The sequence below is a fragment of the Sphingobacterium sp. BIGb0165 genome (assembly GCF_024810095.1).
Taxonomy (GTDB): domain Bacteria; phylum Bacteroidota; class Bacteroidia; order Sphingobacteriales; family Sphingobacteriaceae; genus Sphingobacterium; species Sphingobacterium detergens.
Genome location: NZ_JANUEB010000005.1, coordinates 346,029 through 568,079 on the forward strand (window position 1 = coordinate 346,029; position 222,051 = coordinate 568,079).

The 222,051-nt window shown below is 39.7% G+C and carries 214 protein-coding genes, 4 tRNA genes, 1 pseudogene and 2 riboswitches (1 of these 221 cut by a window edge); of the genes and pseudogenes, 122 read left to right on the top strand and 97 right to left on the bottom strand.

Annotated elements, in window-relative coordinates; all coding sequences use genetic code 11:
- The 4 genes from M2408_RS13400 to M2408_RS13415 all read left to right on the top strand — a co-directional run.
- Positions 1–869: the 3' portion of a HAMP domain-containing sensor histidine kinase gene (locus M2408_RS13400; protein WP_259182587.1), read on the top strand. 490 nt of this gene lie to the left of the window's left edge; only the last 869 of its 1,359 coding nucleotides appear in the window; the start codon falls outside the window, past its left edge; it ends in the stop codon at positions 867–869.
- 130 nt (positions 870–999) lie between these two features.
- Complete coding sequence (locus M2408_RS13405; protein ID WP_259182589.1) at positions 1,000–1,518, top strand: hypothetical protein; 519 nt, start codon at positions 1,000–1,002, stop codon at positions 1,516–1,518.
- Positions 1,505–2,005 (top strand): hypothetical protein, encoded by a 501-nt coding sequence (locus M2408_RS13410; protein WP_259182591.1) that lies wholly within the window; start codon positions 1,505–1,507, stop codon positions 2,003–2,005. The genes M2408_RS13405 and M2408_RS13410 overlap by 14 nt, the downstream gene beginning before the upstream one ends.
- The gene (locus tag M2408_RS13415; RefSeq protein ID WP_259182593.1) at positions 1,989–2,738 is read left to right on the top strand and encodes a YoaK family protein; all 750 of its coding nucleotides are present in this window, start codon (positions 1,989–1,991) and stop codon (positions 2,736–2,738) included. The genes M2408_RS13410 and M2408_RS13415 overlap by 17 nt, the downstream gene beginning before the upstream one ends.
- A 59-nt stretch (positions 2,739–2,797) precedes the next feature.
- On the opposite strand, the gene M2408_RS13420 is transcribed toward M2408_RS13415, so the two are convergent.
- Entirely contained in the window at positions 2,798–5,275 is a 2,478-nt protein-coding gene (locus M2408_RS13420; protein ID WP_259182594.1) for a kelch repeat-containing protein, read from the bottom strand.
- Positions 5,276–5,677: 402 nt separating this feature from the next.
- Here M2408_RS13420 and M2408_RS13425 point away from each other — a divergent pair, with 402 nt between their 5' ends.
- From M2408_RS13425 to M2408_RS13445, 5 genes are all read left to right on the top strand, one after another.
- A complete protein-coding gene (locus M2408_RS13425) occupies positions 5,678–7,135 on the top strand; it encodes a glycoside hydrolase family 76 protein (protein ID WP_259182596.1) in 1,458 nt (485 codons plus the stop codon).
- 125 nt (positions 7,136–7,260) lie between these two features.
- The gene (locus tag M2408_RS13430; protein WP_259182597.1) at positions 7,261–10,440 is read left to right on the top strand and encodes a TonB-dependent receptor; all 3,180 of its coding nucleotides are present in this window, start codon (positions 7,261–7,263) and stop codon (positions 10,438–10,440) included.
- Positions 10,441–10,461: 21 nt separating this feature from the next.
- Entirely contained in the window at positions 10,462–12,522 is a 2,061-nt protein-coding gene (locus M2408_RS13435; RefSeq protein ID WP_259182599.1) for a RagB/SusD family nutrient uptake outer membrane protein, read from the top strand.
- A 124-nt stretch (positions 12,523–12,646) separates the two neighbouring features.
- Complete coding sequence (locus M2408_RS13440) at positions 12,647–13,459, top strand: DUF3823 domain-containing protein (RefSeq protein WP_259182600.1); 813 nt, start codon at positions 12,647–12,649, stop codon at positions 13,457–13,459.
- Positions 13,460–13,621: 162 nt separating this feature from the next.
- Entirely contained in the window at positions 13,622–15,799 is a 2,178-nt protein-coding gene (locus M2408_RS13445) for a hypothetical protein (protein ID WP_259182603.1), read from the top strand.
- 328 nt (positions 15,800–16,127) lie between these two features.
- Here M2408_RS13445 and M2408_RS13450 read toward each other — a convergent pair whose 3' ends face one another.
- Together M2408_RS13450 and M2408_RS13455 are read right to left on the bottom strand one after the other, a co-directional pair.
- Entirely contained in the window at positions 16,128–16,895 is a 768-nt protein-coding gene (locus tag M2408_RS13450) for a response regulator (protein WP_120258518.1), read from the bottom strand.
- 2 nt (positions 16,896–16,897) lie between these two features.
- Positions 16,898–20,053 carry a two-component regulator propeller domain-containing protein gene (locus M2408_RS13455; protein ID WP_259182605.1) on the bottom strand — a complete coding sequence of 1,052 codons (3,156 nt, stop codon included), beginning with the start codon at positions 20,051–20,053 and terminating at the stop codon, positions 16,898–16,900.
- 171 nt (positions 20,054–20,224) lie between these two features.
- On the opposite strand from M2408_RS13455, the gene M2408_RS13460 reads away from it, so the two are divergent.
- From M2408_RS13460 to M2408_RS13480, 5 genes are all read left to right on the top strand, one after another.
- Positions 20,225–21,388 (top strand): aldose epimerase family protein, encoded by a 1,164-nt coding sequence (locus tag M2408_RS13460; RefSeq protein ID WP_259182607.1) that lies wholly within the window; start codon positions 20,225–20,227, stop codon positions 21,386–21,388.
- 158 nt (positions 21,389–21,546) lie between these two features.
- On the top strand, positions 21,547–23,592 hold the full coding sequence (locus tag M2408_RS13465; RefSeq protein WP_259182608.1) for a glycoside hydrolase family 127 protein: 2,046 nt from the start codon (positions 21,547–21,549) through the stop codon (positions 23,590–23,592).
- A 29-nt stretch (positions 23,593–23,621) separates the two neighbouring features.
- Positions 23,622–25,466 carry a glycoside hydrolase family 2 protein gene (locus M2408_RS13470; RefSeq protein WP_259182609.1) on the top strand — a complete coding sequence of 615 codons (1,845 nt, stop codon included), beginning with the start codon at positions 23,622–23,624 and terminating at the stop codon, positions 25,464–25,466.
- A gap of 117 nt (positions 25,467–25,583) precedes the next feature.
- On the top strand, positions 25,584–26,660 hold the full coding sequence (locus M2408_RS13475) for a family 43 glycosylhydrolase (protein ID WP_259182610.1): 1,077 nt from the start codon (positions 25,584–25,586) through the stop codon (positions 26,658–26,660).
- Positions 26,661–26,743: 83 nt separating this feature from the next.
- Positions 26,744–27,805, top strand: coding sequence for an acyltransferase (locus tag M2408_RS13480; protein ID WP_259182612.1), 1,062 nt, complete (start codon positions 26,744–26,746; stop codon positions 27,803–27,805).
- On the opposite strand, the gene M2408_RS13485 is transcribed toward M2408_RS13480, so the two are convergent.
- Positions 27,797–28,744, bottom strand: a complete 948-nt coding sequence (locus M2408_RS13485) for an alpha/beta fold hydrolase (RefSeq protein WP_259182613.1) — start codon at positions 28,742–28,744, stop codon at positions 27,797–27,799. The genes M2408_RS13480 and M2408_RS13485 overlap by 9 nt on opposite strands.
- Positions 28,745–29,053: 309 nt before the next feature.
- Between M2408_RS13485 and M2408_RS13490 the strand changes: the two genes are divergently transcribed.
- The 8 genes from M2408_RS13490 to M2408_RS13525 all read left to right on the top strand — a co-directional run bounded on the left by M2408_RS13490 (position 29,054) and on the right by M2408_RS13525 (position 36,500).
- Positions 29,054–30,565, top strand: a complete 1,512-nt coding sequence (locus tag M2408_RS13490; RefSeq protein WP_259182614.1) for an ankyrin repeat domain-containing protein — start codon at positions 29,054–29,056, stop codon at positions 30,563–30,565.
- A gap of 4 nt (positions 30,566–30,569) precedes the next feature.
- On the top strand, positions 30,570–31,055 hold the full coding sequence (locus M2408_RS13495) for a DUF2271 domain-containing protein (RefSeq protein ID WP_165306236.1): 486 nt from the start codon (positions 30,570–30,572) through the stop codon (positions 31,053–31,055).
- Between the two features lie 6 nt (positions 31,056–31,061).
- The gene (locus tag M2408_RS13500) at positions 31,062–33,260 is read left to right on the top strand and encodes a PepSY domain-containing protein (protein WP_259182617.1); all 2,199 of its coding nucleotides are present in this window, start codon (positions 31,062–31,064) and stop codon (positions 33,258–33,260) included.
- 41 nt (positions 33,261–33,301) lie between these two features.
- Positions 33,302–34,282 (top strand): FAD:protein FMN transferase, encoded by a 981-nt coding sequence (locus M2408_RS13505; RefSeq protein WP_259182618.1) that lies wholly within the window; start codon positions 33,302–33,304, stop codon positions 34,280–34,282.
- Between the two features lie 203 nt (positions 34,283–34,485).
- Positions 34,486–35,043, top strand: a complete 558-nt coding sequence (locus M2408_RS13510) for an RNA polymerase sigma factor (RefSeq protein ID WP_259182619.1) — start codon at positions 34,486–34,488, stop codon at positions 35,041–35,043.
- A 10-nt stretch (positions 35,044–35,053) separates the two neighbouring features.
- Positions 35,054–35,392, top strand: a complete 339-nt coding sequence (locus M2408_RS13515) for a hypothetical protein (RefSeq protein ID WP_259182621.1) — start codon at positions 35,054–35,056, stop codon at positions 35,390–35,392.
- A 254-nt stretch (positions 35,393–35,646) separates the two neighbouring features.
- Positions 35,647–35,940, top strand: a complete 294-nt coding sequence (locus M2408_RS13520; protein WP_120258508.1) for a hypothetical protein — start codon at positions 35,647–35,649, stop codon at positions 35,938–35,940.
- Positions 35,941–36,047: 107 nt separating this feature from the next.
- Complete coding sequence (locus tag M2408_RS13525) at positions 36,048–36,500, top strand: Hsp20/alpha crystallin family protein (protein ID WP_259182626.1); 453 nt, start codon at positions 36,048–36,050, stop codon at positions 36,498–36,500.
- Positions 36,501–36,654: 154 nt separating this feature from the next.
- Here the strand turns inward: M2408_RS13525 and M2408_RS13530 are convergent, their stop codons facing one another.
- The gene (locus M2408_RS13530; RefSeq protein ID WP_259182628.1) at positions 36,655–37,236 is read right to left on the bottom strand and encodes a DUF4126 domain-containing protein; all 582 of its coding nucleotides are present in this window, start codon (positions 37,234–37,236) and stop codon (positions 36,655–36,657) included.
- A 267-nt stretch (positions 37,237–37,503) separates the two neighbouring features.
- On the opposite strand from M2408_RS13530, the gene katG reads away from it, so the two are divergent.
- A complete protein-coding gene (gene katG, locus M2408_RS13535) occupies positions 37,504–39,783 on the top strand; it encodes a catalase/peroxidase HPI (RefSeq protein ID WP_259182630.1) in 2,280 nt (759 codons plus the stop codon).
- A gap of 236 nt (positions 39,784–40,019) precedes the next feature.
- On the opposite strand, the gene M2408_RS13540 is transcribed toward katG, so the two are convergent.
- Positions 40,020–40,766, bottom strand: coding sequence for a YqjF family protein (locus tag M2408_RS13540; protein WP_259182632.1), 747 nt, complete (start codon positions 40,764–40,766; stop codon positions 40,020–40,022).
- Between the two features lie 198 nt (positions 40,767–40,964).
- Here M2408_RS13540 and M2408_RS13545 point away from each other — a divergent pair, with 198 nt between their 5' ends.
- From M2408_RS13545 to M2408_RS13640, 20 genes and pseudogenes are all read left to right on the top strand, one after another.
- A complete protein-coding gene (locus M2408_RS13545; RefSeq protein ID WP_259182634.1) occupies positions 40,965–41,363 on the top strand; it encodes a hypothetical protein in 399 nt (132 codons plus the stop codon).
- An 89-nt stretch (positions 41,364–41,452) separates the two neighbouring features.
- Complete coding sequence (locus M2408_RS13550; protein WP_259182636.1) at positions 41,453–41,797, top strand: hydrogenase maturation nickel metallochaperone HypA; 345 nt, start codon at positions 41,453–41,455, stop codon at positions 41,795–41,797.
- 13 nt (positions 41,798–41,810) lie between these two features.
- Complete coding sequence (gene hypB / locus M2408_RS13555) at positions 41,811–42,539, top strand: hydrogenase nickel incorporation protein HypB (RefSeq protein WP_259182638.1); 729 nt, start codon at positions 41,811–41,813, stop codon at positions 42,537–42,539.
- A gap of 83 nt (positions 42,540–42,622) precedes the next feature.
- Positions 42,623–43,102: a hypothetical protein gene (locus M2408_RS13560; protein ID WP_259182640.1), complete on the top strand. Its 480-nt coding sequence runs from the start codon at positions 42,623–42,625 to the stop codon at positions 43,100–43,102.
- Complete coding sequence (locus M2408_RS13565; protein WP_259182641.1) at positions 43,092–44,093, top strand: ABC transporter substrate-binding protein; 1,002 nt, start codon at positions 43,092–43,094, stop codon at positions 44,091–44,093. The genes M2408_RS13560 and M2408_RS13565 overlap by 11 nt, the downstream gene beginning before the upstream one ends.
- Complete coding sequence (locus tag M2408_RS13570) at positions 44,090–45,106, top strand: iron ABC transporter permease (RefSeq protein ID WP_259182643.1); 1,017 nt, start codon at positions 44,090–44,092, stop codon at positions 45,104–45,106. The genes M2408_RS13565 and M2408_RS13570 overlap by 4 nt, the downstream gene beginning before the upstream one ends.
- Positions 45,103–45,930: an ABC transporter ATP-binding protein gene (locus M2408_RS13575; protein ID WP_259182645.1), complete on the top strand. Its 828-nt coding sequence runs from the start codon at positions 45,103–45,105 to the stop codon at positions 45,928–45,930. Before M2408_RS13570 ends, M2408_RS13575 begins: the two co-directional genes overlap by 4 nt.
- 12 nt (positions 45,931–45,942) lie before the next feature.
- Positions 45,943–46,581: a GNAT family N-acetyltransferase gene (locus tag M2408_RS13580; RefSeq protein ID WP_259182647.1), complete on the top strand. Its 639-nt coding sequence runs from the start codon at positions 45,943–45,945 to the stop codon at positions 46,579–46,581.
- A 296-nt stretch (positions 46,582–46,877) separates the two neighbouring features.
- Positions 46,878–49,316 carry a TonB-dependent receptor gene (locus M2408_RS13585; RefSeq protein WP_259182648.1) on the top strand — a complete coding sequence of 813 codons (2,439 nt, stop codon included), beginning with the start codon at positions 46,878–46,880 and terminating at the stop codon, positions 49,314–49,316.
- Between the two features lie 183 nt (positions 49,317–49,499).
- Entirely contained in the window at positions 49,500–49,841 is a 342-nt protein-coding gene (locus tag M2408_RS13590) for a hypothetical protein (RefSeq protein ID WP_259182650.1), read from the top strand.
- Positions 49,842–49,995: 154 nt separating this feature from the next.
- Positions 49,996–50,298, top strand: a complete 303-nt coding sequence (gene ureA, locus M2408_RS13595; RefSeq protein ID WP_077435612.1) for an urease subunit gamma — start codon at positions 49,996–49,998, stop codon at positions 50,296–50,298.
- An 18-nt stretch (positions 50,299–50,316) separates the two neighbouring features.
- Positions 50,317–50,622 (top strand): annotated as a pseudogene (gene ureB, locus M2408_RS13600) (urease subunit beta); the annotation flags it as partial.
- A gap of 65 nt (positions 50,623–50,687) precedes the next feature.
- Positions 50,688–52,409: an urease subunit alpha gene (gene ureC / locus M2408_RS13605; protein WP_259182660.1), complete on the top strand. Its 1,722-nt coding sequence runs from the start codon at positions 50,688–50,690 to the stop codon at positions 52,407–52,409.
- Between the two features lie 156 nt (positions 52,410–52,565).
- Positions 52,566–53,150 (top strand): outer membrane beta-barrel protein, encoded by a 585-nt coding sequence (locus M2408_RS13610; protein ID WP_259182662.1) that lies wholly within the window; start codon positions 52,566–52,568, stop codon positions 53,148–53,150.
- Positions 53,151–53,159: 9 nt separating this feature from the next.
- On the top strand, positions 53,160–53,705 hold the full coding sequence (locus tag M2408_RS13615; RefSeq protein ID WP_259182665.1) for an urease accessory protein UreE: 546 nt from the start codon (positions 53,160–53,162) through the stop codon (positions 53,703–53,705).
- A 13-nt stretch (positions 53,706–53,718) separates the two neighbouring features.
- Positions 53,719–54,408, top strand: coding sequence for an urease accessory protein UreF (locus tag M2408_RS13620; RefSeq protein ID WP_259182667.1), 690 nt, complete (start codon positions 53,719–53,721; stop codon positions 54,406–54,408).
- A gap of 11 nt (positions 54,409–54,419) precedes the next feature.
- Complete coding sequence (gene ureG / locus M2408_RS13625; protein WP_259182668.1) at positions 54,420–55,058, top strand: urease accessory protein UreG; 639 nt, start codon at positions 54,420–54,422, stop codon at positions 55,056–55,058.
- A gap of 2 nt (positions 55,059–55,060) precedes the next feature.
- Positions 55,061–55,852 carry an urease accessory protein UreD gene (locus M2408_RS13630; RefSeq protein ID WP_165306253.1) on the top strand — a complete coding sequence of 264 codons (792 nt, stop codon included), beginning with the start codon at positions 55,061–55,063 and terminating at the stop codon, positions 55,850–55,852.
- A gap of 43 nt (positions 55,853–55,895) precedes the next feature.
- On the top strand, positions 55,896–56,786 hold the full coding sequence (locus M2408_RS13635; RefSeq protein WP_259182673.1) for an urea transporter: 891 nt from the start codon (positions 55,896–55,898) through the stop codon (positions 56,784–56,786).
- 26 nt (positions 56,787–56,812) lie between these two features.
- Positions 56,813–57,613 carry a DUF2490 domain-containing protein gene (locus M2408_RS13640; protein ID WP_259182675.1) on the top strand — a complete coding sequence of 267 codons (801 nt, stop codon included), beginning with the start codon at positions 56,813–56,815 and terminating at the stop codon, positions 57,611–57,613.
- Here M2408_RS13640 and M2408_RS13645 read toward each other — a convergent pair.
- The 13 genes from M2408_RS13645 to M2408_RS13705 form a co-directional block, all read right to left on the bottom strand.
- Positions 57,610–58,497 (bottom strand): AraC family transcriptional regulator, encoded by an 888-nt coding sequence (locus tag M2408_RS13645; RefSeq protein ID WP_120258486.1) that lies wholly within the window; start codon positions 58,495–58,497, stop codon positions 57,610–57,612. The two genes, M2408_RS13640 and M2408_RS13645, sit on opposite strands and share 4 nt — an antisense overlap.
- A gap of 289 nt (positions 58,498–58,786) precedes the next feature.
- A complete protein-coding gene (locus M2408_RS13650) occupies positions 58,787–59,317 on the bottom strand; it encodes a DUF1572 domain-containing protein (protein ID WP_259182679.1) in 531 nt (176 codons plus the stop codon).
- Positions 59,318–59,543: 226 nt separating this feature from the next.
- On the bottom strand, positions 59,544–60,287 hold the full coding sequence (locus tag M2408_RS13655) for a DUF2807 domain-containing protein (RefSeq protein WP_259182681.1): 744 nt from the start codon (positions 60,285–60,287) through the stop codon (positions 59,544–59,546).
- A gap of 225 nt (positions 60,288–60,512) precedes the next feature.
- Positions 60,513–61,166, bottom strand: coding sequence for a thiaminase II (tenA, locus tag M2408_RS13660; protein WP_259182683.1), 654 nt, complete (start codon positions 61,164–61,166; stop codon positions 60,513–60,515).
- Positions 61,150–61,992 (bottom strand): bifunctional hydroxymethylpyrimidine kinase/phosphomethylpyrimidine kinase, encoded by an 843-nt coding sequence (gene thiD / locus M2408_RS13665; RefSeq protein ID WP_259182686.1) that lies wholly within the window; start codon positions 61,990–61,992, stop codon positions 61,150–61,152. The genes tenA and thiD overlap by 17 nt, the downstream gene beginning before the upstream one ends.
- Positions 61,989–62,624 carry a thiamine phosphate synthase gene (thiE, locus tag M2408_RS13670; RefSeq protein WP_259182688.1) on the bottom strand — a complete coding sequence of 212 codons (636 nt, stop codon included), beginning with the start codon at positions 62,622–62,624 and terminating at the stop codon, positions 61,989–61,991. The genes thiD and thiE overlap by 4 nt, the downstream gene beginning before the upstream one ends.
- Positions 62,611–63,414: a hydroxyethylthiazole kinase gene (gene thiM, locus M2408_RS13675; RefSeq protein WP_259182690.1), complete on the bottom strand. Its 804-nt coding sequence runs from the start codon at positions 63,412–63,414 to the stop codon at positions 62,611–62,613. Before thiM ends, thiE begins: the two co-directional genes overlap by 14 nt.
- 79 nt (positions 63,415–63,493) lie before the next feature.
- A riboswitch (TPP riboswitch) is annotated at positions 63,494–63,586 on the bottom strand.
- 109 nt (positions 63,587–63,695) lie between these two features.
- Complete coding sequence (locus M2408_RS13680) at positions 63,696–64,352, bottom strand: hypothetical protein (protein ID WP_259182692.1); 657 nt, start codon at positions 64,350–64,352, stop codon at positions 63,696–63,698.
- A gap of 161 nt (positions 64,353–64,513) precedes the next feature.
- Positions 64,514–65,353 carry a VanW family protein gene (locus M2408_RS13685; protein ID WP_259182693.1) on the bottom strand — a complete coding sequence of 280 codons (840 nt, stop codon included), beginning with the start codon at positions 65,351–65,353 and terminating at the stop codon, positions 64,514–64,516.
- 53 nt (positions 65,354–65,406) lie between these two features.
- Positions 65,407–66,570, bottom strand: a complete 1,164-nt coding sequence (locus M2408_RS13690) for a hypothetical protein (protein ID WP_259182696.1) — start codon at positions 66,568–66,570, stop codon at positions 65,407–65,409.
- 133 nt (positions 66,571–66,703) lie between these two features.
- On the bottom strand, positions 66,704–67,447 hold the full coding sequence (locus tag M2408_RS13695) for a dienelactone hydrolase family protein (protein WP_259182698.1): 744 nt from the start codon (positions 67,445–67,447) through the stop codon (positions 66,704–66,706).
- Positions 67,448–67,548: 101 nt separating this feature from the next.
- The gene (locus M2408_RS13700; RefSeq protein ID WP_259182699.1) at positions 67,549–68,397 is read right to left on the bottom strand and encodes an NAD(P)-dependent oxidoreductase; all 849 of its coding nucleotides are present in this window, start codon (positions 68,395–68,397) and stop codon (positions 67,549–67,551) included.
- A 153-nt stretch (positions 68,398–68,550) separates the two neighbouring features.
- On the bottom strand, positions 68,551–69,177 hold the full coding sequence (locus M2408_RS13705; RefSeq protein ID WP_259182701.1) for a Crp/Fnr family transcriptional regulator: 627 nt from the start codon (positions 69,175–69,177) through the stop codon (positions 68,551–68,553).
- Between the two features lie 409 nt (positions 69,178–69,586).
- Between M2408_RS13705 and M2408_RS13710 the strand changes: the two genes are divergently transcribed.
- The 3 genes from M2408_RS13710 to M2408_RS13720 all read left to right on the top strand — a co-directional run bounded on the left by M2408_RS13710 (position 69,587) and on the right by M2408_RS13720 (position 73,951).
- Positions 69,587–72,199: a TonB-dependent receptor gene (locus M2408_RS13710; protein ID WP_259182703.1), complete on the top strand. Its 2,613-nt coding sequence runs from the start codon at positions 69,587–69,589 to the stop codon at positions 72,197–72,199.
- Between the two features lie 99 nt (positions 72,200–72,298).
- On the top strand, positions 72,299–72,682 hold the full coding sequence (locus M2408_RS13715; protein ID WP_120258474.1) for a hypothetical protein: 384 nt from the start codon (positions 72,299–72,301) through the stop codon (positions 72,680–72,682).
- Positions 72,683–72,754: 72 nt separating this feature from the next.
- Positions 72,755–73,951, top strand: coding sequence for a tetratricopeptide repeat protein (locus tag M2408_RS13720; RefSeq protein WP_259182708.1), 1,197 nt, complete (start codon positions 72,755–72,757; stop codon positions 73,949–73,951).
- 172 nt (positions 73,952–74,123) lie between these two features.
- Here M2408_RS13720 and M2408_RS13725 read toward each other — a convergent pair whose 3' ends face one another.
- Together M2408_RS13725 and M2408_RS13730 are read right to left on the bottom strand one after the other, a co-directional pair.
- The gene (locus tag M2408_RS13725) at positions 74,124–75,005 is read right to left on the bottom strand and encodes a prephenate dehydrogenase (RefSeq protein WP_259182710.1); all 882 of its coding nucleotides are present in this window, start codon (positions 75,003–75,005) and stop codon (positions 74,124–74,126) included.
- An 83-nt stretch (positions 75,006–75,088) separates the two neighbouring features.
- The gene (locus tag M2408_RS13730) at positions 75,089–76,249 is read right to left on the bottom strand and encodes a pyridoxal phosphate-dependent aminotransferase (RefSeq protein ID WP_259182712.1); all 1,161 of its coding nucleotides are present in this window, start codon (positions 76,247–76,249) and stop codon (positions 75,089–75,091) included.
- A gap of 270 nt (positions 76,250–76,519) precedes the next feature.
- Here M2408_RS13730 and M2408_RS13735 point away from each other — a divergent pair, with 270 nt between their 5' ends.
- The 4 genes from M2408_RS13735 to M2408_RS13750 all read left to right on the top strand — a co-directional run bounded on the left by M2408_RS13735 (position 76,520) and on the right by M2408_RS13750 (position 81,041).
- Complete coding sequence (locus tag M2408_RS13735) at positions 76,520–78,343, top strand: ABC transporter ATP-binding protein (protein WP_259182714.1); 1,824 nt, start codon at positions 76,520–76,522, stop codon at positions 78,341–78,343.
- Between the two features lie 133 nt (positions 78,344–78,476).
- Positions 78,477–79,676, top strand: coding sequence for an aminofutalosine synthase MqnE (gene mqnE / locus M2408_RS13740; RefSeq protein WP_259182716.1), 1,200 nt, complete (start codon positions 78,477–78,479; stop codon positions 79,674–79,676).
- 17 nt (positions 79,677–79,693) lie between these two features.
- Entirely contained in the window at positions 79,694–80,320 is a 627-nt protein-coding gene (locus tag M2408_RS13745) for a histidine phosphatase family protein (protein ID WP_259182718.1), read from the top strand.
- Positions 80,313–81,041, top strand: a complete 729-nt coding sequence (locus tag M2408_RS13750) for a menaquinone biosynthetic enzyme MqnA/MqnD family protein (protein WP_259182719.1) — start codon at positions 80,313–80,315, stop codon at positions 81,039–81,041. Before M2408_RS13745 ends, M2408_RS13750 begins: the two co-directional genes overlap by 8 nt.
- An 89-nt stretch (positions 81,042–81,130) precedes the next feature.
- Here the strand turns inward: M2408_RS13750 and M2408_RS13755 are convergent, their stop codons facing one another.
- The 6 genes from M2408_RS13755 to M2408_RS13780 all read right to left on the bottom strand — a co-directional run bounded on the left by M2408_RS13755 (position 81,131) and on the right by M2408_RS13780 (position 86,777).
- Positions 81,131–82,435 (bottom strand): DEAD/DEAH box helicase, encoded by a 1,305-nt coding sequence (locus M2408_RS13755; RefSeq protein ID WP_259182720.1) that lies wholly within the window; start codon positions 82,433–82,435, stop codon positions 81,131–81,133.
- Between the two features lie 137 nt (positions 82,436–82,572).
- Positions 82,573–83,619 carry an aspartate--ammonia ligase gene (asnA, locus tag M2408_RS13760; protein WP_259182724.1) on the bottom strand — a complete coding sequence of 349 codons (1,047 nt, stop codon included), beginning with the start codon at positions 83,617–83,619 and terminating at the stop codon, positions 82,573–82,575.
- Positions 83,620–83,870: 251 nt separating this feature from the next.
- Complete coding sequence (locus tag M2408_RS13765; RefSeq protein WP_120258465.1) at positions 83,871–84,197, bottom strand: iron-sulfur cluster assembly accessory protein; 327 nt, start codon at positions 84,195–84,197, stop codon at positions 83,871–83,873.
- A gap of 80 nt (positions 84,198–84,277) precedes the next feature.
- Positions 84,278–85,456 carry a cysteine desulfurase family protein gene (locus M2408_RS13770; RefSeq protein ID WP_259182726.1) on the bottom strand — a complete coding sequence of 393 codons (1,179 nt, stop codon included), beginning with the start codon at positions 85,454–85,456 and terminating at the stop codon, positions 84,278–84,280.
- Between the two features lie 26 nt (positions 85,457–85,482).
- Entirely contained in the window at positions 85,483–85,908 is a 426-nt protein-coding gene (locus M2408_RS13775; protein WP_120258463.1) for a DUF983 domain-containing protein, read from the bottom strand.
- A 2-nt stretch (positions 85,909–85,910) separates the two neighbouring features.
- Positions 85,911–86,777: an AraC family transcriptional regulator gene (locus tag M2408_RS13780; RefSeq protein ID WP_259182728.1), complete on the bottom strand. Its 867-nt coding sequence runs from the start codon at positions 86,775–86,777 to the stop codon at positions 85,911–85,913.
- A 147-nt stretch (positions 86,778–86,924) separates the two neighbouring features.
- On the opposite strand from M2408_RS13780, the gene M2408_RS13785 reads away from it, so the two are divergent.
- Positions 86,925–87,791: a mechanosensitive ion channel family protein gene (locus M2408_RS13785; protein ID WP_259182731.1), complete on the top strand. Its 867-nt coding sequence runs from the start codon at positions 86,925–86,927 to the stop codon at positions 87,789–87,791.
- Here the strand turns inward: M2408_RS13785 and M2408_RS13790 are convergent.
- The 6 genes from M2408_RS13790 to M2408_RS13815 all read right to left on the bottom strand — a co-directional run bounded on the left by M2408_RS13790 (position 87,788) and on the right by M2408_RS13815 (position 93,365).
- The gene (locus M2408_RS13790; protein ID WP_167457211.1) at positions 87,788–87,940 is read right to left on the bottom strand and encodes a hypothetical protein; all 153 of its coding nucleotides are present in this window, start codon (positions 87,938–87,940) and stop codon (positions 87,788–87,790) included. The genes M2408_RS13785 and M2408_RS13790 overlap by 4 nt on opposite strands.
- Positions 87,937–88,911, bottom strand: a complete 975-nt coding sequence (locus M2408_RS13795; RefSeq protein WP_259182734.1) for a D-glycerate dehydrogenase — start codon at positions 88,909–88,911, stop codon at positions 87,937–87,939. The genes M2408_RS13790 and M2408_RS13795 overlap by 4 nt, the downstream gene beginning before the upstream one ends.
- Positions 88,912–89,226: 315 nt before the next feature.
- Positions 89,227–90,669: a serine hydrolase gene (locus M2408_RS13800; protein WP_259182735.1), complete on the bottom strand. Its 1,443-nt coding sequence runs from the start codon at positions 90,667–90,669 to the stop codon at positions 89,227–89,229.
- Positions 90,670–90,700: 31 nt separating this feature from the next.
- Complete coding sequence (locus M2408_RS13805; RefSeq protein WP_259182737.1) at positions 90,701–91,441, bottom strand: LytTR family DNA-binding domain-containing protein; 741 nt, start codon at positions 91,439–91,441, stop codon at positions 90,701–90,703.
- Positions 91,434–92,480 (bottom strand): sensor histidine kinase, encoded by a 1,047-nt coding sequence (locus M2408_RS13810; RefSeq protein WP_259182738.1) that lies wholly within the window; start codon positions 92,478–92,480, stop codon positions 91,434–91,436. Before M2408_RS13810 ends, M2408_RS13805 begins: the two co-directional genes overlap by 8 nt.
- A gap of 3 nt (positions 92,481–92,483) precedes the next feature.
- On the bottom strand, positions 92,484–93,365 hold the full coding sequence (locus M2408_RS13815) for a cell wall-active antibiotics response protein (RefSeq protein ID WP_259182741.1): 882 nt from the start codon (positions 93,363–93,365) through the stop codon (positions 92,484–92,486).
- Positions 93,366–93,629: 264 nt separating this feature from the next.
- Here M2408_RS13815 and M2408_RS13820 point away from each other — a divergent pair, with 264 nt between their 5' ends.
- Positions 93,630–93,965 carry a DUF3276 family protein gene (locus M2408_RS13820; RefSeq protein ID WP_104382695.1) on the top strand — a complete coding sequence of 112 codons (336 nt, stop codon included), beginning with the start codon at positions 93,630–93,632 and terminating at the stop codon, positions 93,963–93,965.
- A 127-nt stretch (positions 93,966–94,092) separates the two neighbouring features.
- Here M2408_RS13820 and M2408_RS13825 read toward each other — a convergent pair whose 3' ends face one another.
- The gene (locus M2408_RS13825; RefSeq protein ID WP_259182745.1) at positions 94,093–94,920 is read right to left on the bottom strand and encodes an alpha/beta fold hydrolase; all 828 of its coding nucleotides are present in this window, start codon (positions 94,918–94,920) and stop codon (positions 94,093–94,095) included.
- Between the two features lie 186 nt (positions 94,921–95,106).
- On the opposite strand from M2408_RS13825, the gene M2408_RS13830 reads away from it, so the two are divergent.
- The 9 genes from M2408_RS13830 to eno all read left to right on the top strand — a co-directional run bounded on the left by M2408_RS13830 (position 95,107) and on the right by eno (position 101,046).
- Positions 95,107–95,180: transfer RNA gene (locus tag M2408_RS13830), tRNA-Arg, on the top strand.
- A 31-nt stretch (positions 95,181–95,211) separates the two neighbouring features.
- Positions 95,212–95,285 (top strand) — tRNA-Arg (locus tag M2408_RS13835).
- Between the two features lie 172 nt (positions 95,286–95,457).
- Positions 95,458–95,531: transfer RNA gene (locus tag M2408_RS13840), tRNA-Arg, on the top strand.
- A 74-nt stretch (positions 95,532–95,605) separates the two neighbouring features.
- Positions 95,606–96,175 (top strand): adenylate kinase, encoded by a 570-nt coding sequence (locus tag M2408_RS13845; RefSeq protein WP_259182746.1) that lies wholly within the window; start codon positions 95,606–95,608, stop codon positions 96,173–96,175.
- A 37-nt stretch (positions 96,176–96,212) separates the two neighbouring features.
- A complete protein-coding gene (gene obgE / locus M2408_RS13850; protein WP_120258454.1) occupies positions 96,213–97,211 on the top strand; it encodes a GTPase ObgE in 999 nt (332 codons plus the stop codon).
- Between the two features lie 332 nt (positions 97,212–97,543).
- The gene (locus M2408_RS13855; RefSeq protein WP_259182750.1) at positions 97,544–97,897 is read left to right on the top strand and encodes a TM2 domain-containing protein; all 354 of its coding nucleotides are present in this window, start codon (positions 97,544–97,546) and stop codon (positions 97,895–97,897) included.
- A complete protein-coding gene (locus tag M2408_RS13860; protein WP_259182752.1) occupies positions 97,897–98,208 on the top strand; it encodes a DUF2752 domain-containing protein in 312 nt (103 codons plus the stop codon). The genes M2408_RS13855 and M2408_RS13860 overlap by 1 nt, the downstream gene beginning before the upstream one ends.
- Before the next feature lie 229 nt (positions 98,209–98,437).
- Positions 98,438–99,538 carry a glutamine-hydrolyzing carbamoyl-phosphate synthase small subunit gene (carA, locus tag M2408_RS13865; protein ID WP_259182754.1) on the top strand — a complete coding sequence of 367 codons (1,101 nt, stop codon included), beginning with the start codon at positions 98,438–98,440 and terminating at the stop codon, positions 99,536–99,538.
- 212 nt (positions 99,539–99,750) lie between these two features.
- Entirely contained in the window at positions 99,751–101,046 is a 1,296-nt protein-coding gene (gene eno, locus M2408_RS13870) for a phosphopyruvate hydratase (RefSeq protein WP_259182756.1), read from the top strand.
- A gap of 98 nt (positions 101,047–101,144) precedes the next feature.
- On the opposite strand, the gene M2408_RS13875 is transcribed toward eno, so the two are convergent.
- The 4 genes from M2408_RS13875 to M2408_RS13890 are packed head-to-tail and all read right to left on the bottom strand — an operon-like array spanning position 101,145 to position 104,224.
- On the bottom strand, positions 101,145–101,486 hold the full coding sequence (locus tag M2408_RS13875) for a hypothetical protein (RefSeq protein WP_259182758.1): 342 nt from the start codon (positions 101,484–101,486) through the stop codon (positions 101,145–101,147).
- 13 nt (positions 101,487–101,499) lie between these two features.
- Complete coding sequence (locus M2408_RS13880) at positions 101,500–102,387, bottom strand: DUF72 domain-containing protein (RefSeq protein ID WP_259182759.1); 888 nt, start codon at positions 102,385–102,387, stop codon at positions 101,500–101,502.
- 1 nt (position 102,388) lies between these two features.
- The gene (locus M2408_RS13885; RefSeq protein ID WP_259182762.1) at positions 102,389–103,579 is read right to left on the bottom strand and encodes an MFS transporter; all 1,191 of its coding nucleotides are present in this window, start codon (positions 103,577–103,579) and stop codon (positions 102,389–102,391) included.
- Positions 103,580–103,582: 3 nt separating this feature from the next.
- Positions 103,583–104,224, bottom strand: coding sequence for a YceH family protein (locus M2408_RS13890; RefSeq protein ID WP_259182763.1), 642 nt, complete (start codon positions 104,222–104,224; stop codon positions 103,583–103,585).
- 174 nt (positions 104,225–104,398) lie between these two features.
- Here M2408_RS13890 and M2408_RS13895 point away from each other — a divergent pair, with 174 nt between their 5' ends.
- Genes M2408_RS13895 through M2408_RS13905 form a run of 3 tightly spaced genes read left to right on the top strand, consistent with a single transcriptional unit; the run spans position 104,399 to position 107,479 of the window.
- Positions 104,399–105,325 carry a histone deacetylase gene (locus M2408_RS13895; RefSeq protein WP_259182767.1) on the top strand — a complete coding sequence of 309 codons (927 nt, stop codon included), beginning with the start codon at positions 104,399–104,401 and terminating at the stop codon, positions 105,323–105,325.
- Positions 105,326–105,334: 9 nt separating this feature from the next.
- Positions 105,335–106,393 (top strand): nucleoid-associated protein, encoded by a 1,059-nt coding sequence (locus M2408_RS13900; RefSeq protein ID WP_259182768.1) that lies wholly within the window; start codon positions 105,335–105,337, stop codon positions 106,391–106,393.
- 6 nt (positions 106,394–106,399) lie between these two features.
- Entirely contained in the window at positions 106,400–107,479 is a 1,080-nt protein-coding gene (locus M2408_RS13905; protein ID WP_259182770.1) for a DUF3810 domain-containing protein, read from the top strand.
- A gap of 82 nt (positions 107,480–107,561) precedes the next feature.
- Here the strand turns inward: M2408_RS13905 and M2408_RS13910 are convergent, their stop codons facing one another.
- The gene (locus M2408_RS13910) at positions 107,562–108,197 is read right to left on the bottom strand and encodes a hypothetical protein (protein ID WP_259182772.1); all 636 of its coding nucleotides are present in this window, start codon (positions 108,195–108,197) and stop codon (positions 107,562–107,564) included.
- A gap of 56 nt (positions 108,198–108,253) precedes the next feature.
- Complete coding sequence (gene lpxB / locus M2408_RS13915) at positions 108,254–109,369, bottom strand: lipid-A-disaccharide synthase (RefSeq protein WP_259182773.1); 1,116 nt, start codon at positions 109,367–109,369, stop codon at positions 108,254–108,256.
- Between the two features lie 236 nt (positions 109,370–109,605).
- Between lpxB and M2408_RS13920 the strand changes: the two genes are divergently transcribed.
- Complete coding sequence (locus M2408_RS13920) at positions 109,606–109,911, top strand: septum formation initiator family protein (protein ID WP_120258442.1); 306 nt, start codon at positions 109,606–109,608, stop codon at positions 109,909–109,911.
- 107 nt (positions 109,912–110,018) lie between these two features.
- Here the strand turns inward: M2408_RS13920 and M2408_RS13925 are convergent, their stop codons facing one another.
- Positions 110,019–110,729, bottom strand: a complete 711-nt coding sequence (locus tag M2408_RS13925; protein ID WP_259182776.1) for a DUF4397 domain-containing protein — start codon at positions 110,727–110,729, stop codon at positions 110,019–110,021.
- Between the two features lie 532 nt (positions 110,730–111,261).
- Here M2408_RS13925 and M2408_RS13930 point away from each other — a divergent pair.
- The gene (locus tag M2408_RS13930; protein ID WP_259182778.1) at positions 111,262–111,633 is read left to right on the top strand and encodes a YkvA family protein; all 372 of its coding nucleotides are present in this window, start codon (positions 111,262–111,264) and stop codon (positions 111,631–111,633) included.
- Positions 111,634–111,686: 53 nt separating this feature from the next.
- Here M2408_RS13930 and purH read toward each other — a convergent pair whose 3' ends face one another.
- From purH to M2408_RS13960, 6 genes are all read right to left on the bottom strand, one after another.
- Positions 111,687–113,213, bottom strand: coding sequence for a bifunctional phosphoribosylaminoimidazolecarboxamide formyltransferase/IMP cyclohydrolase (purH, locus tag M2408_RS13935; RefSeq protein WP_259182780.1), 1,527 nt, complete (start codon positions 113,211–113,213; stop codon positions 111,687–111,689).
- Between the two features lie 115 nt (positions 113,214–113,328).
- A complete protein-coding gene (locus M2408_RS13940) occupies positions 113,329–113,967 on the bottom strand; it encodes a uridine kinase (protein WP_259182781.1) in 639 nt (212 codons plus the stop codon).
- A 36-nt stretch (positions 113,968–114,003) separates the two neighbouring features.
- The gene (locus M2408_RS13945; RefSeq protein WP_259182783.1) at positions 114,004–114,921 is read right to left on the bottom strand and encodes a LysM peptidoglycan-binding domain-containing protein; all 918 of its coding nucleotides are present in this window, start codon (positions 114,919–114,921) and stop codon (positions 114,004–114,006) included.
- Positions 114,922–114,932: 11 nt separating this feature from the next.
- Positions 114,933–115,688: a hypothetical protein gene (locus tag M2408_RS13950; RefSeq protein WP_259182785.1), complete on the bottom strand. Its 756-nt coding sequence runs from the start codon at positions 115,686–115,688 to the stop codon at positions 114,933–114,935.
- 115 nt (positions 115,689–115,803) lie between these two features.
- On the bottom strand, positions 115,804–117,402 hold the full coding sequence (locus M2408_RS13955) for an OmpP1/FadL family transporter (protein WP_259182787.1): 1,599 nt from the start codon (positions 117,400–117,402) through the stop codon (positions 115,804–115,806).
- Between the two features lie 71 nt (positions 117,403–117,473).
- A complete protein-coding gene (locus M2408_RS13960) occupies positions 117,474–118,637 on the bottom strand; it encodes a hypothetical protein (RefSeq protein WP_259182788.1) in 1,164 nt (387 codons plus the stop codon).
- 178 nt (positions 118,638–118,815) lie between these two features.
- Here M2408_RS13960 and proS point away from each other — a divergent pair, with 178 nt between their 5' ends.
- The 3 genes from proS (at position 118,816) to agaR (ending at position 122,085) form a co-directional block, all read left to right on the top strand.
- On the top strand, positions 118,816–120,288 hold the full coding sequence (gene proS, locus M2408_RS13965) for a proline--tRNA ligase (RefSeq protein ID WP_259182790.1): 1,473 nt from the start codon (positions 118,816–118,818) through the stop codon (positions 120,286–120,288).
- Positions 120,289–120,300: 12 nt separating this feature from the next.
- A complete protein-coding gene (locus tag M2408_RS13970; RefSeq protein WP_259182792.1) occupies positions 120,301–121,089 on the top strand; it encodes a GDP-L-fucose synthase in 789 nt (262 codons plus the stop codon).
- Between the two features lie 234 nt (positions 121,090–121,323).
- The gene (gene agaR / locus M2408_RS13975; RefSeq protein WP_120258429.1) at positions 121,324–122,085 is read left to right on the top strand and encodes a transcriptional repressor AgaR; all 762 of its coding nucleotides are present in this window, start codon (positions 121,324–121,326) and stop codon (positions 122,083–122,085) included.
- Between the two features lie 171 nt (positions 122,086–122,256).
- Here the strand turns inward: agaR and M2408_RS13980 are convergent, their stop codons facing one another.
- The 3 genes from M2408_RS13980 to rpoN form a co-directional block, all read right to left on the bottom strand.
- A complete protein-coding gene (locus M2408_RS13980; RefSeq protein ID WP_259182794.1) occupies positions 122,257–123,333 on the bottom strand; it encodes an agmatine/peptidylarginine deiminase in 1,077 nt (358 codons plus the stop codon).
- 80 nt (positions 123,334–123,413) lie between these two features.
- Positions 123,414–124,289, bottom strand: a complete 876-nt coding sequence (locus tag M2408_RS13985) for a carbon-nitrogen hydrolase (RefSeq protein WP_259182795.1) — start codon at positions 124,287–124,289, stop codon at positions 123,414–123,416.
- A gap of 83 nt (positions 124,290–124,372) precedes the next feature.
- Positions 124,373–125,839, bottom strand: a complete 1,467-nt coding sequence (gene rpoN, locus M2408_RS13990) for an RNA polymerase factor sigma-54 (protein WP_259182796.1) — start codon at positions 125,837–125,839, stop codon at positions 124,373–124,375.
- Positions 125,840–126,353: 514 nt separating this feature from the next.
- Here rpoN and M2408_RS13995 point away from each other — a divergent pair.
- Positions 126,354–128,600, top strand: coding sequence for a penicillin-binding protein 1A (locus M2408_RS13995; RefSeq protein WP_259182799.1), 2,247 nt, complete (start codon positions 126,354–126,356; stop codon positions 128,598–128,600).
- A 102-nt stretch (positions 128,601–128,702) separates the two neighbouring features.
- On the opposite strand, the gene M2408_RS14000 is transcribed toward M2408_RS13995, so the two are convergent.
- Positions 128,703–129,026, bottom strand: a complete 324-nt coding sequence (locus M2408_RS14000) for a hypothetical protein (RefSeq protein ID WP_259182801.1) — start codon at positions 129,024–129,026, stop codon at positions 128,703–128,705.
- 102 nt (positions 129,027–129,128) lie between these two features.
- On the opposite strand from M2408_RS14000, the gene M2408_RS14005 reads away from it, so the two are divergent.
- The 4 genes from M2408_RS14005 (at position 129,129) to infB (ending at position 135,006) form a co-directional block, all read left to right on the top strand.
- A complete protein-coding gene (locus tag M2408_RS14005) occupies positions 129,129–129,905 on the top strand; it encodes a LexA family transcriptional regulator (RefSeq protein ID WP_120258423.1) in 777 nt (258 codons plus the stop codon).
- Between the two features lie 139 nt (positions 129,906–130,044).
- Positions 130,045–130,509 carry a ribosome assembly cofactor RimP gene (rimP, locus tag M2408_RS14010; RefSeq protein WP_259182803.1) on the top strand — a complete coding sequence of 155 codons (465 nt, stop codon included), beginning with the start codon at positions 130,045–130,047 and terminating at the stop codon, positions 130,507–130,509.
- Between the two features lie 5 nt (positions 130,510–130,514).
- Positions 130,515–131,756: a transcription termination factor NusA gene (gene nusA, locus M2408_RS14015; RefSeq protein ID WP_120258421.1), complete on the top strand. Its 1,242-nt coding sequence runs from the start codon at positions 130,515–130,517 to the stop codon at positions 131,754–131,756.
- Between the two features lie 103 nt (positions 131,757–131,859).
- Positions 131,860–135,006, top strand: coding sequence for a translation initiation factor IF-2 (infB, locus tag M2408_RS14020; RefSeq protein ID WP_259182805.1), 3,147 nt, complete (start codon positions 131,860–131,862; stop codon positions 135,004–135,006).
- Between the two features lie 58 nt (positions 135,007–135,064).
- Here infB and M2408_RS14025 read toward each other — a convergent pair whose 3' ends face one another.
- From M2408_RS14025 to M2408_RS14040, 4 genes are all read right to left on the bottom strand, one after another.
- Complete coding sequence (locus tag M2408_RS14025) at positions 135,065–135,457, bottom strand: VOC family protein (protein WP_259182806.1); 393 nt, start codon at positions 135,455–135,457, stop codon at positions 135,065–135,067.
- Positions 135,454–136,515 carry an NADH:flavin oxidoreductase/NADH oxidase gene (locus tag M2408_RS14030; RefSeq protein ID WP_259182808.1) on the bottom strand — a complete coding sequence of 354 codons (1,062 nt, stop codon included), beginning with the start codon at positions 136,513–136,515 and terminating at the stop codon, positions 135,454–135,456. The genes M2408_RS14025 and M2408_RS14030 overlap by 4 nt, the downstream gene beginning before the upstream one ends.
- Positions 136,516–136,633: 118 nt before the next feature.
- Positions 136,634–137,350, bottom strand: a complete 717-nt coding sequence (locus tag M2408_RS14035) for a 3-ketoacyl-ACP reductase (RefSeq protein ID WP_120258417.1) — start codon at positions 137,348–137,350, stop codon at positions 136,634–136,636.
- Between the two features lie 57 nt (positions 137,351–137,407).
- A complete protein-coding gene (locus M2408_RS14040; RefSeq protein WP_120258416.1) occupies positions 137,408–138,019 on the bottom strand; it encodes an NUDIX domain-containing protein in 612 nt (203 codons plus the stop codon).
- Between M2408_RS14040 and pyrE the strand changes: the two genes are divergently transcribed.
- The gene (pyrE, locus tag M2408_RS14045) at positions 138,018–138,668 is read left to right on the top strand and encodes an orotate phosphoribosyltransferase (RefSeq protein WP_120258415.1); all 651 of its coding nucleotides are present in this window, start codon (positions 138,018–138,020) and stop codon (positions 138,666–138,668) included. The genes M2408_RS14040 and pyrE overlap by 2 nt on opposite strands.
- Positions 138,669–138,687: 19 nt before the next feature.
- Positions 138,688–139,086 carry an SRPBCC family protein gene (locus M2408_RS14050; RefSeq protein WP_259182813.1) on the top strand — a complete coding sequence of 133 codons (399 nt, stop codon included), beginning with the start codon at positions 138,688–138,690 and terminating at the stop codon, positions 139,084–139,086.
- A gap of 65 nt (positions 139,087–139,151) precedes the next feature.
- On the opposite strand, the gene M2408_RS14055 is transcribed toward M2408_RS14050, so the two are convergent.
- Positions 139,152–139,868 carry a superoxide dismutase gene (locus tag M2408_RS14055; RefSeq protein ID WP_120258413.1) on the bottom strand — a complete coding sequence of 239 codons (717 nt, stop codon included), beginning with the start codon at positions 139,866–139,868 and terminating at the stop codon, positions 139,152–139,154.
- A gap of 177 nt (positions 139,869–140,045) precedes the next feature.
- Between M2408_RS14055 and M2408_RS14060 the strand changes: the two genes are divergently transcribed.
- From M2408_RS14060 to M2408_RS14075, 4 genes are all read left to right on the top strand, one after another.
- Positions 140,046–141,092, top strand: coding sequence for a ferredoxin--NADP reductase (locus tag M2408_RS14060; RefSeq protein ID WP_259182815.1), 1,047 nt, complete (start codon positions 140,046–140,048; stop codon positions 141,090–141,092).
- 172 nt (positions 141,093–141,264) lie between these two features.
- The gene (locus M2408_RS14065; RefSeq protein ID WP_259182817.1) at positions 141,265–141,618 is read left to right on the top strand and encodes a hypothetical protein; all 354 of its coding nucleotides are present in this window, start codon (positions 141,265–141,267) and stop codon (positions 141,616–141,618) included.
- A 148-nt stretch (positions 141,619–141,766) separates the two neighbouring features.
- Positions 141,767–142,468: a CoA transferase subunit A gene (locus M2408_RS14070; RefSeq protein ID WP_120258411.1), complete on the top strand. Its 702-nt coding sequence runs from the start codon at positions 141,767–141,769 to the stop codon at positions 142,466–142,468.
- A gap of 3 nt (positions 142,469–142,471) precedes the next feature.
- Positions 142,472–143,131 (top strand): 3-oxoacid CoA-transferase subunit B, encoded by a 660-nt coding sequence (locus tag M2408_RS14075; RefSeq protein WP_120258410.1) that lies wholly within the window; start codon positions 142,472–142,474, stop codon positions 143,129–143,131.
- 214 nt (positions 143,132–143,345) lie between these two features.
- Here the strand turns inward: M2408_RS14075 and M2408_RS14080 are convergent, their stop codons facing one another.
- On the bottom strand, positions 143,346–144,953 hold the full coding sequence (locus M2408_RS14080) for an acyl-CoA carboxylase subunit beta (RefSeq protein ID WP_259182823.1): 1,608 nt from the start codon (positions 144,951–144,953) through the stop codon (positions 143,346–143,348).
- A 153-nt stretch (positions 144,954–145,106) separates the two neighbouring features.
- Here M2408_RS14080 and M2408_RS14085 point away from each other — a divergent pair, with 153 nt between their 5' ends.
- Genes M2408_RS14085 through M2408_RS14095 form a run of 3 tightly spaced genes read left to right on the top strand, consistent with a single transcriptional unit; the run spans position 145,107 to position 147,887 of the window.
- On the top strand, positions 145,107–146,255 hold the full coding sequence (locus M2408_RS14085; RefSeq protein WP_259182826.1) for an acyl-CoA dehydrogenase family protein: 1,149 nt from the start codon (positions 145,107–145,109) through the stop codon (positions 146,253–146,255).
- A gap of 6 nt (positions 146,256–146,261) precedes the next feature.
- Positions 146,262–147,101: a hydroxymethylglutaryl-CoA lyase gene (locus tag M2408_RS14090; RefSeq protein WP_259182828.1), complete on the top strand. Its 840-nt coding sequence runs from the start codon at positions 146,262–146,264 to the stop codon at positions 147,099–147,101.
- A 9-nt stretch (positions 147,102–147,110) separates the two neighbouring features.
- Complete coding sequence (locus tag M2408_RS14095) at positions 147,111–147,887, top strand: enoyl-CoA hydratase/isomerase family protein (protein ID WP_259182829.1); 777 nt, start codon at positions 147,111–147,113, stop codon at positions 147,885–147,887.
- On the opposite strand, the gene M2408_RS14100 is transcribed toward M2408_RS14095, so the two are convergent.
- Positions 147,888–148,361, bottom strand: coding sequence for a hypothetical protein (locus tag M2408_RS14100; protein ID WP_259182831.1), 474 nt, complete (start codon positions 148,359–148,361; stop codon positions 147,888–147,890).
- 746 nt (positions 148,362–149,107) lie between these two features.
- Between M2408_RS14100 and M2408_RS14105 the strand changes: the two genes are divergently transcribed.
- The 4 genes from M2408_RS14105 to M2408_RS14120 are packed head-to-tail and all read left to right on the top strand — an operon-like array spanning position 149,108 to position 151,985.
- Positions 149,108–149,959, top strand: a complete 852-nt coding sequence (locus M2408_RS14105; protein WP_259182832.1) for an ATP-binding cassette domain-containing protein — start codon at positions 149,108–149,110, stop codon at positions 149,957–149,959.
- Complete coding sequence (locus M2408_RS14110) at positions 149,943–150,758, top strand: hypothetical protein (RefSeq protein ID WP_259182833.1); 816 nt, start codon at positions 149,943–149,945, stop codon at positions 150,756–150,758. Before M2408_RS14105 ends, M2408_RS14110 begins: the two co-directional genes overlap by 17 nt.
- Before the next feature lies 1 nt (position 150,759).
- A complete protein-coding gene (locus M2408_RS14115; protein ID WP_120258402.1) occupies positions 150,760–151,131 on the top strand; it encodes a GntR family transcriptional regulator in 372 nt (123 codons plus the stop codon).
- A gap of 8 nt (positions 151,132–151,139) precedes the next feature.
- A complete protein-coding gene (locus tag M2408_RS14120) occupies positions 151,140–151,985 on the top strand; it encodes a hypothetical protein (RefSeq protein WP_259182836.1) in 846 nt (281 codons plus the stop codon).
- A gap of 105 nt (positions 151,986–152,090) precedes the next feature.
- On the opposite strand, the gene M2408_RS14125 is transcribed toward M2408_RS14120, so the two are convergent.
- From M2408_RS14125 to prmC, 5 genes are all read right to left on the bottom strand, one after another.
- Complete coding sequence (locus M2408_RS14125) at positions 152,091–152,843, bottom strand: DUF1080 domain-containing protein (protein ID WP_259182838.1); 753 nt, start codon at positions 152,841–152,843, stop codon at positions 152,091–152,093.
- A gap of 13 nt (positions 152,844–152,856) precedes the next feature.
- Entirely contained in the window at positions 152,857–154,167 is a 1,311-nt protein-coding gene (locus M2408_RS14130; RefSeq protein WP_259182840.1) for a Gfo/Idh/MocA family protein, read from the bottom strand.
- Positions 154,168–154,256: 89 nt separating this feature from the next.
- Positions 154,257–155,300, bottom strand: coding sequence for a LacI family DNA-binding transcriptional regulator (locus M2408_RS14135; RefSeq protein ID WP_167457209.1), 1,044 nt, complete (start codon positions 155,298–155,300; stop codon positions 154,257–154,259).
- A gap of 686 nt (positions 155,301–155,986) precedes the next feature.
- Positions 155,987–156,059, bottom strand: a tRNA-Lys gene (locus M2408_RS14140).
- Positions 156,060–156,177: 118 nt separating this feature from the next.
- The gene (gene prmC / locus M2408_RS14145) at positions 156,178–157,038 is read right to left on the bottom strand and encodes a peptide chain release factor N(5)-glutamine methyltransferase (protein ID WP_259182847.1); all 861 of its coding nucleotides are present in this window, start codon (positions 157,036–157,038) and stop codon (positions 156,178–156,180) included.
- 33 nt (positions 157,039–157,071) lie between these two features.
- On the opposite strand from prmC, the gene ribD reads away from it, so the two are divergent.
- Both ribD and M2408_RS14155 read left to right on the top strand, forming a co-directional pair.
- Positions 157,072–158,115, top strand: coding sequence for a bifunctional diaminohydroxyphosphoribosylaminopyrimidine deaminase/5-amino-6-(5-phosphoribosylamino)uracil reductase RibD (ribD, locus tag M2408_RS14150; RefSeq protein ID WP_259182849.1), 1,044 nt, complete (start codon positions 157,072–157,074; stop codon positions 158,113–158,115).
- A gap of 71 nt (positions 158,116–158,186) precedes the next feature.
- Positions 158,187–159,470, top strand: coding sequence for a DUF2851 family protein (locus M2408_RS14155; protein WP_120258395.1), 1,284 nt, complete (start codon positions 158,187–158,189; stop codon positions 159,468–159,470).
- On the opposite strand, the gene M2408_RS14160 is transcribed toward M2408_RS14155, so the two are convergent.
- Positions 159,467–160,117, bottom strand: a complete 651-nt coding sequence (locus M2408_RS14160) for an ankyrin repeat domain-containing protein (protein WP_259182852.1) — start codon at positions 160,115–160,117, stop codon at positions 159,467–159,469. The two genes, M2408_RS14155 and M2408_RS14160, sit on opposite strands and share 4 nt — an antisense overlap.
- Positions 160,118–160,463: 346 nt before the next feature.
- Here M2408_RS14160 and M2408_RS14165 point away from each other — a divergent pair, with 346 nt between their 5' ends.
- The 9 genes from M2408_RS14165 to M2408_RS14205 all read left to right on the top strand — a co-directional run bounded on the left by M2408_RS14165 (position 160,464) and on the right by M2408_RS14205 (position 167,488).
- Positions 160,464–161,033: a UbiX family flavin prenyltransferase gene (locus M2408_RS14165; protein WP_120258393.1), complete on the top strand. Its 570-nt coding sequence runs from the start codon at positions 160,464–160,466 to the stop codon at positions 161,031–161,033.
- A 215-nt stretch (positions 161,034–161,248) separates the two neighbouring features.
- Positions 161,249–162,517: a dihydroorotase family protein gene (locus M2408_RS14170; RefSeq protein ID WP_259182856.1), complete on the top strand. Its 1,269-nt coding sequence runs from the start codon at positions 161,249–161,251 to the stop codon at positions 162,515–162,517.
- A gap of 3 nt (positions 162,518–162,520) precedes the next feature.
- On the top strand, positions 162,521–163,195 hold the full coding sequence (locus tag M2408_RS14175; RefSeq protein ID WP_259182858.1) for a hypothetical protein: 675 nt from the start codon (positions 162,521–162,523) through the stop codon (positions 163,193–163,195).
- A gap of 2 nt (positions 163,196–163,197) precedes the next feature.
- Positions 163,198–163,800: a DUF4199 domain-containing protein gene (locus M2408_RS14180; RefSeq protein WP_259182861.1), complete on the top strand. Its 603-nt coding sequence runs from the start codon at positions 163,198–163,200 to the stop codon at positions 163,798–163,800.
- A gap of 98 nt (positions 163,801–163,898) precedes the next feature.
- Positions 163,899–164,849 carry a glycosyltransferase family 2 protein gene (locus M2408_RS14185; RefSeq protein WP_259182986.1) on the top strand — a complete coding sequence of 317 codons (951 nt, stop codon included), beginning with the start codon at positions 163,899–163,901 and terminating at the stop codon, positions 164,847–164,849.
- 5 nt (positions 164,850–164,854) lie between these two features.
- A complete protein-coding gene (locus tag M2408_RS14190) occupies positions 164,855–165,982 on the top strand; it encodes a glycosyltransferase (RefSeq protein WP_259182863.1) in 1,128 nt (375 codons plus the stop codon).
- A gap of 234 nt (positions 165,983–166,216) precedes the next feature.
- Positions 166,217–166,489 (top strand): hypothetical protein, encoded by a 273-nt coding sequence (locus M2408_RS14195; RefSeq protein WP_120258387.1) that lies wholly within the window; start codon positions 166,217–166,219, stop codon positions 166,487–166,489.
- On the top strand, positions 166,486–167,262 hold the full coding sequence (locus tag M2408_RS14200; protein ID WP_259182865.1) for an MBL fold metallo-hydrolase: 777 nt from the start codon (positions 166,486–166,488) through the stop codon (positions 167,260–167,262). The genes M2408_RS14195 and M2408_RS14200 overlap by 4 nt, the downstream gene beginning before the upstream one ends.
- Positions 167,263–167,332: 70 nt before the next feature.
- The gene (locus M2408_RS14205) at positions 167,333–167,488 is read left to right on the top strand and encodes a lmo0937 family membrane protein (RefSeq protein WP_120258385.1); all 156 of its coding nucleotides are present in this window, start codon (positions 167,333–167,335) and stop codon (positions 167,486–167,488) included.
- Between the two features lie 11 nt (positions 167,489–167,499).
- Here the strand turns inward: M2408_RS14205 and M2408_RS14210 are convergent, their stop codons facing one another.
- A complete protein-coding gene (locus M2408_RS14210) occupies positions 167,500–168,183 on the bottom strand; it encodes a 2-C-methyl-D-erythritol 4-phosphate cytidylyltransferase (RefSeq protein ID WP_259182869.1) in 684 nt (227 codons plus the stop codon).
- 84 nt (positions 168,184–168,267) lie between these two features.
- Positions 168,268–169,317 carry a tRNA preQ1(34) S-adenosylmethionine ribosyltransferase-isomerase QueA gene (queA, locus tag M2408_RS14215; protein ID WP_120258383.1) on the bottom strand — a complete coding sequence of 350 codons (1,050 nt, stop codon included), beginning with the start codon at positions 169,315–169,317 and terminating at the stop codon, positions 168,268–168,270.
- Between the two features lie 184 nt (positions 169,318–169,501).
- On the opposite strand from queA, the gene M2408_RS14220 reads away from it, so the two are divergent.
- The 3 genes from M2408_RS14220 (at position 169,502) to M2408_RS14230 (ending at position 172,380) form a co-directional block, all read left to right on the top strand.
- Positions 169,502–170,746 (top strand): ABC transporter permease, encoded by a 1,245-nt coding sequence (locus tag M2408_RS14220; RefSeq protein WP_259182872.1) that lies wholly within the window; start codon positions 169,502–169,504, stop codon positions 170,744–170,746.
- Positions 170,747–170,825: 79 nt separating this feature from the next.
- Complete coding sequence (locus M2408_RS14225) at positions 170,826–171,422, top strand: DUF2306 domain-containing protein (RefSeq protein WP_259182873.1); 597 nt, start codon at positions 170,826–170,828, stop codon at positions 171,420–171,422.
- Between the two features lie 34 nt (positions 171,423–171,456).
- A complete protein-coding gene (locus M2408_RS14230; protein ID WP_259182875.1) occupies positions 171,457–172,380 on the top strand; it encodes a YARHG domain-containing protein in 924 nt (307 codons plus the stop codon).
- A 191-nt stretch (positions 172,381–172,571) separates the two neighbouring features.
- Here M2408_RS14230 and hisD read toward each other — a convergent pair whose 3' ends face one another.
- Both hisD and hisG read right to left on the bottom strand, forming a co-directional pair.
- On the bottom strand, positions 172,572–173,858 hold the full coding sequence (hisD, locus tag M2408_RS14235) for a histidinol dehydrogenase (protein WP_259182876.1): 1,287 nt from the start codon (positions 173,856–173,858) through the stop codon (positions 172,572–172,574).
- Between the two features lie 21 nt (positions 173,859–173,879).
- On the bottom strand, positions 173,880–174,731 hold the full coding sequence (gene hisG / locus M2408_RS14240) for an ATP phosphoribosyltransferase (protein ID WP_259182879.1): 852 nt from the start codon (positions 174,729–174,731) through the stop codon (positions 173,880–173,882).
- 463 nt (positions 174,732–175,194) lie between these two features.
- Between hisG and M2408_RS14245 the strand changes: the two genes are divergently transcribed.
- The 3 genes from M2408_RS14245 (at position 175,195) to M2408_RS14255 (ending at position 178,265) form a co-directional block, all read left to right on the top strand.
- Positions 175,195–175,779, top strand: a complete 585-nt coding sequence (locus M2408_RS14245) for a phosphatase PAP2 family protein (protein WP_259182880.1) — start codon at positions 175,195–175,197, stop codon at positions 175,777–175,779.
- A gap of 23 nt (positions 175,780–175,802) precedes the next feature.
- Positions 175,803–176,873 carry a Gfo/Idh/MocA family protein gene (locus M2408_RS14250; protein ID WP_259182881.1) on the top strand — a complete coding sequence of 357 codons (1,071 nt, stop codon included), beginning with the start codon at positions 175,803–175,805 and terminating at the stop codon, positions 176,871–176,873.
- A gap of 144 nt (positions 176,874–177,017) precedes the next feature.
- The gene (locus tag M2408_RS14255; RefSeq protein WP_259182883.1) at positions 177,018–178,265 is read left to right on the top strand and encodes a hypothetical protein; all 1,248 of its coding nucleotides are present in this window, start codon (positions 177,018–177,020) and stop codon (positions 178,263–178,265) included.
- A 104-nt stretch (positions 178,266–178,369) separates the two neighbouring features.
- Here the strand turns inward: M2408_RS14255 and M2408_RS14260 are convergent, their stop codons facing one another.
- Positions 178,370–178,993 carry a 7-carboxy-7-deazaguanine synthase QueE gene (locus tag M2408_RS14260; RefSeq protein WP_121121488.1) on the bottom strand — a complete coding sequence of 208 codons (624 nt, stop codon included), beginning with the start codon at positions 178,991–178,993 and terminating at the stop codon, positions 178,370–178,372.
- A 342-nt stretch (positions 178,994–179,335) separates the two neighbouring features.
- Here M2408_RS14260 and thrS point away from each other — a divergent pair, with 342 nt between their 5' ends.
- From thrS to M2408_RS14285, 5 genes are all read left to right on the top strand, one after another.
- On the top strand, positions 179,336–181,261 hold the full coding sequence (gene thrS / locus M2408_RS14265; protein ID WP_259182890.1) for a threonine--tRNA ligase: 1,926 nt from the start codon (positions 179,336–179,338) through the stop codon (positions 181,259–181,261).
- Between the two features lie 11 nt (positions 181,262–181,272).
- Positions 181,273–181,833 carry a translation initiation factor IF-3 gene (gene infC / locus M2408_RS14270; protein WP_120258375.1) on the top strand — a complete coding sequence of 187 codons (561 nt, stop codon included), beginning with the start codon at positions 181,273–181,275 and terminating at the stop codon, positions 181,831–181,833.
- A 39-nt stretch (positions 181,834–181,872) separates the two neighbouring features.
- Positions 181,873–182,073, top strand: coding sequence for a 50S ribosomal protein L35 (gene rpmI, locus M2408_RS14275; RefSeq protein ID WP_002993964.1), 201 nt, complete (start codon positions 181,873–181,875; stop codon positions 182,071–182,073).
- 99 nt (positions 182,074–182,172) lie between these two features.
- Entirely contained in the window at positions 182,173–182,517 is a 345-nt protein-coding gene (gene rplT / locus M2408_RS14280) for a 50S ribosomal protein L20 (protein ID WP_046674462.1), read from the top strand.
- A 263-nt stretch (positions 182,518–182,780) separates the two neighbouring features.
- Positions 182,781–183,227 (top strand): DUF3060 domain-containing protein, encoded by a 447-nt coding sequence (locus M2408_RS14285; RefSeq protein ID WP_259182907.1) that lies wholly within the window; start codon positions 182,781–182,783, stop codon positions 183,225–183,227.
- A gap of 71 nt (positions 183,228–183,298) precedes the next feature.
- Here the strand turns inward: M2408_RS14285 and M2408_RS14290 are convergent, their stop codons facing one another.
- The 5 genes from M2408_RS14290 to M2408_RS14310 all read right to left on the bottom strand — a co-directional run bounded on the left by M2408_RS14290 (position 183,299) and on the right by M2408_RS14310 (position 189,406).
- Positions 183,299–186,040, bottom strand: a complete 2,742-nt coding sequence (locus M2408_RS14290; protein WP_259182909.1) for a DUF3857 domain-containing protein — start codon at positions 186,038–186,040, stop codon at positions 183,299–183,301.
- A gap of 160 nt (positions 186,041–186,200) precedes the next feature.
- Positions 186,201–187,136, bottom strand: coding sequence for a 30S ribosomal protein S6--L-glutamate ligase (gene rimK / locus M2408_RS14295; RefSeq protein ID WP_077435364.1), 936 nt, complete (start codon positions 187,134–187,136; stop codon positions 186,201–186,203).
- A gap of 59 nt (positions 187,137–187,195) precedes the next feature.
- Complete coding sequence (locus tag M2408_RS14300) at positions 187,196–187,633, bottom strand: RimK/LysX family protein (protein WP_120258373.1); 438 nt, start codon at positions 187,631–187,633, stop codon at positions 187,196–187,198.
- A gap of 58 nt (positions 187,634–187,691) precedes the next feature.
- Complete coding sequence (locus tag M2408_RS14305) at positions 187,692–188,870, bottom strand: AIR synthase related protein (RefSeq protein WP_259182914.1); 1,179 nt, start codon at positions 188,868–188,870, stop codon at positions 187,692–187,694.
- Between the two features lie 53 nt (positions 188,871–188,923).
- Positions 188,924–189,406 carry a DNA-deoxyinosine glycosylase gene (locus tag M2408_RS14310; RefSeq protein WP_259182917.1) on the bottom strand — a complete coding sequence of 161 codons (483 nt, stop codon included), beginning with the start codon at positions 189,404–189,406 and terminating at the stop codon, positions 188,924–188,926.
- Between the two features lie 97 nt (positions 189,407–189,503).
- Here M2408_RS14310 and M2408_RS14315 point away from each other — a divergent pair, with 97 nt between their 5' ends.
- The 4 genes from M2408_RS14315 to mgtE all read left to right on the top strand — a co-directional run bounded on the left by M2408_RS14315 (position 189,504) and on the right by mgtE (position 192,841).
- Positions 189,504–190,367 (top strand): SPFH domain-containing protein, encoded by an 864-nt coding sequence (locus M2408_RS14315; protein ID WP_259182918.1) that lies wholly within the window; start codon positions 189,504–189,506, stop codon positions 190,365–190,367.
- Between the two features lie 10 nt (positions 190,368–190,377).
- Positions 190,378–190,554 (top strand): ribbon-helix-helix domain-containing protein, encoded by a 177-nt coding sequence (locus M2408_RS14320; protein WP_259182926.1) that lies wholly within the window; start codon positions 190,378–190,380, stop codon positions 190,552–190,554.
- Between the two features lie 89 nt (positions 190,555–190,643).
- On the top strand, positions 190,644–191,354 hold the full coding sequence (pepE, locus tag M2408_RS14325) for a dipeptidase PepE (protein ID WP_259182928.1): 711 nt from the start codon (positions 190,644–190,646) through the stop codon (positions 191,352–191,354).
- A 170-nt stretch (positions 191,355–191,524) separates the two neighbouring features.
- Positions 191,525–192,841 (top strand): magnesium transporter, encoded by a 1,317-nt coding sequence (gene mgtE / locus M2408_RS14330; protein ID WP_259182929.1) that lies wholly within the window; start codon positions 191,525–191,527, stop codon positions 192,839–192,841.
- Between the two features lie 71 nt (positions 192,842–192,912).
- Here mgtE and M2408_RS14335 read toward each other — a convergent pair whose 3' ends face one another.
- The 6 genes from M2408_RS14335 to ubiE all read right to left on the bottom strand — a co-directional run bounded on the left by M2408_RS14335 (position 192,913) and on the right by ubiE (position 197,242).
- Entirely contained in the window at positions 192,913–194,160 is a 1,248-nt protein-coding gene (locus tag M2408_RS14335; protein WP_259182931.1) for a chloride channel protein, read from the bottom strand.
- A gap of 37 nt (positions 194,161–194,197) precedes the next feature.
- Positions 194,198–194,260, bottom strand: a riboswitch (Fluoride riboswitch).
- A 6-nt stretch (positions 194,261–194,266) separates the two neighbouring features.
- Positions 194,267–194,641: a DUF423 domain-containing protein gene (locus M2408_RS14340; RefSeq protein ID WP_259182933.1), complete on the bottom strand. Its 375-nt coding sequence runs from the start codon at positions 194,639–194,641 to the stop codon at positions 194,267–194,269.
- A 9-nt stretch (positions 194,642–194,650) separates the two neighbouring features.
- Entirely contained in the window at positions 194,651–195,106 is a 456-nt protein-coding gene (locus tag M2408_RS14345) for a GNAT family N-acetyltransferase (protein WP_259182934.1), read from the bottom strand.
- Positions 195,107–195,192: 86 nt separating this feature from the next.
- The gene (locus tag M2408_RS14350; protein WP_259182937.1) at positions 195,193–195,642 is read right to left on the bottom strand and encodes a GatB/YqeY domain-containing protein; all 450 of its coding nucleotides are present in this window, start codon (positions 195,640–195,642) and stop codon (positions 195,193–195,195) included.
- A 10-nt stretch (positions 195,643–195,652) separates the two neighbouring features.
- Positions 195,653–196,414: an SDR family oxidoreductase gene (locus tag M2408_RS14355; protein ID WP_120258362.1), complete on the bottom strand. Its 762-nt coding sequence runs from the start codon at positions 196,412–196,414 to the stop codon at positions 195,653–195,655.
- Positions 196,415–196,501: 87 nt separating this feature from the next.
- Positions 196,502–197,242 (bottom strand): bifunctional demethylmenaquinone methyltransferase/2-methoxy-6-polyprenyl-1,4-benzoquinol methylase UbiE, encoded by a 741-nt coding sequence (ubiE, locus tag M2408_RS14360; protein WP_259182939.1) that lies wholly within the window; start codon positions 197,240–197,242, stop codon positions 196,502–196,504.
- Positions 197,243–197,656: 414 nt separating this feature from the next.
- Here ubiE and dnaB point away from each other — a divergent pair, with 414 nt between their 5' ends.
- Positions 197,657–199,270 carry a replicative DNA helicase gene (gene dnaB / locus M2408_RS14365; RefSeq protein WP_259182941.1) on the top strand — a complete coding sequence of 538 codons (1,614 nt, stop codon included), beginning with the start codon at positions 197,657–197,659 and terminating at the stop codon, positions 199,268–199,270.
- Between the two features lie 131 nt (positions 199,271–199,401).
- Here the strand turns inward: dnaB and M2408_RS14370 are convergent, their stop codons facing one another.
- A complete protein-coding gene (locus tag M2408_RS14370; RefSeq protein ID WP_259182942.1) occupies positions 199,402–200,295 on the bottom strand; it encodes a DUF3078 domain-containing protein in 894 nt (297 codons plus the stop codon).
- A 138-nt stretch (positions 200,296–200,433) separates the two neighbouring features.
- Here M2408_RS14370 and rlmH point away from each other — a divergent pair, with 138 nt between their 5' ends.
- On the top strand, positions 200,434–200,907 hold the full coding sequence (rlmH, locus tag M2408_RS14375) for a 23S rRNA (pseudouridine(1915)-N(3))-methyltransferase RlmH (protein ID WP_077435332.1): 474 nt from the start codon (positions 200,434–200,436) through the stop codon (positions 200,905–200,907).
- Between the two features lie 44 nt (positions 200,908–200,951).
- Positions 200,952–201,080 carry a hypothetical protein gene (locus tag M2408_RS14380; RefSeq protein WP_259182944.1) on the top strand — a complete coding sequence of 43 codons (129 nt, stop codon included), beginning with the start codon at positions 200,952–200,954 and terminating at the stop codon, positions 201,078–201,080.
- 562 nt (positions 201,081–201,642) lie between these two features.
- On the opposite strand, the gene M2408_RS14385 is transcribed toward M2408_RS14380, so the two are convergent.
- The 4 genes from M2408_RS14385 to M2408_RS14400 form a co-directional block, all read right to left on the bottom strand.
- On the bottom strand, positions 201,643–202,893 hold the full coding sequence (locus M2408_RS14385; protein ID WP_259182945.1) for a PQQ-dependent sugar dehydrogenase: 1,251 nt from the start codon (positions 202,891–202,893) through the stop codon (positions 201,643–201,645).
- A gap of 169 nt (positions 202,894–203,062) precedes the next feature.
- Positions 203,063–203,308: a hypothetical protein gene (locus M2408_RS14390; RefSeq protein WP_259182947.1), complete on the bottom strand. Its 246-nt coding sequence runs from the start codon at positions 203,306–203,308 to the stop codon at positions 203,063–203,065.
- Between the two features lie 70 nt (positions 203,309–203,378).
- A complete protein-coding gene (gene murI, locus M2408_RS14395; protein ID WP_259182948.1) occupies positions 203,379–204,203 on the bottom strand; it encodes a glutamate racemase in 825 nt (274 codons plus the stop codon).
- A gap of 54 nt (positions 204,204–204,257) precedes the next feature.
- Positions 204,258–205,673: a glycoside hydrolase family 125 protein gene (locus M2408_RS14400; RefSeq protein ID WP_259182949.1), complete on the bottom strand. Its 1,416-nt coding sequence runs from the start codon at positions 205,671–205,673 to the stop codon at positions 204,258–204,260.
- Positions 205,674–205,869: 196 nt separating this feature from the next.
- Here M2408_RS14400 and M2408_RS14405 point away from each other — a divergent pair, with 196 nt between their 5' ends.
- Both M2408_RS14405 and aroQ read left to right on the top strand, forming a co-directional pair.
- Complete coding sequence (locus tag M2408_RS14405; RefSeq protein ID WP_259182952.1) at positions 205,870–207,543, top strand: gliding motility protein RemB; 1,674 nt, start codon at positions 205,870–205,872, stop codon at positions 207,541–207,543.
- Between the two features lie 194 nt (positions 207,544–207,737).
- Entirely contained in the window at positions 207,738–208,160 is a 423-nt protein-coding gene (gene aroQ, locus M2408_RS14410) for a type II 3-dehydroquinate dehydratase (RefSeq protein ID WP_259182954.1), read from the top strand.
- 180 nt (positions 208,161–208,340) lie between these two features.
- Here the strand turns inward: aroQ and M2408_RS14415 are convergent, their stop codons facing one another.
- Genes M2408_RS14415 through M2408_RS14435 form a run of 5 tightly spaced genes read right to left on the bottom strand, consistent with a single transcriptional unit; the run spans position 208,341 to position 212,039 of the window.
- The gene (locus M2408_RS14415) at positions 208,341–209,315 is read right to left on the bottom strand and encodes a bifunctional riboflavin kinase/FAD synthetase (protein ID WP_259182955.1); all 975 of its coding nucleotides are present in this window, start codon (positions 209,313–209,315) and stop codon (positions 208,341–208,343) included.
- A 55-nt stretch (positions 209,316–209,370) separates the two neighbouring features.
- The gene (gene truB / locus M2408_RS14420) at positions 209,371–210,093 is read right to left on the bottom strand and encodes a tRNA pseudouridine(55) synthase TruB (protein ID WP_121121536.1); all 723 of its coding nucleotides are present in this window, start codon (positions 210,091–210,093) and stop codon (positions 209,371–209,373) included.
- Between the two features lie 9 nt (positions 210,094–210,102).
- A complete protein-coding gene (locus M2408_RS14425) occupies positions 210,103–210,897 on the bottom strand; it encodes an undecaprenyl-diphosphate phosphatase (protein ID WP_259182959.1) in 795 nt (264 codons plus the stop codon).
- Positions 210,898–210,912: 15 nt separating this feature from the next.
- The gene (locus M2408_RS14430; RefSeq protein ID WP_259182961.1) at positions 210,913–211,158 is read right to left on the bottom strand and encodes a DUF3098 domain-containing protein; all 246 of its coding nucleotides are present in this window, start codon (positions 211,156–211,158) and stop codon (positions 210,913–210,915) included.
- Between the two features lie 2 nt (positions 211,159–211,160).
- Positions 211,161–212,039: an ABC transporter permease gene (locus M2408_RS14435; protein ID WP_120258349.1), complete on the bottom strand. Its 879-nt coding sequence runs from the start codon at positions 212,037–212,039 to the stop codon at positions 211,161–211,163.
- Positions 212,040–212,257: 218 nt separating this feature from the next.
- Between M2408_RS14435 and leuS the strand changes: the two genes are divergently transcribed.
- On the top strand, positions 212,258–215,041 hold the full coding sequence (gene leuS / locus M2408_RS14440; protein ID WP_259182963.1) for a leucine--tRNA ligase: 2,784 nt from the start codon (positions 212,258–212,260) through the stop codon (positions 215,039–215,041).
- Positions 215,042–215,096: 55 nt separating this feature from the next.
- On the opposite strand, the gene M2408_RS14445 is transcribed toward leuS, so the two are convergent.
- Positions 215,097–215,378 (bottom strand): GNAT family N-acetyltransferase, encoded by a 282-nt coding sequence (locus M2408_RS14445; protein ID WP_120258347.1) that lies wholly within the window; start codon positions 215,376–215,378, stop codon positions 215,097–215,099.
- A gap of 281 nt (positions 215,379–215,659) precedes the next feature.
- On the opposite strand from M2408_RS14445, the gene M2408_RS14450 reads away from it, so the two are divergent.
- On the top strand, positions 215,660–216,085 hold the full coding sequence (locus M2408_RS14450) for a cold-shock protein (RefSeq protein WP_120258346.1): 426 nt from the start codon (positions 215,660–215,662) through the stop codon (positions 216,083–216,085).
- Positions 216,086–216,222: 137 nt separating this feature from the next.
- Here the strand turns inward: M2408_RS14450 and M2408_RS14455 are convergent, their stop codons facing one another.
- Positions 216,223–216,513 (bottom strand): RNA polymerase alpha subunit C-terminal domain-containing protein, encoded by a 291-nt coding sequence (locus M2408_RS14455; RefSeq protein WP_259182967.1) that lies wholly within the window; start codon positions 216,511–216,513, stop codon positions 216,223–216,225.
- Positions 216,514–217,087: 574 nt separating this feature from the next.
- The gene (locus M2408_RS14460; RefSeq protein WP_259182968.1) at positions 217,088–217,276 is read right to left on the bottom strand and encodes a hypothetical protein; all 189 of its coding nucleotides are present in this window, start codon (positions 217,274–217,276) and stop codon (positions 217,088–217,090) included.
- 58 nt (positions 217,277–217,334) lie between these two features.
- On the opposite strand from M2408_RS14460, the gene M2408_RS14465 reads away from it, so the two are divergent.
- Positions 217,335–217,916 (top strand): TetR/AcrR family transcriptional regulator, encoded by a 582-nt coding sequence (locus M2408_RS14465; RefSeq protein ID WP_259182970.1) that lies wholly within the window; start codon positions 217,335–217,337, stop codon positions 217,914–217,916.
- 48 nt (positions 217,917–217,964) lie between these two features.
- Here the strand turns inward: M2408_RS14465 and M2408_RS14470 are convergent, their stop codons facing one another.
- Both M2408_RS14470 and M2408_RS14475 read right to left on the bottom strand, forming a co-directional pair.
- Positions 217,965–218,810 carry a metallophosphoesterase gene (locus tag M2408_RS14470; RefSeq protein WP_259182973.1) on the bottom strand — a complete coding sequence of 282 codons (846 nt, stop codon included), beginning with the start codon at positions 218,808–218,810 and terminating at the stop codon, positions 217,965–217,967.
- Complete coding sequence (locus tag M2408_RS14475; RefSeq protein WP_259182976.1) at positions 218,807–219,316, bottom strand: GNAT family N-acetyltransferase; 510 nt, start codon at positions 219,314–219,316, stop codon at positions 218,807–218,809. The genes M2408_RS14470 and M2408_RS14475 overlap by 4 nt, the downstream gene beginning before the upstream one ends.
- Positions 219,317–219,433: 117 nt before the next feature.
- Here M2408_RS14475 and M2408_RS14480 point away from each other — a divergent pair, with 117 nt between their 5' ends.
- Complete coding sequence (locus M2408_RS14480; protein WP_259182978.1) at positions 219,434–219,913, top strand: SRPBCC family protein; 480 nt, start codon at positions 219,434–219,436, stop codon at positions 219,911–219,913.
- A gap of 42 nt (positions 219,914–219,955) precedes the next feature.
- Here M2408_RS14480 and M2408_RS14485 read toward each other — a convergent pair whose 3' ends face one another.
- Positions 219,956–220,576, bottom strand: a complete 621-nt coding sequence (locus M2408_RS14485) for a hypothetical protein (protein ID WP_259182979.1) — start codon at positions 220,574–220,576, stop codon at positions 219,956–219,958.
- A gap of 8 nt (positions 220,577–220,584) precedes the next feature.
- Positions 220,585–221,247, bottom strand: coding sequence for a hypothetical protein (locus M2408_RS14490; RefSeq protein WP_259182981.1), 663 nt, complete (start codon positions 221,245–221,247; stop codon positions 220,585–220,587).
- Positions 221,248–222,051 lie beyond the last annotated feature (804 nt).

Genomic DNA, 222,051 nt, shown 5'->3' on the forward strand with positions numbered 1-222,051 from the left:
TGGTGGTTTCTGTCTTCATGAAACGTTCATTTTTAAAACCTATCCTGACCATGATGAAGGAAGTCCAGCAGATTGGTTCTGAAAATCTGGACAAGCGTCTGGATGATGAGAAATATAAGGGGGAGCTCCATGATCTGGCATTTACATTCAACAGTATGCTGACACGTTTGGAAACCTCTTTTGAAACCCAGAAAAATTTTATCAGCAATGCTTCACACGAATTGAATACACCCCTGACATCGATTATAGGGCAGGCTGACTTAGCGCTGTCCAAAGAAAGAACAGTTGAGGAATATCAACGTACCTTATGTAAAATTATTGAATCTGCGGAGCATTTAGAAAAGAAAACCAAGGCGCTTTTGATGTTGGCCCGCACTGGTTTTGTAAGCAATTCGACAACATTTAATCCTGTTCGTATAGACCAGATTGTTATGGATGCCGAGTTGACTGTTAAAGCCATCAATGATAAATTTAAAATTACAACAGATTTTAGTTTGCTGCCCGATGACAGTATGCGACTCAAAGTCAATGGAAATGCTATTTTACTCCAGCTTGCATTATCCAATATCATTAGTAATGCCTGTAAGTATTCCTCCAATAGAACTGCTTATATCGCCTTGGGAGCATTAAACAATAAAGTGTTTATCCTAATAAAAGATAAAGGTATCGGTATCCCGTCAAAAGAATTGGGGTATATTTATGATCCTTATTTTAGGGCATCCAATACCAATGGAATAGATGGATACGGCATTGGCCTGCCCCTGGCGAGAAATATAATTAAGCTCCACGGCGGGACATTAAAGGTTAATTCCGTCGTTGGGGAAGGCACAACTGTAGAGATTGAATTGCCAACATACATTCGGTTTTAATCCCGTTTTAATTTCCCCGTTATTTTTAATCTCATTTTAATAAGTCTCTTAAAATTCTAATGAAAAGCTAATTCTAGCTTCATTCCGTTGCCATGTGCACCCATTAACTTTGTTGAAAAAATAATTGGGTATGGCAAAAGCGACACGAGTATTGATTCCAAGTGATTTTACAATTGATTCACTTTTTTTTGTAATCCATAGTATTGAGCAGTCGAAGGCTGAGCAGCTTGACGTTATTTTGGTTTATGGAAATAAAAGTAGTACCTCAATCAGCGAATTATTAGGAATCACACTGGAGGACCAACTCAACGACCTTCAGTCAGAGGATTTTTTGAAAGCTTGCCAGATGATCTGCCACCGATACGAAAATCGTAAACTGAATATCTATGCAGATATTATCGGTACCGACAATCCTAATTATTTACATCATTATCTGAGTGGAGCGAGAATTGACGAGGTCAAGATTCCGACAGATTATCAATTTGAAAAAAGAACAAGACATTTCTTTGATGTTGGGCAGGCTTTGTTGCACCTCAACGAAAGTAAGCGTAGGCACGTGGCCATCGTTGAAAAACCGGCAACGCACAAAACTGGAAGCAATGTCTTGGGGGATTTATTTTTTAATAAAAAATGGGATGTTAACTACTAAAAGAAAAATACTGGCAAAATTCAACTTTGTCTTTTTGGCATTGTTGCTTTTTGGGGCATCAGCGATGGTCATGCTTTATGAAAACCCCGAACGACTTCTAGAAGGAGAGTGGGAAGAACAGGGCTGGTACTTTGAAAAGGTGGAGAAATCGCCAACCTTCAAAAAACAGGCGATTATCCATGAAGGGATCAAAGATGCCGCCATCGCGCATTTGCCGCCATTACAGGATGGCCTATGGCATTTTGAAAAAATGGGTCAAAAGAATTTTGTGGCCCATCACAAGGATAAGCAGTATAACTGGTTTTTGAAAGGAAGAGGACATATCCTTGAGCTACGAAAAAATAACGAACTCGTGGAAAGTTTCGTCATACAGAAACTGAACAAAAATCAGCTGGTCCTGCATCTCAACCTGGATATGCAGACCAAGGGAATAGCACGTATCGTGCTGAAAAAAGGAGGAAAGGAAAAATATGCTAAGAAAATATAGCAATCATAGGACAATTCAAGATAATATAAAACTGGGAGGACTAACGGCATTTTCTGCTGGTATGGTCAACGTCGCTTCAGTTATTGTATTTTTTTCCTTTACATCTAATGTAACAGGATATTATGCCGTTTTTGCACAGGAGATCGCAAAAGGAAACTGGTATCAAGGTGCTGTCGTTTTGTTTTGGATACTGTTGTTTTTAATTGGAAGTATGCTTTCCAATTTGATTATCATCCATGGTAAAGGAAAGTTCAGTGCATACCTGACCCATTCTATACCCTTGGTGCTGGAGATATTAAGTATTTTGTTTGTCGGGATATATCTCGATGTTTTCTACGAAGATTCACTCAAGGAAACCGAGATATTGGTCGGTGCGCTATTATTTGCGATGGGTCTGCAAAACGGATTGACAGCGAGTATATCCAATTCAGTTGTAAAGACAACACATTTGACTGGATTAACAACTGATCTGGCAATCTTAATATCCATGTTTACCAAAGAAACGAATAGGACAAACAAAGCGTTGGTTGATAAATTTCACTTGTTGCTGACGATTGTGACAGGTTATTTGTTGGGAGGTTTACTCAGTGGAATCTCTTTTAATTACTTGTCCAATAAGACATTTTATGTGGTTTGTTTTGTATTGCTGATTATTGGTCTTTACGATCATTATAAACTATATCTGCTCAAAAAACAATTTGTAAAACGTCATCGGGAAGTATTGGTTTCCTAGCTTTTCTCGTTTGTAGATTATAAATAAGGCCAATCATATCTTTGTATGATTGGCCTTATTTATATGATTTTATCTAAGCTGTAGGGGAAGTCCTCGTTCATCAGCTGTCTATAGTTGAGACAAAACTGTTGAAATTTAATGCGGGCTTCATTGTGCTGATTTAAAGCAAACATCGCTTTCATTTCGGAAAATAATGCTTGTTCATTCAGCGGATCCAATAAGAATATCGTATGCGCGATCTCAATGGTTTTTTTATGCAGATGTGCAATGTCAGTTTTACGAAGTTCTGCCAGTAAAATGGGTAATAAATTTTGTTCAACCTCGGTCTTCAATGTGTCAAACACAGGCAGATCCAATCCCTGTAAGAATTTACCCCTTTGAATGATCTGAATTAATCTACTTTCATAAGTGCCTGAAGGATTTGTTCGCAATTGGATGTAATCAACGTAATCACAATAAAACTCAGCGCGCTGTTCGATAAGGAATCTTCCCTGCTTGTGTACAAGTTCAATTCCTGCAAACTCATTTAGCACTTTTCGTAAATGATTGATCGTGACTCCTCTTGAGTTCTTTACCTTATCTTCTGATTTGTCGGGCCACATGATCTGACTGAAATATGGTGAACTAATGCCAGTGCTGTTAGACAGGATAAGACAAAAAGCTTGTTTCAGCTTTGTACTGAACAAATAGGAGATATCTCGTTTGTTGCGGTCAAAAGCACGGAACTCACCAAATAGAAATATTGCATTTGCCCGTACAAACTCGTCTTTTTGAATTGTTTGTATGATTCCAGTATCTGCTATTGGCGGAACCTGGAGGACTGTATTTTTAGTTACGTTTGTTATTTTTCGCTTTTGTCGGCCTCGTTGCCAAAGGAAAAAGAGGCCAACTCCACAGGCCGTAGATAACAACAATAGTAAGAATACCTTGCGGTTGGATCCAGATGAGGAAAAGCCATTTAATTCGTTGGGGGTTATTGGCGTCATATTCAACGAATAGACTTTTAATGTTGACTGTATATCATCTTTTGATTCTTGGACCAGTACCAAAAGCCTACCCAATTGTTGATCATAATAAAGCTGGGCATGTGTACTTATTTTGTCTGAATAGATCGGAACAGAGTCCCCTAGGATATCAAAACTTCCATCTTTGATAGAAAAGCGATACAATTGGATATTGGACTTCGTCAGATATTCTGGATAACATAAGGCGTAAAAGTGGTTGCTATCAGGGAACACCAGACCACGAGCGGGTACGATATGTTTATCCTTCCAAAGGACATCCCATTTTTTTGTAATTTCTTTGGTGTCCAAATTTATCTGATAGAAATCATAGAGGTATTTTCGGCCCACAATATGCTCGCCGGATTCATTCCCCATACCCCCAAAGATATAAGCGATTCGATTATTGCTCCCTTGGCCAGCCGAAAGAAAATAGCGTGGGAAAATTTTATCGCCTGTCCATCCGTCAACAGTTTGCCATTTGCCGGAATCTAAATCATATCGGTCAAACTGGCCGCTATAGGCCATGTTTCCATAGCCACCGAAAATGTAGAATTGTCGCTGTTGTTCATCATAAAAAGAACCGTGATGATTTAATTCTTTCTTCATCAGGTCGTCACTTTCGACTTTCCATTCGAAAGTTTCCAGATCCAGGCTAGCTACCGTAGGGCCTTGATAAGGCTGGGTATAGAAAAGTTCATAGACATACAGTTTATTTGTCGTAGCGTCTATAAAATTGTTTGCTAAAACCAATTTTACAGGACATGGTTTCTGAAAGGCCCGTTTTTTTGTCTGACTCGTCTTTACATTGTATATGGTTATGGAATCTTGATTGAAATAATAAATCTCTTTGGTCCGGTGATTGTAGTTGGAACCAGCCTGCGATAAGGAACTGCTTGCAAAGAGGTTTTTCCATTTGTAAGAGTCCACAATGAGCCAGGTTGGGTTGGCGGCATAACCATAAGCGCTGCCATTTTTATCGTGGACGATATGACCTTTGCTTTCTTTTAATGGGAATAAATAGCTTTTGGCTGTATTTCCAATCTGCACATTTTTGATTGACATGGTCGGAACATCAATCAAATAATCACTTTTTCCAAAAATCACCTCGGGATTATACTGAGATGGCAGTTTTACTTTTGGCGATTGAAAAATCTGATTTTGTATCTGAAGCTTAAATAATTGCTTTTGCAGGTCGAAAGTCAATTGAATCGTGATCCATTCCTCCTTGAATAATAGTTGCTGGTTTATTTTTGCGATGATTAGACTGCTTTTACCTTCTTCGTTCAAGCGGAAAATACAATTACCAGCCTCCTCATCGTAAAATAAATTGTAAACCGTGTTATTGTCTTTATTCTTGACACGGAAAATATTGCCCAAAGAATTTGATGAATAAATGGAAAGTTGAAACTTTAGCGTAAACTCCTGTTCAAAAGAAACAGCTATTTTGTCAAATAACTCGTAGGAGGTACGTTTGTCTATAGGCTCATGTCCACCTCTAAATTTGAGACCCTGGGATTGGGAAAGTAGGGGCATTAAAAGCAAAAAAATAATATATAATATACAGGGTCGCATAGCGCAATCAAAAAAAAACTTAAACCAATAGTTATCGACAAAGACCTATTCAAAATAATTTGTCCGCTGTCGGCTTTTTATGAAATATAGTAACGGTTAGTATATCCCTTATCAATATCTTACAGGACTTAAAAGTATGCAAAAAAATGCGCTCAATAAAATAAAAGCTATGTTACAATTGCTGTTTGTATTGACCTCCCAACTGATGGGAGGTAAGGAAATAAAATAGAGGGTTATCGTTTTATTTTTGCATTTTAACCCATTTATAACCCAAAAATTAATCAGTCTAATTTACCTTGCGTTAGAATTCCTGCCAATATTTTCGGCAGAAATTCGAACTAATTATAAATCGAAATCTTACTTATGAAAGTCTTTAAAAAGCTGCAATTTATTTTTGTTGCTTCCGTATCCATGATGATGGTGCGGCAAGTTCAAGCTGAAACCCAAATTTCTTTTTCCGTTGACAATATCAAAAGCGATCAGGCTCGGCAGGATCAAAACTTAGTACGTGCGATGGCGCTCTTGGACCGGTCAATGGAAGTTTATTTCTCCGCAGACGGACAGTCTATGCATCGTTTCTATAATCCCGATACGAAGGTGCGCCCAGAAGAAAAGGCCAGTGTGTGGATGTACTCAGCTTCGATAGAGGCTGTCAATGCGATCTTACATGGACTTAAAGCTCAAAAAGAAAGAGGAAATCATAACCTATTTGACAAACATTACAAGCGTTACGCGGATTTATTGGCCCAGCTTCACGAAAATGCCGCTTATTATTTAGGAACATTTAATCTTGTTTCTTTTACACAGACCAGAGACTGGACAGTATATGCTGTGGATCGTGCAAAAGCAAAGGGTGCAGCAAATGCAACTGGGGTATTAAATGTCTATGATGATCAAATGTGGTTAATTCGGGAACTGATTGAAGCCTATCACCTGACAGGAAAAGAGCGCTATTTAAAGGAGGCGGAATACCTAACCACCTATGTATTGGATGGCTGGGATTGCACCCTAAATGATAAGGGTATTGAAAATGGTGGAATTCCCTGGGGACCGGGCTATGTGACCAAACATGCCTGTAGCAATGCACCTATGATCAGTCCATTGGTTTGGCTACATGAAATCTATAAGAAAAAGAACGATCAGATCACATCCAACTATATCGATGCCGGGGATAGGCAGTCGCGTCGTTCTAAAATGCTGCGAAAAGCTGATTTTTATTTGGATTTTGCTAAAAGGATTTATGCTTGGCAAAAAGATCATTTATTGAACAGTAAAGGTGTGTACGATGATATGATGGGAGACTGCTATCCAGATTGCAGTATTGTCTACGAAATCGTCGATGGTATAAAGTATCGCAAAAATACCCAATTAAGGAAAGCCGTTGGAACCTCATTTTCCTATAACAGTGGAACCATGATTTCTGGGGCAGCTGATCTGTACCGTGCGACACAATCTAAGATCTATTTGGAAGATGGAAAGAAGCTGAGCGATGCCAGTTTTCAATATTTTGCCAAACTAGGTTCACAGGTGCCCGCGCATTATACTTATGCTTCCGATGGGTTCAATAATTGGTTTAATGGCGTATTACTAAGGGGATTTTTCCAGATTTCTCCAGTCTTCGAAAAAGCCAAAAGTTATATGGACTCCTTTCAACAGAATTTGGATTATGGATATACCCATTTTTTACGTTCCGGTTTATTGCCGCCGGATCTTCTTGGGGGATGGCATATAGACAAAGACAAAAATAATCTGGAGGGAATGTTCATGTTCACCTATGCGGCACAGTATGCAATGTTGTCCCAATATGAGATCGAAAAATAGCAAGATGAGCAAAAAGATCAACTTAAACAATTGTGATACTAAAAACGAATACCAATAAAACTGGGCTTGCGAGCCTATAAAATACATCAGATAGCTTAATCACTATTTAAAACCAAATTATAAATATGAAAAAGGATTTAGGGAAATCAAGGCGGCGACTTAGCACACTGCTTGTGCTGATGGCGCTGGGTATTCCGTCCATGAGTTGGGCGCAGCAGAAAAATGTCAGCGGAAAGGTGCTTGATAGTAACAATAAGCCTATCGCTGGGGTAACGGTTTCTGTTCAGAATGCGGGTACACGTGTGGAAACTACTACCAACACCGATGGTAGTTATACGATCGTAGTTCCGGAAGGGAAGAAGCTTTTATTTAAATCGCTAGGTTTTAGTGCGAAGGAAGAGATTACAGATGGGAAAACCACGATTAATGTTGTCCTGGAAAACGATGATACGCAATTGGAGACCGTTGTTGTCGTCGGTTACGGTACGCAGCGGAAGCAATCGCTGACTGGCGCTATTGCTTCCGTGAAGGGGACGGAAATGAGGCAGACGAAGAATGAAAACCCACAAAATATGTTGGCGGGACGTATCCCCGGTGTTCGCGTATGGCAGAAAAGTGCCGAACCGGGAGCATATAGTGCCAATTTCGATATACGTGGTCTCGGAGCTCCATTAGTTGTGATCGATGGGGTACCACGTACAAGCGAAGATTTTCAGCGCCTAAACCCGAGCGATATTGAAGAGGTTTCGGTTCTAAAAGATGCATCCGCGGCTATTTATGGGGTGCGGTCTGCAAATGGTGTGGTGTTGGTCACGACAAAAAAAGGAAAAGAAGGGAAGACCACAGTCAGTTATAATGGCTCCTATACTTTTCAAAAGCCTTCTGGCATGCCTGTATTGGCCGATGCGATCAGTGCAATGACGATCTACAATGAGAAATCCATGAACAACATCAATGGTGGAAGTCCAGTGTATACCGAAAAAGACTTTGAGGATTTTAGAAATGGAACAAGACGCTCGTCGGATTGGACTTCATTAATCTTTTCAAAATATGCACCACAGACACAACATGATATTAGTTTTTCAGGTGGAAGCAATAAAGTGCAGTACTATATTGGTGGTGGCTATTCCTATCAACAAGGCTTCTTTAAATCAGGTGATCTCAACTACAATAAATACAATTTGCGTTCGAATATCTCAGCAGAATTAGCCAAGGGGTTGAAATTGGATTTGAACATCAGTGGGATGGCCGATCAGCAAAATAGTCCCTACACAAGTTCGGTCGACATTATTCGAAACTATTGGAAACAGGGCATGTTGTTTGCCGCGTATGCAGATCCCGAAAATACCTTATTAAATTATGAAGGTCTAGATTTGGAACAAAATACCGTGGCGATGATGGATGCGGATATTTCAGGCTATCGCAAATTCAAAAAGAAAACCTTTCAATCCTCAGCTGCATTGAATTATGACCTGAGTAATTTATCTCCAATTCTTCAAGGGTTTTCCGCAAAGGCATTGATTGGTTACGATTACCGTGCAGATAACAATTCCATGTTCAGAAAGGAATATTATCAATATGCTTTGAATAAAACGACCAATAAATATGATCAGAAACTCTATAACTTGAGTAGCCCAAATCAAATGAAACGGGAGTTTTTTGATAAACAACAAGTCTTAGGTCAGTTGATATTGAATTACGATCGTACATTTGGTGATCAGCATAAAGTATCGGGACTTGTGGGATGGGAATCACAAAAGAACGACGGCGATAACTTCTATGGACTGAAAAATCTTGCTTTTGGCTCCGACCAATTGCTCGCAGGTGTAGAAGATGGTCAAATGACCTCCATGTATGGTGGTATCAGTGATTATTATAATGAAGCAAAGTCGGCCCTGTTTGGACGGGTTAATTATGATTTTGCGGGCAGATATATTGCCGAATTCCAATTTAGATACGACGGATCCTCCCGTTTTGCCAAAGGACATCAATGGGGATTTTTTCCCTCGGCTTCTTTGGGATGGCGGATATCCGAAGAACCATTTTTCAAATCTATTGACGCGCTTTCCTTTGTCAATCAACTAAAATTCCGGGGTAGCTATGGCGTGCTAGGGGATGACTTATCCTCTTCTTGGGATTTTGGTTGGGTACCCGGGTATGTTTATCCTGCGACGAGCGGAAATGCTGAAAATGGCTACAATAATCAATATGCACCAGGATATATTTTTGGTGATAAATATATCACAGGCGTGAGTCGGAAGGCTATCGCCAATGAATCAATTACTTGGTATAAAGCGAAAACATTCAATGTTGGTTTAGATTTCGAGGGATGGAATGGGCTGTTTGGTTTTACATTGGACTATTTTGAACGCACACGATCGGGGCTATTTCAACGTCGCACGAGTGAATTTCCAACCGTGATCGGTGCAACGGCTCCGATGGAAAATGCCAATAGCGATCGCCATATGGGATTAGAATTGGAACTGAAGCATCGCAATAAAATCAACGATTTCTCATACAATGTTCGAGCAATAGCGACTGTGACCAGAAATAAGTACCTGACCGCCGTCCAAAATGGCCCCTATAAAAACTCGTATGACCGTTGGCGCAATGACAACTTCAACAATAGATATCAAGGGATTCAATTTGGTTATGAATCGGCTGGAAGATTTGAGAATTGGGAAGATATTTGGAGTTACCCGATTTATAAGGAACGTGATGTCTTACCTGGAGATTATAAATACCTGGACTGGAATGGAGATGGCGAAATTAACGGTCAGGACGAACATCCTTTTGCATTCGACCAGACTCCGTGGCTTAACTATAGCATGAATCTCGAAACAGCTTACAAGAATTTCGATATGAATATATTGTTTCAGGGATCGGCTTTGGGCTCTATGGAATACAAAGAACCACTTTATGCGATCTGGGGATCGAATGGTGGCGGAACGTTGGAGCAGTATCTTGATCGCTGGCATCCTGTAAATCCTTCCGCTGATCCCTACGATCCGGCGACAGAATGGGTGAAAGGCTACTATGGTTTTACAGGTAGATACCCGAAATCAAATTCTGAATTCAATCGGGTGAGTACATCCTATTTACGCTTAAAAAGTATAGAATTGGGCTATACCTTTTCAAATTTAAAACCTTCGTCATCCATGCGTCTCCGAGTTTATGCCAATGCCTATAATTTATTCACGATTACAGGTGTACGATTTGTAGACCCTGAGCATCCTGATGATAACCTAGGTCGGATGTATCCATTGAACAAGACTTATTCACTGGGTTTATCACTTACTTTTTAGCATTCACTAAAAAATATTGCAATGAAAAAAATACTCATTATACTATCACTAGTTAGCTCAATCGGACTTACAGGTTGCGCTGATCTAGATATTACACCTAAAAATATTGTAACGGATCAAGACCTATTGAATACACCAGCTGGTATGGATATTTATATGGCCAGGATGTACAGCTTAATGCCTTTTGAAGATTTCAAATACATGGCACAATGGGGGATTGAATTCAATGGCTGGTTGGCAGCCATAGGCATTGAAGGAACCGGTGAGGCTGTGACCCGGGATGGTATCAGTACCTCTTTTACCGGTGAAAGGACCGCTTATTGGGGAAGAGCATTTGAATTGCTCCGTGATGCAAACCATCTGATTGAAACCTTGCCCAATTACCGGGACAAATTCTCAGAAGAACTTTATAATCATTACTTGGGAGAAGGATATTATGTCCGAGCGACCGTATTTTATGCGATGGCTAGACGTTTTGGGGGAATTCCTTTGGTGACCAAGGAACTACAATACCCGAATACATTGGAGAACTTGGAGATACCCCGTTCGAGTGAAGAAGATACCTGGAACCAAATCTTGAAAGATTATGATGAAGCAATCAAATTAATGCTTCCAAAAGGCCCTAAATCTGGCTATTCCAATAAATATGTTGCGCTTTCTTTTAAATCAGAGGCGATGCTCTATGCGGGTAGTGTGGCCAAGTACAACGAAACGGTTTCTGGTCGACTGACAGGACTAGGTCGAAAAACGGGTGTCCGCGTCATCGGATTTGACGCCAGCACAGCAAAGGCAGCATCACAGAAGTATTTTTCAGAAGCTTATTCGGCTGCACGGCAGGTGATGACAGCAGGGGGCTATTCACTCTATAAAAAGAAATGGGCAGCGAACGATAAGGAGGCACAATATCAAAATATGGTGGATATGTTTAGTGACCTCAGTAGTCCTGAAAATATCTACGTCAAAGAATATGTCTATCCAACGTTGACACATAGTTTTGACGCCTTTAGCTCGCCTTTCACATTTAGATCTCCACTGTCGGCGGGTACCTGTCCTACAGTAGATTTTATGGAATTGTTTGATGGATTTGACAAGTATCCCGATGGAACAGTCAAAGTGACCACTGGACAAAGCAACAGGGAAGGGGAATATAAGCTGTACGACAAACCGATGGATTTCTTTAAAAATGCGGAGCCTCGATTACGTGCCTATGTTATTTTTCCGGATGATATTTTCAAGCAAAGAAAAATGGATATACGAGCAGGGGTTTATACTGGTCAAACTCCTGTAAAACCTCTGTTTACAGATTATTCCTATGCAACAGCTGACACGCGCTATCAACAGTTGAGTGCCTACACAGGATCACCAAAAACCTTGTATTTGAGTCCAAGAGATGGTAGCGGACAACAAACAGTGGATTACAATGGACAAAAAATGAATGCCGCTGGCAACGAAGGACCATTCTTTGATAATGGTGAAGCAACCTTAACAGGCTTTTATGTCCGTAAATGGCTCAATACAAATCCAGCAAAAGAAGTTGGAGAAGGAAAGTCTGACCAACCTTTTATTTTGATGCGTTACGCGGAGGTATTATTGAATGCGGCCGAAGCAGCGGTTGAACTGAAAATGTTGGGTGCTAGTCCGGCAGATGGAAGCGATCTACTGCAGACAGCAACGACCGCCGTCAATGAAATTCGTACACGGGCAGGTGCAGATCTATTGGCAGGCACGATTTCAGGGGATAATATAGGCAGAGATATTGTTCGAAGAGAGCGTCGCAAGGAACTAGCATTTGAACATAAAGCGAAATGGGATTTACGTCGCTGGCGTGTACTGCATTTTGAAGGCCGGGACGGTTTCTGGGGAACACAAAAGGATAAAAATCTATACAGTAACAACGAGAACTTTAGGTTCAGAGGATTGTATCCGTTTTTTTCCACAGCAACAGGGAAATATTTCTTTGATGCACGGTTTCAATGGGTAAGCACCAAAACGTTTCGGTACACACCGGTAGACTATTATTTTGAAATACCAGGTGACGAGGTGGCTAAAAGTCCAAAAATAGATCAGCAGCCTAATCGATAGACAAGAAATTGTGCTGAGCATGTTAGTGTTCCAGCACAGCTTGTCGGAAGGAGTGAAATTTAATAAAACAATAACTGGTGGAACTAAACTTTAAAAGTCCGGGCCACCACTAAACGTATAACAAATGAAAAATAGCATTTTAAGCGCATTGGGCATACTGTGTATGTTGAGTTCGTGTAGTCTTTTTGAGGCTGATAACTACGAAGCCCCCTCCGTGGAATTGAAAGGCATAGTCGTGGACGCACAAACGGGGACTCCGGTACTGACCGATCAGGGTAGTGAAGGCATCCGAGTTCGATTGACCGAGCTTAGTTGGGGAGATAATGTGGAACACAATCCTGACTTCTATTGCATGTCTGATGGAACATTTCAAAACACAAAACTGTTTAAGGGAAATTATAATATCACCGTAGATGGTCCTTTTATTCCTTTGGTATGCACCGACGGAGATGGTAAGGTACTGTCAGACGATAGCAAAAATATGGAGCTGAATGGTTCACATGAAATAAAAATGGAAGTTCACCCCTTTCTTAAAGTGGAATGGGTTGGCGATCCAGTTGTTGAAAATGGAAAGATAAAAGCGAAAATCAAGGTCACCCGTGCTGTAACTGAGCAGTTTTTTCGCGATAAGATCGAGCCACTAGGAAATTATAATCCAGATTTTTTAAATGTTACAGATATACAGCTCTTTGTTAGTTATTCCGCTACGGTTGGATATCGTGCACGAGATGAACGCTGGTCGAGCAAAATCGAATACAATGGCGACAGCTTCAAGACAAAGTTGGGGCAGGTTATTGATATTGTGTCTACTGGCGAAATTCCCAAAGGACGTACGGTCTTTGTTCGTGCAGCCTCCCGTATCAACTATGATACTCCCCGTGGAACGGGCAACCGTAGGTGGAACTACAATGAAGCCAAACGGGTGGATATCCCATAAAAGAATTGAACCGTCCTGTTTAAGGTCTCTTGGATGAAAATGAATCTTAAATAGGGGGTTCCATTTGGGCAAATCATAAAAAGAACTAACCTGCTCATTTAAAATAACAATTACAGATGCTCAATCAATAATTATTTCTAGGTGAAAAATAAACAATAGATTATGATAAAAACGAATATACTCGCTTTATTGTTGCTGGCAGCGCTCACAGCGACCGCTCAAAAAGGAGATCCTGTAAAGACGACCTTTCAGAGTTCCCGAGAATGGCGTCCGACAATTGACAACCGTGCAGATGCTGTCATGATATATGGAACAGGGGGAAACCCTTCCGACAAATCCCGAAAAATTCCATTTGAAGAACGGGTAAAATCCTGGCGTGATAGGGGGTATATTACGCATTTTATGACTGGTATTGCCTGGGGGGAGTATCAGGATTATTTTACGGGAAAATGGGATGGAAAAATGCACCTGGATGAGGGACAAGTCGATGTAAAAGGTGATACCATCTGGCATGGTCACATGGTTCCTTATATTGTCCCGACTGAAAATTATTTGAAATACATCAAAGAGATGCATGTCAAACGCGTTATTGATGCGGGGATTGATGCCATTTTTATGGAGGAACCCGAATTCTGGGCAAGGGCAGGTTATAGCGAATCATTTAAGAAGGAATGGAAAAAGTATTACGGTTTTGATTGGCGCCCACAGCACGAATCGCCTGAGAATACCTACTTATCCAATAAATTAAAGTACGCATTGTACCTCAATGCACTGAATGAAGTCTTTACTTACGCCAAATCTTATGGGAAAACCAAGGGTATGGATGTAAAATGTTATGTGCCCACACACTCGTTGATCAATTATTCACAATGGATGATTGTCAGTCCTGAGGCAAGCTTGGCCTCGCTACCCTGTGTCGACGGGTATATCGCACAGGTATGGACAGGAACTTCACGTGAACCCAATTATTTTAATGGTGTGGCGAAAGAACGTGTTTTCGAAACAGCATTTTTAGAGTACGGCGCAATGGAATCCATGACAGCACCGACCGGAAGAAAGATGTTTTTTCTGACGGATCCGATCGAAGATTGGCCTCGTGACTGGGCAGATTACAAGAAAAATTATCAGGCTACTTTTACCGCGCAACTTTTATATCCGAATATTGCTGATTATGAAGTGATGCCCTGGCCCGAACGTATCTATGAGGGATTGTATAAAACAAGCGCCAAGAGTGACCAAAAGGAAAAAATACCACGGCATTATTCGACCCAGATGCAGGTGATGATCAATAGTCTGAATAGCATGCCCAAAACGACCAGTAAAGTGTCCGGATCGACAGGGATCAGCATCCTGTTGGCAAATTCACTGATGTTCCAACGTTTTCCGACACATGCCGGATATGACGATCCACAATTGGCTAACTTTTACGGACTTGCTCTTCCTTTCTTAAAACGTGGTGTTCCCGTTAAAACAGTTCACCTGGAGAATTTGGCGGTCAAAAATGCCTTAGCTGAGACCAAGGTGCTGTTGATGTCGTATTCCAATATGAAACCCTTGGCTCCCGAGGCCCATCAGTATCTTGCGGACTGGGTAAAAAATGGAGGCATACTTATTTATTGTGCAACGGATCTCGATCCCTTTCAATCCGTACAGGAATGGTGGAATACAAATGGCAACCAATATCAGAGACCATCAGATCATTTATTTGAAAAAATGGGCTTACGTGACGGAATGGCTAAGGAAGGGCAATATAGCTACGGGAAAGGTACTTTCTATGTGTTGCGTTCAGATCCCAAAGAATTTGTTGTCAAGCCGAACAACAGTCAGAAACTGTTGGACCTGACTAAAAATCTTTACGAAGCTAAGGGCAAATCCGGGAAACTTCAATTTAAAAACTATTTTACATTGACAAGGGGTATTTACGACCTGATCGCTGTATTGGATGAAAGTGTAAGCAATCAGCCTTATCAGGTTAAGGGAAATTTAATCGATCTTTTTGATCCGACTCTACCAATTGTTACCTCTAAAAATATCCAACCGAATGAACAATGCCTGTTTGTCAATATAGATCATGTTGTAAATAAACAAAAGCCTCAGGTATTGGCATCGGCCAGTCGTATTTACGATGAAAAATCGACTGGCCATCAATACTCATTTACGGCTAAAAGCCCAATCAATACCACAAACATTTCGCGGATATTATTACCCGGCAAACCAAAGAGTCTTGTCGTGGATAAAAAGGAAGTTTTTGCAGAAGCAAATTGGGATACGAAAACAAAAACCTATCTGCTGGAATTTGAAAATAGCCCCGAGGGTGTATACGTGGATATCAAATGGTAGCATGTTAGATCGCTTAAATTTTAGTATAATGAAAGAGAGTGTGCCATCCATATAAAAAGGAGGATATCAAACACGATGCGGTAAACTTGGGACGAAATAAGCCTTAGTTTCCATATTAGATTTCAAAAAAAACCAGATCCTAGTGCATCTGGTTTTTTTGTGGACAACTGAATTCAGAATACCAGTCTGAACCTTTTTCAAGGCAGGTTCTTTGCGATCGTTTCAATCAGATACCTACAATGATCCGCGGTTAAATTTTCAGTTCGAAGGCGAGGGTATCTTTAACGGAAATCGCGATTCTAACCGAAGCTACCATGCGAAAAGAATATTATTTCGATTGCGATTCCTGGAATTCCGTCGGGCTGAGTCCAAATTGTTTTTGGAAATTTCGGGAAAAATGTGTCGCCGAGCTATAGCCTAATAAATTGGAAATTTCGTAGACTTTATATTGTCGTAAACTAAGCAGTTCCGCCGCTTTCCGAAGCCTGGTCAGATTGATTAGCTCATTTGGCGAGAGGCTCGACACCATATTGATTTTTCGATACAGTGTTGGTCTACTCATGCAGAGTATATCCGCCATTCTATCGACATTAAATTGCGGGTCATCCAAATGTTGCATAATGATTTCCTCTATCCTGAGCAGGAAATCCTGATCGTTTTGGTTCTGTCCGATTTGCTGGATTTGAGACATCGGATTCTTGATGAAAAATTCCTTGACTTTAATCCTGTTTTTTAGCAAGCTGGCAATTTGTGCCCGTAAAAATGCGGGCGAAAAGGGTTTTTCGATATATGCATCAGCACCATATTCCAAGCCTTGAATCTTTGATTCTATGCTATTTTTTGCTGTTAATAGAATAACAGGAATATGTGCGTAAGCGATGTTTTCTTTAATTTTTTGGCAGAGTTCATAGCCATCCATTTCGGGCATCATCACGTCGCTGATGATCAAATCAAAGTATTCAGATGCAAGTAGATCCAAGGCCTCATTTCCATTTGTACTGGTGGTGATATGGTAATCCTCATTGAGGTCATCTGCAATAAATTCAAGTAATTCAGCATGGTCATCTACCACTAATAAATTGGCTTTTGCATTCATAATTATTGGTTTGAGTTGTGGTTTAGTGGTAAAGTTAGGCGGAATACATTCCATTGAAAATTTTCAACATCATACACTAAACTACCCTGATGTTTTAAGACCAGGGACCTGGTTAACGCCAGGCCTAAACCACTGCCTGGAATGTTCTTATTTTGTTTTAAGCGATTGAATGGTTCGAAAATTCTTTCCCTTTCCTCCGAAGGAATTAATGCACCGTCGTTTTTCACCGTCAATATAGCAATATTTTTCTGTTTATCCACCTCTAAATTCACTTCAATGACCTTTGACGAGTATTTTAGGGCATTATTGAACAAGTTATAACAGATCTTTTCAAAAGCATCTATCGCAACGGAACCAATGATGTCAGGCGTGATTAAAACCTGCATACTCTTTTCTTGCGATTGGATAGTCACACCAAAATCGTTGCTGATTTTTTGCACTGTCTGGCTAATATTTGCCAGCTCAAAATGTAATTTAAAACCTTCAGTTTCGACCTGTCTAAAATCCAGTAACTCATTACTGAGTGCAATTAGTTTTTCCGTATTGTTCTGCATTGTCAAAAGCAGCTTATCTGTTACGGGATTGTGTTCGACTTTGTCCATGAGTTTTTCCAAAGGTGCTTTAATCAATGTTAATGGTGTACGTATCTCATGCACTACATCCGTATAAAAATTGATTTTCGCCCGATAGAGCTCCTGTTCCCGAAGATTCTGCACCGTCAGCAAATGTTGGCGGTTACGTTGTTTTATCTTTTCATTAAAATGATAAATAATAAATATAATCAGGCCAATGAGAATGAGCGCATAGCAGATATAGGCTGGTATGCTTGCCCAAATAGGTGGCAGAATAACAATTTTAAGACTTGCAGCAGTGGGGATGACATTTCCATTGGGATCTTCAGCTTTGACGGTAAAAACATAACTTCCCGGTGCGAGTTTAGTGAAATACACCCGTTGATTGCCGGTGATATCAACCCAATTGTTATCAAGACCTTCCATCTTATAGCTGTAATGAACAGAATGGGGGGCCTGATAATGAAGTGCCGCCACATCGAGACTAAAGGATGATTCATCATGTTTCAATTGAATCTTATCCGTAAATAAAATGGATTTCGAAAGGATATGTCGGTCTGTATACTGATTGATTGCTTTGTTATTGATGTAAAGGTTGGTGACATAGATCGGGACCCGGGTATTGTAATTGATCTGATTGAGTTTTTTTGGATCGAAACGGATCAAACCATTGATAGTGCCAAAGTAAAAATGACCATAGCCATCGTCAAATGCAGAATTGTAATTAAACTGAATGGAAGGTAGGCCAGATTCCAGGTTGAAAATCCTTTTTTTTCCATTCGATAAATGATAACGTACGAGCCCTTTGGAAGTGCTTACCCACAGATTGTTTTGCTGGTCTTCGAGAATGGCCAAGATCACATTACTGGGCATTCCTTCTTTTATACCAATCTTTTCAAAACCTTCACCTGTGGGATTTTTTTTCGCCATACCACCTTCTGTGGCAATCCAGATCTGTTTTTTAGAATCTTCAAATAAACTATTGATACGGTTGTTGGGAAGAGAACTCGGATTGTCCTTTTGATGCGTATAATGCTTGAGATCTCCGTTATTGGGATTATAACAATATAAGCCATCTCGCCAGGTACCCAACCAGATATTTCCCTGTTTATCTTCAAGCACGGTCGTATAAAACATATATTCCGGAACGTTGCGTATCAAATGAAAGGATTTATTGGCGAAATCAAAACGATACAAACCTCGGGTGGAAGCTGCTAAAATTTCTCCCTTCGTAGTTTTATACAGGTAAAAGAGAAAATTACTCTGTAACTCGGGATTCGGGAAACTATTTCGATCGATATGGTAAACAACTTTTTCCTGTATGGGATCGAAAATATCTAAGCCATTGACGAAAGTTCCGACCAATAATTTATTGTCAAAGGGGAGGATTCCATGGATATTATTGTTCGCCAGATTTCCCTTTTTATCAGAGAAATTTTGAATCTGTCCTGACCTCGGATCTAGCCTGGATAAACCACCATTTTCGGTTCCGATCCAGACCTTGCCTTTCGGGTCTTTGGTAATGATACGTACGACAGAACCTTTTAAGCTACCGGGTTTGTCCTGAGGTAAAAACTTTTCGATAATACTATTGTTCTTGTGATAGTAGTTGACTCCACCAAAGTAAGTACCGATCCAGATTCCTTGATCTTTGTCCTGCAGGATATTGTAAACAGCGTTGTCGGAAATACCCCATGGATTTTCCTGTTCTTTTTGAATATTGATAAAGCTCTGGTCAGCAATTTGATAAATAAATAACCCTGATTCGGTCGCAAACCAATATTCAGTATCATTCGGTTGGAGGATATCCCGGACATAAAGAAATTGCTTAAGTCGGTCCGGACCTAGCATAGATTTTAAAGTTTTTTCCTTAAAATCGTAAACATAAACGCCAGATTTAGAGGTGCCGATCATGAGTTCCCCCTTACGGTTCTCCGTGATTTTTTCTATGCTGAACCAATCTTTTGAACCATATTTTACCTGAAAATCCAATAGGAGTGAGGGCTTATCCGAACTATTGATCTGGAATATTTTACCCTCTGGAGTACCATAGAAGATGGTCCCATTTTTTGTGCAGCTTACAGCGGTAATATAAAGATCAGATGTGGTAATCTGTTTGATTTCATTGTTGATCAGATTGTGGTAGTAGAGCATCCCATTGGATATAAACCAGATCCTTTTTCTTTGGTCCGTAATGATAACGGGTACATCTGCATGCTCAAACTGTTTGCTTAATAACTTAAACTGTTCGTCGATGGGATTGTAACAATAGATCCCCTGATCGGTACCAATCCAGATTCTTTTTTTGAAATCCTCTTTCAAGGAGATGATATTATTGCCTCCTAAACTATTCTTGTCAGAAGCCGAGGCATCAAAATGTTTGAAACTATTTCCATCAAAGCGATTTAAGCCGTCCTTCGTGCCAAACCAGAGAAACCCATAGCTATCTTGCATACTACAGATCACTGCATTGTTTGAAAGCCCCTCATTAATCTGATAATGGTTGAAGTAATAGGGTTGTGCCTGGATCAGAAAAGGAAACAGCAGCAACAGAGATAGAAAACGGACCGGCTTTAGGTTGATCATGATCATTTGGTTATTGATACAAAATAGCTCAAAATTGAAACAATTTAATCCCAGAAAAATAAAAAAAATTAGGATTTTAGTATTTGTATTGTAACCAATAAAATTATAAAAAATATAGAAAACAACACATTTGTCATTCAATAAAGATTATAAACTATTAAATCATAACAAATGAAAGGAAAATTGATGTTGCTGGGTATTTCTGGTATACTTAGCTATTGTTGCCTGTCTTGTCAACAAACGAATAGTTCAAAAACCACCCCAAACGACACTGTCGCAGCCTTGATGGACACTTCATCATTTAGCACAACGATTGATGCGAAAAAAATCTATTTATACGAATTAACCAATAAGAATGGTGTACAGGCCTATTTTACAAATTATGGCGCACGCCTGGTAGGCCTTTGGGTGCCCGATAAAAAGGGGAAATTGTGTGATGTAGTTTTGGGATTCGCGAAGGCCAGTGATTACAATAACCCCAAAGAACCATTTTTCGGAACAATTGTCGGGCCTTTTGGCAATCGGATCGCAAAAGGGAAATTTAAATTGGATGATAAGAGCTATACATTGGCGGTAAATAATGGGCCTAATACATTGCATGGCGGTTTTAAGGGCGTACATTTTGCGCATTGGATCTTAAAGAAGGCAGATCAGTCATCCCTTACTTTCGCCTATACATTGCCGGATGGACAGGAAGGGTTTCCGGGTAATATTCAGATGGAAGTTACCTATTCACTGAATGACAATAATGAATTGATGATTGCTTACCGTGCCGAAACCGATAAAAAAACAGTTATTAACTTAACGAATCACGCTTACTTTAATCTGAATGGAGAGGGTAGTGGTACAATACTAGACCATCAACTTCAATTGTTTGCCAATCAATATACGCCCGTTGACAGTACATTGATACCTACTGGCCAATTGATAGCAGTGAAAGGAACTCCTTTCGATTTTACTGCGCCCAAGGCTATCGGAAAAGATATTAATACCAATGACCAGCAACTCAGTTATGGGAAAGGTTATGACCATAATTTTGTATTGAACAATGACAAAGAGGGTGAATGGTATAAAGCCGCACATGTTGTAGGTGATAAATCCGGTATTGTTATGGATATCTTGACGAATGAACCGGGGATCCAATTTTATAGCGGCAATTTTATGAATGAGCAAGTGCAGTTGAAAAACGGGAAAAAGGATTCATTCCGAACAGCTTTCTGTCTCGAACCACAGCATTTTCCAGATGCACCAAATCAACCCAAGTTTCCAACGACAGTTGTAAGTCCTGGACAAGTCTATCAAACGAAATCCCTGTATCGTTTTTCGGTAAAATAATACATATTAATAATGATTGGTTTTGGAAGTACATCTCGATAGAGATGTGCTTTCTTCTTTTGATACAAATAGGCAGTGTTTTGAGAAAAATCAATCATCCAACTCATTGATTAAAACTTAATTTTGGGTAATCAGTTATAAAACTAATCAAGCCAATAATGACAAAAAAAATAGGCCTATTATCTTATTTAATTGGAATTTGTTTTCTAAGTTCAGCGCAAAACAATGCCGTAATCGCTGTGGATCAGCTACCGGTTGAAGGGAAGAATTTAAACTATATTAATAACCGTTTACCATTAAAACAGAATGCGCTGCTGAAACTGCCTGTAGGCAGCATTGTTCCTCAAGGTTGGTTGGGGAAATATTTGGAATTACAGAAAAATGGCCTTACGGGACATTTGGGTGAGATTAGCGCATGGTTATCCAAAAAAAACAACGCCTGGTTGAGTTCGGATGGAAAAGGAGACTACGGATGGGAGGAAGTTCCCTATTGGTTGAAAGGTTATGCAAACCTAGGATATATTCTGAAAGATCCTAAAATAATAGCGGAATCAAAAATATGGTTGGAAGCAGCGATTAAAAGTCAACGGCCGGATGGCTACTTTGGCCCCCTGATGCTGCGCAATAATAAACCGGATTTATGGGGTAATATGATTATGCTTTGGTGCTTGCAGTCCTATTACGAATATAGCGCTGATCAACGTGTTCTGACCTTAATGACCAATTATTTTAAGTGGCAGGCAAGTTTACCTGATAGTTTTTTTCTAAAAGATTATTGGGAGAACAGTCGTGGTGGAGACAATTTATTGTCAGTCTATTGGCTTTATAATAGGACGCAAGGGAATGAATGGCTTATGGATTTGGCCGATAAAATCCATCGCAATACAGCAAATTGGCGACAAAAGAATGATTTACCCAATTGGCACAATGTCAATATAGCACAGTGTTTCAGGGAACCGGCTACCTACTATCTTAAGAGCCAATCAAGCGACGACCTGGAGGCGACCTACGCTAATTTTCACTTTGTCAGGCAGGTATTCGGTCAGGTGCCGGGAGGCATGTTTGGTGCTGATGAAAATGCCCGCCCAGGGTATACCGATCCACGGCAGGGCGTCGAAACCTGTGGTATGGTTGAACAAATGGCTTCCAATGAGATCCTGCTAGGGATAACAGGAGATCCTTTTTGGGCTGATCATGCTGAAGATGTGGCCTTCAATACATATCCCGCAGCCGTAACCGCAGATTTTAAGGCACTACGTTATATCACCAGCCCCAATATGAGCATTAGCGATAGCCATAATCATGCCCCGGGCATTGATAACAATGGTCCATTTTTGATGATGAATCCCTTTAGTTCACGTTGTTGCCAGCACAACCATAGTCAGGGATGGCCGTATTACGCAGAGCATCTCTATATGGCAACAAACGATAATGGTGTTGCCGCGGTATTATATGCAGCATCCAATGCGGATGTTAAGGTCGGAAATAATCAAAAGATCCGAATTCAACAAAGCTCTAATTACCCATTTGAAGAGTCTATTCGCTTTGCCATCGGAACAAATGGAAAGACAATTGATTTTCCATTTTACTTGCGGATTCCGGCTTGGGCAAAACAGGCACAGATCAAAATTAATGGAAAGACAGAAAACGTTGAATCGGGAGCAAAGTATATCCGGATTGACCGAAAATGGAAAGATAACGATCAGGTCGAACTTTCGCTGCCGATGTCCATTGTATTGAATACCTGGACAGCGAATAAAAATGCGGTGAGTATTCAACGGGGACCATTGACCTACGCTTTGAAGATCAAGGAGAATTATGTGCAGAAGGATAGTAAAGCTTCTGCTATTGGAGACTCAAAATGGCAGGAAACCGCTGATCCGACAAAATGGCCTTCCTATGAGATCCTTCCGGCAAGTGATTGGAATTATGGTCTTGTTCAAAATCAGTTAACAGCACCGGATCAATTGAAGGTGATCAAGCGGGCTTGGCCAAAAGACGCTTTTCCATTTGAGGCAGATGCAGTACCCATTTCCATTATGGTCAAAGCAAAAAAAATTGATGGTTGGAAAATAGATGAAAATGGATTGACAGGGGTATTGCCATTGAGCCCTGTAGCAAGTCAAGCTGCGGTACAGGAGGTTGAACTGATTCCTATGGGTGCCGCCCGTTTACGTATCGCGGCGTTTCCAACAGTAAAGTAATTGAAGATATAAATGACATAACGATTTTTATGATGAAGAAAACCTTATTTTTTGCCAGTCTGATGATGGCTGCTCAACTGAATTTTGCGCAGGAGTGGAAACCTGTTGGTTCACACATTCTGACGCCTTGGGGTGAAAAAGTAACAGCACAGAAGCCTCATCCAGAATACCCAAGACCGCAACTGGTGAGAACCAATAACTGGCAAAATTTAAACGGCTTATGGAAATATGCCATTACCCCAGTAAATACAAAAGAAATTCCTCAGCAGTGGGATGGAAGTATTTTGGTTCCTTATGCTATAGAATCGGCACTTTCTGGGGTAGGTAAGGAAGTTGGCAAGGATAAAGCCTTGTGGTATACGAATACGGTTACTTTGGACAAGTCTGTCAATAAAAACAATGTTTTGCTCCATTTTGGCGCGGTGGACTGGCAATGTGATGTATATGTAAATAATCAATTGGTCGGAAGACATGAAGGTGGTTTCGATCCTTTTACGATGGATGTGACCTCTTATCTCAAAAAAGGAGCCAAGCAGGAAATTGCCCTTCGTGTATGGGATCCTACCGATGATGGGCCGCAGCCACGCGGTAAACAGGTTAACCGTCCCAATGGTATTTGGTATACACCGGTTACAGGGATATGGCAAACGGTATGGTTAGAAAGCGTACCAAAGTCTTACATTGTGAGAACAAAACAAACACCGAGATTAGATGAAGGTGTACTTGCCTTTCAGGCTGCAGTGGAAGGGAGTCAGGCCGGTGATCAGATTAAAGTTCGTGCATTGGATGGAACTCAGGTCATTAAGGAACAAGTGGGGGAACCAAATGCGGCCTTTGATCTTTCTGTCCCAAATTTGGAGGCTTGGTCACCGGGTAATCCAAAACTTTATGATCTGGAAATTCAGTTACTTCGCAAGGGTAAGGTCATTGATCAGGCAAAAAGCTATTTTGCCATGCGTAAGATCTCAATGGGGAAAGACGAAAATGGGATACAACGCATGCTGTTGAACAACAAGTTTACTTTTCAATATGGACCACTTGATCAGGGCTGGTGGCCCGATGGCTTGCACACAGCTCCTACAGATGAAGCTTTAAAATTTGATGTGATCAAGACAAAAGAAATGGGCTTCAATATGATCCGTAAGCATATTAAAGTTGAACCTGCACGTTGGTATCGCTATTGTGATAGCATCGGTATGCTTGTGTGGCAGGATATGCCAAGTGGTGACCTGGGGGGAAATCATTGGGATATGCAACCTGGAAAAATATCAGGTGGAAATCGGGATAAAGTGCGTTCGCAGGAGTCTGAAGGATACTACAGAAAAGAATGGAAGACCATCATGGACGTACTGCACAATTACCCGAGCATTGTGATCTGGGTACCTTTTAACGAAGCCTGGGGCCAGTTTAAGACAAAGGAGATTACCGAATGGACAATGGCCAATGACCCTTCCCGATTGGTAAACAGTGCCAGTGGTGGTAATTTTATGGAAACAGGTCATATACTGGATATACACAATTACCCGGATGCAGCGATGCCGGATCCAAAATTATTTGGTGCAAATCAGGTGCTGGCACTGGGTGAATTTGGTGGACTGGGGCTGCCCATAGATGGTCATTCCTGGCAGCAAAAGGATAACTGGGGCTACCAGAGCTTTAAAAATAAAACCGAACTTCTCGAACGATATAAGCAACTCATCCGTGATCTGACGCGACTAATTCCAATGGGATTGTCGGCTGCGGTTTATACACAGACGACAGATGTGGAGGTGGAAACCAATGGTTTAATGACCTATGATCGTAAGGTGGTAAAAATGCCTGAAGCGGAATTAAATACTGCCCATCAGGCCCTATATAAAGCGCCAACGAAGTAAGTCAGTCAATGCTTGGACTCCATCAATGGAGACTGTAGCGGCTTAGAAATAATTTTCCGGATACAATGTGTGGAAGTATCAGGATAAAATGAAAATGATAAAATGTTGCAGTCAACCATGCTAAAATATTGGAGTGGAGTTTTGTACCTGTGCCTGTTGAGCTCCTGTAAAAGTTCTTCAGGCTCGGGTGCACAAACTGTACAGACCACAGGGACGTCCGTAAAGAAGACGACCTATATAAATCCTGTTTTTGAACCAATACTTGCGGATCCTACAGTAGTACGCAATCCGCAGAATAAATTATTTTATGCTTATGGAACAGCGGACAACTGGGGTGATGGCAAAGGGCAGCGTCTAGTGTCTATTTTGCAATCCAAAGATTTGGTACATTGGACCTGGATCGGGACAGCATTCTCGGCCAAACCAAACTGGAAGTCAGAAGGTGGGATTTGGGCACCTGATGTGGTATTATTGAATGGGAAATATGTGGTGTACTATGCGTACTCCACCTGGGGTGATCCTAATCCAGGTATTGGAGTAGCTGTAGCGGATAAACCCGAAGGGCCATTTATAGATCGGGGCAAACTGTTCGATAGTAAATCGATCGATGTGCCTAATTCGATAGATCCCTATTTTTTTAGGGAAAAGAACCATAACTACCTCTTCTGGGGAAGTTTTAGCGATGCCGCTACACAAGGAACTTATGGAGTATCTCTGGATAACAATGGGACGCAAGTACCAGATTTGAATAAGAAATTTAAAGTTGCAGCGGGTGATTTTGAAGCTGTGGTGATTCATAAAAGAAAAGGCTATTATTACTTTATCGGCTCAAAGGGATCTTGTTGCGAAGGTGAAAAAAGTAGTTACCACGTACTCGTTGGTCGGTCGAAAAAATTGATGGGACCTTATTTGGATCGGGAAGGTCGTGATTTAGCCCAGAGGGGAAACGGGACCTTATTGCTGAAGGGGAATGATAAATTTGTTGGGACAGGGCATACTTCCCGGATTATAACCGATGATCAGGGCAATGATTGGTTACTTTATCACGCCATGGACCCTAAACGACCACGCGTTTCTTCAGGGGGTAATCGTCGCATGCTATTATTGGATAAGGTAATCTGGACGGAAGATTGGCCGAGGATTGAAGGCGAGACAAGCAGTGTCATAGCCAAAGAGGCTCCCATATTTAAATAGATCTTAATATAATAGTTGCTTAACCTTTAACTGTAATTAGGCAAAGACTTCGTCTCCATTGCAGTTTCCCTCGGAAAATATACATGCTGAATCAAACAAAAAAACATTTCGAATTGCTGGATGGAATGCGTGGAGTCGCGGCAATAGCTGTCGTTTTATTTCACTTTATGGAGATAGCTCAACCAGATTACCGGAATAGTTTTATCCCGCGCAGTTACCTTGCCGTTGATTTTTTCTTTTGCCTATCTGGTTTTGTGATCGCCTATGCCTATGATCATAAACTTTTTCGCATTGGTCTTAAAAGATTTTTTGCATTACGTTTGATCAGGTTGCATCCCTTGGTTGTGATGGGTAGCCTGATTGGCTTACTGGCATTTGTATATGATCCTTTTAGCGATCTTGCTGCATCTTTTTCAGTCTTTCAAAAGTTAGGAATGTTTTTGAGTGGTGGCACATTGATACCTTATCCAGCAGTGCCTGAACGTTATTTTAATCTATTTCATTTAAATCCACCCACCTGGACCCTCTTTTGGGAATATATTGCAAATTTCCTTTATGGACTCCTGTTGGTGCGTCTTTCCAATAAAGTACTTTGGGGATTCGTTATTTTGTCTGCCTCAGCGTTGTGCATAGTGGCATTTCAATCCGGTTATTTGGCGGTAGGTTTTGGTGCAGATAATTTCTGGGCTGGTGGAATCCGTTTATGGTTTTCGTTTTCGATGGGTTTACTTATTTTTAGATCAAATTGGGTAATCATAAACAAGTTACCTCCTTTGCTGATCATAGGTTTACTAGGTCTCATCTTTTTTATTCCCTTTTCTGAAGCCTATGGGAAAATTATAGATCCAATTCTGGTTATTTTTTATTTTCCGTTGTTAATTTTGTTGGGGATAGGAGCAAAGGACTTGAAAGGGAGATTTAAAGCCTGTTGTAGATTTTTTGGGGAGATTTCCTATCCACTTTACATCATTCATTATCCGTTTATCTGGATATTTATGAGTTATGTCGAACTCAAACAGCCCAATTTAGAACAAATGTCCTTTATTATTACACTGGGGACACTGTTACTGATTATTTTTTCGTATTTACTGCTAAAATATGTCGATGAACCAATCCGCAGATACTTTGGGCGACGATTAGCTTAAATGCTCGTCAAGCCATTGATCAATGAATTGGAAGACTTCTTCCCTGCAATCTTCGTTGAGTATTTCGTGACGCATTCCTTCATACAGTTTTACAGTAATATCAGTCTGTCCCTGTAGACGTAATTGGGCGGCAGTATCTTCCACTCCCTTCCCGAAGTCTCCGATAGGGTCATCTTGTCCACTAATAAATAATAGCGGTAAACCTTTCGGAATGCGTTTTGTCAGCTCTTTATCTGTCGCGCTTAGCGATAAACTCAATACAGTATAAAAGCCATTGTTCGTAAATAAACCACCACAGAGTGGATCCTCGATAAAAGCAATGCGATTCGCTTTGTTAACACTCAGCCAGTTGCTGTTATTTTGATTTGGCTCATTTTTAAATCCCGCATTATTACGCTGATCAAATATACTGTTAATCAACTGGCTTCGTTTTTTAGGTGCAAAGGAATTGAGAACAGCCAATAGCATCCGAAAAGCTGTGGATCCTTTTTGTCGCGCGCCCGTTCCAACGATTATTGCCCCTTTAAAACGATCTCCTGCTTGTTGTAAGGCACAACGGGTAACAAAAGATCCCATTGAATGCCCCAAGATGAAATGTGGTTGATCGGGATAGCCCTGTAGCAATACGGCACTCATTGTTAATGCATCCTGCACAAGTTGTTCTGCTGGATCAGATTGTTGAAAATACCCCAATTCATCTGTAGTAACGGCCGTTTTCCCGTGGCCCAACTGATCATAGCTGAGTACAGCAAAACCACGGTCAGCCAGATGATTCGCAAGCATTTGATATCGGCCACTATGTTCCTGCATGCCATGAACAATCAATATTGTCGCTAATACCTTTTGGTTCACAGGTTCAAATATATTGTAGAAGAGTTTATGGCCTTGTTTACCTTCAAAAGAATTTATTGGAAAAAGATTGGACGATACCGTATTCATTATGTCGCTTCCTTAGTGTTAGTGTAAACTAAGATAATTTCGTTGGATTTGCAAGTTGGGCTTGTCGGGTTTGGATAAAAAAATCCTAAAGAGGTGTATAATGAGCAAATTTAGCCGGTATTAATTTTTTAGTATCAGAATATTTTTTAGATTTGCAGTAATTTAGAATTAATTTAAATAAGCGATTAGTTCTTCGGTTTAATATTTGTATTCAGCTGAGGTTAGCAAGAGCCATACGATATTCACAAACAGCTAGCGGGAATAGCGATTGTTCATGATGACTTCATTATCAATAAAAAATACGTTCTAATGAAAAAGACACTTTTAGCAGCTTTACTTTTAGCGGCATCTTATGCCCAAGCACAGACAAATTCATTGATGAATGGTGAGTTTTGGAAAGGTAAACCTACTTTGGCCATAGTTAAGGAGGAGATTACAAAAGGGAATAGCCCTTCACAACCTAATGCGGCATCTTTTGATCCCGTAACGATGGCAATCCTAAATGGAGCTCCGACAGATGTTGTCAAATTCATGATTGAACAAGAAGGAAACAGTGTGACGAAGAAAACCCATCATAGCCGGAGCTATCTGCATTGGGCTGCTTCAAGTGGTAATGCTGAACTGGTGGATTATCTAATTGCAAAAGGTTCCGATGTGAACTACCAAGATAGCCATGGCTACCCGATCATCGCCTATGCTGCGTCGACAGGAAATACCAATACCGCTGTTTATGATGCTTTATTTAAAGCTGGAGTAGACCCAAAACAAAAATATGAAGGTGGAGCCACGTTAATGATGCTGGCAGCTTCTGCTGATAAAGATCTTGCATTGACAGATTACTTTATCAAGAAGGGACTTTCTATACAAGATAAAGATGAATACGGCCGTGTCGTTACGGATTATGCGGCGAAATTAGGTAACATGCCATTGGTCGAACAATTTATTGCCCGTGGTGTAAAACCGACAAACAATGCGTTGTTTTTTGCTACACAGGGATCTAGACAAGCATCAAATGGACTGGAGACCTATACCTATTTGGTAGAGAAACTGAAATTGGATCCTAAGGCTATTAATAAAGACGGCGCGACTTTATTACATGCACTTGTACGCCGCCCAGATATGACGGTGGTCAATTACTTTTTAAATAAGGGAGCTGATGTTGCAAAAGCAGACAACGAAGGCAATACAGCGCTTATGGTTGCGGCGAATGGCAAAGACGCAAAATTAGTGGAACTGCTACTTTCCAAAGCAAAGAATGTGAATGCTGTGAATGAAAAAGGCGAATCCGCATTGACCAAAGCAGTGGGTAATGGTACAGCTGAGGTCGTAGCACTCTTGATTAAAAACGGTGCTGATACCAAATTATTGGACAAGGATGGCAACAACTTAGCTGTTTACTGGTTTAATTCTTTTAGAGAAGCTCCGCAGGGTGGACGCCCACAACAGGCTACGCAATCCAATAGCCCTCAGGTAGATGATTTTAAAGAGAAATTAGGTGTACTTAAAGCAGGAGGATTGGATGTCGTTGCACCACAGAAAAATGGTAGTACACTCTATCACTTGGCTGTAGCCAAGGAAAATTCAAACTTGATCCAGAAAGCAAGCGAATTGGGGGTAGACATCAATGCACAGGATAAAGAAGGAACCACTGCACTACATAAAGCAGCTTTGATTGCCAAAGACGATTCATTATTGAAAACATTGGTCGCTTTGGGAGCAAAAAAAGAACTGAAAACCGAATTTGATGAAACCGCATATGATTTGGCCAAAGAAAATGACTTTTTGTCAAAAGGAAATGTACAGTTGGACTTTTTAAAATAATAAGATGAATACTATAATTAAGATCGCGCTAATCACACTTTTGTTTTCTGCAGTTTCTGTCAGCACATTTGCCCAAACGGGTAAGTATAAATGTATGATCCAAATGAACGCTTATCAAGGGGAGGGAGCTTATGTTGTTATTTCACTCATAAACCCGAAGGGAGCATACGAAAAAACGCTTGCCGTATTGGGGCCAGATAAACAATGGTATAATACATTGAAAGAATGGTATAAATTTCAGGCTAAAACTAAAGAAAAGCTGAGTGCAGTTACTGGTGCTTCTGTTGGTGGAGGTGACCGTGCGATGCGTACCCTGGAAATAGATGAGTCTAAATTTAACAAAGGGTATAAACTTCGCTTTGAATCCGCTGTCGAAGAACAGAAATATCATACTGCAGATGTAGAAATCCCATTAACAAAAGAGGCTATCACTGAAAAAGCAAATGGTAAGGGATACATTAAGCTTGTCAAATTAAATAAAGTACAATAAGAAAAAATGTTGGTATCTGTCTGGAGGTATGCACATTTAGCCTTAGCTCTTGTTTCTTCTGTTTTTTTACTATTATTATCGGTCACGGGAGTAATTTTGGCCATTGATGCCGTCAATGAAAAAATACCACCCTATCGAATAGAAAATATAGATTCTTTGGATCTTTCGCAGACCATTACTGGTCTGCGAAAGGTTTATCCCGAAATTATTGAAATTTCCGTTGACCACAATGAATTTGTGAGCATTGACGCCATAGATGCTGAGGGAAATACTGTAAAAGGATATATTGACCCACAAACCGGCAAATATCTGGGTGAGCAAAAGAACAAAACACAGTTTGTTCAATGGATTACGGCCCTGCATCGTTCCCTATTCTTAAAGGTAACAGGCCGAATCATTATTGGCATCGCTTCTTTTCTACTATTTTTGATTACAATCTCAGGTTTGGTGTTGATTATCAAACGTCAACAGGGCGTTCGACATTTCTTTGCCAAGATCAATCGGGATTTCTTCGCACAATATTTTCATGTTGTTTCAGGACGGTTGTTTCTGATACCCATTTTAATTTTGGCTTTGACGGGGACCTATTTATTTATGGTCCGAATCGAACTGTTAAAGAAGACAAACCAAACGGTTGAATATCCAGTGAAGGAAAATGAGACCGAGGAGCTGGCGATAGCCGATTTTCCGATCTTCAAAAAAACGAAGCTTAACGATGTCGTGAAGGTAGAGTTTCCTTTTATGGAAGGAGATCCTGACGAATATTATGTTCTCAAACTGAAAGATCGGGAGTTGACCGTAAATCAATTGAACGGTGCTGTACATAAAGAAGTCAAGTATCCCTTTACTGCACTTGCAGAACAATTTTCGCTCGATCTTCACACGGGTAAGACCAATATGATATGGGCCATTATTTTGGGGCTTGCATCATTGAATATTGTGTTTTTTATTTATACAGGTTTTGTCATTACCTTCAAACGTACGCGAACAAAGATTAAGAATAAGTATAAGGCGGCCGACGCCGAAATTGTTATTCTGGTAGGTACTGAAAATGGAAGTACCTTGTTTTTTGCCAATCAGATTCACAAACAGCTGTTGGCGGACGGTAAAAAATCACTTTTGCTTGGCATGAACCACTATCAGTATTTTCCAAAAGCAAAACATCTTTTGCTGTTTACGTCCACCTACGGTCTAGGAACAGCGCCTTCCAATGCGAGTCAGTTTGAGAAAAAGCTGTTGGCCTATCCGCAGCAGCAGTCGATTCATTTCTCTGTTCTCGGTTTTGGATCGAAAGCATACCCTGATTTTTGTGCTTATGCGTATGCGATAGACAAGTTGCTCAGTGAGCAAGCATGGGCTTCCCGACTGATAGACCCACATACGGTCAATGACAAAAGTGTTGATGAACTGATTTCATGGGTACATCATTGGAGTGAACATACCAATATTGCCTTGGCTTCTGCTCCAGCGATATACAGTTCCAAAGTTGTTGGATTGAAGAAATTTAAAGTGATAGCCCGATCAGTTGTTTCGGAGAGCAACAGCACCTTTACACTTTTATTGAAACCACCTGGAAAAATGAAAGTACAGTCCGGAGATTTGTTGGCTATCTATCCGGCGCAGGATCAACGGGAACGTTTCTATTCCATTGGATGCAAGGATGGGATGGTTCAATTAGTCGTCAAGCTATTTCCTGATGGTTTTGGCTCGGGATTTCTATACCAACTAAAAGCTGATCAGGTTCTGGAGGCGCGTGTCATGGCCAATCCAAGTTTTCATTTTCCAAAGGCAGCACCTGCTATAGCCTTGATTGCAAATGGAACCGGTATTGCACCGTTTTTGGGTATGATTGCAGAAAATCAGTATAAAATACCTGTCAAACTCTATGCAGGCTTCCGTAAGAACAATGAGATGACGGCACAATATTTGGAATTTACCGATGAACAAAAAAAATTGGGACAACTGAACGATGTACAGCTGGCTTTTTCACGGGAACAGCAGGGGCAGTATGTGATGGATCTGATCCGTCAGGATGGTCCGTACTTTGTTGAATTGCTCGAACAGCAGGGCTGGATCTTATTGTGTGGTTCACTCCGAATGCAACAGGATGTCGAAGCAACTTTAGACGAGATACTGCTGGTAAGTACAGGCAAATCGATCAACATCTACAAAGAAAATGGTCAGATCCTGACAGATTGTTATTAAACACGACAATCTTATGCTATCATTTATTTTGACAATGTGTGATGAATTATTATAAACAGTATCTACTGATTTCAATATTTTGGTTGATCGCCGTCGCTAACGGTTTTTCACAGGTAATGCTCAAAAAACAGGTAACCCTTATGGGTTCTGTTTTTGAGATCACCCTAGTTGATCAGGATAGCGTACAGGCCAACCAGCATATTGTCGAAGTCATTGCAGAGATTGAACGTATCGAAAACCTAATTTCGGAGTGGCGTCCATATACGCAGATTTCGGAGGTCAACCGCAATGCAGGGATTAAACCTGTTAAAGTTGACCGCGAAGTATTTGACCTGACCAAAAGGGCAATTCAATATAGCCGGAATTCAGAAGGAGCCTTTGATATTAGCATTGTGGCTTTAGATAAAATATGGAAGTTCGATGGCAGTATGGATACAATGCCTTCTGAGGATGCGATCAGAAATTCGGTTGCCAAAGTTGGCTATAAACATATTGTTTTGGATAGTGCTGCTTCGACTATTTTCTTGGAACTTCCGGGCATGAAAATTGGCTTTGGCTCGATCGGGAAGGGCTATGCCGCCGATCGGGGAAGGGAAATCATGAAAGCCCATGGAATCACTGCTGGAATCGTCAATGCTTCCGGAGATCTATCTACCTGGGGTAGCCAACCAGATGGTGAACCCTGGAAGATTGGGGTGAATAACCCCTTCAAATCACATCAGATGGTTCGGGTTCTTCGCTTGAATGAAATGGCTGTCGCTACCTCGGGCAGCTATGAAAAATATGCCGAAATCAATGGAAAACGTTATTCCCATATTATTAATCCCATCACCGGATATCCAGCTACGGGACTGACTTCGGTAACAATCTATGGACCGTCGGCAGAAATAGCCAATGCCCTGAGTACTTCCATTATGGTGCTGGGTGAGAAAGAAGGAAAGAAAATAATCCGTAATTTCCCAAATTATCGTTTTATCTTTATTACAGACAAAGGAAAGGTTGTCCGGGATAAACGCAAGTAATCCTATTAAATAACAACCTGTATGTTCATGCAACCATCATGATTTCTTTACAGCGGGTGAACCGAACGATTGAACTCATGAATGTCGCTTAAAACATACAGTCGATGAATAAATCAGATAGCTGCATCACAGCTGAAAATAATTTAGAGTAAAAGCTTTGTTGGTTCGTCTATGTAATTATGGACATTGCATACCAAAATCATATGGCAGAAAAAAACTCCAGATCATTTACAGACATCGTCAAGACTTATGGGAGTCAATTGCTGCGTTTTGTAAAAGGAAAGGTCAAAAAAACGGAAGATGCCGAGGATATCTTGCAGGAGGTCTGGTATCAATTCAGTCGTTTGACCAATATGGACGAACTGGAAAATGCTGGGGCATGGTTGTATGCGGTAACGCGAAACAAGATTACAGATAGTTATCGAAAGAAGAAAGATGAGTCACTTGATGATTTAATGGCGGATGGAGAGGAAGTGGATACGCCCTTTCCGATACGTCAGTTTCTACTGGCCGATGATTCGAACAATCCTGAACTTAAATTATTCAAAGACATTTTTTGGGATGAATTGATGAAAGCCCTCGAAGAATTGCCCGAAAAACAACGTCGGGTTTTTATGCTCAATGAAATTGAAGATAAAACCTTGCAGGAGATTGCCGACATGGAAAATGAAAATCTGAAAACGATAATAAGCAGAAAGGGCTATGCTGTAAAACATCTGCGTTTACGTTTGCGGAACTTGTATGAAGAATTAAAATTTTAAAAATAAAGCTATGAATAGAAGAATGAGAAGACAAGGAAAAGGTAAATTTGCTTTTGTGTTTGTTGCCATTATCATTGGAGTTTTCTTGCTGGTAGCCTTGTTGCAATATCTGTGGAATACTTTGATGTGTGATATTTTCAATTTGAAGGCAATCACGTATTGGCAGGCGTTCGGACTGTTTGTGCTATCACGGATTCTATTTGGACGTGGATTTGGTAAGCCGGGAAGAGGCGGATTCCGTAAAAATTTTCCCCCTGATATGGGCCGCCATGAAGATCTTTCGGAAGAGGAAAGGGAGCGCTTGCGTGAGGAATGGAAACGTCGTTTCAGCGGACGATGCGGATTCTGAAAAAAAAAGTAAATTTTTTAAAGTAAAAACCTGATACAGGCGTCTTCTTCTATAAAGGCGCCTTTTTTTATGCCAAGAGCTGAGGAAACACTGTAAAGGGAATGACAGGACGCGATGATCTGTTACTAGCGATATACAACAATTATACGGGTTGAGAAATTGACAACGAAAGAAGTATATCGAATAACGAATAGGATTACCAATAAGTGGATTGACAGATTTTGGGTTTAAAGAACAATTAAATTAAAGAAAAAATGAAAAATAAAATTCGATTTATATTACCCCGCTTGATCGCATTGACGGTAATAGTGGGTTTAGCCAGCTTGATTATGGGAGCGATCTTTAAGCTGTTGTTGGTTGCAACGATCTTATTCGGAATAGGAAGCTTTGCAATGGCCAAAATGCGCAGGAGAGAAATGCGTTCATTTAAAATGGACAAGGCTCCGGTCCATCCCGGAATGTACAGTGCTTCGAGGACGAATAGTGCAATCGTTCCTTTACACAAACAACAACGGGTTAAGAATGCAACAATTGTTCCGGTATATTAATATCAGGACTTGGTAGAAAACCAAATAACATAAATAAAGGCGATAGTGAAGTCCCTTGGACTGCTCATTGCGCAATACACAATATTCATTATTAAAAAAATAAAGACATGTTTAAAAGAGATCATTATTCCAGCGGATATTCAAATCAAAATAGATTTTGCGGTCAACATTTCAAAGACCGTTTTGAAAAATTTCAACAGCATTTTTTTGAGGGCGAAGCAGGACAGCGCGGAGAGGGACAGCAATTTGTTCCTGTAAATATTTCTGAAAATTCTGAGTTCTACGAAGTGCAGGTGTTTGCTGCCGGCCGAAAGAAAGAGCAATTTCAGGTCAGTATAAATGAAGGAATCTTAACGATTTCCTGTACAGAAAATACAAGCGATGCGACAGCTTATATCTATAAGGAGCATTTGGGTACTGCATTTGAGCGTGAATTTCAATTAAATGAACAGGTGCTTACAGATAACGTACATGCCAGTTTCGAAGATGGTGTACTAACCGTCATTCTTCCCAAGGACCTTGACAAGGTAAAAAGACCACAAGAAGTCATTATAGACTAGGTTTAACGGATTGTAACGCTTTTACAGCGCATAGAAAAAGGGGTGTCTGCATTGTGGACAACCCCTTTTTCTTTAATTTAGTTGGCACCCTCCCTATAATCTCTTTTCGAATACTCAATTCTAAGGGAGCTTTTATTTTTGGAGGCTTTTCCCTTTATGTTTTTTTGAGCTTCTTTTGCAGTTGTTTTCTTCCAAACTTTCCGAAGAAATAGAATAAGGCGAAAACGACCAAAACAGCCATAAAAGGAACGAATATGGCCAGAATAGTCAAAATCGTAGAACCAATGGTCTCCATGGTCGAAATAATGAAATTGCCAAGACCCGCAGTACCGATGGAAGAAGCGGCTCTTGTACCAGCCAGTACTGTACTGATCGTCGCCGCAGTTCCCCCTCCGGCGATAATGGCCGCTGACCAGCGGAAAAACGGAGAAATATCTGTAAACTGTACCGCAAATAGTAATGTTCCCGCAATCGTTGCCAAAGGAATGGATATGGTATCCAGAATATTGTCAACAACGGGTATGTAGTAAGCGGCAACTTCGATAACCATCGCGATGCTTGTGGTGATCAGTACCAAGTTGGAACCTGCCCAAGCCCATTCATTACCCACCTGAAATAATTCCAGACGACAGCCCAAGCTGAGCAAAAACAGGGGCATAAAAATTCGGAAGCCTGTTGCCGCAGCAAGACTAATACCAATAAATGCACTGACCAGGTACGTGGATAATTCCCCCATGACAAATGAATGCTTAGTTCTATCTATTAATAGAATAAAAAAAACGTGTTTTTTGTTTTAAAACTATTTTGAACGGTCGGAATAGATGGCGTCTTGTGTTCGTTGTAACTGTTTGTTTTTATAATGTTTAGTTCTATTTATAGATTTTGATTATATTGTATCGAATCATTCGATGAGCAGGGGATACTGTATTTGTTTAATTTTATGAAAGTAAAAGTCAAACAATTTGATCATTTAAGGTATTATATAAATAAACTTTCTTTTAATATGGACAACAACGAAAAAGACATTAGCAAATGCCCATTTCACAATGGAACTATGCGCAACGCCGTTGCGGGAGGGGGAACCCAAAATCAAGATTGGTGGCCAAATAGACTTCGTGTGGATCTTTTGAGACAGCATGCGACAAAATCAAATCCAATGGATGAAGGTTTTGATTATGCTGAAGCTTTCAAACAATTGGATCTGGAAGCCGTTAAGGGAGATTTACATGTATTGATGACAGATTCACAGGATTGGTGGCCGGCAGATTTTGGACATTATGGTCCCCTATTTATTCGGATGGCTTGGCATAGTGCAGGAACCTATCGTGTAAGTGATGGTCGCGGTGGTGCAGGTTCTGGACAGCAGCGTTTTGCACCTTTAAATAGTTGGCCAGACAATGTGAGCTTGGATAAGGCTCGTCGACTGTTGTGGCCGATCAAACAAAAATATGGTAAGAATATATCGTGGGCAGATTTATTGATCCTAACGGGAAATGTTGCACTGGAATCAATGGGATTTAAAACTTTTGGCTTTTCAGGAGGACGTGTGGATGCTTTTGAACCGGAATTGGATGTATACTGGGGATCAGAAAAAACGTGGTTAGGTGGTGATGTACGTTATGCACATGGTTCTGAAGGTGTGGTTGAATCGCATGGTGTTTTATCAGCGGATGATAATGCTGATGGTAAAGAGCATTCTCGCAATCTCGAAAAACCTTTGGCAGCTGTACAGATGGGATTGATCTACGTGAACCCAGAGGGACCAGATGGAAATCCGGACCCTATTGCAGCGGCAAAGGATATTAGGGACACTTTTGGTCGTATGGCGATGGATGATGAGGAAACTGTTGCGCTAATCGCCGGAGGACATACTTTTGGAAAAACACATGGTGCCGGACCCGCTGATAATGTTGGTAAGGAGCCCGAAGCTGCAGGGATTGAACAACAAGGGCTCGGATGGAGAAGCAGTTACGGTACGGGGGTAGGTACTGATGCCATTACCAGCGGTTTGGAAGTTATCTGGACTCAAAAACCGACCGAATGGACGAACCTCTTTTTTAAAAATCTTTTTGAAAATGAATGGGAACTTACAAAAAGTCCCGCAGGTGCGCATCAATGGGTGGCAAAAGGAGCTGATTCAAGTATTCCCGATCCTTTTGACCCAAATAAAAAACGTAGACCTACGATGTTGACAACGGATCTGTCCTTGCGTTTTGATCCTGTTTACGAAAAGATTTCCCGTAAATTCTATGAAGATCAGGATGCTTTCGCTGATGCTTTCTCTCGCGCTTGGTTTAAATTGACGCACCGTGATCTAGGTCCACGTGAACGTTATCTTGGAGCTGAAGTACCTAGCGAAGAATTGTTATGGCAAGACCCTATTCCAACCGTAGATCATATATTGGTCGATGAACACGATGTTGAAGGTTTAAAATCTGCTATTTTGGCTTCAGGTCTTAGTATCGGGGAGTTGGTGACTACGGCATGGGCTTCGGCTTCTACATTCCGGGGGTCGGATATGCGTGGTGGAGCAAATGGAGCCCGTCTTCGCTTGGCGCCACAACGTTATTGGCAGGTTAATAACCCAACACAATTGCAAAAAGTGCTAACTGTGCTGGAGCAGATCCAACAGGATTTTAATGGTAAACAACAAGGTGGTAAAAAAGTATCGTTGGCTGATTTAATTGTCCTTGCCGGTGCAGCAGCAATCGAACAAGGAGCAAGAGCTGGCGGACATGCGCTAAAGGTTCCGTTTAATCCGGGACGCATGGATGCTTCTCAAGAACAAACTGATGTAGAATCAATGGGATATCTAGAACCTATTGCTGATGGCTTTAGAAACTATCGGAAAGGTTCCTACACTGTTTCCACAGAATCATTATTGATTGATAAAGCACAATTACTGACCTTATCTGTTCCGGAATTGACCGTTTTAATCGGTGGAATGCGTGTATTGCAGGCTAATTTTGATGGCTCTCAGACAGGTGTGATGACCGAACGCCCTGGACAGTTGACCAATGACTTTTTTGTGAAGCTATTGGATATGGGGACAGCTTGGACAGCGGTTTCGCAAGATCGGGAACTCTTTGAAGGAACAGACCGTAAAACGGGAGCAAAGAAATGGGTTGCTGGACGCGCAGATCTGGTATTTGGTTCTAACGCTGAATTAAGAGCAGTCGCTGAAATCTATGGTAGTGCTGATGCGAAAGAAAAATTCGCTAAGGATTTTGTCGCTGCCTGGAATAAAGTGATGGAGTTGGATCGTTTTGATTTACACAGATAACTGGACGGAGCACCGCTCGCTAATGTAATCTCAAAGCACAGTAGCGGCGCCTGACAAGCGATTAATAATATAAAGGCCTGTACATGATCAGTCGTACAGGCCTTTTTTGTGTTGTATACAAAATTAAAGGGTGATAGTAGGGGTAAAATTCCTCGAAAGGAAAGTATAGTTTTCTCCTGAGGTTTTGCATTTCGGCAGATGAATTTGTCCAGAAAACATGAATGTAGGTACTATTTTTATAGTTGCTGAGCCCTGATCGTTACAGCATTCCAGGCCAGCACTTGTACACCAGGAGAGTAGTGTATAAGCGCAATATTTTCGTTATGGAGATGAATATCACCGGCTGTATAGTTCAACTGGCATTCTTGCAGCTGCGCTGAAAATAAGGGCCATTCCCGATGATGGATGTCGAAATAATATATTCCATCGGGTTTGCTCAGGTAAAGGCAATAGCGTTCGGTAAGCCAGGTATCAAGGCTGGATTTTATCTTGATCTCATCGGTCACCGCAAAGATCGTTTTCAACCTAAAGCCCCTTTCTTGGTTAAGATTGTGATATCCTCGCGCATCTCGCGACATCGTGGACTTTTCGTAAGGAAGTCCCGACAACTTTTTTGCGACCAACGCGGATAAGTATTTGCTTGCTTCAATATGGATAAAATAAACACCCTTTTTACCATGCTGATCGATGTAGGTACGTACATTGATCTCATAAAAGTCCGAGATGGGGGGGAAGGGAGGCAAATTTCTGGGACGGATATTTTTCATCTTGAAAGCAACCAAAGATACGTAACAGCTGCCTTCGTGCTGATCGATTTGCAATTCGACAGGAACTAATGGCCGGAGTAGATCATAATCGACTTGAAAATGTAAAAAAAGTAGATCAAGCCATTCCTGATAGTAACACCAGGGGCTAGTTGGTATAGGCCATGGACGATGATTATAATCTCTTAAAATTGTTTTAATTTTTTGTACCAAAATCATCAATTTATGCCTCTAAGATCATTTTAATCTCGCTTTAACCAAATTTTAATTTAATATATGAATAATTATGGAATTTTCTTTGGGCTTTTCCTATTTTGTGAAATAAAATTCAAGATTTGTGCTACTTTTTGTTGTTTGATCGGTAGTAACTTTGTGTTGTTTTCAAAGGGAAACTTGTTACTTTGTTAGTTTACAGCTATGTGGAAGCATTTTATTTTTCTAATTACAGTTCTGTTTGTTTCATTTAAAAGTTTAAATGCAAACAGTATTGTACCGAAAAGTGATAGTTTTCACCGCGAGATATCTTCCCTAAAAACTGAACCAAATAAAGCTGACTTTTCGCTTTCTACCCCTCAAAAATTAGACAATCCAGATTTAGATCCTTTATATCCATCGGTGCAATCTATCGCCGAATTGGACGTCGAGAATAATCAGGATTGGTTAACAGACCGCTGGGTGGTTGTCGTCGATTTACTCTGGCATGAATTACGGCCTTCAGCATTGCAGAACGACTACCGTTATCTGCATATTTTGGATATTGAACCGATTCCCATAGCACGGTTCCTGCTTTTTGAGCAAATAAAAATCCCATTTTAGCGATTTTGAGCTTTCATGCTTAACGGAAATTGAACGAAAAATCGTATTTCTTTTCTAAATTTATTTTATTGATTTCTTAAAATATACCAATGCACGAGCTAAGTATAGTAAAGGATATCTTCGATACCCTGACCTCGCATTATGAGACCAGAGTGGATGATATCCAGAAAATTCAGGTGACAGCCGGACTATTGTCCAATGTGCAGCCTGTGCTGATCCAAAATGCTTTTGACGCGTTTATCACCGAAAATACCCATTACCGGGATATGGAAATGGAGGTTGTGGTAAATGATATCATCGCCTATTGTGAGCACTGTCAGAAGAATTTTTCTGTTCATTTTCACCGATTTGTCTGCGATTGTGGACAACCTTCGAGTACAATTGTTCAAGGAAATGAACTCTATATTTCCAAAGTAATTTTTAAACACGATTAAAAAATCATTTATCATGTCAGACAATACTCAAAATCCTAAAAGTTTAGGTAACCGTGTCGGTTCGGTTCAATGTGAAAATACAACCCTACATTTATTAAAGGCAAATGATTTTGTCGCTAAAAGTATCCGCGACAGACTGAAAGATGTATGTGTGATTAATGTATGCTCTTCTCCGGGTTCTGGTAAAACAACCTTGATGCAAGAGACTGGAAAGCGTCTTTCAAAAGATCTAAACATTGCTGTGTTAGTGGGAGATCCTGAAACGGAACGTGATGCGATCCGTATGCGTGATGTTGGAATCAATGCGTTGCAGATCGTTACTGGCGGTATGTGCCATATCGAAGCACAAATGATTCTGCAGGCACTGGATCACATCGATATCGAAGGCATTGATTTGTTATTTATCGAAAATGTCGGAAACTTACTTTGCCCTTCCGCTTTTGATCTAGGTGAAGACTACAGAGTCACTTTATTGGCGACAACCGAAGGTGATGATAAACCAAAAAAATACCCACGTATGTTTTTGACCAGCGAATTGATGCTTGTTTCAAAAGCAGACTTGTTACCTTATGTGCCTTTCTCTGTAGATGCCGTGACAAAAGATGCACGTGAAGTCAATCCAAACCTCGAAGTTATTACGATCAGTACCTTGAATGGAGATGGCCTAGATAGCTGGTGTGACTGGTTAAAAGAGAAAGTCCAACTGAAAAAACAACAACAGAAAGTAGCTGCGGCGAAATAGTAAATGCGCGAAGGTGATCAACGATCAGATGGAACGATGGTTGATCACAGCGCAAAGTTTGAATGATATACCCTAATATAACAATGAATAGATTGCCTGTAACGATAGATACCATTGTGCCCCAGTACCAAGCCATCACTGATCAGGTAGATCGGGTATACATCGAATGGTTTGAAATTAATAAACGCCGTTTGACCAGAAATACCTTGTCTGGCAATACGATCTTGATGCAATTGGAGCAGGGGCAGGAGTGGCATCATGGAGATGCGCTGTACCACAATGGGAAACTGCAGGCAATCGTCACTGTTAAGCCGACCTTGGCGATCAGGTTTAACCCTTCGGATTTGGTTCAACTGGCAGATTTTGGTTATTTCGTCGGTAACCGACATCTACCGATATTCCAGGTCGATCAGCTCCAGTCTCTCCATTTGCCATATGATGGTCGACTGTATGAGCAAATTGCAGCGAAATATGGTGCGTCTGTCCAATTGGAGGAAGCGATATTGCTGTCTGAAAATCGGATTCGCCAGCAGCTAAAGAATAGCAGAAAGCATGAAAATTAGAATATATACATTGCTGTTGCCACTGGTCTTGCTTGTATGCTTACAAGCCTGCCAAAACCAACAGTCCAATGCAAGTAAAAATGGGGTGAAGGCCATGGATAGCCGCGGCAAGGAAATCACATTGGAGCGACCAGCCCAACGTGTTGTTGTCCTGTATCCCTCTCTTGTGGATGAGGTTTATATGCTACAGGCCAGTGACCGATTGGTCGGCATTCCTGAGCAAGTCTATCAAATGGAAGATACCTATGCTTTTTTATCGAAATTAGACCCACGTATCGTTCAGAAAAGTATCGCTACACCAACTTTTGGTGGTCAGGCCAACAATGTAGAAAGCATCGTAAGCCTGAACCCCGATCTTGTTCTGACATTCAATACCGATCAGGATAATATCACACAGCTCGAAAATTTGGGTATTCCCGTCTTCACTTTTTCATCGAAAGATGAAACCAGTATCTTTAACGAATTGATCGGAATGGGAACGCTTTTGGACAAGAAAGCACGAGCTGAGGAAATTGTGAAATTTGTCGGAGATGAGGTCAAAAAGATGGCAGCTCCGCTCGATCAATCGCAAAAGAAGGTCTATTATGCCTGGTCCAAAGGACGTGTGCTTTCGACCTCGGGAAGAGGTAGCCTCATTGATATGGCCATCCGTCTATCGGGGGCTGCAAATGCCTGTCCCTTGGAAATGGAAGCACCAAATGTAGGGGCTGAAACGATCTACAAGTGGAATCCCGATCTCATGATTCTATGGAATTCCAAAAGTTCTGATGTTTATAATCTGAAGGAATTGGCCGCACTGCCTGCCGTAAAAAATAAACAGGTATTTGTGATGTCACCATCCTTTCCTTTTGATCCACATACCGTGAAATTTATGCTCTTCGCCAAACAGGTGCGGCATTGGTGTTTCCCGAGTTATACCAAGGAACAACTCGATCAGGATATGACAATGGCTTTTGACAAATTATACGGTAAAGCGGGGCTTCTGCAATGATACTTCAATTAAAAAAGATTTTATTGCTGGTGATATTGCCATTAGTGCTGCTCCTGCTTTCATTATTGATCGGCTCAAGTCAGCATATTGGTTTTATTGAACTCTGCCAGCGTATCGGATTGGAATTAGGGATTTATAAAGGAAATGATACGGCAGTATTGATGGGCAGCATGGATACCATTTTGTGGCAAGTACGTTTGCCACGGATTTTATTGACCTTTATGGTCGGTGCCGCTCTTGCCTCATCTGGAGGGACCTTACAAGCTATTTTTCGAAATCCTATTGTAGACCCATTTACGTTGGGAATATCTTCCGGTGCTGCTTTCGGTGCCGCCTTAGCCATGCTGTTTCCACTTTTGTCCGTCAATGTTTCGGCATTTCTTTTTGGTGTCTGTGCTGTGGCCTTGACTTACTTTGTATCCAATGCCGGTTTAAAAACATCCATCATTGGGATGGTTTTGGCAGGAATGGTTATTTCAGGGGTATTTACAGCGATGCTTACCCTGTTACAATATATCAGTGATCCTTATAAATTACAGGCTATTGTGCAGTGGACGATGGGAAATCTCCATACCGCCTCCTGGTCAAAAGTGCAGAACGCCTTTTTACCGATAGTGATCGGGTTGATCATATTGATCTTATTGCGTTGGAAATTGAATTTGTTGGCATTGGGAGATCAGGAAGCAATTGCTGTGGGGGTGAATCCAAAACTCCTGAAATTGGTGATGATCGGGGTTGCGACCATGATCACCGCATCAGCTGTTGCTGCGGTAGGCGTGATCAGCTTATTTGGACTCATTGTTCCACATATCAGCCGTATGATTTTTGGCCCCAATAATAATATTGTCGTATGGGCGAATATCAGTATCGGTGGGACATTCCTGTTATTGATTGACGATTTTTCCCGTGCAGTCATGCCTTTCGAAATTCCAATAGGGGTATTTACAATGATTATTGGCGCTCCACTCTTTATCTACCTGATGCGCCGGAACGAAATTAACTGGAACTCATGAGCAAATCCATCCATATCAAAAACCTATCTTTTGCCTATGGTAAGGATACTATTTTGCGGGACGTCAATGTGTCCTTCCCGGAAGGAAAGCTTTCGGTTATTCTGGGCCGGAACGGTAGCGGTAAGTCGACCTTGTTCAATGTTATTGCCGGATTGGAGAAACACTATCAGGGATCGGTATTGATCGGTGAAACGGAACGTAGAAACTGGAAGGTCGGTAAATCAAATGCGCTTAAACTGGGTTTTTTAAACCAGTTTCATCAGACAACTTTTCCTTTTAAGGTGGCAGATGTTATTTTAACAGGACGTGCATCATTCTCCCGCTTTTCGCCACGGCGTGAAGATTTTGAGGCTGTGGATGCAATCCTGGAGAAATTTAATCTCGCACATTTAAAGCATAAATCTTATACTTCCCTGTCAGGTGGGGAGCGGCAGCTGGTCTTGCTTTGTCGGGTATTGGTGCAACAGCCTGATCTGTTGCTTTTGGATGAACCGACAAACCATCTTGACCTGAAATATCAGATTGCCGTTTTGCAGACCGCTAAAGAACTGGTCAAGGAGGGAACAACAGTGCTCTGTGTTATGCACGACCCCAATATGGCCTATCTTTTTGGCGACCACTTTTATTTGATGCAGGACAATACACTGGTGGATCTACAAGGGATGAACAGAGAGCAGGTTCGGAAAGTATTGGAACAGACCTATGAGTTGCCATTGATCAGTTTGGAAAACCAAGGAAAATGGATGTTTGCACCTATGCTTCATGCAAATGACTGGACTTCGATAAAATCCCTTGAACTGGAAGGCGTAAATAATAAGCTATAAAGGCTGTAAACAATGTGCGAACAAGGTACAGATCCTAGTGGCGGTATGGACGCTAAAAACGAAAATAGTATGAATAAAATAGGCATGCAAAGGACAGATTCAATCAGAAATATCGCAATAAGTACAGTCACTGTTCAGGATCTGGAAACGGTGTTACCTTATGTTATTGAATTTCGGAAACAGCTGTTTCCCATGCTTGACCCGCAAAAGATTCCCAGAGATTTGCTGGACTTTAAACAGCTGTATCTGGATGGACAAACTGGAACATTTCTACAGGCAAGGGACAAGAGCGGAAAACTGGTTGGTGTGATCGGTATGCTCGCTTATGACTATCGTTTTCCGCATCTAGATTTAGACGCCCGGACGACTGTCGAGGTCGCGCGTCTTTTTGTCGACCCCGATTATCGTCGTTCTGGACTTGGAACAGCACTTTTCCGTCAATTGACAAAGGTGGCCAAGGAGAAAGCGGTCGAAAGACTTTACTTACACACCCATCCTTTTTTGGAGGGAGCCCATGAATTCTGGTTAAAACAAGGATTCTATCTCAAAGAATGCTGCGATGAATCGGGCTTTCCGACAATTCACATGGAACTACTGCTGGGGCAGCCTGGTAAACTCAAATGTTCAGCGGAACTGGAATTGTCAAAATAAGGCTATTCAGTTTTGTGAACTGAATTCACGCTGAATGCAAGAAATAAAATAAATCAGCAATAGCAGATAAAAAATAATTCCAGAGGAACTGTCCCTGTTTAGAATCTTATTTCAATAAGATCATCGTAGGTGAGTTTTAAACAGGGTATGTGCCATCTGACTAATGAACAACATACGGATGAAACCATCATGATTTATTCAGACCGAGCAAAGCGAGCTCATGACTGCCGCATAAAACATACACTCGATGAATAAATCTGATTGCTTCATCACAATTGAAAAAACAATTTATACAGATGAAAAACACAATGAAAGCACTCGCTTTCGCATTATTGACAAGTACCGTCACACCAGTGGCTGTTTACGCCCAACAGAGCTTTATGATTTTTGGGAAGATCCAGGATGAAAACGGAAATCCAATTCCAGGAGTGACTTTGACACTTGAAAACCAAGGACAAAAGATCAGTACTGCCACGAATGGCGAATTTGCTTTTACTACAGCGATAACCTTTCCGGTGCAATTGCGTGCCGAAGCGATCGGCTATAAATCACAACTTATTCTTATTGATGAGACTACATGGAATCCGAAAAAAGGAATTCGACTCATGATGGAAGAGGGAGGGCGGACCTTGGATGAAGTATTGGTTACCGGCCGTCGTAATAATTCCTATTTGACAAATAACATGGAGTTGGGCGGTAAGTTCGCTGGAAAGCTGAAAGACCTACCACAATCTGTGGCTGTACTGAGTAAGGAATTTATCGAAGATAAGCAAGCATTTACAACAGCGGCACTGGTGCAGGACCTTGCAGGTGTCACTGAGGCTTCATCTTATGATGATGTGGTGATCCGTGGTTTTAAAAGCGGTTATGAAACCGGAGTCCGTTTGGTGAACGGTCTACGTTCGGGCTATGGTTACGGCAATAGTTATTATAATTCCCCACTAACAATCAATCTCGAAAACCTGGAGGTGCTGAAAGGCCCTGGAGCTTCTCTATTTGGCGACATCGTACCTGGTGGCACCATCAATATGACGACGAAAAAGCCTTTGGAAGATTTTAAAGGTCATGTCAGCTTTGCTGCTGGAAGTTTTGAAACGATGCGCACAACAGTAGATCTCGGCGGTCCCTTGGATAGTGCAAAACGAATTCTCTATCGTTTCAATGCAGGCTATGAAGATACCAAAACCTTTCGTGATGTGAACCGTCAAAAACGGTTGATGCTCGCACCCTCATTTACATTTAAGCCCACTGCAGGAACAACCGTAGACATCGATGTGGTATACAATCAATTCAATGGTTATCTGGATCGGGGAATGGGAATAAAGGAAAATAACTTTTATGCCCTGCCACGTTCGTTTACTTTAAGTCAGCCTTCTGATTTCTATAATTCCAAGACTTTTTCATTTAGTGGACGATTGGCGCAAAGACTGGCAGAAAATGTGAGCCTGAACCTGAGCTATATGAAATCCATCTATCAGGAAGATGTCAACGAGCACCGTACGCTAAATACTTTTGCGGATGCTCCACATAACACCATCATGAATATGCGTTTCTTTGACCGTCATGGCCGTGATTATACCGACAACGTCGTCGGATATATCAAATGGGATTTGCTAGGAGATAAAATTGACCACCATATCGTAGCGGGGATCGACTTTGCACAGTATCGTGGTGACAAAGAAAATCAGTTACGGGAAGCCAGACAGCAAACTCTGGATGGCAAAGTGGTGCCATTGACTTTTGACCTGAACAACCCGACCTATACCACACATGATCTGACCGACTACGTCTGGCGTACACAGGTCGCTTATCCTTTTTTGAGTCCCTATAAAACGACCGGTAAATACATACAGGATCAGATCAGCATCGCGGATCGTCTGAAATTAATTGTGGGGTTGCGGCATGAACATTATTCTTCGGAAACTATTGATGGACAGAATCGCTTTCATGCTACACAAAATGCCTTATTGCCCCGTTTTGGTCTGACTTATGGAATCAACAAGCAGATTAATTACTTCGCAAGCTACTCGCAGGGTTTTGTACCGGTAGGCGCTAATTTTATCCAGAACTATAAAGACTATGGTGCGGACAAAGCTTTTGAAGCTGAACGCAGTTTTCAAATTGAAACAGGGCTGAAAACGGGCTTTTTTAAGGATCAGCTGCAAATGGATCTTTCCTTGTTTCAGATCGAGCGTAGAAATATGCTTATTGCGACAGGAACAATCAATGACTCGGGATTGCCAGAGTATAGACAATCTGGAAAAGCATTGTCACGGGGAGTGGAGCTGGATGTCCGCGGGCAGCTGACCAAAGAATTCCAGGTGATGGCAAATTATACTTTTAACCATACCGAAGTGAAGGCCTCTTCTGTTGCTTCTGAAGTTGGACAAGCACTACCGGGAGCACCTAAAAATATGGCCAGCGCCTGGTTAAAATATGTATTCTCCAATACTTCCTTAAAAGGACTCGGCTTTGGTACTGGTGTTTATTATGTTGATAGCAAACGCATGGACAATAGCATTGGGAAGGATAGTGAAGGAAATGCCCTTTGGGGACAATGGCCTTCTTATACGACAGTTAATGCGGCGGCTTATTATCATATCGGTGCCATGAAAATGGCGCTTAACCTAAACAATGTATTTGATAAATACTATTTTTTAGGGGGATTTGACTATACACGTGCCTTCGCAGGGGCACCAAGAAACATTATGGTTTCAATTGGTTATTCATTTTAATTAAAAAAAGCAATCAAAGCAGGTTTTTCGACAAATTTAGACTATTTAATTCAAGATTTGTACTAGTGAAGTGGCCTGCTTTGGTTGTAAATTTGAACAACAAATAATAGGATTGTGAATACAATGATTAGGCATAGTTTAGTTTTTTTAGTTTTTCTTTTGAGCGTCCTGCTCCTGAAAGGAATGACTATTTCTGAACAGCTTAAAATTCATAATTCCTCGGGTACCTATCTCGGTTTGTCCAGCACCCATAAACAAATTGACAAAGGTGCTGATCAACCCGAACGGGAAAATGTAGTTGCCGCTGTACACGATCATGACCTTTATGATGTCAGTGAACAGGTCGACTTAAAAGATGAATGGAGTAAGCTCCTCGGTTGGACCGTAGTGTACATTTGTCTTTTTATATTTTGCTATCCTGTATGTCTCAACATGCGGAATAACAGAACACCTTACATGGATCGATTGGTCCTACCACCAAAATACATTCTTTTCCAAAGTTTAAAGATCCCATTTCAGGGATAATCCTTTCCTTACAACGCTGAGAACTGAAACGCTATGCCGTAAGCATTTGCTATGGGCTTCGTTTATCAGGTTTTTTGAACGATTTTTTTAAGTCGTCAGGGCTTGTACTGACTTGTTTTCGACTGAAATAACAACAATTTAAATAATATTTTATATGCATTTATTACCTAGAGAGACAGAGAAGCTATTGCTTCATCTTGCCGGTGAACTAGCGAAAAAACGTAGAGCTAGAGGACTTAAACTAAATTATCCGGAGTCTATTGCATTGATCAGCAGTGAGCTTTTGGAAGCCGCACGTGATGGCCGTACTGTGGCTGATTTAATGCAGTATGGCGCGACATTATTGACACGTGAAGATGTCATGGAAGGTGTGCCCGAAATGATTCACGACGTGCAGATTGAGGCGACTTTTCCGGATGGTACCAAATTGGTGACCGTTCATAATCCGATTCGATAATTGTTAAAAACATAATTTATGATTCCAGGAGAATTTTTTATAGCGGATGGCCATGTCATCTGTAATGAAGGTAGAGAAGTTACGACGATTACCGTAACAAACACAGGAGACAGACCAATTCAGGTAGGTTCACATTTTCACTTCTTTGAAGTAAACAAGATGATGGAATTTGACCGTGCAAAAGCTTTTGGCAAGCGATTGAATATTATCGCAAGTACAGCGGTGCGTTTTGAGCCTGGGGAATCCAAAGATGTAGAATTGGTTCCTTATGCAGGTGCCAGAAGAATCTACGGGCACAACGACTTGGTAAACGGTGATACCGAAACCGAAGTCGCGAAAGAAAATGCAATGAAAAAAGTGAAAGAACAAGGCTTTAAAAACAGAGTATCATGAGTTTAAAAGTTAGCAAAGTAAATTATAGCGCCATCTTTGGTCCGACAAGTGGCGATAAAATCCGTTTAGGAGATACCGATATCATTATCGAAGTTGAAAAGGACTACGCTTATTATGGCGATGAAGCAAAATTTGGTGGTGGTAAGACCGTACGTGACGGTATGTGTCAATCTTCTGTTCACACACGTGATGAAGGTACCTTGGACATGGTGATCACAGATGCTATTGTGATTGACCACTGGGGAATTGTGAAAGGTGATATCGGTATCAAGGATGGTAAGATTGTCGGTGTCGGCCGTGCTGGAAATCCGGACACAATGGATAACATTACGCCAAATATGATTATTGGTGCTTCTACCGAAGTGCATGGCGGATCTGGCTATATTCTAACACCGGGTGGTATAGATACCCACATTCACTATATCAGCCCTACACAGGTCGAAACAGCCTTATACAGTGGTATTACCACCATGATCGGCGGTGGTACCGGTCCAGCGGACGGAACAAACGCAACCACCGTAACACCAGGAAAATGGAATATCCGTCGTATGATGCAAGCGGTGGAAGATCTACCGATGAACTTTGGCTTCTTTGGAAAAGGAAATGTTGGGACTGAACAACCCATTGTTGAACAGATTGAAGCCGGAGCTTTAGGGGTTAAAATTCACGAAGACTGGGGAGCAACACCCGCAACGATTGATAGAGCATTAACGGTAGCTGATAAATACGATGTACAGGTTGCCATTCACACCGATACGTTAAATGAAGCGGGTTTCTTAGAAGATACCATTCAGGCGATCAACGGTCGTGTAATTCATACCTTCCATACAGAAGGCGCCGGTGGTGGCCACGCTCCGGATATCATCAAATCGGCAATGTATCCAAATGTATTGCCAGCTTCCACAAATCCGACACGCCCATTTACAAAAAATACGATTGATGAGCACTTGGATATGTTGATGGTTTGTCACCACTTGAGTAAGGAAATTCCTGAGGATGTGGCTTTTGCCGATTCACGTATCCGTCCGGAGACAATCGCTGCTGAGGATGTATTGCAAGATCGTGGTGTATTCAGCATCATGAGCTCAGATTCACAGGCAATGGGTCGTGTAGGTGAGGTTATCACACGTACCTGGCAGACAGCAGATAAAATGAGAAAACAAGTGGGTCCGCTACCTGAAGACGAAGGAAAAAACAACGATAACTTCCGTGCACGTCGTTATGTCGCAAAATATACAATCAACCCAGCGATTGCACATGGTATCTCAAAATACGTAGGTTCTATCGAACCGGGTAAAATCGCGGATATGGTCATCTGGCGCCCAGCCTTGTTTGGTGCTAAACCGGAAATGATTATCAAAGGCGGTATGATCATCGCGTCCAAAATGGGAGATGCAAACGCATCCATTCCTACACCACAACCGATTATCTTACGTACAATGTTCGGCGGATTGGGAAAAGCTGTTCATAATACCTGCTTCAACTTTGTTTCCAAAATTTCATTCGAAAACGGTATTAAAGAGGAATATGGCTTAGCAAAAGGCTTACTTCCTGTAGAAAACTGTAGAAATATCTCCAAAAAAGATATGATCCACAACGATGCTACACCCGAAATTATCGTTAATCCGGAGAACTATGAAGTAAGTCTGGATGGAGAAATTTTGCGTTCACAGCCGGTTGATACCGTTTCTTTAGGACAGTTGTATTTCTTGTTTTAATCTGAATGGTGACTACCATGGCTTGATCTTGCATCAGGCCATTATAAATGAAAAACACATTAATAAAACGGTCATGAGCCCAAAGTAGCGCTGATGATCAATGGGCAAAGTAAGGCTCATGATCGTTTTATTGCCCTTAAAAACAACGATATATCAATGAAAAATTTAAAAACATTTTTGGGATGTTGTCTGGCAATAGCATGCTTTTCGATACAATCGGCTTCTGCTCAAAAAGGCGGAATCATGCTGTATGGTTCGCTCAATTACCATGAAACCACCGCTGGACACCAATTTAGTGCAGCACCAGTGGGTGTAGGCTATTTTTTTAATGACAACATGAATGTGGGGTTAAATTATGGGTTCAACAACGCCTATACGAAGGCGCTTGACTTTACGGATCATTCCCATGAAGTTGGTCCATTCTACAGCAACACCTGGCCGTTAGGAGAACATTTTATGTTGATCGGTCAAGTGGACGCACATTACATCTGGGGCGACCAGCATGTTGTTAATGCATCCGGAGGCATGGTGGATGGAAGCTACAATGGTTTCCTGTTCAGAGTGTATCCGTTGGTGGGTATTGACCTTGGAAAAGGCTGGGCTTTGAAAGCAAAAGTCGCGGAGCTCTCTTACAAGAAGAAGCATGGCAAGGATGCTGTTATTCCAAATGATCACGAAGTGATTACGGGAATCAATGGCTCAACTGTGGGATTGGGATTGTCAAAAAATCTATTTTTTTAAAGCACGAAAATGATTATCACAGAAATCACAAGGAATATCAATTGCGAGCAGACCAATAAGCGTCATGATCTGCTATCGATTGAATGGTATGAATCCACCAAACGTATTCAACGTCTTCGTACAGCGGAGGGGATGAATATCGCTGTAAAATTATTGGGCAATACTTCCTGCTTGCAGGACGGCGATATCTTGTATGAAGATGAAGAAAAAATAGTTGTGGTTATCATCAGACCCTGTGAAGTTATCAAAGTGATGGCAATTGATTTCCTTCAGATTGCTTTTGTCAGCAGTGAAATCGGAAACAAACATTTGCCTCTATTCGTAGAGGCAAATGAATTGCTGATGCCTTACGAACGCTCCATGTACGAGTGGTTGACCAAAAATGGATTTGACCCTATATGCTGTATGCATCAGCTGCTGAATCCACTGCATGCAAACGTAGACCCGAAGCATCATCAAAAGTTGAAATTTTCGACAAAAAATATTCCCCTGTTCATTAAAGAACAAGAGGATAATGGTACAGCGCCGGCGGTCGCATCAACAAATAATGAATAAATAATTTATGTCAATGAAAAATACTTTTCTGGGCAAGTTGCTCCATCTCGCAGATCCGACTCTACCGATCGGTGGATTTACCCATTCAAATGGACTGGAAACCTATGTGCAGCAAGGCTTAGTCTGTGATAAAGCAACTACTGACAAATATGTGCGCCATAATTTATGGTACAATTTAAAGTATAACGATGCTGCCTTGATGAAATTGGCCTACGAGGCTACCTCATCGGCGGATTTAAATGCATTGATCGCTTTGGATCAGGAGTGTACAGCATTGAAGAGTCCAAAAGAGATCCGGGAAGCCAGTAAAAAACTGGGCGTACGCATTTACAAAATATTTAGCCGTTATCAACAACAGGATTTTGTTGTTGCCTGGGGCAAATTGATTCAGAAAAAGGAAGTGGATAGCCACTATTGCTTGATGTATGGTATGTTAGCTTCGATATTGGAAATTCCTTTGGAAGAAGCATTACATGGTTTTTATTACAATGCGGCCATCACCATGGTGACGAATGCCGTGAAACTCGTGCCGCTCGGACAGCTCGATGGTCAGGATGTTCTTTTTGACCTGCACGATGATATACTTGAGCTCTGTCACGAGACTTTAGCAGTTGAAAGAAATTTAGTGGGGCTGTGCAATATCGGATTTGATATCCGCTGCATGCAACACGAACGATTATATTCTAGGGTTTATATCTCTTAAAATCAAATACAATGGAAAATAGAAAATATGTTAAGATCGGTGTCGGCGGTCCTGTGGGTTCCGGCAAAACAGCATTATTGGAAAGATTGAGCAGACGTCTGGTAAATGAGTTAGATCTGGCGGTTATCACAAATGATATCTACACCAAAGAAGATGCGGAATATATGGCGAAAAATAGCTTATTACCCCGCGAACGTATTATCGGTGTTGAAACAGGAGGTTGTCCACATACCGCGATACGTGAAGATGCGAGTATGAATCTGGAAGCTGTAGACGAACTGGCTAGCCGTTTTCCCGATCTGGAACTTATTTTGATCGAAAGTGGGGGGGACAATCTAACTTCAACCTATAGCCCAGATTTGGCAGATATCACCATTTTCGTAATTGATGTCGCTGAGGGTGAAAAAATGCCACGTAAAGGTGGTCCGGCGATTACACGTTCGGATCTGTTATTGATCAACAAGAAAGACTTGGCGCCTTATGTGGGAGCGAGTTTGGAGGTCATGGAACATGATGCCCGTATGATGCGCAAAGGTGCTCCATTTTTGTTCTCCAATTTGAAAACTGGCGATGGTCTGGAAGAGATTGTGGGCTGGATCAAGAAATATGCATTGCTTCAAGATATTGAAGAACCTAATTTACTTCGTTAATTATGATTTGTTCTTTAGCCGTCAAAATAGCACATCGTGAAGGGAAATCCTTTATGAAGGATGCTTATGTCACTCAACCTTTTCGCATTGTCCCTGTCGGTCAATATCAAAAAGACAATGCGGCTTATTTGATGATCATGAGTTCCTCACCGGGATTGTTGGATGGTGATGATCATCAGATCAAAATTGATATTGCGCCAGGAGCAAAGTTGCAGTTACAGACGCAGGCTTATCAGCGTCTGTTTCATATGAAGGGGCATTCTTCGCAGACAATGCAGGTGACTTTGGGCGAAGATTCTGTGTTTTCCTATGTTCCTCACCCCGTAGTACCTCAACATTCCTCTCATTTTTTGAGTCACAACATTATCCATCTTGCTTCCAATTGCCATCTACTACTGAGTGAAATCGTGACCTGTGGAAGGAAAATGTCGGGGGAGGAATTTCAATACAATCATTTTCAGAACCTGACGGAATGTTATGTGAATGGTCGACTGGTTGTAAAAGATAATGTGCTGTTACAACCCGACCGTATGCCCATTCAGGGATTGGGCATTCTGGAAGGATATACACATCAAGGGACGCTGATCTATCTGAATAGTGCCGGGTTAAGTCCAGATGAATGGATCGAAGCATTCTATGAGAAATATGGGGAAACCAAGGATGTTGCCTTTGGTATCAGTGCTTTGCAACACGATGGTTTTATGGTGCGTGTGCTGGGTTATGGTGCTGAGCAACTTTACCTTCTTTTTAAAGAGATGCAAAGTGCTTTATGGGAAAAATTATTCCTGAATTAAATAACGGGGACTGAATACAATTTTTAAATAACAAATTATTCTAATGAAAAATAACATCCTGGCTTTTGTTAAAGCTGTTTTTAAGGGATTTGGACAGATTATGTTACAGGGTAACATCTGGACTGGAGTCCTGTTTATTGGGGCTATTATTTATGATTCCGCACTCATGGGATTTGCTGGGATACTGGCGAATCTTGTCGGGGAGATAACAGCGAAATTGATGAAGTTTGATGAGGACCATATTAATGATGGGCTCTTTGGATTTAATGCCACACTATATGGGATTGCGTTGGTCTTTTATTTTCAGGCTAATATCTGGGTATGGGCTGCCTTGATCATCGGTTCTGCATTGACCACGATTTTAATGGGCTTTGCACTGAAGAAAAATATTCCTGTATTTACGTTTCCATTTATCATGATCACCTGGATTGCGCTATATGTATTGAGTATTCCAGAATTGGCTTTACGGACCGTTCCAGAGCACTTTGTGGATATTCAGGAAATGGACGATTTCCTTATTGAAGGACATGCCTTTGGTCAGGTTATCTTTCAGGGTAGCTTAGTTGCGGGACTGATCTTTTTCATAGGTGTTTTTATCAGTAAACCAATTGCGGCGTTATATGCTTCTGCAGCTGTAATTATTAGCGTTTATATATCGCATCATGGCCATGAATCAACCGATATGACCAATAACGGGATCTTTAGCTTCAACGCAGTTTTATGTGGGATTGCTTTGAGCGGTCAACGCGTCAGAGATGGTATTTATGTACTCATTGCAGTTATTATAGCAACCTATTTTGACCATTTCCTGATCCACAATGGTTGGACGACCCTAACGTTTCCTTTTGTGGTCGCGATGTGGGCAATGGAGCCTGTCAAACGACTGGACAATTGGTTGGTGGCTAAATTTTCTGCGACAGCGGAGACTTCCTAGTCTTTTTTTTACTAAAATTTTATCTGATGTTGAAATTTCGTTTAATAAATCTATTCCCAATAATAATCTTATTGGGAATTCAAATAAATACCGTATATGGGCAGGTAAGTCCGCCGGGGCTTGGTAAAGCCAAAACGGCCTCCTGGTCGGTGTTGGGCCTGCGACGCAAGTTGGACAGTGCCGGAACAAAGGAAGCACTGACCTATATCGGCCTGGGAACCAAAAGTACACCCGACGACTCCAATCCTTTTCATAAACAGGCCATCTGGGTGTTGAATCATGAGGTCTATCACAAATTTGCACCAAATCAGCAATATAGTTATGCGCTGAGCTACAGGCGTCAAAATGTATATGATGAAACAGCACCCTACCACAATGAAGGAGTTGAACAGGAATTCCGATTGTATGGACGTTATGCATATACCCTTAAGCTGGCTGAGCGCTGGAAATGGAAAAATACACTGCGGCAGGAGTTCCGGAAATTTTTTACTGCAGACTTTCACAAAGCAGAAGAGAATTTTCAGTTTAGAACGCGACTGAAGTCGCAGGTGAATTTTAAAATATCCGATAAAAATAAGCAGGAACTGGCACTGAGTGCCGAAGGTCTTTTTGCGATCAGTAAACTGAATGAACCGGATGCTTGGTCGAGCTTTGGTTACAAGGAAACACGTTTGGGCTTTTACTATATGACAGATATCCCAAAGACGCCTTTACGACTGGATGTAGGCTACATGAATGATCTGATCAAAGGCTATGATCAAGTGGATTTTGGCGTGCATTATCTGGCGGTCGATCTCATTTGGAACCTGCCTTACCATAAACATTAGTCTGCCATAAACTTATGTTTTCGATAATCACTGGGTGAATACCCGGTGATTTTTTTAAATAGTCTGGTAAAATAGGAGGGCGATTGGAACTTCAATTCGAAAGCTATCCCCGCAATATCTCTCGTAGCGTCCTGCAAGAGGATCTGGCTATGCAAGATGCTGATTTCAGTAATCCATTGCTTGGGTGGCTTATTGGTTGCCTCCTTCACACATTTGTTCAGGTAGTTTTCGGAGATATGCAATAGATTGGCGTAAAACAATACATTTTTATGGTCAATATGGAACTTTTGGACATATTCACGAAAGCGAAATGCAATATCCAACTGTCTGCTCATCGGTGCCTTGGTTTCTATATCCGATTTTATGACCTTCAATAAGATGCACTGCATCATCGAGATGCATACCTCCATCACGCGACCTTCGGTAAATAGCTCTTCCTCCAAAAGAATCAGCATTTGCTGAATCCAATGGGCAACATGCGGCTTTAATGTAGTGAAGGGATGGGAATTGAAAAATTTGATGTCATTGATCCCAAGTTCGATATCAGTGACAATTTCGTTTTCATAAACCACAAAAAAACCTTCGACATCGTCTGATATCGCCAATGTTGCGGTGATATTCCCTTGCTTGATATTGATGACTTGGTGTTCAGTCAGCGTATAGGAAGCTGATTCCAGATGTTGAGTAAGGGAACCTTTCGTTACGAAAATTAGAAAATTGAATGTAGTACGATAGGGAATGACCGGCATTAAGATGCTCCGGAGATAATTTTCAATTCGATAAACCTGGATTTTACTTTCATTAAATAGATTATGTTCAGAAACATCAGGTAAGAATAACTTTTTATACTCGTAATTGTTGATGATCTTAATCGAATTTTTCATCTTTAAATAATTATAAATTACCTGTCTATGCTCAAGTAGATCAATGAGCTTCCTGCACTTGCTATTTGTTTTGCAAACCTAAACAAGCTAATTCCCATGGGATTGAATCGTAAAGGAATTAGTAACGGTAGATCACACAAATATAATCAATTCTTTGCTAAAGAACACTTAAAACAGCACCTTCCATGTAACGTTTTAAACGGATTTGTCGTATACGATTGCAATTGAAAAAATTAGACGACAACGCTGCCCAATTGTAGATTGGGCGACGATAGTCGATCGCTATAAGTTATACTTTTTTGCTTTGACCAAATTTTTCCTGGTTAAAATCTGCAGATTTTCCTTTTGGAATGGATAGCGAAGTCCATTGCTCATCCTGGCACATTTTTCCGATGTAAACGATCTGGCCGACGTGATAGGGGTAGTGTGCAAGTTGGCGGTGGATGGCTGCCAATACGGTATGTCCTTCTCCCCGGATAAAGATTGTTTTGGTCAGGTCTTGCTCATTTAAAGATTCAAGTGCTTGAAATAAACAATCCCAACCTTCGTTCCACTGTGCGATCAGTTGCGCTCTGCTCATTTCGGTATTTTCGAATTCCATATCGCGGTCTCTACGCTCTTTTTCACCGTCCGAATATAGAAAGTCTGTCCAACGCGAAAGCATGTTCCCATGGAGGTGTTTCACAATGAGGGCAATACTGTTGCTAGACGGGTTGAATTGCCAGAACAATTGCTCATCACTCAATTGAGCGAAGGTCTTGTCTCCCAAAGATTTGAATTCCCGAAATTGCTTGAGACTACTTGCTAAAAAATTATCCATTGGATTGTGTGTTATGTGTGCTTGTGTTTCTTAGCACAAGATACGAAAATATCAGATGATATCCGGTGAATTGGCTCCTGATAACAGGCTGTTGGAGGGATAGCCTAGTCCATTTTCTGGCCGATGAGGGGAGGGAGAAAAAAGGTGGCATTGGGGAGGGTGCCACCTTTAGCTAACTAAACATTAAACATAAATAAACAGTCTTTTTTAAAGACCTAAACTAAAATTACATAACGACTCGGCCACTTGTCGATTTGTCAACTTGGACATTTCGTGGCTGATTTTTTAAGGAGATCTTTGCCGAGGTAGAAACTTTACCGTGTAGATTATCCTTAACACTTAAGGTAACACCGGCTGATGTGCTGGCATTGACCTCCGCATTGGTTGTTGTAAAGGAAGCCATGTCCACTGAAGTAGAGGAGTTGGCATTTAAATCCAGATTCGTCGCACTTCCTGCAATTTCCTGTCTTGACGAACTTGTTGAATTTACCGTTAGATTCTTTGCACTTACATCAGCCGTTAACCTACTCGAGGAACTTGTCGAAAGTGAAATATCATCGGCAATTAATTTTTTAAGTGTAATTCTGGCTGATGAAGAAACGTTGACAGAAATTTTGCTTGCTTTGATGGTTTCGTTGGTGAAAATCGAGCCACTGGATGAGGCCGAAAAACTTGTCGGAATTTTACTCGAATATACTGTTACACGGTTGTTTCTTGCATTTCTGATCTGTGAATTCCGTTTATATTGTACATGTAATATGCCATTTTTAACATTTGTCTCTATCAGCGATAGGTGCTCTGCATTGTCAGCTTCAACAACAACTTCATTGCGATTGGATTGAACATAGTCTACACGTAGCGATGTCGCCGTTGAGATACCATCCAGAGCGGAAATCTTGCGGGTTTCACGTTCTTGGGCTTGAGCCACGTATAAAAATGAAATAAAGGCGATGGTTAAAATTCTTTTCATGGTTTTGTCTATTAGTAGTTTTTAATTCTATGCTATAATAATTTTTATTTTAATTTCGAAAAACAGCCTCATTTCCTTTCTTACATATATAATAGTGGTGCCAAAATTTAAAAACCATGTAAATAGCTGATAAACATCTTTTTTTACTTTTAGACGTTTTCTCCTATTGCCCATTTTTGAACAACTGGTGTTCGCTATCGAACAATTTAACTGTTGTTTTTGTGGTTACCACATTCTTTTTTCGTAAGCTGCCTGCCAGAAATGATATTCCAATCGGGAAGCTGTTATAAATACTTGTCGCATTTTCTCCCGATTTGTTGCAGTAGTTTGTTCAGAAATTTGATCGACGTAATTTTTGGCTTTGTTCACGCCCTCGGCGAAGTCCTCACCACTATAGGTCTCGATCCATTTGGAGTAGGGGTTTTGGTCGCCACTGGCGATCGAAACGATGTGGTCGCCAACTTCTTTATAAATCCAAAAGCAGGGTAAAGTCGCAGCCATAGCGACTTCAATAGGTTCAAAGGCGGTTACACTTTTTAAAAAATGCACGTAATGGTGGCAAACGGGTTCTATCTTGTTGTCGTCTTTCGGGTCCAGACCAAATTCTTTAAAATAGTCTTCATGAAGCGCTTTTTCGACGATAAGTGCATTGCGTCCAAATTCAAAATAATCCAGGGCTTGTTGATTGTCTGCACTCTTTGCGCCGATAAAAGCTAAAACACGTCCAAATTCCTCCAGGTAGAAAGCATCCTGGCGCATATAGAATTGAAATTTTTCCAGCAGTAGACTGCCATTGCTCAGTTCGGAAATAAAAGGCATTGCTAAGATATCAGCATAAATTGGTCTTATAGCATCCCAGGCTTTATCGCTCCATTTCATGAAAAATAAGTTTAGAAGGGTTGTGGAAATGATTAAGTGGCCCATTTCCTTTGCCAATAACGAGGTCTTTGCTTGCCTTAATTGCGTCGTGGACATAATCTAAAGCAGTAGCGACAGCCTCAGCAAGAGGGAATTGCTGCGCCAACAGGCTCGCTATTGCTGAAGAAAGAGAGCAGCCGGATCCATGTGTATTTTTACTGTCAATTTTTTGTGATTTAAATACCAAAGGTGATGCATGTTGCTGAAAGAGGAGGGAGGTGAGCTCGCTTGTCTGGAGGTGTCCGCCTTTAATAAGGACTGACTGACATCCTTTTTCAAGAAGTTCAATACCCGCTTTTTCCATTTCTTGGACCTCAGCTATAGTTCGTCCAACAAGTACACTGACTTCATCCAGGTTGGGAGTGATAATCGTCGCTTGTGGAAAAAGCAAGTCCATACATGCCTGTATTGTGTCATCATGGATCAATTTGTGACCACTTGTTGACACCATCACGGGGTCAAATACAATTGTTCCGCGGTAATCTTTCAAATAGCTGCTGATCAGTTCGACAAGCTCAATGTTATGAACCATCCCGATTTTGATCGCATCGGGATAAATATCATCGAAGATCGCATCCAGTTGCTCACGCACTGCTTGGGTCGGTATCTCGTAAATATTCCGCACCCCCTGTGTGTTTTGCACTGGTAATGCCGTTAAGACGTTCATGGCATAACATCCAAGGGCTGATATAGTTTTCGTATCGGCTTGGATACCGGCTCCGCCACTGCCATCAAAACCGGCAATACTCAGGACGGTGGGCACTGTATATTTTTTCGTTATGTTCATGTTAATAATTCTTTTAATTGAGCGCTACGCTCTCTTGGATTTTTACTTTGGCAAATTGCCGATACGACCGCAATGGAATCTGCGCCAGACAGCCAGGCACTTGCGCTGGTATCCAGGTTCATGCCTCCGATGGCGATCAAGGGCTTTTCGGTTAAATTCCGTAGCTCACCCAGTCCACTGATTCCCCAGGTTGTAATGGTGTCTGTTTTTGTTTTTGTTGGAAAAATTGGGCTGACTCCAAGATGGTCTACAGCGGCCATCTGTTTGCTGTCAAGTTGTGTCCTATCTTCAAGCGACCAGCCAATTTGAAGACGCTTTCCATATTTTTCCCTTATTTCTATAGGTTGACGATCGTTCTGTCCGACATGTACCCCCCATGCCTCGATTTCAATCGCAATATCCACAGCATCATTGATGATTAAAGGGATTCCGTAACGGTCGGTAATCTGCTTTAGCTTCTTGGCTTTTTCCAGAAACCCTGTCGGCGTTTCGTTCTTTTCGCGTAACTGAATAATATCTACACCACCGATTATGGCTTCTTCGGCAACATGGAGCCAAGATTGTGGGTAGCAGTCCTGTTCGGAGATAACCAGATACAAGGGGTAAGGAAACAGGGGATTAATTGCCATCATGCTTCAAGTTGAGATGCATGCGGATACGCTCTTCATTCAGCAGATAGAGTTCATCATAGAGATTCATCTGTAAGGAACCCGGACCAGCGGATCGCGCTGTAGCCAGCTCACCTGCTAAGCTCAAAAGGGAGACACCGGCGGTCGCTGCTTCAAAAGGATGGTCTGTGACTGCTAAAAATGCACCGATGAGTGCAGTTGCGCTACAGCCAAGTCCGGTAACCTGGGTCATCAAGGGGTGTCCATTGTGCACCTCAGCGGTATGCTGTTCGGACAGGATATAGTCTACCTTTCCGGAGATGCAGATGATAGATCCCAATTGTTCTTGTAATGCTTTACCAAAGCCGATAGCTGCTTTGCTATCTGCGGTGCTGTCTACACCTTTGGTATTGACCTCGTTGAAATTGTAGAGGCTCATGATCTCTGATGCATTTCCCCGTATCACAGTTGGCTTTAACTCCAGGAGGTTTGCCAATAAGTCATTGCGAAAAGCGGATATTCCCGCACCCACAGGATCCAATACCCAAGGGCGGCCAATGTTATTGGCATGTTCCGCTGCAACAAGCATGGACTCGGCGGTAAGTTCACTCAATGTGCCGATGTTAAGTACCAACGACTGGGCAAGATCAACAACCTCGCGCACTTCGGATGGACTGTGAACCATGACTGGGGAAGCTCCAAGAGCAAGGAGCGCATTGGCGGTGCTATTCATCACCACCAAATTCGTAATATTATGTACAAGTGGTTTTTGTCGTCTGACCTGTGCTAACAGATCGATAATTAAATCTTCCATTCCTTTTTGTTCGCTATGTTTGTTGGTGGCTTTGTCAGGAAGAAATGAGACAGATGGGCTGTCCGGTATATTGTAATATACGTAAGCGGTTGCTTTTCCCTACGCCGGTATAAACCGAATCAGGTTCGAAGGGACTATCTCAATTCTATACAGAATACCCCCAAAGCCATATCAAATTTAGACAAAAAAAAGGACTTTTTATAACCAGTGTTTTATTCGGTCCGGGAACAGTAAAAATGACTGCGGGGGCTTAGACTGAAGTAGGGCTTTAGTGACGTAAATTACTGTTTGAGAAATTTGTTTAAATCTTCAGTCTTAGTACCAATATAGTTTATGCTTTCTTCATCAATTTCAAATTTTTTAGTTGTCAAAATTCCATTTTTGTTCAAGTACCCTAATTTGATGTCGACCGAGAAGGGGTAATTAATCTCCTTATACACGTTTGCTTTCTTTTGAAATTTATTGTTATGATAAAACAAAATATCGACACTTCTTTCCGTCGGGGGGAAATCGTATGTAGTATCTAAAAAAGTTTTGTATGATTTTATGTAAACCAATTTGTTGTGACCTATTTTTGAGGAATCAAATTCAATAATTGAATCAATTTTTACGTTTTTTTTCGTTTCCAGGTATTCTTTTCCAGCATTATTTCCAAGCTTCTTTTTTCCGTTAATTTTGTCAAAGAAATCCAACTTGTCAAATTTTTGTTGAATGACAGAATCATTTTTTGACATAGCATGACCTTCATCGAAAACTCCGTTATACCATTTTTCTGGAAAATCGTAGGCTACTAAAAGTGAATCCCCGACTTCGTTGAATTGTTTATCTTCAATACTTGTTTTAATATGCGCATCATCACGGTGTGCATGTTTTGTTGCTTGATTTCCCGAACAGGATACTAAAACTACGATAGAAAATAGTGCAATGTTATTTTTCATCCCTATAAATTATTTGTTCATCAATTATTTTAGATGAAGTTATTATTCATAAATATTTATTTTCAGGTTATTCAGGAGTTCGGTTTACTCGGATCATGCTACCTTCGGCGATTTCATACTTGATCATTTTACTAATGACTACTCGTGTACTATTGGTAAGTTTACCGATATTCATTTTCAGCTGGCAATTCCGTATAGTCAGGTGGGGTATAAGTAACGCGGGCAAAATTTTTCGTCAGGAGTTCCGTATCAACAACCTTTCCACCCTGAAATTTTAGGAATTTTTCCCGCCAAATTTCATTTTTTCGATAGAATTGATCTCCTATTTTAAGGAATTGATGCTCTTTTTCAATGACGTGATAGGCAAAATCAAGCTCCTGATCGATCCTTAGTTCACCTTCAAGACATTTTTCGGTAAACCAGAGATTGATCTGAAACGTGTAGGGTGTATTGTTGGTAAACTGATAGTCCCGATAGTTGTAAAATACCGTTGCACCGCTTCCGAAAGGTAATACACGCCCATCATCGGGAAACGGATCAAAAGAATGGTGATAACGCTCCATGACTGTCAGTGGGCTATGGATAACAAGCCAATGGATCAGATTGGAGATCTGGCAGATCCCACCACCGGTACCTGCCCGTGCTTCGCCGAAAGACAATTCCATCCCCGGAAGATAGCCTTTCTTTTGTGTGGGCTGGCCGACCAGTTTACAGAATGAAAAGGTTTCACCGGGTTGGATCAGTATACCATTGATCTGCTTTGCTGCAATCTTTAGATTGGTCACTTTATTGATCTGCAGCTGCATATTATTTTCTCCCAGCTTCTTTAATAAAACGGACTGGTGTTTTTTGATGCGGTACTGCAGTGCTGTTGTAGATTTGGTTTTTGTGTACTTTTTATTATCCAGTAACCAAATGGCTTTTCTTTGTGTCCTTCTTGCCCAGACAGCAAGAAAATACAGCAAAGGGTGACGTTGACTTATTAATTTCCGTTTTTTCACTAATGACAAATGATGGTTTATTGCTTCCTTCTATTTCAGTTTGCGCGTTTTAATTATGGAGAATTGGAGGAACTTTTCTTTGTTTGTATTGTTTTAGAGGTGATTTTATTCTGCTTATCAAATACAGTGCTCTCATATTGATAATCGCCCTGTTCTTTTGAGACTATTTTCAATTCCAATGTACCATCACGATAAAACAGGTAGGTGCTTTCGTTGCCTTGCACAGCTATTTTGGATTCGGCAGTGAGCTTCCCCGTCGTGTCAAATACCTGCCACGAAGAGAAATTGTCTGCTTTTGGGTTATCGTAATAATACAGTGTACGTTTTTCGATAGCGTCATTTAGCCCTGAAGCTTCCTCAATAAGCTGCCCATTTTCATTGTAACGGTGGTCGACCCAATGCATCCGTTGGTAAACGAAATGAATGGACTCCTCCCGGACCACTTGATATTGATCATTTAAATGATGGATGGAGGCGGTTCGCCGCTCAGGATCGGTAATGAGAATAGCATGCGGTAAGTATTGATAAATTGTACTAGAGGACCATTTGCTGTTTTGAAGCTGTTGTATCGAATCGATTAATCCCCATTTGTTGTAAAAATATTTGGTGTAATAGTTGACCCCATTAGACAAATTGTTTGCCGAGAGTTCTTTGCCTTGCTGATAAACGGTTGTTATAATTCCGCTGGGTTTTTCGAGGTTCTCCCCTGTAAAAGTCTGCGAAATATAAGTTCCGTCATATTTGCCTTTTTTCTGAGTGGAGTAGATCGGAAGATTGGATCGGGAAATGATGGCCTTAGCATATTGCTTGGATGGTTTAAACGGAATAGCTGCGATGGAATCGAAGAATAGTTTTGCACCGTATTTAAGCGCTTTTTGAGCTGTACTTGTCTGCTTATTGTTTGTTAATATTTGCTTTGCGGCCTGGAGATAGCTTTGACTTTCATAGATCACTTTTGGTCGGCTCTGACCATCAAACAGGATCATGGCATTTCGTTGTTTGAGGGTCGGTACATCCACTGTCCACTTACGCTTGTTGACAACAAAAGTAAATTTTTGGGCATCTGTTTTTGAGACCAACAGTTTGGTGGTACTATAGGGAACCTGTCTAATAATTTCATTTGCCTTTTGATCATGGAGACGCATCGAGAAATCTGTTGATTTATCGGATTCATTGGTAACGAACAGGATCGCCTGGGTAGGCGCTCCGATTTCCATTGATTTTATCGTTTGGGATCGTGCTACAGTCGTACAGAACAGGAGTACCAATAACTGGAAAATGATCGGATGGAGCGCTATTGATCTGGAATGACAGTTCATTTGAATAGGGGAAGCTTTGTCTTTATATACTTTAGTTTAGTACTTCTTTTAGGAATAATAAAGTATGCTCCCAGGCACGTTTGGCCATGACAGGGTTATATTCTGGTGATTCCGGATTGGTAAAGGTATGGCCAGAATTGGCATAGGTGATGATCTGCCAGTCCGCTTTTCCTTCATTAAGTTCCTTAACCAATCCATCATAATCTTCTTTTGATACACTTTTGTCAGCGGCAGGATGCTCAACCAATACTTTCACATTGATCGCTGTATTAGGTCTATCTACTGATTTGGAGAGCCCACCATGAATACTGACCACAGCTGCGACAGGAAAACCAGCGCGTGCTGTTTCCAGTGCTCCGGTTCCGCCAAAGCAGTAACCGATTACTGCAATTTTTTCGGGATCAGCTCCAGATTCCTTCAATTGTTTTAGCGCAGCCGCAATGCGCTGCTGATAGGCCTTGTAGTCTGCTTTATAATGGCCGGCGATTTTCGAAGCCGCTGTGTTGTCTGTAGGGATATTTCCTTCACCATAGATATCGGCAATGAAAGCAATATAGCCTTCTTTTTCAAGTTGTAAAGCGGCTTGTTTCGCCTCGTTGTCTATGCCTTTCCAGGCGGGTAAAATAAGAACCGCAGGCCCTTTTTTATTAGCATTGGACGTGATAAGCCCATTTAGTTGCTGTGTTCCATCTTTATAGGATACCTGTTTTAACTCCTGTGCTTTCATGCTCATGGTAACGATAGTTAATAGGAAAAATGTCAAAGCTGTTTTCATCTGTTCTTAGTTTTTTTAGCCGTCAGATGGCCTGTGTGATTAAAGATAATACCGCTGTTTCCGGTGAAAGTACTTCGTGTGTTTTATAAACAAATTTAGGCTCAGGATGGTTTTATTGACTCTATAATTCCGATCACATCCAATTGTCCCAAGCCGTTTTCATGTGCCTTTTGATAGGTGTCGAGCAAGGTGCCAAGTAGGGGATAGGTGGCTCCCGCCTGTTGTGCCAACCGGATATCTTTTAACATCAGATCCAGCGCAAATGCTGCGGTATAATTTCCTTCAACGAGCAAAGGAGTTTTTACTTTTGTTGCTCCGCTACCGCTGGCACTATCGTTGATAATCTCTAGCATTTCACTGCGTTCAATCCCTAATTGATCGGAGAATAAGATGGTTTCGGCCAAACCTTGATAGATGATTGATAGAAAATAATTGATGGCTAGTTTGGCGGCAATACCTTTGCCATTTTCACCAAGGTGTTTAATGGATTTTCCCATCTTTTCAAGGTAAGGTCTAGCACGTTCAAGGTCGGTCTGTTCTCCGCCGACCATAATGATCAATGTACCTTCGGCAGCAGGTTTGGTACTTCCAGCGACCGGAGCGTCCAGAAATGCAGCGCCTTTTGCTTTTAGCTTATTGGCAAGATTGATACTCACATGCTGAGCGATGGTACTCATATCCACAAATAATTTTCCGCTGATAGGTTGTTCAAGAATTTTACTGTAAACTTCTTCGACGGCGGCATCGTTTGTCAGCATGGTGAAAACCACATCACTGGACTCGATCAGATTCGTGACTTCGCTATAAACAGTTGATTGTGCTGCAAAGTCTGTCGTTTTGGCGATGTTTCTGTTGTAAACGGCAAGCGGAAAACCTGCTTTTTCAAGGTTTTTTGCCATGGGATTCCCCATATTTCCTAATCCTATAAATCCTATGTTTTCTGTCTTCATATTAAATCGTGTCATGTGAATTGAACATTCTGCTCACAATAAAGGTACAAATGTTTTTGGATCTATGGGGTACAAAGCTAGGACGACAGCAGAGGGTATTGAAATCTGCCTTGGTAGGCTTTATATCCGCTGGAGACGAATTTATTTTTGTTGCTAAATCAATACCCTGATCTCATTCCTGAGCAATACGATTTTGTCTTCATTCTCCAGTTTTTTTAAGATTCGAGAGACGACAACACGGGAAGTGTTCAGATCGGATGCAATATCCTGATGAGTAAGGGTAAGAATTCGGTCGTTGGTAAGATTTACTTTAGCTTTTAGGTAATTGAGGATACGTTCTTCCATATTGGAGAAAGCAAGATTATCTACGGCCTGAAGCATTTCATTCATCCGGCTGGAATAGCTTGATATAATGAAATTCCGCCAGGAAGGGTATTTTCCCATCCAGTCATTGACCTGTTCATTGGGGATCATGGCTACAGTTGTATCCTTTTCAGCCCGAGCACGAATTTCACTTTTTTTATTACCCAGACAACAGGCGATAGACATGGTACAGGTCTGTCCCTGTTCAAGATAATATAGTAGGAGTTCGCCTCTGGCTTCATCCTCACGGACGACTTTGATCGCTCCCGATAGCAATAGGGGCATTGCTCTGATGTATTGGTCGGTATCGATGATGAGATCGCCTTCACGGAAAGCTTTGATGTGAGCGTTCTTTATAATTTCTTCAATCAATGCAGGTTCAAGAACACCTGCGTAAGCTTGTTCAATGGACAACATAGTTTTTTATTAATACTTAAATATAGCCATTTTGATCTTAAGGGCTGCTGTGTTTGACTAGAAAACGCAAAGACCTTATGCTCTGCTGTAGTAATAAAGAGTGTCTCAGGTAGATACTGGGATAAAAAAACGAAAATAAAAGAATGTGTTGACTTATTCAAAGAAGACAAAATTTTATTCTGACTATTTTTGATATATTTCCATTAAAACGATGTTTTTGTTGTATTCCTATTAATGGGCTTAATTTTGATTTGCTGTTTTGATCTTAAAATCAAGCTTAACCTATGGAGGATTAAAATTCGAAGTGAATATAAACGGACTGTTTACAGTTGTGCTAGTGTTAAAATTAGTTAAAAAGACAATCAATTCCTAATTTTGCGGCACAAAAAACAAAACAATCACATCTAAGATGAAAAAGTCTTTACTTTTTTTTGCACTTGTTTTTGCTAGCTATGGCGCAGTTCATGCACAAACGGCAAATACTAGTTCGGTTTCAGGAGTTGTAAAAGTGGCTACTGGACAAACAGTTAAAGGAGCAACCATTAAAATCACCCACATCCCAAGTGGACAAGTTGTAAGCGGCTCAGCTGATGCTCAAGGAAAATTTCAAATTTCAAATCTTCAAGAGGGCGGTCCCTACAAAGTGGAAGTAACCTACATTGGTGAAAAACCAGTTGTCATGGAAAACATCATATTGAAATCGGGCGAATCGTTGAATATTAATCCGACTTTTTCGGAGGATTCTTCAACGGATTTAGATGAGGTTGTTGTTGTTGGTCATGGTGTTATTGATATTGCTGTAGGTAGAAAAACACCTATTGCAGTATCTACAATCCATAAAAGAGATTTAGAGGAAAAAGTAGGGGCACAGGATATTACTTCAGCGCTTGCCAATACACCATCTGTTTATATTACTGGTCAAGCCAAAGGTTTTGGTGAATCTTCCATGACTACACGTGGTTTTGACCAATCCAATACCGCATTTTTATTGAACGGTCAGCCGATCAATGGTATGGATAATGGTAGCGTATATTGGTCAAACTGGTCTGGTCTTACGGACATTGCATCGTTGGTACAGATTCAACGTGGTCTGGGAGCTTCTAAATTAGCCATTTCATCTGTAGGGGGAACTGTAAACTATGTAACGCAATCCACTTCAATGAAAGAAGGTGGTTTTGTGCGGACAACAGTCGGTAACGACATGTTTATGAAAGCTACTGTTGGTTACAATACAGGTTTGATGAAAAACGGATTTGCTGTTTCGGCAATGTTTACGCAATGGTCTGGTAACGGATATATGGATCATACTGAAGGTGCAGGACAGAGCTATTTCCTATCTGTAGGTTATAAAGCAAGTGAAAAGCACAACCTTAACTTGATGATTACAGGAGCCCCGCAATGGCATAACCAAGGATTTACATCTAAATTATCAAATTACTTACAATATGGTAAGCGATACAATGACAACTATAAAGATGTCAATGGGGTGATGATGAATCCACAGAAGAACTTTTATCACAAACCAGTTGCTAACTTAAACTGGGACTGGACCATCGATGATAAATCTTCATTATCTACTGTTGTATATGCTTCTTTGGCTGCCGGTGGTGGACAAGGCTTAAGAGGTGACAAATACAACAAAGAAAAATACCTAGCAGCCGATGTGAACAATCACCAATGGTTTGGTGTTGTTTCAAACTACAACCGTAAACTTTCAGAGTCTTTGAATTTTAACATTGGTTTTGATGTCAGAGATTATAAAGGTACGCATTACCGTAAGTTAACGGATCCACTTGCCAATACAAATGGTGTGTTGTTGGGCGGTAATATTAATATTACTGATCCGGTATATGTAACCAATACATATTCCACTAACCCTTGGAAAGCTTTCTCAAGCAAGCCTGATTCTCGTGAAGAAAGACTGGCTTGGGACTATAACCAATATATCCGCTACGGAGGTTTATTTGGTCAATTGGAATATGCTAAAAATGGTTTTACAGCATTTTTCCAAGGATCAGTTTCTGAACAACAAAATAAGCGTTACGATTATTTTCAATATACACCAGGAAATGAAAAATCCAAAACAGTTAACAACTTTGGATACAATACCAAAGGTGGTGTAAGTTATACTTTGGGGAAACACAGTCTTTTTGCTAACGCAGGGTATTATTCCCGTCAGCCTTATCAAAACAATATTTTCATGAATTATGCAAATGATATCAATGAAAATGCTGACAATGAAAAAATTCTGGGTTTAGAAGCTGGATATAAATTTGCTTCTCAATTCTTGGATGTGAATGTGAATGTTTACCGTACAACTTGGGAAAACCGGGTTACAGGTAGCTCGAGACTGGCAACAGATAAGGACGTAGCTAAATATAACCCACAGAATGATCCGAGCGTTTTGCTTGCGGGACAATATATCTATACGTCAAATTATGGTGTTAAACAGGATCATAAAGGGGCGGAATTAGACATTGCTGCTCGTCCGTTTCATGGGCTTACTTTAACTGGTTTTGCATCAATCGGTGATTGGAAATATGATGGAAAAGTAACAGCTATTGAACGTAATGATAACCGTGTTGAACTAGGTAGAGAAGAGGTGGATTTGACTGGGGAGCACGTTGGAAATGCTGCGCAGACAACTTATGGTTTCGGTGCTAAGTACGTTGTATTCAAAGGGTTCTCAGTTGATGGTAACTACAGACAGTACGATCGCCTATATTCTTCAAGACATAGAACAGTTGAAGAAGATGGTAAAAAAGTTGGTCGTGTAATTGAGCTTCCTTCTTTTAATCTACTGGATGCCGGATTATCCTATGAGGTTAAAGTAAGTGACAAAAATACAATGAGTTTTCGTGTTAATATGAATAACGTATTAAACAAATTCTATATTTCCGAGGCGACCTCCAGCACAGTGACTACAAATGCTGACAATATCTGGAATGGTATTGATACATCCAATTTTGTATTGATCGGTCAGGGCAGAACCTGGAACGCGTCAGTGAAATTTACGTTCTAGTAAAATCCTATTCGTATTAAAAAGACTCACATTATTGTGGGTCTTTTTTTGTTTTTTAATAAAAACTTAATACTTTTAGGTGATCTAACTGCCAACCTGATGTTGCATAAATTAATTTGTCTGGAAAATTTACAGATAGGTACCGTTTATTTTTCCGCTTTTGTGGTAAACCTGGATGGTGGAAATACCGGTTTTGCTTTATTTATTAACCAAGAAAATGACCCGATTTTTATTTTTCGAAAAGAGAAGAAAAATGAAGTGTCTTTTCATGTCAATGAAGACCAATTTTTTTGGATTGTAAGAAATAGTCAGTTTACAGCCGGTGAACGCCAAAGCTTTTTCGCGGAGTTTGTTGAATTCTTACGTTTAATGGAAGACAAGGTTTCTAATTATGTCTTTAAACGTGAAAAGCTTGTCAGATTTACGAATTCAAGGGATATCGTTCGGTACAAATACCTCTATTTGACCGGTGAGTTGAACTAAATGGTTTCTATTTAAATAGGAAAGGGAGGCGGTTAAATTTCTTTTGTATCGAAATTTAGCTTAGTTTTGGGTATGAAGCAAATGATATCAAATCTATCTGTTACTCTTCGGAGCAATGCTGTTACAGTGGCGGATTTTAAACTTCCCACACCTGTATTGCTTGCTAAATTTTCTTTTTTGCCAATTTCGTCTTTTTTTCCAACGGATATCATTACCTTTTTCCCGGATGAGTTTGATCACATCCAACAAGAAGACATCAAACTCCTGTTAAAGGGCTTTTCGATGGGAATTATTGCTGATAACGATCCTGTGCAAGTCCTAGAAGAGGTCATCGCGTTGTCAAACAGTGCGCTGGCATACAGTTACCTTGGACTCTATTATTTTAAAATAAAAGCCTATGAAGAAGCAATTGCCGTCTATAGCAGGGCAATTGAATATTTTAAAGAGGAACCCTATTTTTATGCAAGCCGATGCCTAGTCTATCGCTCGATCGGTGAAGATGAGGGCGCATTTTATGATTACCAGATTGCCAAAAGATTGGATTTTAATTATCACAGTGTATTGGAATGGCAGGAAAATCAAGCCGAAGTAAGCTATTTTGAAGCCGAAAATCTGGTTATTCAGGAACTGGAATCTACACCCAAAGAACTCAGTACGGATGAGCTGAATTCATTAGGACTTGAATATGTACATTGTTATGATTATCTGAAGGCGATCGAATTATATACTTCGGCCATCAATAAAAATACAGCAGGAGATAGTAATCTCTTTGTTTTCAGAGGAAGTCTCTATCTTAAATTGACCTGCTTTGAGTTGGCTTTGAATGATTTTAATCGGGCGATCGAGCTGGATGAAAATCAAACTGCTGCCTATGTATTCCGTGCTAAGGTGTTTGAATCTTACCGCTATTCCGAAAAAGCACTTGACGATTATGCGAAAGCGGAAGAAAATGACAGCAACTCATCTATAGTGTATGAAGAACGAGCTTCTTTATTTGAACGTCTGGGCTGTCTACCCGAGGCATTGTCTGATTTCGACCGTTTGGTCGAACTGAATCCTGATGACTTTTATGTGTACTCTTTGCGGGCCGATCTCAAGGAAAAACTGGAGGACATGCATGGCGCATTGGTAGATTATTCCACAGCTATTGACTTGAATCCTTATTATTCGGACTTATATTCTTATCGTGCTGCTATCAAAGAAAAGCTCGGTGATGCAGTGGGTGCTAAGCTCGATTTAGATAAGTTTAATGAATTGGAAGACGAATAAATAGAAGAAAGCCATAAAAAAGAAAAAGCTTCCCCAGTAGAATTGAATAGAGACTGTGGGGAGGATGAATACAATTAAATAGAAACGGGGCTATCCAAAATTTTGGATAGCCCCGTTTCTATTTTAGTTCCCTCTGGAACTGCAATTGTTCTATGTTAAACCAGTTCACACGCTACTTAATGATACGTTTAATTTTATTGGAACGTTTGATGAGTTTATGCAACTTGTCATAATCTTCGCTGGCGATTGAATCATGCAAGGATTGCAATTGTTTTATATGTTCTTCCAAGACTTCCAGTACATTTTCGCGATTCTGTTTGAAGATAGGCGTCCACATATCGGGTGAACTTTTAGCCAGACGGACTGTAGATTCAAAACCTGATCCCGCCAACTCAAATATACGTCCCTGAGATTTCTCCTTTTCCAATACTGTCAATGCTAGTGCGAATGAAGTAAGGTGGGAGATATGCGAAACATAGGCTGTATGCACATCGTGTTCGTCCGCATTCATAAAGCAGGTACGCATCTCCAGTTGATCTGTGATCGCATCAGTAACTTCGAATGCATCTTCATCCGTTCTAAAGGCTTCAACGTAGACCATCATCTTCCCCTTGAATAAACCTGCTACGGCAGCTTCGGGACCAGAATATTCTGTACCGGCCATCGGGTGAGCTGCAATATAACGACCTCTATTGGGGTGATCTTTGATTTTGTTTAGTATGTTTGTCTTAGTAGATCCCATGTCGATAACGACCTGGTCTGTCACCTGATCAAGGATCTGAGGAACAACCTGCAAAATCGCATCAACGGGAATAGTCAATATAAGTACCTTACAGGTTTTTATTGCTTCTTCCAAAGTCATTACTTCGTCGATAAAGCCTATCTGCTTGGCTTTGTCAAGATTTTTTTCGCTTTTATCTACACCAATGATCTTACTGCAGAATTTTGTTTCTTTTAAGCGGATGGCAACTGAGCCGCCAATTAAGCCTACGCCTACGATGGCAATATTCATATGTGAATAATTATTTATTCGTGTTTGTCTTTCAAAGCCCATAGGAGATATCCGGATTATATTTATTTGTCTGTTGTGATCGCGGATACTTCATTTGATTGAAATGTTAATTTTGAAAAATGTGTCTAGAAATTATCCTTAATACGTTGGATGGATTCTTCAAGAACTTCTACTGTCGCACAGAGACTGATTCGGATATACTGATTCCCTCCATCTCCAAAAATCCCTCCCGGTGTGATAAACACACGTGCTTTGTCCAAGACAGCATCACTAAGCGCATAACCATCCTTATAGGAATTCGGGATTTGAGCCCATACAAATAAACCAACCTGATCTTTTTGGTATGAACAGCCCAGTAAGTTCATGATTTCATAGACTTTATGACGTCTATCTGCATAAATTTTATTAAGATCCTGATACCATGAAGCTTCCAGTTGTAAGGCTTTTGCCGCCGCCAATTGAACAGGCAAAAACATTCCGGAGTCCATATTGCTTTTAAAACGTAACACCTGGTTAATACGCTCTTCGTTACCAACCAATGCTCCGACTCTCCAACCAGCCATATTGGATGATTTGCTCAATGAATTTAGTTCTATCGCGACCTCTTTTGCGCCTTCCACGCTCATGATACTACGCGGTTTGTCCGTCAAGATAAAACTATAGGGATTGTCATGACAGATAAGAATATTGAATTCCTTTGCAAATTCAATCAGTTCTTTGTAAAAATCATCCGAAGCCGAGGCTCCCGTAGGCATGTGCGGATAATTGATCCACATCAACTTAACTTTCGATAGGTCTTGTTTCCGAAGTTCATCAAAGTCAATCAGCCAATTTTTTTCCTGTGTAAGCTTATAGGTGATCGATTCAGCTCCACTCAATTTTACTGCCGCAGCATAAGCCGGGTAGCCGGGATTGGGGATTAAAGCCTTGTCTCCTTCCTGTAGGTAAGTCATGCAAATATGGACAATACCTTCTTTCGATCCAATCAGTGGTAAGATTTCCGTATTGGGATTAAAAGTGGCCTGATAATAGCGTTGATACCAATCGGCAACAGCCTGTCTTAAAGCTGGAGCTCCTTTGTAATTTTGATAGCCATGTACATTTGGAAGTTGGGCATTCGTATTCAATGTCGCTATTACCTCCGGGTGAGGGGGTAAGTCAGGACTTCCAATTCCTAGATTGATTACACGTGCACCCTGTTTGTTAAGCTCATCTATTTCCCTTAGTTTTTTCGAGAAGTAGTATTCTTCAGTTTGCTGCAATCTTTTGGCAACGTCTATTTGCATTTTATTTTTAATAATTTTGGTATTTGAATGAAGCTAAATTAGGGAATTATCTATTAAAAGTAGCTATTTTTGTCTTTTTTTCAAATGAATAGCACGTTCATCGTTTAACACTGACCCTTAGGAATTTTATTGAATAGAACTGTATGAGTGCTTTTCTTGATTAATTTGTTATTTTTGTTCAATTTCCTCGCTTAACAGAATTTTAATGGAAGAGGAGAGGTCGACAAATTATTTTTTTGTATCAAATTAATTTGTCTTAGTTCAAAATAAATGAAAACATATTTTAGGCTCTTATCATTTGCTAAACCCATTGAGAAATTTGCGATTCCGTATGTAATCTGCACCTTGATTACGGTTGTTTTTAGCACTTTAAATTTAGCATTACTCGCTCCATTACTCCACACACTTTTTAATTCCGGTAAATCTGTTACTGAAGTTGTAAAACCTGAAGCGTATACGGATATTCTGGCTTGGTTTAATTACTATGCGAATGTAGCAAATAACCAGCTTGGTGCTTATGGGGCATTAAAGTACGTTTGTATTGTTATCGTAATTTCAGTATTTATCAGTAATCTTTTCCGTTATTTCTGCCAGCGGATTATGGAAAATTTTCGTATTCACACCTTGTTGAAACTACGCAGGGCAGTCTTTGACAATGTGATGGATCTGCATGTCGGTTATTTTACAGGACAGCGGAAAGGAGATATCGTTTCCAAGGTTGCTTCCGATGTCCAGGTTGTACAGTATTCCGTTACGGGTACTTTACAGGTCGTGTTCAAAGAACCTTTGCAGCTGATCGCCTATATTGTGATGTTGTTTAATATCTCGGCCAAGCTGACCTTCTTTTCTTTGCTGGTTATTCCGATTTCAGCATTTTTTATAGCACGAATTGTAAAAAATTTAAAAAGCCAGGCGCGTTCAGCTCAGGAATCCTATGGAAATATGATATCCTATCTGGATGAAGCATTATCCGGTATCAAAATCATCAAAGCCTTTAATGCAGTCTCTTTTATCAAAAATAGATTTCATAATGAGAACGAACGATATGCCAATATTGGTCGGGCAATGGCGAAGAGACAACAATTGGGTTCTCCTGTTTCGGAGCTGCTTGGGGTGATGATGGTCGCTATTATTTTGTTGTATGGCGGGCATTTGGTGCTATCTGGAGATAAAAGCTTGACAGCACCTGCGTTTATTGCTTATATAGCCATTTTCTCGCAAGTGATGCGCCCCGCAAAAGCATTAACAGATGCTTTTAGTGGAATTCATAATGGTCTTGCAGCAGGAGAACGGGTGTTGGAATTAGTTGATGAACGCAGTGAGGTGACCGACAAACCGAATGCGAAAAAGGTCGAAAGCTTCGAGCAACGTATTGTTTTTAAAGATGTAAATTTCGCTTATACAAAAGATAAGAAGATTCTTCAGGGGATAGACCTTGAGATTGAAAAAGGAAAAGTAGTTGCACTAGTAGGTCCTTCAGGTGGCGGGAAATCAACATTGGTGGATCTCATCCCACGATTTATGGATGTTACTGGCGGACAGATCCTTTTTGACGGTATAGATCTAAGGGATCTGGATCAGGATTCTTTACGTAGTATGATCGGGGTGGTCAATCAGGAATCCATTTTATTTAATGATACTATTTTCAATAATATCGCATTTGCCAATCTAGCCGCTAGTCAGGAAGAAATCGAAGCAGCTGCTAAAATAGCCAATGCACATGAGTTTATTCTAAAGACAGATCAGGGGTACCAAACCAATATTGGCGATCGTGGCGGTAAATTGTCAGGTGGGCAGCGTCAGCGGATCTGTATTGCACGGGCGGTATTGAAAAACCCACCGATTATGCTGCTCGATGAGGCCACTTCGGCCCTGGATACCGAATCCGAAAAACTAGTACAAGATTCCCTCTATAAATTGATGGATAATCGGACGACAGTCGTGATTGCGCATCGTTTGAGTACCATTCAAAATGCCGATAAGATTGTGGTCATCGAAGCTGGGAAAATTGTTGAAACTGGTAGCCATAGTGAATTGCTACAGCATAATGGCTTATATAAGAAGTTAATTGAGATGCAGCAATTTACCGACTAAGCATGTCGTTTTAGGAAAGTTTTATTTGTCTTTCGAGGACTAAACATGACGCAATCCTGAATGAGTGTTATCACATTTTATTATAACTTTTGTCGCCTTTTAGGTACATTTGTTTAAGATAGGAGATACATTAATGAACGCAATAGATAAATTAAATTTCTTGATCAATGATAAACATTTAGACGTTGAATTAAGAAATATAGCCGAGAAAGTTTTGCGAGAGGAGCGTATCACTTTTGATGAAGGAGTTCTTTTATACGAAAAAGGTGAATTAGGCTATCTTGGTGTTCTCGCCAATTATATCCGTGAGAAACGTCATGGAGATCATACCTTCTTTAACCGTAATTTTCACATTGAGCCTACGAATGTCTGTGTATATGACTGCAAATTCTGTTCCTATTCCAGACTGATCAAAGAACGCGCCGAGGGTTGGGAAATGGAAGTCGATGGCATGATGGATATCGTGAAGAAATATGACAATGAAGCCGTTACCGAAGTGCATATTACAGGTGGGGTTGTGCCAAAGCAAAATCTCGAATTTTATGCAGATTTCTTTAAAAGATGTAAAGCACATCGACCCGAATTACATATTAAGGGACTCACGCCAGTAGAATATTATTATATTTTCAAGAAAGCAAAGTTGAGCCACTATGACGGACTGAAATATTTGCAGTCTTGTGGACTCGACTCAATGCCCGGTGGTGGCGCTGAAATCTTTCATCCGGAAATCCGGGAGCAGATTGCGCATGATAAGTGTACAGCTGAGCAATGGTTAGATATTCACGAGCAAGCTCACCGTCTGGGTATGCATACAAATGCGACGATGTTATACGGTCATATTGAACAATTTTGGCATCGGGTAGACCATATGGAACGTTTGCGACAGCTTCAGGATAAAACGGGCGGTTTCCAGACTTTTATTCCATTGAAATTTCGGAATAAAGAGAACCAGATGTCACATATCCCTGAAGTTTCTGTTATCGAAGATTTAAGAAATTATGCGATCGCACGGATCTACATGGATAATTTTGATCATATTAAAGCCTATTGGGCTATGATATCAAGAGATACAGCGCAATTGTCCCTGGCTTTTGGTGTGGACGATATTGATGGTACTTTGGACGATACGACCAAAATATACAGTATGGCTGGTGCGGAAGAGCAAAAACCCGGAATGACAACACAAGAGGTTGTGGAATTGATTAAAAAGGTAGGTCGTTATCCCATTGAACGTGATACATTGTATAATGTGGTGACTGACTATAATGATGTTGTCTTTGAAGAGGATACCAAAAAGAAAAATTATTACGCGCTACCTGTTGTGAACCCATAAACTAGATCATATTCATTTTGAAAAAGACATTTTATTTTATACGACACGGACAGACTGATCTAAATCTAAAGGGCATAGTGCAGGGGAGAGGGGTTGATTCCCCATTAAATGAAACAGGTATGGCCCAGGCTCAGGCTTTCTTTGAACGGCACAATACAGTGCCTTTTGACAAAGTATACACCTCGACTTTACTACGGACCCATCAGACGGTAAAGGGCTTTATTGATCAGAATTTGCCCTGGGAACAGCTTGTCGGGTTGGATGAAATCAGCTGGGGAATCTACGAAGGGAAAGAGCAGACATCCGAGTTGTTATCTGGTTTTGAGCAATTGGTTGCTGCATGGCGCAACGGAGAGTTGGATGTCAGTATTGAAAATGGAGAATCTCCTAATGCATTAATGGAGCGCCAGCAGGTTGCATTGGATCATATGCTGGCTCAAACAAATGAAGAAAACATCCTTGTTTGTATGCATGGTCGTGCCCTACGTATTATGCTTTGCCTCATGACTGGTATTGATGCCCGATATATGGATGATTTTCCACACACAAATACTGCTTTATATAAATTGCTGTATAATAATGGTCAATTTGAAATTATAGACCATTACAATACAGACCACTTAGAAGCATTGATGAATGAATAAAATTAGAGTTTCAGCCGTATCGTATACAAACACATATCCGTTTTTGAACGGAATACGCAAATCAAAGGTAATGGATCAAATTGATCTCAGTGTCGATTATCCAAGTGCCTGTGCACAAAAAGTAATAGATGACGAGGCAGATATGGGAATTATTCCGACTGCCGCATTACTCAGTCTTCCTGAATATTATATCAATACGGATTTTTGTATAGGGACTGAAGGCGCCGTTGATTCGGTGTTTATTTTTTCCAATAAGCCCATTACGGAGGTGGAGACTCTCAGATTGGATAAGCAATCGCGTACTTCTAATGGTCTTGCCCGTGTGCTGCTAAAGAATTACTGGAAAAGAGATGTTCAGTTGATTACAGACGACAGTGTGGAACCAGATGCTTATGTCCTGATCGGTGACCGCACCTTCGGTAAAAAGAATACTGTACCCTACGTCTATGACCTGGGGAAGGAATGGTTTGATTTTACAGGATTGCCTTTTGCGTTTGCCCTTTGGGTAAGCAATAAAAAGTTGCCTGAATCGTTTGTGAGAGATTTCAATGATGCCCTCGCTTATGGTGTCGCTCATGCGACCGATGTCATTGCGGGACTGCCCGAATTTGAAGGGTTTGACTATACAAAATATTTAACAACACATCTTGATTTTCATCTAACGGATCAAAAACGGGAAGCTGTACAACGCTATTTGGGCTATTTAAAAGATCTGGATTGATCAAATAAAGCTCACTGCGCTACACATAAAAAAAGAGGTTTGTTCAATAAACCTCTTTTTTTATGTGTAAATATACCTTGTTATGCTTTCTATGTTCTTCCGACTTTCACTTTTCGGCCCTTGACTTTCTGTCCGTTTGCGGCATTGATGATTGCTAAAGCCAGTTTACGTTTGACAGCAACATAAGCAATTTTGTCTTTGACTTCGATAATTCCGATATCGTCTTTTTCGATGCCTTCCAGATTTAACAGGAAGCCAACGATGTCAATTTTGTTGACTTTGTCCTTCCTTCCCGCGCTGACATAGAGTGTAGCGAAAGGCGAGTTTTCGGGGAGATCATAAAAGTCGGGAAACTCCTCCTCCGCGGTATCTTCCAGAATGTAGGGATAATTTTCTTCCGGTTTTAAGATGACATACACATCACCTTTTGCCTGCATACGCGCTGTGCGTCCATTGCGGTGTGTAAAATCATCTTCTTTATGTGGAAGCTGATAGTGAATAATTGCATCCACTTCAGGAATATCCAATCCCCGGGCAGCAAGGTCTGTCGTAATCAAGACATTGTTGGAGTGGTTTCTGAATTTTAGTAGCGCCAACTCTCTGTCCTGCTGCTCCAAGCCACCATGAAAGATGTCATGGATGATATTACGATTATCCAATAAGTCGCTGATATGGTCGACAGCATCACGATGATTGCAAAAAATAATCATTTTTTTTGTACCAATCTTGCAGATAAGTTTTAAAAGCGCTTCTAGTTTCTTTTGACTGGTTGCAACTACTTTTTTTATCGTGATCCGCGGGATATTGTTTGCATCTTTCAGGAAATCGACAGTAATGGGATCCTGAATCTGCGTAAAAGGCGGAATGGTCTCCATTGTTGTCGCAGAGGTCAATATGCGCGACTTAATTTTTGGCATGTGCCGAATGATAAAATCCATTTGCTGATGAAAGCCAAGCTCCAGGGACTTGTCAAATTCATCCAGTATTAGGGTATGGATTTGGCTAGGATCAAAATTTCCCTCTTCAAGATGCTGTTTTATTCGACCGGGGGTACCAATAAGAATAGATGGTGCATCTTTGAATGCATTTTTTTCGATACGTGTGCTATGTCCGCCATAGGCACAGGTCACTTTGTATCCTGTGGTCAGTTTCCGGATGACTTGCTCGATCTGTAAGGCGAGTTCACGGGTAGGGACTAAAACCAGAACCTGTACTTCACGCGGGATATCTTTTAGCTGTTGTAGTATTAATAATGAAAAGGCTAAGGTTTTTCCTGATCCTGTAGGGGAGAGCAAGATGAGATCTTTGTCTTGTTGGTAGGTGTCCAATACCTTTTGTTGCATTTCATTCAGGGATGAAATACCTAATTTGTTTAAAATAGCTTCTAGCTGCATAGCACAAAAGTACTAATTAAAACGAAATGGTAACCCACCTGTTTCAGATGGATTACCTTTGTCAGATTTTTATATTGGACTTTATAGCAAAGAACGCTTTTTAACACTCCAATGTATTATACTTTAATAGTATTGTTTTAGAGTATATCAATACCTTCTTCGCGTAAAGCTTGTTTTTTATCTTCTTCCCAGATACTGACCTGTACTTCGCCGATATGTTGCTTTTTAAGCATAAACATACAGACACGTGACTGACCGATACCACCGCCAATAGATTCAGGTAATTCATCGTTAAGAAGCATGCTATGAAACGTCAGTTTGGATTTTTCGCTGCAATTTCTGATTTCCATCTGATAGGCTAAGGCTGTTTTGTCGACACGGATACCCATGGATGAAAGTTCGAACCCTGAATTTAAAATTGGGTTCCAAACAAGGATATCACCATTTAACCCATTGTAGCCAGCTTCATTTGTTGTACTCCAATCGTCGTAATCTGCCGCTCGACCATCATGTGCTACCCCATTGCTCAGTGCACCGCCAATGCCGTAGAGAAATACCGCACCGTGTTCTTTTGTGATAGCATTTTCTCGTTCTTTAGCACTTAAGTCGGGGTACTTTAGCAATAACTCCTCCGAAGAGATAAATGTAATGGTCTCTGGAAGGATCGCTTTTATCTGTGGGTATTTACGCTCCACCTGTAATTCTGTAAATCGAAGTGATTCGTATATATTGAGTACCGTATCTTTCAGGAGAACCAAATTACGTTGATCTTTTCCGATTACTTTTTCCCAGTCCCATTGATCCACATAAATGGAATGTATAGGGGTATAATCTTCATCTGGGCGAAGGGCTTTCATGTCTGTGACAATACCTTCACCCGGTAACATTTCAAGCTCTTTTAAGCGCACTCTTTTCCATTTCGCCAATGAATGAACCACGACTGCACGCTTTTCATTTAAAGATTTGATCGGAAAGGAAACAGGGCGCTCGATGCCATTCAGATCATCGTTTAATCCTGTGCCATCCAAGACCACCAGTGGTGATGAAATTGGAATCAGATTTAACTTGCTTTTTAATTCTTGGACAAATGTATCTTTAACGAAGCTGATAGCAACTTCGGTATTTAAAAGTTTTCTTCCCTCCATATGAGTCAATTGAAAAGCCATGTACGGATCGTTGTACATCGCATCATTTTTCTTATTCAGTTATTTGATACAAAAATATGAAAATATCATTTGCTAATATGTTTTGTTGTGATTTTTGATATTTATCTATTAAAATGTTGAAAAAATATAAATATTACAAGAAAAAGCGAATAGGTCAATATGTAATTATTAAACTATTAATTTGTCGGTGCAACTAAACTTAGCCGACCCAATAAAAAAAGCCCTGAAATAATTTTCAGGGCTTTTTTGTTCTATTGAATGGGATCCACTTATACCGAGAAACTCTCGCCACAGGCACATGTACGGCTTGCATTTGGATTATGAAATTCAAAGCCTTTTCCATCCAACCCATCGGAGTAATCAAGTTCTGTTCCCGCTAAATAGAGAAATGATTTGATATCCAAACAGATTTTAACTCCTTTATCTTCGAAAAACTGGTCTCCCTTTTTTTCCTCATTATCGAAATTCAGTTTATAGCTTAAGCCTGAGCAACCACCACTTTCTACAGCAACACGCACAAAGTAATTGCCGTCATATTGCTCATCCTTCATGATTGCCTCGATACGAGTTTTTGCTTTATCAGTAACTGTAATCATAGTTGTATCTTTGTCTACAACAAAGATACATACAATCTCGCTATATTTCGCCCGCTTTTAAGTTTTTAGAATGTCATAAATTAACTGATCAAACCAGCCTTATAAAGTTGCCATATTGGCGATTGATCCCTTATTTTTTGTACGGCTTCTTTAATCAATTGCGCGCATTGTAGGATTTCTTCACGCGAGGTCAATATACTTAGGCTAAATCTGATGGCCGAAAGTGCATCTTCTTTGGATATGCCCATGGCCAGCAGTACATGTGACGCTTCCCTTGATCCGGTAACACAGGCGGAGCCGGAGGACAGGGCCAAGGTAGGACAGGCGGTCATAATCTCGCTTGCGAGCACATGTTTGAAACTGATATAGCTTGTCGTCGGTAGGCGGGGAGTATTTTGTCCATGTATAATAATTTGAGGAATATCAGCTAACTCGGCTTCCAGCAGATCTCGATACGCTCGAACATGTGTATAGGCTTGTGGGTTTAGCATGGAGATCGCCTTTCCAAAGCCGACGATGGCCGGAACATTGTAGGTACCACCCCGAAAACCATTCTCCTGACCACCACCTAAAATTAATGGTGTAAGCTGAATGGGTTTTGATTTGCGTCGGATATAAAGTGCACCAATTCCTTTTGGGCCGTGAATTTTATGTGCACTTAAACATAAAAGATCAATAGGAAGCTGCTGGAGGTCGATCGCAACTTTTCCGATTGCTTGTGTGGCGTCGCAAAAAAATAGAATATCTTCTTTATTGCAGATGGATGCCACCTGTTCGATTTCAGCCAGCACGCCAGTCTCATTATTCGCCGCCATCAGACAGATTAATATGGTTTTGGCGGTAATGGCATTTTTAAGATCATCCAAGGCTATGTGCCCCTGACTGTCAACGGGAAGATAAGTAATTTGTGCCCCTTGTTTGGTCAGTTGTTCACAACAACTTAATACTGCTTTATGCTCCGTAGTGGCTGTAATGATATGATTCCCTAGAGACCGGTATTTGTCAAATACACCCTGCAGTACGGTATTGATGCTCTCTGTAGCTCCGGAATTGAAAAAAATTTCTTTTGGCGTACAATTTAAAGCTTCGGCGACTTGCGCTCTGCTCTGTTGAACCGCTGCATTTGCAGCTCTACCCATCTGGTGATAAACACTGGACGCATTTGCATAATTTTGGATGAAATAAGGGGTCATCTCCTGCCATACTTCATCCAAAATTTGGGTGGTTGCATTGTTGTCCAAATATATGGTATCCTTCATCAGCATAAAGATAAGGATAATGGTGTTTATGCAGAAGCTTTCACATCAACTTCCTTCTTTTTGACATTGGGATCATAGCGTAGTCCCGGTGTCAACCAATACATCAAAATAACGCGTGAATATCGGTAATTGAAGGGAGACATCAACACAACACTCAATATAGCGACAGTCGCATAAAGAATGAAGGATGAATCATTGCCGGTAAGGATGTAAGTTGCCATACAGGCCGTTACCATCTCTGCGATGGCAAATGCATAGGTGACATACATGGCACCATAGAAATAACCCGGTTCGCGTTCGTAGCGGAGACCACAGTATTCACAATGACTATTCATCTTTTGAACCTTTAGACCATAGGCAGGACCTTTGTATACATGGCCGACTCTACATCTTGGACATTTTGCTTGCCATGCGGCTTTGAATTCCGATAATTCGTATTTAACTTCTTCCATAGTTATAGTTGTTTTCTGAACTCCTCGGGTGTGAGATCAGTGGATTTTTTAAAAAATTTGGTGAAATAGGAGTTGTCCTTAAACTGCAATTCATTTGCAATTTCAGTAATATTTAAATTTCGATTGATCAATAGTCGTTTTGCTTCCAGGACAATCCGGTTGCGGATAATCTCTCCAGCCGACTGACCGATATAGGATTTACAGATCGCGTTCAGGTGATTTGGCGTGATAAATAGTTGATCCGCATATACACTCGGTAATTTGGTGGATTTAAATTGTTGTTCAACCAATTGCTGAAAGCTATTGAATATTTTATGATTATAGGGGTTGCTTCCGTCTTTTTGTTCTTTTTCAGAACAGATGGAAACATATAGTAGAAATTGGAGCAGTAGTGTACGGATATAATCTTCGGATAGACCAATGGACTTCGCCGATAAGATCTCGTCCAGAATATTCGTCGCCTGAGCACGGCAAGGACCTTCCAGTTCAAAAATTAAATGCTCAATTTTGCCCTGTAAAAAACTGAAACGCTCCAGATAATCCGTGCGTAATAAAAACGATTGGAAATAGTCGACTGAAAAATTGACAACATAGCCCCCCTCATCACCAACAAAATTCCAGGTATGCACTTGGCCAGGTGCCATGAAGTAGATTTGAAAGGGTTTAATTTTATAATGATTGAAATCGATGACGTGATCACCTGAACCTTTCGTAAATAATACAAAATGAAAAAAATTGTGTTTGTGAGGAAACACCATATTCGCATGTTTGATGACGTATTCACTTAAGTCATCAATATGGATAGTTGTTTTATTGTTGAGGTCGAGACTGCAACTATCTATAATAGGAATGGTGTTTTTTCTATTCATATTACAAAGTTAGCTCAAATTTTCTTTTTATAGTGGTGTTAATTTGGTCTTTTATGGTACTTTTCAACGATTTTAATATTTTGAATGATAAGTTTGGATGTTGGAACAATCCTTGTTTCAAAAAGCATGGAAATATATTTATTAAGCATGGAAAGTAATTTAAATAGTCTAGGGACTAAATTTGGGCGATTGACCGATATCGTCATTGATTCAATACCAGGTATTATAGGTGGTATTATTTTATTGATTATTGGTAAATATGTTATCGATTTGGTTAACCGATTATTGCACAAGCGTTTTGAGAAGAGAAATGTTGATCCTTCAATACGAGCATTTATCTCGAGTATGGTAAGGATTGTGATGTGGGTGATGTTGATGTTGACCGTTGCCAGTCAGATTGGTATACAGACGACCTCCTTTATAGCGGCATTGTCTGCCTTTGGTTTGGCTGTAGGTATGGCCCTTCAGGGAAGTCTAAGCAACTTCGCCGGTGGTGTGTTGATCCTGATGTTTAGACCTTTCGAGGTAGGTGACTACATCTCAAGTGCGAATGGTACAGCCGGAACTGTCGAGCGAATTGATATTTTATATTCAACATTGATTGGTGACGATGGTGTGCGAATCTTTAGTCCGAATGGTCCATTAGCTAATTCGGTAATCAAGAACTATACAAAAATCGTTCAACGGATGTTTGAATATACGGTGAGCATATCCTATGACAAAAATATAAAAGACGCAAAAGAAATCATTCTCAGAGTGCTTCGCTGCAATGAAAATGTACTGACAACACCTGAACCGACGGTGTTTGTCAAAGAGTTGGGAAACAGTTCAATCGTATTGACGGTGCGGGCATGGACCAAACGGGAACATTACTGGCCGGCACGCAATTCTATGCAGGAAAAAATTATGTTGGAATTAGAACGAAACGATATGAGTGTAGCTCCGAATCCAACACAGATTAGTATTGTCCCTAATGCAAATGATCAGGGAAGTCAGGTCAAAGCAGACGCTTAATCATCTGCCAAGGCACGAATAAGAATAAAGTACCGGTAGGCTAATATGGCCTGCTGGTACTTTTTTAGTTTAAGGGGATCCTGCTTCCCATATTTGGGAAGGATTGCTTTATTGAGCTTATTCAGGAACTGAAAGAAATATCGTTTCATGTATAGACTTCTGGATTGATAGTTTGTGGCATCTTTTCACCTTTGATCGCTGCCAATAAATTGCTTGCTGCCATTAGGGCCATATTGTCTCTGGTTTCCACAGTTGCGGATCCGATATGCGGTAGAATGCATACATTTTCAAGATTCAGTAGTGGGTTGTCTGCAGCCATGGGTTCAGGGTTTGTGACATCGAGTCCTGCTCCCCATAATTTTCCTGTGCGTAAAGCATTGGCGAGGTCTTCCTCCTGTACTAATCCTCCACGTGCCGTGTTGACCAGAATCGCGGAGTTTTTCATGCGCTTAAATGTATCCTGATTAAACCTGTTGGATGTCTCCGCTGTGAGTGCAGCGTGAATGGAAAGCACGTCACTTTGGGTGAGTAGATCATCAAAATTGACATATCTCGCCCCCAAGATCCGTTCAGCCTCCAAATTACGCCCACGGTTATAATAGATGATTTCCATATTATAGGCAGCCCTTGCTTTTCGGGCAAATTCAAGACCTATCCGTCCAAGCCCATAGATACCCAATGTTTTATTGTTGAGTTCTATGCCCAGCTGTGCTGTGGGGTCGAAACCTTTCCATTGGCCTTGCAAAATCTGTTTGTGATTGAAGAAAGCTTTCCTGGAAACGGCCAGCATCAATAGAAAAGCAACATCAGCTGTAGCGCCAGAAAGCACACCCGGTGTATTGCTCACAGGGATACCATATTTCGTCGCTGCAGGGATGTCAACATTGTCATAACCAACACTCATAAGGGATAACGCTTTAAGATTGGGGCAGGTTTGGAAAAATTCTTCGTCAAACTTTTGCATACCACCATTTAGCACATAATCGACCTGTTGTCCTGCCTGGATAAGTTCGGTAGGGGATAATGGGGTCGCAGAGTCATGTATTACTACCTCATGTCCGGCTGTCGTCAATAGGTCAATACCTTTTTGTGGGATTCGTTTCGTGATAAATATCTTCATGTAAATGTAACGCTGTTGTGGAGCCTGTTGTAAAATAAAATTATGATTGCCCAGTTTATTTGGGCCGTTAATCAAAGTTAATGGTTAACAGTTTGTGTAACAACAAAAAATTAGCCCTTTTTATGACAACAAAAAAAGCTATATCGTTGTTTCGATATAGCTCTGATAATAGTATTTTGCTTTCTTTTTAAAGAGCCTTTTTATTGATTCGTATTCTTTCTTTAAGGTGCCAATGAGCTTACTACACGCTGTCTATTTGCCTGAAACAACCTGCAGTGAATTTTCATCGCTGTTGGTGTAAAAGGCACGAAGATCTTATTTTGTGTGAAGCAGATTGTCCAAAATACTTTTCCCTTTATCATCGACAGAGATTGCAGTATTGGACAAGATGACGACGGCACTTTTTTTATCTGGAGACAAGGCGAGGTAGGAACTGCTTCCTGCTGTACCACCATTGTGCCAATAAAAAGTAAGATCATCAAGTAGGTTCATGTGCCATGCCAAGCCCAAGTCCGTATCAGGAGGGAGAAAGAAAGTAAATAATTTCGTGTTGGCCATCGCATTTTCTAGTGGGCTCTGTGGCATCTTAAACTGTGCATTTACAAATTTAAGCAGATCTTCCACGGTTGATTTTAATCCACCAGCAGCACTGAAAGTGTCAAAAGACCAAGGGGTTACTTCTTGCCCTTCTTTATTGTATACTTTAAAGGTATCTTTCTTTTTAGTATCTAATACCTGAAAGGTATTATTCATATCGAGTGGTTTACAGATGATTTCACGAATAATCTGTTCATATGGCTTTTTGTAGATACTACTGATGATATCGCCTAATATTGCATAACCCAAATTGCTGTACTCGTATTCTTCTCCGGGTGTTTTTTTGTTTTTGAAACTGGATAAATAACTATAGAGCGCTTTTTTATCGTATCCCTTGTAAGGATCATTTTCGCTGTATCCTTTTACTTTATCAAAATTGTCAGGAAGTCGTGGGAATCCCGAGGTATGGTTGGCTAACATCTGAAAAGTTATCTTCGCCAGGTCCGCATTCTTTTTCAATGTATCTGGAAGGAATAATGATATAGGTTGGTCCAAGGTAATTGTGCCTTCCTCAACAAGATTTGATAATAGGATCGCCGTAAAGACTTTGCTGAGCGAGCCAATTTCATAGGGCGAGGTTTTTGTCGGTAATGTCTGGTTACCTTTTGCGGTCTCGCCGTAAAAATAGGTTTTCGACTGCCCGTTTTTAATAATACCTATGGCAAGTGACTGCGTGTTTTGTTGTTTTAGGTAAGAATTTGCAACAGAATCGATGAAAAAATCCTCTTTGTCTACGGCTTTCGAAATGATTGTTGTCTCAACCGGTTTCTCGGCGATATTTTTGTCCGCTGTAGGTTCGTTCAGCTGACTAAAGTGCAGGGTGTTAAACTTGAGTGTCGAATCTGTCGCAAACAATACTTCATAAGTTTGACCGTCAAAATCCAGACGATAGGTTGCTGTACCTTTTTCGAAATTAGTGATATCCGAACTTTTGATCCTTCCCAAAGGGTAGATCTGTCGCAGCATCTGTGTAAACTTTGGAAGACTATATTGTTGTTTATAGGAGTCGCTCGCTAGATTATAGGCAGAGTCTGTCATCTGGGAATTGATGAAAAATTCCAATCTATTGTAAACTCCTTTGTTGATCTGTTCCGCTTGATTTGTCTGAGCAAAGGAGTAAGATGTGATGCCCAACAATATTGCTGTAAAAAAATGTTTCATAACCATTGTTAGGCACAAATCTACGGAATGTTTAAATTCCAATCAATTGTTTTAATCTGGCATAGCCTGATTTACTGATATTGAGCTTCTCACCAGAGATCAGCGCAGCAATATAAGAGTCCTTTTCATAGGGCTCCAATTTAGCCAATTGATCGACTTTGATGATAAACGAACGATGGATACGTACAAACTGATTTGGATCTAGGGATTTTTCAAAAAATGCCATGGTCTTATTCTTGAGGTACATGCCATCTTTGGTATGAATTTTTACGTAGTCATCATAAGACTCCAGGTATTTGACTGTATCAATTGGGATTATTTTGATTTGTGTACCTGTTTTGACAACAATCCGGTCGATCTTTGTTTCGTCTTGTGCAGCGAGTACCTCATAGTTAGGTTGGACTTTCTTCTCGGGTGCAGAATAACTTGACCTAAACTTCTCCAATGCTTTTTTGAAACGCATCGGGGAAACCGGTTTTAGCAGATAATCCAGTGCATTCTTTTCAAAGGCCTTTAACGCATATTCGTCAAATGCTGTGGTGAAAATAACGGCAGGAGGGTTATCCACCAGCTCGAGCATTTCAAAACCAGTCAATTTAGGCATTTGAACATCTAAAAAAACCAGATCAGGTTCATTTGTCTGGATCGCTTTAACGCCTTCAAAACCATCTCCACACTCAGCCATAATGGTTACATCGGCTTCATTTTTTAAATAGCCCGCAATAATGGAGCGTGCTAAGGGTTCATCATCAATGATAACGACTTTAATCATATTGAGGTATTTTTAGGGTGCTAGTAAATATATTGTCCTGAATCTGTGTTTCCATAAGATCATTTCTTCCATATAAAAGATATAATCTGCGTTGAATACTGGAAAGCCCAAATCCGGTGCCTTTTTTGGGACTCGATTGCTCTTCGATATCAAATGGATTGGTAATTTGAATCAGAAGTTGTCCCTCATTTGAGGTGCATTTAATTTGTATTTCGACCTGGTCGGTTATATTGTACAGTCCGTGCTTAATGGCATTCTCTACCAAAGGCTGGATGATCATTGCTGGCAATTTATTACTAAATATTTCCTCCGAGGAGGAGATGGAAGTGTTCAGACGATGACCAAAACGTACTTTTTCAATATCAAGATAAAGTTGTAGATGGTCCAGTTCTTCTTCCAGTGTGATAATCTGATTGTTTTCCTTTCTCATCGTGCCCCGTAAAAAATCAGATAGTTGAAATGTCATATTACGTGCTTCATCCGGATTCGCGCCAATAAGAGCGATGATCGAATTTAAGCTGTTAAATAAAAAATGTGGCTGCAGTTGCTGCCGTAAATTATAGAGTTCCGCCTCGCGAAGCAGATTTTCGGACTCTTGTTTCCGTTTGATGTTATTGATATTATCTTCCTGGATATTCCAGACGATATTGATAATAGCAACCGAAGTGAGGATAAGGAAGTTAACGATACCACGAAATGGTAGTGTTAAATCCAGTAGCGTGATAAAGTTGGGCTGAATAAAATAGCTCATTAGAAAACGGCTCAATCCTGTACTGATGGCGGCCATTATCAAGCCTATAATCAGTACCTTCCATATCTCGCGGGGTTGTGGTGTGTAGAAATTTAACGCAGAGGACATGCCGTAGCAGCAAAACATCATCACAGCACTATTAATCAATGAATCTTTAAATGCCAGCTCGGAATCAAATCCTGAACGTAACATCAGTAAATATTGTAATGCAAGATATCCGATAAATACGGATATACAAATAATGCCTATTAATCGACTTTTAACACTGAGGGACAGTTTGTTTTTCATCTATTAAGCATTTTTTATCGTTAAATTGCCCAATATACATGTACCAGTGATATAGATCTTTTTGTCGGTGTCAGGATTGTATATCGTCTGAAATCTTCGGTCATCGACAGATCCTAAAATGGAAGCTACATTACTGAATACCGTCCAATGTGGTGGGATAATAATACGTGCGCTGCCAAATAACTGAAATGTATCGATGACAATTGCCTGTTGGATATCTGCTTTTGTTAGATCCAGTTCAATACTTCCGAAGACATTGGTCAAATTGCCACCTCTAAATTGTTTGGAATAGATGACTTTCTTTTGGCCCGCAAAAATCGTATTCAGATTAAGACTGTCCTCAAAAGACTGATGAAATGAACTATTCTCTTTGTTGCCAAAAGCCTGCGCGTTAGGCGAGGCTTGTTGGCTTGATCCATATTGTTCGTTAAAAGGTTTCGCATCTGCATCTGACGCTGCAGTGTCCACCGGAGTATCTGTTGGACTATTGACACGCTTATCCCAATCGTAAGGATTCTGTGGCGGATTAGGGTAAGCAGGCGGAACCATCGGCGGTTTCCGTTTACTCATGATAAAATAAATCCCAAGTGAAATGATGATAATAGGGACGGTTACTGATCCAAAGTCCGTACGCATCATTCGGGAAATCAGGCTGGCACCACCGATAATCAATAAGATGATTGCCGATTTTTTCTGAAATTGAGAGTTTACCCCAATCACTAAACCAATAATGATCAATATTGTCGGCCAACTAAATAACCAGTCCGGAAACCAGTCTCCTAAATTCAGGTTATTCAATAATAAGAATATACCTACGATGATGACAATGGCCCCCACGATATTGCGGCTGTTATTGCTGTTTGGTATGATAGGTTCTTTTTCCATAATGTTTTTACTATTTATGACTCAAAGATAGAGGCACAAATAAACTATGCATATTCGCTTTAGGTAATACAACTTATATTTTCGGTAAATGTACTGATTTCGTCGGTAAAAAATCTTGTTGTTTAATTTTTATCGGCCGTCGATGGAATGGATATGCCATTTTTACGGTTTATTGTCTTTTTTTTTAATATTATTTGGTGTATTAAAATGAATTATTATATATTTATCAAAGATTAAGATTACTTTAAACTTAAATAACAACCAATGGGAGATTTTGAAAACAAAGAGCGTGAAGAGGTTTTTTCAAAAAAGGTGAGAGCAGGTAAGCGAACTTATTTTTTTGATGTAAAAGCAACTCGATCGAACGATTACTACATTACTATCACAGAAAGCAAGAAGCGCTTTGAAGATGGCCAGTTTATTAAGCATAAGATTTTCTTATACAAAGAAGATTTTGAGAAGTTTGCGGAGGGTTTGACAGATGTTGTAAATTACATTAAGTCTAACCAGGAAGTAATCGAAAAACGTTATGAGCCTAACTTTGACGATGCGTACGCTGAAGAAGCCGATAGTCGTTCAAAAGATGATTTTTCGTTCTAACGTACCCAGGATGAAATCTCAATGAAAAAAAGAAATAAAGCCACTCGCGTGGCTTTTTTTATATTCGGACTTTCCTTAGTTCTTGGTTTTATGATCGCTTCATGATTACTTCGCTGTAACGACGACCTTATATACTGGCTAAAAACTCATTTAATACCCTGTTGAACTTTTCGGGTTCTTCAAGATTTGGCAGATGCCCCGATTCTTCAAACTCCATAAATCTAACATCGGGGATATTTTCGATAAGAATGCTCGTCTGCTCTTCGCTCATCAATTTATCATGTTTACCTTTAATGACCAATGTCGGGATAATAATCGTTTTCAGTGAATGTGTCGTGTCTGTACGCGAAGCCAAGGCAAGTTGTGTTGCGCATATACTGGAAAGCTCATTTCTGCGGATACAGCTTTTGATGAGTTCGACGGCCTCCGGATTTTCCCGGATTGTTTTTTCATAGAACACATTTTCCGTAAAGCCGATGGCAAATGGTCTTCGGCCATATTTAAGCAATGCCTGTATGGAATCAAATCGTTTTTGTTTGCCTTTATTATCATCCGCAAGGGAGTTGGTGTCACATAAAATCAATCCGGCGAGCTGCTGGCCGATCAGTTCATAGGTACGCAAGGCGATATAGCCGCCCATGGAGATGCCGCAGAGCACAACATGATTGAGGTCCAATTTCCGGATAAATTCAACAAGATCTTTTGCAAACACATCGACGGAAAAGAAACCATGTCCATTTGTACTGAGGCCATGTCCTCTGACATCCAGGGCAATCCCTGTGTATTCTTCGTCAAGATCTAACAATTGTTGTTTCCAGGTATTCTTATTGAAAGGGAATCCATGGATAAATAACACGGTTTTAGGGGCAGGGTATGTTGTGCTGGGACGGATATAATAAGAGATGCTGATATCTCCAATGCGGATTTTGCTGAGTTTTAATTCTCTTTTGCTCATGAATAATAACATTTGTCAGTGTCTGAAAAAAAAAGTTGATATTTTAAATATAATATTATCAACGAGATAAACGAAATGTTGTTTCATAAAGTTAAAAAAAGAGAAAAAATGTTTGTTAAATCGATAAATATATCGATATTTGCATCACCAAAACGGAAAAGGATACGGATTTGTTTTGGTTGCCCAGCGCACCTAGCTCAATTGGATAGAGCATCTGACTACGGATCAGAAGGTTAGGGGTTCGACTCCCTTGGCGCGCACAATATACAGTTTCTGTATTATTAAAAAGAGGCATTCCTAGCTCAATTGGATAGAGCGTCTGACTACGGATCAGAAGGTTAGGGGTTCGACTCCCTTGGAGTGCACAAAAAGCCAATCTCAAAGATTGGCTTTTTTTATAAAAGAAGGTGAAGTAAGCGTAGAATATTTGGGGGTGTGGAAACTTCTTTTTGAAAAAAAATTTGTAAAAAAATGAATTCTGACTATATTTGCGTCACCAAAACAAATGGGACAGAGTTCTAAACGTAATGGTTTACTGCGCTCCTAGCTCAATTGGATAGAGCATCTGACTACGGATCAGAAGGTTAGGGGTTCGACTCCCTTGGAGCGCACGACTGAAAAGCCTAGTCATCATCTGTGATTAGGCTTTTATTTTTTAACTCGTTTTAATTTCTTAAATAAAACTATGCTAAACCTTGTAATATTTGGCCCTCCGGGTGCAGGTAAGGGAACTCAATCTGCAAAGCTTATTGAAAAATATCAATTGATTCATATTTCAACTGGTGATATTTTTAGAGCACATATTAAAGGTCAAACGCCACTTGGTCAACAAGTAAGCCAGATTATTGCTGAGGGAAATTTAGTGCCAGATTCGATTACGATAGCAATGCTGGAAGAGGAAGTGAAAAAGAATCCGGATGCAAAAGGATTTATTTTTGACGGATTCCCACGTACTGTTGCTCAAGCTGAGGCATTGGATGCTTTTTTGGAAGGTATCAACACGTCAATCTCAGTTGTAATCGCACTGGATGTAAATGAAGACGAACTGAAAGCGCGTATCGCTAAACGTAGAGAGGTCTCTGGCCGTTCAGATGACGATGCTGATAAATTGGTAAAACGCATTGATGAGTATTTTACAAAAACAATTCATGTGTTGCCTTATTACGAAGCGCAAGGTAAATTATCCAAGGTGGACGGTATCGGCGATATCGATACAATCTTCAAAAACCTAACGGATATTATCGATAATTATTAATTGAAATAAATACTTTTTTAGACTGTAATATATTGTAATGGCGCAAGGATCGAATTTTGTAGATTATGTGAAAGTGTGTTGTCGTTCGGGACATGGTGGGGCAGGTTCGGCTCATTTGCATCGTGACAAGCACACAGCTACAGGAGGACCTGATGGTGGTGATGGCGGTCGTGGAGGACACATCATCCTAAAAGGAACGACGAATATTTGGACGTTGCTCCATCTGAAGTACCGTAAACATATCATTGCCTCCAATGGTGAATCTGGTGGTAGTTCGCTACGGACAGGTGCCACTGGTCATGATGAAATATTGGAGGTGCCGTTGGGTACCATTGCCAAGGACGCAGAGACCGGTGAGGTGTTGTTTGATATTACCGAAGATGGTGAGACGAAGATCCTGGTTCCGGGAGGAAAGGGTGGTTTAGGTAACTGGCATTTTAAGTCGCCTACAAAACAGACACCTCGATTTTCGCAACCGGGGATGCCAGGCAAAGAGCAATGGATGATTCTCGAACTTAAGGTGCTGGCAGACGTTGGTCTGGTAGGTTTTCCGAATGCGGGTAAATCAACCTTGTTGTCCGTAGTCTCAGCCGCAAAACCCGAAATTGCCAATTATCCATTTACCACATTGGTGCCTAATCTCGGCATGGTGAGTTATCGCGATAATCGCTCGTTTGTGATGGCTGATATTCCAGGAATCATTGAGGGCGCTTCGGAAGGGAAGGGACTCGGTTATCGTTTCTTAAGACACATTGAACGTAATTCAGTATTGTTATTTATGGTGCCTGCTGATACAGACCGCACGATAGCGGAAGAGTATGGTATTTTACTGAATGAATTGACAGCATATAATCCCGAATTAGCAGATAAACCCAAGTTATTGGCGATTACAAAGTCCGATATGCTTGATGATGAGCTTGAGAAGGAAATGGAACAGCAACTTCCTGAGGGGCTTCCGCATATTTTCATCTCATCTGTCAGTGGTAAAAATATTCTGCCATTGAAAGATATGATCTGGAAAGCAATAAACTCTTAATAGTTAACAAAACATATAAAAACGCTTCATTTATGGAGCGTTTTTTTTGATATCACTTTTTGATATTATTTTTCGACTTAAGTCACCCCCATTGAACTTTTCGCCCTGCCCTAGGTATCCTATTGTAGTCATGTTGCAAAGCATGTGGATTGAAATTGAATTTGGAAAGTATGCTGTGGGGATTGTAATTACTTGCCATGATGGGATAAGCAGTTTATTTCGGTATTTGTTTGAAATTTTGTGAGGCCTTTTTTACGTTGATTGTGAGATAGCAATAAAAAATAACTGTGTTTTGAGTTTTTTTGCTAATTTCATTGACAAATTAATCTAAAATGAAAACAGAAGACGAAAAATATTGTGTGGAATGTGGTCAGGTAATTAATGTCAAAGCTGAGGTCTGTCCTCTCTGTGGCGCGAAACAGCCTATATTCTACGCGAACCAACCTTTCCAGCAGAATCGCAGTATTCAGGATGATCGCTGGTTGCCCGCATTGTTATTTTGTTTCTTCCTGGGCCCTTTCGGTGGACATCGTTTCTATTTGGGACAGATCGGAACAGCGGTTCTCCAATTGGTTACTCTGGGTGGATGTGGGATCTGGTCGCTTATAGATCTGATCATGATCATTGTTGGGAAATACAAGGATAAAGATGGTCAATACATCAAAAGTCCAGTAAACAATAATTAATGGCTTGGCTTGTGCTGAAATACCTGCAATTACATTGGATTTATACCATTGTGATAGGGTGTTTTGGTGCTGCTATCGCATTATACATGCTGACGGATATTCATATCCTTGTTCCTTGTCTTTGGAAGGCAATCTCAGGATATGAATGCCCGGGTTGCGGAATGACAACTGCTCTTATTGCCTTGTTACAGATGAAATGGGAGGAGGCCTGGTCTGCAAATCCAATGATTTTTGGGCTCGTTCCTGTATTCATCTTTTTGATTTTAAGAGACTTTCGGCGATTTATACATAGGCAAACAGGTTTCACGTAAAATAATTGAAAAATGTTTTTCACTTTTAACTGATATGTCGTAACTTTGTCTCCCGTGAAAATTAAAGTAGAGTCTTTATTGGTAGGTGCCTTAGGAAACGGTTTGTCAATCGTGGTAATGCATTGTTAGTTAATATTTTAGCCCATTTGAGGGCTTTTTTTATATCCAATAGGGAAGGCTTTAGGATTCAGAACAGAAGAGATACACATTTTATAATATTACATCGATAATGACCAACTACAGCAAATTGCCTGCAATTTTAGTTTTAGAAGATGGTACAGTTTATCACGGTAAAGCCGCTGGTAAAATTGGTACGACTACTGGTGAGATCTGTTTCAATACAGGAACAACCGGTTATCAAGAGATTTTTACAGATCCATCTTATTTTGGACAAATCATGGTAACAACCAATGCACATATTGGTAACTATGGTATTGATGAGGATGACACCGAATCAAATCAAATTCAGATTGCGGGCTTGGTTTGTAAAAACTACAACATCAACTATAGCCGTAAAATGGCTGATGAGTCTATTCAAAGCTATTTTGAAGAAGGAAATTTGGTGGGTATTTCCGATGTGGATACACGTTCATTGGTAAGACATATCCGTGATAAGGGAGCTATGAATGCAATCATTTCTTCGGAAACGCTAGATGTGGAAGAATTAAAGAGCCAGTTGGCAAAAGTTCCTTCGATGGATGGTCTTGAGCTGTCTTCTAAGGTAACGACTACTGAGCCTTATTTCTTCGGAAATGAAAATGCATCTTTACGTGTTGCAGTATTGGATTTAGGGATAAAGAAAAATATCCTGCGCAATTTTGAGGCACGTGACGTTTATACAAAAGTTTTCCCGGCTAAGACAACATTTGAGGAAATGGAAAAATGGAACCCTGATGGTTACTTTATTTCAAATGGCCCCGGTGACCCTGCACCAATGGATTACGCTATCGAAACTGTAAAATCTATTTTGAGTGCAAACAAGCCAATGTTTGGAATCTGTTTAGGTCACCAGATTTTAGCGCTAGCTAATGGCATCCGCACAAGCAAATTGCATAACGGACACCGTGGTATCAATCACCCGGTCAAAAATATTATCGCTAACCGTTGTGAAATTACTTCACAAAACCATGGTTTTGGTGTTGTAGCTGAAGATATCCAAAATTCGGAAAATGTTGAGATAACGCACGTTAATTTGAACGACCAATCTATCGAAGGGATCCGTATCAAAGGGCAAAAAGCGTTCTCGGTTCAATATCACCCTGAATCATCTCCAGGTCCACACGATTCACGTTACCTGTTTGATGATTTCGTTGCAATGATCAAAAACTAAGCAAACATAGCATAGCATAAAAAACCCTCCCTATCGTGGAGGGTTTTTTATGCTATTTGCAGAACCAATTATTCAGATTGGTCATATTTTATTCACAATAAATGACGGATTAAATACATTTTTTGTTATATTTGGTTGTGAAAAATGTCTGTAGATAAGAGTGTGTCTTATTTACACTAAGTAATGAAAATAAATTATAGTCTAATAAAGAGATGAGTTTAATTATCGATGTTCATGCGCGTCAAATTTTGGATTCGCGCGGTAACCCTACAATCGAAGTAGATGTTACTACACAAAATGGTTTTGTTGGTCGTGCAGCTGTTCCTTCAGGTGCTTCAACAGGTGTTCACGAAGCAGTAGAATTGCGCGATGGCGACAAGTCAAAATACTTAGGTAAAGGTGTTTTGAAAGCTGTTGAAAATGTAAATACCAAAATAGCGAAAGCTTTGGAAGGCGTAGATGTTTTCGAGCAAAATGCCATCGATAAAATCATGATTGATTTAGACGGTAGTGAAAATAAAGGTAATTTAGGTGCAAACGCTATCCTTGGTGTTTCTTTGGCAGTAGCAAAAGCAGCTGCACAAGAGTCACGTCAACCTTTATACCGTTATATTGGCGGTGTTAATGCGAATACGTTGCCTATTCCAATGATGAACATCATCAACGGTGGATCTCACTCCGATGCGCCTATTGCATTCCAGGAATTTATGATTATGCCTGTAGGTGCTCCTTCTTTTTCTGAAGCCTTACGTTGGGGAACCGAAGTATTCCATACATTGAAAAAAATCTTACATGATAGAGGCCTTTCTACTGCAGTAGGTGATGAAGGTGGATTTGCACCAACATTTGACGGAACAGAAGATGCAATCGAGACAGTATTGAAAGCAATTGAAATCGCAGGTTACAAACCAGGTCAAGACATCTGTTTAGCATTAGATTGTGCTTCTTCTGAATTCTACAAAGATGGCAAATATGATTATGCTAAATTTGAAGGTGATAAAGGTGCAGTACGTTCTAGCGAAGAACAAGCAAGCTATTTAGCTGAATTGACAGCGAAATATCCTATTATCTCTATCGAAGATGGTATGGCTGAAGATGACTGGGCTGGTTGGAAAACATTGACTGACAAAATTGGCGATCACGTTCAATTGGTAGGTGATGATCTTTTCGTAACAAATACAAAACGTCTTCAACAGGGTATCGATACCCATACTGCAAACTCTATTTTGGTCAAAGTAAACCAAATCGGTTCATTGACTGAAACGATCAATGCAGTGACTTTGGCGCAAAATTCTGGTTACACTTCAGTAATGTCTCACCGTTCAGGTGAAACCGAAGATGCGACGATCGCTGACTTGGCGGTTGCGTTGAACTGTGGTCAAATCAAAACAGGTTCGGCTTCTCGCTCTGACCGTATGGCTAAATACAATCAGTTGTTGCGTATCGAAGAAGAATTGGGTGGTAATGCTCGCTTCATCGGCAAAAGCTTTAAATATGCAAAAAAATAGGTTTACCCTATCATGCTAAAAAAATAAGGCCTAATCTGTAGATTAGGCCTTATTTTTTTAGCATAGTTTTATCCTGGAAAGAGCATAAGAATTACAGTTTAACGGATTGTATCCCTTCTACTTCGATCATGATCATATTTATATATTCTGTTCCATTTCATGAGTACCTCATTTTTGAACCATAGCTGATACTCTTCATTATATGCATTTTCATAGGTTATCAATTCCATTATCGAGTTATCATTCAGGCGGTCTGCACCAGCGATTCTATATTGCTTCCCCATGGTATTGATCACTTCTTCTTTACTCATGCCTAGCTGTATCTTTTTCATGTTTGAATCGGTTTTTGATATGGCTTGTTGGACTCTTATGGCCTGTTTGACACCGCAGGAGAAGAATGTCAGTAGGGTAAATGAGAATGCTATAAATATTTTTGTCATAGATTTATATTAATTAAAATAAGGTATTGCCAGTTGCTTTATTTGGATATTTAAGATTCAAATTAAATGTTTCATTCATTTTCTTAATAAAGTGGGTTGCTAATAAGGGGGATTCAATTTCAACATTCTGATGGATAAAGAAATACAGTTTCTGTAATCCATTATCCCGCCAGAGTTTTAATACTTCTATCCAATTATCCAGACGCGCATAATCCGATGCATGGTTGGCACCGACATAACGGATAAAGGCGACAGGCGTAGTCAGACGCATATGCAACATATCTCTTCTGCCTGCCGTATCCACCAATACATTGGTCACACCGGTCTCCTCCAATAAGGTGTAGAGTTCATTCGTTACTTCGGCTTTTGAGAACCAGTCCTTATTTCGAACTTCCAATGCTAATGGAACATCTTTTGGCCAGTCGTGCAAGAATAATTTTAACCGCGCCATATCCTTTGGACTATAGTTGTCATGCATTTGCAGGAAGACCATACCTAATTTTTCATCAAATCGAACAACAGCATCTGTAAACAATTTGACTTTATCCGTTGCGTTAAGCAACCGGCTAAAATGACTAATAGACTGGGGGACTTTTGGGAAGAATTTAAAATCTGCCGGAGTTTTCTTTTTCCAGGTTTCTACCTGCTCCAAGCTGGGTGAATTATAGAACGTGGCATTCAGTTCGATGCTGTTAAACTGATTGGCATAGTAAACAAGCTCGTCCTTTGTTCCTCTGGGATAAAAACCCTTTAAATCCTGTTTGTTCCATTTTGCACAGCCGACATATACTTCAAAAGGTTCTTTATTTTTGAAATGTTGTAAGAGGGTTAAAGTCTCCTGAGACGTAGAAGGTAGTGTGAAGTCCACTTCTTCTGGATGATCTACTTGGCCAAATTTCATATTAGTTTTTTCTTAGTTTATGATCAAATAATAAGTGTGCGAGCAATGCCAATAGGGTGTATGTTGTTCCAACTGCAATAACCCCCGGCCATTGGAAATGCTGCCATGCTTGTGCCGCAAAAAAGGTGCCTGTTGAACCGCCGATAAAATAGCTGACCATATAAACGGTGTTCAGACGATTGTTAGCGCCAAGATTGAGCGCGTAGAAATCACTCTGATTTAGGATGTGCATCGACTGTAATCCAAGGTCAATGAGGATCACCCCAACGATCAGCCCCCAGTAATAATTACCGAATAGCGCAAAAAGTAGCCAGCTAAAGACCATCAATAATATCGCGTAGCGGATAATTTTCGCGGTACCCATGTATACGGTCATCCGGTTGACAAAAGCTGCTGCAAGGGCACCGCAGGCGCCCACAAGGCCAAATGCACCAGCGGTAGCTGGACCGTCAAAAAATGGTGGCCCTTCGATATGGAAAACGAGGGTTGTAAAGAAGGCAGAAAACGCCCCAAAGCCCATCGCACCACGAAATGCCGCCAATTGCAGGACAGGTTGTTTCTTGGCGAAGTTCCACACCGAAAGCATCAATTCTTTATAAGTACCCTTAAAATTAGGGCGAACTTCGGGTAATTTGATAGCGATGGACATTGCTGTGAGGACCATGATCACCGTAGCGATCCAATACATTTCGCGCCAGCCAAAGTAGGAACCGACAAATCCGCTAACCACGCGTGATAATAGGATACCGATCAATAATCCTGACATGACCATGCCTATTGCAGCTGCCTGTTTCCCTTTCGGGGCAAGCTCTGCTGCCATGGGAACAAAAACTTGTGGTATCACGGACGTAAAGCCGATCAAAAAACTAAAGATGAGAATGGCTGTGATAGATTGGGAAAGTGCCATTCCGGCCAAAGAGAGAATAATGAATATAAAATCAATTAAGATCATTTTCTTTCTCTTAAACATATCGCCCAGGGGAACAATCAATAAAAGCCCACAGGCATAACCAATTTGTGTTAACATGGCCGAATTGCTCACTGTGGCTTCGCTAACACGGAGGTCTTTGGCAATCAGCCCCAATAATGGCTGATTATAATAATTATTGGCGACAACCAGACCTGTGGCAATGGTCATCAGCCATAAGGTGGCTTGGGATAATTCTGTTTTGGAATCAGTCGTATTTGTCATCGATTAATGTAGTTCGTCCCACAATTCTTGAAACTTCTGTTTTAATTCAGCGACTTCCTGTTCGAGTAGTCCGATACGTTCCAAAAGCGCCGGATCTACCGCCCCGCTTGCTGCACTGCTACTATTTTCAAAAGCTTCCATATTTACTTCACCCAACATGTGGATATAACGTACCTCTTTGTGTCCGGCTTGTTTTGGAAGAGATTTCAGATAGCCTTCTTGAGCAATTTTCTCCAATTGTTCATTAATTTCACCTAAGGAGTCAAATTCGTATAATCTTCCGGCATTTGAATTGATTTCACCGGCTGTCATTGGTCCACGGAGAAGTAGTAGGCAAATAATAGTCATTTCGGATGGTACAAGGGGAAACTGTATGGCAAAATTGTGCTTATACTTGGTTACCCTAGATCCACCACCGATAACGGTTGAAATCAACCCTCTCTTTTTTAGGATATCCAGTGTATTGACGATGTCCTCTTCGGTGTATTGAACAACAGGCTTGCGTGAAGTTTTTTGATTACTTGCAGCCTGTAAGCTGTTGATCGTCATGGGATAATATTCGGGGGTCACCTTTGACTTTTCAATCAGGGAACCCAGGACACGCTGCTCCATTGCAGACAATTGAGGCAAATTAGTCGTTTCCATGTTATTTTTAATGTATCTATTTATGATCGAATATAAGTTTAATGTCAAACGGCGCCCGACATCAACTTGAGGATTTGTTCTTACCCAAAGATGCCCTTTTTCCGATACAACTCCAAAATATCCGATTGATATTGTTGGATAAAATAGGATTGCTTTAGTTTTTCTTATCTTCGCATGAATAAAATAAGATTTAAAGTGCTCAAGATAGCTTTTCATCCCGAATTTATCCATCCAGTCAAGGAAGGACATCGTTTTCCGATGTTAAAGTACGAATTGATCCCCCTGCAGTTGAAGCATGAAGGATTGGCCAATGAAGCTAATTTTTTCAGGCCCGAGTTGGCAAGTTTTGAGACCTGTTGTTTGGTACATGATCCGGTTTATGTGACGAAACTGTTTGATTTGACCTTAGATGCAAAAATGGTCCGTAGGATCGGATTCCCCTTGAGTAAAAGCTTGGTAGACCGTGAACGCTATATTTTGGATGGAACTGTTCAGGCTGCAGGTTATGCCTTGAAATATGGGGTGGCTTTCACGATTGCAGGTGGAACGCACCACGCGGGTTATGATTTTGGTGAAGGCTTCTGCCTGATGAACGACCAAGCGACTGCTGCGGGTTATCTATTACAACAGAAGCTTGCAAATCGAATCCTCATCGTTGATCTGGATGTACATCAAGGGAATGGAACAGCGCATATCTTTGAAGGACATCAACAAGTGTTTACCTTTTCGATGCATGGCGAAAAGAATTATCCCTTTATCAAGCAGCGTTCTCACTTGGATATCGGTCTTGCTGAAAATATAACAGATAAAGAATATCTGGAAATTCTGAAAGACAATCTAGTGGTTTTATTTGAACGTATCCGCCCTGATTTTGTTTTTTACCAGGCAGGTGTAGATATACTGGGGACCGATAAACTGGGTAAATTGAATTTAAGTCCAGCGACCTGTGCGCGAAGGGATGCACTTGTATTGGGGCTGTGCCATCAGCAGCACATTCCTGTTCAGGTAAGTATGGGGGGCGGTTATTCTCCGCAGATCAAAGATATTGTCAATGCACATTGCCAAACATTTAAAATAGCAATAGATTTATATAATTTATAAAATAAGAATATGTTTTTTCACCAAGACGCAATTTTTGAAGCATTATCTATACATCGTGTAGGAAACAAAGCACAGGACGAATTTTATATCCTGTCTGATGCCCCTGTATCTCTTGAAGGCGATGAAGTATTGCCTGGACTTTTGATGCAGTACTTTATGAGCCCCTTTGCAAAAGTGAACGAAGTATATCGTCTATATCATCCCAATGAAGAACTGGATCTGAACGAGGTGTTCTATTTTGTTCGTCAATACTTTAAAGAACAGTTGCCTTTTCATGATTTTTCCCAGCAGATTTCGAAGCACCTGTATGAGGTGTCAAGCCACCCCAAGATTAAAGCAGGGGAGGTGTATGTGGTGGCGCTGAAAAATGTGCAGATTGAAGGCGAGGAACACGATGCTATTGGTATATTTAAATCGGAAAACAAAGAGACTTACCTAAAGGTATATCCTGAACAAGGGGCTTTTACCTTGGAATATGAGCAGGAGGCAATCAACATCAACAAGTTGGACAAAGGATGTATTATCATCAATGTTGAGGAAGAGGAAGGGTATAAGGTTCTTGTACTGGATCAGACCAATAGACAACAGGAAGCGGTGTATTGGAAAGATGAGTTCCTAAAACTGCGCGTGCGTAATGACAATTTCAATCAGACAGGCAACTACTTAAAAGTCTATAAGAATTTTGTTCAGGAGAAACTCGATGAAACGTTTGAACTGGAGAAGGCCGATAAGATTGATTTGATGAATAAATCAATGAACTACTTTAAGGAAAAGGAAACGTTCGTTCAGGAGGAATTTGAAGAAGAAGTATTGGGAAATCCGCAGGCGATAGCCATGTTCCAGGATTATAAAGCTGGTTTTGAAAATGAATTTGATTCACCCTTCCAGTCAAGTTTTGAGATAGCGGATAAAGCCGTCAAAAAGATGGAATCATCCTACAAGTCTGTACTAAAATTGGATAAGAACTTTCATATCTATGTGCATGGAAAAAGGGAATACCTTGAGAAGGGATTTGATGAAGATAAGGGGATGAACTATTATAAGGTCTATTTCGAAAACGAAAGTTAATAATTTATGACAAAGCGCGATAAAATAGCTGTTTTTATTTTTGGATCATTCATTGGCCTGCTATTCGTTTTATCGTTGATCGAAAGCAATAGTCTATGGATAGAGGAATTTTATGCACAGGGAGTTTATCGATTTTATGGACATATTTCGAAGTATATTTTTGGTTATATTCCCTTTAGTATAGGAGATATTTTTTACGCTTTCACGATTATTTTTCTGCTCTATTGGCTAGTTAATCTTATACGCAAGGTATGGGGTAAAAAATGGTCGGATGCTTGTCGAACCTTTTTATTTATCGTAAACCTATTGCTTGGGCTATATATTTTCTTTTATATCTCCTGGGGTTTGAATTATTATCGGAAGCCGATCAGTGTGAATGCAAACCTGCAAGTTGATAGCCTGAAGCTTGCGGACTATCTCATGGTACTCGATGAATACTTGGATAGTACAAATGCTTTGCGGGAACAGGTCAATCCTGCGCAATGGGCGGATCGGAAAGATCATATACGGACGGATCTGGCAAATTGGGTAAAAAATGATACCACATTCTCTTCTTTTTTATCAAGGAGCCAAGTGAAAGCCAAATCGCCTTTAAATAGTGTGGTTGTTTCGTATTTCGGTGTTTCAGGTTATTTCAATCCGTTTACACACGAAGCGCAGGTAAATTATGCCATGCCAGCCTTATCTTTTCCGTTTACTTATGTACATGAGCTCGCCCATCAACAGGGGGTAGGTTTTGAGGATGAAGCCAATTTTATTGCTTTTGTTCGCTTACAGCATCATCCGGAGTCCTTTTATCGTTATTCAGCTTATTTACAAACAACCTTATATATGCTGGGAGAATTGCGTGGCATGTATCCAGATCTTTCGAAGGACTATCAAACAAGATTAAGCAAGCTGGTGCTGGCGGACATAGCCGATGAACGCTTATTTTGGAGCAATTATACCGGTTGGATCAACGATCTGATGGGATTGTTTTACAATCAATACCTAACACATAACAATCAGAAGGAGGGAATCGCGAGATATGACCGGATGACAAGATTGGTATTGGCCTATGAACTAAAAAAGAGAGGCTGCCATTGAAGTTAGTATAAAAATGTGTAGCAATAAAAAAGCATCAATGTGAGCATTGATGCTTTTTTAGCGTTATGTTGTTTCCTTCTCCTTATAGGGTAGAAATCAGCTCAAAGGAACCTTCCGTACCGGCACTACCGGAGTAAATCTGCCCTTGTGGTAAACCTCTAAGACCTGTAGGCGCGGTTTTGATCCGATCATAGATATTTCTCAGGTCTGTGTTTGCATTGACAGCTCTGCCACCTGCTACGACATCGGCATAGATATAATTTGGTGACTTCTTATCTGTTGCCTGTGGTTTTATACTTCCTGTTGCCAGGGTGACTTTCACTTTGCCACCATTTCCATTGGGGAAGGTTTTGGTTCCATTAAATGCATCATCGCCTTTTGCGATAATATACAGTGAACCCAATTTTTGAAAATTGGCGTTAATATCAAAATCGGCGCCATTATTCTTTCCGTCGGTCCCATAGAAAGTTGCTTTGTTTCCTATCTCAGCGTAACCAATGGTGATTTTTACATTTTTCTTTCCGTAAAAAGACAAGGTGGAATTATCCTTCATGATCAATGTGTCAATATGGATAACTGCCGTGGAGTCTTTGCTGTCAATATTTTTCTTGGCTTTTTTTCCAATTTCGAGCTTGGAAAAATGCTGTGTTTCTTGCGCTTTACCAACAAAGGTAAACGCGACACAAAAAAGAAAGCCTAAAATAAGTTTCGATTTCATAAAGCTTTAATTATATGTAACTAATTAATAGTTTGACAATTGAAAGCCCAAAGAGTTTAATTTTTACTAAGATATTTTACAATTAATTTAGCTGTTTTTTCCGAGGCACCCGGTGTGCCCAGTTTTTCGGCGAGGATATCGTAATTTTCTAACACACTTGCACGATGCGCCTTGTTGTTGATCAGTTCACCGACCTCAAACGAAATATCGTATGCTGTGCAATCTTCTTGAATTAACTCTCTTACAGATAGAAAGTTGTTTATTAGGTTTACCAGTGAGATAAACTTCACTTTAACCACTAATTTGGCAATCCAAACCGATATTGCATTTGCTTTGTATACGACAACTTGCGGAACTTTCAATATACCTGTTTCCAGCGTAGCGGTACCACTGGTGACTACTGCAGCCTCAGCATTGTTTAGGATATCGTATGTTTGATTAAAAATAACCGGAATATTGATACCCCTCATGAACTGTTTGTAATAAGATTCGTCAAAATTAGGCGCACCGGCGATGACAAACTGATGTACAGGAAAAAAATAGGGGAGTTCGGCCATAATGGGGAGAAGTTTGGAAATCTCCATTTCTCTACTGCCTGGCAATAAGGCAATAAGTGGTTTGTCTGTAAAACCATTTTCATCCCTGAATTTTGGATTAAAAGAATAGGCTGAGATAGCATCGAGCAGTGGATTGCCTACATAATCGACCGGCATACGCCATTTTTTGTAGAAATCAACTTCAAATGGTAGAATACAGAACATATGGTCGACAATTTTTTTGATCTTTTTCACACGACCCTGATTCCACGCCCATACCTTTGGTGAAATATAATAACATGTTTTGATACCATGCTTTTTGGCAAATTCGGCAATTTTTAAATTGAAGCCGGGAAAGTCTATGAGTATAACAGCATCAGGTTTTTCTTTCAACAGATCACTTTTGACTGCTTTCAAATTTTTAGCTATTTTGCCCAGGTTTTTCAAAACTTCCACAAAACCCATAAAAGCCATCGCTGAAGTGTGTATCAATGCTTTTTCTCCAGCGGCTTCCTGCATTAAATCACCGCCAACGATTTTGAATGTAGCTGTGGGATCTTCTATTTTAAGTGCTTTGATGAGATTGGCTCCATGTAGGTCACCTGATGTTTCGCCAGCAATGAGATAGTATTTCATATGTAAATGATTTATTCTTTAATGGCCAGATGGAATATCCACTTTATTTTTAAGGCTATTTATGCTTTTCAAATGCGGGTATTTCATCGGAATATTAATGTTGTTTCGAATTGTTAAAGATAAGATTATTCTAAGTATATGATGAATTTGAGTACATTATTCCATATCTTTATTAAAGATGTTTAACTTTGGAAGAAAATATCGGGAGTATAAAAGCTAAATAGTATTTTTGTCCTATGCAACGATTATGGTCTTTAATAAGAAATAAGTATTTATTAGCCACTTTGGCTTTTTTGGTGTGGATGTTGTTTTTTGATCGAAATGATTTTGCTACGCAGTACAGTTATCAAAAGCAAAGAGCCAACCTGGAGACAGAACGGTCTTTTTATCTGAAGGAGAATGCAGCGATTATAAAAACGATAAACGACATTCGATCCAATCCGCAGGAGGTGCAACGTATTGCAAGAGAGAAGTATAAGATGAAGAAAGATAATGAGGATATCTATGTGGTCTCCAAAGTTGCGCCCAAAGAAACTCCTTAGTTTTTAGCAAAAAAGACTATCCCATTATAGAGATACCTTGTACAAAATAAAGAAAGACCATCACATGAATGTGATGGTCTTTTTCAGTATATAGAAAACGGGGTATTCTAATTTGCAGCCTGTGCTACCAAACCAAGGTACAATGGTTTTTTCTCATCATTGGCTTTACCGATCAATATCAATGAATAGTAATAATTTTCAACCAATTTGATATCAGTACGAGTTGCAATGGTTTTTCCAGCTTTATCTTTCGCAATAACAGTAAAGGTTCCACTTTTTTGTGCGATGAAACCTTGATGGGCAGTCGCTGAATTTTGTGTTTCTTTTGCACGGTTGGTCCATTCCGTCGGAGAAGTTTGTGTACCGATTTGAACGGTTACTTGGTCGGTTCCTTCAGCAAAATTAAAGAAACGTACACCAGATTCTGTATTCTTAATGTTTTTATTGATTTTATCCGTTGTGATGGCCTGAACGGCTTTTGCTTTGTTTCCATAAACAAATGACGTATAAATTGTACTGTCTTTGATCGTAACTGTAGTATCAACCAAAACATTGTTATACTCTGATGATATCGCTATTTTTCTAGCTCCTGTAAATAGGCCAACTTGGCTATAGCTTTTAAAATCCAAGGGATAATATGGACTTTGTAAGGGTCCCCCGTCGGCATAATATACAACCGCATTGGCGTCAGTGTATCCATTGACCATTGTAAATAACGCGCCTGGGATTCTTTGGTCGTCGTTATCTTTTAAGCAACTGGATAGTAAGAATGTCGCTATCGCGATGGTAATAAAATTAAATAATCTATAGTTTTTCATAACCGTGTAATATTAAAATCTTTTTTTGTGTAAAACACATTGCGCTTGTGTTGTCTATTATACGGAGATGACATACACTTTGCTACAGCTAGTTGTAAAAATAATAAAATTGTGTTTTATTTTATCATAAACGCGATTTCAGGTTATATTTTCCTTTGAGTTGGAAGGGGAACGTGGGAATCGAAACGTTGAAAGTTGCGCAGGATTCGTCTGTCCTGTGGTCGAAACCTCTTCGAATTTCTTTCGGTAGTTCTTTGAGACTGGTTCGAGATTGGCTCGGGACTCGTTTGACTTGGCTTTGACTTTCGTATGGCTATTGTTCGATTTGTTGTCGGGGCCCAGTCGAAGAATGGGCGAAGTGTCGGTGAACTAATCCCGAAGCTATCCCCCAGTTGCCTCGAAGCAGTCCCGAAGCAGTCCCGAACACTGTTGGCACTTGAGCGGACTTGAGGGGACTTTGGTTCGAGCTGAGTGCTACCTTGTAAAAAAGGCACATGCTTTGTTAATTAAAAAATATTGATAATTTTGAGTTATGAACAGTAGAATCAAAAAGATTGCATCGGGTATGTTTGAGCGCTTTAGAAATCGTAAAATTACGGAAGCGGAGCTGTCACAAGCAGAATCTAAGGCAAAAAATCTGGGAAGCTATGTTGGTGATTTTAAATTGCTAATCGCCATGTGCAAGGATGCAATTACAGGAAAGTTTAAAATGAATAGCTGGAATCTATCCATTATTATCGGGACGATTATTTACGTTGTGTCCCCGGTCGATGCTATTCCGGATTTTATTGCTGTAGGCGGTTGGTTAGATGATGTTGCTATTGTTGCCTATGCTATACGGAAACTTTCGGAAGAAATAGAACGATACAAATCAGAGCGATTGGGCTGGCAGGTCAACAAATAAAAAAAGCTACTTTGTGAAAAGTAGCTTTTTTTATGAGGCGATCGGGATCGTTCTTAGTGTTTGAAATGTCTCACGCCTGTCGTTACCATCGCAACGCCTTTTTCATTAGCCATATCAATGGATAATTGATCTTTGATAGAACCACCTGGTTGCAATACTGCTGCAATACCTGCACCAGATGCAATTTCTACACAGTCAGGGAAAGGAAAGAAAGCATCTGATGCCATTGAACAACCTTGTAGATCAAAACCAAACGAAACTGCCTTTTCAATTGCTTGCTTTAAGGCATCGACTCTTGAAGTTTGCCCAACACCCGATGCTAACAATGTACCATTTTTAGCAAAGACAATGGTATTGGATTTTGTATGTTTTACAATTTTATTTGCAAAATATAAATCTTCCAATTGTTCAGCTGTAGGTGTTACAGTTGTTACTGTTACCATTTGCTCAGGTCCTTCAATTGTATTGTCCTTATCTTGAAGAATTACACCATTCAATAAGGTTTTGAACTGTTGGCTAGGTAGTTTTACATCTTTACGAACCAAGATAATTCTATTTTTCTTGGCGGTAAGAATAGCAATTGCTTCCTCCGAATAAGAAGGTGCGATTAAGACCTCGAAGAATAAATTATTGATCTCTGTTGCTGTTGTACCATCCACTTCGCCGTTGGTGATTAAAACCCCACCAAATGCTGAAACAGGATCACAAGCCAAGGCATCTAACCAAGCTTGTTTAATTGTTGGTCTTGATGCAACCCCACAAGCATTAGTGTGTTTTAGAATAGCAAATGTTGGTTGCTCAAATTCGTCGATTAAAGCTACAGCTGCATCTACATCAACAAGATTGTTGTACGAAAGCTCTTTACCATTTAATTTGTCGAACATGCTATTCAGATCGCCAAAGAAAATACCTTTTTGGTGCGGATTTTCACCATATCTCAACACCTGAGCATTTTGCTCGGATTGTTTAAAAACTTCAATTGGATTCTCTTGGTTGAAATAATTAAAGATTGCTGTGTCATAATGTGATGATGTATTGAAGGCGCGTTTCGCAAATTCTTTACGCTGCTCCAAAGAAGTATTACCTTCTTGGTTCGCTAGGATTTCTTCAAGCGCTTTATAATCATTTTTAGAAGAAATGATAACAACATCATTAAAGTTTTTCGCTGCTGCACGTATCAATGAGATTCCACCGATATCGATTTTTTCGATGATATCTTGCTCAGAAGCTCCGGAAGCAACAGTTTCCTCAAATGGATACAAATCCACAATAACCAAATCGATCTCTGGTATTTCATACTGTGCAAGTTGCTGTTGGTCCGATTCAAGCGGACGGCGCGCTAAAATTCCACCAAACACCTTTGGGTGTAAGGTCTTAACACGGCCTCCTAAAATCGAAGGGTAGCTTGTCAAGTCTTCAACTGGAACGACATCTATACCTAAGTCTCTGATAAATGTTTCTGTCCCACCAGTGGAATAGAATGTAACACCGTATTTGTTTAATAATTCAACTAAAGGAGCTAGGCCGTCTTTATAATAGACTGAAACCAAAGCATTTTTAATCTTTACAGGATGGTTCATTATGATGGATTTGTTTCGTGGCGCAAAGATAAGAATTTAAAGTCTTGATGTCAATAAATCAAGTACTTTTAAATAAAGACGGGCCTATTTATACCTAAGCCCGTCTTTATGTACGTTATACTAAATTGAGTTTTGTTTTGAGCTCTTCAGAAATCTGATTGGTAATATCCCAGATCGGCTCAGGTTCGTCCGTATTATTGAATATGACCTGATCGCAAGAATCCTGAAACGGTAATAAATACTCATTGTAAGAGGGGAGGACATGATTCAGCCATTTGTACATAACATCATCCTCAAAGTAACCACGTTCAACCAAATCGCGATGTAGTCTTCTTCTGAGTGCGATATCCTGATCAGCGCTCAGGAATATCTTATGATTTATAAGCGCATTTATTTCCGTGTAATAGAAAATAAAAAGTCCTTCGATAATCAATATCGGAGCCGGTTTTATCTCTAATATTTTTGGTGTTAATGAAGGATTATTAAACGTATATTCCTCTTTATAAATAGTCTCTCCATTAAAGAGTGCCTTAATATCTTTATAAAAAGCTTCTCTGTCTATGGATGTTGGGATATCGAAATTATAGAGTCTATTTTCTTCCTGCGTTTTTGTATTGGCGGGAATGTAATAGTCGTCTTGGGAAATCAATGTTACTTCATCGGTTTTGAAGTGTTTCAAAAAGCTATTCAAAAAAAAAGTTTTTCCAGAACCACTACTTCCGGCAATCCCTATGACATACGGTTTGTTATTCATTCTTGTTTTGCGCTGCAAGAGCTATTTTTATTATAATTAATTTTCTAAAGGTAATCCGTAGGCGATTTCTACCTGAAAGCGTTTATCTAATGCTCCGATACTTGCCGCTGCGGACTTTGATAACACAACAATAGCATTTTGGTTTTCAGCATTGTCATTAAATTTGCCGACTACTTTCGCGTAGGTAACGCTTTTAGTCATTGGGTTGGTAATTTTTAGGATTGTTCCTACAGGCGCACTTTTATGGAGCGCTAGATTGCTTGTTCCTTGGGAAGACAAACCATCAATCCAGACACCAATACCCCGCTCAGCTTTTTCCCGTATTCCGTAGCGATTTGTTGAAATCTGATTTTCTTCTTTATCGTCATCGTTTGTAGAATCGGGGACAACAACTTCAATACCTTTAGGCTCAACTAATTTTGGTCTTTCTGGTGGTAGCGGTTGATTTGGGATCATTAATTTCATGCCACCACCAATGGTATTGCTCTTTAGGTTGTTGGCTTTCTTGATATCTTCGACAGTAATGCCAAATCTTTTGGATATAGCGTAGAGTGTTTCTTTTTCACCAACGATATACGCTGTAAAGCCTTGCTGTGGGTTATTTGGATTCTGTTGTGCTGTGTTTACCGGTGTTTTAGTCGCAATAGGAGCGGGTTTTCGACCAGTTGGTACTTTAACAATCTGGCCGATACTTAATGTACCATTTCCATTTATTTGGGTGAGCTGACCCACGGTGGTTTTATACTTTTTGCTGAGTTGGTAATAATTATCTCCTTTTTCTATTTTGAAAAGGACAAGTTCTTCACCATTGACTATTTCTGTCCCAACTGAGTCGGGAATTGCGGTTGTACGTATGGAAGCGAAATTTTTAGCTTCAACCTGTTGTAGAGATAGCATAGAAATTGATAAAATGGCTACCTTTTTATATGTATTTAATTCGAATAATAGTTTCATATATTTTGCAATTATACTAAATACGAAACAAACTCCCGTTTATTGTCTGTCAAAAGGAATATTTGTTTGTTAACAAGAAAATAGATGTTGAAAAACTTTAAAGGCAACTGAGTTACTGCAACTACAGATTCAATTAACCTATCTTTTGTTGATCGAACTATCCGGATTTGATAGAGATTATCTTTGTTTTTTTCATAGAAAGCCCAAATAAAATAGTCATCCAAAACACTTAGCCAAATTTCGTCATCTGTTGTGAAATCTGTCAAAAAATGGGGTATTTGACCATTGTAGATTACTGGGTAGACTATTTGGCTGTCAAAAGGTTTAAAAGACGTTTCCTTTTTGCCTGCAATGGACATTGTCTTTAGATCTAAAAACAATTGCATTCCTTGCACGATCATTTTGGGCCTGAGCAGTATACCATCACTGACCATCTCGAGAAAAATGTAGTTAAACCAGGTCTCGTGTTGTTGTGGTTGATAACAGTCTATAATTTGGACACCGGCATCGATGGGTGAAGTGTTCGAGATTTTTTTTAGGATGAGTTTCTGACATTGAATTCCAGCCAACACCCACTCCTTGCTCATGGCCTTGAAGTCCTGAAGGACGTAATCTCCTTCAAAAGAAATCACATTGAAATAGGGAAGTGTGTCTGTTGGATTTCTGGTCTCTACTGCAATCAGTCTATTCTCTGCATCGATCTCGATCCGCCAGATGGGATAAGTAAATAGAACATTGAATGCTTTTGAGACTGTCTGATTTGTCATGTGATTTTCAACCAAGAGGACAAATTTACTAAAAGCTTTTAAATTATGGCTGGTGGGATTGTAATAAATGAAAAACGTCCAGACGAGCTGGACGTTTTTTTCTGAGAAGAATATCTTAAAATTTAGAACCGATTGTCAAAACGACATTTGTTCGTTGATTTTTTATATCTGCGGCAGGGCTGGCTGTATTCCAAAAATCTTCAGCGATAGTATAAGGGCTTTCTTTGTAATTGACAGCATTATAAGCTCCTGTCAAATCAATATACATTCCCCGACCGAGTTTCGCACCAATACCTAAAGATGCAGTATAGTTTGTATAGTCTGCATTTTTGTACGGATTGCCACTATAATTGAATCCCGCTCTACCACTAAAAACGTTGTCAAATAAAACTTCACCACCGATCCGCGCATTAAAAGCACCTTGGTATGTGTTTTTAATGTTTTGGTTCATATCTTGTTCTAATGCTTTATTAGCGGCACCAGCATCTTTAAAACGCATAGCTCCATAATCCACCCATTCCACATCTGCGGTAATCAAGCCACTGGAAAATACCTGACTGGCCCCTAAGGAGAGTTTGTATGGTGTGTTCATATTATACTCTAAATAGCTATAGCCTGCTTTATCGCTGGTGCGGTATTCTTTAAAAGACTTATCTTCATTTGGCTTAAAATAACGAAATTCCGAATTGCTGTAAGACTCATCTCTAATGCTCATAAATGTCGGTGATTTCGCTGTAAAGCCCATGCTGAAAGTAGGTGTGAACTTGTAAATTACCCCTAATTTGAAATCTACACCAGTACCATCCGTCACTTGTGCATAGTCATCGTACAGTTCATAATCCTTATCCAACATTTCACGTTTACTAGCATATTCCGCACCTGGTTTTAAAAAGTCAGACTTTGGATTCGCTTTTGTCATTTGCGCTACATTCATTGTCTGGCCATACTCCGTAAACCAGCTCGAGTTGTCATAACTAAAGGCTGTAAACCCCAAAGCTGCCCCCAAGTACAATTTATTGCTGTAGTTTGCACCAAAAGACAAGACAGATTCTGATTTACTTCCTTTTTCAAGGATGGAATTTACTTGATTAAAACCATCTTTTCCATTATAGTTACCAAAACTTGTAATAGGCAAATAGGATCCTTTTTTGTCAGGATCTACATCAAATAACAAAGAGTTACCGTAGACTTCCTGGCCCCAACCACTTAATCCTCCTGGCGCAGATAAACGGTCCGAATAAGCATCTGTTATCGAACTTGTGTTATTAACACCTTTATATTCCAGTAGGTTGTTGTAGACATAATTGCGGTTGTAAGCAATCCCAACATTGAAGTTCAACCAGCCTTTTTCGAGGCTTCCCCCATTCCGGTAGGTAGGCAGATGAAAAACAATTCCGGCATTATCCAGATTGAAATTGTTTTTGCTGCTATTTGTATTCTGTCCGAAATAATCTGTTTTATTTTTATTATTAAGGTATCTACCTGTTACCGAAATGTCTGATTGGTTAAAATACCCCAAACCAGCCGGATTGCCAGTAATTGAGCTAATATCGCCACCCAAAGCGGTTGAAGCATTTCCCATGGCTTTGAAGCGAGCAGTACCACCATTGTCCCCTTGGGAAAATAAAAGCACATCTTTCGTGTATTGCGCCTGAGCAGTCCCTGCTGCACCGATTAAAAATGCAGTTCCAAAAAGTAATTTTTTGATTGTCATATGCTAAAATATCGTCTATAATAAGCAGTAGCACACAGGGTAATGTATGCTACTGTAAGCTATTTTTATGATTAGCGTGTACGTCCGCCACTGGATCTGGTGCTACCACCGCCACCGCCACCACCAGAGAATCCGCCACTGGATCTAGTGCTACCGCCACCGGAATAACCTCCACTTGAGCGTGTCGATCCACCATCATAACTTCTTGTTGGAGGAGTATAGGATGGTCTTGATGTCGAACCTGGATTGCTTGAACGAGTTTCCATGGAACGGCTCATTGGACGAGAAACATCACCGGAACTTGAACGGGTTCTTGAAGTTCCATTGGAGCTCCGCATGCTTGGGTAAGTTCCATTAGATCTATCCGATGTCCGTGTTCTGCTACCATCTGTATATCCGCCTCTTGTTGAGATACCGTCCGAAGACCTTGTTCTACCATTTGATCTGTCATAGGAAGAAGAACTACGTGATATAGAGCCATCAGATGATCTAGTACGTCCACCAGCGCTTGATCGCGTGTTAGCGACTGACGTAATACGTCCTCTGGAATCTCTGGCTACACCAGTACGGTCATAATTTCCTGAACTTCTGGTGCGGGAAGAGGAAGTCCGTGTATTATAGTTGTCTCGATAAGTTGATCGAGATGAAGCATAATGAGGTCTTGAATTGCCCCAATAGCCACCGCCCCAATAACCGTTACCATGCCAGCCAGATCCCCAGTAGCCACCGCCATACCAGCCACCCCAAGGGTTATAGCCACCATACCAAGGGGATCCCCAACCCCAGCTCGATCCCCAGCCAAAACCAAGAGACCATGAAGAACCCCAGCCTGAATTCCAACCCCAGCCTAAACCGAAGGAAGGACCATATCCGTACATACCACCGAATCCATAGCCATACCATGGATCAAAGAATGGATCAAAATAGGTCATTCCGGGGGACGCATAATAAAACCTGTTTATACGATTCGCGTATTCTAGATCTTCATAGGAATCATTGTTATAATCCTGGTCTGAATATTCGTCATCATAGTAACCGTCTTGAGCCTGTCCTCCCTGTTGAACCTGATCCGCATCTGTGTAATAGTAATCTGGACTTTGATAGACTTTCTGTCTAGCCTGTCCATTATTGCCATAGACATCGTCGCCATAGATTTGCCTGCTAGTACCGCAGGAACCTAACATAAATGCTCCTGTCATGGCAAGTGCTCCGATAAATAATCTATTTTTTTTCATAATATCCTAAATCGTTATTTTCGATTATACAGCCTTATTTACTATCTTAGACGCAAATTTCTCGAGGTGGTTTAATCGAAGTAATCAAAAATACAAATATTTTTTATTGAACGCTTTTTGTATTGGAGATACAGACGAGATTTAACGTAATAATGTTACAATAATTTATCAATTTCATATGAGTAAAGGAATAACAAGTCGTGCAGAAGATTATTCGCAATGGTACAATGAACTTGTGATCAAAGCTGATCTGGCTGAAAATTCAGCTGTACGGGGCTGTATGGTGATCAAACCATACGGATATGCTATCTGGGAAAGAATGCAAGCAATCTTAGACAAAAGATTTAAAGAAACAGGCCATAGCAATGCTTACTTCCCTTTATTCATTCCCAAGTCGTTTTTTTCTAAAGAAGCTGCCCATGTGGAAGGTTTCGCTACTGAATGTGCTGTAGTCACACATTATAGATTGAAAAACGATGGTACCGGAAAGATTGTGGTGGATGAAGATGCAAAGTTGGAGGAAGAGTTGATTGTACGCCCGACTTCTGAAACAATTATATGGAATACGTACCGTGGTTGGGTCGAATCTTATCGTGACCTTCCAATTTTGGTTAACCAATGGGCAAATGTGGTCCGTTGGGAAATGCGTACGCGTCTTTTCTTACGTACAGCAGAATTTTTATGGCAGGAAGGACACACTGCACACGCAACTAGGGAAGAAGCTATTGAAGAGACAGAACGTATGCTTGATGTCTATGCTGAATTTGCTGAAAATATTTTAGCTGTACCTGTTGTACGCGGACGGAAAACTGAAAACGAACGCTTTGCAGGTGCATTGGATACCTATTGTATCGAGGCTTTAATGCAAGATGGCAAGGCTTTACAAGCGGGAACGTCGCATTTTCTTGGGCAGAATTTTGCAAAGGCTTTTGATGTGAAATTTACATCAAAAGAGGGTAAACTTGAACATGTGTGGGCAACATCATGGGGTGTTTCTACCCGTTTGATAGGAGCCTTGATTATGGCTCACTCTGATGATCAAGGATTGGTATTGCCTCCGAAATTGGCGCCAATTCAGGTCGTTATTGTTCCAATTTTTAAAACTGAAGAAGAAAAAGCGCAGATTGATACATTCGTAGATCGGTTAGTAAACGAATTGAAGGTAAAGGATATCTCGGTGAAATATGATGATCGCGATACACAACGTCCAGGCTTTAAATTTGCTGAATGGGAATTGAAAGGTGTACCAGTGCGTGTAGCTGTGGGAGCAAGAGATATGCAAAATGGAACTGTGGAGTTAGCACGTCGCGATACACAAACAAAAGAAACTGTCGCTCAGGATGGATTGGCTCGAAATATTGAACAGTTGTTGCATGTAATACAGGAAAATATTTACCAAAAAGCCCTAAACTTTAGAACATCTCATTTTACTGAGGTGAATTCTTACGATGAATTTAAAGAGGTTCTGGAAGGTAAGGGAGGATTTATTTCTTGCCATTGGGACGGAACAATAGAAACTGAGAAGCGTGTAAAAGAGGAAACAAAAGCTACGATCCGTTGTATTCCTTTGGATGCCAAAGAGGAGGAAGGTGTTTGTATCTTTACTGGTAAACCTTCTAGCCGACGCGTTTTATTTGCAAAAGCTTATTAGTATTTTGACCTTATGCGGATACTCATTTTAGGATGTGGATGGCTGGCAGAATCGTTTGCCATGGATATGAAACATCAGGGACATGAGGTCTGGGCAAGTACAACACAATATGAAAAATACCATCGGCTTAAAACTGATGGTATTTTTTCGTTTATTGCTGACTTTGATAAACGTAGTGCGTCGCTTGATGTGCTTATCCCGGGCCGGTTCGACTTTGTATTAAATAGCATTCCTGCCAGCCAAAAAAATAGTCTTTCTGGTTTAGAAACTCGTTTTTCGAATATTAAGGGATTTCTTGAAAACATTCAATGGACCAAACAGTTGTTTTTAAGTTCGGTTGGAATTTACCCAGATAAAAATGCTGTCTATAGTGAATTGGATTCAGCTGGAATTGAATTTTCCGAAAAACTCTTTTTGGCTGAGCAGTTCATGTTACAACTGCCCAACACTTATATATATCGACTTGGCGGCTTATTTGGCAAAAATCGCATTTTCGCCAAATACTTTGCTAATCGTATATGCACAACGGGTGAACAGCCTGCCAATTTTGTCCATCTCGATGATGTTGTGCAGTTGATTATGTTGGCTTCTGTTAAGGACCTAAGTCATCGTGTTTACAATGTTGTGGCACCTATGCACCCCAAGAAAAAGGATGTGATCCTGGCCTCTGCGCAAAGGTATGGTTTCGATCTGCCATTGCAATTTGAACATGGGGATCTTTTTCAAAAAGTAGTCTGTGGAAATCTGCTTCGAAAGGAGCTGGATTACCATTATATTTGGCCCGATCCTTTGGAATTTTGAATTTGTTGAAATCCAAAAACTTTATCTTTTTAGAATAAAGTATAATTTGCTTTATATAGAGTGTAAATAATTAAATAATTTCATTATTTTAACGTCAGTTCTGCTAGGGAAATTTATATAGAATATCTAAAACTAAAATCTAGCATTGGTTTTAGTTGATATTTTATATTTTCTAATGTATCTGTATGGATAAACAACTGGTAGATTTAATATTTTAGCGCATATAAAAAAACCATGACAAACGTAGAGCGACATCAATATATTTTAAAACAATTAAAAGAGGTAGGTATAGTCCAAGTGATTGACCTATGTGAGGAACTGGGCGTATCTTCTGTTACCATCCGCAAGGATCTTACACTGTTGGAGGAGAGCGGACTGCTTTTTCGGACCCATGGAGGAGCGACACAATATAATCCGTATACGACGGATCGCACAGTATTTGAAAAAGAGAAACTTCGCTCGGACGATAAAAGTAGAATCGGGAAGAAGGCTGCTGAGATGATTGAAGAAAATGATTCAATTATTATTGCTTCCGGAACAACAATGCAATCGTTGGCCAGGCAGATTGTACCTAAGGGAAATATCACCGTGGTAACTTCAGCGCTGAATGTTGCCATGGAGCTAATTAAATACCCGTCAGTAGAAATTATGCAGATGGGAGGTACATTACGAAAAACTTCTACTTCAGTCACTGGAAAATATGCTGAAAACTTACTGCATGATTTTTATTGTAGTAAATTGTTTTTAGGGGTGGATGGAATAGATCTGGAGTATGGTGTGTCAACATCGAGTGCGCAAGAAGCTCAATTGAATCGTATCATGATAGATACAGCCCAAAAGGTCGTTGTACTCGCTGATTCGTCCAAATTTGGAAGACGTAGTTTTGGTCGAATTTGTGGCTTCGAAAAAATTGATATTTTGATTACAGATGATAAAGTGAGTGCCGGATTTGTGGAATCGTTGGAGAAGTCCGGTGTGCATGTCGTGGTTGTCTAGGTTTCTATTTGTCGCTCCTGCGATAAGTTAATGTCAAGCAGTTGTCGCGAGTAAGTAGCAAACTTTGCGATAGATATAGATCTAATTTGATAGTGTTTGTGCGCAAGCACTATAAACAAAAAGGCTTCTTAATACATTAAGAAGCCTTTTTGTTTATAGTATAATTTACCTTTAGCTGAGCGCGGGCTCTTGCTGACTCAAGCAATGAAAACTACCCAGTCCCCAGATAATGTCTACGGAGTTAATTCCGATAACTTTTCGTGTCGGAAAACATTCCTGAATAATATCCAATGCTCTTTGGTCATTAGCGTCGTTGAAAATTGGAACAACGACAACATCATTTGCAATATAAAAATTTGCGTATGATGCCGGAAGCCTGGTGTCCTCATAGATCACTGGTGCTGGCATCGGTAGTTCGACGATATTAAGCGATTCTCCGTTTAATAATCTGAAGGAACGAAGTGTTTCTAGATTTTCCTGGAGGATGGCATAATTTTCATCTTCTGGATTTTCTTCGACAACAGTTAAAACAGTGTTTTCATTGACAAAACGTGTAATGTCGTCAATATGACCATCTGTGTCGTCTCCAATGATTCCGTCGCCTAGCCATAATACCTGATCTTGTCCATAGAATTCTTTGAGGTAAGTCTCAATCTGTTCTTTTGTATAATCAGGGTTTCTGTTTTCATTGAGCAGACATGCTGTTGTCGTCATCACTGTTCCGGCTCCGTTGAATTCGACAGAACCACCCTCCATAACGATATTAGGTGTGAACAAAGGAAGGTTGAACTCTTTGGCTATCCGTGTAGGAACGACATCATCCAGATCGAAAGGCGGATACTTGCCACCCCAGGCGTTATAGCCCCAGTCAACAACTGCTTTTGTGCCTGAATTTTGATTGATCAGGAAAGCGGGACCATGATCTCTACACCAAGCGTCATTGGTTGGATTGAAATAAAACTCAATATTGCTTAAATCAGCAGTTACTTTTTTCAATTCTGCGATGGCGAATGCCTTCATATCTTCGTCAGCAACATTAATTCGGACTTTCTGTCCAGCAGCAACAGTTTTAATAAACTCGCAATAGGGCTGGTATATGGTGTCGATTTTTCCAGGCCAAGATTCCTCTTTATGAGGCCAGCTCAACCACAAAGCTTCTTGTTTTGCCCATTCTGCGGGAAATGAAAAACCTTGTTTTTTTGGGGAGTTATCAAAATATGCCTGAGTGAAAGTGCTTTCTTGTTCCATGCTTTAAAATGTAAAAAGCCATTTTAATCTGCTCTTCTTTTGACGAATTACAAAATTAAAATGGCCAATATGATTTGATATTAGTCTTCGTCAATAAAACGTTTAGTGATTGGAGAATATGTTTCAATTCTACGATCTCTCAAGAATGGCCAGTGTTTTCTGAAATAATCAGATTCAGCTAGATCTAGTTCAACTACTTCAATTTCTTCTTTATCGTGAGAAGCGAGGTATAACAGTTTACCTTGTCCATTTGCCACAAAGCTTCCGCCCCAGAATTTCATGGCGCCATCCTGCTCAAATCCGACACGGTTGACAGATACCACTGGTACACCATTTGCTACTGCATGAGAGCGTTGAATGGTTTGCCAAGCATTGTATTGGTCTTTGTTGGTTTCTTCGTCCTGATCTGTAGCCCAGCCAATCGCAGTCGGGTAAAATAAAATTTCGGCACCCATTAATGCGGTGATCCTTGATGCTTCCGGATACCATTGGTCCCAACAGATTAATATACCTATTCTGCCAAATTTTGTTTTGAAAACTTTATAGCCTAGATCACCTGGTGTGAAATAGAATTTCTCATAAAATGCTGGATCATCTGGGATATGCATTTTACGGTATTTGCCTAAATAGGAGCCATCAGCATCTAATATGGCGGTCGTATTATGATAAAGACCTTCAGCTCTTTTTTCAAATAATGAAGCGATAATAACGACTCCTGCTTCTTTCGCTACAGCAGATAGGGCATCTGTAGATGGACCAGGGATAGATTCAGCCAGTGCGAAATTGTCATAATCTTCAACATCGCAGAAATATAAAGAGGTAAAGAGTTCTTGCAGACACACAATTTGCGCACCTTTTGCAGCGGCTTCTTTTACTTTAGCGATTGCTTTTTCGAGATTCTCTTGTTTGCTTGCGGTACAGCTCATCTGTACAACTCCAACTTTTACTTTGCTCATTCCTTCATGCTTATTTAATTCGAGCACAAAGATACTATTCTTAATTTAGATTTGATTGTCACCCGAAAAACAAAAAAGAGCTCTTAGAGCTCTTTTCTTAATCTTGCGACTGGTATATTTAATGCTTCACGGTATTTAGCTACCGTTCGACGGGCAATATTGTAGCCTTTTTCTTTGAGAATTTCGGTCAATTTCTCATCGGCAAGTGGTTTGCGCTTGTTTTCTTTCGCAATACACTCTTCGAGTATTTTCTTAACCTCTTTATTTGAAACCTCCTCTCCGGAGTCTGTTTGGATTGCCTCGGAGAAAAATGATTTTAATAGAAATGTTCCAAATTCTGTTTGTACATATTTAGAGTTTGCTACACGGGAAACGGTTGAAATATCCATGTCGATCTTATCTGCGATATCTTTTAGGATCATGGGTTTCAATTTACGGTCATCTCCGGTAAGAAAATAATCGTATTGGTATTCCATGATCGCATTCATTGTCTTGAGCAGTGTCTGTTGGCGTTGTTTGATTGCATCAATAAACCATTTTGCTGAATCGAGTTTTTGTTTGACAAACTGTACCGCTTCTTTCATTTTTTTGTCCTTTTGATCGGATTTTTCATAATGTTCAAACATGTGCTGATAGTCCCGGCTTATGCGGAGTTCTGGTGCATTACGTCCATTCAGGGTTAAATGCAAGATGCTGTCGTTGTTGCTGATATGAAAGTCTGGGATGATATGGAGTTGTTTTCCGGCTACTGCCCCAGAGTCACCTGGTTTGGGGTTGAGCTTTAAGATTTCATTGACGACATTTTTCAATTCTTCAGAAGATACACCTAGCGATTTCTCTAGTTTGTCATAGTGCTTTTTTGTGAACTCATCCAAATAATTGGAGACGACTTTTATAGCAAGTTTAATGGTTGGGTTGTTCGTATCTTTCTTTTGTAACTGTATCAAAAGACATTCTTGCAAATCTCTGGCACCAATTCCTGCGGGTTCAAAATCTTGGATCACTTTTAGCATTTCTAACACTTCATGTTCTTCGGTCATTACATTTTGACCGAAGGCCAGGTCATCTACCAGATTGATGATAGGACGTCTTAAGTAACCGTCGTCATCCAGACTGCCGATAATTTGTTGACCCACTAAAAAGTGCTTATCATCTAAAGCGAGAAGGTCTAATTGTTGTTGTAATTGTTCATAGAATGAATGTTGAATAGCAACGGGCATCTCTTTTCTTTCATCATCGTCATCACCGTAATCATATCCATTTCCGTAATCTTTGTAGTCGTCTTCTTGTATATAGTCCTCCAAACTGAAGTCATCTGAATCGAATCCTTCTTCGTTGTCGAAGTTGTCATCCGGATCTTTATCTGGATATTCTTCTATTGGATCGGTCATATTAGTCAAGCTACCATCTTCTAATGCGGGGTTTTCTTCTAATTCTTCTTTTATTCTGGCATCTAATGAAACTGTTGGTACCTGCAACAATTTAATAAATTGAATTTGTTGTGGAGACAGTTTTTGTAATAGCTTTTGTTGTAATGTCTGTTTTAACATGCTAATAGTTGACTAGTTTACATCTAAATTTAAACAAATATCATTATTATTTTAAAATAAAATAGATAATAAATCAAAAGTAGGTATAATATTTGCGGAACCCGTCGGCTAACTTATTGATCTAAACAATGTCCTTCTTCATTTTTTTTGCTATTTTAATTCCATAAATTGGAAATAGCAAGTCTTATATGGGGTGTTTTTGCCGAATGTCTCTGCTTGAATACATGCTGGTTTTTTATTGTTAAAAAATGTAAATAGTTGATTAGGGACATTTATTTAGTTGTATATTTAGCCCCTGAAACAGATATAAACGCATATTGGGTGGGGGATAAAACCTTTTGTTGATTCAATATGTTGAATATAAGATAAATTTCCATTTATGTTTAGACGTATTAAGAATCGGATTCTTCGTTATCTCGTTATTGCAATATATTTCGTTATAGTTTTGGTTTGTGCTATACAACTTAATTTTTTGTGGCTTTTTGGTTACTCGCCTACAAAAAAAGATATCATTATGCCAAGTGTCAATATTTCGACAGAACTGTATACGGCCGACAGTGTATTGATTGGGCGATATTTTGATGAGGATAGAAATCCAATCCCTTTTGACAGCATTCCTAAAACTGTTATTAATGCACTGATAGCAACAGAAGATGTGCGTTTCTATCAGCACAATGGTGTTGACTTTTTGGGGCTTGGTTCGGGGATTGTCTCAACATTAAAGGGAGATAAACGTGGAGCGAGTACGATAACGCAGCAGCTTGCAAAGAATCTTTACCGTACCCGTTACAATAAGGCAGGGGGGCTATTGACACGTTTGCCTGTTGCGGGTTTGGTTGTTACTAAATTTAAAGAGTGGATGACTGCTTATAAACTGGAACAGCGGTATACGAAGAACCAAATTTTGGAAATGTACCTCAATACAGTTTCTTTTAGTAATAATGCGTATGGAATAGAAACCGCTGCAAAACGTTATTTTTCAAAAGGAGCAAATCGACTGAATCAAAATGAAGCGGCTGTATTGATTGGTATGTTAAAGGGAACGACCTTATATAATCCGATCAGAAATCCGGAAAAAGCATTTGACCGCAAAAACACAGTATTGAGCCAAATGTATAAGGGTGGCTTTCTGAAAAAAGAAGAGTATGATGCGTTGGTTAAAGAAAAGATAATTTTGAATACCAATAATCAAGATATAAATGCCGGAGGGGATTCGTATCTGCGTACAGCTGTGGCTAAATGGTTGGAAAAATGGTCCGAAGAGAATAATTACGATATCTATACTGATGGTTTGAAGATTTATACAACCATCAACTCCAAGCTTCAGAAGCACGCTGAAGAGGCTGTAGCAAAACAGATGACGGAGTTACAGCAACGTTTAAATAATACTTGGGATGGTCAGGAGCCTTGGCGGGATCTTTCTGGAAAGGTGATCCCAAACTTTTTGGAGAATTTAGCTAAAAAAACACCTTATTATGAGTTTCTGAGTAAAAAATATGCCAATACTCCGGATAGTATCAATTTCTTCTTAAATAAGAAGAAAAAAATGGAAGTTTACAATTGGAAAGATAAGGGTAAGATTGAAAAGGAAATGTCTACGATGGATTCCCTGAAATATTATGCGATGATGTTGAATGCCGGGATGATGTCGATGGATCCTTATTCAGGTGAAATTAAAGCTTGGGTAGGTGGGATAGATCACCAATATTTTAAATACGATCACGTGATGCAGGCGAAACGACAAGCGGGTTCGACATTTAAACCTTTTGTTTATTTGGCGGCCTTAGAGTCTGGGATGTCGCCTTGTGATAAGATTACGGATAAACCTGTTACAATAAAGATTGATAAGGGGGATTCTGTTGAAGTATGGGAACCTAAAAATGCAGATTGGAATTTTTCCTATCGGGAGATGTCTTTGCGTCATGCCATGGCGAGATCCATCAATTCGGTTACTGTTCAGTTGACGGATATGGTGACACCGGCAAAAGTAGTGGATGCCGCTCAGCGTTGTGGTATTACAAGTAAGCTGAACCCTGTGGCTTCTGTTGGATTAGGGCCTAATGATGTGTCGGTATTTGAGATGGTCAACGGTTACTCGACTATGATGAACCATGGCGAGCGAGTTACACCAGTACTGGTTTCTAAAATTGAAGATCACGATGGAAATGTAATTGCCACTTTTCAGGCGGAGCGCAAACAGGTGGTCGATAAGCAGGATGCTTGGTTAATGACTTATATGTTGCGTGGTGGGATGGAAGAGCCAAGAGGTACATCGCAGGGTTTGTGGGAATGGGATCTTTTTGATAAAGAAAATGAAATTGGCGGGAAGACTGGAACTTCTTCGGAATATGTTGATGGTTGGTATATGGGTGTGACCAAGGATTTAGTCACTGGAATCTGGGTTGGCTGTGATGAAAGAAGCATACACTTTAAGAATTCACATACCGGGGAAGGTTCACGTACGGCTTTGCCTATATTTGGTGTGTTTTTGGAATCTGTTTATAAGGACAAGCAATTGGGGTATACACAGGGCAAATTCCCAGAATCTACAGTCGAAATTACGAAATCCTATAAATGTGAGACACCGCGTTATAGCGAGCCGGAGCCAGAACAAAGTGATTCAACAAATGTTGAGGAACAGACGGACGAGGGTTTTATTGGACCTGAAGAAGAGTCTACTGAGGGTGCTACCGAGCACAATAACAATGGTGGTAGTGTTGGTGAAAACACAGGGGCGTTGGAGAATACCTCGTCAACCTAAATTTAGTAAAAGCGTTTATCCTCTTTTGGATCTATAACAGCATAATAAATAGCAAGCTGCCTAATGAAAATTGGGCGGCTTTTTTTATTCTATTATATATTGCTAGGCCGCGTAATTGGTGTTTCTCTTTGGGTAAGCTTGGTGCTGTTGCGGGTAGAGGTTATTCCAATTCGGATTGTTTCTCCGAATAACTCGTTCTATTTGCATACGTGTGAAATTTTGCAATTCGTTCATTCTCTTTTTTGCGCAGGCTAATTTTGAAAAAGCTTCGGAATAGATGATTCTGTTTAAATGGGGACCCCGTTGAAGAATAAAGCTATTCGCTTGTTGAAGTTCCATTACAGTGCTAAACATATTGGATGTGAAGTCGATTTCGAAGTATCTTCTATTGTTGTCTGTTACTATATATACAATAAAATTGCTCATAATGCTAAATTATTTGGATGTTTGAATTTTATTTACTAATTTTATTGGCACAATATTACTAATAAATTTAGTTTTTGCAAAATATTTTTTTGAAAAAATAATATGTCAAATATTTCGTCCAACTTGAAATTCCTTCGAAAAGGAAAGAAAATTACGCAGCAGCAATTTGCTGATATCATGGAGATTAAGCGCGCTTCTGTTGGTGCTTATGAAGAAGATAGAGCGGAGCCTAAATATGAATTGCTAAAAAAAATTGCCGAGTTTTATGGGTTAACCATGGATGAATTGGCGAATGATGTGATTGATGAGAAGTGGAAGCCGGTGCCTAAAAGCAATGCGTCAAATCTCAGGGTGTTAAGTGTCACTGTTGATGGCAATGATCGTGAAAACATCGAGTTAGTACCGGTTAAAGCAAGCGCGGGTTACTTAAATGGTTATGGTGATCCGGAGTATGTGGCTGAGCTTCCAAAATTTTCACTACCCATGTTTGGACAGGGGACTTTTCGGGCTTTTGAGATTAAGGGTGATTCGATGTTGCCTTTGCCCTCAGGATCAATTATTGTGGCGGAGTATGTTGAAAATTGGCATGATATAAAACCGGGACATACCTATGTTGTTGTATCCCGGGAGGAAGGAGTTGTCTATAAGCGTATCGCCTTTAAATTTAAAGAGGATAAAGGCTTAAAGTTAGTCTCTGACAATAAAACCTACGAACCATATTGGGTTGAGACTCCTGATATTCTTGAGGTGTGGCGGGCGAAAGCTTTTATTAGTACTCAACTGCCAGAGCCGACTCCTGAGCCAACGATGGAAACATTAACCAGTATGATGGCACAGATGCAAAAAACCATAAATGCAGTCGTTGATAATTCAAAATAATAGAAAAAATACTTCCGTTGCTGTTTGGGTATTTGTTTTTTATTTTATAAAATACTATATTTGCATATCTGAAAGGAAGGGGGCTCGTATTGCCCCCTTTTTTTAATACAATTAATTTAGCATTCTAGGCAGTAGAACAATGCAAGATGTAGAAAAAAGAGTCATTGAACTCATCGAGGAAAAAATAGCAGATCGCGAGGATTTGTTTATTGTTAGTGTAAAGATGCGTCCAAATAAGATTTTGGAAATCCTCTTAGACGGGGATAACGGTGTTAACATTGATGATTGTGCGCAAGTGAGCCGCCATGTCGGTTTTCATTTAGAAGAGGAAAATGTCGTTGATAATGCTTATCGTTTGGAGGTTTCGTCTCCGGGCATCGATTCAAATTTCGTCAATAATCGGCAGTATCAAAAAAATATAGGTCGTACAGTACAGGTTAAGTTGGACGATAATACAAAAATTGAGGGAACGTTATTGGCGGTGGATGAGGCAAAGATCAGCATTCTTCAAAAAGTAAAAGAAAAAGGTAAAAAAGCGCAAGAGGTGGAAAAAGAACTTCCTTTTGATCAAATAAAAGCAACAAAAGTGGTAATTTCATTTTAAAAATAATGAGTAACAGCAACATCAATCTGATAGACTCTTTTCAGGAGTTTAAGGAGTTTAAGAATATCGATAGACCTACGGTCATTACAGTATTGGAAGAGGTTTTTCGTAGTATGATCCGTCGTCGTTTCGGTACGGATGAAAATGTGGATGTTATCGTGAATCCAGATAACGGGGATTTGGAGATTTGGAGAACGCGTGTCGTTGTTGAAGATGAATTTTCTGAGGATGATGATCTTGAAATCGAGTTGGCGGAAGCGAGAAAACACGATGAGGACCTTGAAGTAGGCGATGATTTTATCGAACAGATCACTTTGGAAAGCTTTGGACGCCGTGCTATTTTAGCTGCCCGTCAAACACTTGTTTCTAAGGTGTTAGAGCTTGAGAAAGACGAGGTCTTCAAGAAATATAAAGATAGAGAAGGGGAGTTGGTTATTGGTGAGGTTTATCAGATCTGGAAAAAAGAGATCTTGGTATTGGATGAAGATGGTAATGAATTGATTTTACCTAAGTCAGAACAAATCCCTGCTGATTATTTCAAAAAAGGCGATGGTATCCGCGCGGTGGTTCATAAAGTGGATATGATGAACAACAATCCAAAAATCATTATCTCACGTACTGCACCAGCGTTTTTACAACGTTTGTTTGAACTTGAGGTTCCTGAGATCTTTGATGGTCTTATTACGATCAAGAAAATTGTCCGTGAACCAGGGGAGCGTGCTAAAGTGGCGGTTGAGTCTTATGATGACCGTATCGATCCAGTTGGAGCCTGTGTGGGTATGAAAGGATCACGTATTCACGGTATCGTTCGTGAATTGCGTAATGAGAATATTGATGTTATTAATTTCACAACAAACCATTCGTTATATATCGCTCGTGCATTGAGTCCTGCCCGGATCAGCTCAATTAAGATTGACGAAGAAAATAAAACTGCTGCTGTATACTTAAAATCGGATCAGGTTTCGTTGGCAATTGGTCGTGGTGGACATAATATTAAATTGGCTGGTAAATTGACTGGTTATGAGATCGATGTTTATCGTGAGAATGATGAGTTTGATGAGGATGTGGATATCGAAGAATTCAGCGATGAGATTGAAAGCTGGGTTATTGATGAATTGAAGCGTGTAGGTTTGGATTCTGCAAAATCTGTTTTATCACTCAGCGAAGAAGAACTCGTTAGACGTACCGATTTGGAAGAAGATACCATTCGTGATATCCTACGTATATTGCAGGCTGAATTTGAATAAAATTCAGCTTGTTAAATTTTTTCTATCTAACATTCGGAATAAATTGTTTATGGATGGAAAAAAACATATTTTTGTAATTATATTAAAATAGTTTATATTATAGATGACTGAAGGAAAAGGAACAAACTTGCTTAAAGCAGCAAAGGAACTCAACATCGGGATACATACTGCCGTGGAATGTTTAGTGAAAAAAGGATATGATGTAGAAGCAAAGCCTAACACTAAATTGAGCGGAGAGATGTATGGTGTGCTGTTAAAAGAGTTTCAGGGAGACAAATCACTGAAAGATGAAGCTAAACAAATTGTTATTGGCAAAATTCGTCGTGAGGAGTCGCCGTCCACTTCTCCTAAAGAATCGTCTAGAAATGAGGATTTTGAAGAACATGAGGAACCAAAAGAAATCTTGGTTAAGAATACAGTAGAAATCCCATCTGTCAAAGAAGTCACTCCTGCCAAGCCTGAGGAACCTGTTCATCAAGGTGGTATGAAAGTGGTTGGCAAAATTGATCTTGATGCCCTGAATAGAGGTGGTCACAAGACTAAAAAAGAGGAGCCTTCAAAAGAGGAACCCAAACTTACGCATGACTCACCTGTAGAGACTAAGGTCGTGGAGAAAGTAATAGAGCAGAAAGAAGCCGAAGTTAAAGCTCCGGTCATCGAAGCGAAAAAAGAAGAACCAAAGGTTATAGAGCAAAAAGCCGAAGTCGTGGGACCTCGGGTAGAAGCTCCCAAACCTGAAGTAGATAAAACTGAAGTAAAAGCAACTCCGGTTGTAGAGACAAAAACCGAACCTGTGAAGGTAGAAGAAAAGAAAAAAGACGAAACAGCACCTAAAGCTGCTGTACCAGTAGCTCCAAAAGTGGAGCCTGTGAAAAAAGAAGGCGATGATATTATTTCTGCTCGTGCAGAAAGATTGACAGGTCCTAAAGTAATTGGTAAGATTGAATTACCTTCTGCTAGACCTTCGCACAAACCTGTGGCATCATCTTCAAATGCTGGAAACAATAATGAGAAACGTAAGCGTAAGCGCACGAATCCAAATGGTCCAGTAAATCCGAATGCGGGACAGGGTCAAGGTCCTAACAACCAGAACCGTGGTCCTCGTGATGGAAATAATAACCACAACCGTGACCAACAAGGGAACAGAGGTGGCAATCAAGGAAACAACAACAATCCGAACAACCGCCCGGGACAAAACAACCAGCATCCAGGCAGACCAGGTCAAGGTGGAAACAACCAGCACCAAGGTAGACCAGGACAAGGTGGAGCAAGACCGCAACATGGTCGTTTTGACAATAGGGGAAAAGGAAGACCTGTTGAGAATAAAGAGGAGCCTTCTGAAAAGGAAATCCAAGATCAGATCAAAGCAACACTTGCTCGTTTAAGTGGAGCGGGTAAATCCGGTAAGTTTGCACAACGTGCGAAGTTGAGACGTCAGAAACGTGATGATGTCGCTCAACATGCGGAAGAAGCTGCAATGGAGCAAGAATTGATGGCGAAGGTATTGCGTGTCACAGAATTTGTTACAGCAAATGAGCTAGCAAATTTGATGGACGTTCAAGTCACACAGATTATCGCAACTTGTATGAGTTTAGGTATGTTTGTGTCTATCAACCAACGTCTAGATGCGGAAACTTTGACTATCGTAGCAGATGAGTTTGGCTATCAAGTTGAATTTATTAAACCTGAAGATGAGGAAACTGCCGAACTAGAAGAAGCAGATACTGAAGCGAATTTAGTGCCTAGAGCTCCAATCGTAACAGTAATGGGACACGTTGACCACGGTAAAACATCTTTGTTGGATTATATCCGTAAAGCAAACGTTACTTCTGGTGAAGCCGGTGGTATCACCCAGCATATTGGTGCATACGCGGTGAAATTGGATGATGACCGTAAAATTACATTTTTGGATACACCGGGTCACGAAGCCTTTACGGCGATGCGTGCACGTGGTGCCAAAGTAACAGATATCGTTATTATCGTTGTTGCGGCGGACGACGCTGTCATGCCACAAACGAAAGAGGCTATTAATCACGCACAAGCAGCAGGTGTACCAATCGTATTTGCATTTACAAAGGTGGATAAACCTGGTGCAAATCCTGATCGTATCCGTGAGCAGCTTTCGGCAATGAATATTTTAGTTGAGGATTGGGGCGGTAAGTTCCAAGCGCAAGAGATTTCTGCAAAAACTGGTGAAAATGTTGATCTTCTTTTAGAAAAAGTTCTTTTGGAAGCTGAAATGTTGGATTTGAAAGCTGATCCGAAAAAACGTGCTGTTGGTTCGGTGATCGAGGCAGCGTTGGACAAAGGCCGTGGTATTGTAACTACAGTATTGATTCAAGGAGGTACTCTTCGTGTCGGAGATCCAATTTTGGCCGGTTCACATTCCGGTAAGGTGAAAGCCTTAACGAATGAAAGAGGTGAACGTGTTAAAGAAGCGGGACCTTCTGTACCGGTGCAGATTTTGGGTATGGCTGGAGCACCTACAGCTGGGGATAAGCTTTATGTTCTTGAAAGCGAATCTGAGGCTAGAACGGTAGCAAACAAACGCCTTCAGTTACAACGTGAACAAGGTATGCGTGCAACGAAACATATTACCTTGGATGAGATCGGCCGTCGTTTGGCTATCGGTAACTTTAAGGAACTTAATATTATCGTGAAAGGTGATGTGGATGGTTCTATCGAAGCATTATCAGATTCATTGTTGAAATTGTCAACAGATGAGATCCAGGTGAATATTATTCATAAATCAGTAGGTGCAATCTCTGAATCAGATGTATTATTGGCATCTGCTTCTGATGCGATCATCATTGGTTTCCAAGTACGTCCTACACAAAATGCACGTAAATTGGCTGAGAATGAGCAAATCGACGTTCGTCTATACTCTATCATCTATGATGCTATCGAAGAGATTAAATCTGCGATGGAAGGTATGTTGGCTCCGAAATTTGAAGAGAAAATTGTTGCTGAGGTTGAAATCAGAGAAACATTTAAAATCTCTAAAGTGGGTACCATTGCGGGATGTATGGTTAGAGAAGGTAAAATCAATAGAAATAATGATATCCGCATAATCAGAGAGGGTGTGGTTATCCATACAGGTAGATTGGCTTCCCTGAAACGTTTTAAAGACGACGTGAAAGAGGTTGCACAAGGTTACGAGTGTGGTTTGAACATTGACCGTTTCAACGACATCCAGGTAGGTGATATCGTAGAGGCTTACGAACAAGTAGAAGTAAAACGTAAATTGTAATTTTCGATTTACGACATAAAAAAAAGCGTTGATGAAAATCAACGCTTTTTTTTTGTTTCTAATGCTCGTATAGCTCTATCGGAAGTTGATCGGGGTCGGCAAAGAAAGTGAATCTTTTTTGTGTTAGTTCGTCGATCCTTATCCCTTCATGTACGATACCTGCCTGTTCTAACTTATGTATTTCCGTATCCAGATTATCGACTTCAAAAGCTAAATGTCTTAAACCAGTAGCTTCAGGAAAACTTGGTCTAGTAGGGGGAGAGGGAAAGGAAAATAGTTCAATGATGTAGGTTTCGTTGAGTTTCAAATCCAATTTGTATGAATCCCGCTCTAGCCGATAATGTTCCTGCCAGATTTCAAGGCCGAGGACCTCAGTATAGAATTTTTTCGACCGCTGATAATCGCTACATATGATCGCAATATGGTGTATTTTGTTTAAGCTTAATTTCATTTTGCTCTTTCGTATTGTTTTGGCCAGGGGATGTCCACGGATAATTCTTTTGCAAAGTGTAATGGAAGATGTGGATCATCTAAAAAACTTCGAGCGATCATAACTAAATCCGCCTGATCGTTCTCAATAATATCGGCGGCCTGAGTCGCTGTTTTAATAATTCCGACAGTAGCAGTTTTGCTTCCGGTTTTCTCTTTGATCGCGAGGGCGAATGGAAGTTGATAGGCAGGTCCAATATCAATTTTTTGATGGGAAACTGCTCCACCGCTCGATACATCAATGATATTGATTCCCTGTTCGGTCAGGAGCTGTGATAGAGCTATGGATTGATTCAGATCCCAGCCATCCGGTGCCCAATCTGTCGCAGAAATACGTACCCATAAACTTTGCGTCGATATTTCCTGTTTTACCCTTTTGATGATCTCCAGCAAGAAGCGTATTCTATTTTCAAATGGACCACCGAACTGGTCTGTTCGTAGGTTGCACAAAGGGGAGAGAAACTGATGGATGAGGTAACCATGTGCTGCGTGGAGTTCGATGATTTCGTAACCAGCTTGAATAGCTCTTTTGGTAGCTTGTCCAAACTGTTCAATGATTTCTTCGATCTCATTTGTTTTAAGCTCTTTGGGGACGTAATCTGTCGAATGGAAAGCCAGTGCTGATGGAGCGACAGTCTGCCATCCTAGGGCTTCTGAAGGGGCAAATTGACCACGACCAAGCCAAGGTTTGTTGCTACTGGCTTTGCGGCCTGCATGCGCGAGCTGGATACCGGGGATCGCATCATTTGCTTTGATAAAAGCTGTTATCTCTTTTAGTTTGTCAATATGTTGATCATCCCATATACCAAGGTCTCCATAGCTGATTCTGCCTTCGGGTGCTACGGCTGTTGCTTCCTGTATGACTGCTGCTGCGCCTCCAATGGCAAATTGACCGAGGTGGACAAGATGCCAGTTGTTTGCAAAACCATCTTCAGCAGAATATTGGCACATAGGGGAAACGACTAAGCGATTTTTCAGGTTTAAGGAACCGATGTTTATCGATGAAAATAGTTTACTCATAATTTCTTGTTTATATTAGACGGATGTAGTGAGCTCCTGTCTAAATATGGTCGTGATAAGCTCACAAATAATTCTATTGCGAACCTTCAGGGTTGTTAAAGGCTCGCAATAGTGGTTTTTATGGATTTGTAGACCATAAAGAGGCTGATTTTAACATCGCTCTTCTAGGCAATTTTAAATTCGCGATAATTAGTTCCGCGAAATCTTCCGGTTGTAATACTTTTTCGGGGTCGCCGTCCGTCAGACCGAGATCTTTGGACATATCCGATGCAATGGTACTTGGCATTAGGGTACAGACTCGAATGTTATTTTTACGTACTTCACGCATCAATGAATCTGCAAATCCAATAACACCAAATTTTGAAGCACTATATGCTGAGGTCGTAGCTGCACCATTCAATCCCGCTGTAGAAGAGACCATGACAATATCACCCTGATTTTTTTCAATTAGTTGTGGCAGGACAGCTTTTGTAACAAAATAGGTTCCCAATAGATTAACATTGATAATCTCAGTCCAGTCTTGCACGTCCATATCCATTACAGAGGAGAAGGAAGATATACCCGCATTGTTGATAAGAATATCAAAGTGGCCAAAGGTTTCATTGAGATTATTAATTCCCTGCTGTACCGCTTCGTTATCTGACACATCAAATACAGCATAAGTAACTTGTGTGCCTAACGTTTTAAGCTCATCGGCAGCCAGCTTCAATGCTGTTTCGTTTCTTCCTGTGATCGCAACGTGTACGCCTTCTTTAGCTAACGCAACAGCAATGGCTTTCCCAAGCCCCTTTGCTCCACCTGTCACTAAGGCCCTTTTTCCTGTTATATTTTCCATAGTATAAAAGTAAGCATGATCTCATGAATTACTGTCAAATGAACCTCAAAAGACAGCCTATTTCACTTTTTTAATGATATTTTCTATAATCGGATAGGTATTGGCCCGCACTTCATCAAATTGATCTACAGGACGCCATTCTGCCTTTGTAATGTCTTCAGCTGTTTGTGGTATTAATTTCGGAACTTTATTAACGCCCATTTCATACCAATTGGTTGCCTTTAATACAAATTCTCCATTACGTAGATAGTATGTATGGTAGGATGTGATGATTTTTTTACCTAAATAGTTGATTTTAATACCACATTCTTCTTCTACTTCACGTACAGCGGCTTCTTTCATCTTCTCATTGTCTTCCACTTTGCCTTTCGGAAGGTCCCATTTACCCAAGCGGTAGATAAAAAGGTAATCACCATCACCATTTTTAACCAATCCACCAGCAGCTTTAATGATTTTTAACTTGCTTTTTAGGTTTTGAAATACAGTTTCGAAATCTCTATTAACGTAGAGATATGTCTTTGGAACTTTATCAATTTCAGATTGTTTGAAAAGTTTTTGAAGTTCAATGTCTTGAATACTAATTGTTTGCGTGTTTTCAGTTTTCGAAGGAACAAAATCGGCTAAAATTAGCACGGTTTCGTTCATATAAATTTTATAAATTTGCGCCATGAATAATTTAAATGAGGTTGAACAAAAAGTTGCTGAATCCTTATTGCAAATTAAAGCAATAAAATTGCAACCTAAAAGTCCTTTTACTTGGGCGTCGGGTTGGAAGTCTCCAATTTACTGTGATAACCGTATCACTTTATCTCATCCAGCGATACGTACGTATATTCGTCAGAAGCTTTCTAAGCTTATTCAAGAAGAGTTTGGATCTGTAGATATGATTTCTGGAGTAGCTACGGCAGGTATTCCACAAGGCGTGTTGGTAGCACAGGATTTGGGCTTACCATTTTCTTATGTTAGAAGCTCAGCTAAAGATCATGGACGTCAAAACATGATCGAAGGTGAAGTCGTTAGTGGGCAACGTGTAGTTGTGGTTGAAGATCTAATTTCGACAGGAAAAAGCAGCTTGATCGCGGTCAAAGCATTGCGTGAAGCGGGTTGTAATGTTGTTGGATTGGTTTCCATATTTACGTACGGATTACAACAAGCGACTGATAATTTTGCTGATGCAAAATGTCCTTATTTCAGCTTGTGTAACTACGATGCGCTGATTCAAGTCGCAGCTGAAAATGGCTATGTCTTGGATGAGGATGTTGAAATTTTGAAAAAATGGAGATTGAATCCTGAAGGATGGGGTGAAAATTTTCAATAAAGATGAATAATTTACCGTTATGACTACTATTCAGAACACAACAGAAATCAACAGAAATGTCAGCGAGGTATTTGCTTTTTTGACTGATCTCAATAATCATGAGCAGTTAATGCCTGAAAATATCTATAATTGGTCTTCAACGTCGGATGAAGCGCGATTTACCATTCAAAATATGGCAAAATTAGCACTAAGAGTGGAGGAGCGTGTAGAAAACCAATTGATCAAACTGATTCCTTCTGAAAAAGCGCCTTTCGAGGTTACATTGCGTTGGGAAGTGCAAGCAGTATCAGAAACTGTGACCAAAGCTACGTTTATAATTGATGCAGATCTGAATATGATGATGAAAATGATCGCATCAGGGCCACTTCAGAAACTGATTGACTTTCAGGTAAACAAACTTAAAACTGTATTGGGGTAGTAGGTCTTATTACGGAATATAACATAAAAAAAGCTCGATCGTTAGATCGAGCTTTTTTTATGTTATTATGCGAGTCGCTCATTTACTTTTTTCCAATTGACGACATTCCACCAATTTTTAATATAGTCTGCTCTTTTGTTTTGATAATGTAAGTAATAAGCATGTTCCCAAACGTCGAGTCCCAAAACTGGGATGCCTTTTACTTCAGCAACATCCATTAATGGATTATCCTGATTTGGGGTAGAAGTTATTTTCAGATTCCCCGAATCATCAAGAATCAACCAGGCCCAGCCTGAACCGAAGCGGCTTGTCGCTGCGGCAGCGAATTGCTCCTTAAATTTATCTAATGAGCCAAAGGACTTATTGATCATCGTCAACAATTTTTCTGATGGTTGACTAGCTTTGTCGGACAGGCTTTCCCAAAAGAAATTGTGATTCCATGCACCGCCAGCATTATTTCTGGCTTTCGGGGAATATTTGGATATATTAGCTAAAAGCTGTTCCTCTGAAGTTTCTTTGATCGCCTCAGCAACAATAGCTTCGTTGACAGCATTGATATAGGCCATATGATGCTTTGTATAATGGATTTCCATCGTCAAGGCGTCAATATTGGGCTCCAATGCGGCATAACTGAAAGGTAACTTTACTTGGGAAAACTTTAAGGTAGCGGCATTTAATTCAGTTGCTTTCGCGGAAGCAATATCTTGTAATATTGATCCAGATACAGCAATACCCAATGTGGCTTTTGCTGCATTTTGAAGGAAGTTTCTGCGTGTTTGCATATAATCTTATTATAATAAGTTTCGATATAAATATAACGTGAAATTCTACAAATATTGTACAAGAATTGTCTGCCAATTGTAATACAACAAAATTGTTATAAAAGGTATCTGAAAAAGCCTATTTCCGTTCTGGTTTTTACATTTGTGTAAGCCAAAATTCGACAGTATATTTGAATTATGTACGCATTACGAATAGCAAAGATAATTCCCCAACCCAATAATAATATTACTTTTCAATTGGAATCTCTTACCGGAGACTATCCTAGATACAAAGCGGGGCAATTTATTACACTTTCATTTATGTTTGGTGATCGGGAGGTTCGTCGTTCCTATTCTTTTAATAGTTCGCCGGATTATGATGAGCCATTAAGTATTACAGTAAAACGTGTGGAAAATGGAGAGATCTCAAGATTGCTTCATCATACTATTGCGGAAGGGGATATTGTTCAGGCCATGGAGCCACAGGGATTATTTACATATGAGCCTGATGCACATAAAGTAAGAACCTTGTTTTTATTTGCAGCAGGTATTGGTATAACGCCTTTATATTCTATTCTTAAAACAGCGCTGCTTGTTGAAGATAAGTCTAAGGTGGTACTGGTGTATAGCAACAGCGCCTCTGATCAGACGCCGTTCCGTGAGGAGCTGGAGGAATGGGCCATGAAATTCCCTGATCGCTTAACGATTGTCTGGATTTATTCCAACAGTAAATATCTGATGAAAGCCCGCCTGAATCGGGATTATATTCTTTCCATTGTCAAGGATCATCTTGCGGGGGAAAAAGAGGAAGCTCTATTTTATACCTGTGGACCGGTGATTTATATGGATTTATGTCGTTTTACACTTTTGGGTATGGGCTTCGATGCCAATCAGATTAAGAGAGAAACATTTTTATTGCCCGAAAATGAAGAGGATGATGACGATGAATCTGAAAAGGAAATTGATACGACATCCTATCGAATCAAATTACATTTTCAAGGCGAAAGCTATGATCTTGAGGTCCCGTATAATAAATCTATTCTGGATGTCGGACTGGAGCATAAAATCAAGCTACCCTATTCTTGTAAATCTGGCATGTGCAGTACATGTATCTCACAATGTTCCAAGGGGAAAGTCCGAATGGATTATAACGAAGTGTTAACCGATCGTGAAATGGAAAATGGACGTATCTTGTTGTGCACGGGCCATCCTACTGTTGAAGGAACAGAAATTGAGGTACTTTAAAAAACAGGCTGTATTTATCTCGTTTGTTTGATTAATTGCGTGTATTCCCGAATAATATTTTAATATATTATTTATTATTATCTATTTGTTCTGCTATGTGCTGCAATTAAAATTGCATATAAAAGCAAATTTAGCTAAGTTTGGGTATAACCGTATTTTATATCCAACTATTATGGGAAAATTACTCTGGAGCCCGATAGAAGAACAAAAATCTCAATCTGAGATCAATAAATTCAAACAGTATATCGAACAGCGATATTCATTATCCTTCGCGTCTTATCATGATCTATGGGCATGGTCAACGTCAACTATTGCCGATTTTTGGCAGGATGTTGTAACTTACTTTACTATAAAATTTTATTCAGGTTTTTACAGGGTATTAGCTTATCCAGCGAACAGCAATAGTTTTTTTGGATCGAAGTGGTGTAGTGGATCGACATTAAATCATGCTGAACATGTATTTCGCTGTGAAACGGGGGCAGATACCAACGCATTTGCACATTCCAATGGGTACCTTCAGCGTTAATTTGACAACCATCACGTTACAATATATGCAACGGTGGAGATGGTAAGCAAAGAGGATGTGGCCAATGTTATTCAGTTGATTTAGGAAACCCTATTAATGATAAAATCAAACATCAGTTTGAAATACTTTTAACCCAATAACGCTAATAATGATAGATAAAACAGTAAAAAATGTACAAGAAGCCTGCAATGGCATCGAAGACGGAATGACCATAATGTTAGGCGGTTTCGGGCTTTGCGGTATTCCCGAAAATTCTATTGCCGAGCTGGTAAAAAAAGAAGTGAAAGATTTAACCTGTATTTCTAATAATGCGGGTGTTGATGATTTTGGTTTAGGCTTACTTTTACAAAAAAAGCAAATCAAGAAAATGATTTCATCTTACGTTGGCGAGAACGCTGAATTCGAAAGGCAGCTTTTAAGCGGCGAATTGGAAGTAGAACTAATCCCGCAAGGCACTTTGGCGACACGTTGTATGGCTGCAGGATATGGAATGCCAGCCATTTATACACCAGCAGGCGTTGGAACCGAAATAGGTGAGGGCAAAGAAGTGAGAAACTTTAAAGGCAAAGATTATCTTTTGGAATATGCTTTCGATGCCGATTTTGCTATTGTTAAAGCCTGGAAAGGCGATAAAGCAGGCAATCTTATCTTTCGTTCTACAGCTAGAAATTTTAATCCTATAATGGCTATGGCTGGTAAAATAACCATTGCCGAAGTCGAGGAACTGGTAGAGGTTGGCGAACTAAATCCAGATGAAATTCATACTCCAGGAATTTATGTTCACAGAATTTTCCAGGGAGAACATTACGAAAAGAGAATCGAGCAAAGAACCGTAAGACCTAAAAACTAAATTATGGCATTATCTAAAGAACAAATTGCACAACGTATTGCAAAAGAAATTAAAAATAATAGTTACGTTAACCTAGGTATCGGAATTCCAACTTTGGTAGCGAATTACATTCCAGAAGGTGTGAATGTGGTTCTGCAATCCGAGAATGGACTTTTAGGAATGGGGCCTTTTCCTTTCGAAGGTAGCGAAGATCCAGATTTGATTAATGCGGGCAAGCAAACCATTACCACATTGCCGGGGTCTGCAATTTTCGATTCAGCACTAAGTTTTGGGATGATTAGAGCCCAAAAAGTAGATTTAACCATTTTAGGTGCCATGGAAGTTTCCGAAAGTGGTGATATTGCTAATTGGAAGATCCCGGGAAAAATGGTAAAAGGAATGGGCGGTGCCATGGATCTTGTCGCCTCGGCTAAAAATATTATCGTTGCCATGCAACAAGTTAATAAAAGTGGTGAAAGTAAACTTCTCGCAGAATGCACACTTCCATTAACAGGTGTAAAGTGCATAAAAAAAATTGTCACTGAATTAGGCGTTTACGAAATTCTACCAGAGGGAGGTTTCCAGCTTTTAGAAAGAGCTCCAGGTGTAAGTGTTGATGAAATAAGAACTGCAACAGCTGGAAAATTAATTGCCGACGAAAATATACCCGAAATGGTTTTTTAATGAAAAAAGTGTTACAAATAAATGGATTTATAGAGCTGTAACCAAAATTGGGGCTGGCTGAATTTGAAATCATCAGTAAAACATGGAATATAAGGTATAAACAATGAAAGGTTCTTAGAGTCCTTTAAATAAAGCCCTCCTGTATCATTCGATACAGAAGGGCTATTTAATTACTGGGGCAGTTATTATCGTCTACACGTTTTTTGTATTATACTTATACCTGAATTACCCCAACATTGTATCGCTCGACAATGGGCTTTTCGTTAGCGGCTTCAATTCCCATGCTAATGACTTTTCTGGTTTCATCAGGGGCAATAATTCCATCTACCCAAAGTCGGGCAGCGGCATAATAAGGACTTAACTGCTCATTATATCGGTCTTCAATGGATTTCAATAGTATATTCTTTTCTTCTTCATTGATTTCCTTCCCCTTAGCTTTTAATGCTGATTCCTGGATCTGAAATAGCGTTTTGCCGGCCGCGGCGCCACTCATGACGGCCATTTGGGCGCTTGGCCAAGCATAAATCAACCGAGGATCATAAGCCTTACCGCACATTGCGTAATTTCCCGCTCCATAGCTATTTCCTACGATGAACGTAAATTTGGGTACGACGGAATTTGCCATTGCATTGACCATTTTGGCGCCATCTTTAATAATTCCACCTTGTTCGGATCGGCTACCGACCATAAATCCAGTGACATCCTGAAAGAAGACAAGCGGAATGTTTTGTTGGTTGCAGTTCATGATAAAGCGTGCGGCTTTGTCTGCTGAGTCACTATAGATAACGCCACCCATTTGCATTTCCATTGCATTACCAGGTTTCTTTGCTTTAATGATTTCCCGTTGATTGGCTACGATACCTACGGCCCATCCATCTACACGTGCAAGTGCGCATACAATAGTTTTGCCGTAATCGGGTTTATATTCCTCCAGTGTTTCTGCATCGACAATCGCAGCGAGGATGTCCTGCATACGGTAAGGTTTGGTTCGATCCTCTGGAAGGATTTCTATAATTTTTTCGGGGTCTGTTTTTGGAGGCTGGCTTTCCTTTCGATTGAAATTTGCTTTTGCATGCCCGCCGATTTTATCAATTACGTTTTTAATTGCTGTGAGGCAACTTTGATCGTCGGGGAATTTGTTGTCTGTGACACCCGATATTTCGGAATGTGTGGAAGCGCCACCGAGTGTTTCGGCATCTACAGTTTCACCAATAGCTGATTTAACCAAATAGGGTCCAGCTAGGAATACAGATCCTGTACCTTCAACAATGAAAGCATAGTCTGACATGATGGGTAGGTAGGCACCGCCTGCGACACAGCTGCCCATGATCGCGGCAATCTGCGGAATACCCATGGAGGACATGCGTGCATTATTACGGAATATTCGTCCAAAGTGTTCTTTGTCGGGGAAGATTTCATCTTGCATCGGTAGAAAAACGCCCGCGGAATCCACCAGATATATTATCGGAAGGTTGTTTTCCATGGCGATTTCCTGTGCACGAAGATTTTTCTTTGCCGAGATCGGAAACCAGGCTCCAGCTTTTACTGTGGCGTCATTGGAAACGATAACGCAAAGTTTGGATTTAACATAACCCAATACCGCTGCACAGCCGGCATTCGTGCAGCCTCCGTGCTCAGTGTACATGCCCTCTCCAGCAAACATGCCTATTTCGAGGTATTCCCGGTCTGGATCTAGTAAGTATACTATTCTTTCCCATGCCGATAGCTTACCTTTCTCTTTCAATTTTTTGATTTTATCGATGCCACCACCGAGTTTTAAATTTTCTCTTTTTTGGCGAAGTAATGCGAGCAGCTCCTTCATAGTTTATAATTCTGGTTTAAAAAGCGATATGATTAAGAATTTCTTATTTTTAGATAAATTTAAAATAAAATTTTAAAATATTTGCAATTTTATTCCTAAATATTTTGATATATTTGAATTGTATTACCGATTGTAAATTTAATATTCATACTTATGTTTATTGAAAATAAACAACAAATGGATATGATCAGACAGAGTGCACGAGATTTTGCACAGTATCATATCAAACCTTATGTGATGGAATGGGATGAAGCCCAAATATTTCCAATAGAAGTTTTTAAAAAATTAGGTGAACATGGTTTCATGGGCGTTATCGTTCCCGAGGAATACGGAGGTTCGGGCCTAGGTTATCAGGAGTATATCACCGTGCTGGATGAAATCTCCAAAGTTTGTGGATCGATCGGACTTTCGGTGGCGGCACATAACTCATTATGTACCAATCATATTTTGAGTTTTGCTAATGAAGAACAGAAGAAACGCTATCTTCCGAAACTGGCTACTGCGGAATGGATTGGTGCTTGGGGCCTCACGGAGACTGGCTCAGGCTCGGATGCCGGTGGTATGACCACCTTTGCCGAAAGGGATGGAGATTATTATGTGCTGAATGGTTCGAAGAATTTTATTACACATGCCATTAGTTCGAGTGTCGCTGTTGTGATCGCTCGGACAGGGCAAAAGGGTGATAAAAAAGGAATGTCCGCCTTTATTGTCGAAAAGGATATGCCAGGGTTTACTGCAGGAAAAAAAGAGAATAAATTAGGCATGCGTGCTTCGGAGACGGCATGTTTATTTTTTGATAACTGTAGGATTCACCGTGACCAGCTCATCGGTGAGGAAGGTCAAGGATTTGTGCAGGCGCTAAAGCTTTTGGATGGCGGGAGAATCTCTATTGCTGCCCTTTCTTTGGGTATTGCACGTGGTGCATATGAATGTGCGTTAAAATATGCACATGAAAGAGAGCAGTTCGGCAAGAAGATTTACGATTTTCAGGCGGTTTCATTCGCCTTGGCAGATATGGCTACCCAAGTAGAGGCGAGTGAGCTATTGACCCGTCAGGCGGGGTATCTCAAAGATCATGGTGAACGCGTATCCAAAATTGGTGCGATGGCCAAGCTGTATGCTTCTGAGGCGGCAGTAAGTGTTTCAAATGAATCTGTACAGATTTTTGGTGGATATGGTTTTACAAAAGATTATCCTGCGGAAAAGTTCTTTCGTGATGCCAAACTATGTACAATAGGCGAGGGAACATCCAGTATTCAGAAGATGGTGATTGCCCGCGAAATTGAGAAAGATATTTTATAGTATAATATGAAAGATCAGGTTGTATTGGTCGATTGTCCACGAGATGCCATTCAGGGGCTACATAATTTTATTGCAACAGATAAAAAAGTCAAACATATCAATACGTTGATAGAAAGTGGCTTATTTGATGTGATTGATTTTGGTTCGTTTGTTTCTCCAAAGGCGGTTCCGCAATTGGCTGACACAAAAGAAGTCCTGAATGGCGTTTTGAAGAATGATCGGGTAAAGTTATTGGCAATTGTCGCCAATCTGAGAGGCGTTCAAGAGGCTGTTCAAGAGGAAAAAATAGATTTTATAGGTTATCCATTTTCTATATCAGAAACATTCCAGTTGCGCAATACAAATAGAGGGCTGGACGATTCTTATCAGCAATTGAAGGAAATGAAAACCTTGGCTGACACCTATGGTAAGAAATTGGTAGTGTATATTAGCATGGCTTTTGGTAATCCATATGGTGATCCCTGGTCAGTAGATCTGGTTGAAGAATGGATCGACCGGCTTATGCAGCTTGGTGTAGCTGAATTTTCTTTGGCGGATACGACTTCAGAGGCGAGTGTTGGGCAGATTGCCGATCTCTTTGGTCTTGTCCGGACGCGTTATCCGCAGCTCGCTGTAGGGGCACATTTCCATGCTAGGCGGGAAGATAGCCTTGCAAAGGTTCAGGCTGCTTACGATGCAGGCTGCCGTAAGTTTGAAGGGGCGTTATTGGGTTACGGTGGATGTCCATTTGCCAAAGATGATTTGGTTGGAAATATTCCATCAGAAATTTTGCTGGATCTTTTTGATAGGGGGAGTTTGACGGAGAAGATGGCCCTGGAGGAGAGCTTTAGACAGATGATCTTGTAGATAGAATAAATGGAAAAATTGAATTTCATAAAGGTGCAACGTGAACAGCATGTGTTTATATTGACGCTGGCGCGATCGGAGAAAAGGAATGCTTTTAGTCCGACCATGGTGAGTGAGATTGCCTATGCTTTGGCAGTGGCTAATGCGGATCCAGAGATTCGTTTGATACAGGTTGAAGCTGAAGGGCCCGTATTTTGTGCCGGGATGGATCTGAAAGCTTTTGAAGATCCGTTGGTTGATGAGGCTAATCCTCGGATTCCCAAGGTCGAGAAATCGCTGGCCGAACTGTTTGCTAATTTAGATAAACCGTCGATATGTGTCGTTCGTGGCGATGTGATTGCAGGTGGATTTTTAATTGCCTTATCCTGCACTTATTTGTTTGCCATGCCGCAGGTGCGGTTTTCGTTACCGGAAGTGAAGATCGGCCTTTTTCCTTTTCAGGTATTGGCGTTGCTCCTAGAGTATATGCCCGAGCGGAAAGCAATGGATCTTTGTATTCAAGGTCGGTCTTTCTCGGCAGAAGAGGCACTGGAAAAGGAATTGCTTTATGCAATTTTAGAGCCGGAGGAGGCCGAATTAGATGCATTGAAAAGAGCTATTGTAGAGAATGCGCCCTTGGCTATCGCAAAGGGTTTTGGGGCGCTTCGTAAATTGAAAGAAAATTCGTTGGTGGATAAGTATGCGTTTCTTTTGGATGAGCTTGCTAAACTCCGTCAGACAGCCGACTTCAAAGAAGGGATGGCGGCAATGCGTGATAAACGAAAGGGAGAGTGGAAGAATAGCTAATCAAAAAGAACGGAAGCTTGGTCGACTGGTCAATGGAGAAAATTCCCAGGGAATAGAACTTAATACGATCAATAAAGCGAGACCAAACCAAATGAGTAAAATTTTAAAACGTCGATCATCTGTATCGGCGTTTTTGCTTTTTAGACTACCAATGAGCAGAAATATTGCTGCGAGAATCATCATGCTGCTATGCTCCATTCCGAAAAAACGGATCTGTCGTAAGTGTACAGCTGTTTTGAAATGTGTCAGAAAATATTGTGTGATCGGACTTAATATATAGAGTATGATACCCATTAATGCTTGCATATAAAAAGCAATAATGACCGCCTTTTTTAAGAAATTATCGGTAGGGGTGAAGGGGAGTCTCTTCTTTTTTTGATAGGAAAAACGTAATAAACTAACTATAATAATGATCAAAACAATCCATCGCCAGGTGGAATGCAAAGCTAAAATAAAGGCGTAAATAGAAGTCATAGCGATACAAAGATGAACATAAAATACATTAAAAAACATTTCAGTCACTTGATTATTGTGACAACAGCAAAGCAGATTCGGGTTAAAAATGATTGCTGAGTTCTATCGTTGAATGAGAAGATGATAAAAATGAGGCTTGAATTTAATGTGATTTTTTTGTTTATGTAGTGTTTGTAGTATTTTGATTATTAATTATTTAAAATCTATATATTCCCGGTATTAACTTAAGGTTAATTGGTTTCTGAGTGCTGCAAACGCGGTTTTTGGCTAGATTGTATAGGGAAATTAGCTCAAAAGTATGGTGGCGGATTCTAATTTTAATTCACTTTGGTGATTAGGGTGCGTAATGTGTGGTTTTTGGTGTTTTTTAAGCGATTTGAGAGGCTTTTTGCTAGTTGCTGTACCTTCGCTTCGTTGGAATAAAAAAGTGCCCTCAAGGTGTTAATTTTAAGTTTTTTGTGTTGCGGCGGTTTTAGATAGGTGCGAAAATAGTGGGTTCTGATCTTATTTTTTCATTATGAATTTCATAATTAGTTTGTTTAATTATCTTTTTATCAGTATATATATGGCTTTTATATAAACTTATTATTTTTTGTTTTTGCTGATTCTTAGTTATTATATAAGGTGCAGATCTCGCGAGCCTATAGCCTTTAAAATAGGGGCTACAGATTTATTTTTTTAAATATTTTTTGGAAACATCGGGAATTAGTATCTATATTAGTGTATTAATTAAATAATACAGTAGTATGATTACTATCCAAAATCTAAATTTCAGTTATAGTAAATCCAGGCCACTCTTTCTTCAAATGGATCTCACCTTGAAGCAGGGGCATATCTATGGATTACTTGGAAAGAACGGCGCGGGTAAGTCTACCTTGCTCAAAAATATTGCCGGCTTAGTATATCCAGTATCGGGGGTGGTTGAAGTCTTGGGACACAAGCCAACTCGAAGGGAGCCCTCTTTGTTGCGGGAGATCAGTTTTATTCCGGAGGAGTTTTATTTGCCTGCGGTAAAATCAGAACAATTTTTAAAAGCCAATGCTGGGTTTTATCCCAATTTTGACCGGGAACATTTTTATCGCTTGATCAAAGAATTTGAAATTCCGGTAGAACAAAAATTGGCGGAGATGAGCTATGGTCAGAAAAAGAAATACATTATTTCCTTCGGTTTGGCTTCCAATACGAAAATCATTATCATGGATGAACCAACGAATGGGCTAGATATTCCTTCTAAAGCGCAGTTTCGTAAAATTATGGCTTCGGCCATCACAGACGATCGTTGTGTAATTATCTCAACCCATCAGGTACGTGATCTGGATAATCTGATTGATGCGGTCATTTTACTTGATGAGCATAAGGTAGCGTTGAATGCACCTGTTAACCTGATTACCGATAAGCTCTGCTTTAAAAAGATGAAGGAATTATCTTTTGATGTGCTGCATGCGGAGGAGGCGCTTGGAGGTTTCAATGTGATTCTTCCAAATAGGCTTGCTGAAGATTCCAAACTGGATCTGGAGTTGTTGTTCAATGCGGTGTTACAGCAAAAGGAAAAAATTACAAACCTCATTAAAGTCGATGAATATGTCAAACCTGTTTAATACTACACGTTTTTTTGCGCTGATCCGTAGGCAATGGGTTGGTTTTGGACGAATATATCTGATGTCAATAGGTGTAATCGCAGGCGTAATCTTTTGTTTTTATGCTTTCAATATGGGGACTAATTATGATCATCTTCAGCATGATTTTGCCAATGTTTATTCGATATTGAATTTTAGATCACCTTTATTCTGTGTATTGGGATTGTTTTTTGTGACTGTGATCTCGAGCAGTTATTTTGCTGATCTTGGACGTAAGACAAAAGCTATTTTTGAATTGATGATACCTGCTTCGCAATTGGAGAAATTTCTGGTCGGTATTTTCTATACAGTGATCATTGGGATCAGCTCATATCTACTGATCTATTATCTGATCGATCTAGCCTTCATTTCCTATTTGCGAGGTTTTGGTCCTTCCGTTAGAACGGAGGTAAATGAACTTGGTGAACAGGTTACGGTGGAGTTCTGGCAATATTTTTTTAGCGTGGATTATCCGAGCGGCGCGTATTATGCCTGTTTTTTACCTGTCGTATTGAATGCTATATTTTTACTGGGGGGGATTGTTTTTAAGAGCTATCAATATATTAAGACCGCAATCTCACTGTTGCTTTATTGCGTGGTCTGGATGTCTTTTTTTGTGTATCTCATGAAAACACAAACGGAAAATACAGTGGGGCGCATGGATGATAATTATTGGTCAGATTCAAATCACATCTTTGGGCTAATTACAATGACAGGAATAGCGCTCACATTGATATTCTGGGGGATTGCCTTTTTAAGGTTAAAAGAGAAGGAGATTTAATATGGAATTTAATGCCAACAAAGCGATTTATCTACAGATTGCGGAATATGTATGTGATCATATTTTAATGGAAACCTGGAAAACGAACGACAAGTTGCCCTCGGTACGGGAGCTGGCAGTTCAATTGGAGGTGAACCCGAATACAGTTATGAGGACCTATGATATGCTGCAACAGAAGGAGATTATCGCGAATAAACGCGGAATCGGTTTTTTCTTGACCGGGGATTCTGTCCGGAATGTTAAATCTTACCGGAAGACGGTTTTTTTGGAAGAGGATCTTCCATTGTTCTTTCGGAATATTTATTTATTGGAAATTGGTCTAACTGAATTGGAGCAACGTTACAGACAGTTTGTTGAACAGAATTTTAATTAAAATGAATCATGAAATTAAGTACTAAATTATTGATAGGGCTCGCAATATTCCTTTTTGTTGTTCCGACATTGGTGGCCTCTTATTTTGTTCGGATCAATAGGGTAGATGCAAACGTTTATCATGCAAATGTGGAAAAGGAGGTGTCAAACCCTGGTGCGGCAGATGTTTATTTTCGGTCGTTTCCTATAGGTAAATTTGATAAACTGCAGATCCTTGGTTCAGATGCCAGGGGGATCAATTTATATGTGGTGAAAAGTGATAAGTTTATGCTGAAGGTGAATAAGAGCCAGGCGGATTTTGTGAAAGCGAAGGTAGATGCTGATGGTTTTCTGGTGCTGGATTTTTTGGAGGGTGGTGATAAGTATTATAAGTCAGTCTATATTTTTACGCCGGATCTGAAAATATTAAAATTAGAGAAAGCAGATGTGAACGAGTTTTCTGCAAAGCTTGATGAGTTCACTATTGTTGGTGACAGTGTTGAGAATTTTTCTTTAAGTGGAGAAACGACCATCAATACGCTTAATTTGGTTTTGACAAATTCGCATATAGATGATTTTGGCTACCGTGACGACAAAAATACGGCACCTGTCAGTCATTTACACGTTGATATCACCAACACCAATCTAGGGTTGCCTCGGGTTGATTACAAGATTGCTGATATTCTTGTTAAGAATTCGCAGGTCTATTTTAATAGAAAAGGGGATAAGTCTAGGGTCGATGTTTTGGATATCAAAACGGAAGGTGTTTCTTCTGTCCGGCTGGATAGCTTGCAGTGGAATACATTGAAAGGACGTTTGTCGAACGATACAAAAATTGATTTGCCAGTGCATGCATTACGTAATCTGATCAAATAGTCTTCCGTACTGATTTTGTTTGTTAAGGTCTTGTGAAGGGTATTTATTTTGTAAAAGCTCAAAATTCAAACAATTGGAATTTTGAGCTTTTTGGTATATCCTGACCTATGGGTTAATAAGCGCTGCGACCTGTTGGTCACTTGTGACGCCCGGTTCCAGTGCTATCAGTTTAAAATTGCGGAAATGAATCTCCGATCCTTCAGATTCGAGGCAGAGGTAGCCTTTTTTTACAGTTGAATTGCGTATTCCGTTGACAAATTTCCCGTTGACAGCTAATTTGATTGTGCCGTCAATACATATGATTGTGTATTTGTTCCATTCGCCTTTCCCTTTAGCTCTGTTTTCTATGGATTTGCTACGTGTACCACGGGGGGTGTCTGGTATTGTGGTAACGCCACCGACACCAAATAGTTCGCCATGCACGTAGGCAATTGGTGCTTGTTTGCCATCAATATGATTCTGATTTACCCAGTCCAATTCGAGCATTTGTACTTCTACGCCTCCAGGTAGCCTGCCGGATGGATCAGGTTTGGCATCTGACCAAACGAAGATTCCTGAATTACCGCCAGCGTATTGATGGTTCCATTCGACATGGATAATAAAGTTTTCGTACTGTTTTGAAGAGCGTACTACACCTATTGGTTTTCCCTTGCAAATGAGATTCCCCTTTTCGATACACCATGTTTCAGGGTCTGTATTGACATTAATCCAGTGAATTTTTTCTGCGTTCTTCTTGTTTAATACCCAATCGTCCCATTGGATTTCCTGGCCAAAATTAAATAAGGTATTGTTTTGGGCTAGGAGGTTACTATTATTAAGCAATAAAATGCTGAAAATAGAATAAATAAGTCTTTTCATAAGGTTTTGGAGGTTAGCTAAACTTTGTCTTTCCAGGTGTAGCAATAGGAGGTCCGTCTATGTTAAGTTCCCAATTATAAGACGATAACTCCGGGCCAAGACTTTCTTTCGAATTTATTACTTGATCAAAGGTTAGGTTTTGACCTGTATAGCCTGCCATGCGTGCCCAAATAGCCAGCAATGTGCTGTTGGTCATCCACTCGCCATCATTGATCGGTTTGTTACTTCTGATTGCTGCAAACAACTCATCATGTTGCGTTTGGTACATATTGTTTTTTGCTCCGGTGTAATTCCAGTCCATTTTTCCAGTTATTGTATGTTTTCCGCCAATGATGACTTCGGCCGCACCTTCTGATCCTAACATGCTTACTGAGTTTCTAGGGGTGGCTCCAGCTTGTTGTCGACAGAAGTGTGTTCCGATAGCTCCATTTGCGTACTTAAATTCTATCGCAAAATGGTCGTAGATATTTCCATATTTTGAATCTACACGGACTTGTCTGCCGCCTGTACCCATCGCTGAAATAGGCATAACGTCACCCATGGCCCAAGACATCATATCTAAACTGTGTACTGCCTGTTCTACGATAAAATCACCTGAAAGCCAGTTGTAATAAAACCAGTTTCTCATTTGTTGGGTCATTTTATTCCATTCTGGACGTGGATCGATATAGGTCGCTTCGCCACCATAGCGAAATGTACTAACTGATCTTACCTGGCCTATTGCTCCTTCTAACACTTTAGTAAATGTAGCTCGGTTTGGAAGATCATAACGGAAGCAGAAGCCAGAAACAAGTGATAAGTTTAATTCTTTTGTTTTTTTTACCGACTGTAATACACTCTGTAGTCCCGGTACGTCAACGGCCATAGGTTTTTCACAGAAGATATGTTTTTTTGCGTTAACAGCAGCTTTTAAATGCAGTGGTCTAAATGCCGGCGGAGAGGTTAACAATACCACGTCTACATCACTATTGATTACTTTTTCGAAGGAATCGAAACCTAAGAACTTGTTGTTTTTGTCAATTTTTACCTGTTTTGGGCGAACTTCCATCAAAGCGGCATAGGATTCGTCCATGCGGTCCTGGAAAACGTCTGCCATAGCCGTAATTTGACAATTTGGATCAGCCTGTAAAGCTTGGATCGCTGCGCCAGTGCCTCTGCCGCCGCAGCCTATAAGTCCTACTTTAATGATTTGATCTTTTGATTGGTTTGTAAAGGAGGACAACGAAGAGGTTGGGAGGGAGCTTCCGAGGGCAATGATACTGGATTTTTTTAGGAATGATCTCCTTGAGTTGTTTCCTGGATGGTTATCGGAATTGAATGACATATTGTATTTAATGTTTATAAATGAATATAATGGTGTTAAGTTGTTAAATGATGTAACGTTTGTTTCATATTGGTCTAAAAAGACACTGCCTATTCACGAGATACAGAAGTTGATTTTCGATGTTCTATTTTACAGTCTAAAAAGTAAGTTTCAAATTCGAAATAATTTTTTTTATTTCTATTTTTTAACATCTCTAACAACAGTTCTACAGATCGATCGGCCATAAGACGTGTTGGTTGGGTAATAGTTGTCAAGGACGGGTTTAAGCTATTCGCAAAAGGTGTGTTGCTGAAGCCGATTAAATTCATGTTTTCTGGAATCTTTACGGCTAACTTATTTAATATATGTAAGACCTTTAATGATAAAGTGTCCGTGGTCGATAGAAGTGCATCTGGGTGTATGGGGTTGCTTAATAAGCTGCTTATTTTTCTTTCGAGCTCTTCATCAATATCATCTTTGGGACTTGAATAAGATATTTCCACAATATTTTGTTCGTTATAAGGAATCGAACAGTTGAATAGTGCATCTTTGTACCCCTTAATTCTGCTGGCATTACCTCCGATATCTTTACATAGCAGTAAAATGATGTTTTTACGGCCATTTTTTATCATTTCTTCGGTAGCTTGATAGATTACCTTGTTGTTTTGTATGCCGATTTTAAAGGTGTTAAGTTGATGATTTATTCGGTCAAAAATAATGATTGGGCATATCTGCTCCATGATATACATCAACAGGGATAAGCTGGAGTCGTTTTTTACGGGTGAAATGATGATACCATCGATATTACTTTGTACGCAGAGTTCCAGTGCTTCTTTCTCCTTTTTTTCATCGTTGAACGTCTGGAGTAAGATTAACTGGTAATTTGTTTGGGATAATATCAGGGAGATTTCTTCGTAGAAATCGAAGAAGAACGAGCTTGAAATAAAAGGGACAATAATAGCCAGTGTATTTGAACGTCCAGTTTTTAGGCTTTTGGCTGAAAAGTTTGGAATATAGTTAATCTTCTGCGTGTAAGCTAGGATCATTTTTTTTGTTTCCGCACTGATTTCATGACTATCATTAAGCGCCTTGGAAATGGTCCCCGGTGAAAGGTTTAATTGCTTTCCAATCTCTTTTAAGGTAATTCTTTTCATGTTCTCTTTCCTCTCCATTTCTTATCATTATCCATCCGCTATTCGCTGTTGAATAGGGTTAGAATTATTTTTTTGAATGCTGCTTCGCAGGTTTAATTGTATTCAGATGATGAATTATTAAATTATAAAGATAACATAAAAAAGAGGTTTTCAAATGGGGTTTGCAAAAAGCGGCGGTAATTCAATGTAAAAAGCCTTATTTACCGGAGTTGAGGTGGAAGGGCTAGGGAAAAGGAGAGTGACGCGGGCATGAACATAGGATCTGGCATCTTTCAATTTTCATGAAAGATGCCAGATCCTATGTATTATTTGGACCCGCCGAAAAGCTTGCTGATTAGCCAGATGACAAGCGCAACGACAACGACAACAATGAGTATACCTGTCCAAACACCGGCTTTAAAAATACTCTCTATCACAGAGCAGCTTGTCATTAATAAAAGCGTACTTGACATTAAGGAGAAAGGCACTATTTTTTTCATAATGGATCGTATTAATTATTCGTTTTCTATATAATAACGACAATTTAAACTGCAAATAGTTTTCAATATATCTTGCGAATAGCTGAGTCCCACGGTTTCTGTGTGCTTTGTAGAATATTCGATGGATCTAATTTGGTCAAGCCCTTCTTTCGAATCCTTATATCCTTAAACAAGAAAAGCTAATCTTGCGATTAGCTTTTCTCTTAGTGATCCCGCTGGGATTCGAACCCAGGACCCATACATTAAAAGTGTATTGCTCTACCAGCTGAGCTACGGAATCCTTTCTGTTTTTGAAAGTGATGCAAAGGTATAATTTCTTTCTATATGCTCCAAATTATTGGTTTTAAAATTTGGTTTATCGGCGGTAACTGTCTAATAAATAAAAAGATTATTTTTTGCTAGCCCCTCTTTTTTGCATGAATTATCCTATTTGCACCATTGATATCCTTGATAAGCTGAACATGATGAAAACCTTTTTTCTCTATGAGCTCCTTTGTTTCCGGTCCCAGATATTGATTAATCTCAAAATAAAGATCGCCATTAGGTACCAAATGTTTTAATGCAAATGAGGAAATTACATCATAAAAGATCAATGGTGCACTTTCTTCAATGAATAAAGCGAGCTCAGGTTCGTAAGCTAATACGTTCTGTTGCATGTACTGTTTTTCATTTGGCGTGATATAGGGGGGATTGGAAACGATAATATCGTATTGTTGGTCTGAAAAGACGTAATCCCATTCTAGAATATCCGCATTGATGAAATGAATGGTTTCCCCTAGTCGTTGCGCATTTTTTTTGGCGGTATTGATGGCTTCTTTGGAAATATCTACTGTGGTCACCTGGGCCTGATTTAGGTGCTTTGATAAAATAATAGGAATGCATCCCGAACCAGTTCCGATATCAATGACCTTTAATCCCGATAAGCTAGCGTGTTTTTTTATGATCAAATCAACAAGCTCCTCTGTTTCTTGTCTCGGTATCAGAACGGATTCATTCACTTCGAAAAATTCCCCATAGAAATCGGCCTTATTTAAAATATATTGAATAGGCCTATTTTTTTTGAGATCCTGAACAATGTTCAGCAAACGAATAGCATCCGTTTCAGATACTAAATCACCTTTTTTCAATTGATAAGCTATTCTTTTTATACCCAATAGTTCTTCCATAATAAGTAGAAATATAGATTTTATTTCTTCCTTGTCATAGATGGAATTTAATTCGTGTTGAAACGTTAATTCGAAATCTTGAAGTATTCTCATGCGTCAAAGGTACGATTTTCATAGATTTGCATTATGAATATGCACAGGCAATATATGCAACGCTGCTTGGATCTCGCTCAGCTAGGAGCAGGATCTGTCAGCCCAAACCCCATGGTGGGTGCAGTTATCGTTCATGACGACCAAATTATAGGCGAGGGGTATACTTCTCCTTACGGAGGTCCTCATGCTGAAGTTAACGCCGTAAGTCAGGTGTTGGACAGGTATGGAGATACTGCGAGGGAATTATTGGGTGCAAGTACATTTTATGTGAGCCTTGAGCCCTGCGCACATTATGGTAAAACACCTCCTTGTGCGAATATGATCGCTGATCTTAAACCGCTGAAGGTTTTTGTAGCTTGTTTGGATCCTTATGCAAAGGTCAATGGGAAAGGTGTTGAAATATTAAAAGAGGCTGGTATTGAAGTTGAAATTGGACTTTTAGAGAAAGAAGCGATCTGGCTCAACCGCCGTTTTTTTACACGAATTAGCCAACATCGCCCTTATGTTATTTTAAAATGGGCCCAATCTAAAGATGGCTTAATAGGTCAAGAGGATAAACAGGTTTGGATTAGTAACGCCGCTAGTCAACAATTGACTCATCGTTGGCGCGCAGAAGAGGATGCAATTTTAGTGGGAACAAATACTGTCCGGATTGACAATCCCAGTTTGACCGTTAGGCATTGGAAAGGTAAAAATCCAATCCGTGTGTTGATTGATCGAGATTTAGTCATTTCACCGGAGGCTAAGATTTTTGATGAAAAAGCTGATACCATTGTTTTTAATGCAAAAAAAACTGACTGGCAAGGCCATATTAAACATATTGAACTTGAAAACTATGGTCTATATTTACCACAAAGTATTCTTTATCAATTGTACCTGATGGATGTGCAATCTATTATCATTGAAGGCGGAGCGAAGACCTTACAAACATTTATTGATGCTGGTCTCTGGGATGAAGCACGGGTATTTCAATCTGAGACAGAATTGCATACTGGTGTACCTGCTCCAAAATTGAATGGCAGGATTCTTGAAAAGCAAATGATTTCCAATGATTTGCTTGTGGTTTATGTGAAATGATCCCGATAAATTGTATATTTAGGAAATTATAAACCTTTGATCTGCAGGATCTAATTTTTTAGAATACAATTATGGTGGTTACAGAAAACTTAATGCAGTTTATCTGGAAACTACGGCTATTCAATACAATAGGATTGCTATCTAGTGATGGAGAGCCGTTGACTGTGATAAACCTTGGTCAGCATAACCTGAACGCAGGACCAGATTTTTTAATGGCTCATGTTACACTTGGAGACAAGGAATGGCATGGAAATATTGAAGTCCATATTCGTTCGTCGGACTGGGATCGACACCAGCATCAGGAAGATGTTGCTTATAATAATGTCATACTTCATGTTGTTTGGATAAATGATAAAATCATACACCGCAGGGATGGAAGTGTTATTCCGACGATCTTGCTTTCGGAATATGTAGATCCACATTTACTCAATAAATATTCGACGATGATGAATGCGACAAATTGGATTCCTTGTCAATCGCAGCTTAGTTCTGTTGATTCGTTAAAGAAGACGATGTGGTTGGATGCCTTATCTTATGAGCGCTTGGAAATGAAAGTTCAGGTGATCTTTGATTTGTTGGATGATTATGAAAATGATTGGGAGAAGGTTTTCTGGATCTGGCTGTGTAGATGCATGGGGCTAAAGGTGAATGCTGAAGTATTTCAGGAGCTTGGAGAGAAGCTTCCATTGCCCTTATTACATAAATATCGTTCTGATATATTGAAGATCGAAGCGATTTTTTTTGGAACGGGTGGCTTTTTACTCAGTGAAGGAGATGATGAATATACTAATTTACTCTATGAAGAGTTTATTTATCAGCAGCGTGTTCATAAAATTGCGGTGGTAAACGGGGGATGGAAAAAGTTGAGAATGAGACCTTATAATTTTCCTGAACTTCGAATCGCGCAGTTGGTTACATTGTTTAGTCAGAAATCATTGAGTCTTTCAACGGTTTTAAGCTTGGAGAATGTGGAGGATGCAAGATCGTTGTTTGGTATAGAACCGTTAAATGAATACTGGAAGTGTCGTTTTTCATTAGGAGGAAATACGTCCAGTGAACATTCCGGGAAAATAGGAAAGGGTACCATCGATATTCTCCTTGTCAATGCGGTAGTGCTCTTTCTTTTTGCTTATGGGAAATACTATGGGATAGAGAAATATATCGACAAAGCTATCCACTTTATGGAGACGCTACCTGCTGAAAAAAATACGATCGTAAAACGGTTTGAAGAATTCGAATGGGCTGCCGAAAATGCCTCTCAGAGCCAGGCAATATTACAGTTGAAGAAATTATACTGCGACAAGAAGCAATGTCTTCATTGTAGGATTGGTGCCGAAATTTTGCGAAGCGGTTAATTTGCCAGTATTTCGGCGATTTCTTTATATCCTTTTTGCAAAGCGAGGTTTGCTGGTGTAAATCCCGCTAAGTTGACAATTTGGGTGTCTGCACCGAATTCCAATAAGGCTACAATGAAGTCGATATTTCCGTGTTGGGCAGCAAAATGTAGTGCAGTTTCACCTGTTGCTTGGACTGCATTAACATCAGCATCGGCTTCAATAAGCATTTTACCGATTTCCTCATTATTATTTGATGCAGCAATATGTAGGGGGGAAGCAAGCTGTTCGTTTCTAATGGCGACATTTGGGTTTACCTTCTTGGATAATAATAGACGGACGATATCAGCTTTGTTGAAATAGGTCGCTAGTGTCAACGGTGTAAAACCATGGGAAGACCATTCGTTGACAACAGATGGGGCTTGTTGGATAATTGCTTCCACGTATGCGGTTAATCCTGCAGCACAAGCCTCATGGATGGTCATCGACTTGGTGTGTTGTAAAAGTATCCGGATAATTTGTGGTTTGTTATAATAACATGCTAATAATAAGGGGGAAATGCCATGACTGGTAGTTTCTTGTAATAATTCAGGGTTTCCGATCAATAATAGATCGATGTCGTGACTTTTTCCTTCTTCAATATATTGTTCTAAAACAGAAAGATTCATTTTCAAATATAATTGCGTAACTCTTCTACTAAAATAGGTTTTATTAATGAAAATAACTGTTTGAATAGCGAATTTATTTCCTAGATCAGCCTGCTATAAATGGCAGAAAAATGGCCGGGGATATAAATTTTTAGAAGAATTGGGATGGGAATAGGATTGAAAAGGGCATTTTTTGAAAATTTATATACACAAATGTGTAGTAATTCATATAATATTTTTGAAAATTAAAAAGTAGATGTACTTTTGTTAAGCCCCTCCCAAGGGCATGTTTTTCATAGGTAGATGTAGGGTCGAGTGTTTCTCACTTCGACCCTTTTTTTATAGCTTTGTTTTATATTTAAAGGAAATGTCCAAAAGAAAAATTGTTGTTGCTATTACAGGAGCTAGCGGCTCTATATATGCGAAGTTGTTGCTGGAAAAACTGAATTCACTAAAATCTCAGCTAGCTGAGGTTGGTATCGTGATGTCTAATAATGCGAAGGATGTGTGGCGGGCCGAATTGGGCGACGAGAGCTATCAAGATGTGCCTTTCAAGTTCTACGATAAAAATGACTTTTTTGCACCATTTGCATCGGGTTCGGCGCGTTTTGACACCATGATTGTCTGTCCTTGTTCTATGGGAACCTTATCAAGAATTGCTTATGGAACTTCTTCAGATCTTACTACCCGTGCAGCGGATGTAATGTTAAAGGAAAGACGGAAGCTTATTTTGGTTACAAGGGAGACACCATTAAGTATTATCCATATTCAGAATATGAAGCTGGTTACGGAAGCTGGTGGAATTATTTGTCCTGCTTCTCCATCTTTCTATAGCCTTCCAAAAACTTTAGAGGAGTTGGCTGAGACAGTGGTCGATCGAATTTTAAGTTTAGCGGGATTTGATTTTAAACATTATCAGTGGGGAGAAAATTCATAATGAATGTTCACTGAAATCTATTTTTAGTGTTCTATAATAAAATTGTATTTTGTAACTTTGTTTCTCGAAATGAAGCAATCAAAAGCATCACGCGAAAAATCTATTTATAGCTATACAATTTATAGTGATAAATTCGTTTTTTGTTTATCATCATGGAACACGCTACATGCTTCAACAGACAATTTGTATCCTATTAATTTCAATCACATTCATATATGAAAAGCTTATTGATTACTTCTGTTAAAGTAATTTTGCCGGGTAACGAATATCATCAGCAGACTGTTGACGTATTTATCGAAAAAGGGAAGATTGCACAGATTGGAAACACCATCAAAGTAGCTGATAAAAACGTAGAGACAATCGATGGAACAGGTAAGGTTCTATCGCCTGGATTTTTCGATTTACACGCCAATTTCGGGGAACCGGGCTTGGAAACAAAAGAAGATATCCGAACAGGTACGGCTGCCGCCGCTGCTGGAGGTTTTACCGCTGTGGCAGTGATGCCTAATACTGAGCCCGCAATTCAAAGTCGGTCTGAGGTAGCGCTTGTCGTCAATGCGGCGAAAGGAAATATTGTCGATGTACATCCCATCGGTGCTATTAGCAAGAAGCGTGAAGGCAAAGAAATGGCTGAGCTTTACGATATGAAGCAAAATGGTGCAGTTGCATTCAGTGATGGGAATAAGAGTGTACAACAAGCTGGATTAATGAGTAGAGCTTTGTTGTATGCAAAAGGATTTGAAGGACTGATCTTTTCACATGCTGAAGATGAGTCTATGGCAGGGGGGAATAAAATGAATGAGGGCACAATGAGCACTTATTTGGGAATGAAAGGAATTCCTAATCTCGCGGAATCATTGATGGTTTCACGTGATCTATATCTAGCCGAATATACAGAAGCTCCAATCCATTTTGCATCGATCAGTACACCTGAAGCTGTAGATTTAATTAAAAAAGCGAAAGCGAAGGGCCTTCGGGTAACTTGTGATGTAGCCGCACATCAATTAGTATTTACGGATGAGGATATCGTTGGTTTTGATAGCAATTATAAAGTAAGCCCACCATTGAGGACCAAAGCCGATGCGAAAGCGTTGATAAAAGGTGTAAAGGATGGTGTAATAGATGCGGTGGTATCACAACATACTCCACAGGAAATCGAATATAAAAATGTGGAATTTCATATTGCTAAAAACGGTATTATCGGATTACAAACAGTATTGCCGTTGTTAGTTCGTGCCGGACTAAATGAGGAGCAGATTGTAAACAGTCTGGCTGTTAGACCAAGACAAATTCTTGGCTTAGCTATTCCGCAAATTAAAGAAGGTGCTATCGCGAATCTAGTTTTGTTTGACCTTGCGAAATCTTGGAATTTCGATGAAAAGACAAATAGATCCAAATCAAAAAATTCTCCACTATTCGGGCAGACTTTAAAGGGGGCTGTCGAATTGGTCATCAATAATAATCAAATCATTAAAAACGATTAAACCATGGAAGCAAATATAAAAGCTGCTGTAGAAGCGGGTGTTTTAAATTATGGAAAGGTTGATGGGATTTCCACCGCCCCAGAATTTCTAGAGAAACTGATCCAAGTATTCAATACAGATGCGACTTATCTGGAGAAATTGGAGTTGCTAGACCAGTCTTTTGACGACTATACTTTGTTTGATGAACTTCGTGAAGTCTATGTCGACTTATTATTGATGAATTTCTTTTCTAGCGATGTACTCAAGCTTGAGGATGACTACTTGGATTCTGAAGAATGGGAGGCTATTGAAGATGAAACGATAGACCGTGGAACGGAGTTACTGAATATTTTCCTTTATTTAGGTGAATGTAAAGATGACGAGATCGAGCCTGAACTGGATGATTTCTTAAAAGAGTTTTTACTGGTTGATGAAGATGAGTTTCAAGATGAACATGAAATTTATGAGGATATCATTGCTAACCAGATTTTGGTAGATAGTCCTTATGCTGAAATAGCAAAAGTAGCTAAGGGAGTTAATCCCCGAAGCGAAGTTTATGAATTGTTCTATCCGGTAATGAGTTTCTTTGGTGAATTGAATCCAAGCAATGAGCAATTTGAGGAGTATGCTGCTGCATCAAGCAACAAAGCATTTGATTTGGCGCTCTACAAAGTTCTTAGTACTTACTATAGTAAATAATTATGGCAGATTCAATCAACCCCAGTAATGCCGGATTCGATGCGGTAATCGACAAGAAGAAGAGTATCATCTATGGCGTCGTTTTAGGCGTGATTTCCTTTGTTCTTGGACTGATCGTTCTTTTTGTTGTTAAAGACCTGAATTCCTTCTGGGGAGTTATGTCTATGTCCTTTATTGTCAATACAGGTATTTTCGTTATTATTTCCGCACTATTTTCTTTTTCTCTTAGAAAAGCAAATGGTGGTTACTGGAGTTTTTCCATAGCGCTCAAATCCATCTTTATGATGTTGGCTATTTCGACGATTATTTCTACTATTGGTACGCAGGTGTATGTTAACTTTGTGAATCCGACTTTGCAGGAAAAAGTCGTCACGCACACCATTAATGTGACCATTGAATATATGGAAAAGAATAATGTACCTGATGAGGTCATAGATTCAAAAATTGCGGAGTTGGAAAAACAAGTTGATGCGATTGGAAAGATAACCTTGGGTCAAATCTTTAAGGGATTGGCTATCACGCTGTTATTTCAGTTTGTGTTTGCATTGTTGTTATCGGCACTCTCAAAAAGGGAAAAGCCAGCATTTGTGCAGCAAAGTAATTAGGTTTTATAAAATAAAATATAGTCTACAAGGTATTGCTGAGAAAAGTAATACCTTTGTTTGTATTAAAATAGTACATTTTTAGCATGATTAACATTCACATGGATATTTCTATTGTTGTTCCATTATTTAATGAAGAAGAATCTTTACCCGAATTGACCACTTGGATAGACCGTGTCATGGCGGCCAATCATTTCTCTTATGAAATCATTCTGGTTGATGATGGGAGTAAAGACAACTCTTGGAAGATCATTGAAGAATTGAAATTGCAAAATGGCAATATTTCGGCCATCAAATTCAGACGTAACTATGGAAAATCCGCTGCTTTAAATGTTGGGTTTGCAGCAGCTCAGGGCGATGTTGTGATCACCATGGACGCGGATTTACAGGATAGTCCGGATGAGATTCCGGAGTTGTATGACCGAATTATGAATAAAGGGGCTGATCTAGTTTCAGGATGGAAACAAAAACGTTATGATCCTCTCACAAAAACAATTCCGACCAAATTATTCAATGGCGTAACGAGGTCAATGTCGGGGATCCACAATTTACATGATTTTAATTGTGGCCTTAAGGCTTACAAAAAGGAAGTTGTCAAAAATATAGAGGTGTACGGTGAAATGCACCGTTATATTCCAGTCATTGCAAAATGGGCAGGATTTACGAATATTCAGGAGCAAATCGTTCAGCATTATCCACGTAAATATGGTACAACGAAATTTGGACCAGGACGCTTTGTTAAAGGATTTTTAGACCTGCTGTCTATATTTTTTGTTGGAAAATTCGCTAAGCGGCCAATGCATTTCTTTGGTGTCATGGGTGTTATGAGTTTCCTAGCCGGTTTATTTATTTCCGTCTATTTAATCTGTCACAAACTGATGAGTATCGCCAGTGGTACGCCATTTAGGGATATCACTGATCAACCATTATTTTTCTTTGCATTGACGGCGATTATTCTAGGGACCCAATTGTTTTTGACAGGATTTTTAGCTGAACTGGTTTCAAGAAGTAGTTCGGATCGAAATGATTATCAAATCGAAAAAGTCATTTAATCATTATGCGTATTGTGATTCTGGGATCTGCCTACCCTTTGAGGGGAGGGGGGATCGCTTCTTTCAACGAACGATTGGCGACCCATTTTCAAGAATTGGGGCATGAGGTTGATATTTACTCTTTTACATTACAGTATCCCAACTTTCTCTTTCCTGGTAAATCTCAATACTCAGATGAACCGGCTCCAGCTGGCCTGAATATACAGACGAAAGTTAATTCAATCAATCCGCTGAATTGGTTTAAAGTGGGCGGAGAACTAAGAAGGGAGAAATATGATTTACTTATCGTTCGCTTTTGGATGCCCTTTTTTGGACCTTGCTTAGGTACTATTCAACGACAGGTACGAAAAAATAAACATACCAAAATTGTCTGTATAGCAGATAATATCATTCCTCACGAGCAAAGATTTGGAGATAAGTTATTAATCCGTTATTTCTTGAAATCGGTTGATGCATGTGTCACCATGAGCAAAAGCGTATTGGCTGACTTAAAGACGTTGAGCCCGCAGATTCCAGCTGTCTATACACCACATCCTCTTTATGATAATTATGGTCTTCACTTGAGCAAACTCGATGCGCGTAAATTGCTCAATATTGAACAGCAAGATAAGGTTATTTTATTTTTTGGATTTATCCGACAATATAAAGGTTTGGATATGTTGCTAGAGGCCTTAGCCGATGTAAGGGTTCGAGATTTAAATATCAAATTATTATTGGCTGGAGAATTTTACGGAGATCCGGCACCGTATTTAGCACTTATCAAAAAACACCATTTGGAGGAGTCTATTTATATGCATACTGATTTTATCCCGAATCAGGAAGTTGGACGTTATTTTTCGGCAGCTGATTGTGTTGTTTTGCCCTATCGAAGTGCGACGCAAAGTGGTATTACTCAGGTTGCTTATCACTTTGATTTACCCATGATTGTCAGCAATGTAGGGGGCTTGCCAGAGCTGGTACAGGATGGTTATGTGGGGTATGTCGTGGAACCAAATGTTAATAGCATAGCGGAAGGAATTGTGTCTTTTTATCGCCATGATAAAGAAGCACAATTCAGAACAAATATCATTGACGAGAAGAAAAAATATAGCTGGGATACCTTTGGGAAAGAGCTTCTTAAATTGATTGATTGATTGATTGATTGATTGATTGATTGATTGATTGATTGATTGATTGATTGATTGATTGATTGATTGATTGATTGATTGATTGATTGAAATACATCTATTATAAGCTTTAGAAAAAAGAGAAATTCTAAAGACCTCTTAAATAGCTAATAAATGCGTATAGCTGAATTTATTTGTATATAAAAGCAAATTTATCTAAGTTTGGAATACTGAGGAAGAAATTAAAAAGAAGGAGAGATTTTGTTGCCGTTTACACAGAGCAGTTTAGCAAAGATAGAGGAGTTTTTTAAGGAACAGGGCTATAAAGTTAGGTATGAAAAGGGATCATTCCGTACAGGCGCCTGTATGTTACAGGCAACAAAGGTTGTGGTTGTGAATAAGTTTTCGAATCTGGAGATAAAAATCCAATCTTTATGGAATATTCTATTGGATGTAGAGATTGATTTGGAGTCCATTTCAGAAAAACTCTTTCCAATTTATGAAGAGGTATTGAAATCAAAAACAGCAGTTTGAGAATAACATTTTTAGGAACCGGAACATCACAGGGGGTACCCGTTATTGCGTGCCAATGTCAAGTTTGTCAATCTCAAGACAAACATGACAAGCGATTGCGTTCTTCCATTCTTGTTGAATATAATAATCATACTCTTGTCATAGATACGGGGCCTGACTTTCGATATCAGATGCTGCGGGAGAAGGTAATGCATCTGGATGCGGTGTTGATGACACATTCTCATAAAGACCATATTGCGGGCTTGGATGATGTTAGAGCATTTAATTATCAGCAGCATTCTTCTATCTCTATTTATGGAACGGAAGCGCTTCACGATGCTTTAAAACGAGAGTTCTATTACGCCTTTACGGAAGTTAAATATCCAGGTGCTCCTCGGTTGGACCTAGAAGAAATAAAAGCTGGTGAGCCATTGCTCTTGTTTGGGAAGGAGATCATGCCCATAGAAGTATTGCATTATAAAATGCCTGTGCTTGGATTTAGGATAGACGATTTTGCCTACATTACAGATGCCAAATTTATTACTGGTGAAACGAGACGGTTATTGGAGGGTGTAAAAATTCTGGTGGTCAACGCGCTGCAAAAAGAGTCCCATATTTCCCATTTGACCTTGCAGGAAGCCATTGAATTTGCACAAGATATTCAAGCGGAAAAAACCTATTTTACGCATATTGGGCACCGGATGGGATTACATGCTGAAGTCTCACAAGAACTACCTCCAAACATGTTCTTAGCTTATGATAGACTGCAGATCGATATCGATAATTCTATTTAATATAAAACTATAGTTCATTTCTCGTTGTTATACCTATACAAAACAGAATTAGGTATTAAAATATAAACAAATGGGAAACTTATTGTACATCATCGCCGTTATTTTAGTGATCATCTGGGCGATCAGCTTTTTTGGAGGATATGCAGGAGGTGGAAACATCATTCACATTCTATTGGTGATTGCAATTATCGTCGTGCTATTGCGTGTCATCCGCGGTAACGCTTAACCAATTCCGTATTATATCAGATTCAAATAAAATTGGGCAATTTGTAGGTCTTGTGGATAGGTGATTTTTATATTTTTGGAATCTCCTTCAACAATTGAAATGCGGTTGCCAATTTTTTCGACTACCGAGGCATCATCTGTGAATAAAGGATCCTCTTCTTGGCGATAAGCTTCTATAAGCAATTCTGCCTGAAATACTTGTGGGGTCTGTACTAACCAAACCTGATTTCGGTCGGTAGCATTATTTGATGTATTATTACCAAGTCGTACGGATTCGATACTTTTTTGCGCTAGAACAATTGCTTGGTATTTATAGGCGCCTTGGAATGCCTTACTAATTAATGAGGTGGAGACAATAGGACGGGCTCCATCGTGTACAGCAATATAATCTGCAGCTCCTACTTCAAAATTTTCTTGGATATATTCAATACCATTCTTTACACTTTCAAAGCGGGTTTTACCCCCAAAAGTCAAATGCACTGGCGTGCTATATTGCAGCTTTGAGCATAAATCTATCCAGAATTGTTCCATTTCTTTGCTGATTACCAAGATAATTTCCGAAATATCTGATGATTGGTGAAAATGGTCGATGGTATGCATAATTACCGGTAGACCGTTTAAATCAAGAAATTGCTTCGGTAAATCGCTATTCATACGACTCCCAGTTCCGGCGGCAACGATAATGACAAAATTCATGGACAGTGGTTGAAAGTTATTATTTAAAAAAACGTGGATAGTTTTTTGCTACCCACGTTTAGAGATTTTTTTATCTAAAGCTGATTAGATGATCAACATCGCATCGCCATAACTGTAGAATCTATATTTTTCTTTTACAGCAACCTCATAAGCATTCATCACATTTTCATAGCCTGCAAATGCAGCAATCATTACCAATAAAGTTGATTCCGGCGTATGGAAATTGGTAACCATTGAATTTGCAATGCTGAAATCGTAAGGAGGATAGATAAATTTACTTGTCCAATCTGAGGCAGCCTTCAAATGATGATCTGCAGAGACAGAGGATTCGATCGCACGCATAGACGTCGTTCCGACAGCACAAACGCGGCGTTTATTATCAATTGCCCTGTTTACTACTTTTGCAGCTTCATCCGTGATAATAAATTGCTCAGAATCCATTTTATGTTTCGTTAGATCTTCAACTTCCACTGTACGGAAAGTACCAAGGCCAACGTGTAATGTTACTTCAGCGAAATCGACACCTTTAAGTTCCAAACGTTTCATTAATTCACGAGAGAAGTGAAGACCAGCAGTCGGAGCTGCTACAGCACCTTCATTTTTGGCATATATAGTTTGGTAACGGAATTTATCTTCTGGAGTCGCTTTACGTTTGATGTATTTAGGAAGTGGTGTTTCACCTAATATCTCGATATTGCGACGGAATTCTTCATCAGTACCATCGAATAGGAATCTGATAGTACGTCCACGTGAAGTCGTATTGTCGACAACCTCAGCCACTAACAAGTCATCGTCACCGAAATACAATTTGTTACCGACACGGATTTTACGTGCTGGATCAACCAATACATCCCAAAGACGAAGTTCATTGTTCAATTCGCGTAACAAGAAAACTTCAATCGTAGCTCCAGTTTTTTCTTTATTACCGTATAGGCGTGCTGGAAAAACTTTTGTATTGTTTAAGATCATGACGTCTTTGTCGTCAAAATAGTCCAATACATCTTTGAAAATTTTGTGTTCAATTTTACCAGTATCCTTATGTAGGACCATCAAACGCGATTCGTCACGATTTTCAGAAGGTTCAGAAGCAAGCAATGATTCTGGTAAGTTGAATTTAAATTGAGATAACTTCATCTTTAATGATATATATTTTAATGTCTGCCTTTCAGTGCATTACAGTGCACCAAATACTAGGTTGCAAAAAGCATACAAAGTTATAACTTTTTTGGGTATCAAAAGGTCTTATTTCTAATTTATAGATATATTTTTATTGATTTTGACATTAAATCAAAACTATATTGTATTTTAGAATGCAATTATGTTATTCCTTAGATTGATATTGGAAAGTTGTCAGTTTGCGTTTTCTGCATTAAAGGACAATCGTACACGTACCATGCTTTCCTTGCTGGGCGTGACTATTGGTATTTTTACCATTATAGGTGTGTTTTCGGCGGTGGATACCCTACGAAATAACATTGAGGAATCTGTAAAAAAGATAGGAAGTAAGACACTTTACATAGAGAAATGGCCTTGGGATGGTGGCCCGAATTATCCTTGGTGGAAGTATTTGAACAGACCTGAACCTACGTACAATAATTATCAGGACTTAAGAAGCCGTATGACAACAGCGGAGTATATGGCTTATATGATCAATATCGGTAACACAACGATTAAGTATAAAAATAATTCTGCTCAAGGTTCATCGGTAAATGCCGCGACGTATGAAAACCTATATATTCAAAATTTGAATATTGTGGATGGGCGATATTTTGCGGAAAGTGAATCAAGAGGTGGTGCGCTGGTGACAGTATTAGGAGCCAATATCGCGGATGGGCTTTTTCCAAATGAGGAACCCGTGGGCAAGTATATTAATATGTTGGGGAGAAAAATTCAGGTTATCGGTGTCTTAAAAAAAGAGGGGAATGGTGTATTAATTAATACTTCTCCAGATGATACAGCTTTCATTCCATTTGAGTTGGCTAGAAATCTTGTCAATTATGATAATTTTTCTCCGAGTATAGCGATGGTCATCAAATCGAGTTATACATTGGGTGAAGCTGAAAGTGAAGCAAAAACATTGATGCGGTCGATCCGTCGTATTTCTCCGCAACGCGAGGAAAATTTCTCTATCAATCAGACGACAATGATTACAGGTGCATTAGATCAGCTTTTTGGTATCATTAATCTTGCTGGTTTTTCTATTGGTATTTTTTCAATTTTAGTTGGTGGTTTCGGTATCGCCAATATCATGTTTGTAAGTGTCAAGGAACGCACACACATTATCGGTATTCAAAAAGCATTAGGTGCTAAAAACTTCTTTATTTTATCGCAATTCCTTATTGAATCCATTGTACTGTGTTTACTGGGGGGTGGGATTGGCCTTGCGGTTGTCTATTTTCTTGCTTTTATTGTTCAACTTGCAACGGGGGTAGCAATTGTTGTCAGCGTAAAAATGGTTATTCTTACGGTATCACTTTCTACGTTCATTGGCCTGATATCAGGTATCGTACCTGCTTTGATGGCCTCTCGGTTAGATCCAGTCGAAGCTATTCGAAGTAAATAAACTTACTATGGTTAAAAAAGCTCAATTTTCGATATTGAAAGGATTTTGGCTTTTGCTTTTTGCTTACAGTTGTGTATTGATGGCAGAGATTACATGGCGATACCATAGTTTTTCATTGGATGCTAATTTCCTGATGATAAAGCAAACGGAAATTGAGTCGCTTTGGTGGTATAGATATGCTTTCTATTTACATGTCTGTACAGCAATACTCGCCTTACCTGCTGGTTTTACGCAATTTAATTCGGGGCTACTGAAGAAATATCCGCAATTGCATCGGAGGATCGGTTACGTTTATGTATTTAGTATTTTGGGCTTCGCTGCACCTTCAGGACTATTGATCGGATCTGTCGCTAATGGAGGCTTATTTGCGATTATTTCCTTTGAACTGCTTGCTCTGGGATGGTTCTATTTTACGTTTCAGGCCGTTCGTTTGGCCGTTCAGAAGAAATTTAATGTACACCAAGATTTTATGCTGCGTAGTTTTGCACTAACCTGTTCGGCCCTTACATTGCGTTTCTGGAAAGTGATTTTGGTTTATCTATTTCAACCGAATCCGATGGATCTGTATCAGATTATTGCCTGGCTGGGCTGGGTGCCTAATTTATTACTTATTGAGTTTATTATTTATCGAAAAAATCATAAATTAAGCAACGATTATGATCTATCCAGATCATAAATGGAGTAAATTCATTCGTTTAAAAAGACAAATTATGAAAGCTATGAAAAGGAATATCTATTTATTATTAGTGCTTTCCGCCATGATCGGCTGTAAAGATAGAACAAATAAGAAGGCTGTTGAGCCCAAAGCACAAGATTCCGTTTTGCTTGAACAGGAGGCCCATCAGGAGCTTTATGGTAATTGGGTAGGGAATTTTGTGATTGATGAAAATTCTCTTGAAGATGGGGAGGGGCTACCAAATACGGATTATAGTCCAAAGATAAACCTGACCATCAAAAAAATAACAGATAAAGGGAAAGTTTTTGGGCAAAATGTGGTCAAAGGAAATCTACGTTCGTTGACAGGGAAACTTGAGGGTGACGGGAATGCTATGCAACTATTGTTAGATGAGCCAGGTGATAAGAAATCAGATGGTCGTTTTGAAATAAAATTGAAGAATGATACGTTAATTGGGAGTTGGGTCGCTTACGACCAAGGGGTAAAGATTAAGAAAAGAAATTTCAAATTATTGAAAAAGCAGTTTGCCTATAATCCAAATCTGATGTTAGATAATCAAGATGAAGAATATGGAACTTTGGTTGATTGGATCAATGCGAAAAAGAAAGAAGCCATAGATCAAGATGGTGATTCGACTTATACCTATGTGATGGAATACTATCGGTCCGCATCTCCGGCTGTGTTCAGTATAAATGCTTCTAAGCAGAAATTGGCGGAGAAAGACTTGAAAAACCTGAAAAAATTAGATCTAGAGATTATTCGGAATACAATTTTTGCACGGCATGGTTATGCTTTTACGAAACCCTCCATTCGTCAGTTTTTCGATCCAGTAGATTGGTATGTGCCGGTTTCGAAAGATGTAAGTTCGGATCTGAGCTCGTTGGAGAAAGATAATATTGCGCTTCTTACAAGATTTGAGAAGTATGCGACAGACAATTACGATACCTTTGGAAGGTAATCTGCATTTGTTTTTTGTGATGTATTACAACTGATAGAAAAAGAAGCAGAAATAAAGTAAAAACAAACCCTGAAGATCGAATAATAAAAAAAGGTAATAGGGGATACTAATAAAATTAAAGAAAAACGGGGTGTCCAATTTTTTGGAGACCCCGTTGATTTTATGCCTTATTTGGTTCGACAGAACTAAACTTATTTATTTCGGATGGATATAGCATTTTTATGTGCATGTAGGCCCTCAAGTTCAGCGAGTATTTCAACTGTGGATCCAATCTGTTGGAGTCCGGTTTCGTTGATATGCTGAAATGTTATTTTCTTTACAAAAGAATCGACTGAAACACCAGAATAGGAGCGAGCATATCCGGATGTCGGTAAAGTGTGGTTTGTTCCTGATGCATAGTCGCCTGCACTCTCTGGTGTAAGGTGTCCCAAGAAAACCGAACCTGCGTTGTTGATATGGCGTGTCAAGGATTCCCACTGATCTGTTTCTAGAATAAGGTGTTCTGGAGCATATTCATTTGAAAATTGGATCGCCTCTTGGAGGTTGCTAACGATTACTGCATATGAGTTTTCTATTGCTTTAGAAGCAAGTTCTTTCCGCGGCAACACCGTTAATTGTGTTTCAAGTTCTATATTAACGGCATCTACTAAAGCAGTTGAAGTTGCTACTAATACGGCTTGACTGTCTATGCCGTGCTCTGCTTGCGCCAGAAGGTCGGCTGCAACAAATGCCGGGTTGGCTGTTTCGTCAGCAATCACAAGCACTTCAGATGGTCCCGCAGGCATGTCTATGCTAACATTAGTTAAACCTTGAATGATTGATTTTGCTTTGGTGACAAATTGATTGCCTGGACCAAAGATTTTGTCGACTTTGGGAATAGATTGCGTACCGAATGCCATAGCTGCCACAGCTTGCGCACCACCAACAAGGTAGATTCGCTTAATATTGAGTAGCTTCAAACAATAAGCCACAAATCCATTGATCTTTCCATTGGATTGTGGGGGAGAACAAACGACGATCTCTTTACAACCGGCAATTCGAGCAGGTATACCTAACATCAATAGCGTGCTAGGTAAAACAGCAGAACCCCCAGGAATATAAAGTCCTACTTTTTCAATCGGACGTATTTCCCGCCAGCACTTCACACCCGGCATTGTCTCTACTGTACGTTCTCTTTTAAGCTGTGTACTGTGGAATCTGTGTATGTTTTGGAATGCTATTTCCAATGCACGCTGTTGGTCACGGTGTATGGTAGTTGCTAATTCATCAATATCTTCTTCGTCCAAAAAGAGCTTGTCAAGTTGTACTTTGTCAAATTTTGCGGCATATTCACGCAAGACAGCATCTCCCTGCACTCGTACCTGCTGAATAATATCTTGGACGACTTCCTGGATTGAATTGTTCGGATCTGTATTCCGAGCAACCAATTGTTGCAGTTCCGCTTTTCCTAAAGATTGGTATTCGTGTTTTTTTAGCATGATCGTAAGAATCGGTCAAGTTTAGAGAATGATTTTTTCAATCGGCATCACAACGATACCTTGGGCACCCTCTGCTTTTAGTTTATTGATTTTATCCCAAAAATCGTCTTCTGTAATTACGGTGTGTACTGCTACCCAGCCTTCTTCGGCCAATGGAACTACAGTTGGACTCTTTACACCATGTAATAAAGAAGTGATAGCGGGAAGGTTCTTTTTCTCCACATTCAATACCACATATTTGGTTTCTTTAGCCAATAGAACAGATTCTATACGTTGAACCAATTCGGCAAGGATTTCATTTCCTTCGAGACCTTTTCTACCAACTAAAATAGCTTCGGAATTTTTGACATCAGCAAAGGGTTTTAGACCATTGCTTTTCAATGTTCCACCTGTGGAAACGATATCACATATTGCATCACTAAGTCCTAATCCAGGTGAAATTTCTACTGATCCAGATATCAATCGTATATCCGCATTGATTTGGTAGTCGTCAAGAAAATTTTTAAGGATATTGGGATAGGAGGTTGCGATCGCTTTGCCATTAAGGTCTTTGATATCTTGAATAGGACTATCTTTTGGTATAGCTAGTTTTAAGGTGCATTTTCCAAAACCAAGTCGTTTTATATATTCCACTTTTGATTCTGTTTCGTCGATGATATTTTCACCAACAATACCTAGGTCGGCTATTCCCTGTTCGACATAGCCTGGGATGTCATCATCTCTAAGAAATAATATTTCTAAAGGGAAGTTGCCCACAGTAGTAATCAATGAGCTTTTGTAGTTTTCGAAATCTAAACCACAGTTTTTTAGTAATTGAACAGATTTTTCGTTTAACCTACCCGATTTTTGGATAGCAATTTTAAGATTTTTCAACGCTTTATAAATGTTAGCAGTAAATTATTAATAATAAGAAATCAAACTAGAGGGAGGGTATTCTACGTAAGAACACATTAAATTAACATATCGCCACATGGCGATGATGTAAATGAAAATGATGTACGTAGGTATAGATCATGTTTGTATTAATAACTGATAGCAAATGTATAGTAAATTAATGGGAAATACAAAATTATCATTTTAAAAAGTTAAAAGATTCGTTCTGTTGGGGCTTCAGATTTTTAAAATTTCGTATTATTTTCTATAAAGTTTGAAACATAGACTGGCAACTACTGGAAATTTCCTTATTTTTAGGGAGTGAAGTTTTTTAGCTTAATGTTGCTCATAAACTGCGTCTGTTGGAACTTTCGGAAAATGCATTGTTCGTAACAGCTTCTATTGATTACAATATTAGGTGGCTGAAAAAGGCAAATATCATGTCAAAAATAATCTATAGTAAATGAAGAGAATAGTATTTATTTTAATGAGTTGGATGGTATGTATGACTGCAATTGCCCAGGAAAAACCGGCTTCTACGTTAGATATTCGTATTTTGGAATCTATAGCTGAGACGAGAACTGAACCCCAGACACAGACTTTTAAAGTACTCTCCGATATCAACAACTGTGTGCAGGTTGCCGTGCCTGTTGGTCTATTAGTTGCTGGAGCTATCAATAACGATAAGGCAATGCGTCAAAATGCACTTTATGTCGCGAGTAGTACCGCTGTGACGGCATTGGTTAATGTCGGAATAAAACATCTGATCAAGCGGAGTCGGCCCTTTAAGAAATATCCGAACTTTATATCTGTTCGTACGGCTGGTGGCTATTCTTTTCCTTCAGGCCATACGTCATCAGCTTTTGCAACAGCTTCGGCCTTGTCCCGTGCCTACTCAAAATGGTATGTTGTTGCACCGTCTTTACTTTGGGCGGGTAGTGTTGGTTATTCTAGAATGTATCTTGGTGTGCATTATCCAACGGATGTACTCGCTGGCGCGGTATTGGGGGCTGGGTCGGCCTTCGCCTTGGATGGGTTAAGAAAATAAAAATAAGTTTAAATGAATAATTGATGCAAGTGATAAAAATATTGGTTGTAGGTTGTGGTAATATGGGAGCTTCTCATGCGAAGGCCTACCACGACTTGGATGGATTTGAGATCGTTGGTTTGGTCGCTAGAGGGGATAGTAAACATAAACTTAATACGGAGTTAGGTGCTGATTATGCGCTTTTCGAATCATACGAAGAGGCATTGGAGCAAACGAAACCTGATGCTGTCTGTATTGCGACCTATCCTGATACCCATAAAGATTATGCAATTAAGGCTTTTGAATCGGGAGCTCATGTTTTTATTGAGAAGCCTTTAGCTGAGGATGTCACATCAGCAGAAGAGGTAGTGAATGCCGCTATAAAGTATAATAAAAAATTAGTTGTAGGATATATTCTTCGTTATCATCCCTCATGGATGAAATTTATTGAGCTGTCGAAGACTATGGGGAAACCTTTGGTTATGCGGATGAATCTTAATCAACAAAGCCATGGTTACATGTGGAATGTCCATCGCAATCTGATGTCTAGCCTAAGTCCAATAGTTGATTGTGGTGTACACTATATCGATGTTATGTGCCAGATGGTAGGTGTCAAGCCGGTACGTGTTTCGGCGATAGGAGCCCGGCTTACAGACGATATTCCAGATTGGAACTATAATTATGGTCAGCTTCAGTTGCATTTTGAGGACGGTTCTGTAGGTTGGTACGAAGCGGGCTGGGGACCTATGGTGAGTCAAAATGCTTTTTTTATAAAAGATGTTTTCGGACCCAAGGGTTCGGTATCCATTGTTGCTGACAAAGCAAGCAACGAGGGTAAATCGGATTCGGTGGCGGCGCATACACAAACAGAAAGCCTGCGGGTACACTATGCTGATTTAGATGCGAATAATGAATTTGTTAAAAAAGATGAGTGGGTGAACTTGGCCGATGAGCCAGATCATCAGGAGTTGTGTAACAGGGAACAACGCTTTTTTCAGCAGGCCATCCTTGAGGATATTGATCTGTCTTCTTCCATGGAAGATGCGGTCAATAGTTTACGTATAGCGCTTGCTTGTGACGAAGCGGTAAAAACAAAACAGACGGTATTATTGTAATTCTAGTTCATGGAAGATTTACTGTTTTTTTTTATGCCTTTTATGAAAAATTGAGAAGGAAAAAAGCAATTAAATAAAAAATATAGCGGAAGGATAGGCTTTTTGGTCTATCTTTTGTTATTTAGCTACATATTTATCATTCTTATGAAGAATTTATTCAAAGTGGCGTTGTTGTTTGGACTGTCTATTCCTGTAGTGCATGGGCAAGATAAACAATGGCAGATGGAATTTGTGTTTAAAGGTGAGATTTCACCCGAAAAATTTGAAAATGAGATTCCAGAGTTTGCAAAAGAGTTTTACGAGCCTTTTCTGAAAGGAAAGACGGCCTATAAGAATGTTGAAGTCTTAGCAGATGCCAATTATTCTTCAGCTGTTGTTAATCAGAAAGAGCATGCTATTTTGAATAGAAAATTGGCGAAAACCTATTCTTTCTCAGCCGGAGATGATATTGTAACAGCAGAATCTTATCATCCTTCTTATAAAATTGTTAGTAACAGGTTAAAGGAATCTGAAGGCCCCTATGTATGGATGCAAGATTTAGGAGAGATTGAAGATGTTGCTGGTGTGACCTGTAAAAAAGCAAAATTATTTATCAAAAATCAAGCGGATTCTGCGGAAGCAACTGTTTGGTATTCGGAGGCGGTGCCAACATACTACATGACTGCTTTTTCATTTGTAAATGACCTCCCGGGAGCGGTGCTTAAACTGTCGTTGGGTCAAAATACAGATTTGGGTTTTGAGACAACTAAAGTATCTAATGTTTCAACTGTGGAAGGCTTTCAATTGCCTCAGGATGTTAAAGTTGTTGATATATCAGGAAGTAATCATACAGAAGAAGGTGAGGACGTCAGTTTGTTTGAAGATACTTTTCCCTTGGATAAGTCACTTAAATGGGTGATGGTGAAAGATAATGATACGAATGATGAATATTATGGAATAAAGAGCTCAACGGGAGAAGAGGTTTTGCCCTGTTCACTTTTTTCATTGGCCTATTTTAATGATCGGATTGCTATTGTTTCAGACAAGGATAATTACTTCTGGTTGTTAGACAAAAAGGGGAGCAAGGTCAATAAAACGGGATTTGACTGGCTTACTCCAGCGACTGAACGATTGGCTATTTTTCAAAAAGATGGAAATTTTGGATTGGTCACACAGGAAGGAAAGGTTTTGCTCGATAAGAAGGAAAATATAAGTAAGTTTTTAAATAATTATTTGATGTTCTCGGAAGATGGGAAAATAGGTTTGTTGGATGAGAATGGGAAAATTATTATTAATCCTAGTCTATTATTTTTGGATGTAGATAGTACTGGTAAAGTTTTGGTAAGAGATAAAGAAGGGGAGGAGACCAAAACACTTGAACTTGATACGTTTATAAAGGAATATGTAAAGTGATTTAGATTTTGTTGAATAGAAGACTAATTATAAGTCAACATAAAAAAAGCATTCAATCTAAGTAGGTTGAATGCTTTTTTGCTTTGATTATTTTTATATTCTGGTTACGGAATATTTAGAAATTTGTGTGTCTGTAAGGAGATATCCCATTTTGGATTTTCCTTGACATAGTCAATAATAGACGGGGTCATTTCTTTAGATTTTGACCATTCGGGCTGAAGGTATAATCTGCAATTTGGTCCAACTAATTGTGCATATTCTTCTCCCCAGGCAAAATCGCTTTTATTGAAAACAATAACTTTGAGCTCACCTGCGGCATCGAGCACATCTTTTCTTGGGGCTTTGAATTTTTTTGGAGACAGACATATCCAATCCCATTCTCCACTTAACGGATAAGCGCCTGATGTTTCAATAAAAGTTTTTATGCCCGCAGCGTGGAGACCTTTTGTGAGGTAATCCAGATTATAAATAAGAGGTTCACCTCCTGTTATAACAACTGTTTTAGCAGGATATTTTTTTGCATTTTCAATAATTGAATCTGCAGCTGTAAGCGGATGGATAGATGCATCCCAGCTTTCTTTTACATCGCACCAATGGCAGCCAACATCGCAACCACCTAATCTGATGAAATAAGCAGCAGTCCCGGTGTGGTAACCTTCTCCTTGAATGGTGTAAAATTCTTCCATCAAAGGTAATCGTGTTCCGTCTTCTGGTACTTGATTCGACATAGTTAAAATTTGAGTCTGCAAAAGTAGCAAATATTAATGATATGCTCAATTTCTCTTGTTGTTTTCGGTAGGATTCGTGTCATTTTTATTGGGTTGAAAAATTAATGACGATCTCAGGTTTCATTAGCAGCAGATAGGTGTTTTGTTTAAAAAATAAACTTGGCCATAAAAAGGGGAGGATTGTTCAAAAGGGGTAAGAGATCATAAAAAAACTGTTTATTACCAGAATTTTTGCTAAATTTGTTTCACAATTTATTTATTGAAAACATAAGTGTAATAACATAATTGTACATGTTGTTTTGTGTTTTCTATTTTTTAACAATATAAAAATCATAGTTGTAAATGATTAAAATTACACTACCTGATGGTTCCGTTAGAGAATATCAAAAAGGAATCACTGCAGCAGAAATTGCTTTATCAATTTCTGAAGGGTTAGCGAGAAATGTTCTTGCGGCTGAGGTGAATGGCGAGGTCTGGGATTCTGCCCGTGCTATTGAAGAAGATTCTAGTGTTAAGTTGTTAACCTGGAATGATACAAAAGGAAAATCTACTTTTTGGCATTCTTCGGCTCACTTATTGGCTGAGGCTTTGGAAACTTTGTATCCAGGGGTTAAATTCGGTATTGGTCCGGCTATTGAAACTGGATTTTACTATGATGTTGATTTTGGCGATCGCGAATTTTCTTCGGATGACTTTAAGGCTATTGAAGACAAGATGTTGGAACTTGCCAAACGTAAAGAAACTTTTGAGCGTAAAGCTGTTTCGAAGTCAGATGCCTTAGCGTATTTTACTGAAAAAGGAGATGAGTATAAGCTTGATCTGATTAAAGATTTGGAGGATGGAAAGATTACATTCTATACGCAAGGGGAATTTACAGATTTGTGCCGTGGTCCTCATATTCCAAACACAGGGTTTATTAAAGCCATAAAATTAACTAACGTCGCTGGTGCGTATTGGCGAGGTGATGAATCTCGTAAACAGTTAACTCGTATCTATGGGGTAACTTTTCCGAAAGCATCGGAGCTCACTGAATATTTGAAGTTCATCGAAGAAGCAAAAAAACGTGACCACCGTAAGTTAGGTAAAGAACTAGAGCTTTTTGCATTTTCAGAAAAAGTTGGTGCAGGATTGCCTTTATGGTTACCAAAAGGAGCGGCGCTACGTCAAAAATTGATTGATTTCTTACAAAAAGCGCAATTGAACTCGGGATATGAGCCTGTAGTCACTCCACATATTGGTCATAAACAATTGTATGTGACTTCTGGTCACTATGAAAAATATGGTGCAGATTCATTTCAGCCGATCAAAACACCTATCGAAGGTGAAGAGTTTTTGTTGAAGCCGATGAATTGCCCACATCACTGCGAGATCTACAAAGTTAAACCACGTTCGTATAAAGATTTACCTGTTCGTTTTTCCGAATTTGGTACTGTATATCGTTACGAGCAATCTGGTGAGTTGCATGGTCTAACTCGTGTGCGTGGGTTTACTCAGGATGATGCACACTTGTTCTGTCGTCCTGATCAGGTAAAAGATGAGTTTAAAAAAGTAATCGACCTAGTTCTTTATGTATTTGGTGCTTTAGGATTTAATGACTATACTGCACAGGTGTCGTTGCGTGATCCTGAAAACCGTACTAAATATATCGGGACTGATGAAAATTGGGCTTTGGCCGAATCTGCAATTATTGAGGCCGCTGAAGAAAAAGGTTTGCCGACAGTTGTGGAATACGGTGAAGCGGCTTTCTATGGACCGAAATTGGATTTCATGGTAAAAGATGCCCTGGGACGTAAATGGCAGTTGGGTACTATTCAGGTTGATTACAATTTACCGGAACGTTTTGAATTAGAGTATACTGGCAGTGATAATATGAAGCATCGTCCAGTGATGATTCACCGTGCACCATTTGGATCGTTGGAGCGTTTTGTGGCCGTATTGATCGAACATTGCGCTGGACAATTTCCGTTATGGCTTGCGCCTGAGCAATTTATCGTCTTGCCAGTGTCAGAAAAATACGAAGAATATGCTCAAAATGTTTTGAATTCGCTAAATAATTCCGATATTCGCGGACTGATAGACTTACGTGACGAGAAGGTGGGCAGAAAAATCAGAGACGCCGAAGTGAAAAAGCTTCCTTATATGTTGATTGTAGGGGAAAAAGAGGTGGAAAATGGCACAGTTTCTGTACGTAAACATGGCTCAGTAGAATTAGGCACTATGACTGCTGACGAATTTAGAGATATATTAATTAAGGAAATAACCGTTTAATTTTTAAACATTTGGCATTAAAAAGACCCGGTGGTCCAAGACCACCAATGAGAAAGAAAGAACCAGATCACCGCATTAATGAGTTAATCAAGGTACCTGAGGTACGTTTGGTAGGAGATAATGTGGAACAAGGAGTTTTCCCTACGCGCAAAGCGTTAGAGTTGGCTGATGAGTTGGAACTTGATTTAGTGGAGATTTCGCCAAATGCTGTACCGCCGGTTTGTAAGATTATCGACTACAGTAAGTTTGTTTACGAACAGAAGAAGAAACAAAAGGAAATCAAAGCTAATGCAAAACAGACTGTTATCAAAGAAATTCGTTTCGGACCTAACTCTGGTGAACATGATTTTGATTTCAAATTGAAACATGCGATTAAGTTTCTTGAAAGTGGTGAGAAAGTGCGTGCGTACGTACACTTCAAAGGTCGTGCTATCGTACACAAAGATCAAGGTGAGATCTTGTTGTTACGCTTTGCTCAGGCACTAGAAGATTACGGTAAAGTAGAACTTTTACCAAAATTGGAAGGGAAACGTATGTTTTTAACAGTAGCTCCAAAGGCTCCTAAAAAATAATAAGAATTCTAACAGATTGATATAAAATTTATAAGTATTATGCCAAAAGTTAAAACCAATTCCAGCGCAAAAAAACGTTTCAAATTGACTGGAACAGGTAAAATTGCAAGAAAAAACGCTTTCAAAAGCCACATCTTGACAAAAAAGAGCACAAAACGTAAACGTAACTTAACACAAACAAGTTATGTATCTGATGGCGACATGGGCAACGTAAAACGTATGCTTGCTATTGGTAAATAAGTTTTATTCGATTTTATTTAATAATAATTTTTTAACCGGGTACAGGGTCGTAAGTTCATTGAAATACATGGCACCTTTTACCAAACTAATTTTAAAAATATGCCACGTTCGGTTAACGCAGTAGCTTCAAGAAGAAGACGCAAAAAAATCCTAGGCCTTGCAAAAGGTTACTTTGGATCACGTAGCAAAGTTTATACTATTGCTAAAAATACAGTAGAAAAAGGTTTACAATACGCTTACCGCGATCGTAAAACCAAAAAACGCGAGTTTAGAGCTTTATGGATTCAACGTATCAACGCTGGAGCTCGTCAACATGGAATTTCTTATTCCCAATTGATCGGTAAATTAAACGCTAAAAACATTGGTTTGAACCGTAAGGTTTTAGCTGATTTAGCTTTAAATAACCCAGAAGCTTTCAAAGCAGTTGTAGACGCAGTAAAATAGAGTTTTTAATCCGTTATCAATTTGTTAGAGATATTAAAGGAGCCTTTTAGGCTCCTTTTTTGTTATCATTTGCCACCTCTTAGATTACTGTAGTCTTTTTTGGACGATGTTTGTATGTATAGCGGGGAACTGCTCGGCGTATTTTATTTGGAGGAAGCCTTATAGCCCCCTTTGAACAACTGAAATTATCAAACTATAGGTAATAGCCATTTACACTCAATATTAGGTTTGATTTTTGTAGAATGAGCTATAAACATGCAATTATGAAAATGAGAACTATCGCATTGGGATTTTCACTTCTTTTATTAGGAAGTATGGTTATGGCTAAGGGACCAGGTTACAAAGCTCCAATAAACGCTGTATCTGATCAACAGGGCAAAGTTATATCAATTGAAGGGGTGGGTAACACCCGGACAATAGAGGCCAAGGGAGGAGAGACAATCCAAATAGAAGGTGCCGATAATAAGGTCGTGATACGTGGTAATGTTAGTAAAGTTATTATTGAGGGTAAAGGTAATACAGTAACCGGAAACGACGTGTCAACTGTTACAATAGAGGGCGCAGATAATATGGTTAATATTGGTTCTTTGGAGACAGTGCAAATTGAAGGTATTAAAAACCATGTTCACTACAAGTCGACTAAAAACAAATCTGGCCAAGTAAAGGTATCTACCGAAGGAGCTGATAATATGGTGATGAAGATGAAATAACTGAAAAAGTACCAATAAAAAAGGGTTTTGCATTATGTAATGCAAAACCCTTTTTTATTTAGAAATATCATCTAGTTTTTAGCTTGATTATCATCAGGCTGCTCCTGATCTACTTCGCCTTTTTGTGTTTTATATTCTCTGGATTCAGTTTCCGTATTTTGTTCTTGTATGGGATAGGGCTTTAAGAAATCCTGATCAAACGGGTGAGGAGTTATGGCCCGCTGCATAGGATTGTCATCGTCATATGTTCGAAGACAGGTACCTTTGACACGTTCGGAGTTATATGCGTAAGTTCCCCAGATACAGAAAAAGAGGATTGCTCTAATATTATCTTTGTAGGTCGTGAATAGGTCTTCTGTTTTATCTAAATATCCGTTGAAAATAAAATAGTATGCAATTCCATCAATTGTACAGAATATGGCCATAAATAGAGCGACAATAAAGAAAGTCTGGGCAAAAATATCCCTTTTTTTGATCAGTAGGATAGCGCTATAAATTAAACCAGCAAGGATCAATACGTTACCAATCATTTCTACTAGCAGTAGAATTTTATATGAAAAGGATGAAATACCGGCTACCTGATCAACTGCTTGCCAGGTGTTTAAATTAAAAAAGGACTGCTGGAAGAAAAATATACCAGATAAAGTCAATATATTGATAAATAACCCAATAAGGAGTACGATCATCCATCCGCCTATTTGATCGTAATAAACCTCATCATAGGGTTTGATGATAATAGGTTTACTCTTGTTATACTTTTTAACAATATACCAGATCACAGTCGGTACTGAGACGATGAATAAAAGCAGGGTGAACCAATTAATCTCCTTCGATGATGTGGGTGTACCCAAGTTCGTTATTCCATCTGTCACATATCCGTCAGCGTCAAGATAGAAACCATTGAAAAAGATATTGTCGCGATCAGCAAAATCCGTATAATACTGTTTCAGATCTTTTTGTTCAACAAAGGGTTCATGAAAACCTAAGGTATAAGCAATTTTAATACTATCTGGATTTATCTCCAATGTTTTACCGAATACATAGGCATTACGGTCGAAATAACTATTTTCTCTATGGTTGCCAAATAGTTTTTTCCCCTTGTTAACCACGTAGATTTCATATTCGATATCATTGGGGAAAGGCAGGCTTAGTGGAGCTATACGATCTTCCATAATTTCGGGCAGCTTGTCGTTGATATTTGTGCCCAACATGGAAATATATTTTTTAGAAGATCCGTTTTCTGCTTTTCCGATATTTTTTATTTTGTATTTTTCGATGATCTCCACACGATTGTTTTCAATATCATCTTTGTATTGGACATTGGTGATTTTATTGATTTTGGGATAGGTTTTTGCATAGTACTCTAGGTATTGCTTCTGTATATCGTTTTTGGCACTACTTTGAAAATAAGTACGCATATTGTCCGCTTCGTTACCGAGATAAATAGTTCGTACATCAAGGGTAGCTTCGAATTTGCCTTCAAGTGTCAAAGTTTCCCTGACTTTAATATTTCCGGTAATATTCTGCGGAACATCTGTCAGTTTCCCTTTACCCATCGCTGAGAGTACTTTTCCATAGGCAGGGAAATATCTGTTTTTGATATCTCCACCTTGATTGGTGATGGTTGGATCTATATATTGGTAACGTCCGTCAACATTCACCTCAATAACCATGTGGTTGAAAGCATAAGGCGATGGGAGTTCCTCTTGTAGCCCGCGATCCTTATAGGTATTGGCTAATACCAGTCCTACGCCAATGTTCTTGTTTTTAAGTATTGTCGCCAGCAGCATTGACTTATCTTTGCAATCGCCGTAGCGCTGCGAAAACACTTTTTCGGGTACATTCGCCCGGTGTGAATATTCGCCCATCTCAATACCCATATACCGTATTTCGTTTTGTACAAAGTCACAGGCCTTTTTTAGGTACACATAGGGCTGTCCATTTGACTCTTTCCATAGTTGATTAACGAAAGTTTGAAGTGCGCTTGACGGAGCAATCTGTGGGATGGGATTGATCCTATTATTCCATTGATCTACTTCCAGCCAAGTATTGAATTCTGAACACTGGATATATTTTAAAGGGCTATACCAAGCCGGACTATAATTTTCGTATTGTACTGTTTTATCTTCGGTCAGTTCCCAAAAGAAATTGGTTGTATTTCCCGCGGATTGTTGTTGTACTTCTGAAGCGCCGTTGAAACTTTTGAATTGAAGTTTACGACCTTGAGGGACAATATAATTAAGATGAACCAAGCCGGTAGGCTCATAGCCGCGTAAATAATAGGTGTCGAAAAATTTATTTTCAAATACAGGGTTTGCACCAATTATTGAATAAGCAAATACAATCTTGTCGTCTTTACGCAAATCCTCCAGGACACAATGGGCCATCTGACTTCCATTGTAGATAGATCTCGAAAGCTCCGTTTCGGATGCGAGGAGATTGAATTTTGCTTGCGGTAATAAGTTAATATCTTTCCCGTTACGAATGATCTTCAACTCATGTAATTGAAGTTTTTGGAAATGCGGATCAAAAGTTACCTGAACTTGTCCTAGATTTTCGATTCCACTTTGATCAAATACTACTTTTATGTCCTTATAATATTTTGTTTGGCTCGCTAAGTTTATTTGATGCTCGATTAATTCATAGTAATACCCATCACTAATATCATCCAAATTTGGTTTTATAGGCTTTTTTGTGGCGGACCGAAGCCAACTTGGTGATGCTGTTTTTTGAATGGATGTTTGGGCTAATGACCAAGAGCATGCAGCTAGTACGAGTGCAAAAGCTAATAGAAGATGGCTAAATCTTTTCATCAATTAATAATTTAACCTAAGATAAGTAAAATTTGGACTTAACTGTAGCTTAATTTAAGGATCATTAATAATCTTTATGGAGTAAAAATCTGGCTGTCTAAAAAGATAAAAGGGTTGCCTGTGTACACAGGCAACCCTTTTATCTTTTAATCCGGAGATATTATAGTTTACTCTCTCTTTTTTTCTTTTTCTTCACCACTTTAGGCATTTGTGCCTGTTTCATTTCATACTGTCTTTCGATGTATTGAATGATTTCAGAAGCAATGTCCTTTTTCGTGGCTTTTTCTATACCTTCCAGCCCAGGGGAGGAATTCACCTCCAGGACCAGCGGTCCCCGGTCTGAAGGAATCATATCTACGCCACATACCGTAAGTCCTAATTGGGCTGCGGCAGCAATGGCAGTTTCTCTTTCGGCCTTACTTAGGCGTATGACCTGCGCTGTACCACCGCGGTGTATGTTGGAACGAAATTCACCTTCCTTAGCCGTACGTTTCATCGCCCCCACAACTTTTCCGTCAACCACAAAAGCTCGGATATCAGAGCCTTTAGACTCTTTGATGAACTCTTGGATCAAAATATTATTTCCGAGGCCGTAGAACGCTTCTATAACAGATGAAGCTGCTTTCTTAGTTTCTGCTAAAACAACACCAATCCCTTGTGTACCTTCCAATAGTTTGATCACTAATGGAGCGCCGCCGACCATACTGATGAGATCATCAACATCGGATGCTGTACGAGCAAAGCCCGTAATTGGAAGTCCAATACCTGCACCGGACAAGATCTGCAGACATCTCAATTTATCTCTGGATCTGGTAATCGCTTGACTTGGATTTGCGGAAATTACATCCATCACCTCAAATTGTCTAACAATAGCCGAACCATAAAAGGTAACCGAAGCGCCTATTCGGGGAATGATAGCGTCAATACCACTGAGATCCTGTCCTTTGTAATGAATACTGGGTTTACCTTGTTGAATGCCAACGTAACACTTACTGTGATCTATGACAACACATTCGTGTCCTCTTTGTTGGGCAGCTTCTACGAGACGACGAGTTGAGTATAAACTCTTTACTGTCGATAATACGGCAATTTTCACGGTTTGTATATTGAATATATTTTTGTGCTAAGATAACAAAATAGCTTTGCTATTTGTTTTTATTTTGACGGGGACTTCAAGGAGAGATTTTCTTTGGAAACGTCGACCAAAAATCTGCGGTATAGAAAATTCTTTCCTAAAAGCATGGGGTAAGTCATTTTGGAGCGATTTCGAAATGAAATCTTGATACTGAAAACCTGATCATAAAGCTTCGCAGTAGTTCGGATGTAGTAACGCTTTTCTTCCTGACCAAATGAACTTTTAACAAGTTTAGTTTTGTAAAGTCTTAATTTTAGGACTTTGGTTTCTTCTGTCTCGAAATTGGTAATGAGTTCACAGAGAATCCAGTCCTGACCGTCTTCATTAACGATTTTATAGGAATTACAATGCAAAACAGATGAAGCGGCACCGGTATCGATTTTTGCTTCTATGCCAAATATTCCTAATTCAGGTAAATCTAGGGTCTCTTTCCAACCCACGAGAAGTTTTTCTTTCATTTAAACCAAATGGAATAGATGCACCAATCTCTATTGAAGAGCTTGGTGCATTCCTATTTTATTCGTAAATAAAATCTCCAAAAGGAGATGTAATCGTTACTTTTTTAGAAGTTGCCTCTTCCACACGACCAATAATTTGAGCCGGAACGCCGAACGACTCGGAAATGGCAATAATGTCCGCAGCAATAGCTTCAGGTACATATAATTCCATACGGTGTCCCATATTAAATACCTTATACATCTCTTTCCAGTCTGTATTAGATTCTTTCTGTATCAATTCGAAGAGCGGTGGGATCGGGAAAAGATTGTCTTTAATGATATGTACATTGTCAACGAAGTGAAGTACTTTAGTTTGTGCTCCTCCCGAACAATGCACCATTCCGTCAATTTGAGAACGGTATTTATCTAATATATTTTTAATGATTGGAGCGTAGGTACGCGTGGCTGAAAGTACGAGTTTACCCGCAGTCACTTTTTCGCCCGTCTCCACTACGATGTCATTGGTTAAGTCTTGGCTTCCTGCAAAAACAAGTTCGTATGGAACTGCAGGGTCATATGCTTCTGGATATTTCTCTGCTATTTTTTTGTTAAATACGTCATGACGTGCAGAGGTTAAACCATTGGAACCCATCCCGCCATTATAGGCTTTCTCATAGTTCGCTTTTCCATTGGATGCTAAACCGACAATTACATTGCCCCCTTTGATTTTGTGATTTGAAATGACATCTTCACGTTTCATACGACATGTCACTGTGCTATCAACAATTATTGTACGTACCAGATCACCAACGTCGGCAGTTTCACCACCGGTTGAATAAATACCGATACCTAAATCACGAAGTTCAGACAATATTTCTTCTGTACCATTAATGATTTCTGCAATGACTTCCCCAGGAATAAGATTTTTATTCCTTCCGATTGTGGATGAGAGTAGAATATTATCGGTTGCTCCAACACAGAGTAAATCGTCAATATTCATGATAATTGCATCTTGTGCAATGCCTTTCCAAACCGAAATATCTCCTGTTTCTTTCCAATATACATAGGCTAAGGAAGATTTGGTGCCAGCACCATCAGCATGCATAATATTGCACCAGTCCTGATCTCCACCCAAAATATCGGGAATGATTTTACAAAATGCTTTGGGAAACAGACCCTTGTCGATATTTTTTATCGCATTGTGCACATCCTCTTTTCCAGCGGATACACCTCGTTGATTGTATTTTAAATCTGACATCTTAGCGCAAAAATAAACAATAGCGCTGAATTAACGAACCTTATTTGTGTAATTTAATCACTTATGATCGCTCGCCAATGCACGATGAGTTTTTCGAGGTTTGTTTTTGCATTAGCTGGGCTTGTGCTGGGGAGACATATATAGGTAATGTTTTCCTTTTTCCTAAAATACTTTAAGTATAAGTTGTGGGCTTTCTGTCCATTAAAAACGACCAGTTTTATTGTGGGATTTGCCTCAAGCAGAGCTATAATTGGATTGGGACTTTCATCTTTGATCGCTAAATCCATGCTGCCGGGACGAGAAGCTTCAGCACATACATCCCAAAGGCCAATACCATTGTTCACTAGCAGGTTTATTTTGTCAGCATAGTTTGTCGCATCTGGGCTGTTATATAAATGCCGGATCACTTTCCAAAATCGATTTTGGGGATGTGCATAATATTCATTTTGCTCCAATGATTTATCCCCGGGTAGAGATCCGAGAATGAGTGTTTTTGTGTTGGCATTCACAAGAGGTAAAAAGGACCGTTTGAGCATGATCAAAAATAGTAATAAAAATTTTGGCTTTGAAATATGGAGTATTTTTTGCTATATTTATGATATTAAAATGATATCAAATATATATTAATAAATTATGGAAAAGTTAATTAAACCTATGTCGGGCTATTTAGCCCTGTTAATTGCGGTAGCTTCTTTTATAGCTGCTATATTTTCGTTTGTAAATGTCGATACGAGTTCGCTTTATGTTGTACTTGGCGTAGCCTTAATGATTGGAACATTTTTTATCCTGAAGGGATTAATGATTATTAATCCAAATCATTCACGTGTTTTGAATTTCTTTGGTAAATATGTGGGTACGGTCAAAGAAAACGGTTTGTTTTTTGTTAATCCGTTGTATTCTACAATCAAGATCAGTCTGCGTTCGGACAACTTACAGGGGCAAACGCTGAAAGTAAATGATAAGATGGGAAACCCGATTGAGATAGGTGCAGTTATTGTATGGCAAGTAGGGGATACCTATAAAGCCGCTTACGACGTAAGCAACTATACTTCGTACGTCCGTACTCAAAGTGAGGCGGCTGTGCGGCATCTTGCAGGAAGTTTTCCTTATGATAATCTCGAGGACGAGGGGGCTGAGATCACTTTGCGCGAAGGAGGGGATACCGTTAATCATATCCTCGAGCAGGAGCTGGCCGATCGTTTAGCACCTGCGGGAGTTATTATTAAAGAAGCTCGAATTAGCCATTTAGCTTATGCATCCGAAATCGCTGGGGCGATGCTCCAAAGGCAACAAGCCGCTGCAATCGTTGCTGCACGTTCTAAGATTGTCGATGGTGCCGTAGGAATGGTTGAAATGGCACTTAAAAAATTATCCGAAAAAGATATAGTAGAATTGGACAATGAGAAAAAAGCAGCTATGGTAAGTAACCTTATGGTCGTACTTTGTGGAGAAAAGGCTGCAACCCCAATTGTAAATACCGGTACTTTGTATCAATAAATTGAATAAAATGGCAGATAAAAAGAACTTTATGTTGCGGCTCGATGACCAGATGTACAAAGCATTGGAAAAATGGGCTGCGGATGAGTTTCGGAGTGTTAATGGGCAGATTGAATATCTTTTACATAAAGCGTTGCAAGAAAATAAAAGATTGAGTGCGGATAAAAAGTCCGCAGATAAAAAATAAAGAATCAAGAACTAAAAATGTACCTTTGGCTTCGTTGTAAATGAAGCCAAAGGTGCATTTTTTTGTTAAATAATATTAAGTAATAAGATATGGTGATCAATCCCGTTTATAATTTATTGGTCGTAAGCACAAGTACCGTCCATGGTAGTGAACTCCTGGAATATATTAAAGAAGATTTTGTGAAGTTTATTGCATCTGATGAGTTGTTATTTGTTCCTTTTGCCCGACCATCTGGAATTTCTTTTGATGCGTACACGGCGAAAGTTCAGGAGGCTCTCCGCGATAAGAATATAAAGGTAACCGGATTACATGAATTCGAGAACAAGAAAAAGGCCATCCAGGAAGCAAAAGCAATTTTTGTTGGTGGGGGAAATACATTCTTGTTGTTGAAGACCTTGTATGATCTGGATCTTGTGCATCAACTACGTGTACAGGTAGGGAAAGGAATTCCCTATGTAGGTACTTCCGCTGGATCTAATCTGACAGGTTTGACAATTGGTACAACGAACGATATGCCTATTGTCTATCCACCTAGTTTTGATGCCTTGGGATTTTTGCCTTTTAATATTAATCCACATTTTTTGGATCCGGATATAAATTCGACACATAAAGGAGAAACCCGTGAAACCCGTATCCAGGAGTTTCATCAATTTAATTCGCAACCTGTCGTCGGGCTTCGGGAGGGAAGCTGGCTCAAAGTAAGTCAAGGAGAAATAGAACTTGAAGGAACGTTGACTGCCCGTTTATTCAGACCGAATATGGACGCCGTGGAACTCGCGCCTGGATTAATTAATTTTTAAGATTATGTAAAGTCTGCACTCTTTTTGTATCTTAATAATAAAGTAAAAGCGGCCTGCAGTCACATTCAATAAATATTGGGTCTTTCTTCTTTAAAAAATACTTTTGTAGATGATTGGATATCATACAAAATAAACTACTTTTGCGCTAAATCCATTAAAATTTTCTTCCAATGGAACAAAATTCAGCATTACACCCAGCCGATATTGCGGAAGAAATATCGCGTCTAAATAAAGGTGAGCAACATCAACATTTTATGGACTATCCGCTAGAGGAAAGATTGGAAATCTTTTCTTTTTTGGAAGTAGATGTCCAATATACATTGATTAAATCAATGACCGAGCAGGAGTTGTCCGAATTGCTGAATAATCTAAAGCCGGATACGCGAAACGAGTTGCTTTCTGAATTGCCGGATGATCTGATTAAATATCTGATTAATCTCTTGAACGAGCGTGAAAAGCAGATGGCGCTGGAGTTGATCGGATATAAAGAAGATAGTATCGCCCGACTGATGACACCCATGTATGTGCAGGTACGTCCCTATTATACAGTGGATGATGTGTTTCGGCACATTAAAGTCTTTGGAAGAAAAGCGGAAACACTCAATTTCATTTATGTCGTTGACGAGAAAAATGTGTTGATTGACGATTTGAAAATTGGTCAATTGCTATTGTCTGATGGATCTACAAAGATTTCGGACTTAATCGATTATAATTTTGCGGCTATTAAAGCTTCCACACCCATGGAGGATGCCTTCGAGATTTTCCAGAAATACGACCGAAGTGCTTTGCCGATTATTACCGAAGCGGGCGTATTGGTCGGGATTGTGACATTTGATGATGTATTAGACCGGATAGAAGATCGTGACACCGAGGATATTCAACGATTTGGGGGTATGGAGGAGCTGGATCTGGCATATACTAAGACGCCATTACTTCAATTAGTACAAAAACGGGCGGGATGGCTTATTATATTGTTTTTCAGTGAGATGCTTACAGCGTCAGCTATGGGCTTTTTTGAAGGAGAGCTGGAAAAGGCTGTTGTATTGGCATTATTTGTTCCCCTAATTATTTCCAGTGGTGGAAATTCAGGTTCACAGGCAGCGTCACTTATTATTCGTGCCATGGCTCTGGGCGAATTGAAACTCAAAGATTGGTGGTATGTGATGAAAAGGGAAGTTTCTTCCGGATTGATTTTGGGTGGGATATTAGGTACTATTGGTTTCCTACGGATACTGGCCTGGCATTTTCTTGGTCTGTATGACTACGGTCCGTATTGGATTGCCATAGGTCTTACAGTAGCAGTATCTTTGGTGTTTATCGTGTTGTGGGGAACGCTGTCTGGTTCATTTATTCCATTTATCTTGCGTCGATTTGGATTGGATCCAGCCACGGCATCAGCACCCTTTGTAGCAACGTTAGTGGACGTTTCGGGATTGATTATTTATTTTACCGTTGCAGCATTCTTTTTGCAAGGTAAATTATTGTAAGCCTTTCAGAAAAAATATAGAAAAAAGCATAAAACCACAGCTTGGTTTTATGCTTTTTTTTATTGACTGAATTACAAATTCAATTTTCGATACAATTTTTCTTTAATTCCACCTTTCTGGGCAACATAAATTCCTTTTTTTCCGGAGAATATAAATGCGGCTATGCAAGCAATTGCTATAAAAAAAACGGGTTGGAAGCCGAAAAGTTCATAGCCCATAATAATGCAAGCTAAGGGTGTATTTGTAGCGCCAGAGAATACGGCAACAAAGCCCATCGCAGCCAATAATCCAAGCGGGAGTGGGATAAAGCCGCTGAGTGCACTGCCAAGAGTAGCCCCGATAAAAAACAATGGTGTCACTTCTCCGCCTTTAAAACCGGCAGAAAGGGTAAATGTGGTTAAGACCAATTTGATTAAGAAATCGTAATAATCCGAGGGATTATTGAAAGCCTCCTGAATCATTGGAATACCTAAGCCGATATATTTTGTGCTTTTTAGCAATACCACCGTAATCACGATGATGATACCGCCGATAACAGGTCTGAGTAGAGGAGATTTGATCTTTTTAAATTGAGCACTGAAGAAGTCTCCGGTGAGGGTGAACAACCAGGCTGCCAAGCCAAATAAAATCCCAGCAATCAAACTAAACCCAATATTGCTTAAAGAAAGCGCAGGGATCATTTCATGTATTGGGTAATGTGTGTGCGGTACATGCCATAATTGACAGCTAAAATTTGCGATATAGGCTGTGAGAAGGCAGGGGAGGATACCAAAATATCTTTTTTTACCAATGAGCAGGACTTCAAGGCCGAAGATAGTTCCAGCTAGCGGGGTGCCAAAGACGGCAGCAAAACCGGCTGTAATACCGATAGATATCAGGATGCGTCGTTCGGTTTTGTCGAAATCAAACCAACGGTTGAGCTGATCGGCTATTGCTCCGCCAATCTGAACTGCTGTTCCTTCACGTCCGGCTGATCCGCCAAATAGGTGGGTCAGTAAAGTTCCGAATAGTACAAGTGGTGCCATAACAAGCGGTATCCTGCGTTGGGGACGAAGATATTCTTCGATTAGGAGATTATTCCCTTTGCTTGAAGGGTTGCCCCAGCGCTGATAGGATAGGGCAATAACCAAACCTGCAAGTGGTAATCCATAGATTATCCAAGAATTGTTTTCTCTATACTGTGTGACCCAATTCAGCGAAAAAAGAAAAAATGCACAGATTGATCCAACACTAAAGCCTATTATACAGCAAGTAATAAGCCATTTAGAAATAAAATGGAGATTAATTTGAGGTGGTTGATTTGAAATTCTGATAGCCATAAGTCTACACTTTATATAAAATTTGTTGTTTTTATACTAAGAAGTAGACGTCATCAGCTTATTAGGGCGGTTCAAGGCAGACATCATTGCCATATGTTAGACAAAGTTATAAAAAACGAATGATAATTGCAATCCAGCCGAGGATCATCAATAATCCCCCTAGAGGAGTGATTGGTCCAAGAAATTTTAGGTTTTTTTTCCAGTATTCTGCAAACGAAAGAAAATAAATACTTACGGAAAACAAAAGGCTACCTGATGTAATTAAATAATAGGCAACTCTTTCAGATTGATATTCAAAGGATAGGTTTAGCCCAAGAACCAATAAGGTGATCGCCGCATACATTTGATATCGAACACCCACTTCAAATGAATCCAGTTTTTCGGGCGATAGAATTTTTTTGAATGCGTGCGCTCCAAAGGCCCCAAGTATAATTGCCAACGCGCCCAATAGGGCAGCAGTAATGATTACAATATTATTCATAAAAATAGTCTATTTGATAATAGATTTAGTCATGTCAATGTGAAGGATTCCGTAATCTGGATAAGGTTCAGAGTTTTGCTCAAATCCTAATTTCTCATAGAATGACTTTAAGTGGAATTGCGCACCGATTTGAATATCCTGAGGTCCAAAAGCGTCTAAAGTAGCTTCAATAGATTTATGCATAAGCAGTTGGCTTAGGCCTGTGCCTCTGGCTTCTTTCACAACAATAACACGTCCGATGGAAGGTTGTGGATATGAAATTCCAGCTGGGACTAAACGGGTGTAAGCGACAATCTCTCCATCCTGCTCGACCCAAAGATGCAGACAGACGTAATCTTTATCATCCAGTTCAGGATATAGACACTCCTGTTCCAATACAAAAACCTCTGTACGTAATTTTAAAATACGGTACAATTCACGGTTTGTTAGCTCTTCAAAAGTCTTAAGTTTCCAATTATATTGCATGATAGCGAATAAAGAGGGGAAATTGAGTTTCCGACCACACACTGAAGATTGTTCGGTAACTCAATTTGTGTTAATAAAGGGGAGAATTATGCCAATAGGCTTTTTACAACTTCGGAAATTGTTTTTCCGTCAGCTTGTCCGGCTAATTTTTGATTAGCAGCACCCATTACTTTTCCCATTTCTTTAATGGATGAAGCGCCGGTCTCAGCGATGATCGCTTTGATAACAGACTCTACTTCCTCTTTGCTCATTTGTTTAGGAAGGTAAGCTTCAATCACTTTTTCTTCTTCTACCTCGATTTGGTAAAGATCCTCACGATTTTGAGTCTTATAGATTTCAGCAGATTCACGTCTTTGTTTTACCAGTTTTTGTAAAACTTTAATTTCAGCTTCTTGATTCAGATCTTCTGCATGGCCTTTCTCCGTTTTCGCGAGGAGAATAGCTGCCTTAATCGCACGTAATCCACGCAATGCTGCCGTATTTTTTGCAATCATTGCTGCTTTAATGTCTTGATTTATTTGTGTTTCTAATGACATGATATTTAAATTATTTTCGATTGACAATCGTGCCTGTAGCCTGTGCTGTCGGCATTATTAATAGATCGTTGATATTAACATGAGCTGGTCTGGTGATGACGAAAAGAATAGTTTCGGCAATGTCGGTACCGGTCAAAGGCTGTACACCTGTATACACGCTTTTTGCTCTTTCTTTGTCTCCATGAAAGCGAACCTCAGAGAATTCTGTTTCAACCATACCGGGGTCGATAGAAGTTACTTTTATACCCTTGGAAAGTAAGTCTATACGCATCGCTTTTGTTAGCGCATCTACCGCATGTTTGCTCGCGCAGTATACATTACCATTTGGATATACTTCTTTGCCTGCGATGGAGCCTAAATTGACAATATGTGCCCCATTTGCGGTATCCATTAATGGGATGACTGCTTTGCTGACATAAAGTAGTCCTTTGACATTGGTGTCGATCATTCTATCCCAGTCACCGATATCGCCATCCTGGATTGGATCCAGACCTTGGCTAAGCCCTGCATTATTGATCAATACATGGATTGTTTTCCATTCCTCTGGTAAACCGTTTATTTGGTTTTGAACCTGTTCTGAATCTCTGACATCCAATTCAAACGTATGAATTTTGATGTGGGGATAGATTGAATTCAATTTTTCCTTCAATATATCCAGTCGATTTAGTCTACGGGCACAAAGCAAAAGGTTGTAGCCTTCCTTCGCCAACACTTCAGCACAGGCTTGACCAATACCTGAACTTGCTCCTGTGATGAAAACTGTCTTTGTCATATTTTTTAACTAGTTGAAATAGTAAATCTCATTGCTGACTGTAATTTCATCTGTTGATAAAACTCAATCCATGAGTCCTTGATAGACCTATTTTGTCGCAATATAAATCGTGCAGATACCAAATGTTTGTGGTCTTACAATCGTTTGGTCAAAGCCAGCTTTTTTATTTATTGCAACAAATTTCTGTCCATCTGGGAACTGAGCAACGGATTCCGGTAAATATTCGTAAGCACTGGCATCTTTTGAGAAGAATTTTCCAATGGTCGGTGTTACATATTTGAAGTAGAAATTGTAGAGCTGCTTTATAGGGAATTTTTTGGGATTCGAAAACTCCAAAATAACGGCCTTACCACCGGGTTTCAATACGCGGTAAATGTCGGACAATCCTTTTTCTAAGTTTTCAAAGTTACGGACACCAAATGCAACGGTAACAGCGTCAAAGGTATTGTCTTCAAATTGAAGCCTTTCCGAATCGCCTAATTGTACTTCAAATTGATTTTCCAGTCCTTTGTTTGTGATTTTCTTTTTAGCGACATCAAGCATTCCTTGAGAGATATCTACTCCAATTATTTTTTTTGGATTCAATATCTTGATGGATTCCAATGCAAAATCACCTGTTCCGGTCGCCACATCTAACATGAGCTGAGGTTTAATGGACTTTAGGGCATTAATGGCTTTCTTTCGCCATATAATATCAATCCCCAAAGACATGAAGTGGTTTAAGAAATCATAGGAATGGGAAATATTGTTGAACATATCCGCTACCTGTTTTTTCTTGCCATCATTGGCATCTTTATAGGGCTTTAATGTTGAAGAATCGTGCGTCATTTTACAAATATACAATATAAGTATATTTTTAACGCTTAAAATAGGATTTGTTTTTTGATTTAAAGCTGAAGTCTTTTCCTCTTTAACAAAGCTGAGTTGGAGCGGTGTTCCGATAGAATTAAACCCAATCATTTTGAATTTCGATCATTTTGGTTATTCACAATGCTTTAAGTTATCAACACTTTTTAATGTATTGATTTTAAGTGCTTGTTTTTTATTTTCAACATGTTTTCAACATATAATGTTGAAAAGTGCGTCGTTAAAACTGTGTCCATCAAAGCGTTTTGACGTTTGGTGCCTGACGGACTAATTATGCTGTTTGTAATTCAGCGTCTTTGTGAATTTTATTTTTTATACATTTGTTATCCCGTCTTAAATTTAAGAGCTGGGAAGCTATATTTCTGATATAATATCATGATGAACGAGAGCAATTTTGAAGCGAATAACACGGATAATAACAAAAAAGGTAGTTATGGTGAGCGCCGTACCAAATTAAACAACATGGTCAGCGGCTTGGGTAAGCTACCGCCCCAGGCAGTAGATCTTGAGGAAGCTGTTTTGGGCGCATTGATGCTTGAAAAAAATGCACTGAGCGAGATTATTGATATTTTGAAACCAGAGTCTTTTTATAAGGAATCACATCAGAAAATTTTTGAAGCTATATTTGGCTTATTTCAAAAGACTTCGCCTATTGATATTCTGACAGTCACATCCGAGTTACGTAGAATGGGAGCACTGGAAATGGTAGGTGGAGCTTATTATATCACACAGCTTACCGATCGAGTTGTCTCTGCCGCTAATATCGAATACCATGCGCGTATTATTTCGCAAAAATATATCCAAAGGGAACTGATCAAAGTTTCTACTGAGATTATCAATAGTTCGTATGATGAAACATCGGATATTTTTGATCTCTTGGATCATGCCGAGAAGAGCTTGTTTGATATTGCACAAAATAACTTGAGAAGAGATTCGCGTAAGATGGATGACATTATGCGTGAAGCAATTTCTAATCTTGAGATGTTGCGTGATCGTACAGATGGCCTGACGGGTGTACCGTCGGGTTTAACTGCACTTGATCGCATGACTTCTGGTTGGCAACCTTCTGACTTAGTGATTATCGCCGCTCGTCCAGCGATGGGTAAAACGGCGTTTGTATTGTCTGTAGCACGAAATGCAGCTGTCGAACATGGTAAGGCTGTAGCTGTATTCTCGCTGGAGATGTCATCTGTTCAGCTGGTTAATCGTCTTATCGCCGGTGAAACTGAAATAGAACAAGAGAAGCTGAAAAAAGGAAATCTTGCCGATCACGAATGGCAGCAATTGCATTCACGTATCGGTCGACTGACAGAAGCGCCGATCATTATTGATGATACTCCAGCATTGAACGTCTTTGAATTTAGAGCGAAATGCCGTCGTCTGAAAGCACAATATGATATCCAGATGGTGATTGTCGATTACTTGCAGTTGATGCATGGTAAAGCTGAAGGCAAGGGTGGGGGTAACCGTGAGCAAGAAATCGGTAGTATTTCCCGTGCTTTGAAGTCCGTTGCGAAAGAGTTGAGTATTCCGGTGCTGGCATTGTCGCAGTTGAGCCGTGCCGTGGAGTCGAGACCGGGAAATAGTAAAAGGCCGATGCTATCGGATTTGCGTGAATCAGGATCTATTGAGCAGGATGCCGATATGGTACTTTTCTTGTATAGACCAGAGTACTATGGTTTGACCGAAGATGAAGAAGGGCGCCCAACAGCCGGTGTCGGTGAAGTTATTATCGCCAAGCACCGTAATGGTGAAACAGGGATCGTACCACTTCGTTTCGTAGGTAAATTCGTTAAATTTGTCGATCTTGAAGATGAGTTTTCCGGAATGGGCGGTGGTGATGGTTTTGGAGATGCTCCAACCACGTTTTCTGCCTCAGCATTGAATCCGTCACCAAATTTTGGTGAAGACTTCGGTGGAGCAGGCTTCAGCGGAGGCATTACGATGCCTTCCCGCATGAATGATATGCCTGACGATGCACCCTTTTAATCTGTAATTTTACATCAGTATCCATAAATGGAAAAGCCGAAATATCATATTTCGGCTTTTTTATTGACCTAAGTTTAATCAACTACCGTAGCAATATTTAATGGATTGCTGTATGTTTTCACTTTAAGCAGCTAGAATTTGTACGTCACCCCAGCTCCGACGATCTGTCTGATCTGTAAAGCAGAGTTTCTTTTTCCGATTTCTTTTCCTTCTTTGATAACAGGAATTGCTGTATTGTCATCGTAAATCATTTGTACACCTGCATTTACAGTGATGAACTTATTGACCTTCATGAAGAGATTAGCAGTGTAGTCAATGTCAACATTCTGTGGTTTATCCAAGTAATTTGAATAGAGTTTCAAGATATTTTCAAAGGAAACATTTTCCATGAGGTTTACTTTGTAATAAGCATCAAAAGAAGCTCCGAATTCAGTTCTCACTTTTTTACCTGGGTCTAGTCCGTATCTTGTAGAAAGGAGAGTATCATTGACAAAAACGAATCTTACCGCCGTTGGGGATAGATTAAACCTTAAGTTGTCAGACTTTTTGTAGGCAAAACCTGGTCCAAAACTTAGGTATGCCGGGGCTAAAAATCGTGAAATACGCTCTTTTGGAGTTTTGGTATAATCAAATCCATCAGCAAATTGAGTGTTAAAGTTCAGGAAAAAGGTATATAGCCAATATTCTGAGGCTTTGTGGCCCAGTAAGCTATTCAATACTAATCTATCATCATTTTTGCGCCAGTCCGATTCCTTTTGGAAAGTTAAACCATAGGCTGCTAATACTTTATTATCCCAAGACCATTTGTCTTTCTTATAATTGAAATCATAATTTAAGGTAAGATTTCCCGAAAATGAATTGACACCCCCAGCGGCCCAATTGGAGAACGAGCTCTGGTTGATCAAAAAAGTATTTTCACCTTTGATTGTCCATGTTTTGCTGGTATCTGTAGGGGCTTCCTGGCTGAAACTTCGAAAGCTAATTAAACTTAAGGCAATAAGAAAGATCGATTTAATTTTTTTCATACTAAAATTTGGTTTTTGTGCATATGCTGCGAAAATAAATGTTCTATAACTAAACGAATAACTTTGTTTATTGTTTTGTGGCTTTTTGTTTACGTATATTTTAAATAAAATCGGAACTTTGGGGACTTGATTGATACTATGAAAATAACGTTACTTTGTATTGGAAAGACAGATGATAAATACTTGATCGAAGGAATCGACAAATACATCAAAAGACTAAAGTTTTATGTCAACTTTAATATCGTTGTGATACCGGACATTAAAAATAGCAAAAGCCTTTCTGAGGAGCAGCAGAAAGACAAAGAGGCCGGATTGATTTTAAAACAATTGCAGCCACAGGATATGGTCATACTACTGGATGAGTTTGGTAAAGAGTTTCGCTCTTTGGATTTTTCTGCTTATTTGGAGAAAATGATGATCAATAGTGTGCAACATATGGTGTTTATTATTGGTGGTCCTTACGGATTTGATCAAAAGATCTATGACCGTGCCAGTTCCAAAATGTCCTTGTCAAAAATGACATTTTCGCATCAGATGATCCGTTTATTCTTTACAGAACAACTCTATCGGGCCTTTTCAATCATGAAAGGTGAACCTTATCATCATGAATAATATGGAAAAAAGTCCGTAACTTCATCATTAATAAAAACAGACTTATGAATTTGCCGAATAAACGTGATTATCACTATAAAAGTGATGAAGGAGAGAAAAATAGCCAATTGAATAAATACGTCATGATAGCCTGTATCGTTATTGTGATTTTATTGGCAATTTATTTTGCATAATTTGATATCCTCTAATTACGGATTAAGTAAAAGAATAAATCTCTTACTTAATATCCGTATGGAGGATATCAGCAGATGATTTTAATAAATTTGATTGAAATTGTTTGGAGGAGAACGCTTAATTTTTCGGAGAAGGTTGGCAGGTTTTGCGCGTTCTTTTTGGTTCGGTGTTGTTGACAAATCCCCAGTTGGTCACGTAGAATGATAAGGGGTTAATTTCTAATAATTTTTTCATTTTTTCTTTTTTTACCATATAATATTTTATTGTTTCGACTGTATTTGATCAATAATCGAGCCAAACTTTAGATTGTGCCGTGGCCTTTTTATAATTTAATATTTGGCACCGCAAGTAATAAAATTGAGAAAAATAGGGGATAAGTGCGAGTTTCACCTAAAGCGTTAATGGCTAAATTCCCTGAACGCATCATTGAAGGAGCTGTCCAAAAAGTAAAAAGAACCCTCCGTATAGTAGGTGGTTGAAGAAAAACTGTTGTGGGGATACTTATAGAATATAAAAAAACAGCGATGTCAGAAAAGCTCTGACATCGCTGTTTTTTTATATTTACTTTTTATCTATTTTATAGAGTCTGCCAAGATCAGTAATGGCATATAAAGCCCCATCGGGTCCTTGTGTAATATCTCTGAATCGCTGCCCTTCACTGCCTAATAGACGTTCTTCGCCAACAACCTTATTATCTTTCAAAATAATTCTGGCAATATGCGTGCTACTTAAACCGCAAATAAAGAGGTTATTTTTCCATTCAGGAATGTTTTGTCCGGTATAGAATGTAATTCCACTTGGAGAGAGCACAGGATCCCAATAATAAACTGGTTGTTCGAGTCCTTCTTTTTGCTGTATTCCAGCACCAACTTTATCTCCTTTATATTCAATTCCGTAAGTTATGGTTGGCCAACCATAATTGTTGCCTGCCTGGATTTTGTTGAGCTCATCTCCACCACGTGGGCCAAATTCAGTTTCCCATAAATCACCAGTTTCAGGATGGAAAGCAAGCCCCTGCGGATTACGATGTCCATAGCTGTAGATCTCTGGTCGTGCATTTGCTTTTCCAATAAATGGATTGCCTGATGCAGGCTGTCCGTCTTTTGTGATGCGCAAAATCTTGCCCAGGGCAGCATTCAGATCCTGAGCCAGAGGCCTCGTCACTAAATCGGAGCGCTCCCCGGTACTAAAAACAATATTTCCTTCTTTGTCAAAAACGATACGTCCGCCATAATGGAGATTGCCTTTGTGAGCAGGAGTAGCTTGATAGATAACCTTAGCCTCTTCAAATGATTTTTCATCCGCAGAGAGCTTGCCTTTAGCAACAGCCGTTAATGTTCCTGCGGGGGTATTGTCAGCAAATACCCAGTAGACCATACGGTTGGAGCTAAAATTCGGATCAAGTCTCAATCCGAGTAATCCCCCTTGGCCACTTGTATTGACTGCAGGTATACCTTTTATTGCTTCGCTTAATTTGCCATCAGCACTTGCAATACGCATATCGCCCTCTTTCTCTGTGATTAGCAGTCTGCCATCAGGTAGCGCTACAATACCCCAAGGAGACTTTAGTCCCTCGGCTATCACTTTACCCTCGAAAGCTGTAGTCGTTTTAGCACCGGCTATTCTGGTCTGTCCAGCAAAAGCAGGTTTGTAGTCCGAATTTGCTTTTTGCGTTTCTACCGGTGGATAGCTTGTAGTATCCGTAGGATTCGCTGTGCTATCTGAACCGGAGTTTGAATTTGCATGGTTGGAATTGCAGGCGGTCAAGCCAAGTGATATCGTTAAAAGGCTTATTGTCAGTTTATTTTTCATTATTAATGACTTGTTTTTTTGGTCTGATTGTTCGTTTGAAGATATTAAAAATTAATGAAATGCTGTCCGATATCATGTAATAAATTTATCGACATCCGGCCATAAGCGAAAAAAAAGCGCGGCGGGATAACAATGCCATCAATTTTTGCTGAGTATTTTTGAGGGGAAATCAGGGGGTGTTCAGACAGTGAGTCAATATCTGTTGTAATTCTTTGTCTTTATTGACATAATAATCGCTTACTTCTAATACCGCATTTGTGCTTAAATTATAGACACATACCGGAATATAATTTGGTTGAGCAGATGTTTCAAAAGTCTTAAAATAGTCCGCACTTTCCTGGAAAGTTGAGAACTCTTTTGACTCACAATGCTGTGTCTCTTGATTGTATGAAATGGTTACATAGTTCTTTTTCATTGTACATTCCTTTACTTAGAATAACGAAAGGTAAACGACAAAAGTTTTAAAAATTCGCAGCTTTTTATTTTTAAACACTGATGTGACTAGCATCTACATGTTTTCCGAAGAATATTTTTGCTTTGCTTTCAAACTCCCTAGGGTCGTCTGTGGTATAGAAGGCCAACTGGCTATTTTTTGAACAGTATGTTTCTATTTCAGCATGACGGTGAAGATATTCCTGCAGACTTTTCGCAACGATAGGCCCCTGGGAGATAATATTGACGTTTTTTGGGACGTATTTTTCGATTACAGGTAATAATAAGGGGTAATGCGTACATGCCAATACAATGGTATCTATTTGATCGGATTTCTGTAACAGTTCATGGATATCTTTTTGGACAAAATAATGTGCCCCTTCTGTATTGATCTCATTATTTTCAACCAGAGGAACCCAAAAAGGACAGTCATGTTGAAAAACCTCAATTTCCGGATTAAATTTATGTATCTCGATCTTATAGGATTCAGATTTTACCGTTCCTGTCGTTGCGAGGATACCGATCTTGTTTGTTTTCGTATAATTGTGGATGATTTCAGTTGTTGGTCTAATGACCCCAAGTACTTTTTTTCCTGGAGGAAGATCGTTTTGCTGAATCGTTCTCAATGCCTTTGCCGAAGCCGTGTTACAGGCTAATATAACGAGATTGCAGCCTAAATCAAACAATTTAAACACACATTGCTTGGTATAATTATATACGGTCTCAAATGACCGTGTGCCATAAGGAACACGCGCATTATCGCCTAGGTAGATATAATCATATTGAGGAAGGAGCTGCTGAATTTCCTTAAATACAGAAAGGCCGCCATAGCCGGAGTCGAAAATTCCAATAGGACCAGAAGTCAGTGTATTATCCATAACGCAATGTCATAAGTTACATCCACCTATAACATTGCGTTATAAGATTCAGTTTTACTGAAGCAAAGATGGTTTCTCTTTATATATTTTCCAAATTAATTCGCCAAATAATGTATTAGTCCAGGCAAACCAATGTCTTGTGAATTTTTTCGGATCATTCTTATGGAAGGATTCATGCATAAATCCTGTACCACCATGCGTGCTCACTAAAGTTTTGATGCAATTGCGGATCTCTTCATCATTTGTAGAGGTCTGTGCGCGCATAATAATTGACATTGGCCAGATCATATCGCGACCAATATGCGGTCCCCCGATGCCTTCGGCTGCGGTACCTTTAAAGAAGAATGGGTTTTTGTCAGACAGCACAAAATTACGTGTACGTTGATAGACCTCGTCATTGAGATTGACTGCACCTAAATAGGGTAGAGCCAATAAACTAGGGATATTGGCGTCGTCCATCATGAGATGACTTGAATAACCATCTACTTCAAACGCATATATTCTCCCCAAGGTTGGATGATCTATAATTCCATATTTATTTACGGCAGCCTCAACTTCATTCGCAAGCGATTCCATTTTTGCCGAAAGCGTCTGTTCGTTTTTAACCTTTTTGAGAATTTCTGCAGATTGTCTCAAACTGACCACTGCAAATAGGTTGGAAGGAATCAGGAACGAAAAAATAGTTGAGTCATCCGAAGGTCTAAAGCTTGAGCAGATCAAACCTACGGGATTTACTGGATAGCCATAACCATCTACTTGTAGCGTGTCGGAACCCCTTGACGTCGTACGCTCGAACTTATAAGGGCCTAAATTATCCTTACGTTGCTGTTCAACAAAAGTTTGATAGATCTTGTGCTGAGCCTCTAGCCATTCCTCGTTAAACGGACTACTGTCATTTGTTTCCTTCCAGTAATGGTAAGCCAGTCGAATCGGATAACATAGCGAATCAATTTCCCATTTTCGTTCATGGATTCCTGGTTTCATGCTTGTGTGGTCACTGAACCATTCCCCTTTTTTTGTTGGGTCATTATAAAAAGCATTCGCATAAGGATCAATATTGATACATTTACTTTGTTTTTGTATTAATCCGACAATGAGATCCTGCAATTTTTTATCTTTTTTCATGAAAGGAAGATAGGGCCACACCTGTGCGCTACTGTCACGTAACCACATTGCATCGATATCTCCTGTAATAACGTAGGTATAGTTTCTGCCATTTTGAACATAGGGAAATACAGTTGTATCCAATGTATTTGGGAAGCAGTTGTTAAATAACCAGGTCAGTTCCTTGTTTTTGACATTTTTTTGAAACTCTGTAATGGCATCTTCAATTACTTTACTTGAAAAAAGCCGTTTTTCTTTAGCTGTGCGTACAGTAGGAAAAGAATGTTCCTGAGCAAAAGAAAATTTGCTTGCAAATGCACCTGCTGTCAATAAGGTTGCGTTTTGGATAAATGTTCTGCGTTTCATGCTTATTAGGGCTGATTTTTTGTTATACAAGGTTATTTACTAAGATGCAAGATATAAATATTTTTGAATATAACGAACAGCAAATACGATTTAGCATTATAAAATTGACTACAGATGTTAATAAAGTCATTTTTATTCGGTTAATTTGCAGTTAGGAATGCATTTTGCTAGAAGAAATAATCTTTGAAATAATTTTATGGGGCTTAATATATCAAAAAAAAGTAATTTACTTCGAATCCTGCTGGCAGGCATCGGAGTAGGTGTCTCGTTCGCAGGTTTTGGACAAATTAAAAGTCAGCCTTATTCGTATCATTTCTATCAGAAAATGAACGATGTCGTTTATTCTACTGAGACTAGAATGCACACAACAGCTAAACCATTCGTCATTAAGGACTCGTTATTGTTAGCCAAATTTGACTCGATTCAATCCAATAAACCGGTCTCCTCCTCAAATTGGTTCATGCGTAAAATCTTTAATGAACATTTGGTTCAAGTGGAGAAAGATGATTACACGTTCTATGCGGATTTTTTACCAGATATGTATATTGGAAAAGATATGCAGGGCGATAAACGTCGTACATGGATGAATGGTCGAGGATTTCAAGTCGGGTTGAATGTAGGTAATAAATTCACCTTTAATTCATCGGCCTTTGAAAGTCAAGCTGTTTTTCCAAAATATCTAGACGATTATATTGTAGCGAATAAAGTGGTTCCCGGTCAGGGAAATACCAAATTTCAGTCTAAAAATAAAATGGACTGGATGTATGCGACAGCAAGTATGACCTACGATGCGCACAAGTATATCCAAGCGACGATAGCTTACGATAAGAACTTTATTGGAGATGGTTACCGCTCGATGTTGCTTTCTGATTTTTCATCCAATTATGCACATCTGAAGCTGACTGGTACAATCGGAAATGTGCAATATACTTCCATTTGGGCTTATATGAATGATCCGACACATCCAAGAAGAAATATTACTGGAGATTATTCATTGGAGGGACAAAATTATGAGCGTCTGGGTGACGGTAAGAAATGGGGGGCCTTCCAATATTTGGATTGGAATGTGACCAATAAATTATCTGTGGGATTTTTCCAGTCTGTTGTTTGGGCAGCACAGGATGACGCTGGAAAAAGAGGATTTGATTTCAGTTATATAAGTCCGATTATCTTTATACGTCCTGTTGAAAGTAATAGTCGATCTTCACCGGATAAAATGTTCCTAGGAGCCACTTCAAAGTATAAATTACCTTACAATCTGACGGTTTATGGTCAGTTTTTATTAGGTGAATTTACGGCCAAGGAATTTTTTGCGGGTAATGGTTATGCACATAACAAATGGGGCGCGCAGTTAGGGGTAAGGGGTTATGACATGTTTGGTGTCAAAAACCTAAACTTCCTTGCGGAGTATAACACGGCTAGACCTTATACGTATGCACACTTTAAATCCTACTCCAATTATAGTAACAATGCCGAACCATTGGCGCATCCAAAAGGTGCTAACTTTAGAGAGTTGGTTGGTCTCGTAAACTATGCATGGGACAGATGGGACTTTTCATTACAGGGAATGTATACGCAGAATGGATTGGATCTGCCTGACGGAACGAATATGGGTGGAAATATCTTTCAATCGTATAACACCATCCCGAATATGTATGGAAACCATATCGCGCAAGGGATAAAAAATAATATCTATTATGCGGATGCGAAAGCAGCGTATGTACTTAATCCGAAATATAATCTTCGTTTAGAATTGGGGTATATGCAACGCTATGCGAAAGCACAGTATGAAACACCTGTCGTGAATAAATCGGGTGTTGTTACATTTGGACTTCGTTCAAGCTTTAGAGCGATCTATAATGATTTATAGGAAGTTTTTATATATTTGAGCCATTACAGCTTATGAAAACATCATGATTATTCAGGCCGTATAAGGGAATGTATAATCATGATGTTTTTTGTTTAATATAATCATTTTAATATCGTTTAAAATGTAACCGATACTACTGGAGTAGTTTGAATGCATAACCGAATAGATAATATTGAATCAATCACTAAATACCGATGAAAAAAATCCTTGTATTAAATGGCCCAAACTTAAATCTATTGGGTGTTAGGGAAAAGTCAATCTATGGAAGTCAGGATTTCTTGAGTTATTTTGAGGAATTAAAGACACGTTTTTCTACAGTTCAATTGGAATATTTTCAGAGTAATTCTGAGGGCAGGTTAATTGATAAAATCCATGAGGTCGGTTTTGCGTATGATGGCATCGTAATGAATGCTGGAGCATATACCCATACATCTATTGCCATTGGGGACGCTATTGCTGCTGTTCAGACTCCGGTTATTGAAGTTCATATCAGCAATGTTCATCAACGGGAAGAATTTAGGCATCATTCCTTTTTGGCTAAAAACTGTAAGGGGGTAATCTGTGGTTTTGGGTTAGATAGTTACCGACTTGGCATTGAAGCTCTTTTAGTTTTGTAGGTACTTCGTTTGCTCCTAGAACATCCGTACTGAGCGCACTGAAGCATGATTGATTAAAAAAGGCCTAAGGGGCAATAAATAAGATGATGTGGGAGCAATTAGGACGCAAAGAATACGTTAGTTATAAAAAGAATAGGCGGGAATTCCCGCCTATTCTTTTTAACTGTATGCCCTTAGATTTTATCCGATAAGACTTCTTATTTCTACTTCATCTGCTTTGATTTGCGCTTTCATTTCCTCCAGTGAGTCAAAACGTTCATCATGACGGATAAAGTGCAAGAATTTAACGCGGAGCGTCTTGCCATAGATATCCTGATCAAAATCAAATAGACTTATTTCAATCGCACGATTCATTCCGTCAACCGTAGGTCTTGTGCCAATATAGCCCATGCCTTTAGCAATAGAAATAGGATTCTCTTCTTTATATTCGCCTGTAGTAATATTCTGGATCTGATTGTATATATAAACCTCTACAGCGTATATACCATAAGCAGGAATTAATTTATGCGGTTCATGTACCTGTAGATTGGCTGTAGGAAATCCAATGGTACGCCCGATTTGATCCCCTCGGATCACTGTTCCCGTTAATTCAAAAGGATAACCTAAATATAGGTTGGCTGTTTTGATATCACCTTTAATCAGTGCTTCACGCACACGCGTGGAAGAGACTGCGATGTCATTGATATCCTGTTCCGGGATCTCATCTACACTGTAGTCGAATATGGACGCAAACTGTTCCAAGTCGCCTAATGTACCCTTGCGATCTTTTCCGAAGTGGTGATCATATCCGATAACGATTTTTTTGGTGCCCAATTTACCTACAAGCACATTGCTAATATATTCTTCAGGAGTTTGGTTGGAAAAATCACGGGAGAAGGGGATAATGATAAGATGGTCAATACCGACCTTGCCCAGTTGGCTTACCTTTTCCTCAATATCATTTATCAAACGTAAGCTATCATCATCTGGGTTAATAATTAACCGTGGATGCGGGAAAAAAGTAAGTAATATGGTTTCGCCGTTAATTTTTTGAGCAGCCTCTTTTAAGTGGACCAATATTTTTTGATGGCCAATATGAACACCATCAAAAGTACCAATGGTAACTACTGCATTTTCAACGGGGGAGAAATCTTCTAAACTTCTGTAGATTTTCATTTATTGGATTTTTTGCAAAAATAAGATAAAGAATCAATAAAGTGCAGCGATGGCTTTATTTAATGATTTCCTTATGACGTTTTATTTCGGCGATAAGCTGTTCAAGATTCCAGGCGTTTTCAATCGTATAATCACCACTTTTGGTTCGTCTTAAAGAACTTAGGTGGGATCCACTATGTAATACTTTTCCAAAGTCGTATGCTAATGATCTGATGTAAGTGCCTTTTGAACAGGAAATCCGAAAATGTACATTCGGAAGTTCAATCTTCTCAATTTCAAAGCTATTGATCCGTACCTGGCGAGATTTTATTTCAACCTCTTCACCGCGACGAGCTTTTGCATAGACACGTTCACCATTGATCTTTATGGCAGAATGCGCTGGAGGAAACTGTTGTATGTCACCTTCAAAGGTCTTTGCCGCATCAAAGATCATTTGTTCAGTAATATGATCGATAGGGAATAGCTCATCAATTTCTGTTTCCAGGTCATAGGAGGGGGTGGTTCCTCCCAATGTAATTGTCCCTGTATATTCTTTGTCTTCGGCTTGGTAGCTGTCTATCTTTTTTGTCAACTTACCAGTACAGACAATTAGCAAGCCCGTTGCTAAGGGGTCCAATGTGCCTGCATGGCCGACTTTTAATTTTAATGGTTTCAATGAGTTTCTGACTTTCCCAACAACGTCGAAACTTGTCCATGTTAAAGGTTTATCAATCAACAACATTTCGCCTTCAGCAAAATTAAACCTTGCTGAGTTTTCACCAACCTCTATATTCTCCATGAAAAAATTTTAGATAATTTGTAAACTATGACCTGAAAGAAGTAGTACGAGAATAACAACTCCAACAACTATTCTATACCATCCGAAAGCCTTAAAGCCATATTTGGTTAAAAATCCAATAAAAGATTTGATTGCAACAATTGCGACAACAAAACCAATGAGGTTACCTACAATAAGAAGGTTAAGCTCTTCGCCTGTAAATGTATTTCCTTCTTTGAAGAATTTCAGGAGTTTAACAGCTGAAGCACCAAACATCATCGGCAAAGCCAGAAAGAATGAAAATTCTGCGGCTGCTTTACGTGTTAATTTTTCGGCCATACCACCGATGATGGTACTCGCGGACCGGGATGTACCGGGAATCAGAGCCAGACATTGGTATACACCGATCATAAAGGCCTGCTTGTAAGAGACGTTGTCCGAATCTTCAACAGTAGGTTTATTAAACCATTTGTCAACAAAAAGCAGGACAACACCACCGATTACGAGCATAATCGCAACCATCAGTGGGCTTTCCAAAAGTGAATCGATAAAATCGTTGAAAAGTAATCCAAGTATCGATGCTGGAATAGCAGCGATCACCAACTTGTAGTAAAATGAAAGCGATTTAAAGAATCGCTTATAATATAAAACGAGAACGGATAAAATCGTTCCCAATTGAATGACAATTGTAAATAATTTAACAAAGGCTGAGGGCTGAATACCCATCAGTGCAGTTGCTATAATCATGTGACCTGTAGAGGAGACAGGTAAAAACTCCGTTAATCCTTCGATGATAGCAAGGATTATAGCTTCAATAATAGACATCTGTTTTTTATAAGATTATTCTTCAGTTTTAGTTGTTTTGGGGCGATATAAGATCGCTACAAATCCCAATGCAAAGCCGAGAACGACTACAATTGGTGCTAAAGTGATTTTGGTAAAGCTATAGATATCACTTTCACCGGACATCAGCGCAAAGCCAATGACGACAAGAACCAAGCTAGCTATAAAAAGCTGATAATTTACTTTTGAAAATACGAAGGAACCTTTATTTACAGATTCAGTAGATTTCTTTATTTGAGCCATTTTTATCTATATAAATCGTTAGATTGAGCTTTTAAATATTTAGTTACAGCGAAGTAGGTACTAAGCCCTGAGATTAAAATCCCGATGCAGATAACACCTAAGAAGATGATTGCAAACTCAAACCAGTTGCGTAAAAAGACCAATTCTGGTATCTGTTGTTGCGCTAATTTGAGTGTCAATATCAATAGTAGAATCGCAATCAGTGAACCTAGCAAACCATGGATAATACCATAAGTGATAAAAGGTTTACGAATAAAGTTTTTGGTCGCACCGATTAATTGCATGCTTTTAATTAAGAAACGCTGCGAGTAAATAGCCAAACGTATGGTATTGTTAATTAAAGCCACAGCGATGATCAATAAAATAACAGCAAAGGCCAAAACAATCATACCGATGATACGTACGTTTTTATTGACCATATCGATCAAAGATTCCTGATAGACAACCTCTTTTATTTTGTTGTTTTTAGAGATTTTTTCGATGAAAGTTTTGATGCTATCCGTATTGGCATAATTCTCCTTCATATAGACATCTAATGATGGCAATAATGGGTTATGCCCAAGGTACTGTACAAAATCTTCACCAAGATCTTCTTTCAGGTTTTTAGCAGCAATTTCTTTGCTGATATACACCGAGCGAAGAACATAAGGGTCTTTTTCAAGATCTTTTTGCAAAGAAAGTACATCGCCTTCACTGGTGCCATCATTTACAATGACATTCAGGACAATGTTTTCTTTAACGTACTTTGAAAGATTTTTAGCGTGCACCAATAATAAGCCTAACATACCTGTTACCAATAGTACCAGTGCTATACTGATAACTGTGGATACATATACAGACTTTGTTTTTCTTTTTTGTGTGCTTAATTCGTATTCTGACATAATAAGCAAAAATTTATTTGCGAAAGTAACTAATTGAGCGGAAGATTTCGAATTTATCTTGTAATTACTTTGATAAAAATCAATTCGAATTTAGTTTTCTACCTATGTTTAAATAACTTTTCAATACTAGAATTTATTGTTCAAACTACAAAACTTTTATCACATTTCAGTATTAAAATCGTAATTTCGCAAGTCATAAAAATTCCTTACGAACAAAAATGGAGTATAATCACAAATCATTAGAGAAAAAGTGGCAGAAGTTTTGGGCGGATCATCAAACATATAAAACATCAGATGCGCATCAGAAGCCAAAATACTATGTGTTGGATATGTTTCCTTATCCATCTGGGGCAGGACTACATGTTGGTCATCCACTCGGATACATTGCTTCGGATATCTTTTCAAGATACAAACGACTAAAAGGCTTCAATGTACTGCATCCAATGGGTTATGATTCCTTTGGACTTCCTGCAGAGCAATATGCGATTCAAACGGGTCAACACCCTGCGGTTACAACCGAGGCAAATATCAATCGTTACCGCGAGCAGATGGACAACATCGGTTTCTCTTATGATTGGAGTAGGGAAGTTCGTACTTCTGAACCTGAATACTATAAATGGACGCAGTGGATTTTTATGAAATCATTCGGTTCTTGGTATAATAAGGAGACGGATAAAGCAGAATCCATTGATACATTGATTACGAAATTTTCCACAAATGGTTCTGCAGCTGTTCAAGCTGTTTCTGACGAAGATGTATTAGAATTCACTTCGGAAGAATGGAAATCTTTTGATGAGGAAAAGCAACAACGTGAGTTGTTAAAATATCGTATTGCTTATCTACGTGAGAGCACGGTTAATTGGTGTGCTGCTTTAGGGACAGTATTGGCTAATGATGAGGTGATTAACGGCGTGTCCGAGCGCGGCGGGTATCCTGTGGAGCAAAAGAAGATGATGCAATGGTCAATGCGTATCACTGCTTATGCCGATCGTCTGTTAAAAGGTTTGGATACCATTGATTGGCCAGAGCCCTTGGTGGAAATGCAGCGTAACTGGATCGGAAAATCCGTTGGAGCTTCGGTCAAATTCCCTGTTCCACAGTTGGACTCCGCAATTGAAGTCTTTACAACACGTGTGGATACTATTTTCGGTGTTTCATTTGTCGTTTTGGCACCTGAACATGAATTGGTTGCATCGTTGACGACAGCCGAGCAAAAAGCTGAAGTTGAAGCCTATATTGAGAAGACCTCAAAAAAATCTGAACTAGATCGTATGGCCGATACCAAAACAGTATCGGGAGCCTTTACAGGTTCATTTGCTAAACACCCTATTTCAGGCCGTGATGTGCAGATCTGGATTGCAGATTATGTTTTGGCGGGATATGGCACAGGGGCGGTTATGGCTGTACCTAGTGGCGATCAACGTGATTATGTTTTTGCCAAGCATTTTAATTTAGAAATTATTCCGATTTCGGATACACAGCAGATTGAAGAAGAGGCTGATCCGAATAAGGATGGAAAATATATCAATTCTGATTTTATCAACGGTATGACCTATCAGGAGGCTGTGCCCGCGCTGATTGCGAAGCTGGAAGAATTGAAATTAGGTAAAGCGAAGATCAACTTCCGCATGCGCGATGCGATTTTTGGTCGTCAACGTTATTGGGGTGAACCTGTTCCAGTCTACTTTAAAAATGGTCTACCATACCTTATTAAAGAAGAAGAACTACCTTTATTATTACCTGAGGTTGATAAATACCTGCCAACAGAGTCTGGGGAACCTCCTTTAGGACGTGCTAAAGACTGGAAATATGAGGATCAGTATGAATATGAGTTGAGTACAATGCCAGGTTGGGCAGGCTCTTCATGGTATTGGTTCAGATACATGGATCCAAAGAATGAGGGTAACTTTGCTTCAAAAGAAGCTGTTGATTACTGGAAAGCTGTTGATTTATATATTGGCGGTTCAGAACATGCTACAGGTCACTTGTTATATTCACGTTTTTGGAATAAGTTCTTAAAAGATCTTGGCTATCATAACGAGGAAGAACCATTCCGGAAATTGATCAACCAAGGTATGATTCAAGGGCGTTCAAATTTTGTCTACCGTGTACTCGATGAAGAGGGCAGAGGAACCAATCAATTTGTGTCCTATGGCTTGAGAAACGATTACAATACAATTCCTTTGCATGTCGATGTTAATATCGTATCGAATGATGTTTTGGATCTTGAAAAATTCAAAAATTTCAGACCTGATTTTGCGAATGCTGAATTTGTTTTGGAAAACGGTAAATACATTTGTGGTAGCGAGGTGGAGAAAATGTCCAAGTCGAAATTCAATGTCGTTAATCCAGATGATATTATTGAGACTTATGGCGCTGATACCTTGCGTCTTTACGAAATGTTTTTGGGTCCGTTGGAGCAAGCCAAACCATGGAATACCAATGGTATCGAAGGTGTCTACAAGTTTCTAAAGAAAGTATGGCGCCTGTTTCACGATGCCGAAGGTAATTTTAATGTATCAGATGAAGAGCCTTCCAAAGCTGAGTTCAAAGCTTTACATAAGATTATTAAGAAAGTGGAAGATGATATCGAGCGTTTTTCGTTCAACACGTCTGTTTCCGCCTTTATGATCTGTGTGAATGAATTGACCGATTTGAAATGCAATAAGCGCCAGATATTGGAGCAACTTGTTATTGTTCTTCAATCTTATGCACCACATATTACGGAGGAATTGTGGAATTTATTGGGGCATGAGGCAGGTACACTTTCTCAGGCAACTTATCCTACGTTCAAACCGGAATATCTAGTCGAGTCTGAATTTGCTTATCCGGTTTCTTTCAATGGTAAAATGAAGTTTAATCTATCACTTGCATTGGATTTAGATCAACAAACTGTTGAAGAAACGATCAAGGCACATGCCGATGTACAAAGACATCTGGACGGTAAGCCAATTAAGAAGATTATTTTTGTAAAAGGGAAAATAATCAATATTGTAGCTTAGCCTATACAGTTATCAAAAATAAAAGCCATTTTGTCCCAGTGATAAAATGGCTTTTTTATGCCAGTACATCCTGAAAGGCAATGGTTTTGTCAAAAATTGATTTTGCATAAGGACAATTCGGGACAATCTTGGCATCGTTTTTCCGGGCATAATCTACGGCTTCAAGAACGAGTTTTTTGCCGACACTCATTCCTTTATATTCGTCATAGACCTCGGTATGGTCTATGGAAAACTCGTACTCACTCTGCCAGGTATATTCCAAAATCCCGGCCTCATTATTTTCCACCTCAGCAATGAAATTACCTCTGTCGTCTCTTTCGATATTTTTTACTTCCATAGTGTTTTTTTCAAAATAACGTCCAAAAGATATTTTTGTTTTATGAAAACGATCAAATTTTGTGTTGCAATGTAGACAATATGTCTGTTATCAAGGTCGTCGGTGCTTCTCCGAATTGAGGCTGTGTGGCTGTCAGATGTATTATAGGATGTCGTTGATTTTTCCTATTTTTTTCGTACCTTTGCAATTATCTCCTTAGAACACCTCGCATTTTTATCTTTTCAACGAAGCTCTAAAGGTCCGACATCTCCTCGGGAACATTTTATTTTAATCCATATTGAATGAGCAAAAGCCAAATTACATTTAACAAAAAAGAACGAGAAAAAAAGAAATTACTCAAAAAACAACAAAAAATTGAGAAAAAAGAATTCAACAAAACAAACAATGACAAAGGAAAATCTTTGGAAGAACTGTTTGCTTATGTTGATGAACATGGGAATATCTCAGACAGACCTGCGATCAAATTGAAAGAAGGGGAGAGTCCAAGTATGTCATCGAACCACCAAGATGATTATTCTTTCGGAAAAGTTGTCCATTACAATACCGAATCCAACTATGGATTTATCAGAGATAATGAGACGCAACAATCTATTTATTTCAACGATCGTCTTGTTGGACAGAAATTGAATCTGAATCAGAAAGTTAAGTTTAAATTCAAAAGTGCAAAACAAGGTGCTCAGGTAACTGAAGTTTTGATCGAGTACTAGTAAACGAAGATTCCGCTTGTGTTAAAAGCGTTGAATAATAAAGCCCTCAAGCACTTCTAAGTAGCGAGAAACTATATGGAAGCCAATCGAGGGCTTATTTTTTTGTTATCAACTGACAGGATAGCCTTTGGAGTAGCCTACTCCTTAAATTTTAATCCCTTTTCCATTAAAGCCTGATTTAACAGGGGTAAGGAAGCTTTGCCAAGCCCATGGAGCTTTAGTAGGTCCTTCACCGAGTACTGAGCTAGCTTTTCAAGTTGATCTATACCATGGTTTAACAGCGCATTTCTAGCGGGGCTACCCAAAAGAGCTAGAAAACCATCTTCAGGTTTCTTTTCCTCTTCGCATATTGGACATGTTGGGCAATCAGTACTCTTATAGAAGCTGTGCCCATTACTACATGTTCTTTTGGTTTTGATTCTTGTCATATGACCTACATCTGCTAATTAATTACAATATCAACACTATTATTCAATTATAGTTTATACTTTTTGCTATTGAAGGTCTGTTTACCAATAAGATATTCCAGGGGACTTTGGGCGTGAGCTTTTCTGAGCGTATATTCTATATTGTTCCAGAACGTATTTTTATTAGCTGTGGTTTAATTTTGTTTGCAAATCACATGATTGGTTCCATCGGAATTTTTTCTGATATAACGGGGCTGATGGAATAAAAAGTAAAATAGTCCTCCCATAAAATAGGCAATTACGTCATAGGGATCCCCCGTATTGTAGTCTGTGTAGCTAGGCATGACGTACTCAAATAGTAGTGATACAATAGCTGATATCAACCAGATTTGGTATAATGGATATCCATGCGGTTTTCCTTTATTGAATAAAAAGCTTCCTGTAATAGATGCGACATGAACAATAATAGGGACAAAGACAAGGTCCGTAAGCCAGCTGTTTAAAAATGGAATAGGAAAATGCTGTAGCCGTGTAAATCGAATAAAGAACCAGCATAACCAATAAAAAATAAATATACCGTCAAACAGATTCTTTACTAATGCGCAAAGGAAATGGCGATCAACATAGCTATTGCTCCGCATACCATCAATGTTAAAAACATAAAAAAAGCTGTCTGTTTGCCGAATTTTTTCCAGGGACCATCATTTGGATGGGCCGGAATAAGCGTCTGCTTTAGATCTATATATTGATTTTTTAGCCAACTTTCTTTCTTTTCGTCTTTCATATTATCTTAATTTATCATTCATGACACAAAATTAGAACAATTGTTCTAATTTTGTGTCATGAATACGAAAGAAAAAATTGTAGCGGCAGCGCTAGGTGTATATAATCGGGAAGGGATACGTACCGTTACGACACGGCAGATTGCACAGGAAATGGGTATTAGTGCTGGCAATCTCCATTATCACTTCAAACATACAGAAGATATTATCTTTACTATTTTTGAGCAGCTCCAGCGGGACTATGACGAAATGGTGGTTTTATTTGATCAGAAAGATGCCACATTTCAGGAGTTGTTGCAGGAATTTACGGAGGGATCTTATCTGTTGATCAATAAGTATAAGTTTATTTTTGTCAATTTCGTCGAGATCTGTACTTGGATACCCGCTATTGGGGATGCCTATCGGACTCTTGTTGCACGACGTGAGGAACAGTTTATTTCCCTCTTTGAGCACTACTCCAAATTGGGAATGTTTAGACAGGATATACCAATAGCCATTCTGAAGGGTTTTGTACGTCAGATTTTTATTATATCAGATTTCTGGTATTCGAGTTTTGCGGTATTGGGCGGTCGATTTGAATCGGATGCGCTGGAAGACTATCGACAAACAATAGCGGTTGCTTTTTATCCATACCTCATTTAATTCCATAGGGTGTTTATTGAAGCATTAAACATGACCGTATCTCCGATCTTAGTCCTTTGTTAAGGTGAAAATGGTTATTTCAGGTCGTGCATTAAAGCGGACGGGGATACTATGACCGAGGCCCCTGTTGATGTAGAGGGTTCGGTTTCCAGAAAGTTTTTTAATACCCTGATCGTAGTTTTTGTTCGAGACGGGGATAATGGGTGAACCCCAAAATGGGATCCGCACCTGCCCGGCATGTGTATGACCTGATAAAATCCACCCTTCATAGCCATTCCATACATCCAGATCAGCAACATCGGGGTTGTGGCAGAGGACAAGGCTCGCTTGGTTGCGGTTGTAGTTCTGCATAGTTTTTACAGGGTCAAAGTTTGTTCCCCAATAGTCGTCCATACCATAGAGCTGTAGACCATTTATATTCACACTTTCGTTTCTTAAAACAGTAATATGATACTTTTTTAGCAGTGTAGTGATTGAATCCGCTGCAGTACTGTCTTTAAAGGCTCTTCCATAATCATGATTTCCCATGATGGCCAATGTCTGTAGTTTTCCTTTTGGTGCTAATTGCATGACTTCGTCGAGATCAGCGAGTGGGAGGGCATTGTGGACCAATCGGACAAAATCGCCTGTGTAAACAATAATGTCCGGATGTGTTATGCCAACTTTCGCGAAGTTGTTTTTGATAAAATCTTTACTGACATAGTCACCGATGTGGATGTCCGAAATCTGAACGAGCGTTTTCCCTTCAAGGTTGCCGGGAAGGTTTTTTATAGGGAGTTTTAGCTGATCAAATTTGACCCAGTGTGGTTCAATCTGCCAGGCATAATAACCGAGCAGAGCAGCGATCAAGGTTAGGGTAATAAAGGCTCTTTTAAAAAAACGTTTCTTCTTCATTGTGTTTTGGCTAGCCAGTTCGATTTGGTGATTTGCATATTCAGGCCCTTCCAGGTTTCATTGCCGATTGACGTTTCAGTTGTGGCGCCTTCATTGATCTTAAACCCTACACCCTCATAACATTTTATTGCACTCGTGTTCCAGTCATAAACGTTTAAATCCGCTTGATCGTAAGTGTTATCATCAAAGAGCAGTTTCAGCATTGCATTGATGGTTTTCTTGCCATAGCCCTTATTTCTTTCGGTATTGTCAGCAATCAATATGCGGGATAATCGTGGTATACTTCTTTCAAAGTTCAATTCGCAATGTCCGATAACGTTGTTTGTTTCTGTACTGACAATTTTAAAGGGACGGCGTTTGGGATCGTCAATATACTTTTTTAATTGTTCGTCAGTCACTGGAAATGAAAAATATGGACCTGCGAACTGCAGGAGTTCTTCTGGAGATCTGATCCAGGATTTGAAGCGGTCAAAGTCAGCTTCTTCAAATGGAAGCAATGTGATCATAGCCTTCTTGTTATTGATATTAGATTGGAGGGTTAAATTAGATAATTGTTAGACTCTTTCCTAAGAAATTCGTGTTTTTTACGAAATTTGTTCCGAATTCACCGATAGCAAGATTTTATGCCAACACTTGTATTAGACACCACTGTAAATGCACCAATAGGGATAGTTTTTGATCTGGCCCGCAGTATAGACTTACACATGTATTCGACTGGAAAGACAAATGAGAAGGCGATCGCTGGCGTGACCAGTGGACTGATCGAAGCCGGACAGACCGTTCAGTGGCGGGCAAAACATCTGGGTGTATATCAAACGTTGACGGTGCGGATCACAAAAATGGAAAAACCCTATTTTTTCGAAGATAAAATGATACAGGGGGTATTTCAGTCGATGGATCATCAGCATCTTTTCGAAGAGCAGGCTGATGGTACGGTGCTGATGCGGGATGTGTTTAATTTTAGGGCACCCCTGGGTCCTTTGGGGCGGTTTGCCGAATGGTCTTTCCTTACAGGTTATATGAGACGATTTCTTGAAGAGCGGAACCATATCATCAAGCTGGTTGCCGAGTCAGGAGATTATAGCCGTTATATCGAAGGGTAGGGTGGAGGATTGCTTTTTATATGCGGACTGTGTATAAGGGACTTAATGGTTTTTCGAAATGATGCTGAGGTTCGGGTTTTCTTCTAAAAGCTGTTCCTGTAGAAAATCGAATGCACCTCTTTGGTTCATTGTCACCTGATGAATCTTGGAGAATTCATTGTAAAAATAGATGCGAAAACTATTCGGGCCACGGTGGTTCAGTATAATCTTGGTCTCTATACGGTGAATCTGACTGATCGGAATTTTTTTACTTCCAAAAAAAGGAAAAAATACAAGCTCATGCTCCTGAAAAAGGTACGGCGCAATAGTTGCATAGATGCGGACAAGTCTTCGGGTGTACCGCTGATAAATATCGAGATCACGGCTATTGAGACCTCGTAGGGCAATAATAAATTTCTGATTTTTGGCATAAACGACCCAGCTGAGCCCGCCGAATAGTCCGCCGAAATAGACGAACAATGTACTCAGGAGCGGGAGGGACTTGTAAAAAAATGTCAGCTTATCTGAAGCAGCTGTCCACTTATCCAAAAAAACATAGAAGAAGAAGCCATAACAAAAAAGAAACATCGCTATAAATAGTCCAATAATGGCATTGCGGACTTTGCAGATTTTCCTTATCTCCGTTTGTAAAAATGAACTGTTGTTGGACGAATAACTTTCCATATAATAAATTAATAGTGTGTAGGCTTGTCTTTTGTTCTCAAATACGAGGGTATCTGGTTCCGTGCGATGATCGTTAGATTTGGATTTTCCTCCAGAAGCTGTTTCTGTAGAAAATCGAAGGCAGCTATCTGGTGCATTGTTGCATGATAGATTTTTGTAGAATCGTTATAAAAATAGATGTGGTAGCTGTATGTGTCGCGATAATTATGGACATATTTTGTTTCTATACGTTTGATTTGATTGATTGGAATCTTTTTGCTTCCAAAAAGAGGAAAGAATATAAGTTCATTTTTACAGAAAATGTAGAGCGCAATGGCTGCATATCGCTGAGCAAGTGCGCTTGTGTACCGTCGATAGATGCCTAAGTCGTGGCTGTCGAGCTGCTGTAGCACGCTAATATATTTTTGGTTTTTGATAGATAAGGCCCAACTTAATCCAGTAAATAGTATGGTAGGGAATAGGAATATTGTGTAAAGAGATATGGTGGGGCTATGGTAAACAGTCTGCTTGTCTGGAGTGTCCAGCCATCGGCCCGAAAAAACATATAACAAGATGACAAAGGAAATGAGAAAGATTGCCATAATGAAAGTGATCGCGTTATTACGGGCTTTTCTTATTTTCTTAATCTCGATCTGTATAAATAAACTGTCTTCAGCGGAATAATTATGCATATAATGAATTATGTAGTACAGCAAAGATAACAAGAAGTAAGATTGTTTGGATGTTTCTGTGTTTAAAGTTTCTGCTGTAGTTTTCACTTTTTTTTGGACTCTACGATTTGGATTGTGTTTTATAGATGTGATTTTTCTGTTTATTTAGATGGTGTTATTTTGTTGCAGGATAGTTTGTTTTGTCTTTTTTAATTATTTCCTAGCTGTTTTTTCATGTGGTAAATCTGGTGGTACTACACATGAAGCGCTTGTACCACTTATAAAATATCGTTAGCGTATGGGTGGGGTAACACAAGCTGATGGATAGCTGCTGATGATCATTTGCTCTGTGCAAACTGATTGGAGTATATCCATTTTTTATGGCTTTTAAGACATCTTTTGGTTTGAGCCGTGTCTTGTGCTCTTGTTGTCTGCAAAGGGCTCATGTCGCTTAAAAATGCTGTTAAATAAAGGGTGGCTGTGGTGCATGCTGGCTGATAGCTGCTGATGATCGTTTGCTCTGTACAAGCTGATTGGAGTATATCTATTTTTTATGGCTTTTAAGACATCTTTTGGTTTGAGCTATGTCTTGCTGCTCTTGTTGTCTGCAAAGGGCTTGTATCGCTTAAAAATGTGGTTAAATAAAGGGTGGTTGTGATGTATGCTGGCTGATAGCTGCTGATGACCATTTATTCCCGTCGTTTGGAAATTGTGAAAGGTGTTTTGTCTGAAGCAAGCAAGCAAGCAAGCAAGCAAGCAAGCAAGCAAGCAAGCAAGCAAGCAAGCAAGCAAGCAAGCAAGCAAGCAAGCAAGCAAGCAAGCAAG

Excerpts from the sequence above, each read along its gene's own strand:
- thiE (WP_259182688.1), bottom strand. The coding sequence starts at position 62,624 with ATGATGGCAATTAATCCCCTGTTTCCTTACCCCTTGTATCTGGTTATC.
- M2408_RS14000 (WP_259182801.1), bottom strand. The coding sequence starts at position 129,026 with ATGAGCAATTTTATTGTATATATAGTAACAGACAACAATAGAAGATAC.
- rpoN (WP_259182796.1), bottom strand. The coding sequence starts at position 125,839 with ATGTTAAAACAGACATTACAACAAAAGCTATTACAAAAACTGTCTCCA.
- M2408_RS14130 (WP_259182840.1), bottom strand. The coding sequence starts at position 154,167 with ATGTCATTCAATTCCGATAACCATCCAGGAAACAACTCAAGGAGATCA.
- M2408_RS14300 (WP_120258373.1), bottom strand. The coding sequence starts at position 187,633 with ATGAAAGAAAAACTTCTCGTGGGTTGGAAAGAGACCCTAGATTTACCT.
- M2408_RS13440 (WP_259182600.1), top strand. The coding sequence starts at position 12,647 with ATGAAAAATAGCATTTTAAGCGCATTGGGCATACTGTGTATGTTGAGT.
- M2408_RS13570 (WP_259182643.1), top strand. The coding sequence starts at position 44,090 with ATGATACTTCAATTAAAAAAGATTTTATTGCTGGTGATATTGCCATTA.
- M2408_RS13515 (WP_259182621.1), top strand. The coding sequence starts at position 35,054 with ATGAATAGAAGAATGAGAAGACAAGGAAAAGGTAAATTTGCTTTTGTG.
- rpmI (WP_002993964.1), top strand. The coding sequence starts at position 181,873 with ATGCCAAAAGTTAAAACCAATTCCAGCGCAAAAAAACGTTTCAAATTG.
- M2408_RS13910 (WP_259182772.1), bottom strand. The coding sequence starts at position 108,197 with ATGAAATCGAAACTTATTTTAGGCTTTCTTTTTTGTGTCGCGTTTACC.
- M2408_RS14435 (WP_120258349.1), bottom strand. The coding sequence starts at position 212,039 with ATGTCAGAATACGAATTAAGCACACAAAAAAGAAAAACAAAGTCTGTA.
- M2408_RS13785 (WP_259182731.1), top strand. The coding sequence starts at position 86,925 with ATGGAAAGTAATTTAAATAGTCTAGGGACTAAATTTGGGCGATTGACC.
- M2408_RS13810 (WP_259182738.1), bottom strand. The coding sequence starts at position 92,480 with ATGAAAAACAAACTGTCCCTCAGTGTTAAAAGTCGATTAATAGGCATT.
- M2408_RS13855 (WP_259182750.1), top strand. The coding sequence starts at position 97,544 with ATGAAAACAGAAGACGAAAAATATTGTGTGGAATGTGGTCAGGTAATT.
- M2408_RS14155 (WP_120258395.1), top strand. The coding sequence starts at position 158,187 with ATGGTGGTTACAGAAAACTTAATGCAGTTTATCTGGAAACTACGGCTA.
- M2408_RS14225 (WP_259182873.1), top strand. The coding sequence starts at position 170,826 with ATGGCAGAGATTACATGGCGATACCATAGTTTTTCATTGGATGCTAAT.
- M2408_RS13580 (WP_259182647.1), top strand. The coding sequence starts at position 45,943 with ATGTGCGAACAAGGTACAGATCCTAGTGGCGGTATGGACGCTAAAAAC.
- M2408_RS13590 (WP_259182650.1), top strand. The coding sequence starts at position 49,500 with ATGACTATTTCTGAACAGCTTAAAATTCATAATTCCTCGGGTACCTAT.
- M2408_RS13690 (WP_259182696.1), bottom strand. The coding sequence starts at position 66,570 with ATGGAAATCGGAGCGCCTACCCAGGCGATCCTGTTCGTTACCAATGAA.
- M2408_RS13985 (WP_259182795.1), bottom strand. The coding sequence starts at position 124,289 with ATGAGCAAAGTAAAAGTTGGAGTTGTACAGATGAGCTGTACCGCAAGC.
- asnA (WP_259182724.1), bottom strand. The coding sequence starts at position 83,619 with ATGTACAACGATCCGTACATGGCTTTTCAATTGACTCATATGGAGGGA.
- M2408_RS13795 (WP_259182734.1), bottom strand. The coding sequence starts at position 88,911 with ATGAAGATATTTATCACGAAACGAATCCCACAAAAAGGTATTGACCTA.
- M2408_RS14480 (WP_259182978.1), top strand. The coding sequence starts at position 219,434 with ATGCCAACACTTGTATTAGACACCACTGTAAATGCACCAATAGGGATA.
- M2408_RS13995 (WP_259182799.1), top strand. The coding sequence starts at position 126,354 with ATGCCAAGTGTCAATATTTCGACAGAACTGTATACGGCCGACAGTGTA.
- M2408_RS13955 (WP_259182787.1), bottom strand. The coding sequence starts at position 117,402 with ATGACAATCAAAAAATTACTTTTTGGAACTGCATTTTTAATCGGTGCA.
- M2408_RS14005 (WP_120258423.1), top strand. The coding sequence starts at position 129,129 with ATGTCAAATATTTCGTCCAACTTGAAATTCCTTCGAAAAGGAAAGAAA.
- M2408_RS13875 (WP_259182758.1), bottom strand. The coding sequence starts at position 101,486 with ATGACAAAAATATTTATAGCATTCTCATTTACCCTACTGACATTCTTC.
- pyrE (WP_120258415.1), top strand. The coding sequence starts at position 138,018 with ATGAATAATTTAAATGAGGTTGAACAAAAAGTTGCTGAATCCTTATTG.
- M2408_RS14380 (WP_259182944.1), top strand. The coding sequence starts at position 200,952 with ATGAATTTGCCGAATAAACGTGATTATCACTATAAAAGTGATGAAGGA.
- M2408_RS13820 (WP_104382695.1), top strand. The coding sequence starts at position 93,630 with ATGGGAGATTTTGAAAACAAAGAGCGTGAAGAGGTTTTTTCAAAAAAG.
- M2408_RS13950 (WP_259182785.1), bottom strand. The coding sequence starts at position 115,688 with ATGACAAATCAGACAGTCTCAAAAGCATTCAATGTTCTATTTACTTAT.
- hypB (WP_259182638.1), top strand. The coding sequence starts at position 41,811 with ATGTCAGACAATACTCAAAATCCTAAAAGTTTAGGTAACCGTGTCGGT.
- M2408_RS14305 (WP_259182914.1), bottom strand. The coding sequence starts at position 188,870 with ATGTCAGATTTAAAATACAATCAACGAGGTGTATCCGCTGGAAAAGAG.
- rimP (WP_259182803.1), top strand. The coding sequence starts at position 130,045 with ATGCAAGATGTAGAAAAAAGAGTCATTGAACTCATCGAGGAAAAAATA.
- M2408_RS13695 (WP_259182698.1), bottom strand. The coding sequence starts at position 67,447 with ATGAAAACAGCTTTGACATTTTTCCTATTAACTATCGTTACCATGAGC.
- M2408_RS13920 (WP_120258442.1), top strand. The coding sequence starts at position 109,606 with ATGCAACGATTATGGTCTTTAATAAGAAATAAGTATTTATTAGCCACT.
- M2408_RS13755 (WP_259182720.1), bottom strand. The coding sequence starts at position 82,435 with ATGCAGCTAGAAGCTATTTTAAACAAATTAGGTATTTCATCCCTGAAT.
- M2408_RS14405 (WP_259182952.1), top strand. The coding sequence starts at position 205,870 with ATGGGGCTTAATATATCAAAAAAAAGTAATTTACTTCGAATCCTGCTG.
- M2408_RS13710 (WP_259182703.1), top strand. The coding sequence starts at position 69,587 with ATGAAAAAGTCTTTACTTTTTTTTGCACTTGTTTTTGCTAGCTATGGC.
- M2408_RS13735 (WP_259182714.1), top strand. The coding sequence starts at position 76,520 with ATGAAAACATATTTTAGGCTCTTATCATTTGCTAAACCCATTGAGAAA.
- M2408_RS13900 (WP_259182768.1), top strand. The coding sequence starts at position 105,335 with ATGTTTTTTCACCAAGACGCAATTTTTGAAGCATTATCTATACATCGT.
- M2408_RS14060 (WP_259182815.1), top strand. The coding sequence starts at position 140,046 with ATGTACGCATTACGAATAGCAAAGATAATTCCCCAACCCAATAATAAT.
- M2408_RS14085 (WP_259182826.1), top strand. The coding sequence starts at position 145,107 with ATGTTTATTGAAAATAAACAACAAATGGATATGATCAGACAGAGTGCA.
- M2408_RS14120 (WP_259182836.1), top strand. The coding sequence starts at position 151,140 with ATGAAATTAAGTACTAAATTATTGATAGGGCTCGCAATATTCCTTTTT.
- M2408_RS14115 (WP_120258402.1), top strand. The coding sequence starts at position 150,760 with ATGGAATTTAATGCCAACAAAGCGATTTATCTACAGATTGCGGAATAT.
- M2408_RS14320 (WP_259182926.1), top strand. The coding sequence starts at position 190,378 with ATGGCAGATAAAAAGAACTTTATGTTGCGGCTCGATGACCAGATGTAC.
- M2408_RS14210 (WP_259182869.1), bottom strand. The coding sequence starts at position 168,183 with ATGAATTTTGTCATTATCGTTGCCGCCGGAACTGGGAGTCGTATGAAT.
- M2408_RS14185 (WP_259182986.1), top strand. The coding sequence starts at position 163,899 with ATGGATATTTCTATTGTTGTTCCATTATTTAATGAAGAAGAATCTTTA.
- M2408_RS13485 (WP_259182613.1), bottom strand. The coding sequence starts at position 28,744 with ATGAATACGGTATCGTCCAATCTTTTTCCAATAAATTCTTTTGAAGGT.
- M2408_RS13470 (WP_259182609.1), top strand. The coding sequence starts at position 23,622 with ATGATGAAGAAAACCTTATTTTTTGCCAGTCTGATGATGGCTGCTCAA.
- M2408_RS13750 (WP_259182719.1), top strand. The coding sequence starts at position 80,313 with ATGAATAAAATTAGAGTTTCAGCCGTATCGTATACAAACACATATCCG.
- ubiE (WP_259182939.1), bottom strand. The coding sequence starts at position 197,242 with ATGACGCACGATTCTTCAACATTAAAGCCCTATAAAGATGCCAATGAT.
- purH (WP_259182780.1), bottom strand. The coding sequence starts at position 113,213 with ATGAACCATCCTGTAAAGATTAAAAATGCTTTGGTTTCAGTCTATTAT.
- M2408_RS14170 (WP_259182856.1), top strand. The coding sequence starts at position 161,249 with ATGAAAAGCTTATTGATTACTTCTGTTAAAGTAATTTTGCCGGGTAAC.
- M2408_RS14205 (WP_120258385.1), top strand. The coding sequence starts at position 167,333 with ATGGGAAACTTATTGTACATCATCGCCGTTATTTTAGTGATCATCTGG.
- ureA (WP_077435612.1), top strand. The coding sequence starts at position 49,996 with ATGCATTTATTACCTAGAGAGACAGAGAAGCTATTGCTTCATCTTGCC.
- M2408_RS13905 (WP_259182770.1), top strand. The coding sequence starts at position 106,400 with ATGACAAAGCGCGATAAAATAGCTGTTTTTATTTTTGGATCATTCATT.
- M2408_RS13780 (WP_259182728.1), bottom strand. The coding sequence starts at position 86,777 with ATGAATAGAAAAAACACCATTCCTATTATAGATAGTTGCAGTCTCGAC.
- M2408_RS13845 (WP_259182746.1), top strand. The coding sequence starts at position 95,606 with ATGCTAAACCTTGTAATATTTGGCCCTCCGGGTGCAGGTAAGGGAACT.
- katG (WP_259182630.1), top strand. The coding sequence starts at position 37,504 with ATGGACAACAACGAAAAAGACATTAGCAAATGCCCATTTCACAATGGA.
- tenA (WP_259182683.1), bottom strand. The coding sequence starts at position 61,166 with ATGAAATGGAGCGATAAAGCCTGGGATGCTATAAGACCAATTTATGCT.
- M2408_RS13765 (WP_120258465.1), bottom strand. The coding sequence starts at position 84,197 with ATGATTACAGTTACTGATAAAGCAAAAACTCGTATCGAGGCAATCATG.
- M2408_RS14110 (WP_259182833.1), top strand. The coding sequence starts at position 149,943 with ATGTCAAACCTGTTTAATACTACACGTTTTTTTGCGCTGATCCGTAGG.
- murI (WP_259182948.1), bottom strand. The coding sequence starts at position 204,203 with ATGGATAATACACTGACTTCTGGTCCTATTGGAATTTTCGACTCCGGC.
- M2408_RS14450 (WP_120258346.1), top strand. The coding sequence starts at position 215,660 with ATGAGCAAAAGCCAAATTACATTTAACAAAAAAGAACGAGAAAAAAAG.
- M2408_RS14160 (WP_259182852.1), bottom strand. The coding sequence starts at position 160,117 with ATGAATCTTTCTGTTTTAGAACAATATATTGAAGAAGGAAAAAGTCAC.
- M2408_RS14485 (WP_259182979.1), bottom strand. The coding sequence starts at position 220,576 with ATGGAAAGTTATTCGTCCAACAACAGTTCATTTTTACAAACGGAGATA.
- M2408_RS14465 (WP_259182970.1), top strand. The coding sequence starts at position 217,335 with ATGAATACGAAAGAAAAAATTGTAGCGGCAGCGCTAGGTGTATATAAT.
- M2408_RS13510 (WP_259182619.1), top strand. The coding sequence starts at position 34,486 with ATGGCAGAAAAAAACTCCAGATCATTTACAGACATCGTCAAGACTTAT.
- M2408_RS13495 (WP_165306236.1), top strand. The coding sequence starts at position 30,570 with ATGAATACTATAATTAAGATCGCGCTAATCACACTTTTGTTTTCTGCA.
- M2408_RS13790 (WP_167457211.1), bottom strand. The coding sequence starts at position 87,940 with ATGAAACGATATTTCTTTCAGTTCCTGAATAAGCTCAATAAAGCAATC.
- M2408_RS13970 (WP_259182792.1), top strand. The coding sequence starts at position 120,301 with ATGCGGATACTCATTTTAGGATGTGGATGGCTGGCAGAATCGTTTGCC.
- M2408_RS14475 (WP_259182976.1), bottom strand. The coding sequence starts at position 219,316 with ATGATCACATTGCTTCCATTTGAAGAAGCTGACTTTGACCGCTTCAAA.
- ureG (WP_259182668.1), top strand. The coding sequence starts at position 54,420 with ATGGAAAATAGAAAATATGTTAAGATCGGTGTCGGCGGTCCTGTGGGT.
- M2408_RS14455 (WP_259182967.1), bottom strand. The coding sequence starts at position 216,513 with ATGACAAGAATCAAAACCAAAAGAACATGTAGTAATGGGCACAGCTTC.
- M2408_RS13805 (WP_259182737.1), bottom strand. The coding sequence starts at position 91,441 with ATGATTAAAGTCGTTATCATTGATGATGAACCCTTAGCACGCTCCATT.
- lpxB (WP_259182773.1), bottom strand. The coding sequence starts at position 109,369 with ATGAAATACTATCTCATTGCTGGCGAAACATCAGGTGACCTACATGGA.
- M2408_RS13460 (WP_259182607.1), top strand. The coding sequence starts at position 20,225 with ATGAAAGGAAAATTGATGTTGCTGGGTATTTCTGGTATACTTAGCTAT.
- obgE (WP_120258454.1), top strand. The coding sequence starts at position 96,213 with ATGGCGCAAGGATCGAATTTTGTAGATTATGTGAAAGTGTGTTGTCGT.
- thiD (WP_259182686.1), bottom strand. The coding sequence starts at position 61,992 with ATGAACATAACGAAAAAATATACAGTGCCCACCGTCCTGAGTATTGCC.
- M2408_RS13425 (WP_259182596.1), top strand. The coding sequence starts at position 5,678 with ATGAAAGTCTTTAAAAAGCTGCAATTTATTTTTGTTGCTTCCGTATCC.
- M2408_RS14050 (WP_259182813.1), top strand. The coding sequence starts at position 138,688 with ATGACTACTATTCAGAACACAACAGAAATCAACAGAAATGTCAGCGAG.
- M2408_RS13945 (WP_259182783.1), bottom strand. The coding sequence starts at position 114,921 with ATGAAACTATTATTCGAATTAAATACATATAAAAAGGTAGCCATTTTA.
- M2408_RS13700 (WP_259182699.1), bottom strand. The coding sequence starts at position 68,397 with ATGAAGACAGAAAACATAGGATTTATAGGATTAGGAAATATGGGGAAT.
- M2408_RS14315 (WP_259182918.1), top strand. The coding sequence starts at position 189,504 with ATGGAAAAGTTAATTAAACCTATGTCGGGCTATTTAGCCCTGTTAATT.
- M2408_RS14035 (WP_120258417.1), bottom strand. The coding sequence starts at position 137,350 with ATGGAAAATATAACAGGAAAAAGGGCCTTAGTGACAGGTGGAGCAAAG.
- M2408_RS13415 (WP_259182593.1), top strand. The coding sequence starts at position 1,989 with ATGCTAAGAAAATATAGCAATCATAGGACAATTCAAGATAATATAAAA.
- infB (WP_259182805.1), top strand. The coding sequence starts at position 131,860 with ATGACTGAAGGAAAAGGAACAAACTTGCTTAAAGCAGCAAAGGAACTC.
- M2408_RS14065 (WP_259182817.1), top strand. The coding sequence starts at position 141,265 with ATGGGAAAATTACTCTGGAGCCCGATAGAAGAACAAAAATCTCAATCT.
- ribD (WP_259182849.1), top strand. The coding sequence starts at position 157,072 with ATGAATATGCACAGGCAATATATGCAACGCTGCTTGGATCTCGCTCAG.
- M2408_RS14250 (WP_259182881.1), top strand. The coding sequence starts at position 175,803 with ATGCAAGTGATAAAAATATTGGTTGTAGGTTGTGGTAATATGGGAGCT.
- M2408_RS13450 (WP_120258518.1), bottom strand. The coding sequence starts at position 16,895 with ATGAATGCAAAAGCCAATTTATTAGTGGTAGATGACCATGCTGAATTA.
- M2408_RS13880 (WP_259182759.1), bottom strand. The coding sequence starts at position 102,387 with ATGAAATTTGGCCAAGTAGATCATCCAGAAGAAGTGGACTTCACACTA.
- M2408_RS13575 (WP_259182645.1), top strand. The coding sequence starts at position 45,103 with ATGAGCAAATCCATCCATATCAAAAACCTATCTTTTGCCTATGGTAAG.
- M2408_RS14190 (WP_259182863.1), top strand. The coding sequence starts at position 164,855 with ATGCGTATTGTGATTCTGGGATCTGCCTACCCTTTGAGGGGAGGGGGG.
- M2408_RS13800 (WP_259182735.1), bottom strand. The coding sequence starts at position 90,669 with ATGAAACATTTTTTTACAGCAATATTGTTGGGCATCACATCTTACTCC.
- M2408_RS13615 (WP_259182665.1), top strand. The coding sequence starts at position 53,160 with ATGATTATCACAGAAATCACAAGGAATATCAATTGCGAGCAGACCAAT.
- M2408_RS13530 (WP_259182628.1), bottom strand. The coding sequence starts at position 37,236 with ATGGGGGAATTATCCACGTACCTGGTCAGTGCATTTATTGGTATTAGT.
- M2408_RS13640 (WP_259182675.1), top strand. The coding sequence starts at position 56,813 with ATGTTGAAATTTCGTTTAATAAATCTATTCCCAATAATAATCTTATTG.
- M2408_RS14425 (WP_259182959.1), bottom strand. The coding sequence starts at position 210,897 with ATGTCTATTATTGAAGCTATAATCCTTGCTATCATCGAAGGATTAACG.
- M2408_RS14220 (WP_259182872.1), top strand. The coding sequence starts at position 169,502 with ATGTTATTCCTTAGATTGATATTGGAAAGTTGTCAGTTTGCGTTTTCT.
- M2408_RS13545 (WP_259182634.1), top strand. The coding sequence starts at position 40,965 with ATGTGGAAGCATTTTATTTTTCTAATTACAGTTCTGTTTGTTTCATTT.
- M2408_RS13480 (WP_259182612.1), top strand. The coding sequence starts at position 26,744 with ATGCTGAATCAAACAAAAAAACATTTCGAATTGCTGGATGGAATGCGT.
- truB (WP_121121536.1), bottom strand. The coding sequence starts at position 210,093 with ATGGAGAATATAGAGGTTGGTGAAAACTCAGCAAGGTTTAATTTTGCT.
- ureC (WP_259182660.1), top strand. The coding sequence starts at position 50,688 with ATGAGTTTAAAAGTTAGCAAAGTAAATTATAGCGCCATCTTTGGTCCG.
- M2408_RS14430 (WP_259182961.1), bottom strand. The coding sequence starts at position 211,158 with ATGGCTCAAATAAAGAAATCTACTGAATCTGTAAATAAAGGTTCCTTC.
- M2408_RS13445 (WP_259182603.1), top strand. The coding sequence starts at position 13,622 with ATGATAAAAACGAATATACTCGCTTTATTGTTGCTGGCAGCGCTCACA.
- M2408_RS13645 (WP_120258486.1), bottom strand. The coding sequence starts at position 58,497 with ATGAAAAATTCGATTAAGATCATCAACAATTACGAGTATAAAAAGTTA.
- M2408_RS13890 (WP_259182763.1), bottom strand. The coding sequence starts at position 104,224 with ATGGAAACGACTAATTTGCCTCAATTGTCTGCAATGGAGCAGCGTGTC.
- hisD (WP_259182876.1), bottom strand. The coding sequence starts at position 173,858 with ATGCTAAAAAAACACGAATACCAATCTTTAGGAAAAGCGGAACTGCAA.
- M2408_RS13475 (WP_259182610.1), top strand. The coding sequence starts at position 25,584 with ATGCTAAAATATTGGAGTGGAGTTTTGTACCTGTGCCTGTTGAGCTCC.
- M2408_RS13630 (WP_165306253.1), top strand. The coding sequence starts at position 55,061 with ATGATTTGTTCTTTAGCCGTCAAAATAGCACATCGTGAAGGGAAATCC.
- dnaB (WP_259182941.1), top strand. The coding sequence starts at position 197,657 with ATGATGAACGAGAGCAATTTTGAAGCGAATAACACGGATAATAACAAA.
- M2408_RS13720 (WP_259182708.1), top strand. The coding sequence starts at position 72,755 with ATGAAGCAAATGATATCAAATCTATCTGTTACTCTTCGGAGCAATGCT.
- M2408_RS13410 (WP_259182591.1), top strand. The coding sequence starts at position 1,505 with ATGTTAACTACTAAAAGAAAAATACTGGCAAAATTCAACTTTGTCTTT.
- M2408_RS14100 (WP_259182831.1), bottom strand. The coding sequence starts at position 148,361 with ATGACTTCTATTTACGCCTTTATTTTAGCTTTGCATTCCACCTGGCGA.
- mqnE (WP_259182716.1), top strand. The coding sequence starts at position 78,477 with ATGAACGCAATAGATAAATTAAATTTCTTGATCAATGATAAACATTTA.
- M2408_RS14385 (WP_259182945.1), bottom strand. The coding sequence starts at position 202,893 with ATGAAAAATAAACTGACAATAAGCCTTTTAACGATATCACTTGGCTTG.
- M2408_RS13770 (WP_259182726.1), bottom strand. The coding sequence starts at position 85,456 with ATGAAGGATACCATATATTTGGACAACAATGCAACCACCCAAATTTTG.
- M2408_RS14400 (WP_259182949.1), bottom strand. The coding sequence starts at position 205,673 with ATGAAACGCAGAACATTTATCCAAAACGCAACCTTATTGACAGCAGGT.
- M2408_RS13420 (WP_259182594.1), bottom strand. The coding sequence starts at position 5,275 with ATGCCCCTACTTTCCCAATCCCAGGGTCTCAAATTTAGAGGTGGACAT.
- M2408_RS13815 (WP_259182741.1), bottom strand. The coding sequence starts at position 93,365 with ATGGAAAAAGAACCTATCATACCAAACAGCAATAACAGCCGCAATATC.
- thiM (WP_259182690.1), bottom strand. The coding sequence starts at position 63,414 with ATGGAAGATTTAATTATCGATCTGTTAGCACAGGTCAGACGACAAAAA.
- M2408_RS13730 (WP_259182712.1), bottom strand. The coding sequence starts at position 76,249 with ATGCAAATAGACGTTGCCAAAAGATTGCAGCAAACTGAAGAATACTAC.
- M2408_RS13610 (WP_259182662.1), top strand. The coding sequence starts at position 52,566 with ATGAAAAATTTAAAAACATTTTTGGGATGTTGTCTGGCAATAGCATGC.
- aroQ (WP_259182954.1), top strand. The coding sequence starts at position 207,738 with ATGAAAAAAATCCTTGTATTAAATGGCCCAAACTTAAATCTATTGGGT.
- M2408_RS14445 (WP_120258347.1), bottom strand. The coding sequence starts at position 215,378 with ATGGAAGTAAAAAATATCGAAAGAGACGACAGAGGTAATTTCATTGCT.
- M2408_RS14415 (WP_259182955.1), bottom strand. The coding sequence starts at position 209,315 with ATGAAAATCTACAGAAGTTTAGAAGATTTCTCCCCCGTTGAAAATGCA.
- M2408_RS14370 (WP_259182942.1), bottom strand. The coding sequence starts at position 200,295 with ATGAAAAAAATTAAATCGATCTTTCTTATTGCCTTAAGTTTAATTAGC.
- M2408_RS13705 (WP_259182701.1), bottom strand. The coding sequence starts at position 69,177 with ATGTTGTCCATTGAACAAGCTTACGCAGGTGTTCTTGAACCTGCATTG.
- M2408_RS14180 (WP_259182861.1), top strand. The coding sequence starts at position 163,198 with ATGGCAGATTCAATCAACCCCAGTAATGCCGGATTCGATGCGGTAATC.
- queA (WP_120258383.1), bottom strand. The coding sequence starts at position 169,317 with ATGAAGTTATCTCAATTTAAATTCAACTTACCAGAATCATTGCTTGCT.
- M2408_RS14025 (WP_259182806.1), bottom strand. The coding sequence starts at position 135,457 with ATGAAATTAAGCTTAAACAAAATACACCATATTGCGATCATATGTAGC.
- M2408_RS14230 (WP_259182875.1), top strand. The coding sequence starts at position 171,457 with ATGAAAGCTATGAAAAGGAATATCTATTTATTATTAGTGCTTTCCGCC.
- M2408_RS13620 (WP_259182667.1), top strand. The coding sequence starts at position 53,719 with ATGAAAAATACTTTTCTGGGCAAGTTGCTCCATCTCGCAGATCCGACT.
- M2408_RS14335 (WP_259182931.1), bottom strand. The coding sequence starts at position 194,160 with ATGGCTATCAGAATTTCAAATCAACCACCTCAAATTAATCTCCATTTT.
- M2408_RS13980 (WP_259182794.1), bottom strand. The coding sequence starts at position 123,333 with ATGGAACAAGAAAGCACTTTCACTCAGGCATATTTTGATAACTCCCCA.
- M2408_RS14175 (WP_259182858.1), top strand. The coding sequence starts at position 162,521 with ATGGAAGCAAATATAAAAGCTGCTGTAGAAGCGGGTGTTTTAAATTAT.
- M2408_RS13520 (WP_120258508.1), top strand. The coding sequence starts at position 35,647 with ATGAAAAATAAAATTCGATTTATATTACCCCGCTTGATCGCATTGACG.
- M2408_RS13465 (WP_259182608.1), top strand. The coding sequence starts at position 21,547 with ATGACAAAAAAAATAGGCCTATTATCTTATTTAATTGGAATTTGTTTT.
- mgtE (WP_259182929.1), top strand. The coding sequence starts at position 191,525 with ATGGAACAAAATTCAGCATTACACCCAGCCGATATTGCGGAAGAAATA.
- M2408_RS13560 (WP_259182640.1), top strand. The coding sequence starts at position 42,623 with ATGAATAGATTGCCTGTAACGATAGATACCATTGTGCCCCAGTACCAA.
- M2408_RS14290 (WP_259182909.1), bottom strand. The coding sequence starts at position 186,040 with ATGAAAAGATTTAGCCATCTTCTATTAGCTTTTGCACTCGTACTAGCT.
- M2408_RS13885 (WP_259182762.1), bottom strand. The coding sequence starts at position 103,579 with ATGACAAATACGACTGATTCCAAAACAGAATTATCCCAAGCCACCTTA.
- M2408_RS13895 (WP_259182767.1), top strand. The coding sequence starts at position 104,399 with ATGAATAAAATAAGATTTAAAGTGCTCAAGATAGCTTTTCATCCCGAA.
- M2408_RS14310 (WP_259182917.1), bottom strand. The coding sequence starts at position 189,406 with ATGCTCAAACGGTCCTTTTTACCTCTTGTGAATGCCAACACAAAAACA.
- M2408_RS13925 (WP_259182776.1), bottom strand. The coding sequence starts at position 110,729 with ATGAAAAACTATAGATTATTTAATTTTATTACCATCGCGATAGCGACA.
- M2408_RS14340 (WP_259182933.1), bottom strand. The coding sequence starts at position 194,641 with ATGAATAATATTGTAATCATTACTGCTGCCCTATTGGGCGCGTTGGCA.
- M2408_RS13505 (WP_259182618.1), top strand. The coding sequence starts at position 33,302 with ATGAATTATTATAAACAGTATCTACTGATTTCAATATTTTGGTTGATC.
- agaR (WP_120258429.1), top strand. The coding sequence starts at position 121,324 with ATGACAAACGTAGAGCGACATCAATATATTTTAAAACAATTAAAAGAG.
- M2408_RS13960 (WP_259182788.1), bottom strand. The coding sequence starts at position 118,637 with ATGAAAAAAAATAGATTATTTATCGGAGCACTTGCCATGACAGGAGCA.
- eno (WP_259182756.1), top strand. The coding sequence starts at position 99,751 with ATGAGTTTAATTATCGATGTTCATGCGCGTCAAATTTTGGATTCGCGC.
- M2408_RS14040 (WP_120258416.1), bottom strand. The coding sequence starts at position 138,019 with ATGGCGCAAATTTATAAAATTTATATGAACGAAACCGTGCTAATTTTA.
- M2408_RS13650 (WP_259182679.1), bottom strand. The coding sequence starts at position 59,317 with ATGGATAATTTTTTAGCAAGTAGTCTCAAGCAATTTCGGGAATTCAAA.
- M2408_RS14460 (WP_259182968.1), bottom strand. The coding sequence starts at position 217,276 with ATGAAAGACGAAAAGAAAGAAAGTTGGCTAAAAAATCAATATATAGAT.
- M2408_RS14345 (WP_259182934.1), bottom strand. The coding sequence starts at position 195,106 with ATGCAATATAATTGGAAACTTAAGACTTTTGAAGAGCTAACAAACCGT.
- M2408_RS14030 (WP_259182808.1), bottom strand. The coding sequence starts at position 136,515 with ATGAGTAAACTATTTTCATCGATAAACATCGGTTCCTTAAACCTGAAA.
- M2408_RS13500 (WP_259182617.1), top strand. The coding sequence starts at position 31,062 with ATGTTGGTATCTGTCTGGAGGTATGCACATTTAGCCTTAGCTCTTGTT.
- M2408_RS13725 (WP_259182710.1), bottom strand. The coding sequence starts at position 75,005 with ATGGGCTTTGAAAGACAAACACGAATAAATAATTATTCACATATGAAT.
- pepE (WP_259182928.1), top strand. The coding sequence starts at position 190,644 with ATGGTGATCAATCCCGTTTATAATTTATTGGTCGTAAGCACAAGTACC.
- M2408_RS14090 (WP_259182828.1), top strand. The coding sequence starts at position 146,262 with ATGAAAGATCAGGTTGTATTGGTCGATTGTCCACGAGATGCCATTCAG.
- leuS (WP_259182963.1), top strand. The coding sequence starts at position 212,258 with ATGGAGTATAATCACAAATCATTAGAGAAAAAGTGGCAGAAGTTTTGG.
- rplT (WP_046674462.1), top strand. The coding sequence starts at position 182,173 with ATGCCACGTTCGGTTAACGCAGTAGCTTCAAGAAGAAGACGCAAAAAA.
- M2408_RS13635 (WP_259182673.1), top strand. The coding sequence starts at position 55,896 with ATGAAAAATAACATCCTGGCTTTTGTTAAAGCTGTTTTTAAGGGATTT.
- M2408_RS14355 (WP_120258362.1), bottom strand. The coding sequence starts at position 196,414 with ATGACAAAGACAGTTTTCATCACAGGAGCAAGTTCAGGTATTGGTCAA.
- M2408_RS13565 (WP_259182641.1), top strand. The coding sequence starts at position 43,092 with ATGAAAATTAGAATATATACATTGCTGTTGCCACTGGTCTTGCTTGTA.
- M2408_RS13715 (WP_120258474.1), top strand. The coding sequence starts at position 72,299 with ATGTTGCATAAATTAATTTGTCTGGAAAATTTACAGATAGGTACCGTT.
- M2408_RS13655 (WP_259182681.1), bottom strand. The coding sequence starts at position 60,287 with ATGAAAAGAATTTTAACCATCGCCTTTATTTCATTTTTATACGTGGCT.
- M2408_RS13435 (WP_259182599.1), top strand. The coding sequence starts at position 10,462 with ATGAAAAAAATACTCATTATACTATCACTAGTTAGCTCAATCGGACTT.
- M2408_RS13860 (WP_259182752.1), top strand. The coding sequence starts at position 97,897 with ATGGCTTGGCTTGTGCTGAAATACCTGCAATTACATTGGATTTATACC.
- M2408_RS14245 (WP_259182880.1), top strand. The coding sequence starts at position 175,195 with ATGAAGAGAATAGTATTTATTTTAATGAGTTGGATGGTATGTATGACT.
- M2408_RS14135 (WP_167457209.1), bottom strand. The coding sequence starts at position 155,300 with ATGAAAAGAATTACCTTAAAAGAGATTGGAAAGCAATTAAACCTTTCA.
- M2408_RS14080 (WP_259182823.1), bottom strand. The coding sequence starts at position 144,953 with ATGAAGGAGCTGCTCGCATTACTTCGCCAAAAAAGAGAAAATTTAAAA.
- M2408_RS13405 (WP_259182589.1), top strand. The coding sequence starts at position 1,000 with ATGGCAAAAGCGACACGAGTATTGATTCCAAGTGATTTTACAATTGAT.
- M2408_RS14070 (WP_120258411.1), top strand. The coding sequence starts at position 141,767 with ATGATAGATAAAACAGTAAAAAATGTACAAGAAGCCTGCAATGGCATC.
- M2408_RS14055 (WP_120258413.1), bottom strand. The coding sequence starts at position 139,868 with ATGCAAACACGCAGAAACTTCCTTCAAAATGCAGCAAAAGCCACATTG.
- M2408_RS14105 (WP_259182832.1), top strand. The coding sequence starts at position 149,108 with ATGATTACTATCCAAAATCTAAATTTCAGTTATAGTAAATCCAGGCCA.
- M2408_RS14260 (WP_121121488.1), bottom strand. The coding sequence starts at position 178,993 with ATGTCGAATCAAGTACCAGAAGACGGAACACGATTACCTTTGATGGAA.
- M2408_RS13455 (WP_259182605.1), bottom strand. The coding sequence starts at position 20,053 with ATGATCAACCTAAAGCCGGTCCGTTTTCTATCTCTGTTGCTGCTGTTT.
- prmC (WP_259182847.1), bottom strand. The coding sequence starts at position 157,038 with ATGAGAATACTTCAAGATTTCGAATTAACGTTTCAACACGAATTAAAT.
- M2408_RS14095 (WP_259182829.1), top strand. The coding sequence starts at position 147,111 with ATGGAAAAATTGAATTTCATAAAGGTGCAACGTGAACAGCATGTGTTT.
- M2408_RS14350 (WP_259182937.1), bottom strand. The coding sequence starts at position 195,642 with ATGTCATTAGAAACACAAATAAATCAAGACATTAAAGCAGCAATGATT.
- M2408_RS13490 (WP_259182614.1), top strand. The coding sequence starts at position 29,054 with ATGAAAAAGACACTTTTAGCAGCTTTACTTTTAGCGGCATCTTATGCC.
- M2408_RS13825 (WP_259182745.1), bottom strand. The coding sequence starts at position 94,920 with ATGAGCAAAAGAGAATTAAAACTCAGCAAAATCCGCATTGGAGATATC.
- M2408_RS14470 (WP_259182973.1), bottom strand. The coding sequence starts at position 218,810 with ATGAAGAAGAAACGTTTTTTTAAAAGAGCCTTTATTACCCTAACCTTG.
- M2408_RS13430 (WP_259182597.1), top strand. The coding sequence starts at position 7,261 with ATGAAAAAGGATTTAGGGAAATCAAGGCGGCGACTTAGCACACTGCTT.
- M2408_RS14165 (WP_120258393.1), top strand. The coding sequence starts at position 160,464 with ATGTCCAAAAGAAAAATTGTTGTTGCTATTACAGGAGCTAGCGGCTCT.
- M2408_RS13525 (WP_259182626.1), top strand. The coding sequence starts at position 36,048 with ATGTTTAAAAGAGATCATTATTCCAGCGGATATTCAAATCAAAATAGA.
- M2408_RS13540 (WP_259182632.1), bottom strand. The coding sequence starts at position 40,766 with ATGATTTTGGTACAAAAAATTAAAACAATTTTAAGAGATTATAATCAT.
- rlmH (WP_077435332.1), top strand. The coding sequence starts at position 200,434 with ATGAAAATAACGTTACTTTGTATTGGAAAGACAGATGATAAATACTTG.
- M2408_RS14490 (WP_259182981.1), bottom strand. The coding sequence starts at position 221,247 with ATGCATAATTATTCCGCTGAAGACAGTTTATTTATACAGATCGAGATT.
- M2408_RS14075 (WP_120258410.1), top strand. The coding sequence starts at position 142,472 with ATGGCATTATCTAAAGAACAAATTGCACAACGTATTGCAAAAGAAATT.
- M2408_RS14285 (WP_259182907.1), top strand. The coding sequence starts at position 182,781 with ATGAAAATGAGAACTATCGCATTGGGATTTTCACTTCTTTTATTAGGA.
- M2408_RS13550 (WP_259182636.1), top strand. The coding sequence starts at position 41,453 with ATGCACGAGCTAAGTATAGTAAAGGATATCTTCGATACCCTGACCTCG.
- M2408_RS13940 (WP_259182781.1), bottom strand. The coding sequence starts at position 113,967 with ATGAATAACAAACCGTATGTCATAGGGATTGCCGGAAGTAGTGGTTCT.
- M2408_RS14255 (WP_259182883.1), top strand. The coding sequence starts at position 177,018 with ATGAAGAATTTATTCAAAGTGGCGTTGTTGTTTGGACTGTCTATTCCT.
- nusA (WP_120258421.1), top strand. The coding sequence starts at position 130,515 with ATGAGTAACAGCAACATCAATCTGATAGACTCTTTTCAGGAGTTTAAG.
- M2408_RS13585 (WP_259182648.1), top strand. The coding sequence starts at position 46,878 with ATGAAAAACACAATGAAAGCACTCGCTTTCGCATTATTGACAAGTACC.
- carA (WP_259182754.1), top strand. The coding sequence starts at position 98,438 with ATGACCAACTACAGCAAATTGCCTGCAATTTTAGTTTTAGAAGATGGT.
- M2408_RS14125 (WP_259182838.1), bottom strand. The coding sequence starts at position 152,843 with ATGAAAAGACTTATTTATTCTATTTTCAGCATTTTATTGCTTAATAAT.
- M2408_RS14390 (WP_259182947.1), bottom strand. The coding sequence starts at position 203,308 with ATGAAAAAGAACTATGTAACCATTTCATACAATCAAGAGACACAGCAT.
- proS (WP_259182790.1), top strand. The coding sequence starts at position 118,816 with ATGAGTAAAGGAATAACAAGTCGTGCAGAAGATTATTCGCAATGGTAC.
- M2408_RS13930 (WP_259182778.1), top strand. The coding sequence starts at position 111,262 with ATGAACAGTAGAATCAAAAAGATTGCATCGGGTATGTTTGAGCGCTTT.
- M2408_RS13775 (WP_120258463.1), bottom strand. The coding sequence starts at position 85,908 with ATGGAAGAAGTTAAATACGAATTATCGGAATTCAAAGCCGCATGGCAA.
- M2408_RS13680 (WP_259182692.1), bottom strand. The coding sequence starts at position 64,352 with ATGAAAAATAACATTGCACTATTTTCTATCGTAGTTTTAGTATCCTGT.
- thrS (WP_259182890.1), top strand. The coding sequence starts at position 179,336 with ATGATTAAAATTACACTACCTGATGGTTCCGTTAGAGAATATCAAAAA.